Source organism: uncultured Tenacibaculum sp. (genome assembly GCF_947495995.1).
GTDB lineage: Bacteria > Bacteroidota > Bacteroidia > Flavobacteriales > Flavobacteriaceae > Polaribacter.
This window is the reverse complement of the sequence record NZ_CANMAX010000002.1, coordinates 230,686-461,371: the sequence shown is the minus strand read 5'-3', so window position 1 is coordinate 461,371 and position 230,686 is coordinate 230,686. Positions and strand designations below refer to the sequence as shown.

216 protein-coding genes, 2 tRNA genes and 1 other RNA gene (2 of these 219 running past the window's edge) are annotated in these 230,686 nt (G+C 29.8%); 91 read left to right on the top strand and 128 right to left on the bottom strand.

Features of this window, described 5'->3' with window-relative positions:
* From Q1A15_RS07210 to Q1A15_RS07055, 32 genes are all read right to left on the bottom strand, one after another.
* Nucleotides 1-788, bottom strand: partial view of a hypothetical protein gene (locus Q1A15_RS07210; RefSeq protein WP_299621054.1) — the 5' portion only. The gene continues 367 nt to the left of window position 1, outside the view; 788 of the gene's 1,155 nt are visible here — the first part of the coding sequence; the start codon lies at nucleotides 786-788; its stop codon lies beyond the left edge, outside the window.
* 126 nt (nucleotides 789-914) lie between these two features.
* Nucleotides 915-1,163 (bottom strand): hypothetical protein, encoded by a 249-nt coding sequence (locus Q1A15_RS07205; RefSeq protein WP_299621051.1) that lies wholly within the window; start codon nucleotides 1,161-1,163, stop codon nucleotides 915-917.
* Nucleotides 1,150-1,344: a hypothetical protein gene (locus Q1A15_RS07200; RefSeq protein ID WP_299621048.1), complete on the bottom strand. Its 195-nt coding sequence runs from the start codon at nucleotides 1,342-1,344 to the stop codon at nucleotides 1,150-1,152. Before Q1A15_RS07200 ends, Q1A15_RS07205 begins: the two co-directional genes overlap by 14 nt.
* An 18-nt stretch (nucleotides 1,345-1,362) precedes the next feature.
* Nucleotides 1,363-1,920: a hypothetical protein gene (locus Q1A15_RS07195; protein WP_299621045.1), complete on the bottom strand. Its 558-nt coding sequence runs from the start codon at nucleotides 1,918-1,920 to the stop codon at nucleotides 1,363-1,365.
* 1,035 nt (nucleotides 1,921-2,955) lie between these two features.
* Nucleotides 2,956-3,546: a hypothetical protein gene (locus Q1A15_RS07190; RefSeq protein WP_299621041.1), complete on the bottom strand. Its 591-nt coding sequence runs from the start codon at nucleotides 3,544-3,546 to the stop codon at nucleotides 2,956-2,958.
* A 135-nt stretch (nucleotides 3,547-3,681) separates the two neighbouring features.
* A complete protein-coding gene (locus Q1A15_RS07185) occupies nucleotides 3,682-5,484 on the bottom strand; it encodes an ATP-dependent helicase (protein ID WP_299621038.1) in 1,803 nt (600 codons plus the stop codon).
* Entirely contained in the window at nucleotides 5,484-7,490 is a 2,007-nt protein-coding gene (locus tag Q1A15_RS07180) for an AAA family ATPase (protein ID WP_299621035.1), read from the bottom strand. The genes Q1A15_RS07185 and Q1A15_RS07180 overlap by 1 nt, the downstream gene beginning before the upstream one ends.
* Before the next feature lie 367 nt (nucleotides 7,491-7,857).
* Nucleotides 7,858-11,070 carry an AsmA-like C-terminal region-containing protein gene (locus Q1A15_RS07175; RefSeq protein WP_299621032.1) on the bottom strand — a complete coding sequence of 1,071 codons (3,213 nt, stop codon included), beginning with the start codon at nucleotides 11,068-11,070 and terminating at the stop codon, nucleotides 7,858-7,860.
* A gap of 360 nt (nucleotides 11,071-11,430) precedes the next feature.
* The gene (locus Q1A15_RS07170; RefSeq protein ID WP_299621029.1) at nucleotides 11,431-12,744 is read right to left on the bottom strand and encodes a DEAD/DEAH box helicase; all 1,314 of its coding nucleotides are present in this window, start codon (nucleotides 12,742-12,744) and stop codon (nucleotides 11,431-11,433) included.
* A gap of 2 nt (nucleotides 12,745-12,746) precedes the next feature.
* The gene (locus Q1A15_RS07165; protein ID WP_299621027.1) at nucleotides 12,747-14,081 is read right to left on the bottom strand and encodes a DEAD/DEAH box helicase; all 1,335 of its coding nucleotides are present in this window, start codon (nucleotides 14,079-14,081) and stop codon (nucleotides 12,747-12,749) included.
* A 275-nt stretch (nucleotides 14,082-14,356) separates the two neighbouring features.
* The gene (locus Q1A15_RS07160; RefSeq protein WP_299621025.1) at nucleotides 14,357-16,201 is read right to left on the bottom strand and encodes a thiamine pyrophosphate-binding protein; all 1,845 of its coding nucleotides are present in this window, start codon (nucleotides 16,199-16,201) and stop codon (nucleotides 14,357-14,359) included.
* A 1-nt stretch (nucleotide 16,202) separates the two neighbouring features.
* Nucleotides 16,203-16,589 (bottom strand): hypothetical protein, encoded by a 387-nt coding sequence (locus tag Q1A15_RS07155; protein WP_299621023.1) that lies wholly within the window; start codon nucleotides 16,587-16,589, stop codon nucleotides 16,203-16,205.
* On the bottom strand, nucleotides 16,589-18,205 hold the full coding sequence (locus Q1A15_RS07150) for a glutamate synthase-related protein (RefSeq protein ID WP_299621021.1): 1,617 nt from the start codon (nucleotides 18,203-18,205) through the stop codon (nucleotides 16,589-16,591). The genes Q1A15_RS07155 and Q1A15_RS07150 overlap by 1 nt, the downstream gene beginning before the upstream one ends.
* Nucleotides 18,206-18,280: 75 nt before the next feature.
* The gene (locus Q1A15_RS07145; RefSeq protein ID WP_299621019.1) at nucleotides 18,281-18,652 is read right to left on the bottom strand and encodes a hypothetical protein; all 372 of its coding nucleotides are present in this window, start codon (nucleotides 18,650-18,652) and stop codon (nucleotides 18,281-18,283) included.
* Between the two features lie 161 nt (nucleotides 18,653-18,813).
* A complete protein-coding gene (locus Q1A15_RS07140; RefSeq protein WP_299621016.1) occupies nucleotides 18,814-19,647 on the bottom strand; it encodes an AraC family transcriptional regulator in 834 nt (277 codons plus the stop codon).
* A 148-nt stretch (nucleotides 19,648-19,795) separates the two neighbouring features.
* On the bottom strand, nucleotides 19,796-20,395 hold the full coding sequence (locus Q1A15_RS07135; protein WP_299621013.1) for a DUF6642 family protein: 600 nt from the start codon (nucleotides 20,393-20,395) through the stop codon (nucleotides 19,796-19,798).
* Between the two features lie 529 nt (nucleotides 20,396-20,924).
* A complete protein-coding gene (locus tag Q1A15_RS07130; protein WP_299621011.1) occupies nucleotides 20,925-21,563 on the bottom strand; it encodes a transglutaminase family protein in 639 nt (212 codons plus the stop codon).
* Nucleotides 21,564-22,105: 542 nt separating this feature from the next.
* Nucleotides 22,106-22,519 (bottom strand): DUF6691 family protein, encoded by a 414-nt coding sequence (locus tag Q1A15_RS07125; RefSeq protein ID WP_299621008.1) that lies wholly within the window; start codon nucleotides 22,517-22,519, stop codon nucleotides 22,106-22,108.
* Nucleotides 22,520-22,521: 2 nt separating this feature from the next.
* On the bottom strand, nucleotides 22,522-23,079 hold the full coding sequence (locus Q1A15_RS07120; protein ID WP_299621005.1) for a YeeE/YedE thiosulfate transporter family protein: 558 nt from the start codon (nucleotides 23,077-23,079) through the stop codon (nucleotides 22,522-22,524).
* Between the two features lie 160 nt (nucleotides 23,080-23,239).
* Entirely contained in the window at nucleotides 23,240-23,446 is a 207-nt protein-coding gene (locus Q1A15_RS07115) for a DUF2892 domain-containing protein (protein ID WP_299621002.1), read from the bottom strand.
* 115 nt (nucleotides 23,447-23,561) lie between these two features.
* Nucleotides 23,562-24,158, bottom strand: a complete 597-nt coding sequence (locus Q1A15_RS07110) for a Crp/Fnr family transcriptional regulator (RefSeq protein ID WP_299620999.1) — start codon at nucleotides 24,156-24,158, stop codon at nucleotides 23,562-23,564.
* Nucleotides 24,159-24,209: 51 nt separating this feature from the next.
* Nucleotides 24,210-24,476 carry a heavy metal-associated domain-containing protein gene (locus tag Q1A15_RS07105; protein WP_299620996.1) on the bottom strand — a complete coding sequence of 89 codons (267 nt, stop codon included), beginning with the start codon at nucleotides 24,474-24,476 and terminating at the stop codon, nucleotides 24,210-24,212.
* A 20-nt stretch (nucleotides 24,477-24,496) separates the two neighbouring features.
* Nucleotides 24,497-25,906, bottom strand: a complete 1,410-nt coding sequence (locus tag Q1A15_RS07100; protein ID WP_299620993.1) for an MBL fold metallo-hydrolase — start codon at nucleotides 25,904-25,906, stop codon at nucleotides 24,497-24,499.
* 23 nt (nucleotides 25,907-25,929) lie between these two features.
* A complete protein-coding gene (gene sulP, locus Q1A15_RS07095) occupies nucleotides 25,930-27,675 on the bottom strand; it encodes a sulfate permease (RefSeq protein ID WP_299620990.1) in 1,746 nt (581 codons plus the stop codon).
* Nucleotides 27,676-27,739: 64 nt separating this feature from the next.
* Nucleotides 27,740-28,366 carry a Crp/Fnr family transcriptional regulator gene (locus Q1A15_RS07090; protein WP_299620988.1) on the bottom strand — a complete coding sequence of 209 codons (627 nt, stop codon included), beginning with the start codon at nucleotides 28,364-28,366 and terminating at the stop codon, nucleotides 27,740-27,742.
* A complete protein-coding gene (locus tag Q1A15_RS07085) occupies nucleotides 28,363-28,755 on the bottom strand; it encodes a DUF983 domain-containing protein (protein WP_299620985.1) in 393 nt (130 codons plus the stop codon). The genes Q1A15_RS07090 and Q1A15_RS07085 overlap by 4 nt, the downstream gene beginning before the upstream one ends.
* A gap of 336 nt (nucleotides 28,756-29,091) precedes the next feature.
* A complete protein-coding gene (locus tag Q1A15_RS07080) occupies nucleotides 29,092-30,219 on the bottom strand; it encodes a methionine aminotransferase (protein WP_299620982.1) in 1,128 nt (375 codons plus the stop codon).
* A gap of 111 nt (nucleotides 30,220-30,330) precedes the next feature.
* On the bottom strand, nucleotides 30,331-31,002 hold the full coding sequence (locus Q1A15_RS07075) for a hypothetical protein (RefSeq protein ID WP_299620979.1): 672 nt from the start codon (nucleotides 31,000-31,002) through the stop codon (nucleotides 30,331-30,333).
* A 239-nt stretch (nucleotides 31,003-31,241) separates the two neighbouring features.
* Entirely contained in the window at nucleotides 31,242-33,308 is a 2,067-nt protein-coding gene (locus tag Q1A15_RS07070) for a PepSY-associated TM helix domain-containing protein (protein WP_299620976.1), read from the bottom strand.
* Nucleotides 33,308-33,610 (bottom strand): hypothetical protein, encoded by a 303-nt coding sequence (locus Q1A15_RS07065; protein ID WP_299620946.1) that lies wholly within the window; start codon nucleotides 33,608-33,610, stop codon nucleotides 33,308-33,310. The genes Q1A15_RS07070 and Q1A15_RS07065 overlap by 1 nt, the downstream gene beginning before the upstream one ends.
* Entirely contained in the window at nucleotides 33,600-33,941 is a 342-nt protein-coding gene (locus Q1A15_RS07060) for a hypothetical protein (protein WP_299620943.1), read from the bottom strand. Before Q1A15_RS07060 ends, Q1A15_RS07065 begins: the two co-directional genes overlap by 11 nt.
* Before the next feature lie 80 nt (nucleotides 33,942-34,021).
* A complete protein-coding gene (locus Q1A15_RS07055) occupies nucleotides 34,022-36,412 on the bottom strand; it encodes a TonB-dependent receptor (RefSeq protein WP_299620940.1) in 2,391 nt (796 codons plus the stop codon).
* 179 nt (nucleotides 36,413-36,591) lie between these two features.
* Here Q1A15_RS07055 and Q1A15_RS07050 point away from each other — a divergent pair, with 179 nt between their 5' ends.
* The gene (locus Q1A15_RS07050) at nucleotides 36,592-37,557 is read left to right on the top strand and encodes an AraC family transcriptional regulator (protein WP_299620937.1); all 966 of its coding nucleotides are present in this window, start codon (nucleotides 36,592-36,594) and stop codon (nucleotides 37,555-37,557) included.
* On the opposite strand, the gene Q1A15_RS07045 is transcribed toward Q1A15_RS07050, so the two are convergent.
* The 10 genes from Q1A15_RS07045 to Q1A15_RS07000 form a co-directional block, all read right to left on the bottom strand.
* Nucleotides 37,558-38,466 carry a sterol desaturase family protein gene (locus Q1A15_RS07045; RefSeq protein WP_299620934.1) on the bottom strand — a complete coding sequence of 303 codons (909 nt, stop codon included), beginning with the start codon at nucleotides 38,464-38,466 and terminating at the stop codon, nucleotides 37,558-37,560.
* Nucleotide 38,467: 1 nt separating this feature from the next.
* A complete protein-coding gene (locus tag Q1A15_RS07040) occupies nucleotides 38,468-39,493 on the bottom strand; it encodes an alpha/beta hydrolase (protein ID WP_299620931.1) in 1,026 nt (341 codons plus the stop codon).
* A 3-nt stretch (nucleotides 39,494-39,496) separates the two neighbouring features.
* Complete coding sequence (locus tag Q1A15_RS07035; RefSeq protein WP_299620928.1) at nucleotides 39,497-40,597, bottom strand: heparan-alpha-glucosaminide N-acetyltransferase domain-containing protein; 1,101 nt, start codon at nucleotides 40,595-40,597, stop codon at nucleotides 39,497-39,499.
* Between the two features lie 10 nt (nucleotides 40,598-40,607).
* Nucleotides 40,608-41,189 carry a nitroreductase family protein gene (locus tag Q1A15_RS07030; protein ID WP_299620925.1) on the bottom strand — a complete coding sequence of 194 codons (582 nt, stop codon included), beginning with the start codon at nucleotides 41,187-41,189 and terminating at the stop codon, nucleotides 40,608-40,610.
* Nucleotide 41,190: 1 nt separating this feature from the next.
* Entirely contained in the window at nucleotides 41,191-43,008 is a 1,818-nt protein-coding gene (locus Q1A15_RS07025; RefSeq protein ID WP_299620922.1) for an IucA/IucC family siderophore biosynthesis protein, read from the bottom strand.
* 1 nt (nucleotide 43,009) lies between these two features.
* On the bottom strand, nucleotides 43,010-43,585 hold the full coding sequence (locus tag Q1A15_RS07020; protein ID WP_299620919.1) for a GNAT family N-acetyltransferase: 576 nt from the start codon (nucleotides 43,583-43,585) through the stop codon (nucleotides 43,010-43,012).
* Between the two features lie 2 nt (nucleotides 43,586-43,587).
* Entirely contained in the window at nucleotides 43,588-46,002 is a 2,415-nt protein-coding gene (locus tag Q1A15_RS07015; protein WP_299620916.1) for a GNAT family N-acetyltransferase, read from the bottom strand.
* A gap of 3 nt (nucleotides 46,003-46,005) precedes the next feature.
* Nucleotides 46,006-47,184, bottom strand: a complete 1,179-nt coding sequence (locus Q1A15_RS07010; protein WP_299620914.1) for an MFS transporter — start codon at nucleotides 47,182-47,184, stop codon at nucleotides 46,006-46,008.
* 104 nt (nucleotides 47,185-47,288) lie between these two features.
* Nucleotides 47,289-48,611: a lysine N(6)-hydroxylase/L-ornithine N(5)-oxygenase family protein gene (locus Q1A15_RS07005; RefSeq protein ID WP_299620911.1), complete on the bottom strand. Its 1,323-nt coding sequence runs from the start codon at nucleotides 48,609-48,611 to the stop codon at nucleotides 47,289-47,291.
* Entirely contained in the window at nucleotides 48,608-50,125 is a 1,518-nt protein-coding gene (locus Q1A15_RS07000; RefSeq protein ID WP_299620908.1) for an aspartate aminotransferase family protein, read from the bottom strand. The genes Q1A15_RS07005 and Q1A15_RS07000 overlap by 4 nt, the downstream gene beginning before the upstream one ends.
* 109 nt (nucleotides 50,126-50,234) lie before the next feature.
* On the opposite strand from Q1A15_RS07000, the gene Q1A15_RS06995 reads away from it, so the two are divergent.
* The 4 genes from Q1A15_RS06995 (at nucleotide 50,235) to Q1A15_RS06980 (ending at nucleotide 52,991) form a co-directional block, all read left to right on the top strand.
* Nucleotides 50,235-50,816 (top strand): Crp/Fnr family transcriptional regulator, encoded by a 582-nt coding sequence (locus Q1A15_RS06995; RefSeq protein ID WP_299620905.1) that lies wholly within the window; start codon nucleotides 50,235-50,237, stop codon nucleotides 50,814-50,816.
* A gap of 77 nt (nucleotides 50,817-50,893) precedes the next feature.
* Nucleotides 50,894-51,613: a VOC family protein gene (locus Q1A15_RS06990; protein WP_299620902.1), complete on the top strand. Its 720-nt coding sequence runs from the start codon at nucleotides 50,894-50,896 to the stop codon at nucleotides 51,611-51,613.
* Nucleotides 51,614-51,617: 4 nt separating this feature from the next.
* Nucleotides 51,618-52,109, top strand: a complete 492-nt coding sequence (locus Q1A15_RS06985; RefSeq protein WP_299620900.1) for a hypothetical protein — start codon at nucleotides 51,618-51,620, stop codon at nucleotides 52,107-52,109.
* A 3-nt stretch (nucleotides 52,110-52,112) separates the two neighbouring features.
* Nucleotides 52,113-52,991 carry a sterol desaturase family protein gene (locus tag Q1A15_RS06980; protein ID WP_299620897.1) on the top strand — a complete coding sequence of 293 codons (879 nt, stop codon included), beginning with the start codon at nucleotides 52,113-52,115 and terminating at the stop codon, nucleotides 52,989-52,991.
* A 79-nt stretch (nucleotides 52,992-53,070) separates the two neighbouring features.
* Here the strand turns inward: Q1A15_RS06980 and Q1A15_RS06975 are convergent, their stop codons facing one another.
* Nucleotides 53,071-53,910, bottom strand: coding sequence for a dienelactone hydrolase family protein (locus Q1A15_RS06975; RefSeq protein ID WP_299620894.1), 840 nt, complete (start codon nucleotides 53,908-53,910; stop codon nucleotides 53,071-53,073).
* A 164-nt stretch (nucleotides 53,911-54,074) separates the two neighbouring features.
* On the opposite strand from Q1A15_RS06975, the gene Q1A15_RS06970 reads away from it, so the two are divergent.
* Nucleotides 54,075-55,418, top strand: coding sequence for an alkaline phosphatase D family protein (locus tag Q1A15_RS06970; protein WP_299620891.1), 1,344 nt, complete (start codon nucleotides 54,075-54,077; stop codon nucleotides 55,416-55,418).
* Nucleotides 55,419-55,483: 65 nt separating this feature from the next.
* Here Q1A15_RS06970 and Q1A15_RS06965 read toward each other — a convergent pair whose 3' ends face one another.
* Nucleotides 55,484-58,768 (bottom strand): glycosyl hydrolase, encoded by a 3,285-nt coding sequence (locus Q1A15_RS06965; RefSeq protein WP_299620888.1) that lies wholly within the window; start codon nucleotides 58,766-58,768, stop codon nucleotides 55,484-55,486.
* A 264-nt stretch (nucleotides 58,769-59,032) separates the two neighbouring features.
* Between Q1A15_RS06965 and Q1A15_RS06960 the strand changes: the two genes are divergently transcribed.
* Together Q1A15_RS06960 and Q1A15_RS06955 are read left to right on the top strand one after the other, a co-directional pair.
* Entirely contained in the window at nucleotides 59,033-59,740 is a 708-nt protein-coding gene (locus tag Q1A15_RS06960) for a hypothetical protein (protein ID WP_299620885.1), read from the top strand.
* Nucleotides 59,741-59,756: 16 nt separating this feature from the next.
* Nucleotides 59,757-60,575 carry a 3-coathanger stack domain-containing protein gene (locus tag Q1A15_RS06955; protein WP_299620882.1) on the top strand — a complete coding sequence of 273 codons (819 nt, stop codon included), beginning with the start codon at nucleotides 59,757-59,759 and terminating at the stop codon, nucleotides 60,573-60,575.
* A 73-nt stretch (nucleotides 60,576-60,648) separates the two neighbouring features.
* Here Q1A15_RS06955 and Q1A15_RS06950 read toward each other — a convergent pair whose 3' ends face one another.
* The 4 genes from Q1A15_RS06950 to ggt all read right to left on the bottom strand — a co-directional run bounded on the left by Q1A15_RS06950 (nucleotide 60,649) and on the right by ggt (nucleotide 68,293).
* On the bottom strand, nucleotides 60,649-63,876 hold the full coding sequence (locus tag Q1A15_RS06950; RefSeq protein ID WP_299620879.1) for a glycosyl hydrolase: 3,228 nt from the start codon (nucleotides 63,874-63,876) through the stop codon (nucleotides 60,649-60,651).
* A 92-nt stretch (nucleotides 63,877-63,968) separates the two neighbouring features.
* Nucleotides 63,969-65,135 (bottom strand): acetylornithine deacetylase, encoded by a 1,167-nt coding sequence (argE, locus tag Q1A15_RS06945; protein WP_299620876.1) that lies wholly within the window; start codon nucleotides 65,133-65,135, stop codon nucleotides 63,969-63,971.
* A 1-nt stretch (nucleotide 65,136) separates the two neighbouring features.
* Nucleotides 65,137-66,540, bottom strand: coding sequence for a TIGR00366 family protein (locus tag Q1A15_RS06940; protein ID WP_299620873.1), 1,404 nt, complete (start codon nucleotides 66,538-66,540; stop codon nucleotides 65,137-65,139).
* Nucleotides 66,541-66,595: 55 nt separating this feature from the next.
* Entirely contained in the window at nucleotides 66,596-68,293 is a 1,698-nt protein-coding gene (gene ggt, locus Q1A15_RS06935) for a gamma-glutamyltransferase (protein WP_299620870.1), read from the bottom strand.
* A gap of 280 nt (nucleotides 68,294-68,573) precedes the next feature.
* On the opposite strand from ggt, the gene Q1A15_RS06930 reads away from it, so the two are divergent.
* On the top strand, nucleotides 68,574-69,488 hold the full coding sequence (locus Q1A15_RS06930) for a LamG-like jellyroll fold domain-containing protein (RefSeq protein WP_299620867.1): 915 nt from the start codon (nucleotides 68,574-68,576) through the stop codon (nucleotides 69,486-69,488).
* Between the two features lie 3 nt (nucleotides 69,489-69,491).
* On the opposite strand, the gene Q1A15_RS06925 is transcribed toward Q1A15_RS06930, so the two are convergent.
* From Q1A15_RS06925 to Q1A15_RS06890, 8 genes are all read right to left on the bottom strand, one after another.
* Nucleotides 69,492-70,247, bottom strand: coding sequence for a LytTR family DNA-binding domain-containing protein (locus Q1A15_RS06925; RefSeq protein WP_299620864.1), 756 nt, complete (start codon nucleotides 70,245-70,247; stop codon nucleotides 69,492-69,494).
* Between the two features lie 5 nt (nucleotides 70,248-70,252).
* Nucleotides 70,253-71,323 (bottom strand): histidine kinase, encoded by a 1,071-nt coding sequence (locus Q1A15_RS06920; protein ID WP_299620861.1) that lies wholly within the window; start codon nucleotides 71,321-71,323, stop codon nucleotides 70,253-70,255.
* A gap of 3 nt (nucleotides 71,324-71,326) precedes the next feature.
* A complete protein-coding gene (locus Q1A15_RS06915; protein WP_299620858.1) occupies nucleotides 71,327-72,130 on the bottom strand; it encodes a hypothetical protein in 804 nt (267 codons plus the stop codon).
* A 2-nt stretch (nucleotides 72,131-72,132) separates the two neighbouring features.
* Complete coding sequence (locus tag Q1A15_RS06910; RefSeq protein WP_299620855.1) at nucleotides 72,133-72,549, bottom strand: ABA4-like family protein; 417 nt, start codon at nucleotides 72,547-72,549, stop codon at nucleotides 72,133-72,135.
* 122 nt (nucleotides 72,550-72,671) lie between these two features.
* Nucleotides 72,672-73,751 carry a bestrophin family ion channel gene (locus Q1A15_RS06905; protein ID WP_299620852.1) on the bottom strand — a complete coding sequence of 360 codons (1,080 nt, stop codon included), beginning with the start codon at nucleotides 73,749-73,751 and terminating at the stop codon, nucleotides 72,672-72,674.
* A 145-nt stretch (nucleotides 73,752-73,896) separates the two neighbouring features.
* The gene (locus tag Q1A15_RS06900) at nucleotides 73,897-74,742 is read right to left on the bottom strand and encodes an enoyl-CoA hydratase/isomerase family protein (protein WP_299620849.1); all 846 of its coding nucleotides are present in this window, start codon (nucleotides 74,740-74,742) and stop codon (nucleotides 73,897-73,899) included.
* 17 nt (nucleotides 74,743-74,759) lie between these two features.
* Nucleotides 74,760-75,095 carry a nuclear transport factor 2 family protein gene (locus Q1A15_RS06895; RefSeq protein WP_299620846.1) on the bottom strand — a complete coding sequence of 112 codons (336 nt, stop codon included), beginning with the start codon at nucleotides 75,093-75,095 and terminating at the stop codon, nucleotides 74,760-74,762.
* Nucleotides 75,096-75,212: 117 nt separating this feature from the next.
* On the bottom strand, nucleotides 75,213-76,055 hold the full coding sequence (locus tag Q1A15_RS06890) for an AraC family transcriptional regulator (protein ID WP_299620844.1): 843 nt from the start codon (nucleotides 76,053-76,055) through the stop codon (nucleotides 75,213-75,215).
* 222 nt (nucleotides 76,056-76,277) lie between these two features.
* Between Q1A15_RS06890 and Q1A15_RS06885 the strand changes: the two genes are divergently transcribed.
* Entirely contained in the window at nucleotides 76,278-78,293 is a 2,016-nt protein-coding gene (locus Q1A15_RS06885) for an ATP-binding protein (protein WP_299620841.1), read from the top strand.
* A gap of 139 nt (nucleotides 78,294-78,432) precedes the next feature.
* Here Q1A15_RS06885 and Q1A15_RS06880 read toward each other — a convergent pair whose 3' ends face one another.
* The 16 genes from Q1A15_RS06880 to Q1A15_RS06805 all read right to left on the bottom strand — a co-directional run bounded on the left by Q1A15_RS06880 (nucleotide 78,433) and on the right by Q1A15_RS06805 (nucleotide 93,414).
* The gene (locus Q1A15_RS06880; RefSeq protein WP_299620838.1) at nucleotides 78,433-78,816 is read right to left on the bottom strand and encodes an Hsp20 family protein; all 384 of its coding nucleotides are present in this window, start codon (nucleotides 78,814-78,816) and stop codon (nucleotides 78,433-78,435) included.
* A 348-nt stretch (nucleotides 78,817-79,164) separates the two neighbouring features.
* Nucleotides 79,165-79,554 (bottom strand): hypothetical protein, encoded by a 390-nt coding sequence (locus Q1A15_RS06875; RefSeq protein WP_299620835.1) that lies wholly within the window; start codon nucleotides 79,552-79,554, stop codon nucleotides 79,165-79,167.
* Nucleotides 79,555-79,690: 136 nt separating this feature from the next.
* Nucleotides 79,691-80,389 (bottom strand): pseudouridine synthase, encoded by a 699-nt coding sequence (locus tag Q1A15_RS06870; protein WP_299620832.1) that lies wholly within the window; start codon nucleotides 80,387-80,389, stop codon nucleotides 79,691-79,693.
* 106 nt (nucleotides 80,390-80,495) lie between these two features.
* Nucleotides 80,496-80,975, bottom strand: coding sequence for a winged helix-turn-helix transcriptional regulator (locus Q1A15_RS06865; RefSeq protein ID WP_075340951.1), 480 nt, complete (start codon nucleotides 80,973-80,975; stop codon nucleotides 80,496-80,498).
* A gap of 94 nt (nucleotides 80,976-81,069) precedes the next feature.
* On the bottom strand, nucleotides 81,070-82,125 hold the full coding sequence (locus Q1A15_RS06860; protein ID WP_299620824.1) for a M14 family zinc carboxypeptidase: 1,056 nt from the start codon (nucleotides 82,123-82,125) through the stop codon (nucleotides 81,070-81,072).
* Nucleotides 82,126-82,127: 2 nt separating this feature from the next.
* On the bottom strand, nucleotides 82,128-83,612 hold the full coding sequence (locus Q1A15_RS06855) for an aminotransferase class V-fold PLP-dependent enzyme (RefSeq protein ID WP_299620822.1): 1,485 nt from the start codon (nucleotides 83,610-83,612) through the stop codon (nucleotides 82,128-82,130).
* 110 nt (nucleotides 83,613-83,722) lie between these two features.
* Nucleotides 83,723-85,111 carry a phosphoglucosamine mutase gene (gene glmM / locus Q1A15_RS06850; protein ID WP_299620819.1) on the bottom strand — a complete coding sequence of 463 codons (1,389 nt, stop codon included), beginning with the start codon at nucleotides 85,109-85,111 and terminating at the stop codon, nucleotides 83,723-83,725.
* Nucleotides 85,112-85,211: 100 nt separating this feature from the next.
* Entirely contained in the window at nucleotides 85,212-85,652 is a 441-nt protein-coding gene (locus Q1A15_RS06845) for a hypothetical protein (protein ID WP_299620816.1), read from the bottom strand.
* 157 nt (nucleotides 85,653-85,809) lie between these two features.
* Complete coding sequence (gene rpsA, locus Q1A15_RS06840) at nucleotides 85,810-87,582, bottom strand: 30S ribosomal protein S1 (RefSeq protein ID WP_299620813.1); 1,773 nt, start codon at nucleotides 87,580-87,582, stop codon at nucleotides 85,810-85,812.
* Between the two features lie 371 nt (nucleotides 87,583-87,953).
* Complete coding sequence (locus tag Q1A15_RS06835) at nucleotides 87,954-88,403, bottom strand: hypothetical protein (RefSeq protein ID WP_299620810.1); 450 nt, start codon at nucleotides 88,401-88,403, stop codon at nucleotides 87,954-87,956.
* Between the two features lie 18 nt (nucleotides 88,404-88,421).
* Complete coding sequence (locus Q1A15_RS06830; protein WP_299620807.1) at nucleotides 88,422-89,768, bottom strand: hypothetical protein; 1,347 nt, start codon at nucleotides 89,766-89,768, stop codon at nucleotides 88,422-88,424.
* Nucleotides 89,769-89,837: 69 nt separating this feature from the next.
* Complete coding sequence (locus Q1A15_RS06825; RefSeq protein ID WP_299620804.1) at nucleotides 89,838-90,443, bottom strand: YigZ family protein; 606 nt, start codon at nucleotides 90,441-90,443, stop codon at nucleotides 89,838-89,840.
* A 1-nt stretch (nucleotide 90,444) separates the two neighbouring features.
* Nucleotides 90,445-91,308 (bottom strand): GRP family sugar transporter, encoded by an 864-nt coding sequence (locus Q1A15_RS06820; protein ID WP_299620801.1) that lies wholly within the window; start codon nucleotides 91,306-91,308, stop codon nucleotides 90,445-90,447.
* Nucleotides 91,305-91,916: an HAD-IA family hydrolase gene (locus tag Q1A15_RS06815; RefSeq protein WP_299620798.1), complete on the bottom strand. Its 612-nt coding sequence runs from the start codon at nucleotides 91,914-91,916 to the stop codon at nucleotides 91,305-91,307. The genes Q1A15_RS06820 and Q1A15_RS06815 overlap by 4 nt, the downstream gene beginning before the upstream one ends.
* Nucleotides 91,909-92,946, bottom strand: a complete 1,038-nt coding sequence (gene ribD / locus Q1A15_RS06810) for a bifunctional diaminohydroxyphosphoribosylaminopyrimidine deaminase/5-amino-6-(5-phosphoribosylamino)uracil reductase RibD (RefSeq protein WP_299620795.1) — start codon at nucleotides 92,944-92,946, stop codon at nucleotides 91,909-91,911. Before ribD ends, Q1A15_RS06815 begins: the two co-directional genes overlap by 8 nt.
* A 3-nt stretch (nucleotides 92,947-92,949) precedes the next feature.
* A complete protein-coding gene (locus tag Q1A15_RS06805) occupies nucleotides 92,950-93,414 on the bottom strand; it encodes an LEA type 2 family protein (protein WP_299620793.1) in 465 nt (154 codons plus the stop codon).
* Between the two features lie 50 nt (nucleotides 93,415-93,464).
* Here Q1A15_RS06805 and prmC point away from each other — a divergent pair, with 50 nt between their 5' ends.
* Nucleotides 93,465-94,310 (top strand): peptide chain release factor N(5)-glutamine methyltransferase, encoded by an 846-nt coding sequence (gene prmC / locus Q1A15_RS06800; protein WP_299620790.1) that lies wholly within the window; start codon nucleotides 93,465-93,467, stop codon nucleotides 94,308-94,310.
* A 9-nt stretch (nucleotides 94,311-94,319) separates the two neighbouring features.
* Nucleotides 94,320-95,258 (top strand): pentapeptide repeat-containing protein, encoded by a 939-nt coding sequence (locus Q1A15_RS06795; RefSeq protein ID WP_299620787.1) that lies wholly within the window; start codon nucleotides 94,320-94,322, stop codon nucleotides 95,256-95,258.
* 54 nt (nucleotides 95,259-95,312) lie between these two features.
* Here the strand turns inward: Q1A15_RS06795 and Q1A15_RS06790 are convergent, their stop codons facing one another.
* Nucleotides 95,313-96,146, bottom strand: coding sequence for an outer membrane beta-barrel protein (locus tag Q1A15_RS06790; protein WP_299620784.1), 834 nt, complete (start codon nucleotides 96,144-96,146; stop codon nucleotides 95,313-95,315).
* 94 nt (nucleotides 96,147-96,240) lie between these two features.
* Here Q1A15_RS06790 and Q1A15_RS06785 point away from each other — a divergent pair, with 94 nt between their 5' ends.
* The 7 genes from Q1A15_RS06785 to Q1A15_RS06755 all read left to right on the top strand — a co-directional run bounded on the left by Q1A15_RS06785 (nucleotide 96,241) and on the right by Q1A15_RS06755 (nucleotide 102,556).
* On the top strand, nucleotides 96,241-97,422 hold the full coding sequence (locus tag Q1A15_RS06785; protein WP_299620781.1) for a class I SAM-dependent methyltransferase: 1,182 nt from the start codon (nucleotides 96,241-96,243) through the stop codon (nucleotides 97,420-97,422).
* 200 nt (nucleotides 97,423-97,622) lie between these two features.
* On the top strand, nucleotides 97,623-98,249 hold the full coding sequence (locus tag Q1A15_RS06780) for a hypothetical protein (RefSeq protein WP_299620778.1): 627 nt from the start codon (nucleotides 97,623-97,625) through the stop codon (nucleotides 98,247-98,249).
* Nucleotides 98,250-98,267: 18 nt separating this feature from the next.
* A complete protein-coding gene (locus tag Q1A15_RS06775) occupies nucleotides 98,268-99,806 on the top strand; it encodes a hypothetical protein (protein WP_299620775.1) in 1,539 nt (512 codons plus the stop codon).
* Between the two features lie 36 nt (nucleotides 99,807-99,842).
* Nucleotides 99,843-100,298, top strand: a complete 456-nt coding sequence (gene smpB, locus Q1A15_RS06770; RefSeq protein ID WP_173862354.1) for an SsrA-binding protein SmpB — start codon at nucleotides 99,843-99,845, stop codon at nucleotides 100,296-100,298.
* 2 nt (nucleotides 100,299-100,300) lie between these two features.
* The gene (locus Q1A15_RS06765) at nucleotides 100,301-100,882 is read left to right on the top strand and encodes a Maf-like protein (protein WP_299620770.1); all 582 of its coding nucleotides are present in this window, start codon (nucleotides 100,301-100,303) and stop codon (nucleotides 100,880-100,882) included.
* A gap of 50 nt (nucleotides 100,883-100,932) precedes the next feature.
* On the top strand, nucleotides 100,933-101,883 hold the full coding sequence (locus tag Q1A15_RS06760; RefSeq protein ID WP_299620767.1) for a transketolase family protein: 951 nt from the start codon (nucleotides 100,933-100,935) through the stop codon (nucleotides 101,881-101,883).
* Nucleotides 101,884-101,932: 49 nt separating this feature from the next.
* Nucleotides 101,933-102,556 carry a porin family protein gene (locus Q1A15_RS06755; protein WP_299620764.1) on the top strand — a complete coding sequence of 208 codons (624 nt, stop codon included), beginning with the start codon at nucleotides 101,933-101,935 and terminating at the stop codon, nucleotides 102,554-102,556.
* Nucleotides 102,557-102,650: 94 nt separating this feature from the next.
* On the opposite strand, the gene Q1A15_RS06750 is transcribed toward Q1A15_RS06755, so the two are convergent.
* Nucleotides 102,651-103,559 carry an FKBP-type peptidyl-prolyl cis-trans isomerase gene (locus Q1A15_RS06750; protein ID WP_299620761.1) on the bottom strand — a complete coding sequence of 303 codons (909 nt, stop codon included), beginning with the start codon at nucleotides 103,557-103,559 and terminating at the stop codon, nucleotides 102,651-102,653.
* Nucleotides 103,560-103,635: 76 nt separating this feature from the next.
* Here Q1A15_RS06750 and Q1A15_RS06745 point away from each other — a divergent pair, with 76 nt between their 5' ends.
* Entirely contained in the window at nucleotides 103,636-104,016 is a 381-nt protein-coding gene (locus Q1A15_RS06745; RefSeq protein WP_299620758.1) for a S4 domain-containing protein, read from the top strand.
* A 9-nt stretch (nucleotides 104,017-104,025) separates the two neighbouring features.
* Entirely contained in the window at nucleotides 104,026-104,532 is a 507-nt protein-coding gene (locus tag Q1A15_RS06740) for a phosphoribosyltransferase family protein (protein WP_299620755.1), read from the top strand.
* On the opposite strand, the gene Q1A15_RS06735 is transcribed toward Q1A15_RS06740, so the two are convergent.
* Entirely contained in the window at nucleotides 104,510-105,037 is a 528-nt protein-coding gene (locus Q1A15_RS06735; RefSeq protein ID WP_299620753.1) for a shikimate kinase, read from the bottom strand. The genes Q1A15_RS06740 and Q1A15_RS06735 overlap by 23 nt on opposite strands.
* 108 nt (nucleotides 105,038-105,145) lie before the next feature.
* Here Q1A15_RS06735 and Q1A15_RS06730 point away from each other — a divergent pair.
* From Q1A15_RS06730 to Q1A15_RS06705, 6 genes are all read left to right on the top strand, one after another.
* Nucleotides 105,146-105,218 (top strand) — tRNA-Lys (locus Q1A15_RS06730).
* A gap of 38 nt (nucleotides 105,219-105,256) precedes the next feature.
* A tRNA-Leu gene (locus tag Q1A15_RS06725) sits at nucleotides 105,257-105,343 on the top strand.
* A 108-nt stretch (nucleotides 105,344-105,451) separates the two neighbouring features.
* Nucleotides 105,452-106,237, top strand: coding sequence for a carboxypeptidase-like regulatory domain-containing protein (locus tag Q1A15_RS06720; protein ID WP_299620750.1), 786 nt, complete (start codon nucleotides 105,452-105,454; stop codon nucleotides 106,235-106,237).
* A 22-nt stretch (nucleotides 106,238-106,259) separates the two neighbouring features.
* Nucleotides 106,260-108,407 (top strand): endonuclease, encoded by a 2,148-nt coding sequence (locus tag Q1A15_RS06715; protein WP_299620747.1) that lies wholly within the window; start codon nucleotides 106,260-106,262, stop codon nucleotides 108,405-108,407.
* A 102-nt stretch (nucleotides 108,408-108,509) separates the two neighbouring features.
* Nucleotides 108,510-112,178 carry a phosphoribosylformylglycinamidine synthase gene (gene purL / locus Q1A15_RS06710; RefSeq protein ID WP_299620744.1) on the top strand — a complete coding sequence of 1,223 codons (3,669 nt, stop codon included), beginning with the start codon at nucleotides 108,510-108,512 and terminating at the stop codon, nucleotides 112,176-112,178.
* 470 nt (nucleotides 112,179-112,648) lie between these two features.
* Nucleotides 112,649-113,041, top strand: coding sequence for a helix-turn-helix transcriptional regulator (locus Q1A15_RS06705; protein ID WP_299620741.1), 393 nt, complete (start codon nucleotides 112,649-112,651; stop codon nucleotides 113,039-113,041).
* 223 nt (nucleotides 113,042-113,264) lie between these two features.
* Here the strand turns inward: Q1A15_RS06705 and Q1A15_RS06700 are convergent, their stop codons facing one another.
* On the bottom strand, nucleotides 113,265-115,043 hold the full coding sequence (locus tag Q1A15_RS06700; RefSeq protein WP_299620738.1) for a hypothetical protein: 1,779 nt from the start codon (nucleotides 115,041-115,043) through the stop codon (nucleotides 113,265-113,267).
* A gap of 181 nt (nucleotides 115,044-115,224) precedes the next feature.
* Between Q1A15_RS06700 and Q1A15_RS06695 the strand changes: the two genes are divergently transcribed.
* From Q1A15_RS06695 to Q1A15_RS06685, 3 genes are read left to right on the top strand one after another with little or no spacing between them, the layout of a single operon-like run.
* Nucleotides 115,225-115,740 carry an RNA polymerase sigma factor gene (locus Q1A15_RS06695; RefSeq protein ID WP_299620736.1) on the top strand — a complete coding sequence of 172 codons (516 nt, stop codon included), beginning with the start codon at nucleotides 115,225-115,227 and terminating at the stop codon, nucleotides 115,738-115,740.
* Between the two features lie 52 nt (nucleotides 115,741-115,792).
* Nucleotides 115,793-116,689 carry a FecR family protein gene (locus Q1A15_RS06690; protein ID WP_299620733.1) on the top strand — a complete coding sequence of 299 codons (897 nt, stop codon included), beginning with the start codon at nucleotides 115,793-115,795 and terminating at the stop codon, nucleotides 116,687-116,689.
* The gene (locus tag Q1A15_RS06685) at nucleotides 116,673-118,958 is read left to right on the top strand and encodes a TonB-dependent receptor plug domain-containing protein (RefSeq protein ID WP_299620730.1); all 2,286 of its coding nucleotides are present in this window, start codon (nucleotides 116,673-116,675) and stop codon (nucleotides 118,956-118,958) included. Before Q1A15_RS06690 ends, Q1A15_RS06685 begins: the two co-directional genes overlap by 17 nt.
* 56 nt (nucleotides 118,959-119,014) lie before the next feature.
* On the opposite strand, the gene fabG is transcribed toward Q1A15_RS06685, so the two are convergent.
* The 10 genes from fabG to Q1A15_RS06635 form a co-directional block, all read right to left on the bottom strand.
* Nucleotides 119,015-119,761 carry a 3-oxoacyl-[acyl-carrier-protein] reductase gene (gene fabG, locus Q1A15_RS06680; RefSeq protein ID WP_299620727.1) on the bottom strand — a complete coding sequence of 249 codons (747 nt, stop codon included), beginning with the start codon at nucleotides 119,759-119,761 and terminating at the stop codon, nucleotides 119,015-119,017.
* An 85-nt stretch (nucleotides 119,762-119,846) separates the two neighbouring features.
* The gene (locus Q1A15_RS06675; RefSeq protein ID WP_299620724.1) at nucleotides 119,847-119,978 is read right to left on the bottom strand and encodes a hypothetical protein; all 132 of its coding nucleotides are present in this window, start codon (nucleotides 119,976-119,978) and stop codon (nucleotides 119,847-119,849) included.
* Nucleotides 119,979-119,989: 11 nt separating this feature from the next.
* On the bottom strand, nucleotides 119,990-122,971 hold the full coding sequence (locus Q1A15_RS06670) for an insulinase family protein (RefSeq protein ID WP_299620721.1): 2,982 nt from the start codon (nucleotides 122,969-122,971) through the stop codon (nucleotides 119,990-119,992).
* 237 nt (nucleotides 122,972-123,208) lie between these two features.
* Entirely contained in the window at nucleotides 123,209-124,084 is an 876-nt protein-coding gene (sucD, locus tag Q1A15_RS06665; protein ID WP_299620718.1) for a succinate--CoA ligase subunit alpha, read from the bottom strand.
* Nucleotides 124,085-124,152: 68 nt separating this feature from the next.
* Nucleotides 124,153-125,073: a UDP-3-O-(3-hydroxymyristoyl)glucosamine N-acyltransferase gene (locus Q1A15_RS06660; protein ID WP_299620716.1), complete on the bottom strand. Its 921-nt coding sequence runs from the start codon at nucleotides 125,071-125,073 to the stop codon at nucleotides 124,153-124,155.
* Nucleotides 125,074-125,112: 39 nt separating this feature from the next.
* On the bottom strand, nucleotides 125,113-125,679 hold the full coding sequence (gene efp / locus Q1A15_RS06655; RefSeq protein ID WP_299620713.1) for an elongation factor P: 567 nt from the start codon (nucleotides 125,677-125,679) through the stop codon (nucleotides 125,113-125,115).
* Between the two features lie 9 nt (nucleotides 125,680-125,688).
* Entirely contained in the window at nucleotides 125,689-126,474 is a 786-nt protein-coding gene (lpxA, locus tag Q1A15_RS06650; protein ID WP_299620711.1) for an acyl-ACP--UDP-N-acetylglucosamine O-acyltransferase, read from the bottom strand.
* Nucleotide 126,475: 1 nt separating this feature from the next.
* The gene (locus Q1A15_RS06645; RefSeq protein WP_299620708.1) at nucleotides 126,476-127,867 is read right to left on the bottom strand and encodes a bifunctional UDP-3-O-[3-hydroxymyristoyl] N-acetylglucosamine deacetylase/3-hydroxyacyl-ACP dehydratase; all 1,392 of its coding nucleotides are present in this window, start codon (nucleotides 127,865-127,867) and stop codon (nucleotides 126,476-126,478) included.
* Complete coding sequence (lpxD, locus tag Q1A15_RS06640) at nucleotides 127,864-128,901, bottom strand: UDP-3-O-(3-hydroxymyristoyl)glucosamine N-acyltransferase (protein WP_299620705.1); 1,038 nt, start codon at nucleotides 128,899-128,901, stop codon at nucleotides 127,864-127,866. The genes Q1A15_RS06645 and lpxD overlap by 4 nt, the downstream gene beginning before the upstream one ends.
* A gap of 46 nt (nucleotides 128,902-128,947) precedes the next feature.
* A complete protein-coding gene (locus Q1A15_RS06635) occupies nucleotides 128,948-130,243 on the bottom strand; it encodes an HD domain-containing protein (RefSeq protein WP_299620702.1) in 1,296 nt (431 codons plus the stop codon).
* A 108-nt stretch (nucleotides 130,244-130,351) separates the two neighbouring features.
* Between Q1A15_RS06635 and Q1A15_RS06630 the strand changes: the two genes are divergently transcribed.
* Genes Q1A15_RS06630 through Q1A15_RS06620 form a run of 3 tightly spaced genes read left to right on the top strand, consistent with a single transcriptional unit; the run spans nucleotide 130,352 to nucleotide 133,511 of the window.
* The gene (locus Q1A15_RS06630; RefSeq protein WP_299620699.1) at nucleotides 130,352-131,899 is read left to right on the top strand and encodes a bifunctional response regulator/alkaline phosphatase family protein; all 1,548 of its coding nucleotides are present in this window, start codon (nucleotides 130,352-130,354) and stop codon (nucleotides 131,897-131,899) included.
* Between the two features lie 3 nt (nucleotides 131,900-131,902).
* Nucleotides 131,903-132,310, top strand: a complete 408-nt coding sequence (tsaE, locus tag Q1A15_RS06625) for a tRNA (adenosine(37)-N6)-threonylcarbamoyltransferase complex ATPase subunit type 1 TsaE (RefSeq protein ID WP_299620697.1) — start codon at nucleotides 131,903-131,905, stop codon at nucleotides 132,308-132,310.
* Nucleotides 132,311-132,314: 4 nt separating this feature from the next.
* The gene (locus Q1A15_RS06620) at nucleotides 132,315-133,511 is read left to right on the top strand and encodes an alanine dehydrogenase (protein WP_299620694.1); all 1,197 of its coding nucleotides are present in this window, start codon (nucleotides 132,315-132,317) and stop codon (nucleotides 133,509-133,511) included.
* Here the strand turns inward: Q1A15_RS06620 and Q1A15_RS06615 are convergent.
* A complete protein-coding gene (locus tag Q1A15_RS06615) occupies nucleotides 133,492-135,003 on the bottom strand; it encodes a HAMP domain-containing sensor histidine kinase (RefSeq protein ID WP_299620691.1) in 1,512 nt (503 codons plus the stop codon). The genes Q1A15_RS06620 and Q1A15_RS06615 overlap by 20 nt on opposite strands.
* A complete protein-coding gene (locus Q1A15_RS06610; RefSeq protein ID WP_299620688.1) occupies nucleotides 134,978-135,703 on the bottom strand; it encodes a response regulator transcription factor in 726 nt (241 codons plus the stop codon). The genes Q1A15_RS06615 and Q1A15_RS06610 overlap by 26 nt, the downstream gene beginning before the upstream one ends.
* A 164-nt stretch (nucleotides 135,704-135,867) precedes the next feature.
* Here Q1A15_RS06610 and Q1A15_RS06605 point away from each other — a divergent pair, with 164 nt between their 5' ends.
* From Q1A15_RS06605 to Q1A15_RS06590, 4 genes are read left to right on the top strand one after another with little or no spacing between them, the layout of a single operon-like run.
* Nucleotides 135,868-137,499: an AMP-binding protein gene (locus Q1A15_RS06605; RefSeq protein WP_299620685.1), complete on the top strand. Its 1,632-nt coding sequence runs from the start codon at nucleotides 135,868-135,870 to the stop codon at nucleotides 137,497-137,499.
* Nucleotides 137,500-137,505: 6 nt separating this feature from the next.
* Nucleotides 137,506-138,819: a hypothetical protein gene (locus Q1A15_RS06600; protein ID WP_299620682.1), complete on the top strand. Its 1,314-nt coding sequence runs from the start codon at nucleotides 137,506-137,508 to the stop codon at nucleotides 138,817-138,819.
* Between the two features lie 21 nt (nucleotides 138,820-138,840).
* A complete protein-coding gene (locus Q1A15_RS06595) occupies nucleotides 138,841-139,599 on the top strand; it encodes an enoyl-CoA hydratase-related protein (RefSeq protein WP_299620679.1) in 759 nt (252 codons plus the stop codon).
* Nucleotides 139,600-139,618: 19 nt separating this feature from the next.
* On the top strand, nucleotides 139,619-140,332 hold the full coding sequence (locus Q1A15_RS06590) for a DUF6733 family protein (RefSeq protein ID WP_299620676.1): 714 nt from the start codon (nucleotides 139,619-139,621) through the stop codon (nucleotides 140,330-140,332).
* A 94-nt stretch (nucleotides 140,333-140,426) separates the two neighbouring features.
* Here Q1A15_RS06590 and Q1A15_RS06585 read toward each other — a convergent pair whose 3' ends face one another.
* Nucleotides 140,427-141,410, bottom strand: coding sequence for a lipocalin family protein (locus Q1A15_RS06585; protein WP_299620674.1), 984 nt, complete (start codon nucleotides 141,408-141,410; stop codon nucleotides 140,427-140,429).
* 205 nt (nucleotides 141,411-141,615) lie between these two features.
* On the opposite strand from Q1A15_RS06585, the gene Q1A15_RS06580 reads away from it, so the two are divergent.
* A complete protein-coding gene (locus Q1A15_RS06580) occupies nucleotides 141,616-141,975 on the top strand; it encodes a DUF4258 domain-containing protein (protein WP_299620671.1) in 360 nt (119 codons plus the stop codon).
* Here the strand turns inward: Q1A15_RS06580 and Q1A15_RS06575 are convergent, their stop codons facing one another.
* Nucleotides 141,976-142,566, bottom strand: coding sequence for a DUF1801 domain-containing protein (locus Q1A15_RS06575; RefSeq protein ID WP_299620668.1), 591 nt, complete (start codon nucleotides 142,564-142,566; stop codon nucleotides 141,976-141,978).
* Between the two features lie 7 nt (nucleotides 142,567-142,573).
* The gene (gene recQ, locus Q1A15_RS06570; RefSeq protein WP_299620665.1) at nucleotides 142,574-144,757 is read right to left on the bottom strand and encodes a DNA helicase RecQ; all 2,184 of its coding nucleotides are present in this window, start codon (nucleotides 144,755-144,757) and stop codon (nucleotides 142,574-142,576) included.
* 148 nt (nucleotides 144,758-144,905) lie between these two features.
* Between recQ and Q1A15_RS06565 the strand changes: the two genes are divergently transcribed.
* The 5 genes from Q1A15_RS06565 (at nucleotide 144,906) to Q1A15_RS06545 (ending at nucleotide 148,320) form a co-directional block, all read left to right on the top strand.
* Complete coding sequence (locus Q1A15_RS06565; RefSeq protein WP_299620662.1) at nucleotides 144,906-145,877, top strand: KpsF/GutQ family sugar-phosphate isomerase; 972 nt, start codon at nucleotides 144,906-144,908, stop codon at nucleotides 145,875-145,877.
* Nucleotides 145,878-146,705, top strand: coding sequence for a twin-arginine translocase subunit TatC (tatC, locus tag Q1A15_RS06560; RefSeq protein WP_299620659.1), 828 nt, complete (start codon nucleotides 145,878-145,880; stop codon nucleotides 146,703-146,705).
* Nucleotides 146,677-147,027 carry a carboxymuconolactone decarboxylase family protein gene (locus Q1A15_RS06555; protein ID WP_299620656.1) on the top strand — a complete coding sequence of 117 codons (351 nt, stop codon included), beginning with the start codon at nucleotides 146,677-146,679 and terminating at the stop codon, nucleotides 147,025-147,027. Before tatC ends, Q1A15_RS06555 begins: the two co-directional genes overlap by 29 nt.
* A gap of 65 nt (nucleotides 147,028-147,092) precedes the next feature.
* Nucleotides 147,093-147,827 (top strand): LPS export ABC transporter ATP-binding protein, encoded by a 735-nt coding sequence (gene lptB, locus Q1A15_RS06550; protein ID WP_299620653.1) that lies wholly within the window; start codon nucleotides 147,093-147,095, stop codon nucleotides 147,825-147,827.
* A 1-nt stretch (nucleotide 147,828) separates the two neighbouring features.
* Entirely contained in the window at nucleotides 147,829-148,320 is a 492-nt protein-coding gene (locus Q1A15_RS06545) for a hypothetical protein (protein WP_299620650.1), read from the top strand.
* Here the strand turns inward: Q1A15_RS06545 and Q1A15_RS06540 are convergent.
* Nucleotides 148,303-148,662, bottom strand: a complete 360-nt coding sequence (locus Q1A15_RS06540) for a helix-turn-helix domain-containing protein (RefSeq protein ID WP_299620647.1) — start codon at nucleotides 148,660-148,662, stop codon at nucleotides 148,303-148,305. The two genes, Q1A15_RS06545 and Q1A15_RS06540, sit on opposite strands and share 18 nt — an antisense overlap.
* 110 nt (nucleotides 148,663-148,772) lie before the next feature.
* Here Q1A15_RS06540 and Q1A15_RS06535 point away from each other — a divergent pair, with 110 nt between their 5' ends.
* Nucleotides 148,773-149,282, top strand: coding sequence for an NAD(P)H-dependent oxidoreductase (locus Q1A15_RS06535; RefSeq protein WP_299620644.1), 510 nt, complete (start codon nucleotides 148,773-148,775; stop codon nucleotides 149,280-149,282).
* Between the two features lie 59 nt (nucleotides 149,283-149,341).
* Here the strand turns inward: Q1A15_RS06535 and Q1A15_RS06530 are convergent, their stop codons facing one another.
* Nucleotides 149,342-150,106, bottom strand: coding sequence for a CDP-alcohol phosphatidyltransferase family protein (locus tag Q1A15_RS06530; RefSeq protein WP_299620641.1), 765 nt, complete (start codon nucleotides 150,104-150,106; stop codon nucleotides 149,342-149,344).
* A gap of 77 nt (nucleotides 150,107-150,183) precedes the next feature.
* Between Q1A15_RS06530 and Q1A15_RS06525 the strand changes: the two genes are divergently transcribed.
* The 3 genes from Q1A15_RS06525 (at nucleotide 150,184) to Q1A15_RS06515 (ending at nucleotide 153,486) form a co-directional block, all read left to right on the top strand.
* The gene (locus tag Q1A15_RS06525; RefSeq protein ID WP_299620638.1) at nucleotides 150,184-151,161 is read left to right on the top strand and encodes an alpha/beta fold hydrolase; all 978 of its coding nucleotides are present in this window, start codon (nucleotides 150,184-150,186) and stop codon (nucleotides 151,159-151,161) included.
* Between the two features lie 72 nt (nucleotides 151,162-151,233).
* Complete coding sequence (locus tag Q1A15_RS06520; RefSeq protein WP_299620635.1) at nucleotides 151,234-152,298, top strand: PorV/PorQ family protein; 1,065 nt, start codon at nucleotides 151,234-151,236, stop codon at nucleotides 152,296-152,298.
* A 3-nt stretch (nucleotides 152,299-152,301) separates the two neighbouring features.
* A complete protein-coding gene (locus Q1A15_RS06515; protein WP_299620632.1) occupies nucleotides 152,302-153,486 on the top strand; it encodes a DUF4105 domain-containing protein in 1,185 nt (394 codons plus the stop codon).
* 41 nt (nucleotides 153,487-153,527) lie between these two features.
* Here Q1A15_RS06515 and Q1A15_RS06510 read toward each other — a convergent pair whose 3' ends face one another.
* The 5 genes from Q1A15_RS06510 to Q1A15_RS06490 all read right to left on the bottom strand — a co-directional run bounded on the left by Q1A15_RS06510 (nucleotide 153,528) and on the right by Q1A15_RS06490 (nucleotide 156,934).
* Nucleotides 153,528-154,676: an esterase-like activity of phytase family protein gene (locus Q1A15_RS06510; protein WP_299620629.1), complete on the bottom strand. Its 1,149-nt coding sequence runs from the start codon at nucleotides 154,674-154,676 to the stop codon at nucleotides 153,528-153,530.
* A gap of 109 nt (nucleotides 154,677-154,785) precedes the next feature.
* Nucleotides 154,786-155,199 carry a type II 3-dehydroquinate dehydratase gene (aroQ, locus tag Q1A15_RS06505; RefSeq protein ID WP_299620627.1) on the bottom strand — a complete coding sequence of 138 codons (414 nt, stop codon included), beginning with the start codon at nucleotides 155,197-155,199 and terminating at the stop codon, nucleotides 154,786-154,788.
* A gap of 9 nt (nucleotides 155,200-155,208) precedes the next feature.
* A complete protein-coding gene (locus tag Q1A15_RS06500) occupies nucleotides 155,209-155,724 on the bottom strand; it encodes a hypothetical protein (RefSeq protein ID WP_299620625.1) in 516 nt (171 codons plus the stop codon).
* Between the two features lie 145 nt (nucleotides 155,725-155,869).
* Nucleotides 155,870-156,385, bottom strand: coding sequence for a porin family protein (locus Q1A15_RS06495; RefSeq protein ID WP_299620623.1), 516 nt, complete (start codon nucleotides 156,383-156,385; stop codon nucleotides 155,870-155,872).
* 72 nt (nucleotides 156,386-156,457) lie between these two features.
* On the bottom strand, nucleotides 156,458-156,934 hold the full coding sequence (locus Q1A15_RS06490; RefSeq protein WP_299620621.1) for a hypothetical protein: 477 nt from the start codon (nucleotides 156,932-156,934) through the stop codon (nucleotides 156,458-156,460).
* An 88-nt stretch (nucleotides 156,935-157,022) separates the two neighbouring features.
* On the opposite strand from Q1A15_RS06490, the gene xerA reads away from it, so the two are divergent.
* The gene (gene xerA / locus Q1A15_RS06485) at nucleotides 157,023-157,931 is read left to right on the top strand and encodes a site-specific tyrosine recombinase/integron integrase (RefSeq protein WP_299620619.1); all 909 of its coding nucleotides are present in this window, start codon (nucleotides 157,023-157,025) and stop codon (nucleotides 157,929-157,931) included.
* 10 nt (nucleotides 157,932-157,941) lie between these two features.
* Here xerA and ffs read toward each other — a convergent pair.
* Nucleotides 157,942-158,040, bottom strand: an RNA gene (ffs, locus tag Q1A15_RS06480) — signal recognition particle sRNA small type.
* A gap of 136 nt (nucleotides 158,041-158,176) precedes the next feature.
* On the opposite strand from ffs, the gene Q1A15_RS06475 reads away from it, so the two are divergent.
* From Q1A15_RS06475 to Q1A15_RS06460, 4 genes are read left to right on the top strand one after another with little or no spacing between them, the layout of a single operon-like run.
* Nucleotides 158,177-158,725 carry a DUF4199 domain-containing protein gene (locus tag Q1A15_RS06475; protein WP_299620617.1) on the top strand — a complete coding sequence of 183 codons (549 nt, stop codon included), beginning with the start codon at nucleotides 158,177-158,179 and terminating at the stop codon, nucleotides 158,723-158,725.
* A gap of 52 nt (nucleotides 158,726-158,777) precedes the next feature.
* Nucleotides 158,778-159,734 (top strand): glycosyltransferase family 2 protein, encoded by a 957-nt coding sequence (locus Q1A15_RS06470; protein ID WP_299620615.1) that lies wholly within the window; start codon nucleotides 158,778-158,780, stop codon nucleotides 159,732-159,734.
* Between the two features lie 21 nt (nucleotides 159,735-159,755).
* The gene (locus tag Q1A15_RS06465) at nucleotides 159,756-161,465 is read left to right on the top strand and encodes a phospho-sugar mutase (RefSeq protein WP_299620613.1); all 1,710 of its coding nucleotides are present in this window, start codon (nucleotides 159,756-159,758) and stop codon (nucleotides 161,463-161,465) included.
* Nucleotides 161,465-163,303 (top strand): ABC transporter ATP-binding protein, encoded by a 1,839-nt coding sequence (locus Q1A15_RS06460; RefSeq protein WP_299620611.1) that lies wholly within the window; start codon nucleotides 161,465-161,467, stop codon nucleotides 163,301-163,303. The genes Q1A15_RS06465 and Q1A15_RS06460 overlap by 1 nt, the downstream gene beginning before the upstream one ends.
* On the opposite strand, the gene Q1A15_RS06455 is transcribed toward Q1A15_RS06460, so the two are convergent.
* The 3 genes from Q1A15_RS06455 to Q1A15_RS06445 are packed head-to-tail and all read right to left on the bottom strand — an operon-like array spanning nucleotide 163,295 to nucleotide 166,330.
* Nucleotides 163,295-164,338, bottom strand: a complete 1,044-nt coding sequence (locus tag Q1A15_RS06455; RefSeq protein ID WP_299620610.1) for a glycosyltransferase — start codon at nucleotides 164,336-164,338, stop codon at nucleotides 163,295-163,297. The genes Q1A15_RS06460 and Q1A15_RS06455 overlap by 9 nt on opposite strands.
* Nucleotide 164,339: 1 nt before the next feature.
* Nucleotides 164,340-165,770 (bottom strand): HD domain-containing protein, encoded by a 1,431-nt coding sequence (locus Q1A15_RS06450; RefSeq protein WP_299620608.1) that lies wholly within the window; start codon nucleotides 165,768-165,770, stop codon nucleotides 164,340-164,342.
* A 5-nt stretch (nucleotides 165,771-165,775) separates the two neighbouring features.
* Nucleotides 165,776-166,330 (bottom strand): L-threonylcarbamoyladenylate synthase, encoded by a 555-nt coding sequence (locus tag Q1A15_RS06445; protein ID WP_299620606.1) that lies wholly within the window; start codon nucleotides 166,328-166,330, stop codon nucleotides 165,776-165,778.
* Nucleotides 166,331-166,454: 124 nt separating this feature from the next.
* Here Q1A15_RS06445 and Q1A15_RS06440 point away from each other — a divergent pair, with 124 nt between their 5' ends.
* A complete protein-coding gene (locus tag Q1A15_RS06440; RefSeq protein WP_299620604.1) occupies nucleotides 166,455-167,216 on the top strand; it encodes a glycosyltransferase family 2 protein in 762 nt (253 codons plus the stop codon).
* On the opposite strand, the gene Q1A15_RS06435 is transcribed toward Q1A15_RS06440, so the two are convergent.
* The 5 genes from Q1A15_RS06435 to Q1A15_RS06415 form a co-directional block, all read right to left on the bottom strand.
* On the bottom strand, nucleotides 167,208-168,302 hold the full coding sequence (locus Q1A15_RS06435) for a glycosyltransferase (RefSeq protein WP_299620601.1): 1,095 nt from the start codon (nucleotides 168,300-168,302) through the stop codon (nucleotides 167,208-167,210). The two genes, Q1A15_RS06440 and Q1A15_RS06435, sit on opposite strands and share 9 nt — an antisense overlap.
* Complete coding sequence (locus Q1A15_RS06430) at nucleotides 168,295-169,410, bottom strand: glycosyltransferase family 1 protein (protein WP_299620599.1); 1,116 nt, start codon at nucleotides 169,408-169,410, stop codon at nucleotides 168,295-168,297. Before Q1A15_RS06430 ends, Q1A15_RS06435 begins: the two co-directional genes overlap by 8 nt.
* A complete protein-coding gene (locus tag Q1A15_RS06425) occupies nucleotides 169,411-170,211 on the bottom strand; it encodes a glycosyltransferase (RefSeq protein ID WP_299620597.1) in 801 nt (266 codons plus the stop codon). It lies immediately after the preceding gene.
* Nucleotides 170,211-170,960, bottom strand: a complete 750-nt coding sequence (locus tag Q1A15_RS06420; RefSeq protein ID WP_299620595.1) for a glycosyltransferase domain-containing protein — start codon at nucleotides 170,958-170,960, stop codon at nucleotides 170,211-170,213. The genes Q1A15_RS06425 and Q1A15_RS06420 overlap by 1 nt, the downstream gene beginning before the upstream one ends.
* A gap of 67 nt (nucleotides 170,961-171,027) precedes the next feature.
* On the bottom strand, nucleotides 171,028-171,843 hold the full coding sequence (locus tag Q1A15_RS06415; protein ID WP_095071615.1) for a 2,3,4,5-tetrahydropyridine-2,6-dicarboxylate N-succinyltransferase: 816 nt from the start codon (nucleotides 171,841-171,843) through the stop codon (nucleotides 171,028-171,030).
* 129 nt (nucleotides 171,844-171,972) lie between these two features.
* Here Q1A15_RS06415 and ruvX point away from each other — a divergent pair, with 129 nt between their 5' ends.
* From ruvX to Q1A15_RS06375, 8 genes are all read left to right on the top strand, one after another.
* On the top strand, nucleotides 171,973-172,383 hold the full coding sequence (gene ruvX, locus Q1A15_RS06410; protein WP_299620589.1) for a Holliday junction resolvase RuvX: 411 nt from the start codon (nucleotides 171,973-171,975) through the stop codon (nucleotides 172,381-172,383).
* Between the two features lie 58 nt (nucleotides 172,384-172,441).
* Nucleotides 172,442-173,026, top strand: coding sequence for a peptide deformylase (gene def / locus Q1A15_RS06405; RefSeq protein ID WP_299620586.1), 585 nt, complete (start codon nucleotides 172,442-172,444; stop codon nucleotides 173,024-173,026).
* Nucleotides 173,027-173,034: 8 nt separating this feature from the next.
* Nucleotides 173,035-173,457: a DUF5606 domain-containing protein gene (locus Q1A15_RS06400; RefSeq protein WP_299620583.1), complete on the top strand. Its 423-nt coding sequence runs from the start codon at nucleotides 173,035-173,037 to the stop codon at nucleotides 173,455-173,457.
* Between the two features lie 7 nt (nucleotides 173,458-173,464).
* A complete protein-coding gene (gene mazG / locus Q1A15_RS06395; RefSeq protein WP_299622123.1) occupies nucleotides 173,465-174,244 on the top strand; it encodes a nucleoside triphosphate pyrophosphohydrolase in 780 nt (259 codons plus the stop codon).
* A 7-nt stretch (nucleotides 174,245-174,251) separates the two neighbouring features.
* Entirely contained in the window at nucleotides 174,252-175,346 is a 1,095-nt protein-coding gene (locus tag Q1A15_RS06390; RefSeq protein ID WP_299620581.1) for a glycosyltransferase family 4 protein, read from the top strand.
* The gene (locus tag Q1A15_RS06385; protein ID WP_299620578.1) at nucleotides 175,339-176,067 is read left to right on the top strand and encodes an SDR family NAD(P)-dependent oxidoreductase; all 729 of its coding nucleotides are present in this window, start codon (nucleotides 175,339-175,341) and stop codon (nucleotides 176,065-176,067) included. The genes Q1A15_RS06390 and Q1A15_RS06385 overlap by 8 nt, the downstream gene beginning before the upstream one ends.
* A 34-nt stretch (nucleotides 176,068-176,101) precedes the next feature.
* Nucleotides 176,102-176,656, top strand: a complete 555-nt coding sequence (locus Q1A15_RS06380) for a thioredoxin family protein (protein WP_299620575.1) — start codon at nucleotides 176,102-176,104, stop codon at nucleotides 176,654-176,656.
* A gap of 193 nt (nucleotides 176,657-176,849) precedes the next feature.
* Nucleotides 176,850-177,362 (top strand): hypothetical protein, encoded by a 513-nt coding sequence (locus Q1A15_RS06375; RefSeq protein ID WP_299620573.1) that lies wholly within the window; start codon nucleotides 176,850-176,852, stop codon nucleotides 177,360-177,362.
* Nucleotides 177,363-177,400: 38 nt separating this feature from the next.
* Here Q1A15_RS06375 and lon read toward each other — a convergent pair whose 3' ends face one another.
* Entirely contained in the window at nucleotides 177,401-179,854 is a 2,454-nt protein-coding gene (gene lon / locus Q1A15_RS06370) for an endopeptidase La (protein WP_299620570.1), read from the bottom strand.
* Between the two features lie 213 nt (nucleotides 179,855-180,067).
* On the opposite strand from lon, the gene Q1A15_RS06365 reads away from it, so the two are divergent.
* A complete protein-coding gene (locus tag Q1A15_RS06365) occupies nucleotides 180,068-180,748 on the top strand; it encodes a tetratricopeptide repeat protein (RefSeq protein ID WP_299620567.1) in 681 nt (226 codons plus the stop codon).
* The gene (locus Q1A15_RS06360; protein WP_299620564.1) at nucleotides 180,738-181,283 is read left to right on the top strand and encodes a YfiT family bacillithiol transferase; all 546 of its coding nucleotides are present in this window, start codon (nucleotides 180,738-180,740) and stop codon (nucleotides 181,281-181,283) included. Before Q1A15_RS06365 ends, Q1A15_RS06360 begins: the two co-directional genes overlap by 11 nt.
* Nucleotides 181,284-181,287: 4 nt before the next feature.
* On the opposite strand, the gene Q1A15_RS06355 is transcribed toward Q1A15_RS06360, so the two are convergent.
* Together Q1A15_RS06355 and Q1A15_RS06350 are read right to left on the bottom strand one after the other, a co-directional pair.
* Entirely contained in the window at nucleotides 181,288-182,064 is a 777-nt protein-coding gene (locus Q1A15_RS06355) for a hypothetical protein (protein ID WP_299620561.1), read from the bottom strand.
* 41 nt (nucleotides 182,065-182,105) lie between these two features.
* Nucleotides 182,106-182,723 (bottom strand): LysE family translocator, encoded by a 618-nt coding sequence (locus tag Q1A15_RS06350; protein WP_299620558.1) that lies wholly within the window; start codon nucleotides 182,721-182,723, stop codon nucleotides 182,106-182,108.
* A gap of 150 nt (nucleotides 182,724-182,873) precedes the next feature.
* Here Q1A15_RS06350 and Q1A15_RS06345 point away from each other — a divergent pair, with 150 nt between their 5' ends.
* Nucleotides 182,874-183,206, top strand: a complete 333-nt coding sequence (locus Q1A15_RS06345; RefSeq protein ID WP_299620555.1) for a hypothetical protein — start codon at nucleotides 182,874-182,876, stop codon at nucleotides 183,204-183,206.
* A gap of 33 nt (nucleotides 183,207-183,239) precedes the next feature.
* Here Q1A15_RS06345 and Q1A15_RS06340 read toward each other — a convergent pair whose 3' ends face one another.
* Genes Q1A15_RS06340 through pheT form a run of 3 tightly spaced genes read right to left on the bottom strand, consistent with a single transcriptional unit; the run spans nucleotide 183,240 to nucleotide 187,889 of the window.
* Complete coding sequence (locus Q1A15_RS06340) at nucleotides 183,240-184,283, bottom strand: quinone-dependent dihydroorotate dehydrogenase (RefSeq protein ID WP_299620552.1); 1,044 nt, start codon at nucleotides 184,281-184,283, stop codon at nucleotides 183,240-183,242.
* A 4-nt stretch (nucleotides 184,284-184,287) separates the two neighbouring features.
* Nucleotides 184,288-185,418, bottom strand: a complete 1,131-nt coding sequence (locus Q1A15_RS06335; protein ID WP_299620549.1) for a hypothetical protein — start codon at nucleotides 185,416-185,418, stop codon at nucleotides 184,288-184,290.
* A 44-nt stretch (nucleotides 185,419-185,462) separates the two neighbouring features.
* On the bottom strand, nucleotides 185,463-187,889 hold the full coding sequence (gene pheT / locus Q1A15_RS06330; protein ID WP_299620545.1) for a phenylalanine--tRNA ligase subunit beta: 2,427 nt from the start codon (nucleotides 187,887-187,889) through the stop codon (nucleotides 185,463-185,465).
* Nucleotides 187,890-188,058: 169 nt separating this feature from the next.
* Between pheT and Q1A15_RS06325 the strand changes: the two genes are divergently transcribed.
* Nucleotides 188,059-190,914, top strand: a complete 2,856-nt coding sequence (locus Q1A15_RS06325) for an endonuclease (RefSeq protein WP_299620542.1) — start codon at nucleotides 188,059-188,061, stop codon at nucleotides 190,912-190,914.
* Between the two features lie 103 nt (nucleotides 190,915-191,017).
* Here the strand turns inward: Q1A15_RS06325 and Q1A15_RS06320 are convergent, their stop codons facing one another.
* From Q1A15_RS06320 to Q1A15_RS06300, 5 genes are read right to left on the bottom strand one after another with little or no spacing between them, the layout of a single operon-like run.
* Entirely contained in the window at nucleotides 191,018-191,971 is a 954-nt protein-coding gene (locus tag Q1A15_RS06320; protein ID WP_299620539.1) for a MoxR family ATPase, read from the bottom strand.
* Complete coding sequence (locus Q1A15_RS06315) at nucleotides 191,971-193,347, bottom strand: peptidylprolyl isomerase (protein WP_299620536.1); 1,377 nt, start codon at nucleotides 193,345-193,347, stop codon at nucleotides 191,971-191,973. The genes Q1A15_RS06320 and Q1A15_RS06315 overlap by 1 nt, the downstream gene beginning before the upstream one ends.
* Complete coding sequence (locus Q1A15_RS06310) at nucleotides 193,310-194,176, bottom strand: hypothetical protein (RefSeq protein ID WP_299620533.1); 867 nt, start codon at nucleotides 194,174-194,176, stop codon at nucleotides 193,310-193,312. Before Q1A15_RS06310 ends, Q1A15_RS06315 begins: the two co-directional genes overlap by 38 nt.
* 4 nt (nucleotides 194,177-194,180) lie before the next feature.
* Nucleotides 194,181-195,779: a peptidylprolyl isomerase gene (locus Q1A15_RS06305; RefSeq protein WP_299620531.1), complete on the bottom strand. Its 1,599-nt coding sequence runs from the start codon at nucleotides 195,777-195,779 to the stop codon at nucleotides 194,181-194,183.
* Nucleotides 195,780-195,786: 7 nt separating this feature from the next.
* Complete coding sequence (locus Q1A15_RS06300) at nucleotides 195,787-196,068, bottom strand: DUF493 family protein (protein WP_299620528.1); 282 nt, start codon at nucleotides 196,066-196,068, stop codon at nucleotides 195,787-195,789.
* 118 nt (nucleotides 196,069-196,186) lie between these two features.
* Between Q1A15_RS06300 and Q1A15_RS06295 the strand changes: the two genes are divergently transcribed.
* From Q1A15_RS06295 to Q1A15_RS06275, 5 genes are all read left to right on the top strand, one after another.
* A complete protein-coding gene (locus Q1A15_RS06295; RefSeq protein ID WP_299620525.1) occupies nucleotides 196,187-196,717 on the top strand; it encodes an ATP-binding protein in 531 nt (176 codons plus the stop codon).
* A gap of 7 nt (nucleotides 196,718-196,724) precedes the next feature.
* Nucleotides 196,725-198,608: a RecQ family ATP-dependent DNA helicase gene (locus Q1A15_RS06290; protein ID WP_299620522.1), complete on the top strand. Its 1,884-nt coding sequence runs from the start codon at nucleotides 196,725-196,727 to the stop codon at nucleotides 198,606-198,608.
* Complete coding sequence (gene fmt, locus Q1A15_RS06285) at nucleotides 198,609-199,553, top strand: methionyl-tRNA formyltransferase (RefSeq protein WP_299620519.1); 945 nt, start codon at nucleotides 198,609-198,611, stop codon at nucleotides 199,551-199,553.
* A 185-nt stretch (nucleotides 199,554-199,738) separates the two neighbouring features.
* The gene (locus Q1A15_RS06280) at nucleotides 199,739-200,011 is read left to right on the top strand and encodes an HU family DNA-binding protein (protein ID WP_299620516.1); all 273 of its coding nucleotides are present in this window, start codon (nucleotides 199,739-199,741) and stop codon (nucleotides 200,009-200,011) included.
* 111 nt (nucleotides 200,012-200,122) lie between these two features.
* A complete protein-coding gene (locus tag Q1A15_RS06275) occupies nucleotides 200,123-200,890 on the top strand; it encodes a pentapeptide repeat-containing protein (RefSeq protein WP_299620513.1) in 768 nt (255 codons plus the stop codon).
* A gap of 40 nt (nucleotides 200,891-200,930) precedes the next feature.
* Here the strand turns inward: Q1A15_RS06275 and Q1A15_RS06270 are convergent, their stop codons facing one another.
* Nucleotides 200,931-202,097 (bottom strand): THUMP domain-containing protein, encoded by a 1,167-nt coding sequence (locus Q1A15_RS06270; RefSeq protein WP_299620510.1) that lies wholly within the window; start codon nucleotides 202,095-202,097, stop codon nucleotides 200,931-200,933.
* 105 nt (nucleotides 202,098-202,202) lie between these two features.
* Here Q1A15_RS06270 and Q1A15_RS06265 point away from each other — a divergent pair, with 105 nt between their 5' ends.
* The 12 genes from Q1A15_RS06265 to Q1A15_RS06210 all read left to right on the top strand — a co-directional run bounded on the left by Q1A15_RS06265 (nucleotide 202,203) and on the right by Q1A15_RS06210 (nucleotide 211,769).
* Nucleotides 202,203-202,928 (top strand): class I SAM-dependent methyltransferase, encoded by a 726-nt coding sequence (locus Q1A15_RS06265; RefSeq protein ID WP_299620506.1) that lies wholly within the window; start codon nucleotides 202,203-202,205, stop codon nucleotides 202,926-202,928.
* Nucleotides 202,925-203,614 carry a ZIP family metal transporter gene (locus tag Q1A15_RS06260; protein ID WP_299620504.1) on the top strand — a complete coding sequence of 230 codons (690 nt, stop codon included), beginning with the start codon at nucleotides 202,925-202,927 and terminating at the stop codon, nucleotides 203,612-203,614. The genes Q1A15_RS06265 and Q1A15_RS06260 overlap by 4 nt, the downstream gene beginning before the upstream one ends.
* 103 nt (nucleotides 203,615-203,717) lie before the next feature.
* Complete coding sequence (locus Q1A15_RS06255; protein WP_299620501.1) at nucleotides 203,718-204,398, top strand: hypothetical protein; 681 nt, start codon at nucleotides 203,718-203,720, stop codon at nucleotides 204,396-204,398.
* 1 nt (nucleotide 204,399) lies between these two features.
* The gene (locus Q1A15_RS06250; protein ID WP_299620498.1) at nucleotides 204,400-206,283 is read left to right on the top strand and encodes a sensor histidine kinase; all 1,884 of its coding nucleotides are present in this window, start codon (nucleotides 204,400-204,402) and stop codon (nucleotides 206,281-206,283) included.
* Between the two features lie 68 nt (nucleotides 206,284-206,351).
* Entirely contained in the window at nucleotides 206,352-206,993 is a 642-nt protein-coding gene (locus tag Q1A15_RS06245) for a response regulator transcription factor (RefSeq protein WP_299620495.1), read from the top strand.
* A gap of 91 nt (nucleotides 206,994-207,084) precedes the next feature.
* A complete protein-coding gene (locus Q1A15_RS06240) occupies nucleotides 207,085-208,902 on the top strand; it encodes a histidine kinase (protein ID WP_299620492.1) in 1,818 nt (605 codons plus the stop codon).
* Nucleotides 208,899-209,639 carry a LytTR family DNA-binding domain-containing protein gene (locus tag Q1A15_RS06235; protein ID WP_299620489.1) on the top strand — a complete coding sequence of 247 codons (741 nt, stop codon included), beginning with the start codon at nucleotides 208,899-208,901 and terminating at the stop codon, nucleotides 209,637-209,639. The genes Q1A15_RS06240 and Q1A15_RS06235 overlap by 4 nt, the downstream gene beginning before the upstream one ends.
* A gap of 119 nt (nucleotides 209,640-209,758) precedes the next feature.
* Complete coding sequence (locus tag Q1A15_RS06230; RefSeq protein ID WP_299620486.1) at nucleotides 209,759-210,562, top strand: hypothetical protein; 804 nt, start codon at nucleotides 209,759-209,761, stop codon at nucleotides 210,560-210,562.
* A gap of 167 nt (nucleotides 210,563-210,729) precedes the next feature.
* Nucleotides 210,730-210,891 (top strand): hypothetical protein, encoded by a 162-nt coding sequence (locus tag Q1A15_RS06225; RefSeq protein ID WP_299620483.1) that lies wholly within the window; start codon nucleotides 210,730-210,732, stop codon nucleotides 210,889-210,891.
* Between the two features lie 28 nt (nucleotides 210,892-210,919).
* Nucleotides 210,920-211,114 (top strand): hypothetical protein, encoded by a 195-nt coding sequence (locus tag Q1A15_RS06220; RefSeq protein ID WP_299620480.1) that lies wholly within the window; start codon nucleotides 210,920-210,922, stop codon nucleotides 211,112-211,114.
* 43 nt (nucleotides 211,115-211,157) lie between these two features.
* On the top strand, nucleotides 211,158-211,346 hold the full coding sequence (locus tag Q1A15_RS06215; protein WP_299620477.1) for a hypothetical protein: 189 nt from the start codon (nucleotides 211,158-211,160) through the stop codon (nucleotides 211,344-211,346).
* Nucleotides 211,347-211,553: 207 nt separating this feature from the next.
* The gene (locus Q1A15_RS06210) at nucleotides 211,554-211,769 is read left to right on the top strand and encodes a hypothetical protein (RefSeq protein ID WP_299620475.1); all 216 of its coding nucleotides are present in this window, start codon (nucleotides 211,554-211,556) and stop codon (nucleotides 211,767-211,769) included.
* A 51-nt stretch (nucleotides 211,770-211,820) separates the two neighbouring features.
* On the opposite strand, the gene Q1A15_RS06205 is transcribed toward Q1A15_RS06210, so the two are convergent.
* A complete protein-coding gene (locus Q1A15_RS06205; RefSeq protein WP_299620472.1) occupies nucleotides 211,821-212,186 on the bottom strand; it encodes a cupin domain-containing protein in 366 nt (121 codons plus the stop codon).
* A gap of 172 nt (nucleotides 212,187-212,358) precedes the next feature.
* On the opposite strand from Q1A15_RS06205, the gene yidC reads away from it, so the two are divergent.
* On the top strand, nucleotides 212,359-214,242 hold the full coding sequence (gene yidC, locus Q1A15_RS06200; protein ID WP_299620469.1) for a membrane protein insertase YidC: 1,884 nt from the start codon (nucleotides 212,359-212,361) through the stop codon (nucleotides 214,240-214,242).
* Nucleotides 214,243-214,316: 74 nt separating this feature from the next.
* Here yidC and Q1A15_RS06195 read toward each other — a convergent pair whose 3' ends face one another.
* On the bottom strand, nucleotides 214,317-215,357 hold the full coding sequence (locus tag Q1A15_RS06195) for a rhodanese-related sulfurtransferase (RefSeq protein ID WP_299620466.1): 1,041 nt from the start codon (nucleotides 215,355-215,357) through the stop codon (nucleotides 214,317-214,319).
* Between the two features lie 194 nt (nucleotides 215,358-215,551).
* Here Q1A15_RS06195 and Q1A15_RS06190 point away from each other — a divergent pair, with 194 nt between their 5' ends.
* Both Q1A15_RS06190 and Q1A15_RS06185 read left to right on the top strand, forming a co-directional pair.
* Nucleotides 215,552-216,559 (top strand): aspartate-semialdehyde dehydrogenase, encoded by a 1,008-nt coding sequence (locus Q1A15_RS06190; RefSeq protein ID WP_299620463.1) that lies wholly within the window; start codon nucleotides 215,552-215,554, stop codon nucleotides 216,557-216,559.
* A 66-nt stretch (nucleotides 216,560-216,625) separates the two neighbouring features.
* Nucleotides 216,626-217,285 (top strand): HD domain-containing protein, encoded by a 660-nt coding sequence (locus tag Q1A15_RS06185; protein WP_299620460.1) that lies wholly within the window; start codon nucleotides 216,626-216,628, stop codon nucleotides 217,283-217,285.
* Between the two features lie 41 nt (nucleotides 217,286-217,326).
* On the opposite strand, the gene Q1A15_RS06180 is transcribed toward Q1A15_RS06185, so the two are convergent.
* From Q1A15_RS06180 to rplU, 3 genes are all read right to left on the bottom strand, one after another.
* Nucleotides 217,327-217,743 (bottom strand): NUDIX domain-containing protein, encoded by a 417-nt coding sequence (locus tag Q1A15_RS06180; protein WP_299620457.1) that lies wholly within the window; start codon nucleotides 217,741-217,743, stop codon nucleotides 217,327-217,329.
* Between the two features lie 104 nt (nucleotides 217,744-217,847).
* Nucleotides 217,848-218,108, bottom strand: coding sequence for a 50S ribosomal protein L27 (gene rpmA, locus Q1A15_RS06175; protein ID WP_299620454.1), 261 nt, complete (start codon nucleotides 218,106-218,108; stop codon nucleotides 217,848-217,850).
* Nucleotides 218,109-218,136: 28 nt separating this feature from the next.
* The gene (gene rplU / locus Q1A15_RS06170) at nucleotides 218,137-218,643 is read right to left on the bottom strand and encodes a 50S ribosomal protein L21 (RefSeq protein WP_299620451.1); all 507 of its coding nucleotides are present in this window, start codon (nucleotides 218,641-218,643) and stop codon (nucleotides 218,137-218,139) included.
* A gap of 257 nt (nucleotides 218,644-218,900) precedes the next feature.
* Between rplU and Q1A15_RS06165 the strand changes: the two genes are divergently transcribed.
* Nucleotides 218,901-220,214, top strand: coding sequence for a pitrilysin family protein (locus Q1A15_RS06165; protein ID WP_299620448.1), 1,314 nt, complete (start codon nucleotides 218,901-218,903; stop codon nucleotides 220,212-220,214).
* A gap of 30 nt (nucleotides 220,215-220,244) precedes the next feature.
* On the top strand, nucleotides 220,245-222,302 hold the full coding sequence (locus tag Q1A15_RS06160) for an insulinase family protein (RefSeq protein ID WP_299620445.1): 2,058 nt from the start codon (nucleotides 220,245-220,247) through the stop codon (nucleotides 222,300-222,302).
* Nucleotides 222,303-222,356: 54 nt separating this feature from the next.
* Here Q1A15_RS06160 and Q1A15_RS06155 read toward each other — a convergent pair whose 3' ends face one another.
* Nucleotides 222,357-223,229 carry an EamA family transporter gene (locus Q1A15_RS06155; RefSeq protein ID WP_299620442.1) on the bottom strand — a complete coding sequence of 291 codons (873 nt, stop codon included), beginning with the start codon at nucleotides 223,227-223,229 and terminating at the stop codon, nucleotides 222,357-222,359.
* 90 nt (nucleotides 223,230-223,319) lie between these two features.
* On the opposite strand from Q1A15_RS06155, the gene Q1A15_RS06150 reads away from it, so the two are divergent.
* Together Q1A15_RS06150 and Q1A15_RS06145 are read left to right on the top strand one after the other, a co-directional pair.
* Nucleotides 223,320-223,670, top strand: a complete 351-nt coding sequence (locus tag Q1A15_RS06150; RefSeq protein WP_299620439.1) for a heavy metal-associated domain-containing protein — start codon at nucleotides 223,320-223,322, stop codon at nucleotides 223,668-223,670.
* Nucleotides 223,671-223,831: 161 nt separating this feature from the next.
* Nucleotides 223,832-226,273 carry an outer membrane beta-barrel family protein gene (locus Q1A15_RS06145; RefSeq protein ID WP_299620436.1) on the top strand — a complete coding sequence of 814 codons (2,442 nt, stop codon included), beginning with the start codon at nucleotides 223,832-223,834 and terminating at the stop codon, nucleotides 226,271-226,273.
* A 69-nt stretch (nucleotides 226,274-226,342) separates the two neighbouring features.
* Here Q1A15_RS06145 and Q1A15_RS06140 read toward each other — a convergent pair whose 3' ends face one another.
* The 3 genes from Q1A15_RS06140 to Q1A15_RS06130 all read right to left on the bottom strand — a co-directional run bounded on the left by Q1A15_RS06140 (nucleotide 226,343) and on the right by Q1A15_RS06130 (nucleotide 228,367).
* Entirely contained in the window at nucleotides 226,343-227,488 is a 1,146-nt protein-coding gene (locus Q1A15_RS06140) for a serine hydrolase domain-containing protein (protein WP_299620433.1), read from the bottom strand.
* A gap of 133 nt (nucleotides 227,489-227,621) precedes the next feature.
* Nucleotides 227,622-228,035 carry a hypothetical protein gene (locus Q1A15_RS06135; protein WP_299620430.1) on the bottom strand — a complete coding sequence of 138 codons (414 nt, stop codon included), beginning with the start codon at nucleotides 228,033-228,035 and terminating at the stop codon, nucleotides 227,622-227,624.
* Between the two features lie 158 nt (nucleotides 228,036-228,193).
* Nucleotides 228,194-228,367, bottom strand: coding sequence for a hypothetical protein (locus Q1A15_RS06130; RefSeq protein WP_299620427.1), 174 nt, complete (start codon nucleotides 228,365-228,367; stop codon nucleotides 228,194-228,196).
* A gap of 151 nt (nucleotides 228,368-228,518) precedes the next feature.
* Between Q1A15_RS06130 and fumC the strand changes: the two genes are divergently transcribed.
* Both fumC and Q1A15_RS06120 read left to right on the top strand, forming a co-directional pair.
* Complete coding sequence (gene fumC, locus Q1A15_RS06125; RefSeq protein ID WP_299620424.1) at nucleotides 228,519-229,916, top strand: class II fumarate hydratase; 1,398 nt, start codon at nucleotides 228,519-228,521, stop codon at nucleotides 229,914-229,916.
* 175 nt (nucleotides 229,917-230,091) lie between these two features.
* On the top strand, nucleotides 230,092-230,686 hold the 5' portion of the coding sequence (locus Q1A15_RS06120) for a DUF4476 domain-containing protein (RefSeq protein ID WP_299620421.1). It continues 422 nt past the right edge of the window; only the first 595 of its 1,017 coding nucleotides appear in the window; it begins with the start codon at nucleotides 230,092-230,094; the stop codon falls past the right edge of the window.

Below are 230,686 nucleotides of genomic sequence, written 5' to 3'. Positions count from 1 at the left end.
TTTTTGGCTTCATCAGAACAACCCCAAAGTTTACCAAGTATTGGACGTTTACCAAATTCAAGTTTAGTCATGTACTTGATTATGTATGTAGTTACATTCTTAATCTTACGACCTTTTTTATCTGTTTTTAAAGAATGTACGTCTGTAGTATTTGGGTTTCTATTTCCGTGAATTTGTTGGTAAGTATCTAAATAGCCAAGTTTGTCTAGTTGTTTATTCCATAGCTTTCTATGCACAGTCCAATCAATCCATTTATCGACTAATAAGTGAAAATGTATATTTCCATTCTTTTGTGCTTCTGCTTTCCACACGTAATATTTTACACCGTAAGTCTTTTGTAAATTCTCTATGTATCGTGTTTGTAGTCTTTTGATTTGTTTATCTGAGTGTATTTGTGTTGTTGGTAGCGTAAGTGTTACAAAAGCAACATATTGACCAGACTTGTAGTGAACGTCTTTTTGTCTTGAAAATATAACTGTATTGATTATGTTTTCGCAAACCTTTTTACAAGCCTTTTTTTGATTATTGGAAAGTGTACCAAGTTCTTTAATCGTTTTACCTCTTTTACTTAAAATTTGGCGATGTAAGTCGTGTTTAAACTTAATACGATCTAAGTCATGTAAAAAGTTTTGTGTTGGCTGATACTTCTTAATAATATCGTTGAATGGTGTTTTTTGATTCTGTTTTAATACAGAAGTATCACCATTTCGGTTGAAATCAAGATAGCTTACATCAAAGTATTGAGATATTCCTCCATTTTTAATGGAAAATGTACAGGGTGCGTTCATTTTAGGGAAATGAGAAACTGAGTCTCCGCGTGCGCTCCGCTCAGTTTTTCGACACAACCGTTATGTTTTGCCAAGCCAATAAATAAAACCCCGTTATACGGGCTTTTTTAGGCTCGTATAACGGAGTTAATCAAATTTTAGGGTTAATACATTGGTTGATCTAGACGGAGTATTTAAAGACTTCTTTTGCTCTTTTAAACTAATAGCACGGTATATAGTGCTAACACTGCAAAAAAGATACTCATCAGCGATATAGTGATAAGCATCAGTGAAAGTATAAATACTGTTGTTTGGGTTTTTTAAAAGCTCATCGACTTTCTCCAATATGAATTGTCGACGAGCTTGTAAATTAACCTGATCTTTAGCGTAACCCATACACGTAAGTTCTAGGGTTCATAAACTCAATTACGCCGTCGAATAGTTCAACTTCTGAGTAATGATCGTCCAATGATCTAACATGTAGATAAATGTTTTTAGATGGTAGTCCGTTAATAGATTTAACGAATCTTTGACCCTCTTCTAAGGTGTACAATGGTTGTGGTGATGTAGTTTGCATAACTTTAAATGTTATGCTCTAAGAGATATCTTTAAGTGGTTTAAGATGTTTAACAGGTTTATTTTTATAGGAAAGATCGGTAACAACGTCTTTAAATATCTCATCATATTTTTCGTAAAAAATATAAATCATTTGTAAGTAAGAATTAATTCTATTTACATGAAAATAATCTTTTTGCTTTTTAAAATAGTTATTCATTTCAAGAGCTGAATCTTCAATATGGTTTAAAATATTAAAGAATCCATTAAGCTTCATTGATTGCCAACCGTCACCATAATCACGAGACCATTTTTCTATAAGGTCTAAAAAACCGTCAAGTTTACGTTTGATCTGATTAGATTCATAAGGCTTAATGGTAAAAGAGTTATTTAAATATGTTGAATAAAGGAATACATGTATATCGTAACACAATCGTATTGTGTCCGAAACATAAGTATTAAAATTTCTTACGAAATCCTGTGCTTTTCTCCTACTCTTAAAATACAAAATCTTTCGATCATGCAAATAGACAGAGTATTTGTATGGGGATTCAATCCCGTTTTTCACAGCATTAACGGGTAATTGTAACTTTCTCATTATCAAATATGAGAAAAACCGAAATAAACCAATTTTTAAGTTAAGTTAAAAATCTCATGCAAATAGAACTTTTTTTGTCTCTTTTTTTCTGTAACCCGCATTTTTATTGGGTTTTATATTTTGCATACTATAAATTATAGAACAAATTATATATTCAAGCAAAACGGCGAATACCACGTATTTGATATAATATCAGATATAACTACGCGCCAGCGTATTATATCGACAGATATTATGTTAAAGCCGTTTTGCGACACGCCTGCCACATTAGTAGCTATAATATAATACTATGTAAAATATCCCAGAATATTCTCGTTTCTATATAAACTGTATTACTTGGGTCATTAAACATTTATTTTTGGCATTTACGAGAATTTAATATTCTGTGCAATGTTTCGTAATTTTCAAAATACGAGATTCTCAGAATCGTTCACAATAAACATTCGAACTATATTTGTAACTATAATTAGCCATTATGTAAAATTGCCTCTTGCCAAAATCGCTCGTATTGTTTTTAAAAAATTAAATGCTTTATGGCATTTATTTTTAAACTCAATTTGCCAACGCTTGGCCACACCAAAAAAAGCTAAACCTTTTGCTCTTAATTATAATTCTCGTATTCGAGGAAAATCCCGTAAAATTTTTTTCTACGACATTTTCGTAAACTTGTCACAAGAGTATAAAATTTTCCCTGGCTCAAATCCACGCTCTAAAATTTCTATACACTTGTTCACTATAGAACTATAATTAAACATTTTTAGAGTTTGCATATCTTTTTGTCTTGATACAAAAAGAAACAAAAAAATCAAGGCTGCATAAAACTTTGGAAACAATCACGGTTCAATCGCTATATTTTAGAAAACATTGTAACTCATTAAGATTGCTTTGAACTAGCTTTAAATTCTATAAATATTAAGAATATGTATTGCTAGCCCTCTAAAATATGTACGCTGATTCACCTATTGTTTTGACCAAAGTTTTCTGAGGCCGTTTTAAACATTTATTTTCTATTTTACATAATGTTGTTAAAATTATTTAACTAACATCAATGTTTGGATTCAAGAAATCTAAAGAATTACTAGTTGGTATTTCAGACCAAACAGCAGTAATCTTATTTTTAAAACATTCCTCACGTATTTCATCTCCAAAATAACGCTGTATCTTATTTAAAGATTCTTTACTCGGTCGTACTCTTCTCCAATGATGAAAAAAGGGCTTATCTCCTTCTCTATCGTATTTTTTATCTCTTGTTTTTGTATTTCTTAATGCTTCTATAATTTGGTTCTCAGTTACATTATCAACATCTTCTCCCTCTAAAGACTCTATTTTGTCTTTTAGAGTAATGAAAAAATCTTTATTCGAATAAATTCCTTCTTCTTTTAGGGTATCACTAATCAACTTATAAGCTTCATTTGGAATAAATTCAGATATTTTACCTTTTGATAAATTAAGATTCCAAGCCGAATTTCTTCCTGAAAACCCGATAATCATTGTTTTACTATTTCCGAAATAAATACATCTTACATTTAGTTCTTTAAATATAAAATGAAAAAGAATAGAATTATTTTCTTCTTTTTCAGATAAAACATCTAAATTATTAATCGCTTCAATTTCGATATAAACCATTTATTGTGTTTTTTAAGTGTCTAAACCTATAAATTTTAGTTATAATTTAAAACCAACTCCTTCCCTACTATTTGCGTTTGAAGTTTATTCTAAATCAGATTTTAATAAATAAATTCTTTCTTTCATATTATATAATTAACTGAACATTTTGTTATTCCAAACTTCTGTATCTGAATCAGGAACAGCCATTACCAATATTTTTCTAGGTCGTGTTATTCCTACATAAACTATCCTTAATTCTTCTTTACAATTGTTTGGTAAAGCATTAAAATCAGGTGCATTTATAATATTCACATAATTTCTAATCGCTCTTTTACCAAGAAGTAATAATACAGCTTCGAAAGTTTTTCCTTTTACCGAGTGAACTGTACCATAATAAAAAGGATGCATACTATCTGAATTTAAATTACTCGCATAATAGTCGTCTATTAAAACATCTCCATTTTCTGAATTAATATTTAATGCTATCTCAATATCTTTTATTTTTTTGTTGGACTCATCAATCCATTGATTAAACGTTTTACCATTAGTTTCAGAAAGCTTATTAATAAAATTAAAGACATTATCTCTATGTTTCATAAACCCATTACGCTCAATTTGAGTCTTTATAAAATCATCTGTACAATAAAAATTAGGATTTGTTTTTCTAAATAAAGCTTCAAAATATCCTTTTTCTAAAAGTCTATAACCTTTAAAAAAATCTTGATTGTCTATTAAATGTTTTCCTAAAATGATATTTCTAACGTGATATTGTTTGTCTATCCACGGGATATTTTCATAAGATGAAATATCAAGGTTTAACCCTAAATATTTGGAGCTACTTTTACCTCTATATAATACTGCCACATTTTCCTTATTAATTTCGATATCATTCTCTCTACACAATTGTAAGAACCCTGATAAAATAGTATCAAAACTGGCTTTACTTTCTTCTCTACTTATTATTGTTGGATCTTTTTTAGTTGCTTTCTTCGGTAGCTTATATCCTATTACCTGAGGTGCCAAATCATAATCAGCTACTTCCTCGTTTACAGCTTTGGATTTGTCAAATGATGATAGATTTTTTGTAAAATCACAAATAGCTTGAGAACTTCTTCGGTTTTCGTCAAGGAGAATACTTTCCCATTCATCAAACTTTTTATCAAATAATTCAGGTTTAGCATCATTCCATTCAAAGATAGATTGGTCTCTATCTCCAATGAGCATTATGTTATTAGTACCTGAATTCTTTAATATATCAAGAATTCTCATTTGAATCTCATTAGTATCTTGTGCTTCATCAATTATAAAATATTCAAAAAGATTGGCAACATTAGATGCAATAAGAGGGTATTTTTCTAATATTTTTAAAGAGATGTAATTAGCATCTGATTGATTCGCATAGCCCTTAGAGAAAAAATTCCATTTAGAATTAATTATATTTTTAATATTTCCATTCAGTTTACCAGCTTTAGTATAATAATTCCATATAAAATGAAATGCTTGATGTGGAGCAAGTCGAATTAGTTCATCATTTATATTGAAGCTTGTTTTATCAAAATATTGACTATAATCTGTAGCGAATAATTTGTGTGACCAATTGGAATGAGGTTCACCAACAAGCACTGGGCGAATTGAGCATTTCATAATCAAATGACCAAATGGAAGAAATATATATGTATTAATAAAACTATCTATAGTTCCTATAAAATGAGGGTGCTTTAAAGGAACATATATACCAAAATCATCTCTAAGTTTCTCTTCGATTTCAGAGCAAGCCACATTAGTAAAAGAAATTGCAGCAATTCCTTTTCTCTTAAATTCGTTTTCATATAATAATTTAGAAATTCGGGCAGATACAGAATAAGTTTTACCACTTCCAGGACAAGCTTTTACTACAACTGTTCCTTGGTTATAATTTAATATTTCTTTTTGCTTCTCAGATAAATGCTCGTACATTATTCTCTATTTATTACCCAACGAATTGAATTTTGAATATAGTCAGGAATTATAAATCTATCTCTAAATATTTCTTTGGATTCAAGAATTAAGCTTAGATTTTGAGCAAATTCAGACTTATCCTTATTAGATTTTAATTTTTCCAATAAATCAATGGCTTTATTATGTAAACTTTCTTCAGAATCAATGAAAATGGTTTTTGGATGCATTCTCTTATAAACACCTAACATAATCTTAGAATTATCAGAACCTACTACCATCAATTCATATTCAAATGTATTTTCAGCTAAAACAACTTTCAAGTTGGCTCCTGTTAATTCGTTTACTTTAAAAGCTCTATCTGATATCTTGTCAAACATTATATTTAGCACTTCTTTAATATAGTCAGATTCTACTTCGTAACCTTGAATTACTAAATCTACATTATTATCAAAGTTTATAATTCGATTATTTGTATCAATAATATTTAATTCTTTAAGTTTTTCAAATATTAGTTTAGCCTTAGATTTATCTATGTTCTGCTCTTCATTAAGAAAATGTTTTGGAGCGATTAGCCCCTTATCATTATCTGTTATTATTGAACAAAAAGCTGATAAGCGTTTACTAGCATCTTCAGAATTATAAAGTTTAGCAAATGGTTCGAATGCAACTCCATTTATATTGATTAATTCAATTCCATTTTTATCTAAATTAAATTCTTCACCCATTATTTCTGCAAATACGGGAAGTAATAATGCTTCTGAGATTCCCTCAACCATAATTGTCCCATTTGAGAAAAAGAGTTGAGATTTGGTAACATCTAGAAACTTCCTCAAATAATTTTTATTATTAGAACTTAACTCTGATTTTTTCAATGCAAAATTGCTAATTAAATCGTCTTGTTTTTGTAAGACTAATAAATTATCTAAATCTGATTTTGCAGTTATAGTAGGAGAATGAGAAGTAACGAATATTTGTACTCCTAAATCCTTTAAACTACTTAAGTAATTAAAGAATGAATTCTGTTTTTGAGGATGTAAATGAGCTTCTGGCTCTTCTATTAAAAGGGCATAATAATGTTCTATTTGTTCAGCTCTTCTGTTTTTTAAATCTCCTAGTACCGATGAGGCTAGAATCAGATTATTTTCTCCTAAACCATTTTGACTAATGTCAAAGTACTTTTGTTGAGTAAAATCTCCATTTAACAGTTCCTCTTCATAAACGGGTTTTCTAGTTAAAACCCCTTTGACTATATTATCATATTTGTATTCTAATAATTTTAAATGTACTCTAGATTCTTTCTTTCTTATATCAGCTTTTTCTAAATGTTCATTTACAAAACTTTCCCCTGTTTTTACTACTCCTGTCCAATCTCTATCTTGGATAACATCTTGAAGAGTATTTGCTAGTTGATTTTTTTTATCAATATTCAACTCAACCTCTTCATTTTCACCTGCTTCATTGATTTTTTCATATTTAGTCATTTCTTTAAATAGGGAAGTTACTTTATTACCTTTGGCATATGGTCTTAATTCTAACTCAGCATTTCTTAAAGGCTCTAAATAAGAATAAAATAAAAGTTGGGCTTCTTCTGGTTTTATTCTTTGACCAGGATTTTGTCCTCCCCAAATATCCCATCTTAACACCAAATTCCCCTTAGGATTAGTCTCCAAAGAATATCTAGCTTGTATTTGTAAGTTAACATCTGTTGGATCATCTGGATTTTGCCAAAGTAAACTTTGAAAATACTCTCGGTCTTGAGGCGTTTCTATTTTAAATACCAAACCAAATTCAATTGGTTCTAAAGGTGAGTTTATCTCATTGACATTAATATGAAAGTCTTCGTCATTTTTAATACCAATATCTTTCCATTGCTTACCAATACTTAAACAAATACGAAGAGCATCTATAATTGCTGATTTACCTGCATTATTTTCTCCTATTATAATATTTACACTACTATTGAAATTAAGGTTTAATTCTTTAATTCCCCTAAAATTTTTAATGTTGAGTTTTTCTAAAAACATAAATTAATTAGATAATTCTTTAGTTATAATATTTGGCCAGAATTTTATAGATAGGAAGAGGTCTATAATTCCATCACAATATAAAGAATTTTAACAAGTAACTTTCTACGGAATTCCGTAATTAATTGAAAATTAGAGAGAATATTCCCATTCCATACACATTGCCATTTCACTCCTATCGTCGTTTCAGGCAAAGCGTATTCCATTACATTTTTTAAGAAGCTTTTAGAAAGAAAAAAACAAATAACGTTTGTAGTATAGAGTTACGCTTTTTACCAAAGCAAAGTTACATAACGCAAAACATTATAGTGCATTTTTGTGAGATAAGAAATAAGTAGCAATACTTTATATTTAAAATATCTGTGACTTATTTCTTTTTTGGCTTCTTCTTCATGGAAACTTTGAAATCATCCACAGTACCATGCAATTTTAAATTCAAGTATTTTACTTTCTTGTTAGGATCAACTTCTATAATTTCATCTTCTTCTGTTTTATTTCCACTATTTTTTTTGTTTTTAAACAGTTTATACCAAACAGCTTTCCTAACAGTTTTCCAAGGAATTCTAATATAATATTCAATATTGTTATTCAAATCTTGTGTTCCAGACAATTCCATATGTCCTAATGTAGATTCAATCGTCATATTAGGGATATTTATGCGTCCGTTATTTATATCAATATGATTTTGAATGGTATCAAACTTGATATTATTCAGGTTTTTATCTCCCATATAACTAGACAATAATTTCATAGGTTCATAATTCAATAATTTCCCATTAAGAACTTTTACATCCATATGAACTTCAGATTGATCTAAATCTGGTACTAAATCAGGATATACTCTAATTTTTCCATTTATAGTAGTAGAAACATGTCCTTTTAAATTATCTGAAACCAAATGATCTTGTCCGAAATTTTCAAACTTAAATAAGAACTTATCCAAATCAATATTAGTAGCTTTTATATTAGGTTTCATATAAATTTTCTTCGGATTACTACCGTTAAAATAACCTGACATTTTTAAATTTCCACCAGCCGCATTCATGTGTAAAGTATCTACATAAATGTAATGGTTTTGAGTTGTACGTAAACTTGCTTTTATATCTTCTAAATGAATTCTTTGATACATAAAATAATCTACATCAACATCAAATTTCATATCTGTAAATGGTAGTTCATACAAATTAAAAGCATCTGCATGTGCTGCAACATCTGCTGTTTTTGATTTTATAGTTATGGTCGCTTTCTCTGATGTTTCATCAGGAGGAAATAGTTGGTCATAATCAACATAATTTGCCTTGAAACTAAGGTAATTGTCTCTTTTTCTAATTTCCTCATTATCTCCTAAATAATAGTTCAAGCCAATATTAAAAGAAGTTCTACCAATTTTACCTATAAAATCTTTTACTACAAGATGATCATCTTCATAATGGAAATCACCCGTAAATCGTTCAAATCGTAATGGATGTACATGCATTTTAGTGTTTAGCTTGTCCAATTCTAAATCTATAGAATGTAATTTAGATGCTTTATAATGCATGCTAGAATTTACATGTAATGCCAATTTTTCAAATTCTTCATGTCTATATTCTTCAGGAACATAATTTTCACCTTGATAAGAGAAAATGTCTTCCAATCGCAATAAATCAGAAGTTAAAGTAATATCTAAATCCACATCACCATTCAATTCTTTTTGCAGCCAAAAACCATAGTTATGTGCAAGTCCGTTAAAATGGAAATCAGAATCATCGATAAAACCTGTAAAATCTTTGATTCTAAGATCTTCATCATCGATTAATACATCTACATGAAAATCGTGTAATTTATGAGGATAATGTTTTAATTGTGCATTTAAACTATCTACAAAAAACTCTCCTTTAGGTAAATATTTACTTTCAGTAAAAGCCTTTGCTGAGGATTTAAATGAAAATCCAGCAGTTAAATCTTTAATTTGCTCATCGATACCAGTTTTTACACTATCAGTAGCAGAAAATTGTGTAAGTTCAGCAATATCTAACAGCTTCGATTGAATATCTAAATGAGTAACGACTAATGTATCTGTATGATGAACAATAGCAGGAAGATCTGATACATATCCAATTACTGAAATATCTGATTTTCCTAAAAGCATATCAAACTCATTAATTGTCGCTTTTTTTCCATTCATTACGATATGTGCATTCAGCTTTTTTAATGGTGCAGGAAGATCTTCGGAAGTTAAACTTAGGCTATCAATTTTTAACTCACTATAATACGCTTGATTCAATTTACTGAGCGCTTGTTCTGGATTATCAAGATCTACAATATCATGAAAATTCATTTTTAATGAAACCTTTCCTGATGTAATATCTGCTTGATTTAAATTCAAGAAATCCGTTACAAATTCAAGATTGAAATCTGCATTCAATCGCATATCTATTTCTGGTTCATCAAAATTATTGATCACAACATTTCCTAAAAATTTTCCTTTTCCAAGTTTGGCGGTCATATCTTCTAATGAAAATGTTGTTGTACGAGAACTTCGTTCATTTCCATTTGTAAAATGTCCTTTAAAGCCAATGTTTTTGACTCGCTTACCTTTGTTAGGATTTTCTAAAAAAGCTTCACTTACACCAAAATTAACATCAAAAAAAGGAACTTGCTGATTTAATGTAGGTCCTTTAACTATTGCATTAAAATAGATTTTTCCTGCATTTTTATAACGTTCTAAAACTGGGATAAGATCCTCTGGAGCAAAAGCGATAAGCATATCAAAATTTGGCTTCGCTCCTTTTATTTTAAAATCAAGATCAAAATCGTTTTTGGTATCTACTATTCCTTCTAACTCAAAATCACCATGTTCCATAGTAACTCCAGAAGGTTCGATAGTAAGTAATCCGGTATTTTTATCAAGACTAATATCTGTATGAAGATCAAAGTGTTTGTGTTTTACATACGTAGTGTCACCATTACTAATTAAATTCATTTCAAACTTCGTATCAATATGTCCTGAAATAACTTCATTATCAATATTGAAACCACCATCTGCATCGTAAATAAATGTTTCTAAGTCTGTGTTTTGACCTTCGTCTTTTTTATGGATATCTAAATTATGTAATTTAACTTTTTGAAGTTTAAAATCTATTGGCTCATCACTTTTTGTTTCATCAAAAGATTTTAATGCATTTAAAAGATTTAGACTTTTATCTTTATGAATTACAATATCAAAAAAACCTTCTTCTACTGTTAATGATTTAATGGTATAATCTCCTTTTAAAATATCCCATAAATTAAATCCTACGTAGATGTCTTTAACATCCAGAATAACAGGTGAATTATCCTTTTTAGTTTCATTTATTTTTAGATCGTCTACTTTAAAAGAAATATTTGGAAAATTATTAAAAAGTGATAAATGTGTTTCTCCTATAGTTATAAAACCTTTATGGGTTTTGTTAAGATCAGCGATATGATCTTTGATAATACTGTTATGTTTTGTATTGATATATATTACCGTAGCACTCAGTAATAATAATGGTAAAAGTATTACACAAGCAATAAATCGCAACCAAAATTTTCTTTTTTTAAAGACTTTAAATTTCATAATACTTATGATTATAACAGTAGTATAAGCTTTTTGTTAAATATTAAAACTAAAAATAATAACTAAAATTTTATTCAGCCATTTTTTAACTTTTTCTAAATAATCTTTTTGAATATTTGTGGTAAATCGTATTTGATATTTTAGCGTCATTCCGAATTTATTTCGGAATCTCATAATTTTAATAAATTAGGGTTTATGATGAGAACCTGAAACAAGTTCAGGTTGACGTTTGTTTATTATTATATATTATGAATAAGCATTATAATATTCAAGATATTGAAAATATTACTAGAAAAATTCTTAAAAAAGTTAAAGCTATAAAGTATGCATTGTCCTTCCCTCCTACGTTGATCTGGATTATTAAACAACATATATTCTCACTCTCTTCTTTTTTAAACGAGAATTATTCAGTTTTTCAGCTAAGTCATTAGCAATAGTTAACGGAACAGAAATAAAAGCACAGTCTTGTTTTAATTCTATAACACCTAATTGATCTTTATTTAAATTTCCTTGTTTAAAGAAAAGTCCAGCAATATCTCCTTTTGATATTTTATCTTTTCGTCCACCTGAAATAAATAAAGTTGTCCAAAATTGAGGTTTCCACACAGCTTTTTTAGAAATATCTATAGCTTCTGTTTTCTTTATGAATTCTGGTAAAAATTCTTTTTCCGATTGCAATACATAAGCTACACCTTCAGCATTTACTCTTGCCGTTCTACCATTTCTATGCGTAAACTCCTCAATTGCTCTAGGAAGTTCGTAATGAATAATAAATTTCAGTTCTGGAATATCGATACCTCTGGCAGCCAAATCAGTAGCAACTAATAATTGAGAAGTTCCGTTTCTAAATTTAATTAAAGAACGTTCACGATCTCTTTGCTCCATTCCTCCGGAAAAACAAGTATGACTAATCTTACTTTTCTTTAAAATATCACTAACCTTAGCAATACTATCTTTAAAGTTAAAAAAGATAATTCCTGGTTTATTTCCTATGTGTAATAGCAAATCAACCAAGGTTTGTGTTTTGTCTTCTTTATTAGAAATAACTGTTTTTATCTCTAATTTTGAAGCTTTTTTATGTTGCAAGTAATTAATGATCTCAGGTTTATCTAAACCTACAAAATCAGGAATTTCAACACCTTGAGTAGCAGAAGTTAGTATTCGTTTATTGAGATTAGGAATTTGATTTATAATTCCTCTCATTTCATACTCAAACCCAACCTCTAAAGATTTATCAAACTCATCTAAAACTATGGTTTTTATACTATCCTTAGGAAAACGATCACTACTAAAATGATCTGCAATTCTTCCTGGTGTTCCTATTAAAATAGCGGGTAAATGTTTTAATTCAGCTTTATCTTTAGCCATTGGTCTTCCTCCATAAACAGCATTTATTTTAAATCCAGATCCCATATTTCTAGCTACTTGCTCTATTTGTATGGCTAATTCACGTGAAGGCACTAAAACCAAAGCTTGGATCTCTGAATTATTAGGATCTAACGTTTTTAGTAATGGTAATAAAAAAGCCAATGTTTTCCCTGTTCCTGTTGGAGAAAGTAGAATCGTGTTTGTTGCTTTTTCAATAACAGTTACAGCTTCTTTTTGCATTGGATTTAACTCATTGATATTCAATTTAGCTAAAATATCCTGTTGATTTTTAATGCTACTAGCCATAACTATTTTTTATTTTTTTGAGAATCTTGTTTCAATTTGTTTGTATTCACTTCAGCTAAATGATGTGCTAAAATCTTTTCCACTAATTCATCTTTAGTTAAATGATGAAAAACTGTTTTTACCTTTTCTTTAAAATTTTCTGAAACTGTTCTATTCGGTTTCGTTTTAAATATTTTCTTCGCCCATAACAGCGTATTGTTTTCTTCTATACTTTGCGCATCTGCTTTTTTAAACTGACGAAAAGTAATCCCTAATTCTTCTTCAAAATCAGGAATTTCTTCTATTTCTTCTTCTTGTATAACACTCAACGAAAGACCCTTTGCTCCTGCTCTTGCCGTTCGTCCACTTCTATGTACATATGCTTCATAAGTATCTGGTAAATGATAATTTACAACGTAAGAAACATCTTTTACATCAATACCACGAGCTGCTAAATCAGTAGCTACTAAAATATCAATATGACCAGCTCTAAATTGTTCCATTATTCGATCACGAATTCCTTGTGTTAAACTTCCATGAATTGCACCTGAAGAGAATTTATTAATGGCTAATTTTTTCGCTAATTTATTTACTGCTGCTTTAGTTTTACAAAAAATAATACCTCTTTCTCCTTCTTTTGAAGCTAAAAAATGTAATAATACTTCTAACTTTTCTATCGGTTTTACAACTACATATTGATGTTTTATTCCCTGATGACCAACAGTTTTCATGTCTGCTTCAATTTGAACTACATCTTTAGACATATAATTGTTCACTAACTGTTTTATAGCTCCAGATAATGTTGCCGTAAATAATAAAGTTCTTCTTTTTTTAGGAATCTCTTTAATAATACTATCTAAACCATCTTTTAAAGCACTTACCATTTCATCAGCTTCATCTAAAATAAAATAAGAGATGTTTTTGATATCAATTGCTTCACGTTTTACTAAATCTGCTAAACGTCCTGGTGTAGCGACAACAATATGTGTTTCAGTTTTTAATCGTTCAATTTGTGGTTTTATAGGAATTCCTCCGCAAATAGCAGCTATAGATATTGAAGAATCATGAGATGAAAAAGCAGTTAAATTTGCATGAATTTGTTGACCTAATTCTCTTGTTGGAGCCAAAATTACTGCTTGAATATTAGGATTATTCGTATCTATTAACTGTAATAATGGTAATCCAAAAGCAGCGGTTTTACCTGTTCCTGTTTTTGCTAATGCAACTACATCTTGATTTTTAGTCAAGATAATAGGAATCGTTTTTTCTTGTATATCTGTTGGTACAGAAATTTTTAAGTTAGTTAAACTCTGTTGAAATTCAGGATGCATTCCTAAATCGGTAAACCTTTTTGACATGAAAGTATTTTTTGCAAAGGTAAGTAGTGTGATCTTAGTAATAGGAGTTTATAAAGAATAACTTGAAACTGACATATAAATATAATTATAGGCATAAAACATAACACGAATACTATGTTATGTTTTATGCCTACGAAAAATAATATGGCTTGTTTCTGTCGTTGACTTTAGATTAGATTTACATCTGCTATAATTTCTAACACAGCTGTTTTAGGCTGTTTATAGAACTCTTCCATTACAGTTTGTAAATCTTCTTGTTTTTCAACACGTTTTCCTCAAGCACCACATGATACTGCGAATTCAGAAAAGTTAGGATTTGATAGCGTAGTTTTCCATACATCAAATTCTCCTGCGCGTTGTTCTTTAGATATTTTACCAAGTTCATGATTATTAATTACAATAACTTTTACGGGCATATTGTATTTAACTAGCGTTGTTATTTCAGCTAAATATTGACATAAACCTCCATCACCCGCTACTGCAACTACAGGTCTAGAATCCCCTACTGCAGTCCAAGCTCCTATAGAAGCTGGTAAAGCAAATCCAATTGAACCCAAATAACCAGACATTAAAAAATCTTGATTCTTAGGTTCAAAATAACGACCAAAAGAATACGCATTATTACCAACATCTACGCACATCACTGCATTTTCAGGTGTTAATTTATTCATAGTTTCAAAAATGGCAATAGAACTAATACCATTATTTGAAGTTTCTAATAATCTTTTTTGTTTTTCTGCTTTCCAAATAGACCAACGCTTTGCTATTTCATTTCGTTGATCATGTGTATTTATTTGTCCCTCTAATTCGGTATTAAAAATAGCTAAGGTTCTTGAAATTTCTCCCCAAACTGCAACTTCTATTTTATGGAATTTGCTTAATGCTAAAGGATCGAAATCAATTTGAATAATCGGTTTTTTAGGGGTAATTCCAGTGTGATTTGAAAAAGAAGCACCAAATACAATTAATAAATCTGATTCGTTCATAAACCAAGATGCAATAGGAGTTCCACTTCTACCTAAAACACCACATCCGAGCTCATGATCATCAGAAATTAACCCTTTTCCTTTAAAAGTGGTAACCACAGCTGCATTTAAACTTTCAGCAAATTTTACAACTGCTTGTTTATGTTCTCTAGCACCATGCCCCATAATAATTACAGGACGTTTTGCTTTTTTAATTAATGCTACAGCATCATTAACAGCTGATATTGGAGGAGCAATTTGCACCGATGTAATTCGCTTATCTGGTGTTTTGGCTTTACTATTCGTTTTTGTAGGTAACTCTTGTACTTCGTCAGGAAATGTTAAATGAGAAACATCTCTTTTTAAAATAGCATGTTTTATAGCTAACGACATAAGTTCTGCATGTTGACTATCGCTTTGAACACGTTGATTAAACTCGGCGACTGTATTAAATCCTTGTACTAAATCTACTTCTTGAAAATTACCAGTACCTACAACTTGAGTTTTAACCTGTCCAGTTAGAGCTAAAATTGGTGCTCTATCTACTTTTGCGTCCCAAAGACCTGTGTACATATTAGTTGCTCCTGGACCTGCAATAGAAAAACAAGCAGCTGGTTTCCCCGTTAACTTACCATATGCAGAGGCTGCAAAAGCTGCAGTTCCTTCATGTCTTATGCCATAAAAGTTTAGGTTTCCTTTGTTTTCTTGTCTTCTCATGGCATCTGCTAAACCAAGGTTGGAATGACCTACCATTCCAAAAATTTTAGTAACTCCCCAATTAATCATAGTTTCTACCATAACATCAGAAATTGTAGTTGTATGCGAGGCCTCTTCTTCTAAACCAACAAAAATAGCATTGTCTTCCTCTTTAATAGGAAATGTTTCAATTCCATCATCATGCCCTCCTGGCGAATTTCCAGTACAAGGATCAAAATCCCAACCATGCCAAGGGCAACGTAACATTCCATTTTCAATAGAACCTTCTCCTAAAGGACCTCCTTGATGTGGACAACGATTATCTAAAGCAGAAAATTTTCCTTTATAATGTGTTAAACAAATTCCTTTATGATTTGCTGTAACAGTTTTTACTCTACCTTCAGGTAATTCATTTTTATTACCTAAAATTTTGTGCCAAACGATATTTTTTTCTGCCATTTTAATATGTAGATTTTTTAAATTGTTCTTGTCTTATTTTTACGGCTCTTAATGAATATGTGATTAGATATCCCAAAGAAATGAATATGCTTATAACACCAATAAGCATAATTATGACTCCGAATGTATTTGAAAAACTGTAAAAGTTTTGAATACCAGAGATAATCCCTGAGGTTACCATTGCACCAGCGCCAATATATAAGCCTACCAAACCTTTGTTTAATAATTTGAGTTGCCTAAGTTTACGATTACTAATTTCATCATCACAAGAATCTAATTTCAAACGATCAGAAATCTCGTTACTTAAGGCTATTAACTGATTTGAAGTAGATAAAATTAATAAGCCTATTCCTGGTAATATTGTAATAGGTAAATACCAATTGTCCATTATTTTTCTAAATTTAGGCCTGCATAATTGATTCCTGTTAGTTTATGCATATCTGTATCATAAGTTGATAAATCGTTATGATTAAATTTAGAAATATCATCATATCCACAAGCTCTAGCAATTACTTTAATGAGGCTATTAGTAGCCTCAAAATAGTTATGTAATTGTTTGGCAGAAGAGTCTATAATTATTCTGCTACGTAATGATTCTTTTTGAGTTGCAATACCAACTGGACAATTATTTGAACCACAAGCACGCATACCAAGACATCCAATAGCTTGTAATGCAGCGTTTGAAACAGCAATGGCATCTGCTCCAAGCATCATAGCCTTAGCAAAATCTTCAGCAACACGTAAACCGCCAGTAATAATTAATGTAATATGTGATGCTCCAACCTTATCTAAATATTTTCTGGCTCTTGCTAAAGCAGGAATTGTTGGTACATTAATATGGTCTCTTAATATTGTAGGAGCTGAACCTGTTCCTCCTCCTCTACCATCTAAAATAATGTAATCAACATCACAATCTATAGCAAATTGGATATCAGCTTCTATATGGCTAGCAGCAATTTTAAATCCAATAGGAATTCCTCCAGTTCGTTCACGAACTTTATTGCTGAAATCTTTATAATCTTGAACAGTATGAAAATTAGGATTTGCTGCTGGAGATATTGCAGTTTCCCCCTCTTTAAGTCCACGAACTTTTGCTATTTCTTTAGTTACTTTGCTACCAGGAAGATGCCCTCCAGTACCAGTTTTTGCACCTTGACCGGCTTTAAAATGAAATGCTTGTACATTGTCTAATTTTTCCCAAGAAAAACCAAATTGAGCAGAAGCCAATTCATAAAAATATTTCGAATTGTTTTCTTGTTCTTCAGGAAGTACGCCACCTTCACCAGAACAAATTCCTGTTCCTGCTAATTCTGCTCCTTTACTTAAAGATATTTTTGCTTCTCGTGACAATGCCCCAAAACTCATATCACTAACAAATAAAGGAATATCTAATTCTAAAGGTTTTTTGGCATTAGGTCCAATTACCACTTTTGTATTTACATTTTCATAATCCAATAATGGTCTTGTTGCTAATTGTGCTGGAAGAAACTGAATATCATTCCATTTAGGTAATGTATTTCTATCAACTCCCATAGAGGCTGAGAAACCATGGTGGCCAATGTTTTTTAAACCGTTTTTAGCTAGCTCTTTAATATAACCTGTGTATGGCTCTGAATCTTCAGGATGTGTATCTGCATACTCACCTAAATATTCATCACGATTAAAAGGTTGTGGATGATTAACTTCAAAAGCTATAATTTCATTTTCATCAACATAAACACTATCACCTTCAATATATTCTTGAAATTTATGTAATACTTCTTTATTATTGTATTCAGAAACTCCGGTATCTACTCTATAATCCCAACCATGAACTCCACAAATTAAATTATGTCCATCTACATAACCATCAGACATTAAAGCTCCTCTGTGTAAACACCTACCATACAAAATAGAAATTCCTGTTTTATGCTTTGTAATAACTAAGTCTGTGTTTTTTACTAAAGCATGTTCTGGCTTGTTTTCTTTAAGCTTTGATAATCTGGCTACTTCTATTTTTAGCATTGGAATATTGTTTTGATTAATAAGTAATTAAGATAAGAAAAAGACAGTTAAGAATTAACTGCCTTATTTATTGTTTTAAGCGTGATAGTAACGCTCATTAATAATTTTACCATCTTTCCATTGCGAACGAACCGCTTGCTCAAACCTATGAGAAACACCGTCATTTGTTTTAAATTCCATTACAACTTCATAAAAAGTTGTGTCATCTTTTACAGCAGGACCACTAATAACATTGTAACCGCCAAATTCAACAACAGTACTTAATAATTTTTCTTCTTCAGCAATACAAAAATCTTTTCCAACTTTAGGCGGATTATTTCCTTCAAAAAGTTGTACGTCATCTGCTAAATAATCAGTCATTGCTTTGATAAATTGACCTTTAGCTAATAAAGCTAAAACGTCATTCACTCTTCCTAAGATTTCATTTTCTTGATTTGATAAACTCATTTTTCTTAATTTATAATTTATTGTTGTTATATTAATTTTCTCTTCATTGAGAGCAACAAAAATAAATGAGTCAATTACGGCAAAAGATTTACATTTAACCTAATTTAATGTATATTCTTCCTTAAATCAAATCTAGATAGGATATTTTAATCAAGAATAATTTAACCTTGTTTTTTGTAATTGGTAGGGGAAACACCAACATGATTTTTAAAAAACTTTGAAAAATGTGATGCTTCAGAAAACCCTAGAATAAAAGCAATTTCTTTTGAAGATTTTTCAGAGAATTGAAGTAATCTTTTAGCTTCCAATATTAAACGTTCATTAATAATTTGTAAAGGCTTTTTGTCATTATATTTAGCAAATAAGTTAGATAATGTTTTTGGTGTTTTATTTAATAATAATGCATATTCAGAAACTTTATGCTTTTCTTTAAAATGTGCTTCAACCAGTAGATTATATTGCCTAATTACGTCTATTTTAGATTGAGTCATATCAGGTTCTATAATAGTTTTCTTCAATAATCTAACCGATTTTATTAAAAGTCTTTTAAGTAATACTCTTAACATCTCACCTTGAATATGGTCTTTAGTTTCAAACTCTTCTTCGAGAATCATGAACAAAGATTCGAAACTTTTAATTTCTTTTTCAGATAATGAAACAGTCGCTGGAACTGATGATCCTAAAAACAAAAAACCATTACAAGATACTTCATGATCATGATCTCTAATACAATAAAATTCTCTTTCGAAAACTAAAGATATAGCGCCTTGAATATAAGGTTCTAATTGAATTATATTGAAGGGAGTACAAAATAAGACATTGTTTTTTTTAAGTAACATAGAGTAGCCATCAATACCAATTTTAATATCTTGATCTTTAGCCCAAATTATTTTATAAAAACTTCCTAAACCCAAACGATTTTCAAAAGAAGCGCAATTGAAATCGGTTAAAATAAACCTTCCATTATCTGGATATCCACTGTATGTGTAATTCATTCATATCTAAATTTCAGCATATCAATTAAAATTTGATATAGCGATATTATATAAGAGAATAAAGTTTTAAAATTTTCTTTTCTCTGAAACAAATTTAAATAGCGTAAAAGGATTTAGTATAAATTAGTGTAGTTAAAAAGTTGTTAATCTAGTAGTATAACCTGAAATCTAATAATTTACATAACTTGTAGTGTTTTTGGTGTAGTTTTTCTACAACTTCAAACATATCATCATCTTCATTAAACAAATTAAAGAATACTTTATCGAGATTTGCGCTAGATATTCCATTGAATTCGTATCCGTAACCTGAAATCGCTTTAGCTCCAGTAATATCTAAAAAATATTGAGCTTCTTCTTCATCTAGATCAAGTACTTTAGCATTAGAAAAATGTAATATTTTATCGTTAAGTCTTCCTTCAAAAATCTCAGCAATTTCTTGTAAACTATAATAATAATCGTTTAAACAAATACTATTGGCTTCGCCAGTCATAACTAGATAAATGATTTCATAATTCTTGAAATTATGATCATCTAAAACTAATGCGTTCAAACTATTTTCTAGATCTTCTATGGTATCACAAGTTTTATGAATACTAGTAATTCCATAATCCATTGTTAATTCTTCTAACTTTTTTTGAGTGTCAGTAACAATGTCAATTTCTACGTCATTTACACCTTCCAAACAGAATATAAAATAATCTGTTTCTATAAATTGTTTTTGAACTAATTCTCGTTTTTTTTCTAACAAGTTTGAGGATTTAAAATACAATTACAAAAATAAATATCTCTTGGAAGAAATGTTTTTAATATGTATCACAAAAAATTATACTGATAAATTAACTTATAAGAAAGATTGATAAGTTGTCAAAAAACTCTAATTTCTGAGAATTTAGTATACAGTATAAATGATCGTGAATTTTTAAATACGCGATTCTCAGCGATTGTAAATTTTTACTAAATTCTAGTCAATTTTGTATTACTGTAAATAAAATAAACATTATTGTGTAAGCCTTGAGAAATATGTTTAGAATAAATAAAAAGCCTCTTGTTTAATTTTACAAGAGGCTTTCTAGGTTTACAACTAAACCGTGGGGGACTAAAAAACTAGATTTTGATCTAATCTATTGAAATATTGTCAATTAAATTTAACACTAAATAAGAGAAATAAAAAACAAAATTTAAATTTAGTATCAGAAAAAGTGATTTTCCTATCAAAAACGATTTTTTTGTTTCATTAAAAACATACAAACTTAAACAAGTTACTGAAAATAAGTATTTTAAATACTTATATTAGATTGATTTTTGAATTCTTCATAGAGTTTCGGATAATTATCTTGAAATGTTTTTTTGATAAAATCTAAAGGAACATCTTCAAAACTTCCGTAATCTTCAAGGTAAGTCATAAACTTTTGATCTTTATTATTAAACTCTTGAAATACTGAATCTTCACTTCCATTAAAATCTAAAACATCTACTTGAAATTTATCGCATAACTCTTTATTAAATGCAGGAGAACATTTAACCCAATTTCCATTGTAAAAAACCTCAGTAAGTCCGTGTGGAGCAATTTCATTACTACCAAGCTTTTCAATTAATTTCTCAATAGCTATATGATTAGAAACTTTTGCCAAACGTAATCTAGCAGGAATATTTAAAGCTCTTAAACAGGTGATGTATAAAATAGATTTATCAACGCAATGTCCATCTTTTTTCTTGGCTATTGTACTTGCTTTAAAATGATTAGCTGTGAGTCCGATATTATAAGCATTGTAACGCCAATTGTCTCTAACAAAAAGATATAATTGTTCTATTTTCTCTTGTTCTGTATTTAAATAACGAAAATTTTCAACGACGTCTTGAATTACAGGATTATCATAATCTAAATAAAAAGATGATTGCAAATATGTGTTTTCCATAGATTCTTAAAAGTAAAAAAATGTAAGTATGGAAACAAAAAAAAGTCTCTCAATAATTTTATGTATTCGAGAGACTTTCTAATCTTCATGCGAAGATCCGGGGGAAAGAAAGCATGATGTAAATATAAGAAAATAAACAAGTTACCTTTATAGGTAAAACACCCTTTCTATTAATGCTTTTTAGAAATTAATTATTAATAATTAAGGAGTTAACAGTATACTTTATTAATTACAATTATTATTATCAAACTAAAAAATTTATAAGGGAATTAACACTATTCTTCCAGTAAATTTTATTGAAATTTTGAAGTGAAGTTAGGCCACAAAAGCCTACGATAAAATAACGTAGGCTTTTTGATCAAATAATCATGTTTTTCCCCCAACGATCATTGATCTATATATAAATATTGTTTATTCTAATTTTGTAAAAAAAGTTGAGCAAACATAATGAAAAAACTTACAAATAGTATATAGTTAGCTCATATACAGTGTTTTTCCTGTTTTTAACTAAAACCTATCAAAAAAACAGGTTTTATTCAACTTTAATGTGGTAATCTATCTTTCAATAAACCATAGCAATAAGTTCCAACTATAGCAGATAAAACGACTATAATTATAGGAGTAAATCCAGCTCCAAGTAAAACAAATATTGGTCCAGGACACGCTCCTGCTAACGCCCAACCTAAACCAAAAACGAAACCACCATATAAGTATCGTTTTATACTTTTTTCTTTAGCTTTTATTTCTATTTTTTTTCCATAAAATGAATTTATATCTAATCGTTTAATTAATTGAACAATTATAATTCCTAAAGTTACAGCTGTACCTATAATTCCATACATGTGAAACGATTCGAATCGAAACATTTCATAAATTCTAAACCAAGAAGCTGCTTCTGATTTAAATAGTGTTATTCCAAATAAAACACCAACTAAAAAGTAAAATACTATTCTCATTTTTAAAATATTAAAGGAAATAAAATGTGAATCATAAATAACCCACCTAAGAAGAAACCAATAACAGCAATTAAAGAAGGAAACTGTAAATTACTTAATCCAGATATTGCATGACCAGATGTACATCCGCCTGCATATCTTGCACCAAAACCAACTAAAAACCCTCCAATAACTAAGATTAAAACCGATTTAAAATTTGATAAAGCACTAATTCCGAATAGTTCTTCTGGTAAAAAGCTTTTACCTGCATTTCTAAATCCTAATGCATTTAAATGTTGAATGGTTTCAGTGTTGATGTTTGCTGAAGTACTGATACTTAAAAAATTGTACGCAATATATCCGCCAACTATAACTCCGAAAACAACAATTAAATTCCATTTTTGTGCTTTCCAATCGAAACTGAAAAAAGAAACCTTCTTCCCTGCTCCACAAATCGTACATAAAGTTCTTAGGTTAGAAGACATTCCTAATTTCTTATCTAACATAAGAAGTAAAAACATCACGAATGCGATCATAAAGCCTGAAAAATACCAAGGCCAAGATTGTAATATAAACTCCATATTTTTGTATTGAAGTCACAAATAAAATCATCTAAATTGGTACTGAAAGTAACTTTGGTTACACTAGTTATTTTACTAGAAAATTTAACTTTATAAAAGTAAAAAAGGTAGCCGTAACAATAGATTACAACTACCTTCTTCCAAGCTTCCTTGGGACGATTTAATTTTTTATTTTACAAGTGCTTATACCTATAAGTCTATATAATGGACAAAAACTTACAAAACTTGTCAATAAAAACACAAAAGCTACAGTAATTAGAATATAACTTAGTATTCCTGTAATAATTCCTTGTGAATATAATACTCCCACAACTACTGCAATTGCAATTCTAAAAATGCGGTCGAAACCACTCATATTTTTTTTCATTTTGATATCTATTTAAAACAACAAGTTTTGTTACAAACTCATTTGTAATTCATATTCTATATCAAAAATATTGTAGTTAAATTCGGTATACAGTGACAAATGTCACAAGTGAATTTTATTCAGAAGTTAAAGTGATTTTACCTTGGCCTAGTTTTATTAGCCCTTCTATTTCTAGTTTTTTTAATAACCTAGAAATTACTTCTCTAGAAGAACCTAAATCGTAAGCAATTTGCTGGTGTGTTTTATGTAAAACTTTAGTGTTTTTTAATGATGCTTCTTTTGTCAAATAAGATAGCAAGCGTACATTTTTTGTAGAAAAAGTTAATACTTCGATGATATCAAGTAGTTCATCAAATTTTAAACTAAAAAGATCATAGATGAATTCATTCCATTTTGGAAACTTTTTAGCGATTTCTAGCGCTTTATTTGCAGGAATTAAAACCATTGTAGAATCTTGTTCTAAAACAGCTTTAACATGACTTTTTTGTTGTTTTATAAGCGTTGTAACAGACATTACACAGCTTTCACCTGGCTTAATGTAATATAAAAGTACTTCATTTCCATTAACAGATTCTTCTTTAAAAACTTTTACTAAACCTGAAGTTAATAAAGGAATAACCTTTACATATTCTCCTTGTCTTAAAATAGTAGTGCCTTTTTCTATAGTTACGATACTGCTAATTTTAGCAAGCTCTTCTCTGAGAGCTTGCATATTAGCTAGTTTTGGAAAGTAAGTATTTAAAGCTTCTGTAATCAAAATAACTTAACTCATTCTTCCGTTAGCACAACTGATAAATGATTTTACTTTTCTTGAAATAGAATTTGGATCATTTTCTTCCGGATAACCTAATGTGTATAATGTTTTTTTAACCATTTCAACATCACTTTCATTTGAATAATTAAAGCTTACTGTTGAATTATCTACATCTACTTCTACCTCAGAAATAGCTTCTAACTGAGATACTTTTTTAACGATTGTATTTGAACAACCAGAGCATTTTAAATTCTGTATTATGATAGTACTTTTCATGTTGGATATTTTTAAGATTGCTACAGTGTAGAAGGACAAACATAAGCTGTCACTTGCATTTCTGTAGCCGTTATAGCTTTGAAACCTCCAGCGATATCAATAAAATTATGAATTCCTCTGCTTTTTAATATTGATGCTGCTATTACACTTCTGTAACCTCCAGCACAATGGATGTAAAAGGTTTCTTTCTGTGGAAAATCATTCAGAAAATCATTAATATAATCTAAAGGAGTATTCTTAGCTTCTTTGACATGTTGTGATAAAAATTCTGATGATTTTCGTACATCAAAAATACGCATTTCTGCTGTATTTTCCTTGTTATTTAACGTTGAAGCTTCTACAGAACTAATAGTATCGTATTCTTTACTTTCGTGTTTCCAAGATTCAAAACTTCCTTCTAAATAACCTAAAACATTATCAAAACCAACTCTTGATAATCGTTCAATAGCTTCTTCTTCTCTTCCATTTGGCGTAACTAACAAAATTGGCTGATTTACATCTACAATTAATGCCCCAACCCAAGGTGCAAATCCTCCATCTAAGCCAATAAATATTGAACGAGGAATATGTCCTTTTACAAAATCATTTTGATGGCGAACATCTAAAATTAAAGCCTCATTTTTATTCGCAACTATTTCAAAATCATTCGGATGTAAAGCTTTAGTACTTCGTTTTAAAATTGTTGGAAAATCTTCATAACCTTCTTTATTCATTTTTACATTTGCTGGAAAATATTTTGGTGGTGGTAATAATCCATCAGTAACTTCTTTAATAAACTCTTCTCTAGTCATATCTTCTCGAAGTGCGTAATTCGTTGCTTTTTGATTTCCAAGTGTATCTACAGTTTCTTTGCTTAAATTTTTACCGCAAGCTGAACCTGCACCATGAGCTGGATAAACAATGACATTGTTTGCCAAAGGCATTATTTTGTTTCTAAGACTATCGAAAAGGTAACTGGCCAAATCTTCCTGAGTAATGTGTCCTTTTTTCTGAGCTAAATCTGGACGACCAACATCTCCAAGAAATAAAGTGTCCCCGGTAAAAACAGCATGATCTTTACCTTTTTCATCTTTTAAAAGAAAAACCGAACTTTCCATAGTATGACCAGGTGTGTGAAGTACTGTAATTGTAACTTTCCCTAAAGAAAATGTTTGTCCGTCTTCCGCAATAATAGCATCAAAACTAGGATTTGCTAATGGTCCGTAAATAATTGGAGCCTGAGTTTCTTTTGCTAAAGTAACGTGACCACTTACAAAATCAGCATGAAAATGAGTTTCGAAAATATACTTAATTTTTGCGTTATCTTTTTTTGCTCTTTTAAGATACGGATTCACATCTCTGAGTGGATCTATAATTGCTACTTCACCTTCACTTTCAATATAATATGCACCTTGTGCTAAACAACCGGTATAAATTTGCTCTATCTTCATTTTTGTGTTTTTATGAATTAAAATTAACTCGCAATACTTTCTGTTTGCTCTGCTATACTTCTAAATTTTTCTGTTCTATTATGTTTTCCATCGTAAAAATCTTCAGCTTCATGAGATCTTAAAAATAAATTCTCTTTACCTAAAATATCTATAATGCCGCTTTTGAATAAAATATCACGTGTTGGTCCTGTAGTTCCAGAAAACATGACTTTAATGTTCTTTTGTTTTAATTCTTGTATCATTTTATACAGCATATTAGCTGCAGTATTATCGATATAACTAATTGCCTCTGTGTTAATGATAAGTAATTTTAAATGTTTGCCTTTAAGCTTAATTTCTTTTAACAATGCTTTCTTGAAAAATGTAGTATTTCCGAAGAATAATTGTGCATCTATACGTATTCCTAAAACATCTTTTCTAATAGCTACAGATGAATGAAAACGATTTATATTATTATAATAATTCGTTCCTTCTATTCTCGCAATTACAGCGATATGAGGTTTAGAAACTCGATAAACCATAAGTAATAATGAGAAAAGTATGCCTAGAATTATTCCTTGGGTTATTCCTACAGAAATTGTTATCAAAAAAGTGACTAACAATAGTACAAATTCATCTTTTCTCTTCTTAAGAAGTTCTACAGGATATTTAAAATCAATCAAACCAAAAACAGCCACCATAATTATGGCTCCTAAAACAGCATTTGGTAAATAGTGAAAAAGAGAAGTGAAAAATAATAATGTGCTACCAACAATAACTGCACTTACCATAGAAGAAATACCTGTTTTGGCTCCAGCTTGTTCATTTACAGCTGTTCTTGAAAATCCTCCTGTTGTTGGGTACGATTGAAATAAAGATCCAATAATATTTGAAGTTCCTAAAGCTATTAACTCTTGATTAGCATATACTTCATATTCATTCTGCTTCTCTTGTACTGCTTTTGCTACTGAAATAGCTTCCATGAATGCTACTAAAGCTAATGTTATTGCTATTGGAGTTAATTCAGCTACAGTGTGTAAAGAAATATTTGGAATTTTAAAAGCGGGAAGTCCATCTGGAACAACACCTATAATTTTCACATCTGAATGATATAATTCTAATCCGTATACAGTTAAAATACCAAATAAAACCACTAACAATGCTCCTGGTATATTGATGCGATAACGCTTATTTAGCTTTTTTATAAGAAGAATGATGAGTATAGCTATTGTAGCTATGGTAACCGTATAAATATTGATTTCTTTAAACTTTTCAATAACATTGAACAGTAGTTGGTGTACTTTATTATTTCTTGGAATATCAACTCCTAAAACATGTTTTAATTGACTTAAACCAATAATTATAGCTGCTCCTGAGGTAAATCCACTAATCACTGGTTTTGATAAAAAATTAACTAAAAATCCTGCTCTTAACAATCCTAATGAAAGTTGGATTACTCCCATAAACAAAGACAAGAAAATAGCCATTGAAATATATTCTTCTATTCCACTTAATGATAAAGCTGTTAATCCAGAAGCAACAAGTAGTGAATCCATTGCTACGGGTCCAACAGCCAATTGCCTTGAAGTTCCCATTAAGGCATAAATAACTTGCGGAACTAATGCTGCATATAATCCAAAAACAGGTGGTAAACCGGCAATCATTGCATATGCCATTCCTTGAGGAATTAGCATTATTCCTACAGTTAAACCTGCAACAATATCGTTTGTTAAATAGGCTTTTTTATAATTTGGTAGCCAATGAAAAATAGGAAAATAGTTTTTCAACATTTAATATTTTTCATCAAAATTACGTAGCCAATAGAAGTTCTACAGTAACAAAAGTAACATAGAGTTATTTCATCAAAATATAATTTCTGTGTAATTCTAATTTACCAAGATTTTCAAGTTTTTTAAGTAACCTTGAAACTACAACTCGTGATGTATGAAGCTCATAAGCAATTTCTTGATGTGTGTTTTTTATAATTACATCTTCTGAAATTCTAGCTTTTTCTTCAAGATAAAGTAATAAACGTTCATCCATTTTTAAAAAAGCAATAGTATCAATCGTAAATAACATTTCATTCAATCGATTATGATAACTATTAAACATAAAGTTCCTCCAACTTTTATATTTCCCAGACCATTCTTCAATTTTTCTAATAGGAATCATAACCAAAGAAACATCAGTCTCAGCAATAGCTCTAACCTGACTTTTGGTATGTCCTAAACAACATGTTAAAGTCATAGCACAAGTATCTCCTTTTTCTAAGAAATATAGTAAAAGTTCGTCTCCATCATGATCTTGCCTAAGAATTTTAATAACTCCAGATAAAAGCAATGGCATAGAACGAATATATTCTCCTATTTCAAGTATTTTATTTCCTTCAGAGATTTCTTTGTACGTAGCAACTTGATTAATTTCTAATAACAATTCTTCTTCTAAAGTACTACCAAAAAGCTTTTTAAGATCTTGTATCATTTTATTTTTTTCTCATAATTTACAAAAATGTTTATCCATATTATTCTAGATAAACGAAGTGTTAATGGTGTTAGAATAGCAGCTGTGATAATTATAGCTATAAAGCTTTGTATTATTGTTACATCTAAAAACACCTTGCAAATAATAAATGTAGTTACAATAATTGCAACATTTATAGCGTAACTAACATACATAGCACCAAAAAAGAAAGATGGTTCTATAGCGTACTTAAGATTACAATGGCTGCATGTTTCGTTCTGCTTGATTACCTTTTTCGGATTGAAGTTTAATTTATGTGTAAAAAAATCACCTTCGTGACATCTTGGACATTTATGATTTACAATACTATATAATTTTGATCCTTTTTTAAGGAGTTTGAATGCTCTCATACTCAAAAATACATTCGAAAAAAATCTATTTTTGTAACATTAGTTACAGATCTTTATAACTCTAAGAATAACAATGTATTAGTACGGTAATTTCTTGTGAAACTACTACTAAAAGATGAAGTAAAAAGGTTGTAAAATAAAAAAAGCCTGAAAACCAGGCTTTAATTTAGGTTTATTGAAAAATACCCCCCGATAAAGTATAATGTATTTTTCATATAATACCCTTACTTTCTTAACATTACAAATGTAATAAAAAAATATTATAACTGATATAAATTAATTTTATAGTAAAATAAGGTAAACTTATGTTGTTTAGTAATTTAAACTAAAACGCAATTAGATTGTTTTAAGTTTATTACCTGCAGCGATTAAAGTTTCATCAGTTTTAGCAAAGCAAAATCTAAGCATATGTTTATCGGTAGCATCTTTATAAAATACAGAAATTGGTATAGCTGCTACTCCATGTTTTATGGTTAATTCTTTTGCAAAATCAATGTCGTTTTTGGTACTAATTTCTTTGTAATTTACAATTTGAAAATAGGTTCCTTCAGAAGGTAAAACTTCAAATTTGCTATCTTTTAATATATCTTGAAATAATGTTCGCTTACGAGCATACATTTCTGAAACTTTGTCGAAATCTACTACATCTAAATATTCTGAAATTACATGTTGAGCAATACTGTTTACACTGAAAACTAAAAATTGATGTACTTTTTTAATTTCATTCATTATAGTTTTTGGTGCAATTAAGTATCCAACTTTCCAACCTGTTACGTGTAATGATTTTCCAAAAGATGAAGCAATAATAGCTTTATCTCTTAATTTAGGTCTTGTATTTACTGAAATATGAGCATGCTTAAACGATATGTATTCATATACTTCATCACTTAATAAAAGTACTTGGGTATGTTTTTCAAGAATAGTTTCTAAGCTTTCAAAATCACTGTTAGACCATATTTTACCCGTTGGGTTGTGTGGATTATTAACAATAATTAGTTTTGTTTTTGGTGTAATTGCTGCTTCAATACGATTAAAATCAGGAGAATAATCGCCGTTTAGTGAAATTCGAATTGGCTTCCCTCCTGCTACTAAAACCGAAGGTTCATAACTATCGTAACTTGGATCTAAAATTATAACTTCATCTCCTTGATTAACAATCGTATTAATAGCTGTATAAATTCCTTGTGTAGCACCAGTTGTTACAAGTAATTCTTCTTTTGTATTTATAGTTCTTGCGTATCTGTTTTGAGTTAATAAAGCAATTTTTTCAAGTAAAGAAGGTAATCCAACCATTGGTGTGTACTGATGGATATTTTCACTTAATAATCGTTCAGAAATTTCTAATAATCGTTTATCGACAGGAAAGTTTGGAAATCCTTGTGACAAATTAATAGCATTATTTTCATTAGCTAATTGAGACATTACAGAAAAAATACTAGCACTAACGTTTGGTAATTTAGACATAGAAATAATTCGGTTTACACGAAAATACTACATCTAATTATAAAAGGAAATAAAAAAATCTTCACAAATATTATAATGTGAAGATTTTTAGTATGCTAATTTCAAATGATTTTACTCTTTAATCTCTTTTAAATTAGTTATTCTATACAAGTATTTTCCGTCAGATTGTTTACTCATAGTATAGAAAACTTTAAAGTAAACTCCTTCAAAAAATTCTTTCTTTAAATCATATTCTTCTAAAATTTCTATTTCTACAGCTTGAAAATTAATAAGTTCTTTTGTTCCTGTTGCTTCTTCAAAAAATGAAAATCTATAGACACCTTCTTTATAGCCGACATAATGTGCTTCTAATTTATCTTTAATAGGTTTAGATTCTGTTTCTTGAATTTCAGAGATTACTTCTTTACTAGTTTCTTTTATTTCCTTTAATTTAACAACAGTGTAGTTATATTCATTTCCTACTTTATTGATAGAATAAGTTATTTCAAAATTCACACCCTCAAAGAATTCTTGTTTTAAATCAAACTCTTCTAGAATTTCTGGCGCAATTTCATTAAACGTAATTAACTCTTTTTCTCCTGTAGCTTCTTCGATGTAAGAAAAATTATAGCCATTTTTTTTGAATCCAAAATAATAAGCTTCTAACTTTTCTAATTGATTTTGACCGCTAACTGATATTGTTACTGCAGCAAAAATTAATGTAAGAACTGGTTTTAAAATATTTATTTTCATGATTTTCTTTTTATAAAGTTTTACAACTATTTCTTCAATTGATTTAGACATCAATTAAAGTATTTGGTCACATTTTGAATAATAAATATTTTGAAATTGTTGCTAATTTAGAAGCTAAACATGTGATATTACTTGACTATAAAACACACAGAGCCTTCTTAACAGAAGGCCCCCATTAGGTTTTCATCCAGCACTAGGAACGTTTCCCCCGAAACATCGTATTAGTGTATAAGCTGATTAAACCTAAAGCAAATATAGCATTATTTTTTATTTAATCTAAATTGAGCTTTTTACTCTTTAGTAGTTGAGTTAATGACAGACTTCCAGTCTATTAACTCCTTAATTAAAAACATACTTGTTATTACCATTAGGAATAAAACTAAAATTTCTGATACGTTAGTAAAATCATAAATCACTGCTGTAATGAAATGATAAATATTAAAAAGTCCCAGAATTATAGCCCAAATTAATGAAGTCCATTTAAACCATTGCTTCGAAATTTGTACTGTTAATACAGCAAAAACAAAGGCAATTCCTTCTAAAAGTATTCTCCATTGATGTGCCCATCCTGGTGTTTCACCATTTGCTCCTTCTAACAATAAAGATTCTTTAAAATATACATCTGCAATTCCATAAACATGATGAATAATAAATCCTATTACTAAGAATATCCATAACATTATAATTTTTGTTCTCATAGGTATAAAGTTTTTGTCTTTTGATTTTTCTGATTGTTGTTCTAATTTATATTGTTCTTCTAACTCTTTTTTAGCCTTTTTATAATCGATTGGGTGCTTCGTAAAAACACTTTGTGATTTTACTTTTTCTGATATTCTTGAATACATCAATAAACTTATGCTACCAATACAAAGCCATAAGAAATCGATAATGAAAAAGTCTTTTTGATTGTTAATAAATGAATTCAATATCCATTGACCTGATACAATTCCATTGGCAATAGGGATTAATAAACCAAAAATTCCACCAAGTAATAAGCTAATTTTATTTACTTTATAGTTGTCTTTCTTTAGTTTTAAATATAGAATTGCAACAAACCAAAGTATAAAATAGTATGCATAAATTGCAGTTTGCAAGTTTGCAAAGTTTTGTCCGAATATTTTGATAAATAAGAAAGAAAGTGCAGTTACAGGAAGCATTGATAAACATATAGCAAGATATGTATGCCCGACTTTTGCTGTATACAATCGCTGTTGAATTGTCATACTCTTTTTATTTCGAGCTTCTACCCAAATTAACACTCCAGAAATAATTACAAAACAAGTAATTAGCGCAAGAATAAAGTATATGGTTTTAATTAAAAGGCCTCCAAAACTTCCAAAATGTAATCTTCCCAAAGTAAGCTGAACATCTTCAACGTAGTTTAACTTTTCAGGATTTTTAGCAATTTCTATTGCTCCAGTTTCTTGATTATAAATCGTTCTTCCAATTCCAACAAACCTATCTTTATCATGTAATTCTCCTTGAAGAACATATCGCATATTACTTCCTTCATAATTTCTTATAAAAGCTGAAGTAAAATGAAAATCTTCCCAAATTGCATCAGATTTTTGAATAAACTCATTGAAACTTGGCAATTCCGAAGCAGTTTTTCCTTCCCATATATAGGTTTTTCGCTCAGGACGAATATCTTCTAATAATTTAGTTTGATCTCCATTATACAGAAAGTTAGCAGGTATTAAAACAAGTATAGACAAGCAAAAATAAGCTCCTGTTACCGCAAAAATAAATTGAAAAGGTAATCCAATTACACCTAAAGCTGTATGCGCATCTGTCCAAACTCTTTTTAAAGCAATTTTAGGATTGAAACTATAGAAATTAGATACTATTTTTTTCCAGTGAACTATTACTCCAGTAACAATTGCAAACAAAAAGAATAACGCTACAAATCCAGCTAAATAAATTCCAATTGTTGGGATTTGATGAAAGAAATGTAGTCGATATAAAAACTCTCCTACTCCATAATATTCATGATATTCTTTTCGCTTTTCAGTATGAATATCAATAGAAAAATATTGACTTTCTGCTGCTTTTTTATTTGAAATAGTATCTTGACTTGGACTTACTGATACATAAATTTTGTCTTTATGTTTACCTAAATTGATTTGTAAATCTCTTCCTTTAAGATCATAATCCTCATCTATGGTAGCAAATAGTTTATCGTAATCAATATTTTTTCTTTCGGTATGTGTAATACTTTTCCCTTCTTCCCAAACTTCAATTTCATCTTTAAATAAAGCAAATGCACCAGCAAAGAAAATAATGTATAGCGCAACACTTATTACAATTCCACTTACGGTGTGTGTATGAAAAAACACATTATAAATTCTCTTATTCATTATATAAAAGGATTTTCTTTATTGACAGACGTGTATACTACAAAAAGGATAACTATAATAACCACATAAATTAAAAGCGCTTTGAATCCGTTTTTAAATAAAAAAGGAATAATTAATAAAGCTCCCCAAACGATAAACATGGTAAATATTGAAGTGATTAGAATTTCTTTGTGAAAAGGAAAAACTAAAGCTATAATCATATGGAAAAGTGCAGATATACAATAACCTCCAAGAATTCCGGCTATAAGTTTTGAAGCTTTATGCCATGGTGATACTGTTAAATACTTTCTATTAGCTGGCATAGTTTAAAATAAATTCAGAGATGATTGATATAAAAATGAATAGAACAACAATTTTAGTTTTCACTATGTGTAAAGGATAAATACAAACTAGTAAACTGATGGAAATAGCATAGATAAAAAGACCTATCAAAATACCTGAAGTAAATCCAAGAATTAACGTAAAACTAAGAATGCTAATAAAAACTATCATCCATCCTAATTGATTCTTAAATTTAAATGCGTTGTTTAAACGTACGTCCAAAGCAGAATTTTCTGATAAATTAACTTTAGTAGAAGTACTGTAACTTAAAAAACTACCTAATAGAATAAGAGAGAATAAAATACTTATCATGATTTTTAATTAAGTACAAAACTCTAAACCATAAAAGTTTAGAGTTTTGCTATCTTAGTTATAGTTCAAATTACTTAAGATTAAAATTTATAGGTTAATGCTCCAAAATACGCTCTTGGTTGCTGTGGAGTAAGTGTACTCCATCCTTTATAATAAACTTCGTTAGTTAGGTTATTTACATTAAAACTTACTCTAAACTTCGCATGATCGTAATACAAACCGGTATTAAATATTGCGTATGCTGGTAATATAAATTCACCTACATTTGGATAGCCTTCCATAGTATTATAATCACTAGATCCGTTAAAACCAGCAGTAATTCCTAAGTTTTTAATTTTCCCTTCTTGAAATCTATAATCAGCCCAAAAGTTATATGTAAATTCTGCTCCTGCTTCACCAAATCTTTGACCAATTAATAAAGGATTAGAAGCTGATTCTACGATTTCAGAATCATTATAAGCAAATCCTCCTCTAAGGTTTAAACCATCAACAGGATATGCGTTAAAATCTAATTCAATCCCCTGACTTTTTACTTTTCCATCTTGTTGTTGTGTAGCTCCAAAACCAATAATTTTATTATCTACAGTGATATTGTAGTAACTCACTGTAGTTTCTAATTTATTGTTAAATAAGTTTGCTTTCACACCTCCTTCAAACTGATCTGCATTTTCTAAGTCGAAAGAACGTAATACTAATGGAGATGTTAAATCTCCTGGAATAGAATTAGCAAGAACCGGATTTACATAATTGAATCCGTTTTGATAATTAGCGAATACTGAAACCTTATTTAGAATTGGTTGATAAACCACACCTACTTTTGGTGAAAATGTAGACTTTGTATAAGCTGTAGCATCATCTGTATCAGTATTTTTATCACCTTTATAATCAAATCTATCATATCTTACTCCAGCCATAACAGAAAGTTCAGGTAAAATGTTGATTACATCAGAAACATAAGCACTAAAAACATTTTGATTTGCATTTGTATTAGCATTAGCAGCTCCAATTAAAGCTAAATCTAGATTATTTCTATTCGTTGGCAATCCTTGAATTAACTGTCCTTGTGGTGTAATTACATTAAGTAATCTAAAGTCAGAACTACGATCTATATTCTGAGTTTCTAAATAATCTACTCCAACTAATACTCTATTACGAATAGTACCTAATTTAAAATCTCCTGTAAAATTCTGTTGGATATCAAACGAATTTGTTTCAGCATCACTTCTTTGACCTACAGTTGCTAAAAATGGATTTGGTTGAGTTGGATCTAAAGGATTTGCAAAAATATTGTTTATGAATGTATAATATCCTTTAGACTCTGCACTACTTCCAGAAATAATAGTTTGTGAAGACCAATTATCTGTAATTTTATAAGCAACTTCTCCTCTAAAATTTTGAGTAGGGTTACTTATTTGTAAACTATTGTCAGTAAAAGATAAATTAGGGTCATAATTTAAGCTTTCTAAATTATTAAAAGCTAAAGGTCCTAATCTATTTAAAAACAAGAAAACAGGGTTAGTTTGCTTGTTTCCAGACACTTCGTAATTAAGATTTATAGTTAATCTATCATTTACTTGATAAGAAATTGCTGGTGCCATAAATACAGATTCTCTTAAACCTGCATCTTGAAAACTATCTTCTGATTGAAAACCAGCGTTAAATCGAATAGAGAACTTTTCACTACTATCTGTAGTATTTAAATCTAGAGCTAACTTTTTAAATCCGAAAGATCCACCACCAACAGATATTGTTCCACCAGTACCTTTGTATGGTTTTTTAGTCACGATGTTTATTAAACCTCCGTAAGAAGTAACTGTACTTCCAAATAAAGTAGCGGATGGGCCTTTGATAACTTCAACACGTTCAACATTAAACGGATTTATAAAACCATTTGTAATACCTGGCATTCCATTTACTAATTGTGGTTGTGTAGCAAAACCACGGATAGAATAATATCCAGCTCCATCTCCCGGCCTACCAGTAGATTGCCATAATTTATCTACACCAACGGCATTTTTTAAAGCATCTTCAAAATTATTAACGTTTTGAGAAACTAATAATTCATCTGTAATAGTACTGTAAACCTGAGAATTTTCTATGTTTTTAAGAGGTAGTTTGGCTACATAAGCAGTTTTCTTTCTAGAAAATTTATTCTTTTGATTAGTAATCGTAACTTCTTTTAATAGTTCGTTCCCTTCATACAGAACTACAGTAGTGTTTTTTGCTAAATCAGCAACCTTAATTGTCTTTGTTTTAAAACCTAAATAAGAAAATACAAGAACATCATTTTTAGCTGCTTCAAATGAAAATTTCCCGTCTATATCAGTTTCAAATTGTTTTACTGTTTCCTTTATTACAATGCTAACCCCCGGTAATGTAACATTGTTGTTATCTACTACTTTTCCACTTACCTGCGCCTGTATTACTAGACTATGTAAACAAAGTAGAGAAAAAAGTATAATTTTTTTCATTTATTTTTATTTAGACTGATTAAATATTAAATTTGCAGCAAATGTAATTTGTTCCCCGTATACCACAAAATAATTTAGAATAATTTTAAATAATATTTTTTAGTGTATTATTTAGCCGACTAAACTATTTACAAATAGAATATAATTAATGACGCATATGGGATAAAAAATGACGAACTATGAAAACTATAAATATTGAAGTAGGTTTAAATAATGAACATGTACTAGATGATATTCTAGAGTTAAAATATAGTAGCGAACACTGTGGATTGACAACAAAATCTTTTAATATAAAAAAGGAGTTTGGTGATGGTGAAGTAACGTGTTGGAGCTTTGATGGACTTATGGTTCGTAGAAGAGAATTACGATTTCATAATGAAATGAAAATTAGTGGTTTTAATGAAATAGATTCTTTACTATTTAGCATTTTGGTTAAAGGAGAGAAAAAAATATATGTTTCAGATCCAAGAATTGAGCTCATACAAGAAGAAATGGAAAGTTGTATTTCGTTTATTAATAAATCAAATGGATATATATCTTTTCCTAAGGGTAAATTCATTAAAGAAATAATAATTAAAATCTCTGACGATTTTATTAAAAGACATCAGCTTGATATCTCCTTCCCTATTTATAAGAACTATTCCATTGAAAACTTAAAGGATAATTTTTCTAATCAATTAGATTATAAAACTGAACAAATTGTAAATGAAATTCTTAATGATAATAAAAAGGGACTTTTTAAACGTTTGTTTTTAGAAGCTAAAGTGCTTGAATTATTAATGTTACAATTTGAAAATGAAAAGAAAGGTATTAATACTTCTACTACACTAAAAAAAGTATACTTAGTTAAAGATCTGATATCTAACAATCTTGATATTCAATATTCAGTTTACGAACTTTCTAGAAAAGTATATTTAAATGAATTCTTATTAAAAAAAGAATTTAAAAACTGTTTTGGGATTACAATTTTTGAGTTTGCAATTCAAGAACGTATGAAAGAAGCTAGGAAATTACTCTCAAATTCAACAAAACCAATTTATGAAATAGCAGAGTTGGTAGGATATAAAAATCCTACCCATTTCTCTGCGGCTTTTAAAAAGCATGAAAAAATCACGCCTAAAAAGTTTCGAATGCAAGAACAATAATTATATTATTTTCTTTTTCAAAGCTAAATCTCTATAATATTTTGCTTTTTTTCCTCCGTCGATATGATTCCAACCTGGTGGCATAAAAATGTATTTTACTTTGTCTATTAAGGTTGGAGCATTTTTAACATCAATCCATAAATCTTTCCAAAGTAAAAACTGAACATGCCAAAAACTTTCACTATTTAATCCATCGTGCATAACTCCATACTCTATTTTTTCTTCTTTTATTTCTTTCTGAAAAGTTTTAAAAAAACGATCCCAAATACTAAATGTTTCTCCATAATTTCTATCTAAATACACATGATTTCTAGCATGGTGTACTCGATGAACAGATGGAGTTACAAATATTTTTTCTAACCATTTATGCTTCCAAACATATTTTTCATTAATATGAGTTAATGTTGCATAAAGTCTAGCAACAGGTTCTATAACGAAAATCATAAAAGGATGAAAACCAAGAATAGGCAGCCATATAAAATTAAAAGGAGTAAAAAATACATCGAAAATTGAGCCTCTTGCAACTACTGTTAAATTCATTTCTTCAGCTGTATGATGTACTCCATGAATACACCATAAAATTCTAACTTTATGACCTAAAAAATGTATGAAGAAAACTGTAAAATCGTATAATAAATACGCTAAAACCCAATTATACCATCTAAAACTTACATTGAATAATTTATGCTCGTAAAGCCAAAACATTGTTCCAACGATAAAAATTTTAGCTAATAAAAAATATGGTATACTTTGAATTATGTAGGAAAGAATACTAACTACTCCTTCCTTTTTCTTTTCTATATAATTAGTTAAAAAAAGTATTCCTAATTCTAATAACATAAGTATTAGAACAATTACACTCATATGAGCTAAATGTCCTGATAAAATCTCTATTGATGTTAAATTCATTTTATTGATTTGAAAAAGTCGTAATTAAAAAGTTTGAAATTTGCTCAAGAGCTGCTTTTGAAGGCGGAGTATTTCTTAATGCATTTAGGACTATAAAATCATGAATAGTTCCTCCATATCTTGTAGAAATTATTGGAACATTAGCTGCACGTAACTTCTTAGCATAAGCTTCTCCTTCATCACGTAGCACATCGTATTCAGCTGTTATTAATAATGTTTTTGGAAGTTCTTTTAACTCTTCTATAGTTGCTTTTAAAGGAGCTACAGTTGATAAATTGTGATTTTTTACATCTGGTGTGTAGACTTCAAAAAACCATTGCATTGTCTTTCTAGATAAATAATGTCCTTTTGAAAATTGATGATAAGATGCTGTATTTAAATTAGTATCTGTAACCGGATATAATAGTACTTGTCCACTTAATTTGAACTCTTTTCGTTTCTTTGCCATTAAAGCAACTACAGTAGCCATATTTCCGCCAGCACTATCTCCACCAACAATAATTTTTTTAGAATTTAAACCTAATTTTTCTCCAAATTTACTGATGTATAATGTTGCTAAATACGCTTCCTCATTTGCAACTGGATACTTTATTTTTGGCGTTCTAGAATATTCAACAAAAACAACAGCAATTTCAGCTTTATTAACTATATCAGACATTAAACGTTTATGAGTTTCGAAACTATTGTAAGCCCAACCACCACCATGAAAATACATTAGTACAGGTATTAATTTCTTACTGCCTTTTGGCTTTGTAATTACAACATTTACTTTCTGATTTTTAAACTCTAACGATTGTTTTTCAAAAGTTACTTTGCTATAGGAAATTGTGCTATCTATTTGCATATCTTCCATAGCTTTTCTGGCAATGTCAATAGGCAATTCATGAATTGGCGGACCATTATATGAATGGATTACTTCTAAAAATTGTTGTACCGTAGGATCTAATCCATTACTTCCTGCTAGTTTAGCTTGAGCAAGAATATTATATGGTAAAAAAACAATACAAAATAAAATTATGTATCTCATTACTTAAACAGTTTGTTGAATTAATGTTGCTTTCTTTTTTCTCTTGGGAATCACATATGTATTGTAGACATACAACAATAAAAATGTTCCTAAATTGACTCCTAAGATGATTGATAAAGTAATTGGTTCGTTGTAATGAGAAAAATTAGCAAATGGTAATAACCAATAAATTAAAACCCATTGAAAAATATAGAAAGGTGTTACATTTTTGCTGCAATAGAATAGTAATTTACTGATATAGTTTTCTTTAGGAAGTAATAATTCTATACGATAATACATCCAAAACAGCACTAATAAAATTCCCATTAATCCCATACTTCCGCCAGGACCTAAATGATAATAATCTCCAAAATGATATTCGTAATTATAATCGCAAAGTAATTTACCTATGATTAAGAAAACTACACCGAAATATAGCATCGGTTTGAATAAAGATTCATTGGCATTTTCAGGTTTGTCTTGATAGCTTAAACCAAAATATAAGCCTACTAAAATGAACGATAGCCAAGGAAATAAAGGAAAGTAAACATCAAAATTATTTCCCCATAGTAAATTCAGTATATAATCAACTCCAGGAACTCCTAAATGAAAACCACTTACAACTTTAGATAGCCACATGATTATTAAAGCTAGAATGATTAACACATATTTATTTTTTATTAAAAAATTAAAAGAAAGTCCGATTAAGAATAATGAAATTCCTACTAATTGAAACATATCCCCTTTTAAGAAATAATTCCACATTCTACTTGGAGCATTTAACGCTAAACCACTAGCTTCTACAAAGCTTTCTGGAAAACCTCCAAAAAGTAATAAAGGCACAATGAATCTTAAAAAATTTAAGACATAACCTAAAGCTATAATTAATAAAGCTTTTCTTAAAATTCCGTTTCTATTTGCATTTCTAGAAAAGGCAAAAGAAATTCCCATTACAATAAGAAATATAGGAGAACCTCTTTCTAGTAATTGTACAAAATTTCCAGTCACCGTGTTTTCCCAAGTTTCCATACTTGAAAAGAGCATCATGACATGTACAGGTATCATCATAAGAACACTGAAGCCTCTAACGAAATCAACTCCTCTTACTCTATTTTGTTTTTTCATTTAATCTGATTTAATTTTTAAAATCCCAAGTCAATTTTTTAGATAATGATTTTCTTCTTCTATTGCCTAATGCAATATTTTCTTTCAATTTTCCCATGAATAAAATTCCTAAAAATTGTTCTTCATCTTCTAAAGGAATTCTTTTTCCGTATTCCATAGTTGCAGATGAAGTATCCCAATAACAGCCAATTTCGGCTGCAGTACAACTTAACCACATGTTTTGAATAGCACATGAAATTGCTGCAATTTCCTCCCATTTTGGAAGTTGTGCTCTTTTACTAGGTTGAAAAATTATACCTAATAGCGTAGCATTTTTCGCATAGTAATTTGTAGATTCAAAACGTTCTGAAGAAAATTCTTCTTCTGTATATAATTCTCGGTAATATTTTGCCATAAACTCACCTAATTCTAATTTGTGATTTCCTTCTAAAACCACAAATCTCCATGGTTGAGTTAGTTTATGGGTTGGTGCCCACAATCCATTTGACACAATATTTTCAATAATTTCTTTAGATAATTGTTCTTCAGAAAAATCGTATGCATATGTTGATCTTCTATCTTTAATTAACTTAGTAATTGCTTCAAAAGTCATACTATATCGTTTCTAAAGATTGTTTTGATTTCGTTTCTTTTCTGAATTTAGCCAATGGATTTTCAAGAGTTCCTACAAGTTTTAAACTTTCGATAGGATCAGCTAAATTCAACATCTGTTTTGTATTACTTAATTGTAGTCTATTTAAACAACAACGATCAAATTCATCAACAAATAAGTCATAACGATCATATTTATCTATAAACTCTGGATGTTGTTCTTGGTATTCATAGATACAATCTGCAACCAATTGCCAAAAGTTATATTCAGAAAAACTAGCATGAGTATCTAATTGTTCTCCCATAAACCTGAAGAAACAATCGAAAACATCAGTAAAAATTGATAATACTTTCATTTTATCTGAAGTTTCTGTATACAATCTATCAACATGTTCAGGTAAATCCATTTCTTTATTGAAAACAATAACTTCTTCAGTAATATCTTTCATTAAAACATAAACAGGAGTGTCTTCTTCTAAAACTAGAATTAAGTTTTCACCATGAGGCATGAATACAAATTCATATTTGTAAAAACAATGTAGTAATGGAGATAAATATGCTTTTAAGTAACGTTGAATCCATGTTGTAGCTCCATATGGAGACTTATCAATTAATCTTGCTAAAAGAGAATTATCTTCAGAATCTAAGTGCAATAGCGCAGCCATTGTAAGCACTCTTTGATTAGAGCTAATTTTAGTAAACGGACTTTCTCTCCACAATGCAGATAACATTTTATTATGCGGATTTGTTTTTCCTAATACTTCGTAATAATGGTTTTGATAACCAATTGTAGCGACTTCACCAAGCATTGTGAATCCATTATTAGTTAAATATTCATCTTCAGCTAATAATTTGGTAATCCAAGTTGTAATTGGTGGCGTGCTTTGCATATAATAAGGCGACAAACCACGCATAAAGCCCATATTTAAAATAGATAAAGCTCCTTTGGTATATAACTTTTCAGGATTTGAAGTATTAAATAATGTTCTGATGGATTGTTGTGCTGAATAAAAATCATCACTTTCACCAACTAAAACAATGTTTTTCTTAGCAATATCAGCTGCAAAAACATGAGTGATTTTGTTTGTCCACTGCCAAGGATGAACTGGCATTAAAAGGTAATCTTCAGCATTTACATTTGCTTCTTCTAAGATTTGATAAAATTCATATACTTTTTCTTCACCTAACTCTCCATCTAATAGTTTCTTATATTCATATCCTTTTACTGCAGTATATACAGCATAATTTTTATGAACACCTAACCATAAAATTTTAAAAGGTTTGTTTGCTTCAGGAGCATATAAATGATAATCATTTGTATTAAAACCTATTCTTCCATTATTGGCAACAAAACAAGGATGACCTTCAGTCATATTAAGTTCAATCTCTTGAAAACCTTTAGTAGCTAATTCTAATGCTGAAAAATCTTCGTTTGCTAATTTATAAGCTGCTCCAAAAAGTGTACTTGTTATTTCTTCCAGATAGGTTGCTAAAAACTCATCTGGAATGCCTAAAGTTGATTTAAATTCAGTTATAAAATGAATTGCATCTAGCTCTATTTTAGTATTCTCTGTATCATATTTTATGATACTTTTTTTATTAATAGTCCAATGATCTAGAACCTTTCTTTTCGCTTCAAATTGATATGTAAACCGTTTACAATCTGAGGTGATTTCATATACTCCCCAATCATTATTATGCTTTATAAAAGTAGGAGTAAAAATAAGCTCGTGTGCAAATTCACTAATGGCTTTTTTTATTAAGTTACAATTTACAATACTCCATATATGAGGTTGTAAATGTGCTATATTTTGTGACATTTTATATCTTATTAATTGCTTTTTGAAATAATTCTCTTGTACAAAAAGCTAGTGAGGCTATTTTATGCGATAATTCTATATCTTTTTCATAAACAAAACCTGCTTTCTTATTCAAAACATGAATTTTTTCATTGTTTTTATCTGGTTCAACTACTACCCTTTCTACAAAAGGTAAGCTGAAGAAATATTCCATAATGGTAGCAAATACGTGCCATGTAAATTGAGGAATTCTTTTTTCTACTGGAGCCACAAGAATGTGCATACCGTAATCATTTGGTAAAGCATTATAATGTGCTGCGATTTCATCTTCTTGAGCTTTGTATCGTTCCATCAAAAAGACAGGAACATCATTCAATAAACCAATAAAAGTGTGATGATTAGCATTATCCTCTATTTCTTGATAAGCTTGTTTTACTTCTTCAATACTTTGACCTAACATTCCCCAATACTTTGCATAAGTTTGAGTTACCCAATAATGAAGAAAATTGATATCCTCTTCTAAATTGATAGGACGAATACTCATATTTCCAACACTAGGAATATCCTTAGAAAAAACTACAACATTAGTAGAAATCATAACTATACTGTTTGAGTTTTAAATTGTGCAATAGGGTTTTCTAAATCACCTGCAAATTGAAGTAATGCGACAGGATCATCTAAATCAATCATTTGTTTATGATTGTTTAATTGTAACCTGTTTAAACATGATAATTTAAAATCATCTGCAAACATGTCATATTTTTCGAATTTTTCTGAAAGTTGAGGGAAATGCACTTGGTATTCCGTTACATTTTCAGCTACTAATTCCCAGAAACGTTCTTCTGAATATTGTGCGTGTTCAAACAAAATTGGAGCTAAAAACCTAAAGAAACCATCAAACATATCTGTAAAAATTGAAAGTATTTTCACGTCTTCTGGTACAGGTGCATACATACGTTTTAAATGATCTGGCAAATCTACATCTGGACTTAAAATACAAGCTTCTTCAGTAATATCTTTTAGTAAAGCATATACAGGAATATTATTCTCTAAAACTAAAATGATATTTTCTCCATGAGGCATGAATACTAAATCATAATAATAGAAACAATGTAACATCGGACTTAAATATGCTTTTAAATATTTTCTAACCCAATCATCAATTGAAATTCCTGAATCTTTAATAATTTCAGGTAATAACGCATTTCCATGATGATCAATGTGGAGTAAAGCCGCCATAGTTATTGGCTTTTGATTTTTTGTTACAACTGAATACGGGCTTTCCCTCCACAATGATGCTAACATTTTATTATAATCGTTATGCGGCCCAAATTCTTCGAAATAAGGATTAACATAACTTACAGATCCGATTTCACTTAACATTCTGAATCCGTTCTCTTTAATATAATTATCGTTATATAATAAATTCTCCAACCAAACTGCCATCTTAGGAGCTGTTCCTAGGTAATATAATGGCAAACCTCTCATAAAGCCCATGTTTAAGATTGATAAGGCAGATTTGGTGTAGAATTTTTGGGGATTCGTTGTATTAAAAAGTGTTCTTATTGATTGCTGTGCCAAATATTGATCTGGACTATATCCTAGACATATTAAATCTCCTTTAGCAACTTCTGGTGCAAATATATTTGCCAACTTATTAAACCATTGCCATGGATGAATTGGAAGAAACAGATAACCTTCTGGTCGATGTCCTTTTTCTAGAATTGTATTATTGAATCGAACTATTGTTGCTGGATCTAATTCTTGTTGAATCAATTTTTCGTAAGGTAAACTCTCCAAAGCAGCATAAACAGCTTTACTTTTATGTCCGGCTAACCATAATAACGAAAAAGAATTTCCAGCTTCTGGAGCATAAGAACGATAATCTGTACTATCGAAACCAATCCTTCCATTGTTGGCAACAAAACCAGGATGACCTTCTGTCATGGATTGTTCTATAGTTTGAAAGTCTGCAGTTGCTAGTTCTTTTGCTGTAGGATTTCCTTTAGTTATTTTATAAGCACTTCCGTATAGAGTACTAATAATTTCTTCTAAGTAAACAGGCATTTTTTCATCTGCTATACCTAAGGCTTTTCTAAAGTCCTTAATGAAATGAATGGCATCTAATTCAGATTCTATATCATTATCCAACTTCTTAATTGAAAACTCATCAATTAAAAGATGATTCATAGCCATAGGTTTAGCATAAAATTCATATCGAATTTCCTTTTGATCTGCATAAACTTTATAATGGTTGAATCCTTTATCTATAGATGAAATGAGTTCAGGCTGTATTAATAACTCATGTGAAAATTCACATAACGCTTTTTTAACCAATAATCTATTGGCCTGTTGCCAAACCATTGGTTGTATATGTTGGGTTGATTGTTGTGGAGAAACCACATTATCTATAGTATTCATACTACTTCTTTTTGAAGGTAAAAGTGTTTTTATTTTTTGTTGATAGTTTTTCTTAGTTAAGAAAGCTAACTGTGCTGTTTTGTGAGGTAATTCTACAATGTTATATAATTGAAAACCAATACGTTGACATAATGCAAACATTTTCTTGTTACGAATATCTGGTTCTACTAAAATTCTGTATACAGAATTATTAGAAAAAACAAAGTCCATAATAGCTCTAAACATGAACCAAGTAAAGTTTGGTATCTTTTTTTCAGATGGCGGAGCTACAATAATATGTATTCCGCAATCATTATGGTTTGCTTTATAATATTCTCCTACAATATCTTGTCTTGGATCGTATCGTTCTAATACAAAAGCAGGTTCGTTATTATATTCTCCTACAAATACATCGTAATGTTCTGGAGTAGTTAATTTCTTATATTCTTTTTTTACATCTTTTAAAGTTGCATGCTGCATTCCCCAGAAAAAGGCATATTCTTTTGTAACCCAAGAATGTAAAAACTCACTATCGCTTTTTATATCAAAAGGTCTTATGTTTATTTGACCTATTGAATTATATGTTTTACTGAAAATTGATTTTTGTTGACTCATCGATTAGGTTTTAGCAAGTTCTTTATGAGTTATTCTTACAGATTTAAATACGAAGAAGTACAAAACAAGTGTTAGTATAAATCCGCCTAAAGCAATAGAAAACGGTATTTGTAGTCCATATTTTTCAACTACTACTCCTACGCTTAATGAAGCTAATAACACTCCTAGATTTTGAAAAAAATGTATTTTACTATAATCTAAAGCATAAGAATCTGGTGTACTCAATTCGAATAAAAGAATGTCGAATTTCACAACACCTTGAAAAATTGCCCATCCGTAAACTATTCTACCAATTACTACAAAAGCATCAGAAGGAATTCCTTGAAGAAAAAGTCCGATTAAAGCGATACAAAGTGCATTGATAATACCTTTATAACCATCTTGAGTTTTTCTTTTATTATTAATCCATAATGTGACTAATGCTACAAATCCAGGAATCGCATACACTGTTCCTGATATGAATTTAGTTTTATATGCTGAAAAGCTCTCCCAATACAACGAGAAAAACGGTCTAATTAAGAAATCACTGAAATATAAAATCAGTGTTATTAATCCCAATTTCAAAATAAAACCTTTAGGAATAAATTTCTCTTCAGAATTTACTACTTCGTCTGAAACAATTAATCCTGTAGCATATTTATCACTCTTTAATAAATATCCGCTCATTGCCATTTGGATAAAATCTCCAGCAGCCATGATTAAAAAGATATTTCTAGGATCAATTAAATCTACTATTAATCCGCCAATTACTGCACCTAAAATTCCGCCTAAATGCACAACAACAGATAATAATCCAATGGTTTTAGGATGTTCTTCTTTTGTTATTATTTTTAGAATGTAAGGATATACTAGAAGGTAGCTTCCTTTGAATAAAATCATTACTAAAGAAACAATCCAAAAAGTGATGTATGAACTGGTATAAAAGCAATATAATGCTAAAATTCCAGCTACAAACTGAGTATACACTAATATATTCAACTCTGAAACTTTCTTAGAAACATAAGCCCAAAATGGGAAAGCAATCATTACCATAAAGCATATCGCAGCAAAGTAATAACCAACCATTTCTGGATCTTTTACACCAAAACGCAATTCAAAAAATTGCGGGTAAAAAGGATGTAATAAATAATCGCTAACAACAGCAACTAAAGTCATTAAAATCAAAAAGTTTTTTAATTTCATTTGTTTGTTTGAATTTCATCATTTACCAGTGAATGAAACAATCTACTTGGTTGCCTATAGATTGCTTCATTACATTTCACTAGCAACGACGATTTACATATTTACTAATTGATTAAATTCATTAGAATTTCTTCTTCTTGACTCACACCGAATTGTTGGAAAGCAATTTTATTTTCAATAGAATAATGTTCTACTCCTGTCATTTCTTTAATAATGTAAGAGTTTCTATACGCTGCCATTCCTAAATCTGGAGTTACAAAACCATGAGTATGTAGTTCAGCATTTTGAACAAAGACTTCGTTTTTATTAATATCTATACTATAATTACGTGCTACATCAAAACGTTCTTTATCATCCCACTGAATTCTTTCAGAAACACCTTCTATAAAATCAGGTAATTGGTAAGAATATCCAGTAGCTAAAACAAGACCTTCAGTTTCATGTTTAAAGTATTTATCTTGTTCAACTTGATGTAATTCTAAAGTAACTGTATTGTCTTCTATTTTTGTTTCAATAAGCTCGGTATTCGTTCTTAAAGAAACTTTTAATGGTTCTTCAGAAAGAACTCTTTTTGTGTATAAAGTCTCATGAATAGCAGCAATTAAATCACTATTAATTCCTTTGTATAAATGTTTCTGATTTTTAATTAAATCATCTCTTTTTTCACTAGATAAATTGTAGAAATAATCTACATATTCTGGAGATGTCATTTCTAATGTTAACTTAGAATATTCTAAAGGGAAGAATCTTGGAGATCTTGTAATCCAATTTAATTCGTATCCTACAGTATCTATTTCCTGTAGTAAATCATAGAAAATCTCAGCAGCACTCTGACCGCTTCCTAGTACAGTAATTTTCTTTTGCTTTTGTAATTCTTCTTTATGATTTAAATATGCTGAAGAATGCACTGCTTTTCCCTTTAGTTTTTTACAACACTCTGGAATATAAGGTGGAGTTCCTGTACCAAGTACTAATTTTTTAGCCTTATAAATTTTTATTTCATTTGTCTTTTTACAAGTAGATGTAACTATATAAATTCCTTGATTTTCATCATAATTAATATGAGTCACTTCTGTATTAAAATGAACATTTGATAATCTTTCAATTGCCCACTGACAATATTGATTGTATTCATTTCTTAATAACAGAAAGTTTTCACGAATGTAAAACGAATACATTCTTCCTTTTTCTTTGATATAATTTAAGAAACTGAATTTATTTGTTGGGTCAGCTAATGTTACCAAATCTGCCATAAATGGAATTTGTAACGTTGTATCTTGTAATAACATTCCCGGATGCCAATCAAACTTTTCTTTTTTATCTAAGAAAATTCCATTTAAATTTTCGATTGGATCTGTTAAACAAGCCAAACCTAAATTAAAAGGCCCTACTCCTACTGCAATAAAATCTGCTACATTTTTATTCATAATAATTCGGTTTTTGGTTGATATTGTTTTCCTGTTTCTTCTATCATTCGAACAATATTCAATAAGTTTTGTATTGTATTTTTAGGATTTAATAAAGTGAATTTTAAGAAGATGTTTCCATTTAGTTTAGTACTTGCAATAGAAGCTTTACCTGCTTTAAACAAAGTGTTTTTGATATATAAATTCACATCGTCGTGAGTTGGTTCGTGTGCTGCTTCAGAGTTTTTATATCTAAAAACTACAGTACTTAATTCTGGTACATGAGCAAGTTCGAAATTCGGATTATCATTCATGTAATCGTATACTTGCTTTGCTAACTCATGAACTTGTTCTAAATACGCTGCAATAGTTTTAGTTCCTAAAGTTTTTAAGGTTAACCAAACTTTTAAAGCATCGAATCTTCTTGTTGTTTGGATAGATTTTTCAATTAGATTAGGACGCTCAATATCTTTATTTTCAATAGGGTTAAGATAATCTGCATAGTAAGACACATACTTAAAATGACTTTTATCTTGAACTAAAAATGCACTACAACTAACAGGTTGGAATAATGTTTTATGAAAATCTACAGTTACAGAATCTACCATATCCATACCTTTAAAGTGATGATTATGAGTTTCTGTTAATACATAACAGCCTCCATAAGCTCCATCTACATGTAACCACATGTTTTGCTCTTTAGCAATTTTCCCAATAGTTTGTAACGGATCAAAACTTCCGTAATCTGTAGTTCCTAACGTAGCTACAACAGCAATAGGAATGTTTCCTTCTTGCTTTGTTTTTTCAATGGCCACGTATAAAGCTTCAGTATCCATTCGCATTTTAGCATCAACTTTAACCGGAATTACAGCATCGTAACCTAACCCTAATAAAGCTGCATTTTTTTGAATACTGAAATGTGATTTTTCTGAACAGAAGATTTTGAATTTATTTACTTCTTCAGACCATCCATTCTGTTTGATGTTGATTCCGAAGTTCTCAAAAGCATAATGATCTCTGGCCATTAATAAAGCCATAAAATTAGATTGAGTTCCACCACTAGTAAAAACTCCATCTGATTGATCATTAAAGCTAAATTCATTACAAATCCAACGAATGACTTCTTGTTCTATAAAAGTTGCCGAAGTACTTTGGTCCCATGTTTCAACTGCTGTATTTACAGTTGTAGCAATAAGTTCTGCTACAATAGATGGCAAAGTAATAGGACAGTTTAAATGCGCCACATAATTAGGATTATGAAAGCAAATTGCATTTTCTATATATAATGAGTTTAATTCATTTAAAACATGGTCTATAGGACTTGAATTAGCTATACTTACTAGTTTTGCTTTCTCTTTATTGTTTCGTATTTCCTCTAAATCATCTCCTTTATAAAACTTTCGATTCGCTAAAAACTTTTGAACATGATCTAAAGTTTTAGATATGTAATCTTCATATAGTTTAAGTGACTCGTCATTAAAAAGATAATTATTTAATGACAATTCTTTAAAAGGAGGAGCTGCGTTTACAATCATTATTTTTATTTAGTCTTAATAATAAAAGCAAAATTATTAATGAGTTTCAATTAAATTATGACGGAAAAAGGATTAAAAAAGACGTAATTTTTATAACTTTAATTTTAGAATGATAGATCAAAAAATGAACAACTCCTCTGCTGATTTTATAAATTTTATAAATAATTATATCTCTTTATCTGATGAGGCTTCTGAAGCAATTGTAGACAGGATAGAATATTTAACTTTAGAAAAAGGAGAAAATTTAGTTAGTGAAGGTAAAACCTGTAAAGAACTATATTTTATAATTAGTGGCGCAGTTAGAACATTTTTTTATAAAAATGGCAAAGATATTACCCATTGGATCTATACTGGAGGTATATTCACTTCATGGCACAGTTACTTGTCACAAACTCCTTCAAAAGACTATTTAGAAACAACTGAAGCAACTGAAATTGTTGCTATAACATATGATAAATGGCAAGATTTATATAAGCTTTATCCAGAATTAGAACGTTTTGGTCGTTTACTGGTTGAAGAGCAAATGGCCTTAATAGATGATTTTTATAAAGGTTATTACTTCTTATCTGCTAAAGAAAAATATGATTTATTAATTTCTGCAATTCCTAATATTACACAAATCGCAAATCTTGGACACATAGCTTCTATGCTTGGTATTAGTCAAGAAACATTAAGTAGAATAAGAAAATAATTCGATTTTGATATAGGTCAAAAAAAGATAAACAAAGCTCTTATAATTTTGCAGTATCACATTCAATAACAACGGATATGAAACAGAATAATTTTATATGGGCCGATTTGTCGTGCTACAGACCAGAAAAAGCAAAACAGTTTTATGAAAATGTTTTCGGTTGGTTGTATGCAAACGATAATGAATATTATACAGCTTATAAAACTGATAAACCTGTAGCAGGTTTATATGAAACTCCAGATAAGTTTAAAGCAATAAAAATGCCTGCATTTTGGATGTCTTACATTCAAGTAAATGATGTAGATAAAAGTGTAGAGAAAGCCAGAGAACTTGGTGGAATTATTGAATTAGTAACTCATGATAGTTCTTTTGGTAATGTTGCACTTATTAGAGATACTTTAGGTGCTGGATTTACTATTTACGATGGAAATTATCTAAACGCTAGATATCATAACTTAAATGGTGGTTTACTATTTAATGAGCTTCATGTTTCTAATATTGAAAAGGCAATTTCTTTTTATGAAAAGTTGTTTGATTGGAATTTCAATTGTATTGATAAAACTAGTTATGAAGTGTTTAATACAGACAAAGAACATATAGCTAATATCCATGAAATTCCTGAAACTATACGAAGTAAATATGAATATTGGATTTGCACATTTAGTGTTGAGAATGTTGATTCAACATTAAAAAACATTAAAGAAAATGGCGGATCACTAATTTTTGATGAAGGAACTCGAAAATTATGCTCTGATGGTACTGAAGCCTTCTTTTATATTCAAAATATAAACAACTAAGTGTATGAAAAACTCAACATTAATAGTTCGAAGTGTATTTGTAATTCTATTGCTAACAGGAACAGCTCAATATTTTAGTTATACTAATAATCAGCAAAATGAGAATGCAACTACTAGTTCAAAAATACCTGTAAAGTCATCAGATACAAATAAAATAAAAAAGACTAAAACGTTAGTTGGCAAATGGAAAGTGAATTATAATTCTGAAACTTTTAAAGGAGCTATAGTTTATAATATTAAAAAAGACGGAAATACTTTCAATGCATATACTTATGAATATATAGATATGGAAGGTTATAGAGAGAAAGCAAAAAATAAAAAAATACTGATCATAACATCAGTAGGAAGTAAAAGTGGTAAAGGAGTTTACAATATTAAATATGAGAATAATGTATACAATGTTCCTTGTACCATTAAGATTATTGATAATAATAGCTTTATTTTAAGTTATGATTATTTCGGATATAGTGATAGTGAAACTTGGAAAAGATTATAAATTATGATTGAATATTTATCAGAAAAACTAGATTGGATTGATGTAAATTATTGGTTCTACATATTTAATGACCTAAGTTTAATATATATAATACTGCCATTCTTTATTATAGAATTGATTAGATATGCTTGGCAAAAACGTTTAAATAAGGAATTAATTTTTGATAGTATTGCCAATATTATCACTTTTGGAGCTTTTTTTCTTATCGAAATTATTCTTGGTTTATTAGCAATTACTAAGGTTTATTATTGGTTGTATAATAACTTTAGTTTACCACATTTAGAATTAAATTGGATTACAATTATCTCATGTATTTTACTTGCTGATTTTGCTTATTATTGGGAACATAGAACCATGCACAGAATAGGAATTGGTTGGGCAACACATACAGTTCATCACAGTTCACCACATTTTAATATGTCTGTTGCATATCGATTTGGTCCGTTAGATGCTATTATGCCAATTGTATTTTCATTACCAATTGTAATGTTAGGCTTCGATCCTATTTTGGTATTACTTTCAGAGGTTTTTGTACAAGTATTTCAAACATTATTACATACAGAAATCATTGGGAAATTGACAAAACCTATTGAGTTTATCTTTAATACTCCATCTCATCATCGTGTGCATCATGGTTCTAATAAGCAATATTGGGATAAAAATTATGCAGGAATTTTAATTATTTGGGATAGAATCTTCGGGACTTTTGAGCCTGAAGTTGAAACAGTAAAATACGGAATTTCAGAACCGTTAAATAGTACAAATCCTATCAAAGTATTTTTCCACGGAATTACTCGTTTGAGTAAAAAAATGAAATCTGTACATGGATTTAAAAATAAGTTCCTAGTATTAATAAAACCGCCAGATTGGCTTCCTAAATAAGGATTTAGATTATTAAAAAAACGCGAAAACTATAATTAGTTTTCGCGTTTTTATTTTAAGTAAAATTCATACTCTAAAATTATTTAAATGCTTCTTTTAATAACTCTTGTAAGCTATTCCAAGATTTCTGATCTGCTTCTGCATTATAAGCTAAAGGTAAATTGAATTTTTCTCCATTAGCATCTGCAGTTTTTGAAGTAAAACTATGTTTTGCTCCAGGATAAGAAAAATATTGGTACTTCGCTCCTATTGAATCTAAAGCAGATTTAAATGCTGTAACAGATTCTGGACTTACAAAAGGATCATCTGCTCCATTACATACTAAAACTTGAGCTTTTAAATCTTTATTAGGCATGACAGGTAAAGCAACTCCACTGTGAAAAGCAGCAACAGCATCTAGATCAAATCCACTGTTTGCCATTGTTAATGCGACACTTCCTCCGAAACAATATCCAATAGCAGCTATTTTTTCACCATCTACAGATTCATGTTTCTTCAATAATTCTACAGCAGCATTAAAACGATTTTTCGCTACTGGTAAATTTTTCATAACACTTCCTGCAAACTTTCCTGCATCATCTGGGTGATTTGCCTGTTTTCCATCTCCGTACATATCTACAGCTATGGCTGTATAACCTAACTTGGCTAACATGTCTGCACGTTCTCTTACATAATCATTATGTCCCCACCATTCATGAACTATTAAAATTCCTGGTCGTTTTCCTTTTTTGTTTTCATCAAAAGCTATATATCCTTTTAAATTTGTAGAATCAGAAACATAAGTAACTTCTTCTCCTTTTACTTTAATAGGTAATTCTTTAGCAACTTCATCTACTTTAGGTTTAGTTTCAGTTTTTTCCTTACAAGACACCACTAAAGCTAGTGCAGCGCATACAATAAAAGTATTAAGTAATTTCATTAGTAACAGTATTTTATTTGGTGATATAAATATACTCATTGTTATTTTAAATGATGTTTTAATACTCAAATAATAGTTTCTTTAGTTTTACAAAACGTTATATCAAACAATAGCTTTAACTTTGTTAGATAACCAATTCATTAATTGTATTAATTTTTAATTTCATGACTAAAAAATTATTACTTGTTGGATTACTATTAGTAACCAACTTAGTAGGATTTGCACAAGAAAAAATTCAATCGGGTCCGATGGTAGGATATTCAACGATGCGTGAAGTTTTATTATGGGTTCAAACTACTAAAGCTTCTGAAGTTCATTTTGAATATTTTGATAAATTAAATCCGAAAGAACGCTTTAAAACAGATGTTTTTACAACCAATAAAAAAGATGGTTTTGTTGCTCAATTAGTAGCAGATAAAGTTTTACCAGGAAAAAAATATACTTATGAAGTATTTGTGAATGGTAAAAAAGTGAAACGAGATTATCCTATGGAATTTCAATCGCAAACACTTTGGCAGTGGAGAACAGATCCTCCTGAAATTAATTTTGCAATAGGAAGTTGTACTTATATTAATGAAACGCGTTTTGATAGACCGGGAAAACCTTATGGAAGTAATTATGAGATTTTTACAACGATGCATTCTAAAAGACCTGATTTTATGCTATGGTTAGGCGATAATACATATTTAAGAGAAGCTGATTGGAATTCTCGTACTGGTTTTTTACATAGATATACGCATACAAGATCTTTAAAAGAATTACAACCATTATTAGCTTCTACACATAATTATGCAATTTGGGATGATCATGACTTTGGACCAAACGATTCTGATGGAAGTTTTCCTTTAAAAAATACAGCTGCTGAAATGTTTAAACTTTTCTGGGGAAATCCTAATTACGATGCTTTAGGAACTGGTGGAATTACAGGTTCTTTTCAATGGGGAGATTTAGACTTTTTCTTATTAGACAATCGTTATTATAGAACTGCAAATAGGAATTTTACAGGTGAACGTCAAATGTTAGGTAAAGATCAGATAGACTGGTTAATTAATGCATTATCGTCTAGTAGAGCTCCGTTTAAATTTATTGCTATTGGAGGTCAAGTATTGAGTTCTGAAGCAATGCACGAAAACTATGCTACTTTTCCAAAGGAAAGAGCTTATTTAATTCGTAAAATTAGAGAAGCAAAAATTGAAGGTGTTATTTTCTTAGATGGAGATCGTCATCACACAGCTTTAAGTGTTATGAAAGAAAGTAGTAGTGTTTATCCTTTATATGATTTAACTTGTTCTCCTTTAACTTCTGGAGCGCATGCAAGTAAAGAAGAATTCAATAATTATAAATTACAAGAAACCTTAGTTGGTGAACATAATTTTGGATTAATGAAAGTTAGTGGCCCTCGTACTGATCGAGTTTTAACCATTCAAATTTTGAATAAAGATGGTAAAGAAATGTGGACTAAAAAGATTAAAGCTAGAGATTTAAAATACAAATCTAGAAGAAGATAATTATAAAAAAAGTGCCTGTAAATTTACAGGCACTTTTACTTTATATCAATTTGAATTTAAAAGCTTTAATCTTTGTATCCTCTTCCAGGAGTATATGGTGCTCCTAAATTGATTAACTTCTTTTCTAACGCTTTTAAATCTTCATTATACACTTTTTCAGCTATCCTTTTTACTACAGTGATTTGTTCTTTAGCAATAGCATAACTTTCTCTATGTGTATTTGTTGGTGTTGCTGTAGAATACTTTTGTTCATATCCGATAGAACCTAAACGACTAGCAGGCGATAATGGTTGATCGATATCTAATCTACGTTTGATAGGATCTCCATATAATTCTAATTGCATTTTCTCTAATTGTTCTTCTATCTCTTTCACTTCAGCTAATAAGCTTCCTAATGGTTGTTCAGCTTGTTTAATAGCTACTTTGATGTAACGTATTTTATTTCTTGAATCAGATAATAGATTACGTGTAATTCCCATATCTGCCTGTAATTTTGCCAATTGCTTTTGGAAAGCCACTTTTTCTAAACGATCCTTAGCTGGCATTTCTACATTATTCAAAGCTTTTACAACAAAAGATACTGGAGTTGTTAATGTTTCTAAAACTCCATCTTTTAATAAAGCCATTTCTACAGTATAATTTCCTGGAAAAACTAATGTTCCTTCTCTATTTCCACTAAATGGATTATAAAAACCAGGTCTACTTAAATTTATAGGATCTTGAGGTGTATATCTTAAATTCCAGTGGAAACGTTGAACTCCTTTACGAACTGATTTAAATTCCTTTTTAACTACACTTCCGCTATTATCTTTAATAATGAAAACTAATTCTTCTTTAGCTTGATCAGATTCAGCTTTTAAATCATCGTAACTTGGATAAGGAGTATCTGAACCAGATTTGGTTAATTTTTTCTCCTTTTTTTGTCTTTCACTTTTTAAAGACTTATAACTTGAATCATAATAATACGTGATAAGTGCTTCTGGCCCTAAGTTTTTAGCTGTATAATGATTATCTCCTTGAAAAGCTTTTCCTGGTAATCCTAATGGGCTACTTTTTTCCCACATTAAAGCTGTACGAATTGGATAAATTTTAGCTTTTTCAGTTGGTTTTGCATTTTCAATAGTTCTTAAAACAGAATAATCATCTAAAACATAAAAACCACGTCCGAATGTTCCTAAAACTAAATCATTCTCACGTTCTTGAATTGCTATATCTCTAACAGCAATTGTAGGTAATCCACTTTTTAATTGTTTCCAATTTTGTCCTTGATTTGGTGTAAAGAAAGCACCGAATTCAGTTCCTACAAACAACAGATTTTTATCTACATGATCTTCTTCAATTGCATAAACACTACCTCTTTCAGGTAGATTAGAAGCAATAGAAGTCCAGCTTGCTCCTTTATTTGTTGATTTAAAAATATACGGCTTAAAATCACCATATTTATGATGATTGAAAGCTACATAAATTACATTTTCATTGTGTCTTGATAAGTACACACTATTCACATATGATTGATTTGGAGCTCCAGGAACGTTAGAAATCTTACGCCAAGATTGTCCACCATTTTCAGAAATATGAATTAAACCATCATCTGTACCAGCAGCTAAAAGATTCTTATTTATTGGAGATTCTGAAAAAGCAACAACACTTCCATAAAGTGAGGTAGAACCGTTTTTCATTACCGCATCAATACTCACTACTCTATCGTAAACTTTTAATGTATTACGATCTATTTGTTGTGATAAATCATCACTAATAACTTCCCAAGTATTTCCGTAATCATTAGATCTAAATACTTTATTCGCTGCAAAATATAATCTTCCAGGCGCGTGCTTACTTACCACTAATGGTGCATCCCAATTAAAACGATATGCATTTTCACCTTTTCTAGCTTTAGGTTTAATTCCTACTTTTTCTCCACTCTTTTTATCGAAACGAACTAAACCTCCATATTGAGATTGCGCATACACAATATTCGGATTATTAGGATCGATTTGAGACTCAAAACCGTCTCCTCCATTAGTAATAAACCATTCTGAATTACGAATTCCATGATTTGTTAAAACTCTTGATGGTCCTCCTAAACTAAAATTATCTTGAGTTCCTCCATAAATATTATAAAAAGGATAATCATTATCTAAAGCAACTTTATAAAACTGTGTAACAGGTAAATTTTCTTTGAAATCCCAAGTTTTTGCAGCATCGAAAGTTTCGTAAATACCACCATCACAACCTACAACCCAATGTTTGTTGTTATTTGGATTAATCCACATACAGTGATTATCTACGTGTTTGGTGTCCTCTCCTACTAACTCAAATGATTTTCCTCCATTATGAGTTACAGACATCCAAGTATCCATTGAATACACTGTATTTTCATCTACAGGATCGGCAATAATTTCTTGATAATAATTTCCACTTGTTACATGAGAACTTTGTTTTTTCCAACTCGCTCCTCTATTTGTTGATACGTAAAAACCACCTTTTCTGTTCGCAGCTTCAACAATAGCATATATTTTTTCTGGATTCGCTGGAGATATAGCTAAACCAATACGACCTAATTCAACATTTGGTAAACCTTTGTTGATCTTAGTCCAAGTTTCACCTCCGTCAGTACTTTTGTGCATTGCAGAACCTGGTCCGCCTCCAACATAAGTATACACATGACGTCTTCTTTGTAAAGTTGATGCATATAAAATATTTGGATCTCTTGGATCCATAACTACGTCATTAACCCCCGTATGAGTGTCAACTTTAATTACAGATTTCCAAGTTTTACCTCCATCTTCAGTTTTATACAAACCTCTATCTCCTCCTTTACTCCATAAAGGTCCGATAGCAGCTACATAAACAATATCAGAATTTTCAGGGTGAACTATAATCTTTCCAATATGTTCAGAGTTTTTCAACCCCATATGTTGCCAAGACTTTCCTCCATCTAAAGATTTGTAAATTCCATCTCCGTAAGAAACGGAACGCTGATTATTATTTTCTCCTGTTCCAACCCAAATTACATTTGAATTATTTGGATCCATAGTAATACAACCGATAGAATAAGAACCTTGTGAATCGAAAATTGGCTCGTAAGTAACTCCTGCATTTACAGTTTTCCAAACTCCACCTGCTGCTGTAGCAACATAATATTCGTATGGATTTTTAGGATTGAAAGCAAAATCTGAAATTCTACCAGAAGTTAAAGCTGGACCAACATTTCTCCACTTAAGGCCAGAAATATTAATTGATGCTAAAGGAGACTTCTCTGAAGTTTTCCTTTTTTTTCTTTTTTGTGCATCACAAACTTGGGAAAAACTAAATAGCATACCAAGTATAATGACAAGTGCTTTTTTCATTTATTATAAATTTCTTGATTGATATGTGTCCAAATTACAAAACAAAAATCGTAAGTAATCAATTATAGAAATTTCAAACAAATTATTCTGTTTTGTAAGCAGTAAACCTCGGTTTTTCTTAATTATATGTTAATAAAACTACTATAATATTTAGAAGTAAAAGCGTATTTGAAAAAAACAATTACGCATTTGAAAATTGTATTGATAAGTGTAGTATAAAATCTAAACTTTATTTCTCTAATCGAAATAATAAAATTTAATATCATGAAAAAAATTACTTTATCATTACTACTTATTTTAACAGCTTTTTTTAGCTACGGACAATGGGCAGGAAGCACTGGAACATCTGGAAATATATATAGATTTGGAAATGTTGGTGTAGGTACTAATAATCCACAATCTATTTTTCAAGTTGGAACAGGAATGTATTTTCATAATGGAGGTACACAGCAAATTGGTTTTAGGTTTAATCCTAATAATGGTTCAGATACCGATCCATCTAGATATGGAGGTACTATAAGATTTGATCCTAACTCTGGCCAGTTTAGTCTTGGAGTTTCTTCATCTTTCACTAATAATCCTTCAAGAATTTTAGTAGCAACTAGAACACAACGTGTCGGAATTCGTACAGCTATTCCTGATGCAACTTTAACTGTTAATGGAGATATTCATGCAAAAGAAGTACGTGTAGATTTAAATATTCCTGCAGATTATGTTTTTGAAAAATATTACAAAGGAATTTCTCAATTAAAAAGCGATTATACAATGCCAACACTTGAAGAAGTTGCAGCCTACACTAAAGAAAACATGCATTTACCAGGTATTCCTTCAGCAAAAGAAATTAAAGACGAAGGATTGCACCTAAAAAAAATGACGAATCTTTTATTACAAAAAGTAGAAGAATTGACATTATACACAATTGAACAAGAGAGAAGAATTAAAGCTTTAGAAAAAGCTCTTGAAGCTAAATAATTTAAAACCATCCATTATGAAGAAAATCATAATTATATTATTTAGTTTATTTGGCTTTTTAAGTTACAGTCAGTCTTGTCCGTTTCCTAATTCTGTAATTCCAACACCAAATGCGACATCGGTTTTTATTAGTTGGAATCCCGTTCCAGGAGCATCAGGTTATAACGTAACAGTAGTTGGGGTACAAACTATTTTTGCAACAGCAGGTCAAACAGTAACAAGTTTTGGAGGATTAACTCCAAATACAGTGTATTCATATTCAGTAACTACAGCTTGTCCTTCAGGAAATAGTATTCCTTTTACGGGTTCTTTTAGAACTTTGGATTCAGGTGCTGGTGATTGTCCTTTAAATCGTGTAATTACTGAAACAGCAACAGCTGGTCAGTTTAATTTTCTAAGTGCTCAGAATAGAATTTCGGCAAGTAATATTATTTTAACGAATATAAATGCTGAATACGATGCTGGTGAGCGAGTTCGATTACTACCAGGTTTTCATGCTAGATCAGGATCTATTTTTAAGGCTTTTATTGAAGGTTGTACACCACAAGGAAGATCAATTAGAATAAGTACTGCAGGAAACAAAGAAATTTTATCTGACAATTCAACTTTTATATTTCCTAATCCTATCACAAATACTATAAACATAGAAAGTAATAAGGATATCAATACAATAGAAATCTTTAATCAAATTGGTATGGTAAAAAGTAAAAATAAGCTGTCTATACTCAATAAGAAAAGTTCTTTTGACATCAGTAATTATAGTACTGGTTTTTATATTGTTAGAATTACATTTAAAGATGGAAGTTTCTTAAATAAAAAGATTATTAAGAAATAATACTTTTGATAAAAACAGAATCGACCTTAAAACTAAAGTTTTACAGGTCGATTCTTTATATTTTTACAATAAACTAGTTATTAATTAATCCCTGACCTTCAATCCAAGGAGCTCCAGCTTGTTTAAGACGTCGCTCAATTCCTGGCATTGTTGTATTTAGTACAGTGTTTAATTTAGTTTTTACTTTTTGTAATTGACTCTTAACTCTTCTTAAAAAACCTTTATGAGTTCCAGTTGGTCCGTATGTACTTGTAAAAGCTCTCCACGAAATACTAGTTCCTTCACCCGCATTAGGGTTTGATTTTTCTCCGATTAAATCTTTTACAGGATCGCCTCCTAGTTCTTTTTGAATCGCTAGTAAGTCTAATCTAACCTTATTTATATCTTTTAATAAAGCATCATTTGGCGCTGTTGTTTTATGTGCAGCACGTTTCATTGCTGAAATTTTCTGTAATTGCTTCCTCATCTCAATGTTGGTAGCTGTTAAATCTTGTCTGAAAGCAAATACGTCTTCTCTAAACGTATTCATTTCATTATATGATTTTCTTGGTAAAGCTCCTTCATACATAGGAATTACTTTAAATTCTTTTGGCGCTTCTAGTATAGTAGTTACACCATCCACGCGTTTTACAAGTGTCGCCGTGTACGTACCAGGAGTTACTAAAGGTCCGCCGCCAAAAAATCGATTACCGCCTCTTACGTTTAATCGTTCTCCGTTTTTACTTGGATAATTAAGTCTCCAGTTCACTCGGTTAAATCCTTTTTTGTTTGTTCCTTTAACTGTATTTACCAACTTACCTGAAGCATCTTTAATTAACAATTCAATACTTGGTTTTTCTTGATTTGTTTCTTTTTCAATAGCTTCCCATCCTGGGAAATCAGTATTATTTTTCTCTCTTGCTTTACGTTCGTCTTTTAAAGATTTTACTTTATCTGACATGAAATATGTAAAACGAGCTCCGTAAGCTGGATTTGGTGCTTTATATTCAGCATCTCCTTGACTTCCAACTCTACTTGCTTGTTTATACCAATATGCATCTTTTATAGGAAACAATGTCGCTTCTTTTGATAGCATAGATTTATTGAAGTTACGTAATGGTGTAATATCATCTAATACAAAAAATCCTCTACCGAAAGATGCTCCAACTAAATCATTTTCTCTACGTTGAATTGTAATATCTCTAAAAGAAATTGTTGGAACTCCTCCTTTTAATTGTATCCAATTTGTTCCGCCGTTGTAAGTAAAATAAATACCATATTCTGTAGCTGCGAAAATTAAATCTTTATTTACATGATCTTGTACTAACCTCCAAACTAATAATCGTTCTGGTAAATCTCCACTGATGATCGACCAACTTTTTCCTTTATTTGTACTCTTAAGAATATAAGGTTTATAATCTCCATATTTATGATTGTCAACAGCTGCATATACTACATTTGCATCAAATAAATCGGCACGAACATCATTAACAAAAGGAACAAAACCTAACCCTTTTACAGTGTTTAATGAGGATTTTCTCCAAGTATTTCCTCCATCTTCAGTAGTTTGAATAATTCCATCATCTGTTCCAGCATATAATAAACCTTCTTGTTTTGGTGACTCAGCTAAAGATGTAATCGTATTATAGTTAGACATTGCATATACATCCCATGCATTATCCCAACTTTGTTGTTTTCCGTAATATGGTAAAGTAATACGTTCTTGATTTAAAGTTAAATCTTTAGAAATTGGAGTCCAATCATCTCCTCTATTTTCTGAACGCCAAACACGTTGAGAAGCAAAGAATAAACGTTTTGGATTATGTGGACTTACTAAAATTGGTGCATCCCAATTAAAACGTTCGAAAGGATCTCCTTCTAAAGCTTGAGGTTGAATAAATACCGTTTCTTTTGTTGTTTGATCTATTCTCCAAAGTGCTCCTTGTTGAAATTCACCATAAGTGATATTCGGGTTACCTGGCTCAATAGCAGATTGATGTCCGTCAGCTCCTAAAGTTTTCCACCAATCACCATTTGTAATTCCATCTGAATAAATTGTTTGTGACGGTCCACCATGTGATCCATTATCTTGAGTTCCACCGTATATTTTATAAAACGGTTTAGAATCATCAACAGCTAATTTAAAATACTGAGTAATTGGTAAATTTCTAATGAATTTCCAGCTTTTAGTTAAATCAAAACTTTCATATAAACCACCGTCAGTTCCAAATAAAACATAATTAGGGTCTGAAGTTTTAAAAGCCATAGCATGGCTATCTACGTGCTTATTACGCTCATTCATAGTATAAAATGTTTTACCATGATCGTCTGAAATTTGCACGTAATTATTCATTAAAAACAATTTTCCTTCATGATGAGGAGACGCATATAGTTCTTGATAATAATGTGGACCAGTACCACCAGAAACTGCGTTAGATTGTTTTTTCCAAGATTCACCTCTGTTTGTAGACATAAAAAGTCCTCCTTTTCTTCTATCTAACTCAATTGCAGCATAAATAACATCTGGATTAAAAGGAGAAATAGCTAAACCAACTTTTCCTAAGTTAGAACCAGGAATTCCTTTTTTTAATTTTGTCCAAGTTTCACCTCCGTCAGTACTTTTGTGAATTCCAGAACCTGGTCCTCCACCTAAATATCCTGCAACAATTCGCTGGCGTTGCCAAGTAGCTGCATATAAAACATCAGCATTTCTAGGATCCATAACTAAATCGGTAGCTCCAACCCATTTGTTATCTCCTAAAGTTCTTTTCCATGTTTTTCCTCCATCTATTGATTTATAAACTCCACGTTCACCACCTGAAGTCCATAACGGACCTTGAGAAACAGCCCAAATAATATTAGAATCTTCTGGATGTACTACGATTTTTGATAAATGCTCTGAGTTTTTTAATCCCATATTTTTCCAGCTCGCTCCATCATCATGACTTACATAAATACCATCTCCGAAAGCCACATGACGACCACCAACATTTTCTCCAGTTCCAACCCAAATTGTATGTGGATTGTTTGGATCGATAGTTATAGCACCAATTGAATATGATTTTTGCTGATCAAAAATTGGTTTCCAAGTAGTTCCTGAGTTTGTAGTTTTCCAAACACCACCAGAACCAACAGCTACATACCAAACATTTTCATTTTTAGGATGAATAGCAATATCTGCAATTCTTCCAGAAGTAAAAGCTGGTCCGATATTTCTAAGCGGCAAACCACTAAAGGTTTTACTACTAATTTTTTGGGCTTGTAATGGAATTATTAGAAGCATAAGCCCGAATGCAATTAATAATTTTGAAATTGAATTCATTGTTTTAGATTTATATGATTAGGCTGGTTTAATTTTCTCTAATTATATATTTTCTATTTCACTGCAAACAATCTCTTTTTCTTAGTCTATTTTTATTTGAAAGTTTCAGAAGATAATTCCTGAACTAATTTTTCTATCATTTCAACTCCTTTTTCTAATTGTTCTTTTGCTATAAACTCATTAGCTCTATGTGCTTGTGCTATAGATCCTGGTCCGCAAATTACAGATTGAAAACCTTCATTTGCAAACTGACCAGCTTCCGAAGCATAAGCCACTGTATTTAATTTCGAACGTCCACATATATTTTTAATTAAATTGACAACGTCTGCATCATTTTTTGTATCTAAATGTGGAACAGATGGATGATTTTCAATAGTTTTAATAGAAAAATCTGGAAATACTTTTTTTAATTCTGATTCTCTTTCTCTACAATATGCTTCAAATTCAGCAACAATTTCATATACATCATCCATAGGAACGGTACGTAAGTCCCAGTAAAAATGAGCTTTATCTGCAATAATATTTGGTGCAATTCCACCACTTACTTGGCCAATATGAATTGTAGAATGTGGAGGATGAAAACGATCGTCAAATTGTTTATCAGCAATTAACTGATTCATTTTATTCTCTAACCAAAGAATTAAACGCATCGATTCGTGAATAGCACTAACTTCTTGTTTTATTCGACTGCTGTGACCTTCTGAACCACTAACATAAGTTTCTAGAATATAAATTCCTTTTTGCCCAACAATAGGTTCCATTAAAGAAGGTTCGCCAATGATTGCATATTTCGGAGTTTCTTTGTAAAAGTTTTTAATTGTGTTTGCCAGTTCAGTTCCCGCTAAACAACCAATTTCTTCATCATAAGAAAAAGCAAAATAGATTGGTTTTTTTAAGTTAGCTTTAATCATTTCAGGTAATACAGCTAAACAACAAGCGACAAAACCTTTCATATCACAAGATCCTCTACCATAAAGTTTTCCATCTCCTTTATCTATTAATGTGAAAGGATCTGTTTCCCATTTTTGACCAGCTACAGGAACAACATCAGTATGACCAGATAGAATTACGCCACCATCAACAGCAGGACCAATTCTACAATGTAAAGAAGCTTTATTTCCTTCTTCATTAGGAACCAAATGTGTTTCTACTCCAAATGATTCGATATATTCTTGAATCCAATGAATAATATTTAAATTACTTTCACCTCCAAGTACTGGAAATGATACTAGTTTTGCTAGAATTTTTTCTATGGTCATATTAGCTATAATTTATTGCTACTGCTATAATTAATGATAAAAAGGCAATTCCGATTAAACTGATTAATACTGGAAATATAAATCGGATCCATCGATCTATAGGAACTCTACACATACTCAACATTGCTATGAGTCCGCCTAAAGTCGGATTAATTAAATTTGATAATCCGTCTCCTATTTGAAATGCCAAAATTGTTACTTGTCGTGTTAAACCTAATGATTCTCCAAGAGGAAGCATAACCGGTAAAGTCGCTAATGCTTGTCCGCTTCCAGAAGGTATAAAAAAGTTAATAACTGATTGTGAAATTGCCATACAAACAGCTGATGCGTGTAATGGCAAACCTTCTAGAATTGTAGAAAGTTGATAAGATATTGTATCACCAATATTTCCCATTTCCATTAATACTTTTATAGAAGTTGCAAAACCTACCATAAAAGCACCTGGTGCGGCAATACTTACTGATTTTAAAACCGTTTCACTCATTTTTGTTGCACTCATTTTTGAGACTAAACCACTTAAAAGTGCAATCATTAGAAATACAGCCGAGAGTTCGTTTATGTACCAATTCAGGTTAAAAACTCCATATAAAATAATGGATAAGCCGATAAAAAAGATAGAAATAACCAACCAATTATTAGTTGTTAATTTATATTGATCTATTGGTTTGGATAAAGACAATTCACTTGTATCAAGATCTTTGCCTAGACTTTTATTTGGATCTGAAGTAATTTTTTTAAAATAACGTACGTTATAATACGCCATTATTGATAATGCTGTAAAACAAAGAATACTTCGTAATAAAGCTCCAGAAAACATTGGTAATTCTGCAATTTTATGTCCAGTTCCAACAGTATAAGCATTAATTGGTGATAAACCGAAACCTACTGTCATTGCTCCAACTGAAATACCAGCTGCTAGAATTAAATCGCCGCCTAAAGCTAAACTTAGAACGGCTGCAATTGGCACCATTGCAATATTATTCTCGTAACCTATGGCAATACCAAGTAAGCCATAGATGAACGTCATAATTACAATAATTAAGTATTTATTTTTTAAACCTAATTTTTTCACTAAAGTTCCTACAGCATTTTCAACGGCTTTAGTTTTATCCATAAAACCAAACATAATTCCACCTGCTAGTACAATAAAAATAATTTCTACAGCAGCTTTAAATCCTAAAGGAATGGCTTTAAACATATCCAATATTCCAATTGGCGTAGATGCAATCGTTTTATAAGAATTAGGTACAACTGTGCTTTTTCCATTTACTATAATTCTTTCATACATTCCTGCCGGAAGTAGGTAAGTTAAAAGTGTGATGAAAATGATAATACCAAATAGCATTGTTATTGCGTGAGGTATTCGTTTAAAAAAAGACAATTTAGATTCTGACTGATTATTCATTAGTTAATTACGGCAATATTTATATAAAATTTATTGTTATAAATATATTGTAATTTTAATATCCAGCCGCTTGTCCGTCTTTACGACTTTCAGAAGCTCCATGATAGACTTTATTTATATCGTCCCATAAAATTGCTTGATAACCACCGTAAATCCCTCTAGCAGTACCAATTCTGTGACCACGATCCATTAATCCTCGAATTGTAGTGTAAGGAATTCCTGATTCTGTTCTAACCGTTCCTGTATTAGTTGTAATCGCTCCCATTGGACTAGCACCGCCAGTATGATCAAACCTTGGAGCATCACCTGCTTCTTGAAGATTCATTCCGAAGTCAATTAAATTCATCACAATTTGTGTATGTCCCATAGGTTGAAAATCTCCACCCATAACTCCGAAACTCACAAAAGGTTTTCCATCTTTAGTAATGAAAGCAGGAATAATTGTATGAAAAGGACGTTTACCAGGTTCGTAAGTATTTGCCTGACCTCTTTTTAAACTAAACAGCTCTCCTCTATCTTGTAACATGAATCCTAATTTTGGAGGAACCATACCTGAACCCATACCACGATAATTACTCTGAATTAATGAAATCATTGTTCCATTTTTATCAGCAACAGTCATATAAATTGTTTCTCCAGCAGAAATTTTACCAGCAGAATATTTCCCAGCTCGTTTTCCTATTTCTTTTCTTCTCTTATCTGCATATGTATCCGATAATAATTCTTCAACAGGAACTTTAAAAAAGTCCATGTCTGCATAATATTTTGCACGATCTTCAAAAGCTATTTTTTTAGCTTCAGTAAATAAATGCAAATGCTCTGCACTTCCAAATTCTATATTTGAAAAATCGTAACCTTTTAAAATCTGAAGCATTTGTAAAGCCGCAATTCCTTGTCCGTTTGGAGGTAATTCCCAAACATCGTAACCTCTATAATTCACTGAAACAGGTTGAACCCATTCTGATTTATGAGCTGCTAAATCTTTTTCTGATAAAAATCCACCTTGTTCTTTTATGAATTTCCCTATAGTTTTTGCGATATTACCTTTGTAAAAAGCATCTCTTCCTCCTTTTGCTATTTTTCTATAAGTATTAGCTAAAAACGGATTTTTATAAATTTCTCCTTCATTTGGTAATTTCCCTCCATTTTGATTTATATAAGTTTCTTTTAAATTCGGAAAGTTTTTTGACTGATAAAAAGGAATACTTCTGTTTAAATACCAAGCAATTAGTTCTGTTAGTGGAAACCCTTTCTCTGCATAATCAATTGCAGGAGCCAAAATTTCTGTCATTGGTTTAGAACCAAACTTTTTGTGCAATTCAAACCATCCATCGACAGCTCCAGGAACACTTACCGGTAAAGCTCCATGAGATGGAATTTTCTTCATGTTTTGTTTTTCAAAGTACTCAAGTGTAAGATTCTTTGGTGAACGTCCACTAGCATTTAAACCGTAAAGTTTCTTAGTCTTTCCGTCCCAAACAATTGCGAAAAGATCTCCACCAATTCCACATCCTGTAGGTTCCATCAATCCTAGAGCTGCATTGGCTGCAATGACAGCATCAATTGCATTTCCTCCTTTTTTTAGGATATCTAAACCTACTTGTGTTGCGATAGGATGACTGGTAGCCACCATTCCATTTTGTCCTAATACTTCAGAACGTGTAGCAAAAGATTTTCCCGTAATCCTATCTTGAGCATTTAAAAATTGTATAGCAAAAAGTGCACAAAATGTATATAGAAATATATTTTTCATTGACTTTAGATTTCATTATTTGGTTAACCCCTAAAATACTAAAGAAAACAGAGATTATTTATCATAATGATAAGATTTAACAAGACTTGGTAAAATGTTATTTATAACATTCACTTTTTGAAATCTTTCTTCTATTTAGTTTTTATCCAATTCACAGCTTTTCAATAAATAACATTTTTTATTGAAAAGTTGTTTTTACTTGTTGAAACATAATTAGTATCTATAATTAAAAAATAGATTTATAACTTTACGAGAAATAATTGTATTTAACCAAATCATCATGAATCTATTTACTTTTAAACTTAAACAAATACTTGCTGGAAGTACATTACTTTTAATACTGTTTTCTTGTAAACAAGAACAAAAAGAAAAAGAAGAAATTAAAAAAGACACGACTAAAACTGATTTAAAAGCTGCCTTAACATTTTATGCTTCGTTTGATAAAGATGTAACCGCAGATTTTGCTCTTGGAGACAAACAAATGTATACTATTCCTAGCAGAAAAGCTGTAGATTCAGCTAAAGTTGGATTACATAAACCTGATATTACTAGACAAGATGGAAAAGGTAAATATGGAGCTGGTTTGGTATTTACCGAGCGTAGTTCTGGAAACATTTATTACCCTAGTGAGAAAAACATTAATTACAGTAAAGAAAATTGGAATGGAGCTGTATCTTTTTGGTTAAGTTTAGATCCTGCTGTGGATTTAAAACCAGGATATTGTGATCCTATTCAAATTACAGATGTAAGTTATAACGATGCCGCAATTTGGGTAGATTTCACTAAAGAAAATCCACGTGATTTTAGATTAGGAGTTATTGGAGACAGAGATGTTTGGAATCCAAATCCTGAAGGTCCAGATAACGAAAACCCTATTTTCAATAAAAGATTGACTGGAGTGAAGAATCCACCTTTTGGAACAGGTAAATGGACTCATATTTTAATCAACTTTTCTGGTTTAAATACAAAAGAAGGAAAAGCTTCTTTATACATGAATGGAGAACTTAAAGGAACGCGTGAACAAATTGATACTCCTTTCACTTGGGAAGTATCTAAATCGAATATTTACTTAGGTTTAGGTTATATCGGTCTTTTTGATGATTTATCAATTTTCAACAGAAATCTTACTTATAAAGAGATTAAAACTTTGTACGGTTTAGAAAACGGAGTTCAAAGTATTTTAACTGAAAAATAAAAACTAAGAATTTAGCCATGCTTTAAAATCACTCGTTTTTTGTCGGCTTACTATAAATTCCTGATCTCTTGGGTTTAGTAAAGCTAATTTTACGCGATGATTAAAATATGGTTCTATTTTTTGAATCGAAAATTTTGAGACTATTTGTCCTCTATTTATCTTATAAAATTTAGTTTCATCTAAAGAGTTAAATAGTTGATCAATAGTCTCATCTATTATATATCTTTTATTATTTGTAACGCCAAACGTAATGCTATCTTGCGAATACACATATAAAAGTTCTGTAGTTCTTATTTGTACAAAACCGCTACCTTCTTTTACCAAAATACCAGACCTTTTCTGAGGAGTTTGAATGCTATTCAATAATTCTTTTAAAACTGTTGGCGCAATTGCTGTTGTTGTCTTATTCTTTTTTTGAAATTTCTGAAGTGCATTTTCTAAATCAACTTGTTGAATTGGTTTCAATAAATAATCAATACTATTTACCTTAAACGCCTGAATTGCATATTGATCGAAAGCAGTAGTGAAAATAATTGGAGCTTCTATTTCTATTTTCTGAAAGATTTCAAAACTCAAACCATCAGCAAGTTGTATGTCCATAAAAACTAAATCTGGATCAGAATTTTCTTTAAACCAAATTACAGCATCTTCAACAGCATCTATAACCTCAAGTAATTCAAAGTTAAAAGCACTTTTTTTTAGCAAGTTTTGTAATTGTCTTGCTGCTCTTGGTTCATCTTCAATAATTAATATTTTCATTGCTTTTATTTTTGATCAGATAGTTTTAATAAAGGTAATGTAACAGTGAAAAATTCACCATCGTTATTCACTTCAATAGATTTGTTTGATAGTAAATTATAACGCTTAACGATATTTTTTAATCCAATTTTTGTTGAAGGTAATTGTGTTGATTTTTTCTGAATTCTATTACTAACAATTAACTGATTTTCATCGGTTTTTACCGTAATTATTAAAGGTTTCGATTTTGAGACTACATTATGTTTAATTGCATTTTCTATTAAAAGTTGTAAACTCATTGGAATAATCATCATTGTTAAAGCTTGATCTTTAATTTTCCAATCCACTACTAAATTATCTCCAAATCGTTCTTTTTGAATATGAATATATGATTTAACAAACTTTAATTCATCTTGTAACTGTAGTAAGTTAGAATTCCCTGATTCTAGAATAAAACGATACACATCAGAAAGTTTATCTACAAATATTTTTGCATCTTCTTTGTCTTCAACATCAATAATATCTCGTAATGTATTTAAACTATTGAATAAAAAGTGTGGCTGTGCTTGATTTCTCAATGTATCTAACTGAGCTTGAATCATTACCTGTTTGGTTTGTTCTTCTTCTCGTATAGACTTTTTCAATCGAACATAATAATAAATAGCTTCATAAATCGCCATATCCATAACTACTATAATTGTTATTGCTAACAGTACTTTAAAACTCATAGTATGTCTTGAGGTAATATCAAAAAGACTAAAGAAATAAGTCAGAAAATAGTTACCAAAGAAATCTGCAGCAAAAATTACTGTAACAATAGCTATAAAAAGTATTGAAATACGTTTAAAATCATCTTTAAAATCTGGGAATTTTCTTCTCAAAAAGATTAAAATAGCTCTAATAACAAACCAATCTATAATTGTAAAGAATAATGAAGAACTCCATCGAATAAATAAAATGATAAAAGGATTATCCATCGACATATCATTAAAAAGAAAGCTCGTAACAAAACTGATGACAATAATACCAATAGTACTAAACCAAAAGTCGTTAAAACCTAAATACTGTATGCGTTTCTCTTTATTGAACAATTTCATAACTTATAGTCGTATAAAAGGTAAACCTTGCTTAGCTTGATAAAATGTAAAGGCAATCCACAAAGCATATGATAATCCAAAAATAGTAACAACAATAATTTTATTACGATCTGTTGTTTTCCATTTTTTAGATACTAGAAATGCTAATAAAGGAATTATTTGTAAGCCGTGCAAACCAAAAAAATGAGCTACTCTTAAATCTCCTGCAATTGTACTCCAATTTACTAAAGGTAAACCTTCTCCTCCATCAGCTACACCAACGTTATGAGCTAATTGACTAATCATTTGTCCACCAACCCAACTTCCAGCAACAATAATAATCCATCCCATTAATATTGCCCATTGAACTGATTTTTCAACTTTAAGCTTTAATCTAATTGTTTCAAAAATGAAAAGTATCATAATTAAAACATTAATAGCAACTAAAATTCCCATAGCTGCAAATAGCAAACCATCTAATAGAGAAGACTGATTATAATGTGATTTAACACCTCTTATTCCTTGCGTTACTATAATTCCGGTTTCAATTAATAAAGTCCACGAAACAATATTATTAAGTATATTTTTCTTTAGTTTAGAAAAAGGATATAAGGTCATGAAATATCCAAGAGTCAAAATATAAATTGCTCCAGAAATCAAGAATTTTAAAGGTTTAATCCAAACATTTACTCCCATTAAAGCTCTGTCATCAACAAAAACTCCAACAATAGCAATAATAGCGAAAATTAGATGAGCTAAAACAATACTATAAAGTATAGGACTTTCTTTTCTTACTGTACTGAATACGTGTGTGATATACTTTTTCATGACTATGCCTTTTTTATGAATTTGATAATCATGAATAAAAGAAAACCAATTGGTCCGAACATGAATGTTCCAAATAAACATGGAGCCATTACTACAGGATGAATTTTAAGTTCTTTGTTTTGAACTAACATCCACATTCCAACAACAAGATCGAAAGCTAAATAATGAACCCAACCAGCCAATACTGCATTTTCTACAGTGAATAATTGCATTACAGAAGCTAAACTTCCAAAATCCATCATTCCTCCCTGTCGTATTGAAATAAAGATATAAATCGCATAAATTATTGATAACAATAAAGGAATAATTTTAAAATCGATTAAAAATCGAGTTACCTTCCATTTCGGTAAAAAAATCATTAAAATCCACATCGGCATGGCTAGCATGCCAGAAATAGAAAAAACTTCAGATGGTGTCATATTGAATTATTTAAAATTGATAGTCAAATATGCCACCATAATATAAGAAACAGAACTTCAATATTTTGAACTGTCGTCTTTTAATGTTGAATTGTCACAAAAAAGAAAAACCACTAAAAATGTTACATCTGAGTGTTTACATATTCAGGATGAGGCTTCGGAATTTCACTTTTATCATCTCCAATCATTTCTCTGATATCGATCTCAATAGCTCTAGAAATTGTAGTTATAGGAACATCATTAGCAATTCCTTCAAAAGGATTTTCAGAAACATCACCAATACGTTCCATGGTGAAGAATATCCAAGAAATTATAATACTAAACGGAATAGTTAACCAAATAAAATTATCTGCCATAAAACTAAATAACGTTCCTGTAACTTCTGTTTTTAACAAGGTCTCCCCTATTTTTTCAAACTCAGTCATTAATCCAAATGGAAGTAAGATCATGAAAATCCATGCGAAAAATAAGTTTAACGTAGCAAATTGTCTTGGATATGGAAAGTTTTTAATTCTTTCAGCTTTACCTTGTAACGTAAATAACTCTCCAATCATATTTTTAAATTCCATATGACGAAAATCATCGATTAAACCTTGGAATTTTAATTCTTTTATATGTTTTGACTGAAGATTTAATACAGAAGTTTGTTTGTTCGTCATACTCAAAACAGTTTGTTTTTCTTCTTCAGATAAGTATCCTTTTAATTCATCACTTAAAGAATATACATATTCTTGAATATGCATTTTTTTCATAACTTCTTTATCTGATCTATTACTTGAAGTCGTCTCCCATGGCTTTTTCACTCGTAGTGCATGTCTTAAAGAAGTCATCCAAGCAACATGACGTAAAATCAATTCTTTTTTAATTTTAAAAAACTCTTCATCGGTTTTGTCTTTTACAGCATATTCATTTGTAATAAAATCATTTACCATAGTAGCAAAAAGTCGAGAAGCATTTACAATACCACCATAAATTTTTCTAGCTTCCCAAAGACGACCATAAGAAGCATTGTTTTTAAAACCAATAATGAAAGCTAAAGCTGTACCAATTAAACCTATTGGAAGCCATGGTAAGTGTAACCATTTCCAGTTTAATACTTCGTATAAAACTACAGGAATAATAGCCAATAAAGCGAAAATATAAATATAACGCCTTGTCCAACTTAGCATTCTTTTAATAGAATAGTTCTTTCTAGTATACATAATATTTTAGGTTAAAATGAAAGGATTTCATTATTAGATTTCTTCTTTCTAAGATATAGATAATTACATTCTTTTTCTAATTGATAAAGAGACAAGTAAAGTTTTCTTTATTTGTCTCTTTAAATGATAATAAGGGATTTACTTCTTAGTTAATCTCTTGAATATCCATTAACATACCTTCCCAATTCTTTTGATTATCGTGATCGAATTGTGCTCCGTTTTCATCGGCTACAGTAAAACGTTTGATTGCTGGAGTTTTACTTGTTGCTTGATATAATTGATACGCCTCTTCCTTTAAAGCATCAGCAATTGGTAAATCGATAGAAGCGTATACAGCTCTTTTACAAGCTTCAATAGATTCTGCTGGGAATTTGGCAATACGTTCTGCTAAAGCATCAACATACGGTCCGATTTCATCTGCATCTAAAGCTTTATTAATTGTTCCGAATTTTTCAGCTTCATCTGCATCCCAATCTCTTGCTCCTAAAATAATTTCTAAAGCTTTACCTAAACCTGCTTGTCTAGCCATTCGAGAAGCTCCACCACCACAAGGTAAAATTCCCATACCAACTTCCATTTGCATGAATTTAGCTTTTCCTCTGGCTGCAAAACGCATATCTAATGCTAAAGCCATTTCATGTCCGCCACCACGTGCAAAACCTTCTATTTTAGCAATTGTTGCTTGTGGTACATTGCTTAATCTTTCTAAAACTGCTTGAAGATCTAATAATTTTACTTCGTTTCTAGGTACAGCTTCTTCAGACATGTCTCTTAATAAGTTTGTATCGTAGTGACAAACCCAATATCCATCGTTTGAAGATTGGAAAACTACTACTTTAACAGTTCTATCTCTTTCTAAACGAAGACATAAACTGCTTAAATCTGCTAACATTTCTTGACCTTGAACATTAACTGGTCCGAAATTGATTGTTACATAAAGGATTCCTCCTTTTTGTTCTGCTGTAAAAGTTTGAAAATTTTTGTAATCCATGATTTATTATTTAATTATTAATTGATAATTCCTGCGAAAGTGTGTTGTTTAATTTTTCCGTTTTCAGTGATATAAGTATCTGTGGCTAATTGAACAGCGATGTATTCATTTTTACCATGCCAAACGAAATACACAACGTTATCGTGAACTTCTTGCTTTTGAGTTATAAAATCGAAGTCTTTAAAATTTGGGAGAAACTCTTTATAAAATTCAAAGATTTCTTGCTGACCTTTGTATGTTTTATCTGGAGTTATAAATATTGCATCTGTAGTATAATCTTGTATAACTAGTTCTGGATTTAGCGTTGCAACGGCATCCATATGACTATCAAATACTGCTTGAGGATTTTTCATAATTAGCTTTGTTTATTAGTTACAATGCAAAATTATGATGGCAATACGTCTTTGTTTTAGTAAGAAAAAATGAGCTTTTAGTAAAAAACGAGGGTTTAGAGTTTTTGGAATAATCTATTATTGATTTTCTCTAAATTTTTTAGCTGTAATACCTTTAAGATTCAGGAAAGTTTTATCTAAATGACTACTGTCTGTAAATCCTAATTCTTGAGCAATTTCTGTAATCGTTAACGTTGTGTACTTTAATCTTGTCTCTGCAAGTTTAATTTTATACGTAATAATGTATTTTTTTAAACCAATATTCATTTTCGATTTAAAATACTGACTTATATAATTTTCTGAAATATTAAATTGTTCAGATAAGTGCTTTTTACTCAACTTTTCAGGAGTATGGATATGAAAATGGATATAGTTAAGTATTTCCTGAATTTTAGAGTCTTTACTTTCAGTCTTTACAACAACAACATTTCTAGAAATTATATGTAGAATCGCGTGAAGTATTGATTTTAATACTGTTTCGCTTTTTAAAGTATCATCACTATATTCATTACATAATGCAGTAAACAAAGCCAATACACCATTTTCTTCATTTTCTGAGCTTAATTGTATTTCAGAAGTTCTATTGGTACCTTGAAAGATAATTTCAATTTTTCTAAACCACTCTTTTACTTGTAACTCTTGGGCTACAGAAGAATATTCATTAAAGAAACTGTTTAAAAACTTAATCGCAGATACCGTTGTTGGTGTTTCTATTTCTAGATTATATTTATCATTAGGAATTAAAATAAAGATCTGTTTATCTGTATATTTTACTCTATGATTATTTATAATAATATGTCCTTCTCCTTTTTCAATAAAAAGGATTTCAAAAAAACGAATGGCTGTATACTGACAAAATTCTAATGTAGATACTTCTTCAAATTTTTGAATAACTATATTTTCAAATATGGTTCTTGGCATTTGATAACGAATACACTGTAAAGTTACTCATTAACCAAAAACATGTCAATAACGGTCAAATATGATAGTATATTAACACTTTACCTAAACAAATAGTCATTTCACATTAACATTAGATAATGAAAACGATAATAATTTCATAATATCGGTTCAATTAACTATTTTGGTGAATTGGAATGTATAATTGCTAATATTAGGATTTCCCCGATGAAAAACTGGTTGTTGAACCATATATATTCGAAATTAGTTTATGTATGTATTGCAATACTTTTATTTCAGAATAATAGTTATGCTAATAATACATATGTAAATGATTCTTTAACAATCAATCTTAAAGATATTTCATTAAAAAACCATCATGAAATTGATTTAAAATCTGATTGGGAATTCTATTGGAAAGAATTAATAGAACCTGGAGATTTTAGTGGTAAAGAACCTCTAGCAATTGTAGATCTAAATAACTGGACGCACTTTAAATCTCCTGATGGACAACATTTACCTTCATTTGGATTTGCTACGTATCGATTAACATTTAGTATTGCAGAAGATCGTCCAAATGTCTCTTTATATATTCCTTCTGCTTATGCTTCTTCAAAATTATGGATCAACGGAAAATTAACTTCTGAAATCGGAAAAGTCGGCACCACAAAAAAAGAAACATTGCATCGTAGGCATACACAAATTATTCCTTTAAACACTAATGAATCTACATTTGAAATTGTATTTCAAGTTGCAAATTTTTATCACAATAAAGGTGGTTTAGATAAGCCTTTAAAAGTTAGTGATAGTCTTCATTTACATTCAGTAAAATCGAAACGAATAATAGCCGATATGATTTTTATCGGTTGTTTAGGATTTATAGGTACATTCTTTATTTTATTCTTTATGCTATATTGGAATAAAGACAGAGCCATAATTTATTTGGGAATAGCTTGTGTTTCTTTGGCTTATATGGCACTAAGTGATCGTTATGCGCCTTTAACAGAGATATTTGATGAAATCAGTTGGATTTTACTAACAAAAATTGAATACACTTCTCTCTTTATTGCAGGAACTACAGCTAGTTTATTTTTCTCTGTAATATTCGAGCAATTTGTACATCAATTTTATGCTAAAATTCTTAAAATTAGTTTTTGGGTACTTACGGTATCAGTAATTCTTTTGCCTCCACCATACTTCACCAATCTAATTTTGCCTTTTTTACTTCTAATGATTGTCAATTTAGTATATGTTACCTATACAATTGTTAGAGCAATGATTACTGGTAAGCTACACGATTCTATTTTGATGTTAGCTAGTACACTTTTAGGTTCATTAGTATTTTATATTCATATTTTCGTGTTCTTAGGTAAAAATGAAAATGCTATTGTTTATGTAAATTTTGGATATGTTACAGTATTCTTATTACTATCGATGCTTTTAATGGTTCGTTTTTCTAAATCGTTCCGACAGTTAGAAAAATCAACAACACTTGCTTTACAACAGAAGAAAGAAATCTCTTTAAAATCTAAACAACTTACTGAGATTAATGCTGAACTAAAAGAAAACTTAAGACAATTAGAAAGTTTTAATGAAGAGTTAGACAGTTTTAATCATATTGTTTCTCATGATTTAAAAGCTCCCTTAGTAGCAATGCATTCTTTGGTTACATTTATTGAAGAAGATCTAGAAGCTGAATTAGATGATAACGCTAAGAAGTATTTTGAATTATTAAAAGAGCGAATCTCTAAAATGAATGCGCTTATTAATGGGCTATTAGAGTACTCTAAAGTAGCTAGAGGTGATAAAGCTAGAGAAACCTTTAGTTTAAATGAATTGTTAGATGAAATTTCATCGGTAATTAATTATCAGAATAACAGTATTATTAATTTTCCGAAAGAAGATTATTCTGTATTTGCCAATCGAATTGAATTAGAACATGTATTTCAAAATTTAATGAGTAATTCGATTAAATACAATGATAAAGAACAAGTTATTATAGATATTGATTTTAGCGAGAATGAAAAAGAATATACTTTTTCTGTTGCTGATAATGGTCCGGGAATTGATCCTCAATATCATAGTAAGATTTTTGAAATTTTCAGCAAGTTAAATACTAATGATGAAGTTGAAAGTACAGGAATTGGTCTTTCAATTGTAAAGAAATTAGTTTCTGAAAATCAAGGAAAAATATCAGTAGCATCTGAAAAAGGCAATGGTACAAAAATTAGTTTTACTTGGATAAAAGAAAAAGGTTAAGCTCTATATCTTATTAAAATAAAAGAGCTTAACCTAGTAAGTACCTAAATTAATTAAATCGATATCCCTTTCTTCCATTAATTAATTCTAAAAACTAAATTAATGCATCTGGTTTATTCGAGATATGATAAATATCAGTTTAGGATGTCTTTTTGAAAAGTTGCTTGTCAAGATTAAACTTTAATTGACAATTTAAGAATTCATAATTAATTCCATCCTTTGAAATAATATTTTCAGGTAGAACTATGATTCGTTTAAAAGCTTGTACAACTTTTGAACGTCTTGATCGTCCTTTCTGTTCTGGACGTTCTCCGCAAATGGCTAGCATATTATCTTCGTAATACACTCTAAAATCCCATTTAAGAGAATTTGAAAAAGTTAATTTAACTGAATAATTTTCTTCAGTTTCATTGATCGATAACGGGGGTAAATAATCGTTGTTTCTAAGAAAGTAATTACTGAACTTAATGTAATCATTAGTTACCCAAGGCGTTAAATCTTGATTGAATTTAGTAGTATACATAAATAAAATAAAGTTTATAAGCTTAATAATTCAGTAGCAAGCTCAATATAAATAACAAAGAGCTAAAAAACACTTAACCTTAGATGAATGAACATATTTAAACGTTGAATGCTAGTATTTTAAATATAAGTGACATTGATATTTACTTTATTTAGAAAAAATTAATCATAAAAAAAAAAATGAATTTTCAAAATAGAAGGATTTAAAAGAGTTAAGCTTCTATATTAACATATTTTATACAGAAGCTTAACATAAATAAGCAAGTAAGTACTTAAATCAATCGAATCGATATCCCCTTTCCGCAATTAATCAACTTACTTGGCTTTATAAAATTTAATTTTAAGTACATCAAGTACCATTATTCATTAGGCATTCTTTGAATAGCTTAAATATTAGATTACAGTTTTTAAACTCAAAATCAATTTTATCTTCAATTTTAATGCCTGTAGGGATTATTATAATTCTCTTAAAAGCTTGTATAGTTTTAATTTGTTTAGGTTGTTCTTCGCTGTTGTTTTGACGCTGACCACAAATAACTAATAAATCATCTTCCCAGTATACTCTAAACATCCACTTACATAAACCTGAAAAAATTAATTTAACGGAATAATAATCATCAATTTCTTCGATGGTTAATGGAGGCAAATAATCATTATTTCTTAAAAAATAGTCACTGAAATTAATAAAATCGTTTGTAACCCAAGGATTTGAATCTTCATTAAATTTAGTAGCATACATTACATTTAGAATTTAATTGTTGGATATTTGAATTACTACTACAATTTAATTCGATCCATAGTAAAAACGATCTAAACTTAGATGTATAGACTGTTTTTATCGTTCAATGCTTGTATTTTTAATTATGAGTGAAAGTTTAACTGTAACTCCAATTAAACGCTTTAAAAAGTGCTTTCCAGTTTTCTGGTAAACTTGAAGTTAATTGTAAAGTTTCGTTTGTAAAAGGATGAATAAACTCTAATGAAGCGGCGTGTAAAAAAAGTGTATCCCAATTAAAGTTGGTTTCATACATCGCATTGTGATTTTTATCACCGTATTTACCATCTCCTATAAGCGGATGGCTAATTTTATTCATATGAATTCTTAACTGATGTAACCTCCCTGTTTTTGGAGATAATTCTACCAAACTATATCTAGAAGAATCGTAAGGTTTCACAGGAATATCTAGTGTTACATTTTGTAATGTTTTCAGATGTGTTTCAGCGTCTTTATGTACTTTACTATCTTTTCCTTTCACTGGAGAATCAATTATTCTAGTTTCAGGTGAAAAACCTCTTACAACTCCTAAATATTTCTTTTGAATTTCATTATCTGTAAATAACTGTTGAAACTTAGAAACATACTGGGTTTCTTTTGTAAGAATTATAATTCCAGAAGTTCTTCTATCTAAACGATGAACAGGATAAAACTTTTTCTGAAATTTTTCATCTAATAATTGTAATAACGATTGTTCTTCTCTGACATTTCTAGAATGATATGCATGGTGCACAACTACATCGTTTGGTTTTGTAACTACCAAACAATAATCATCTTCATAAATAACTTCTACGTTCATTATTACTCTTGTATTAAATTGACGGCAAATGTACCAATTATAGTAAAATAAAAAACCGTCTAAAACTATATTTTAGACGGTTATTAATACTAATCTTTATTTCTTTTTAGAAGTCTTGGAAAATAGCGTGCATCATACGCTTTTTATCATTGATACTTTCTTCTAAAGAAATCATTGTTTCTGTTCTATTTACACCATGAATTTCATCAATCTTGTAAATAATGTCTTTAGCATCATTTGTGTCTTTAGCTCTTACTTTACAGAAGATATTGTATTTCCCTGCAGTAACGTAAGCTACAGTTACATTTGGAATTAACCTTAGGTTATCGATAACGTGTTGTGTCATAGATGTTTTCTCTAAGAAGATACCAACGTGAGCTATAAAAGCATAACCCATTTTTTCGTAATCTAACGTTAAAGTAGATCCTTGTATAATTCCTTCATCTTCCATTTTCTTCACACGTACGTGAATTGTTCCTGCAGATACTAATAATTTTTTAGCTATGTCAGTAAATGGCGTACGAGCATTTTCGATTAAAATATCTAATATTTGATGATCGATTTCGTCTAATACAAATTTCTTCATTTTTTAATTTTATTCATAGTATTGGGCAAAAATATGAATTATTTTTAACAAACAACAAAGTTATCAGGTATAAAATTCAATATTTAATAAAAAATTAATACTCGAAAACGATTTCGTTGTGTCCTTTATGATCATTTAATTCACCTTCTTGACGTTTTTGTAACGTAGAAACGAATTGGTTATCTATTATTTTATCTTCATACTGATATGCCTCGTCTTTTTTATTTTTATATCGATGAATTACATCGAAAAATAACTTGTTATTATTCGGTATATCAAAATAAGCTTCGTAAGCAGAAAAATCGTTATTATTCGCTACGTAGTATAAACCTTCTAATAACGAATAGAAGTTAAATTTTCTTACCTCTTCTCTATTATAATCGTTAGGATAATGACCAGCTTCTATTAAAATAGTATTGTGTCCTAACTTTTGAAAATTATCTCCAGTTGCTGTTGGGTAGAATTCATCAGTATATCTTCCTACATGATTTGGAATTACTTGTTGCAATAAATTATTCATTGCAATAATTACATTCATAGTTTCTTTTCTACCTGGTGTTAAAGCTCTTGATTCTTCTTCTGAAGGAGCTAAAAACGAAATTGTAGCAGGATTTTGAGTTCCTTCTACTCCAAAAATTGTTCTTTGATCATGTAAATTGAAACAAAACTCAGGATTAAAAGCATCTAAAGTATTACGAAGTAATTTACTTTCACAAGCTTCTAAAGCTACTGCATCACGATTTAAATCGACATTTTTAGAATTAACTCTTGTATAAGCTAAAGAACCATCTGGGTTTAACATTGGAATAATCGTTATCTCACAATTGTTTAAAATTGAAGAAACAATTTCATGTTCAGTATATGCATCTAAAAATTTAAATAAATCAAAAAGTGCTTTAGTTCCTGTACTTTCGTTACCATGCATTTGACTCCAAATCATGATTTTTTTAGTTCCAGTTCCTAATTTTAATTTATAGATGTTTCTATCCTCTTCTGAAGTTCCAAGTAATTCAACTTGAAATAATTCTTTATTAAGTGATTGTATTAAAGGTTCTACGTCAGAAAGTGTTACCCACTTTCCAAATAATTTATCTTCTTTAATTTTTGGATAAAGTTCTTCTAAAAAAGGTATCGTAATGCTTGTATTCATATTTAAATTGAAAACCAATTTTTAACTAATTCCTTCTCTATTGGAGTTACAGAATTATGTACGTAATCGTTTTTGATAGGATCGTATTTGTAGTCTTTAGACCAAACTTCTATATTTTCTGACAATTCTCTTAGTGAATCACAAACAAAATCTAACTCTTCATTTGTAATCGTTGGATGAACTGATAAACGTATCCACCCCGGTTTTTCAAAAGAACAACCATCTGAAATTAATTCTTTTATTGTTTTTGATTCGTTCTCTTTAACATTCAGTAAAAAATGTCCGTAAGTACCAGCACAAGAACATCCTCCTCTAGTTTGTATACCAAAACGGTCATTCAATAACTTTACAATTAAATTAAAATGATACTTTTCAAAATAGAAAGAAAATATACTTAATCGTTCTTTATGTTTTGGAGCTAATATTTTAACTCCATCTAAACTTTCAAGACAATTAAAGATAACCTCATTAATCTCATCTTCCCTAGCTTTAATATTCGATGTTCCCATTTGGTCTTTCAATTGTATAGACAACGCTATACGAATTGTTTGCAAAAAGGCCGGAGTTCCTCCATCTTCTCTTGTTTCAACATCGTCTATATAATCATTTTGCCCCCAAGGATTAGTATAGGTGACTGTTCCTCCACCAGGATTATCTGGCACCATATTTTTATATAGTTTCTTATTGAAAATAAGTACACCAGAACTACCAGGGCCGCCTAAAAATTTATGTGGAGAAAAGAAAATAGCATCTAAATATTCATCTTCGTTTTCAGGATGCATATTAATATCTACGTAAGGTGCAGAACATGCAAAGTCTACAAAACATAATCCGTTATATTTATGAATCAAAGCCGCTATTTTATGATAATCAGTTTTTATACCTGTTACATTAGAACCCGCAATAATTGAAGCTATTTTTATAGGACGGTCTTTATATTTTTGAATTGTTTCCTCAAAAAGATCTAAGCAGATTAATCCTTCATTATTACACTCTACTACTTCAACATCTGCTATCGTTTCAATCCAAGAAGTTTGATTTGAATGATGTTCCATATGACTAACAAAAACAATAGGTCGTTTTTCTTCAGGAATAGTCGTATGATCTTTCAAGTTTTCTGAAACTTTTAAACCAAGTATACGTTGAAATTTATTCACAACACCTGTCATTCCAGAACCTTCTGTGATAAGTATATCATCATCTGTAGCATTTACATGACGCTTAATAATATTTCTTGCTTCATGATAAGCTAAAGTCATTGCTGCTCCTGAAGTAGAAGTTTCTGTATGTGTATTCGCTACAAACGGACCAAATTCATTGATTAGTTTATCTTCTATTGGTCTATACAATCTTCCACTAGCTGTCCAATCAGTATACAACAGTTTTTTTTCTCCATAAGGAGTTGTAAAGACTTGATCTATACCTATAATATTGTCTCTAAATTGCTGGAAATATTGCTCTAAAGTCAAAGTTTCAATACTCTTCATAATACGAATTTCAATAAAAAATTTCGATTGTTAAATTTCTTACCACATATTTAACAATCCTACTAATTTTGTATGGTAATAAAAAATCCCGCATTTTTGCGGGATTTAAATTAAATTATCTCTTTAATTTCTTTTATAAAACGTTTAGCCAAATCATCTGCTTTTTCTTGCGATGTGGCTTCTGTATATATTCTAATGATTGGTTCTGTATTCGATTTTCTTAAATGAATCCATTCTTGTGGAAAATCAATCTTTACACCATCTATAGTATTAACATCTTCATTTTTATATTTTTCAGCCATAGTTGCTAAAATCTTATCTACATCGATCTCTGGAGTTAACTGTATTTTGTTTTTACTCATGAAATAACTCGGATAACTATCTCGCAAAGCTCTACAAGAAATTTTCTTATGTGCTAAGTGTGATAAAAATAAAGCAACACCAACTAAAGAATCTCTACCATAGTGAGCATCTGGATAAATAATTCCTCCATTACCTTCTCCTCCAATAACAGTATTTGTGTCTTTCATCATCTGCACAACATTCACTTCACCTACTGCACTAGCAGTATATTTTCCTCCATGAATTTCAGTAATATCTCTTAATGCTCTAGAAGAAGATAAGTTAGAAACTGTATTTCCACCTTGATTCTGACTTAATACATAATCTGCACAAGCAACTAATGTATATTCTTCTCCGAACATTGAACCATCTTCACAAATTAATGCTAAACGATCTACATCTGGATCTACAACAATACCTAAATCTGCTTTCTTTTTTACTACTAACTCAGAAATATCAGTTAAGTGTTCTTTTAAAGGTTCTGGATTATGTGGAAATTGACCATTAGGTTCACAATATAATTCGATACATTTTACACCTAATTCTTTCAATAAAGCTGGAATTGCAATTCCTCCTGTTGAGTTTACACCATCAACAACAACTTTAAATTTAGCCTTTTTAATTGCTTTTTTATCTACTAAAGGAAGTTTTAAAACTTCTTTAATATGTTTCTTTATGTAGTTTTTCTTCTTCTTGTAAATACCTAAATCATCAACTTCAGCAAAATCAAAGTCATTGTTTTCAGCTATTTCAAGAATGTTTTTTCCGTCTTCACCATTTAAAAACTCTCCTTTTTCATTTAAAAGTTTTAAAGCATTCCACTGTTTAGGATTATGTGAAGCGGTAAGGATAATTCCTCCATCTGCTTTTTCTAGTGGTACAGCTACTTCAACTGTAGGCGTTGTAGATAAACCTAAATCTACTACATCTATACCTAAACCTATTAATGTATCTGATACCAAACCACTAATCATTTTACCAGAGATTCTTGCATCTCTACCAATAATGATTTTTATATCTTTCTTATTTTGATTCTTCTTCTTAATAAAAGTTCCATAAGCTGCAGCAAATTTAACTGCGTCTATCGGAGTTAAGTTATCACCAGTATTACCACCAATGGTACCTCTAATTCCTGAAATGGATTTAATTAATGTCATATTTGTTTTTTCGATTTTCAACAAATATAAACATCTAAATCCGATGCAAAAAAAAACACTGTAAATACAGTGCTTTTTTAATTTATTATGTGCTATGCTTTTATAATCTAAACATGATACCAGCATTTAAAAATCCTCCAGAATCTACACCTGAATAAGAAGCTCTAAATGACATTTTGCTATCTATTTTATATTCGAAAATTGGTCTAAAGTAAAAACCATTTCCTGCATTGTTGATTCCAATAGCATATCCCATATCTAATCCTAAATCGATTTTATTTGTAGCTTTAAATCTACCAGCACCAGCTAAAGGTAAAATAATAGAATTTCCTGTAGTTACTACAGCTAAACCAGTTGCAGCACCAACTTCGAATCTACTATCTACATTAAATAAATAATCTACATCTCCACCAATTACAAAAGAAGAATCACCACTTCCAGTAGTAAAACCAATATTAGCACCTATTCTTAATTTTCCATCTTGAGCTAATCCATTAAAAGCAAAAGCTATGAACGCCACGATACATAAAATTTTTTTCATTTTTTAGATTTTTAATTTGATACTCTTAACGACAAATATAACGCCTAAGTATAAAATAATTCATTTTAATTGTAAAAATTAAATTATTCATATGTTGCTAAAAACAAAAAGCCACTACAAACGTAGTGGCTTTGATTATATTAAATAGAATCAGGAATTATTTTCCTTCCATTTTTCTTTTTAATTCAGCTAATCCTCCGATATCACCTAAAGTAGTTTTTTCAGATTCTTGAGCTTTCTTAGCAGCAGCTTTCACATTTCTTTGCTCTTCTTCTCTGAAGATTGAAGTGTGAGAAACAACTATCTTACGGTACTCTTTACTAAATTCAGTTACCATAAACTCTACAGTATCTCCTTTAGCTAATTTACCACCGTCTTCTTTTTCTAAGAAACGAGATGGAGCAAATGCTTCAACACCGTCTTCAAAAGTTACAGTAGCTCCTTTATCATTCTTGTTTGTGATAGTACCTTCGAATTTAGATCCGATTGCATACTTAGCTTCGTGAGCATCCCAAGGGTTGTCTTGAGTTTGCTTGTGACCTAAGTTTAACTTACGGTTCTCTACGTCTAATTCTAATACTTGAACAGCTAATTTATCACCTACAGTTACGAACTCAGATGGGTGCTTAACTTTCTTAGTCCAAGATAAATCAGAAATATAAACTAATCCGTCGATTCCTTCTTCTAACTCTACGAATACACCGAAGTTAGTGTAGTTACGTACAGTTCCTTCGTGAGAAGAACCAACTGGGAATTTAGTTGTGATATCTGTCCAAGGATCTGGATGTAATTGCTTCATACCTAAAGACATCTTACGCTCTTCTCTATCTAAAGTTAAGATTTGAGCTTCAACTTGGTCACCAACTTGTACGAAATCTTGAGCTGAACGTAAGTGAGTAGACCAAGACATTTCTGATACGTGGATTAATCCTTCAACTCCATCTTCTACTTCTACAAACGCACCATAGTCAGCTAATACAACTACTTTACCTTTTACTTTATCTCCTACTTTTAATCCTCCATCTAAAGCATCCCATGGGTGAGCTGATAATTGCTTTAATCCTAATTGGATTCTAGATTTGTTATCATCAAAGTCTAAGATTACAACATTTAATTTTTGATCTAACTCAACAACTTCACTTGGGTGGTTGATACGAGACCAAGATAAATCTGTAATGTGAATTAATCCGTCAACACCTCCTAAGTCAACAAATACACCGTAAGAAGTTACATTCTTAACAACTCCTTCTAATACTTGTCCTTTTTCTAATTGACCGATGATTTCACGTTTTTGCTCTTCTAAATCAGCTTCGATTAACGCTTTGTGAGAAACTACAACATTCTTAAATTCGTGGTTGATTTTTACAACTTTGAATTCCATAGTTTTCTCTACGTACTGATCGTAGTCACGGATTGGCTTAACATCGATTTGAGAACCTGGTAAGAAAGCTTCAATACCAAATACGTCAACGATCATACCACCACGAGTTCTACACTTAACAAAACCGTTAACGATTTCTCCAGTTTCGTGTGCATTGTTAACTCTATCCCATGCTTTAATTACACGTGCTTTTTTGTGAGATAATACTAACTGACCAGAAGAATCTTCTCTTTTATCAACTAATACTTCTACTTTGTCACCAACAGCTAAATTTGGGTTGTAACGGAATTCGTTTAAAGAAATAACTCCTTCAGATTTAGAGTTAATATCGATAATTGCATCACGATCAGTAACACGAACAACTTCACCTTCAATAACATCACGCTCGTTTACGAAACCTACTGTTCCTTCTAATGCTTGTTCGAATTCTTTTAATTTAGACTCATCAACTTCATCAATACCTTCTTCGTATTTATGCCAGTTAAAAGTTGCTAAAAATTGTGCTGGATCTACAGTTGGGTCAACTGTTTTTTTTGTTTCTTCAGACATGTCTGAAATAATTTTGTATCTTTTTGTTAGTCAGATTTTTAACGACCCTAACTCAAAGAGAGATTAAACTTAAATAAATAATTTTTAAACCTTTTTAATTGTCTGTTGTCGAAAAAAGGCGTGCAAATGTACGGATTATTAATTAGTTATCCTAAAAACATTTAAAAATATTAAGTTATATCTCTATTAATAAGTTTTTTAAATAGATTTTCGTTTTTCAAGTCCAGAAACTAAACTGAAAATGCCCGATACAATTATTGCTACTAGAAAAATTATATGTTTAATTGAACTAATTTCTCCCAATAACAAAAAAGCTACTCCAACAATGATTAATAAAATTCCAATAGTTATATTATTTTGAGATTTTAACTTCACTTTTTGCTGGATGATTTTATCTCATCATCATTCATAGCATATTTCCTTTTCAAATGCTCTTTCGTGAATGTATTTGAAGAATTTTCTAATAAACTATCAATATAACTTTCTTGTTCTAATGATCTTTCTAGAGTTCTAGATACCAAATCTACTCCTCTACTTTTTAAATCATCAACAATATTTTCCATTAATTCTCCTGAGGCTAAACGTTGGCTTACATATTCATCAATGTCTACTAACTCTTCTAAATCTACTTCTTTTTTATTTTTATCACGATTTAGAAAAGTATCAATTTTTTCTACAGCCAAAGCTTCATTTCTCTTTGTTAACTCTGTTTTTAATACCGGTATAATTTCTTCTCTTAATTTTTCAATTTCATCAACTAACTTAATTAACTCATAATTATCCATTTGAGCATAGTTAGATTTTATAGCTTCTAAATCCATAGCATAATTTTTAACTTCTTACAATTTAATCAATTCATCAATAATGAATCTATAGGTTAGTAATACATTGATATTGTTCTTTTTTAATCCTCTTAAATTAGGACTTAACCTTCCAATATTATTCAAGAATTGAAAATTTCCTTCTCCTGGAGCTTCTACTAAAGTTCCCCAATCTAATCCTACTAAAACATTATGCCTTCTAAATTCAAACTTAGTTCCTACCACAAAATGAATATGATTTCCATCTAAAATTGTATTTCTAAGTTCATTATTTACTGATTGTCTGTTTCTGTAAGCAAAATTATTTGTTCGTAATCCTCCTGAAAGTTCAATTTTATTGTTGATTTTTCTTGAATACCCAATTCCTACATTAAATACTCCTTCACTACCATTAACCCAAGAAGCATTATTGCTTACAGATTCAATTACTCCCATTTCATATTCTGAAATACTTGAATAATAACTTGCTGTTGCCCAAATTTTACTTCCTGTCTCAAAAAGATAACTATATCCTAAAGAAAATTCCCAAGGAGTTTTAATCTCAGTATCAATTTCGTTATCTATTATCTGTGTAGATTCGTTTGTAGCACTATCGATATTTACAAAAGTACTTGTGAATTCTCCGTAACTATTTACTCTTAAATACTTTGGAGTTGTTATCGTAACACCAAAATCATGATCAGCAGAATCATATAAAAAACCAAGTTTTGTAATAAAGCCTATATCTCCATAAATACTGTTTTGTTGTGCATTAAAAAAACTATTTGATGTTGCTGAGTTATTAGTCATATCAAATTGTTCAATTAGAATATTGTTTCCGTAGCTGAAATCAGCAACAGTTAAAAACTGACTCAAACCTAAATGCATTTTCGGTGCAATGTTAAAACTTGAACCTACTCCAAACCAACTATCTTCGCCTGTATACTTATACTCGAAAAACTGTGTAGTTAAATCATTTCCATTGGTTCTTTCACGTTTTGCACTAAAAGTATCTGTAAGCACACTTTTACTTATTTTAATAAAAGCAATATCAAATCCTTTAATGTTAACTTTAAATGAGATTAGAGAAGGTCGTAAACCAAAGTTTGTATTTAATTGACTGGTTTCATTTCCTCCCCAGAAATTATCGAATCCGAAAGTTCGTATTGCAGGTTGAAATAAAGAAACACTTACTTGTGATGGTGCTTTATGAATCGCAGCTGGGTTATAGAAAGTCATACTTTCATCGTCTGCTCCAGCAATTACAGAACCTCCTAAAGTTGCTCCTTTAATTCCGAATTGTTCTGTGTCGTATAAGTAGTTTTGAGCTAAAATAATACTATTGATACTGCAAAAAAGCAGTAGAAATAAAAATCTTTTATGCATAAAAAATTAATAAGAAATAATCAAAAAAAGTACTCTGGATACTATTCTAACTATTTTTTGGGGATTATATTATATTTCAGAAATCTCTAACTGATAGATACTTTCAAAAGTATTAAAAAGACTTTCAGCATCTTTCTTTCGTACAGAAATTATATACTCGCAATCTAATTCTAATTTTTGATTAATAATAGTAATATTTCTTTCTTTTATAACTCGCTGAACTTTATTCATTAAATCGTATCCGAATTTTAATTTATAATGAACATCTATTGTTTTTTCAATAATTTCAGAAGCATCTAATGCAAGTTGAGCTGATGATCTATAAGCATTTATTAAACCTCCAACACCCAATTTTGTTCCTCCGAAATAACGAACAGAAACAATTAAAACATTGGTTACATCGAAAGCCTGAATTTGTCCGTATATCGGCTGACCTGCAGAATTATTTGGTTCTCCATCGTCATTTGCTCTAAAACGAATAGACTCTGTTCCTAATTGCCACGCATAACAATGATGACGAGCGGTATGATGTTTTTTTCGAAGTTCTTCTAAACAGCGCTTTATATCTTCCTCAGAATGTACAGGAAAAGCATAACCAAAAAACTTACTATTTCTATCTTTAAATAAAGTTTCTTCAGAAGGTTTTACAATTGTTTTATAGGTGTCTTTTTCCATATTAAACAACTGTAATTAAGACAATACTTACAACTGCTAATAAAATTCCAATCCAGTTTCTATTTTCTAATTTTTCACTAAATAAGAATAAACCTACAATTGTACTTAACAAAACTATACTTACATTGTTGATTGTAAATAGTATTGCGCTATCAAAACCTTCAATTTTTAATGCACGAATTAAAAATTCTATGGAAAAGTAATTAGGAATTCCTAAAGCTATACCTCCAATAATGTTTCTAGTATTGATTTTCTGATTCTTAGTTATCAATTGAAATATTAAGTATAAAATACCTAAGATAAAAGCTATTCCAAAAATTGAAGCTGAAAAGATAGACACATTTTCTTCAGATACATGATTCACTTCAGTGTATTTAAGTAACGTATCTATTGCTCCTGATCCTAAGAATAATAAAGCCGGAAAAAACAGAGAACTCTTCCCTATTTTATCACTACTCTTTTTAACTGAAGTTAGATATACTGCAATTAGTGCTAATAGAATTCCAACAACTTTAATAATTGTAACACTTTCGTTGTATAAAAACACTCCAAAAATAATAGGAATTACAACAGCCATTCTTCCAGAAACAGAAGCTACAGACAATCCGTTTCTTTGTGACGTTAGTGCCATTAAATTAAAAATTGTTATAAACAAAAAACCTAAAATACAAGCTCCAAAAAACCAAGATTGATTAGGAATTTCTGCTATTGGTAATTTTACTGGTGAGTATAAATATCCGATTACAAAAGCTACTATATAATTTACTACAATAGCTTGAAAAGTATCTACTTTAAAACGTTCGAAATATTTAAAAATAACGTATAAACTACTCGATATTAAAATGCTTAAAACTAAATAAATCATAAAGTAAACTCTGGTCTAGATAATAAATCAACTACATCTTCTTCTCCTGGAATTATATTCCAAACCTTAATTCCTAATGTATTCGCTGCATCTGTATTTTCTTTCGTATCATCAATAAAGAAAGTTTCTTCAGGAACTAAATCATTTTCATCTAAAACAAACTGATAAATATTTGTATTTGGCTTTCTTAAATTAATTTCATGAGATAAATAGAATTGTTCGTAACACGATTTAAACTCGTTATATAAAACATCTCCCCAATCATTTTGAATCCATGAAATATGCAAATCATTCGTATTACTTAATAAGAACAATCTGTATTTATTTGATGTTGCTAACTCTTTTAAGAACTTTAATCTATGCAGCGGAAAATCTAACAAAATAGCATTCCAAGCATCGATAAGAGCGTCTTTTTCTATTTTAAATTCTTCATGAAAGTAATTCACAAATTCTTGAGTTGTAATTAAACCCATTTCGTAATCGAAATATACTTTCATCATACTATCAGAAATCTCTGTAACGCCTAATTTGGCTAATGCAACATAAGTTGCTTGTTTATCTAAATTGATGAATACATCACCAAAATCGAAAATGATATTTTTAATCATTAAAAAAGTATCTTAATGTGTTATTTTTAATTTTTTCTTCTGAATGAAGATTAGCTTTTAAAACAGGAGCTACGATACCATTATCGAAAGAAGCTGGTCCTGAAAAAACTCTGGCTTCATCCCATAAATTTTCATCTATAAAAGTTTGCAATGTTTGAGTTCCGCCTTCAATAATTACTGATTGAATCCTATGCTGATGTAATACATTTGAAATCTGAGAAGCAACATTTTTTGAAAAATCTATTTTTTCAAAAGCTATATTATCAGTTGAAACTTTGTCTTCTTCAGTAATAACTATCGTTTTTGCAGAATCATCAAAAACATCTAGCTCGTTTGATAGTTTTAATGTTCGATCTATAATCACCCTAACAGGATTAATTCCTGTCCAACTTCGAACATTTAATTTAGGATTATCAGCTGTAACGGTATTTGTTCCAACTAAAATTGCATGTTCTTCGCTACGCCATTTATGTACTAACTGTTTTGAATATTCATTTGAAATCCAGACAGGTTCTTGAAGTTCTTTTTCGTTAGGAGCTATAAAACCATTTTCTGTTTGCGCCCACTTAAGAATTATATAAGGTCTTTGTTTATTTTGAACAGTGAAAAAACGCTTATGATGCTTTTTACATTCCTTTTCTAAAACACCAACATGAACATTACAGCCTGCTTTTTTCAATCTTTTAATACCTTCACCAGCAACTAAATCATTCGTATCTACTGTTCCTATAACAACGTTAGCTATTTTTTTACGGACAATTAAATCTGCACAAGGAGGCGTTTTACCATGATGTGAACAAGGTTCTAACGTTACATACATTGTTGAATGTTGTAATAACGTTTCGTCTTTAACAGATCCAACTGCAATTACTTCAGCATGTGGCCCACCATAAGGAGTTGTATAACCTTCTCCTATAATTTTTCCATCATGAACAATTACTGCTCCAACAGAAGGATTTGGTCTTGTTGTACCAATACCATTTTTGGCCAATTCAAGACATCTAGCCATGTATTTTACTTCAAAATTCATCGCTTAAAATTTTATTTTTACTTCCTCTGTTTTATCTATACTATAAGTATTAGAAACTCCTAAAACTCTGTATTTAATATCTCCTTTAAACTGAACTTTTAAATCGTTATTTATTAAAGAATTTAATAAGCCTTCAAGCAATCCTCCTTTTTTCTTATTGAAAACTTTACTTGCCGGAACAGCTACATTTAAAGGTATAGAAAACTCTTTGTTAGCAGGAACTTTAAATTCCTCAGAAGAAACTTGAGCTACTTGTTCACCATTTACAATGACTTTAATTTCATCAGTAGAAAGCTTCCCTCCTATATCATTTTCATTCTTAAAATAAGCTTTTGCTTGTAATCTAACAGTGTCTAATTTTAATGAAATGAATTTAATATCATCTATTTTAATAAAGGTTGGTTTCTTTCGTACTGTACAATTCATTAAAAAGAAACAAGTAAGGATGAAATAAATTAAATTCTTCATTTGTTTTATCTAAATTTGATACTTCAAAAGTACCAATTTACCTTGAATATATGAAGCTAAACGACTTCAGAAGTTTTTTTAATAACGAACTAAAGGATTTATATCCTAAAAAAGAGATAGACAGCTTTTTTTTTAGAATAATAGAAGCTAAAATGGAGCTGGATACAATTGCTGTATTTACTAAAGGAGATACCGAAATCACAACTGAGACACTATCTGAATTAACTAATATCACAAAACGATTAAAGGTTGAAGAACCTTTACAATACATTTTAGGAAACACAGAATTTTATGGATATAATTTTGAAGTGAATTCTAATGTGTTAATTCCTAGACCAGAAACTGAAGAACTGATTACTTGGATTAAGGAGTTTTCTTCAGAAAACGACAATATTAAAATTCTTGATATTGGTACAGGATCAGGTTGCATTCCTATCACTTTAAAAAAAGAGATTCCCACTGCAGAAGTATTTGCTTTAGATATCTCTGAGAAAGCAATCGAAACAGCTAAGAAAAATGCGAAAAACAATAATGTTGATGTTACTTTTCTCTTACATGATATACTTTCTGAAAAAGAGTTAGAAAACACATTCGATATTATAGTTTCTAATCCGCCTTATGTTAGAAATTTAGAAAAAGAAGAAATAAAAAACAACGTACTAAATAATGAACCACATTTAGCGTTATTTGTAGAAGACGATAATCCTTTGATTTTTTATAAAAGAATTGCCGATATTGCAAAAACAGCTTTGAATCCTAATGGTTTACTTTTTTTTGAAATTAATCAGTACTTAGGAAACGAAACCAAACAAATGCTTGAAGACAAAAATTTCTCTAATGTTATTTTAAAGCGAGATTTGTTTGGAAATAATAGAATGATTAAAGCCAATCTTTAAATAATGAATATGGAAGATAATCTCCAAAATGAATTAGAGAAATTACAGAAAGAAAATGAAGCGCTTCGTTCGAAAGTAGACAAAGCAAAATCTAAAGAAAAACGTAAACAAGAACGTACTAAAAAAACGTTGACTTGGTCTTGGAAGTTGTTTACTGGAGCAACTTTAAATAAAAGTTTTAATAATTGGTTTGTTGAATTTCACTCAGAAAAGCATGTTTCGCCAGATACTTCTGCAACCTTACTTACAGCTTTAGTAAAGAGATTCTTAAGAGTACGTATGTTTAGCGTAATTTTATTATTATTCTCAATCGTACCTTCATTAATTTCATTATATATTTTAATCAAACAAAATGATTTAATTAGAACTCAAAATCTTTTAGTCGAAAGTTCAAGAAGATCTTCATATAGTTATCAATTAGCAAATTTATATGACGCCATAGATAACAAAGGTTTTAAAGGTGCAAAGAAAAGAATAGTTGGATTATGTAGTGTATTAAAACCATACAACTATTTAGATGAAGACGGACATTCAACTGTTTTTTATAGCCCAGAAAGAACTCAACTACTTTTATATTTATTAGAATCTAATATGACAAAAGCTGAATTGAGCGCAATATTTGATAATACTGATTTTTCTTATTGTGATCTTAGAAACACAAACTTATCAGGAAAGCATTTATCAGGAATCAATTTATCTCATTCTAATTTAAAAAACTGTGAGTTGAATGCCGCTAACTTAGATAACGCCGATTTAACAGGAGCGAATCTTACTAAGATTCAATTCTCAAATGGTTGGGCAAGAAACACTTCTTTTAAAGGAGCTAACTTAACTGACGCAAGAATTACTAAAGCTAAAAACATTAGTGGTGCAGATTTTACTGATGCAACAATTAAAAACACAAACTTTAATCTCTCAGAATTGAAAGATGTCAAAGGATTAGAATAAAAAAAGAGGCTTTTAAAAAGCCTCTTTTTTTATTTTCTTAAATACTACAAGTTCTTATTTGAAACTGTAAGTAATACCAAAATTAAATCCAATTGAAGAATATGGTGCTTCAGGTGAAGGTAATCCATTTTCTCCCCATTGTAACTCATCCTGTAATAATAAAGCTAAATCAGATAAAGGAGTTGCAGCTAAAGGACCTGTAGTTAATTGTTGAGCTAACACAGATGCAGGAATACTAGTTGTTCCATTAATTGTTGCACTGAAATCACCTAACTCAGAAATATCTCTAGTTACATTGATAGCCATATATTCTACTTCAGCAAATAAAGATAAGTTATCCGAAATTGGGAATTTATAACCAGCAGCACCAATAAATCCTAAAGGAAATTCTCCTCTAAAATCTGTAGTGTAATCTGCTTTCAAATCACCAGCACCAGTAAGTGTGTTTGGTAAAGTTAAATCAACAACAGCTTCTGTTTTACCAGCAATTTTAGTTAACACACCAGCACGAACATAAACGTTTTTAGTAATGTTGTAAATACCAGATAAAGAAGCTCCAAAAGCTCTACCTCTAGTTTTCATATCTAAAATTCCAGCTACTTGTTGAAATTGTTGATCAGTTCCGTAAATGTAACCAACACCTACTTCTACTCCCCACTTTTCATTGAAAAAGTATCCTCCTCTTAATTGAGTTTGAACACCTTCACCATAACTTCCTTCGAAAGTACCTAAATTAGTAATTCCAGTCGGACCTAAAACAGAATTAGTTCCAAACTCTTTTTCACCTGCACCAAATGCATATCCGCCACTAAAAGACACATAAAACTGTGCGCTAGCTGTTAAAGAACATAAAGCCACACATAATGTCAAAATACTATTTTTAATCATAAATATTTAAATATTAATTTGCAATTATCGAGGCGCGAAAATCATAAAAATATCAGTATTTTTGGGTATTTAAAGCCATAATTTTTACACTTTTTTGAATACAAATATTTTAAGAACTGACGTACAGGATTTTATAAATTCTAATTTAAAAAGCGATATCACCAAACTTATCTTTAAAGGGAGTCCGTTTGATGATATTTCTATTCAAGAGTTAGCAAATCAGATTGTATCTAAGCAAAAAAGTCAGAAAAAATTACCTACATGGTTTCACACAAAAAACATTTATTTTCCACCAAAAATTTCTATAGAACAAACATCTTCAGAAACAACTGCAGAATTTAAAGCTTCATTAGTTAAGGGAAAATCTATTGCCGATATTTCAGGTGGATTTGGAGTTGATACATACTATTTTTCTAAATCATTTGATGAAGTATTTCATTGTGAAATAAACGATGAATTGTCTGGTATCGTAAATCACAATTTAAAAGCGCTCAATTGCGAAAACATCACAAGCTTAAATGAGAATGGAATTGATTTCATATCAAATTATGATGGAAAATTAGACTGTATTTATATTGATCCGTCAAGAAGAGATGAACATAAAAACAAAGTATTCTTACTAGAAGATTGCAGTCCGAATGTACCTGAGAATTTAGATTTACTATTATCAAAATCTAATCAAATTCTAATAAAAACATCTCCGTTATTAGATATTTCATCAGCTGTAAATGAGTTAAATCATGTAAAGAAAGTCTTTGTTGTTGCAGTTGATAACGATGTTAAAGAATTGCTTTTCATTTTAGAAAATGAATTTCAAGGTCAAATTACAATTGAAACTGTAAACATTACAAAAACAAATACTCAAAAATTTAGTTTTACGGCTGGGAATAGTATAATTCCTGAATATAGTTTGCCTCTAAATTTTCTATATGAACCGAATGCTGCAATTTTAAAATCAGGTGCATTTAATGAAATTGCAACTCAATTTAATCTGAAAAAACTACATGTAAACACACACCTGTATACTTCAGAAGAATTAGTAGATAATTTCCCTGGAAGAGCATTTCAAGTTCTAAAAACAATACCATACAACAAAAAAACTATTGCAAAAGAGTTACCAGAAAAAAAAGCAAATATTACAGTGCGAAACTTCCCAAAAACCGTAGATCAGATACGAAAAGAGATAAAAATTAAAACTGGCGGAGACACTTATATTTTCTGCACAAAAACAGTTAACGATTCTAATATTTTGATTATCAACACAAAAACTAAGTAGTTTTTGTTATATTTGGATTAGTTACTGATTAATAAGTTAGGTAGCTACTGAAAAGTGTTTAAGGGGGAAACACTAGCGTAGCCTTAAGCTTTTAAGGCTACGTGCCCCTTATAATTTATCGTCTCTTTTAAAAGCTAAGATGTTTATTTTAAAAAGATTTGTATTTTAGCTATCAATAATCAATATAACCAACACAATCAATGCCATTTTTAAACGATCAAGAACTGGAAGACTTACAGCAACAGATTAATGACCTAAATTCTAAAAATGAGGATTTAGAAAATGAATTGAGTGAGAAGATTGAAGAAGTAGCAGATGTAAAAAGTGTTTCTAGAAACAGAAATATCATTTTAAGTTTTTTAACCGGAATTAGTTTAGCTCTTGCCTATTTTGCTTATCAAGGAAAGTTTGGTGGGCCAGCATCTAAAACATCCGCTATCAATAAAGAGGAAATGAATCGAATTATTGATAGTGTAAAAACTGCTTATTCCGATAATTACCAAGAAGAAGGTTATGATGATGAATATAGTGATGATGAATCTGCAACTGGAGACGGAAAAATATCTTCAATAAAGGATGGATTAAGAGGTAAGACTGTATACTCTGTTCAAATTGGGGCATTTACAGAAAAAAGATATCCTTTACTATCTAAAACTATCGCCGGTACTTTATCTGATGAAGATTACTTAAGGTACTCAATAGGATTATTTGAGACATTAAAAGAAGCTCAAGATTTTAGGAAACAAATTGTAAACTATGGTTTTAACGATGCTTTCGTCGCTTCTTATTTAAATGGACGAAGAAAACAAATTCACAAACCTTATTAATATATAATTAAGAAACTGATGAAAAAAAGTTTTTTCAGAGCGCTAGTGTTAACTTTAACACTAAGCGTTCATTTTTTTTATGCACAAGATAAAGATGCACCAGCAAAAAAATCTCAATTAGGATTTGCACAAATAGATTTCCTAAGTATAGATATGCCTGATATGAATGAACCTAATATGGATTTCACAGGTATTCACTACAATCTAATGCTTAACGATTGGAGTTATGCTGGTTTAGGTTTTTATGGTGCAGTTGGTGGTATTAGAGGTGGTTTTTTTACTCTTGGTGTAAATGCTGGAGTTAAATATGATATTACAGATAAACTTTTTGTTGATGCTGGAATTCACTTTGGCGGTGGCGGTGGTGCTGCTGCTCCTGATGGTGGTGGAGCTTTTATTTTACCTCATTTAAATCTTGGATACGATTTTAAACACTTCTCTGTAACTTCTGGTTGGAGTTATATTAATTTCTTCGATGGAGGAACTATTAATAGTGACCAATTTTATGCTGCTGTACATATTCCTTTGAATTTTAATCATTCAGATTTTGATCAAAAAGAGAACAAATACACTTTTGAAGATTTAAAAAGTTCTGATTGGAATAAAAAATCAAATAGAATTTCTTTAATGGTTCATTTAAACAATTTATCAGTTAAAGGTGATTCTCAATTTTCAACTGGTGAAGCTATAAAAGGAAGAACCATTAGATTAGCTGGTTTTGAATTTGTTTCATTTTTAGATAAAAACTGGTTATTCTTTGTTAGAGCTGATGGAGCTTTTGATGGAATTCCTGCAGGATATATGGATATTTTCTTAGGTGGTGGTTATCATCTTTCAATGAATAAAAATAGAACAAACCTTCAAGCTAAATTTGGAATTGGTGCCGGAGGTGGCGGCGGTGTTGATACTCAAGGAGGTTTTTTAATCTATCCTGATATCACTTTAGAACAAAAAATTTTTGATAATTTTTACGCTACCATAAATAAAGGATTCTTAATGAGTCCAGATGCACACTTCTATACTTCTACCCTTGGTTTTGGTTTAAAATATTATGTAGATAAAGAAGGAACAACTTCTGATTTTGTTACTCCTAAAGAATTTAAGTTAAAAGGTATTCAAACTATTGTAAAACAAGATTGGTATTTAGATGCTAGCAGAAATGGAGGTTTTGAACAAGATATGCATCAAATTTCATTACAGGTTAATGTGTTCTTAAATAAATATGTTTATGCTGCTGGGCAAACTTCATTCGCCAATTTTGGTGATGCTGGTGCTTATGCGGAAGGAATTGTTGGTTTAGGTGTGGAATCAAACAGATTCTTTAACGATTATGTTAGTGTATACGGACAATTACTTGGTGGAGCTGCTGGTGGTGGTGGAATTAGCACAGGACAAGGATTAATTGTTAAACCTAGTTTTGGTGTAGATGTAAAACTATTGAACAATTTAAGTTTTAGGGGCGGAATTGGATATGTAAAAGCAAGAGGCGGACAATTAAGTAGCGTTTTTGCTAATTTTGGTATCAATTATAATATTTCTATGCTAACTGGTAGATAATTTAGTTAGTTTTGTACTCTATATTGCTGATGACTTATGCAGAAAAAAATAAACATACAAAATAAAAAAGCTCGTTTTGAATACGAGATTATTGATAAATATACTGCCGGAATTCAATTAACTGGAACAGAAATAAAGTCTATCCGACAAAGTAAAGCTAGAATTACTGAAAGTTTTTGTGAGTTTAATGAAAGAGGTGAATTATTTGTGATTAATATGTATATCGAAGAATATGCCTTCGGACATCATTATAATCATAATCCTAAAAGTGAACGAAGATTATTACTTAATAAACAAGAACTTAAAAAATTAGCTAGAGAAGTTGAAGCTAAAGGTAACACAATAGTTCCGCTACGTTTATTTATCAATGAAAATGGTTGGGCTAAACTAGACATCGCTTTAGCTAAAGGTAAAAAGACTCACGATAAACGAAACACAATAAAAGATCGTGATAACAAAAGAGATTTAGCTCGTTTGAAAAAGAACTATTAATCATGTTAAAAGAGAAATTAGCGAAGTACAATATTATTCTTGCTTCAGGATCTCCTAGACGTCAACAATTTTTTCGTGATTTAGATCTAGATTTTGAAATTCGTTTAAAAGATATTGAAGAAGTTTACCCAGATCATTTAACAAAAGAAGAAATTTCAAATTATTTAGCTGAATTAAAATCAAAAGCTTTTGAAAATGAATTAAACGAAAGTGATCTTTTAATCACATCAGACACTATTGTTTGGTTAAATAATAAAGCTTTAGGTAAACCTAAAGATTACAATGAAGCTTTTACGATGCTAAAAAGTTTATCAAATACAAATCATGAAGTAATTACTTCTGTTTGTATTAAAAGATTTAATACTTCAAAAACATTTCATGATATCGCTAAAGTTTACTTTAGAGCTTTAACTGACAAGGAAATTAATTACTACATAGAAAACTACCAACCATACGATAAAGCTGGAGCTTATGGTATACAAGATTGGATTGGTAAAATTGGAATCGACAAAATTGAAGGTAGCTATTTTAACGTTATGGGGCTACCTGTTCATAAATTATATAAAGAATTAATGATTTTATAAGCCTCTTATAAGCTAAAAGTTTATTTTTGGGCAGAATTTACAACACAACAATGAAAAAATACACATTTACAGAAAAAAAAGATACACGTTCTGGTTTTGGAGATGGTTTAACTGAATTAGGTAAGAGTAATCCTAATGTAGTTGCTTTATGTGCTGATTTAACAGGTTCATTAAAAATGAATGAATTTGAGAAAAATCATCCAGAGCGCTTTTTTCAAGTAGGTATTGCTGAAGCTAACATGATGGGAATCGCAGCTGGACTTACTATTGGTGGAAAAATTCCTTTTACAGGAACTTTCGCAAACTTCTCTACAGGTAGAGTTTACGATCAAATCCGTCAATCTATCGCTTATTCTCACAAGAATGTTAAGATTTGTGCTTCTCACGCAGGTTTAACTTTAGGAGAAGATGGAGCTACTCACCAAATTCTTGAAGATATTGGTTTAATGAAAATGTTGCCTGGTATGACTGTGATTAACACTTGTGATTACAATCAAACTAAAGAAGCTACAATAGCTATCGCTGAGCATGACGGACCAGTTTATTTACGTTTTGGTAGACCAAAAGTTCCAGTATTTATGCCTCAAGGTGAATTTAAAATAGGAAAAGCTATTAAACTTACTGAAGGTACAGATGTTACTATTGTTGCTACTGGACATTTAGTTTGGGAATCTTTACAAGCTGCTGAGCAGTTAGAAAAAGAAGGAATCTCTGCTGAAGTAATAAACATTCATACAATAAAACCTTTAGACGAAGAAGCTATTTTAGAGTCTGTTGCTAAAACAGGTTGTATAGTAACTGCTGAAGAGCATAACAAATTAGGAGGTTTAGGAGAAAGTGTAGCTAGATGTTTAGCTCAGAACAACCCTACTCCACAAGAATTTGTCGCTGTAGATGATAGTTTTGGAGAATCTGGAACACCAGATCAACTGATGGAAAAGTACAAAATTAACGATGAAGCTGTCATAACAGCCGTTAAGAAAGTAATAAAGAGAAAATAAACGAGTTAATAACTCGTTTTTTTTATATAGTAATTCTAAAAGTAAAATTATGAAGAAACTTATTTTTACATTATGTTTTTTATTTGCAGCCGTTCAATTCACAGAAGCGCAAATTCACTTTGGTATCAAAGGAGGTATAAACTATAACTCAGATTCATTTAGAGAAGTATCTGACGACATTATTAATGGAAGTGCAGAAAGTAGAACTGGTTTTCATGCTGGTGTTTGGTTACGTTTTAAATTACCAATGACAGGTTGGTATGTTCGTCCTGAATTAGTTTATACATCTTTAAAAAGTAACGTAGATTTAATTACTACACCAACGTCTACAGAAAAAGTAGGTTACGATTTTCAAAAAATAGATATCCCAGTATTATTAGGAAAGAAGTTTTTTAAGGTTGCTTATGCACACATTGGACCATCTTTTCAATATCTTCTTGATGGAGATTTAGATTTTGATGCTGTATCTGATATTAAAGCTGATGGATTTACTGTTGGTTTACAATTAGGTGCTGGTGTTGAATTAGGTAAAATTGGGTTAGACTTACGTTGGGAAAGAGCCTTTTCTGATGTTGAATCTGAAATAATATCTAGTGTTGGAGGTGCTAATACTACTGCAAATTTCGATACAAGAATTAACCAAATTATTATTGGTCTTTCATACAGATTCTAAGAATCGTATTAAAAATATATTCCAAATAAAAAAGACAACATATTACACATGTTGTCTTTTTTTATATCTAGAACTTTTAAAAAATTAAAAGCTATTAAATTTTAGATTTTCTAATATTTGGGTTTAGGTAATCTGGTAAAGCTGGATTATCAGGATCACTAAAGTCATTAGCAGGATTTCCATCAACAATCACTGTATCTTCATTTACTGATAATACTAAATCACCATCATCATCAGTATCAACAAAGTTTGGAATATTATCTCCATCAGTATCATCGTTCCATGGTTTACCGTCTCCGTCTAAATCTTCAAGTATAGAAGGCACTCCATCTCTATCTCCATCAGTATCTTCAATGCTATCATTCATTTCAACATAAAACATTAAAATACTATTCGGTGAAATTCCTAAGGTTCCTTCATTTCTGTAAGCTAAACCAGAAGGAATAAATAGAATTCCTTTACCAGTTCCTGAATAAGTAATTGGTCCGTCTGGTTGAGTTGCATTTGTTCCACCTTTAAAATTAGTCATTCCGTAAGTCCAACCACGAATAACACCAGAACCTAAAACAAACCATGTGTTAACATTATTATCAAAATCTGTAGTACTAATTGTTTCTGAATCAAAAATTCTTCTTCCAGAATAATTAACTAATACAGAATCTACAACTGTTGGATTTCCTTTAGTAGAAGTTCCTTCATCTACTTTATATGTATATAATTTGAAATCTACTTCATTACCATTTAAAGTTTCAGTAACATCTTGTGAGATTAAATTACTGTCTTCAGAAAGTGGTGTTTTTCCATCTTCCATAGGTTTAACAATACCAGCTACATCATCATAATAATGTTTTTGAAAGAACGACACTAAAGAATCATTATCTCTCACAGACTGTGCAGCATGATCAAAATTAGGATCGATTGTCGAAACTGGATCATTATCTCCACATGAATACACTAAAATTGAAATAAGACCAAGTAATAGTATATGTTTTATTTTCATCATTTATTTTTATTTAGGGTTGCAATTTAGCATTTTTATACCTTTGTGGAAAGAAGACAACAAAAAATTAACTTTTTGTATGAGGATTGACAAATATTTATGGTGCATTAGAATGTTTAAAACAAGAAACATAGGAACAAATGCATGCAAAAAAGGACAAGTAAAAATTGATGATATTGTTTGTAAACCATCTCGTGAAGTGTATGGTGGCGAAACAATTACGGTAAGAAAGAATCAAATAAACTATAAGTTAACGGTTATAGACATACCGGCTAACAGAGTTGGAGCTAAATTAGTAGATCTTTATAGAAAAGATATTACTCCAAAAGAGGAGTTTGAAAAAACTGAACTTTTAAAATACGCGAAAGATTATTATCGTAAAAAAGGAACAGGAAGACCTACTAAAAAAGATCGAAGAGATATTGAAGATTATTATGATACTAATGAAGAAGATTCATAAATTTGCAGTATGATCGAGACAACTAATATTATATTAAATAATACGCAAATTCATCAGAAAATTAAACGTATCGCCTATCAGATATACGAAGTAAATTATTTAGAAGATGAAATTGTTATAGCTGGTATCGCCAATAATGGATATAAATTAGCTGAAAAAATTGTAACAGAACTTCGTAATATTTCGAATCTTGATATTAAACTTTGTAAAGTTCTTATTGACAAGAAAAAACCGTTAGAAGAAATTACAACAGATATTGCACCTGAAGAATACACCAATAAATCCATTGTTTTAGTTGATGATGTTTTACATTCAGGTACAACACTTATTTATGCAGTAAAACATTTCTTAGATGTTCCTTTGAAAAAGTTTAAAACTGCAGTATTAGTTAATAGAAATCATAAAAAATATCCAATTAAAGCAGATTTTAAAGGAATATCGTTATCAACATCTATCAAAGAACATGTAGTTGTTGAATTTGAGAATGATGATATTATTGCTTATTTGGAAGAATAGCTTCTATTTCTGAAACTATTTCAGCAACAGTTTTATTCGACGTCACTACTTTCTGACTTGCTTTTTCATAAAAGAAACTTCTTTCAAATAGATGCTTTGCAACAAACTCATGAAGTTCTTCTTTATTTAATTTAGCCACAAGTGGTCTAGAGTCTTTTTCTTGCTCTAATCTCTCCACAATTGTATCAATCGATGTTCTTAAGTAAACAGAGGTAACATTCTCTTTATTTACAATTACATCCATATTACCAGCATAACAAGGTGTTCCTCCTCCTAATGAAAGCACAAAACTTTCATCTTTTTCTAATAGCTCTTTTAAATATTCATGCTCTTTTAATCTGAAGAATATTTCACCATCTTGATCAAAAATATCAGAAACGGACTTCCCTATTTTTTCTTCTATATAGTGATCTAAATCTATAAAAGGTATTTTTTGCTGTTCAGAAAGTTGTTTCCCAATTGTTGTTTTCCCACTTCCCATATACCCTAACAGTGTAATTTTCATTGTACTAAATTTATTCATTACAAATATCCGAAAAAAAACATAAAAAAAGTTTTTTAGAATTAAATAGATCTTGTATATTTGCACTCGCTTTTCGCAAGGAAAGAAATTGACCGGGTAGCTCAGTTGGTAGAGCATCTCCCTTTTAAGGAGAGGGTCCTGGGTTCGAGCCCCAGCCCGGTCACAAAAAGTTAAGCATTCGCTTAACTTTTTTTGTTTAAAGCGCATATGGCGGAATTGGTAGACGCGCTGCCTTGAGGGGGCAGTATTCATATGAATGTGGAAGTTCGAATCTTCTTATGCGCACCAAAAGATTAACGTTTCTAACTAAGAAACGTTTTTTTATGGTATATTTTTTGAAAGTTCTTTAACGTATAATTGACTAACATCACCACAAATATTCCGTATTATTGCACTATGCTTAAAAAATTATACTTATTAGTACTAGTATTTACTGTTTCTATCTCTTTTTCTCAGGAAAAGAAATTAAAAGGACAAGTAATTCATTCAGTAACAAAAAAACCTCTTAGCGCTTCACATATTTTAAATCTTAACACTGTAATTGGAACTATTACCAATGAAGATGGTTTATTTGAGATAACTGCTAAAGCTAATGATACTGTACTTGTATCTTATTTAGGTTTTGAATCTATTAAATTAAAAGTAACTAACGATTTATTAAAAGGTAATGAATTAGAGATTGCTTTGAATGAAAAACCTGAAGAAGTAAAAGAAGTAGTTATAAAATCTACGAAATTAATTGGAGTACTAGAAGTAGATATTAAACAAGTACCTAAAGATCGATTTACAAGAATTCATTTAAATGGATTACCACAAACATATGAAGTAGGAAGACCACAAAAGATCTCCTCACCTATTGCAAAACTTCTCAACCCTGTAGATCTCGTCTACAATCTCTTCGGAAAAAAACCAAGACAGCTTAAAAAACTTCAAAAACTTAAAAAGGAAGATGATTTACGTAAAATGCTTGCTGGTAAATTTGATCGTGAAGTTATGATGGAATATTTGGAAATGGATAAACAACAATTATCTAAATTATTAACTGATTGTAATTATTCTGAATATTTTATAAAAAAAGCAAGTGATCTTCAACTTATTGAAGCTGTTTTAAATTGTTATGAAAACTATAAAGCTATTAAAAAAGGAAAAATAGAAAGGGATCGAATTCCTAGGAAAAATTAAAATTCAAAATAAATAGTTATACATGGCAAAAAAATTACCTTTTGCAATTTTTCTTTTGTTATTCTTTTTAGTAACAAAACCTTTTTTCGCTCAGCAAAGTTATTATAGTGACGTTGATCTCAACTTAACAGGAGTAACTTTAAAAAATGCTTTAGCAGTAAAAATTATTAATACACATACAAATGCTTTAGATTATACTCCAGGAATCTGGGAAGCTTCGAGAGCTACTGATGTAAATCCTGCGAATAGTTCTGAAGTTTTATTGATTTATGGTTATAGTACAACTGGTACTACTTCTAGAACTAGAGGCATTAACGATAATGGAGGAAGTAATGGAGAATGGAATCGTGAACATGTTTACGCAAATTCTCTAGGAAATCCTGATTTAGATGCTGCAGGAACTAATGGACCACCATATGCAGACGCACACAATTTACGTCCATCTGACACACAAATTAACTCTTCTAGAGGTAATAAAAGATTTGCTACAGGATCTGGTAATTCTGGAGCCGTAACGGATGGTTGGTATCCTGGTGATGAATGGAAAGGTGACGTGGCAAGAATTATTATGTACATGTATCTTAGATACGGTGATCAATGTAAACCAACTCAGGTTGGTGTTGGAGATTCATCAGCAACGCCAGATGATATGATTGATTTATTCTTACAATGGAATGCTGAAGATCCTGTTTCTGATATCGAGAGACAAAGAAATACTTTCCATGAAAATACATCTAACACGTATGCGCAAGGTAATAGAAATCCTTTTATCGATAATCCTAGATTAGCAACAAGAATTTGGGGTGGACCAAATGCTGAAGATATTTGGGGAATTTATTCTAGCTCAGATACTGAAGCACCAACAGTTCCAACCAATTTAATGGCAAGTAACATTACTACTTCCTCTATAGATGTTTCTTGGACAGCTGCTACAGATAATGTTGCCGTAACAAGTTATGACGTTTTTGTTGACGGAAATCTTTCCACAAACACAACTAGCACAAGTATTACTTTAGATAATTTAAATTCTAACACAACATACTCAATTACAGTTTTAGCAAAAGATGCTGTTGGAAACGAGTCTGCTCAAACTACAGCAATAACACCAAAAACATTAGAAGATACTGAAGCTCCTACTACTCCATCAAATGTTGTAGTTAGTAATGAAACGGATACTACTTTTAAAGTTACTTGGACAGCTTCTACAGATAACACTGCGGTAACTGTTTATGAAATTTATATCAGTGGAAATTTAGATGGAACTTCTACAAACACAGAATATACTGCAACTGGACTTGTAGCTTCTACAACTTATAGTGTTAGAATTTTAGCAAAAGACGCAGTTGGAAATACTTCACCTTTAAGCACACCTGTCAGTGGGGCAACTACAGACGGAGGAACATCTAGTGCAAATGAGTTATTTTTCTCAGAATATGTTGAAGGTTCTAGTAATAATAAAGCTTTAGAAATTGCAAATGTTACTTCAAGTCCAGTAAATTTATCTGGATATAGTATTAGAAGAAACGGAAATGGTGGATCTTCATGGTCTGCTCCCCTTAACCTTTCTGGAACTATTGCTTCTGGCGATGTTTATGTAATTATTAACGGAAGTGCTGGGTTACAGAAATTAATTGATGAAGCAGATTTAGTTCATCCTAACTCTAGCGCAACAAACAATGGAGAACCAATCAATTTTAATGGAAATGATCCTATTGGGTTATTTAAAAATGATGTTTTAATTGATATCATTGGAGTATTCAATGGTGGTTCAGGAAATTTTGCAAAAGACAGAACTTTACGTAGAAAGTTAACTGTGGTAAACCCAAATACAACTTTCGATTTAGTTAATGAATGGGAAGAATTCGCAAGAGATAATGTAGAAAATATAGGAGTACATAATACTGCAACAGCTAGCATTAATGATGAAGTGCTAAATCAAATTAAAGCATATCCTAATCCAGCTGTTAACGGAATTATCAAAATTCAAAATGGAGGAAATGCTATAATTAATAAAGTTAGCGTATTTTCTATTGAAGGTAAAGAAGTTTACACAACAACTAAAAATTTAAATCAGAATACAATTCTTATTGAAAATATAGAAACAGGAATTTACTTCTTGAAAATAAATAGTGACTTCGGAAACAAACTCCAAAAAATACTAGTCAAGTAAAAATTAAAGCGGCAAAATTTTGCCGCTTTTTTTATGCTTCTATTTCATTCAAAAGAATTAAATTTACACCCTTATAACAACACGTAAACACAACTTAACATAATGATTCATTTCTTTGGAAACACAAACAGTAAGGTATTTGCTGTTCAAACAACAGAAGAATTAACATCTGAAACAATATCTAAACTAACTTGGTTATTTGGTAATCAACCAAAAATAAACGCGGCGTCTATTGACGCCTTTTTTGTTGGGCCAAGAGCAGCTATGATAACTCCTTGGAGTACAAATGCAGTTGAAATTACTCAAAATATGGGAATCGAAGACATCATTAGAATTGAAGAATTCAATGCTATTGACGCTGATTTTTCTGAGTTTGATCCTATGATTTCTCAAAAGTTTGAAAAATTAGATCAAGAAACGTACACCATTGATATTACTCCTGAACCAATTATCGAAATTGAAGATATTGCTGCTTACAACGAGCAAGAAGGTTTAGCTTTAAGTAATGAAGAAATTGATTATTTGAATGAAGTTTCAGCAAGAATTGGTAGAAAACTAACAGATTCTGAAGTATTTGGATTCTCTCAAGTAAATTCAGAACACTGTAGACATAAAATCTTTAACGGTACATTTGTTATTGATGGCGAAGAGCAACCTACTTCTCTATTCAAATTAATTAAAGAAACTTCGAAACAAAATCCGAATGATATTGTTTCAGCTTATAAAGATAATGTAGCGTTTATTAAAGGTCCTAAAGTAGAACAATTTGCTCCTAAGACTGCTGATAAACCTGACTATTATGAAACTAAAGATTTTGAATCTGTTATTTCATTAAAAGCAGAAACTCATAATTTCCCAACAACAGTGGAACCTTTTAACGGAGCTGCTACAGGTTCTGGTGGAGAAATTAGAGATCGTTTAGCTGGCGGAAAAGGTTCTTTACCTTTAGCAGGTACAGCTGTTTACATGACTTCCTACTCTCGTTTAGAAGAAAATCGTCCATGGGAAAAAGCTATGGATGAGCGTAAATGGTTATACCAAACACCAATTGATATTTTAATAAAAGCTTCTAATGGAGCGTCTGATTTCGGAAATAAATTCGGTCAGCCACTAATTTGTGGATCTGTTTTAACTTTCGAACATGAAGAAGATGCTAGAAAATTAGGTTTTGATAAAGTGATTATGCAAGCTGGTGGAATTGGATACGGTAAAGCTGATCAAGCAATAAAAGATACTCCTAAAGAAGGTGATAAAATCGTTATTCTAGGTGGAGAAAATTATAGAATTGGTATGGGAGGAGCTGCGGTTTCTTCTGCTGATACTGGTGAGTTTTCTTCAGGAATAGAATTAAATGCAGTTCAACGATCAAATCCAGAAATGCAAAAGCGTGCTGCCAATGCAGTAAGAGGAATGGTTGAAAGTGAAGAAAACTTTATTGTTTCTATTCATGATCATGGAGCTGGTGGACACTTAAACTGTTTATCAGAACTTGTTGAAGATACAGGTGGAAATATTGATTTAGATAAATTACCTGTTGGTGATCCTACTTTATCTGATAAAGAAATTATAGGAAACGAATCTCAAGAAAGAATGGGATTAGTAATTCCTGAAGATAAAGCTGATGTGTTAAATCGAATCGCAGAAAGAGAGCGATCTCCAATGTATACTGTTGGTGATGTAACTAACGATCATCGATTTACATTTAAATCTAAAACTAAAGGTAATACTCCAATGGATTTAGATTTATCAGATATGTTTGGAAGTTCTCCTAAAACAATTATGAATGATAAAACTATCAATCGTAATTACGAAGAAGTAACGTATAGCAGCGAAAAATTTGAAGAATATTTACACCAAGTTTTACAATTAGAAGCGGTAGCTTGTAAAGACTGGTTAACAAATAAAGTAGATCGTTGTGTTGGTGGTAAAGTAGCTAAGCAACAATGTGTTGGAGAATTACAAATACCTTTAAATAATGTAGGTGTTATGGCACTTGATTATAAAGGTAAAGAAGGAATTGCAACTTCTATTGGCCACTCTCCTATTTCTGGTTTAATTGATTCAAAAGCTGGAAGTCAAAATTCTATTGCAGAAGCGTTAACAAATATTATTTGGGCACCTTTAAAAGATAACTTACAATCAGTTTCTTTATCTGCAAACTGGATGTGGCCTTGTAAAAATGAAGGTGAAGATGCGAGATTATACAGAGCTGTAAAAGCTGTTTCAGAATTTGCTATTGACTTAGGTATTAATGTTCCTACCGGTAAAGATTCTTTATCTATGAAACAAAAGTACCCAAATGAAGATGTAATTTCTCCTGGTACAGTTGTAATTTCTGCTGCAGCAAATTGTAACGATATTACTAGAGTAATAGAACCTGTTTTTCAACAAAACGAAGGCCCTATATATTACATCAATTTATCTCAAGACGAATTTAAATTAGGTGGAAGTTCTTTTAGCCAAATTGTAAATAAAATTGGTAATGAAGTTCCTTATGTTAAGAATACTTCATTCTTTAAGAATGTATTTAACACGATTCAGAAATTAATCAAGGAAGATAAAATTGTTGCTGGTCACGATGTTGCTTCTGGAGGTTTAATTACCACATTACTTGAATTATGTTTTGCGAATACAAATACTGGTGCTAATTTAGATTTGTCAGGTTTAAATGAAAATGATTCTTTAAAATTATTATTTGCTGAAAATTCAGGAATTGTAATTCAAGGAAAAGATGCAAGTATTGAAGAAACATTTAAAGCAAATAATATAGAATTCTTTAAAATCGGAACGGTTACCGAGTCTGATAGAATTAATATTAAGAACAACCAAGACTTATTCTCTTTATCTATAAGTGAATTAAGAGATGTTTGGTATAAGACTTCTTATTTATTAGATCAAAAGCAAACAGCAAATAATTTAGCTACTGATCGTTACAATAATTATAAGAATCAACCATTACAATATAGTTTCCCAAGTCATTTCACTGGAAAATTACCTCAATTAAATAATAATGGTAGCAAACCAAAAGCTGCAATTATTAGAGAAAAAGGTTCTAATTCAGAAAGAGAAATGGCTAATGCTATGTATTTGGCTGGTTTTGATGTGAAAGATGTTCACATGACAGACCTAATTTCTGGTAGAGAAACTTTAGAAGATATTCAATTCATTGGTGCTGTAGGAGGTTTTTCTAATTCTGATGTTTTAGGTTCTGCTAAAGGATGGGCAGGTGCTTTCTTATACAATGAAAAAGCAAATAAAGCACTAAAGAACTTCTTTGAAAGAGAAGATACGTTATCTGTTGGAATTTGTAACGGTTGTCAATTATGGATGGAATTAGAATTAATTAATCCTGATCATGATATTCACGGAAAAATGGTACATAATGATTCTAATAAGCACGAAAGTTCATTTACTTCTGTTAAAATAGGAGAAAATAACTCTGTAATGTTATCTAGTTTAGCTGGAAGTACATTAGGAGTTTGGATTTCACACGGTGAAGGTAAATTTAATTTACCTAAAAATGAAAGTGAATACAATATCGTAGCTAAATATGCTTATGAAGGTTATCCTCACAATCCTAATGGATCTGATTATAATGTAGCAATGCTTTCAGATAAATCAGGAAGACATTTAGTTACTATGCCACATATCGAAAGATCAACATTCCAATGGAATTGGCCTTATTATCCAACAAACAGAAAGGATGAAGTTTCTCCATGGTTAGAAGCTTTCATTAATGCTCGAGAATGGATAGATAATAAGAATAAATAGATAAATTAAAATCATTATACAAAAAGGCACTTTAATACAAAGTGTCTTTTTTTTGTTTACAAAAGTTAACAATGATATTTATTTACAATTGTAAACTAAAACAATTAAAATAATGTGTTTACTTTTGTAAATTAACATAAGTTACGGTTTATTTCAGTTGTATAAGTGTTTTAATTGCTAATGTTCAACCAAAATTTGTCTTAATAAATGAATTTAAAGGCTTAAATTATGTATTTACAACTGTAAAACTCCTTAAAAACCTAGATTTTTACACCTTCCAAGTCACTATAAGACAAATCTATTTTAAACACATAAAAAACTAATAATCAAATACTTAATGCTATTTACTTAAAGTAAAAAACATTAGTTTTTAAGCTATTAAATTATGTTTTTAATGGTTGATATATAAATTTACATTCATTTTTGTATATTTACACTTGTAAACACATTTTAACTGTTTACATTTGTAAATGATAGAACGTATAAAACTTATTCTCGATCACTATAATTTAACGTCATCTGGTTTTGCTGAAAAAATCGACGTTCCTCGCTCTAGTATTTCACATTTGTTATCTGGAAGAAATAAACCTAGTTTAGATTTTATAATTAAGATCGATCAAGCTTTTGATGAAGTAGATTTAGATTGGTTACTCTATGGAAAAGGAAATTTCCCTAAAGGAATTGATACTGGTCCTTCTCTATTCAATCAAAAAATTGAAAAAGCTGAAAAAAAAGAAACTATTTCAAGAAATAATTTTGAAGTTTCAGAAAAAAGTAATAATTTTTCAGAACCTACCCCGAAAACTCTTTCCAAAATAATTCTGTTATATAATGACGGTACATTCGATGTATTTGACAAGTAATTCCCAATTCATGAATTACTGATTTAATAATCCCCTAGAGAAAAAAGTCTGTATTATAATACAGACTTTTTTATCTCAAATAACGACGTTAAAAAACTCATTTTAAGTAACTTAAATACCATTACCTAAAGTTGTAAAAAACAAAAAAACTGCACTTTTAAAAGTGCAGTTCTGAATATTATAAACGTAAGAATATTTTAAGTTTTAGTGTATCCAAAAATTATTAAATACATTCTTTTTCTATTTCTAATTTGTGATTACTACTTTCTAAAATCAATTGGTCATTCTCAAATGAAACAATGTTATAGAAACCAACTACATCGTCACTAAGAGTATTTGATGTTAATAAAAAGGATTCTTGATTTCCGTTCGCGTCATTTACAACTAACCAAGTTCCTATATAATAATCAAACCCATTAACAGTATCGCTGTAGAATAAAAAACTTCCGTCATCAAAAAATTTGAATCGATACGTCTCGTAATTCGAAGTTAAATCGTTCATATCTTTTTCAAGTTTTAAAATTTTCCATTTACAACTTAAAATAGCAATATCAATACCATTATTACGATCACACTCTTTTTGTAATTTTATTGTTTTCCCCGAATTACTTTGGATTAAAACTTTATCAGCTTCTAAACTCGCAACAAAATATTCGTCAGCAATTTCAGTAAATGTTGAAGAAAGATTTAAAACAACATTGCCAAACTGATTCGATGTAACTTCCCAATCACCAGGAAAAATATTATTTAATCCGTCTGTTAACTCAAAAGTTTCATCAGAATTAAAATTAAATTTAAAATCGGTGAATTGATCTGTTATTGTATTTCCATTATCTACAAAGTCAGTTATAATCCAATTACAATTGGTGGTTAAAATATCTCGAACTTGATCTGTTTCAAAATTCGGACATTCTTTTTGCATTTTGATAGTATCTATTCCATTACTTATTTCTATAAAACTATCTCCGCATTCAGAAATTGTCCAAGTTCCATTAAAATCAGAAAGGTTAGATGATAAGTTTAAAACATTACTATTAGTTGACTCTTCCACAGACCATTGACCAAAACCTTGAATTGTACCATTACTATTAACTGTAAACGTAAAATCGTTACTGAATCGTAAATTAAAATTTTCTAAAAGTGGATTTGTTGAATGCTCCGTAATTTTCCAAATACATCTTTCTAGAGCTTGAGTCACAAAATCAACATTACAATAATCTGGATCATCATCATTGAAATTAAAATCATCGTCTTCATCACAAGAATCTCTAGCAGCTTCAATTTCATTTTCTAACTGATCATTGTCATTTACAATTATTCTGGTTCCATCAGCTTTTACTAAACTGATCGGATATTTAATACTCGCAATTGTTGATTCATCTAAATCTTTTAAAAAATTAAAAAGATTTGCATCGTTATTAATAGTTTTAGAATCTACAATATCAAAATCTGTATTAAATACAGAAATAGAAATAGGATAAATAAAATCGATACATTCTATATCTGAATCTATTTCATTTTCTCCTCCGCAAGAACCAACAAGCTCTTGTAGTTCGCTTTCATTTCTAATTTCTTTTTCTTGAAAATCGTTGGTAAAAACTTTGATAGGATATGTTATATCTAAACGATCTATATCATTATTAAAACGATCAAAAATTTCTTCAATTACAGCATAATCATCTTTTGTTCTAATTTCAACATTAGTTCCGTTTACAGTTACTGTTACTGGTAACCTTACCTCTAAACAATTTGCTTTATCTATAATATTATCTACCGAACCATCTAAAGTTACAGCATCAACAATTAAAGTTGTTAATGTAGAATTAGGAACTAAAGTTTGCTCTCTTTGAGAAGTTGTAATCTCTATAACTTCTTTCTGACAAGAAGAAAAACTAATTAAACACAAAATAAATAACACGCAAGTAAAAAACTTAGTGCTTTTTAACGCAAACCTACTATGATGTACATTCATGAATCTGTAGTCATTAATATTGGTATCCAAAATTACGGATTAATGTTTCAAGATTATAATTAATTATTTAATTGATTAAAAAGATCTTAAAAAATTAATTTTAAATCCACTATATCCCCATCCGTGTAAAAATAAAACATGATACTAAAAAAAAATCCTACCTTCGTGATCATTTTTTTATAACTTGGAAAAAAATTATGTGAATAATTTAATGGAAAAACCGATACATAAAAATATTTGTAACGAGAATCTCTTCGCTTCTTTTTTTGACAAACATTTTAAAGATTTGTATAACTTTTTGTATTACAAATTTGGCGAAAGATTAAGTCCAGAAGATAAAGCACAAGAAGCCTTTTTAAAGGTGTGGCAAAATTGCCACAGAATCACACCAGATAAAGCTAAGAGTTTTTTGTACACCACTGCTAATAACTTAATGATCAATCAAGTTAATCATGAAAAAGTAAAATTAAGATACGCAGAAACTCCGCAAAAACAACATACCAATGAATCTCCAGAATATGTTTTAGAAGAAAAGCAGTATTTAGATAAAATTGAAAAAGCAATTGAAAATTTAACTGAAGCACAACGAGTTGCTTTTCTGTTAAACCGAGTTGAAGGAAAAAGATTTAAAGAGATTGCAGCTATTTTAAATATTTCTGTTAAAGCTGTTGAAAAGAGAATTTACGGTGCTTTGAAAAAATTAAGAAAAGATATTGAAGGTTTATAATTTTAAAGGTAGGATATTTCAACTCCTACTTGTTATAGTATTGTAGATAGACATGGAAAAAACTGACTTAATAAAAAAATGGTTAGATTACGATCTTAATCCTCAAGAACTTGAAGAATTCAAGACTCATGAAGATTATGATAAGTTGATGAAGATTTCTGAAGGCCTTAAAAAATTTAAAGCCAAAGATGTAAATCAAAAAGAAATCTATAATAGTATAGTTTCGAAAAATAAAGAAACTAAGACGACTAGTAATCTATTTAGTATAATAACAAAAATCGCTGCTATATTTGTTATAGCTTTGGGTTCATATTTCTTTTTATTTAATAACGAAACTAAAACAATTACCTCTGGTTTTGCTGATAGGATTTCTACTCAATTACCAGATCAATCTATTGTTGAGTTGAACGCTGTTAGTTCTATTGATTACCAAGAGAATAACTGGAATAAAAAACGTGAACTTAGTTTAAAAGGAGAAGCATATTTTAAAGTTGCTAAAGGATCTAAGTTTACAGTAAAAACTTCTTTAGGAAATGTTTCTGTTTTAGGAACAGAATTTAATGTAAAAGTTAGAGATGAAAATTTTAAAGTAATTTGTTATGAAGGACGTGTACAAGTTAAACACAAAAATGAAACTGTAGAATTAGCTCCTGGAGATATATTTAAAAATGGAATTTTACTCAAAGAAAATACCAAAAATTTAAATCCTTCTTGGCTGAATAATGAAAGTGAGTTCACCAGCGAACCTCTATCTGAAGTACTTAAGGAGTTTGAAAGACAATACAACGTTAATTTCACAACAAATAATATCAATACCCGCCAATTATTCACAGGTAAATTTAATCATAAAGACTTGGATTTAGCTTTAAATTCAATAACTTTACCTTTGAATTTGAATTACACCATTCGGGGGAATGAAATTATTTTGAAAAGTGAAGATCCTCAATAAACCTTTTCTATTATTATTAATTTTATTTATAAACATTTTCATTACTTCTTCTCAAAATGAAAATGTATTACCTCTTACAGAAATTTTAAAAAATATAGAAAAACAATACAATGTCAGTTTTTCTTATGCTGATAAAACTGTAGAGAGTCTCAACATTGAAAAACCAAAAGATAAATTAAAATTAAAAGAAGTACTTGAAGTTTTACGATTAAAAACTAATTTAGAATTTAAACTTCTTAACGAGCGGTTTATTATTATAAAAAATAAAAATACAGACAGTATTTTATTTGAAAATCTAGATGAAATATCTGTTCAAGGTTATCTTACTTCCGGAATTTCGAAAAACAATGATGGATCTATACAATTAGAAACCAATAAACTAGGAATACTTCCTGGTTTAATAGAACCTGATGTACTTCAAGCTATTAACGCTTTACCTGGTGTAGTAAGTGTCGATGAATCAATTTCTAACTTAAATATTCGAGGTGGAACTCACGATCAAAACCTAATACTTTTTGATGGTATTCGTATGTATCAATCTGGACATTTTTTCGGATTGATTTCTGCTTTTAATCCACATTTAAAATATAACATCAAACTTTCTAAAGGAGGAAGTAGTGCAAAATATGGAGAAAGTATCTCTAGTATAATCGATATGAAATTACCTAATACAATAACAAATTCATTTGAATTAGGTATGGGTATGAATTTATTGAATTTAGATGTTTTAAGTACAATTCCTTTAAAGAAAAACATTGAATTGCAGATAGCTACTAGAAGATCTACAACCGATTTTTTTAACACTCCTACTTTCGATCAATATTTCAAAAGAGCATTTCAAAACTCTGATTTACAATTAATAACCAATAACAATAGTACCGTAACAAAAGATGAAAACTTTAGTTTTTATGATATTTATGGAAAGTTGATTTGGGACATTGATGATAAACAACAATTACGATTTGTACTATTAAATATAGAGAATGATTTAACCTATAATGAATCATTTTTAAATCCATCTCGTACTGAAGAATTAATGAGTGAATTAAACCAGAAAAATATTAGTTCTGGAATTACATATTTAGTAGATTGGAGTGATCGTTTTAAAGTTACAGCTCAAGCATATTTTACTTTTTATAATTTATCATCGGTAAATGCTAACATTGTTAATCAACAAAGTTTCATTCAAGAAAATGAAATCCAAGATAATGGATATAAGATTGATACTGATTTAATTGTATCTCCAAATACGACTTGGTCTAATGGATATCATTTTTCACAAATAGCTATTAGTAATCTTGAACAAGTTGACGATCCACTTTTTAGAAGATTTATCAAGCAAGTTTTAGTAACTCATTCTTTATACAGTCAACTTAATTATTCAGGAGATAACTTTTATATAAAAGGAGGACTAAGAATGAATTACTTTGAGAAGTTTAACCGTTTCTCTTTTGAACCAAGATTAGCTTTCAATTATAAATTTCACGAGAATTTTAAATTTGAATTTACAACCGATTTTAAAAGTCAGGCTACATCACAAATCATTGATTTACAGAATGATTTCTTAGGAATCGAAAAAAGAAGATGGGTGTTAGCCAATGAAAGTACTCCTATTATTACCAGTCAACAAATTGGTATGGGGTTATTTTATGAAAAAAATAAATGGTTAGTTAGCGTTGAAAGCTATTATAAAAAAGTAAATAATATTAGTAGTCGAAGTCAAGGTTTTCAAAATCAATTTCAATTGATAAATGATATCGGTAGCTACGAAGTAAAAGGAATAGATTTATTAATTCATAAAAAGTTTAAAAACTTTAAAACTTGGTTAAGCTACAGTTACAGTACAAACGATTATATTTTTGAAAATCTAAATAACTCAAAAAGTTTCCCTAATAATGTTGATATCAGAAATGTTATTAGCTTAGACGGGACTTATAATTACAAAAATTTTGATATTGCATTAGGTTTTAATTGGCATTCTGGACGACCATTTACCCAACCAAACGGTATTAGTCCTAATGGAAACAATATAAATTATGAAGCTGCAAATAGCAGTAGATTAAATAGTTATTTACGATTAGATTCTTCAATTAATTATAATTTTAAAATAGGAAAAGCTAAAGCAACTGCTGGTGTTTCTGTGTGGAATATTTTAAATCGTAGTAACGTTTTAAATACTTATTATGATGTTGACAACGGAAATGTAACTCAAATTGATAATATTTCGTTAGGATTTACTCCAAATGCAAGTTTTAGAGTTCGCTTTTAAATAAAAAAAGCTATCAGAAATCTCTAATAGCTTTTATATAAATATTTTATTTTTTCTTAAGTAAGCATACCTCCATCAACAGATAAAGTTTGACCTGTGATGTAAGCACTCATATCAGAAGCTAAAAACACACATGCATCTGCGATATCTTTAGGAGATCCTCCTCTTTTTAAAGGAATTTCATTTCTCCATCCTTCTACTACTTTTTCATCTAACTTAGCTGTCATTTCAGTTTCAATGAAACCTGGAGCAACTACGTTACTTCTAATATTTCTTGATCCTAATTCTAATGCTACAGATTTAGAAAAACCTAAGATACCAGCTTTAGAAGCAGCATAATTAGCTTGACCTGCATTTCCTTTTAAACCAACTACAGAACTCATATTGATAATAGATCCTTTACGTTGCTTCATCATCGGACGAATTACTGCTTTAGTTAAATTGAAAACAGATTTTAAGTTTACTTGAATTACTTTATCAAAATCATCCTCAGAAATACGCATTAATAAGTTATCTTTTGTAATTCCTGCATTGTTAACTAATACATCGATACTTCCGAATTCTTCTAATACATTCTTAGCTAATTCTTGAGCTGCATCAAATTCTGCAGCGTTAGATTGATATCCTTTAGCGTTTACTCCTAACTCTTTTAATTCATTTTCTAATGATGTAGCAGCATCTACAGAAGAATTGAACGTAAATGCAACATTAGCACCTTGTTTTGCAAATTCTAAAGCTATTCCTCTACCTATACCTCTGGTAGCACCCGTAACTATTGCTGTTTTATTTTCTAAAAGTTTCATTTGGTCGAATTTAAAGCACCAAATATAAATTATTTACTCATATCAAGAAAAAAAGCACTCAATAAAGAGTGCTTTTTATATAAAATTAAATTCTATTTTCTTCTTGTTCAGTTTCTAACATTAAAAGACAAATGTCGATTTCATCTCCTCCATAGAAACTATTCAATTCTTTATTATTTAATATTTCTACTGTAGTTTTAAAATTACCTAATGTCATCGTATTGATTTTTAAAGTTTTACTTTCTTAGGTTTTTCATAATTAAATAAATGATCTACTTCTAATTCCTTTACTTTTCCTAATTTAGAAAGAGATTTTAAATCAATATCCTTTTTATTTGCTAAAACCATTACGTTATAATCTTGACCTTTAATATTATTAGTGAAGAAATCTTTCAAATCTTTCATTGTTAAATTTTGAATTGCTTTATAAACTTCTTCTCTATTATCATTATCAAAACCTCTCTTTTTCAAAGACTCATAAGTCCAGAAGATATTCGTATCGTTAATTCTTTGTGCTGCTAACTTTTTTAGCGCTGCTTTTTTAGCCGCTTTAAATTGTTTTTCTGCTTCAGGCATATCGTTCATTAATCCCATCATAGCATCAACAGCATCAGGTAATTTATTTGCTTGAGTTCCCACATAAGCATATACATAATTAGGCTTACCTTTTTCTGATGCATTACTGTATGAAGAAAATGCAGAATAAGCTAATGATTTAGACTCTCTAATCTCTTGAAAAACAATCGATGACAATCCACTTCCAAAATAAGAATTAAACAATGTAGAAACTGCCATTTTCTCTGGATCGAACTCCGCTCCTTTCGCTAAAAATAAAATCTCAGCTTGAACCATATCGTAATTAACGAAATAAACATTATCACCTGTTTTTGCATACTCATACAATTTCTTTTCAGGATAATCTTTTAATGTTTCTGCAACAGTATGATTTTTTTCAAGTGTATTTTTTGCTTCATCTACATCTTTTCCATAGTAAAAGATTCTATGCTTATAATTCTTTAAATCTTTAACTATACTTACTAAATCTTCTGGTTTAAAACTATTTAATTCTTCAATAGTGTAAATGTCTCTTAAACGAGAATTTTCACCATATTGACCGTAATTCCAAAGGCCATTCCACATGATTTGGCCTTTATTTGTCTTATTGTCATTACGTTGTTTAGCGATTTTATCTACATATTTATTATAGGTATCTTGATCAGCTTTGGCATTACTCCATAAATCTTCTAATAACACCAAACCTTTATCTAAATTCTCTCTTAACCCAGAAAGATAAACATACGAACGCTCTGCTCCTGCGCTTACTCCATAATTGATTCCTAATTTGTAAAACTCTTTTTTAAGTTCATCTGGAGTATACTTATCTGTTCCTAAATACTCTAAATAACCAACAGAAATAGGTAATTTCTTATTATGATCTTTACCCATATCAAAAATAATGTACAGTTCGGCTAAATCATTATCAGAGTTTTTGATGTATTCAATTTCTAATCCGTTAGCTATTTTACTTTTTTGAATCTCTTTTTGATAATCAATAAACTTAGATTTTAAATCACTAGAATTGATATCGTTAACACTTTTTACAAAATCAGATACTAATGCTCTATTTAATTTATTTGGTGTGATTTTCGGTTTTGGCACTTTTACTAAGCCTTCTGCTTTTCCTTGTTTTTTGTTTACTACTACGTAGTTATCTTTGTAGAATTCATTAGCAAATGCTACTAAATCTTCTTTAGTAATTTTAGATAATTCATCTAAAAACTTAACTCTATCTCCCCAATCCTGAAAATGGACAAATGAAGATACATATTGATAAGCCACAGATGAAGCACTCAAATTTTGTCTAATTTTACTTAATTCGAAATTTTTAACAACAGCATCTATTAACCAAGCGTCAAATTCACCTTTCTTTATTTTTTCTATTTCACTTAAAACTAAATTAGTAGCTTCTTCAAGCGATTGACCATTTTTAGGTGTTACAAAGAAGCTATGCATTCCATAATCATTCATGAAATTTGTACTACTTCCAGCTCTCTGTACTTTTTGTTTTTGATTTAAATTTAAATCGATTAAACCAGCAGTGCTATTATTTAAAATATAATCGATAATCGTCAAATATTTCTCATCTTTTGAACCAATCCCTTTACTTCTAAAAGAGAACATTGCATTTGCTGCTTGTGGCCCAACAACTTCTTTTACAACCGGACTAGTAATTGGTGCTTCTGTAGGTCTTTCAGGATAAGAAACTTCTTTAGATTTCATACCTCCAAAAGCTGCATCAACTTTTTTAATAGTTTCTTCAAATTGTAAATCTCCAACTAGTACAATTGCCATATTGTTTGGTACATAATACTTATTAAAATAAGCATGAATTGCCTCCATAGAAGGATTTTTTAGGTGTTCAGATTTACCTATCGTAGTATGTTGACCATATGGGTGCGTTGGAAATAAACCATCTAACATACTGAAATAAGCTAATGAATTATCATTATCTTGATTCATATTAAACTCTTCGTAAACAGCTTCTAATTCAGTATGAAATAAACGTAATACAAGCTCGCTGAAACGTTCACTTTCTACTTTTAGCCATTTATCTAACTCATTTGCAGGAATTTTATTTGTATAAACAGTTTCTTCATTTGAAGTCCATGCATTAGTTCCTTGAGCTCCTAAACCGCTAATCATGTTATCATACTCGTTAGCAATTACTAACTTAGAAGCTTCATGAGAAACTTTATCTATTTCTTTATAAATTTCTAGTTTTTTCTCTGGATCTTTTTCAGCTTTATGTTTTTCATATAAATCTGAAATCTTTTTTAATTCAACTTTTTCTTTATCAAAGTCTACAGAACCTATTTTACTAGTTCCTTTGAATAGCATATGTTCTAAATAATGTGCTAAACCAGTATTATCTGAAGGATCATAAACTGAACCTGCTCTAACAGGAATGTATGTTTGAATTTTCGGTTCTTTAAAATTTTGTGCTAAATATACTTTTAAACCATTGTCTAAAGTATATAATCGTAAACCTGTAGGGTCGTTTGTATAGCTCTCATAATTAAAGCCATTACTGTCTTTTTTCTTTTCTACTTTTACTTCTTTAGTTTTTAAGGAATTATCGGATGTTTCCTTACAGCCTATAAAAAATACGGCAACTATTGAAGCAACGAGGAGTTTGTTCATTTTTTTCATTGCTTATTGGTTTTTAGATTAAATTATATGGATAACAAAATAATTTATATGATAAAATTAGAATGTTATTTTTCGTTATCTAGTGTTATTGTGTGTTAATAAACAATGCATAGCAAAAAACTCTTTTTCATTTTTCTTTTAATTTTTCTTTGTTTATAGCACAGGAATAAAAAAATCCGAATACTAAAATATAGTATTCGGATTAAAAACGTGATTTTTTTAATATTATTTTAACGGCTATGCTAATACTTTAGCTACCATTTCTCCAATTTTAGCAGGAGACTCAACTACGTGTACTCCATTTTCAGCTAAGATTTTCATTTTTGCTTGAGCAGTATCATCAGCACCACCTACGATAGCACCAGCGTGTCCCATTGTTCTACCAGCAGGAGCAGTTTGACCAGCAATAAATCCTACAACTGGCTTTCTGTTTCCATCAGCTTTAATCCAACGTGCAGCTTCAGCCTCTAATTGTCCACCGATCTCACCAATCATTACGATTGCTTCAGTTTCATCATCATTCATTAATAATTCTACAGCTTCTTTAGTAGTAGTTCCAATAATTGGATCTCCACCAATACCAATAGCAGTAGTAATTCCGTAACCTTGTTTTACAACTTGATCTGCAGCTTCATAAGTTAATGTTCCTGATTTAGAAACGATACCTACTTTACCTTTTTTGAAAATAAACCCTGGCATAATACCAACTTTAGCTTCATCTGGAGTGATTACACCTGGACAGTTAGGTCCAACTAAAGTACAATCTTCTAATCCATCGATATAAGCTTTAACCTTTACCATATCAGCTGTAGGAATACCTTCAGTGATACAAATGATTACTTTAATTCCTGCTTCAGCAGATTCCATAATTGCATCAGCTGCAAATGCTGGCGGTACAAAAATAATTGAAGTATCAGCTCCAGCTTTTTGTACTGCTTCGTCAACAGTATTAAAAACAGGCTTACCTAAGTGCTCTTGTCCTCCTTTACCAGGAGTTACACCTCCAACAATATTAGTTCCGTAGTCGATCATTTGACCAGCATGAAAAGTACCTTCACTTCCTGTGAAACCTTGTACTATAATCTTTGAATCTTTATTTACTAAAACGCTCATTGGTTTATTTTTAATTTTAAGTCTAGCAAAAATAGTTTTTTAATTGAGTATAACCAATTAAATTTTCGTTACTTTTTAGCTTTATTTACTTCGTTTTTTAAATGTATAATTTCTCGCATTGTTTGGCGATATTCTCTTTGTGGTGTTCCAAAATAAACTCCTTTTTTTAAGGATTTCATAACACCTGTTTGCGCCATTAATACTGTTCCTTTCTCGATATGTAGTCCGCTTACAACACCTACTTGTCCCCAAATTGTAACTTCATCTCCAATAACAGTACATCCTGCTATACCAGTTTGTGCTGCTATTAAACATTTTTCTCCTATTACAGTATCGTGACCAACATGTACTTGATTGTCAATTTTAGTTCCTTCTCCTATCATTGTATCACCAGTAACACCTCTATCAATTGTACAAGAAGCTCCTAAATCTACATTATCTTTAATTACAACTCTACCTCCAGAAACTAAAGGATCAAAACCTCCTGGTCTTTTTTTGTAATAAAAAGCATTACTACCTAACACTGTATTTGAGTAAATATTTACATTATCTCCAATAATACAGTTATTGTTAATGGTAACATTAGCATGTATAATACAGTTTTTACCAATAGTAACTCCTTCACCTATAAAAACATTAGGTTGTATTATAGTTCCTTCACCGATTATGGCTGAGTCAGAAATACTTTGTTTAGAAGCTATAAAAGGATTAAAATGCTTAGTAAGTTTATTAAAATCTCTAAAAGGATCATCTGAAATAAGTAATGATTTACCTTCTGGACATTCCACTTCTTTATTAATTAAAATAGTTGTAGCAGCAGAAGTTAATGCTTTGTCGTAATACTTTGGATGATCTACAAAAACGATCTCACCTTTTTGTACAACGTGAATTTCATTTAACCCTGTTACTTCAAAATTAGGATCTCCTACAAAAGGAATATCTAACAAAGAAGCAATTTGATCTAAAGTTTGTACAGTATTAAATTTCATATGAAAAAAATCCCGCTATAAAGCGGGATGAAATATTTATTATTCTTTGATTCTTTCTGAATACGCTCCTTTTTCAGTATCAATCTTGATTTTATCTCCTTCATTGATAAACAGCGGCACATTTACTCTAGCTCCAGTTTCAACTGTTGCTGGTTTAGTAGCATTTGTAGCTGTATTTCCTTTTACACCAGGCTCAGTATGCGTTACTTCTAATATTACGTGAGAAGGCATTTCTACTGATAAAGGTAAACCATCTTCTGTGTTAATTAAGATAGTTACAACTTCACCTTCTTTCATAAATTCAGCACCATCTACAACTTTTCTTTCTAAAGTAATTTGGTTATAATCTTCAGTATTCATGAAATGAAGATCATCTCCTTCTGCATATAGATACTGAAATTTATGAGTCTCTACACGAACGTCTTCTATTTTGTGCCCAGCTGAGAAAGTATTATCAATTACTTTTCCTGAAGTAACACTTTTTAACTTAGTTCTAACGAAAGCAGGACCTTTACCTGGTTTTACGTGTAAAAATTCAATGATTTTAAATATATCGTGATTGTATTTAATGCACAATCCTTTTTTTATATCTGAAGTTGTTGCCATTATTTTGTATTAATTAGTTTTGTAATATCCTTTCATTATTCCTCTATGAGAATCTTTGATAAACTGAATGATTTCATCTCTTTCTGAAGTAGCTTGCATTTCTGCCTCAATAATTTCAATTGCTTGAGAATTATTGTAGTTCTTTTGAAATAAAATTCTATAAATATCTTGAATCTCACGAATTTTTTCAGTTGTATAGCCTCTTCTTCGTAAACCTATAGAATTTATTCCTACATACGATAAAGGTTCACGAGCAGCTTTTACATACGGTGGAACATCTTTACGTACTAAAGAACCTCCAGTAACAAAAGCATGATTACCTACAGAAGCAAATTGATGTACTGCTACCATACCGGCTAGTACTACATTATCACCTATAGTTACATGACCTGCTAACGTAGAGTTATTAGAGAAAATACAGTTATTTCCTACAATACAATCGTGTGCAATGTGACAATAAGCCATAATTAAACAGTTATCTCCAATAACAGTTTTATGCCTGTCTGATGTACCTCTATTGATCGTTACACATTCTCTGATAGTTACATTATCACCAATGATAACTACAGTTTCTTCATCATCAAACTTTAAATCTTGTGGAATAGCGGAAACTACAGCACCTGGAAAAATTCTACAATTTTTACCGATACGTGCACCTTCCATTATTGTTACGTTAGAACCAATCCATGTACCTGAACCAATTTCTACATTTGCGTGTATCGTTGTAAAAGGTTCTATGACTACATTTCTTGCTATTTTAGCTTGGGGGTGAACGTAAGCTAATGGTTGATTCATATTATTTTACTTTTGAAATTTGTGCCATTAATTCTGCTTCTGCAACTAGTTTACCATTTGCATATGCATAGGCTTGCATGTGAGCAATTCCTCTACGAATTGGCGTTATTAATTCACTTTTGAATATTAATGTATCACCTGGCAATACTTTTTGCTTAAACTTTACCTTATCTATTTTCATAAAATAAGTAAGATAATTTTCAGGATCTGGTACTGTACTTAATACCAAAACACCACCTGCTTGCGCCATAGCTTCTACTTGTAAAACACCAGGCATAACAGGAGCTCCAGGGAAATGCCCTACGAAGAAGTCTTCATTCATAGTAACATTTTTCATTCCTACAACATGCTTATCTGAAAGCTCTAGTATTCTATCAACTAATAAGAATGGAGGTCTGTGCGGAAGAATATCCATAATTTTATGAATATCCATTAAAGGTGGCTGATTTAAATCATAAGTAGGAACCTTATTTCTTTTTTCCTTTTTTATGATTTTAGCTAATTTCTTTGCGAAGGTAGTATTTACTAAATGTCCTGGTTTATTTGCAATAACTTTACCTTTAATTCTAGTTCCAACTAAAGCTAAATCACCAATTACATCTAATAATTTATGTCTTGCAGCTTCATTAGCCCAATGTAATTCTAAGTTATCTAAAATTCCATTAGATTTAATCTTGATATCGTCTTTTTTAAATGCAGTTTTAAGTTTTTCTGTAGTACTTTCAGAAAGTTCTTTATCTACATAAACAATAGCATTATTAAGATCTCCTCCTTTAATTAAGTTATGTTCTAATAACATTTCAATTTCATGTAAGAAACTAAATGTTCTCGCTGAAGAAATTTCCTCTTTAAAATCAGAAATTGTTTCTAAAGTAGCATTTTGAGTTCCTAAAACCTTCGTTCCAAAATCTACCATTGTAGTTACTTGGTATTCATCAGAAGGCATTAAGATAATTTCACTACCTGTGCTTTCATCTTTATATGAAATTATTTCTTTAACAACATACTCTTCGATATAAGCATCTTGTTCAACTACTACTGCTTTCTCTAAAGCTTCAATAAAATATTTAGAAGAACCGTCCATAATTGGTGGTTCAGAAGCATTAATTTCTATTAAAAGATTATCTATATCTAAACCTACAGCAGCAGCTAACACGTGTTCTGAAGTATTAATTTGAACTCCATTTTTTTCCATATTTGTACCACGCTGTGTATTGGTAACATATTCTGCTTTTGCTTCAATTATAGGCTGACCTTCTAAATCTACTCTTTTGAAAGCGAAACCATGATTAATTGGCGCTGGTTTAAAGGTCATTATTACTTCGTTTCCAGTGTGTAAACCTACACCAGATAAAGTAATTTCATTTTCTATAGTTCTTTGTTTTTTAGTCATTTTTGGTCTTGTTGAGCCTTATACTCTTTCTCTAATTTATGTACTGTTGATACTATTTTTGGTAAATTTTTAAAATAAACATAAGACTTATTAAAGTCTGAATACCCAATAGCTGGTGAACCTTGAACAACATCTCCATCTTTTAAGTTTCTACCGATACCAGATTGTGCTTGTATTTTAACGTTATTTCCAATTGTAATATGCCCAACTATTCCTACTTGTCCACCAATCATACAGTTCTCTCCTATTTTAGTCGATCCTGCTACTCCAGTTTGTGAGGCAATTACGGTATTTTTTCCTATTTCTACATTATGAGCTACCTGGATTTGATTATCTAACTTTACTCCAGTTTTAATAATTGTAGATCCTAAAGTTGCTCTATCTATTGTTGAGTTTGCCCCAATATCTACATAATCTTCGATAACAACATTTCCTGTTTGTGGAACTGCCTTGTATACTCCATTTTCATCAGGTGCAAAACCAAAACCATCTGATCCTACAATAGTTCCTGAATGAATTTTACATTCTTTCCCTATTATGGTTTCAGAATAAATTTTAACTCCTGCATATATTGTTGTATTATCCCCGATAGTTACATTGTCTCCGATGTAACTATTTGGATAAATTTTTACATTATTTCCTATTACTGCATTTTCACCAATATATGTGAAAGCTCCTAAATATTCGTTTTCTCCAATTTTTGCTGATTCTGATACATAAATTGGATGCTCTCTTCCTACCTTATTATTTTTTACTTGATTGTAATACTCTAATAATGTAGAAAAAGACTTGTAAGGATCTTTTACTCTTATTAATGTAGAAGATATGTTCTTTTCTGCTACAAAATCTTGTCCTACTATAGCTATAGAAGCTGAAGTAGTATATATATATTGTTCGTATTTAGGGTTTGCTAAAAAAGTTAAAGAACCTTTTTCAGCCTCTTCAATCTTCGCTAATTTAAATACAGTTTCTTCCGAATTCCCTTCAATCTCACCTTGTAAAATATCTGCGATTTGTTTTGCTGTAAACTCCATTAATTGCAAAAGTAATTATTTTTTGTTTAGTATTAAATCTTCAAATCTAGATCAAAGCAAAATTCTTAGGATAACAATAAAAGTATTTCTTAACAGGAACAGATAGTGTTTGTATATTCAAGTTATCTGACGCTTTAATAATATCTTTCAGTTTTCCTTTTTTAGTTAATATTTTAATCGGTTTAGTTACATCGTATGCGTGATTTACCACAACATCTTCAAAAACAAAACAAGATACATTGTCTTCTTTTTCTCCTAGCTTCTTTTTAACCTTGGTTATAATTTTATTTTTATACTTATCTGTAAAAGGTTTCCCTTGTAATTCTAATTTTAAAAGTTTTCTATGAATAAGCATAGTTGATAATCGAGATAAAACAAAATCTTCATTATCGCACCATTCTTTTATTGCTGCTAATACATCATAGTCATCGAGTTTAGAAAAAATATCTAAAGTATTAGTAGTAAAATTCTCTTTATTAATTGATGTATACAGAAAATAACGCAATGCCTTATTTGCTGGTAAAACTTTTCCTTCTTTAGCTAATAATTTAGCTCTTTGTAAAATTTTCACCAATAATGTTTCTGCAGATAACGATGTTTTATGTAAGTACACTTGCCAGTACATTAATCTCCTTGCTATCAAAAACTTTTCTACAGAATAGATTCCTTTCTCCTCAATTACCAACTCATCATTTTTCACATTCATCATGGCAATTAATCTATCCGAAGATATATTTCCTTCTGCTACTCCTGTATAGAAGCTATCTCTTTTTAAATAATCTAAACGATCTATATCTAACTGACTTGAAATTAGCTGATGAAAAAACGTTCTTTCATACTTACCTTCAAAGATTTTAATCGCTAAATCTAGTTTTCCTTTAAACTCTTTATTTAATTCTTTCATGAAGAGTAACGAAATTTCTTCATGAGTTATTTCATTAACTATACTATACTCTAAAGCATGTGAAAAAGCACCATGACCTATATCGTGTAACAAAATTGCAATACATAAAGCGGTTGCTTCTTTTTCAGAAATCGGAATATCTTTAGATCGTAATGCTTGAATCGCTTTTTGCATTAAATGCATACAACCTATAGCATGATGAAATCTTGTATGGTTGGCTCCAGGATAAACTAAATTTGTTAATCCCATTTGAGTAATACGTCGTAATCTTTGAAAATATCTATGCTCGATAATATCAAAAATCAGAGAATTTGGTATGGAAACTAGTCCGTAAATAGGATCGTTAAGAATTTTTAACTTATTCGTTTTAGATTTACTCAATGTTGTGTTTTCAATTATAATGTACTGAACAAAAGTAAGTAAATCTAAACAATGCATATTTACGAATTGTTAAAATAAATATATTATGAGCTTATAGCCTGTTTTTATTTTTTTATGTAACACTAAACATTTAATTTAATCGTTCAATGTTTGTAATACATATTTATGAGAAAAATAGAAATACTTTGGGTTGATGATGAAATTGATTTACTAAAACCTCACATCATATTTTTAGAGAAGAAAAATTATAATATAACGACATGTACTAATGGAACCGATGCCGTAGATTTAGTAGATGACACTAATTTTGATATTGTTTTTCTAGATGAAAATATGCCAGGTATTTCTGGTTTAGATGCCTTAAACTTGATTAAACAGAAGCGCCCTAACCTTCCTGTTGTAATGATCACAAAAAGTGAAGAGGAATATATAATGGAAGAAGCTATTGGTTCTAAGATTGCAGATTACCTTATAAAACCTGTTAATCCGAATCAAATTCTGTTGAGTTTAAAAAAGAATTTAGATCATTCTCGATTAATTACTGAAAAAACTACACTGAATTACCAGCAGGAATTTAGAAAAATAGCCATGGATTTATCTATGGTAAATACATACCAAGAATGGACCGATCTTTACAAGAGGTTAATTCACTGGGAACTAGAATTAGAAAATATAGATGATTCTAACTTATTAGAAATTCTAGAAAGTCAGAAATCTGAAGCCAACACGCATTTTTTTAAGTTTATAAAAAAGAATTACCAAGATTGGTTGACTAGTGAAGATAAACCAACAATGTCGCACACGCTTTTCAAAGATTTAATAGTTCCTAATCTAAGTAAAGATCAAGGTTTATTAGTTGTCGTAATTGACAATTTGAGATATGATCAGTTTAGAGTTTTAGAACCGTACATCAATAATTTCTACAGAAAAGAAACAGAGCATTCATATTATAGTATTTTACCAACGGCTACACAATATGCCAGAAATGCTATTTTCTCTGGATTGATGCCTTCTGAAATGGAAAAAAGACATCCTAATTACTGGAAAAATGATACTGATGAAGGTGGGAAAAATTTATTCGAAAATGAATTCTTAACCGAGCAAATCAAGCGTTTGAACTTAAATATTAAACACGAATATTTTAAAATTACTTCGCTTAAAAACGGAAAGGATTTAGAAGAGAATTATAATGCTACAAAACAAAACGACTTAACCGTAGTTGTATACAACTTTGTGGATATGCTTTCTCATGCTAAAACCGAAATGGAAGTAATTAAAGAATTGGTTGGTGATGATAAAGCTTACAGATCATTAACAGTGAGCTGGTTTAAAAACTCACCTCTACTATCAATAATTCAGAAGGCGAAAGAATTAGGTCAGAAACTAATTATTACTACTGATCATGGAACTATTAACTGTAAAACACCTACAAAAGTAATTGGTAATAAAAACATTAGTTCAAACTTAAGATACAAAACTGGTAGAAGTTTAAGTTATGAAAATAAAGATGTTTACGATGTAAAGAATCCGAAAGATATTTTCTTACCAACAGTGGCAATTAATAGTCCGTTTATTTTTACCAAAGAAGATTTGTTCTTTGCCTACCCAAATAATTTCAATCATTTCGTAAAATATTATAGAAATACATATCAACATGGAGGCATTTCATTAGAAGAAATTATTATACCTTGCGCTGTATATAATACAAAGTAGTGTATGGATAAAAATTATTCTTTAGATGACGTAGAAAGCATAGCTAAAGAAATTATTAGCAATGCCAAGCATAAAATTCTATTATTTGACGGAGAAATGGGTGTAGGTAAAACAACACTTATTAAAGAAATCTGTAAAGTTTTAGGTAGTGATGATATTATTAGTTCTCCTACTTTCTCATTAGTGAATGAATATCATACTTCTAACGATGATATTATTTATCATTTTGATTTTTATAGAATTAACAACGAAGAAGAGGCTTTAGATATAGGAATTGAAGAATACTTCTACTCTGGTCATTGGTGTTTAATTGAATGGCCAAACAATATTAAAAATTTATTACCTTTAAATGCTAGTGAGGTAACAATCAACATCACCGAAAATAATCTAAGAAACATTCAACTTAACTAAATTAATGAGTTCTATATCACCTTTTACCAAAGAACAATTATTACCGCAGCCTGAAATGCTTGAAATAAAAAAGCAAAAAGGCGAATTATTTATTGGCTTACCAAAGGAAACACATTTAGAAGAAAAACGAATTAGTTTAACTCCAGATGCTGTAGCAGCCTTAGTTGCTCACGGACATCGAGTTGTTGTTGAAAACAACGCTGGTGAAGGAACAAATTATACTGACAGAGAATATTCTGAAGCTGGAGCGAAAATATCTTACGATATTAAAGAAGTTTTTGCTTGTAATTTAGTTGTAAAGGTTGAACCACCTACATTAGAAGAAATTAAATTAATGCATCCGCAATCATTTCTAATTTCTGCTTTACAACTTAAAACACAAAACAAAAAGTATTTTGAAGCTTTAGCTAAAAAAAGAATTACAGCTATTGCTTACGATTATATAAAAGATGAAGATGGTGTTTATCCTGTCTTAAAATCTTTGAGTGAAATTGCAGGAATTTCTTCAATGCATATTGCTGCTGAATTAATGTCTTCTGCAAATGGTGGAAACGGACTTCTTTTAGGAAATATTAGTGGAGTTCCTCCTACTGATGTGGTTATTTTAGGAGCTGGAACTGTAGGTAAATCAGCTGCTAGAGCTGCTATTGGTTTAGGTGCTCGTATTAAAGTTTTTGATAATTCGATTACTAAATTAAGACGATTACAAGAATCTATACCCGGACCAATTTATACCTCAACAGTACAACCAAAGTCTTTACTTAAAGCTTTAATGCGATGTGATGTTGCTATTGGAGCAATTAGAGGAATTGACAGATCTCCAATTATTGTTACTGAAACAATGATTGAACAAATGAAAACCGGAGCTGTAATTGTAGATGTTTGTATTGATAGAGGTGGTTGTTTTGAAACTTCTAGAGTTACCACACACAGTAAACCTACTTTTAGAGAACACGATGTAATTCATTATTGTGTGCCTAATATTCCTTCTAGATACGCAAGAACTGCATCTGTTTCAATAAGTAATATTCTTACACCTTACTTACTTAACATTGCAGAAGAAGGTGGTTTTGAAAACGCTGCTAGATTCGATAAAAGTTTACGAAATGGAATGTATTTCTACCACGGAATTCTAACAAATAAAACTGTTGCCGATTGGTTTGATATTCCTTTTAGAGATATTAATCTTTTGATCTTATAATATTAATACGAGGAAGTGAAAATATAAATTCACTTCCTTTGTTTTTTCCTTCAGAACGTATTTGAATAGCACTACCATGTAGCGATATAATCTTTCGAGCAATAGCTAAACCTAAACCAGTTCCATTTTCAGAATTTGTAGTTTTAGACCTGTAATTCCTTTCAAAAATAGAATCGTGTTCTGCTGATTTAATTCCTACTCCGGAGTCTTTAATCCTTAGAGTTATATTTTCTTTTTCTTCAACAACTGAAACCAGTATAAAACCTTTGTTAGGTGTAAACTTCAAAGCATTATCTAATATGTTTTGAATAACTCTTTCAATCAGAATTTTATCTGCATATACATACCGATTTTCATTCAAAGTAAATTTAAACTCAAGCGTTATTTCTTTTTGTTTAGATATCATATTATATCTACCTAACACATCCTGTAAAAGAGAAATTATATCAAATAAAGTTTTATTAGGTTGTAATTCATTAGTATCTAAACAAGAATATTCATAGAGTTGATTTACTAGATTAGCTAATGTTACCGTACTTTTTTCTATAACTTTCAAAAACTCTTCTCGTGTTTCTTCAGTAATTACAATCTCTTTTTCATTTAAGGTTTCTGCATAACCTCTAATAATAGTTAGCGGAGTTCTAAGATCGTGAGATACATTTGCTATTAATTCTTTTTTAAAATTATTAATTGCTTCTATTTCCTCTATATTATCAGAAATTGTATCTGCCATTTCGTTAAAAGTAGTCGCTAAAATTGATAAACTAGAAGTAGACGCATCTGGTATTCTACTTTCTAAATGACCTTCTTTAAATTTATTCACGTAATGAATGACAACAAGTAAACTTTTCGAAATAAAAAAAATACTTAAAAGTCCGATTCCGAAGGAAAGTAATGTTGTGATAACTATTGTAGTAACAGTTAATCTTGAAAAATAGGATTTAAACAAACTATTACAAACTTGCTCAAAATCATGACTAGCAAGTAAAATATATATGTATCCAATCTTCCCATTATGTTTGAATGAAGCTGCGGAAAAGATTTTTTTCTCAGTAATATTCTTCGGATCATCACCTAAAATATACTCTTGTTTATTAGCTATGAATTTATGCACAGGAGTTAAATCAACTTGTTTTACGTTTTCTGAAGCGTCAGAATGATCTAGAACTACAGAATGTAATACAATTCCGTTTTCATCAAGTAAATAGACTTCAATTGCTCTATTAACAGCCATCATGTCATGCATTACATCATCAAAAAGTTCTGTATTCACTGTACCATCTTCTAAAAAAGGTGAAGCTGTTTTAAATTTCTCTTCAATTAAATGTGATGCCAAATTTCCATTTAATCGCTGTGTGGTTTGACTATAAAACTTGTCTAATAGAAAAAAAGTAACTGATATATAAATAACACCAATTACTAATATTGTAAGTAAAAAAGAAACACTTAATTTTAGTATAAAACCGTTAGACAATGATCGGAACTTGTTCATCTAGATACGGTGTTAATGTCTCGTTGAATTTATATCCAATCCCCCACTCTGTTAGAATATATTTTGGATTTGTCATATCAAATTCAACTTTGCTTCTTAATCGGTTAATATGTGAATTTACGGTATGCGTATAGCCTTTAAAATTATATCCCCATACCAATTGTAACAAATTAGTTCTGCTGTAAATTTTGCCTGGGTTTTTAGCAAATAAGCTTAATAAATCAAACTCTTTAGGAGAAAGATTGACTTTATAATTTTTCTTGTAAACTATTCTCTTCGGAATATTAATCGTTAAACCATCAAAAACTAAAGTTTTATTAAGATCAAAACTATAATTGTTTTCGTAACGGCGTAAAACTGCTTTAATTCTTGCCATTAATTCACGAATTCCAAAGGGTTTTGTTACATAATCATCGGCTCCTAATTCAAGACTTAGAACTTTATCTAACTCATCTGTTTTACCAGTAAGCATAATAATTGGAACTACTTTTTTCTGACGAATTCGTTTACAAACTTCAATCCCGTCTAGTTTAGGTAATGTGATATCTAAAAGGATTAAATCATAATCATTACTTACAGCCAATTGAAGTCCTTCTGCTCCATCAAAGGCTAATTCTGTTGTGTAACCGTGATGTAAGGCGTTTATTTTTAAAAGATTCGTAACTGATTTGTCATCATCTATAATTAATATTTTTTTCATTGAAGGGTAGATTTATTCGGGGTTGCGCTAATATAAAAAAATTAAAATGTTACATATATTTTATACTTCTGTGATACTTCTGTGATACTTAAAAAAGTTATTTGTCCTTGTAAAATTGAACTGCAGTTCTTCAATTTTAGTATTAACCTTTATTAAAATAAATCATGAAAAAATCAATTATTAATGATGCTGATAACTTCTCATTGATTTTAAAAGAAGAAATCAACCCCCGAAGAAAACAGATTAATTTAGAGGAAATTAAAGATCTATCTCCCGAAGATCAAAACCTCTTTATTGAATACGGAATAGCTCCAGCAATCGACACTCCATACAAAAATGTTATACATGCTTTTGAATATTGGGTATCAAAAACACCTGAAAATATTGCAGCTACATTTCGGAATTTAAGTATCACATACAAACAACTTGATGATGAAGCCACAATACTTGCTTTAATCTTAAAGCAAAAAGGAATAAAAAGAGGCGACAAAGTAGGTTTATATACACATCGATCTATAGAGATGTTAATCGGAATTATAGCAGTCTTAAAATTAAGAGCTGTGTATGTTCCTCAAGATCCTAGAATAGTTCCTAAAAACATGCTCAGTGATATTACTGAACTTAGTAATACTAAAATCATTTTAACACAATCGGATTATTCTGAAAAGTTAGATTTTTTCAAAAGTGATAATCTAATTCAAATAGATACTGAACTAGAAAAAGACATCTATAAAAACTTATATGGAAATATTCGATTAATTAATCATGTAAATGATGACGTTAACAATTCTTGTTTCATTTTATTTACTTCTGGAACAACAGGAACTCCAAATGGTGTAGAAGTAACACATAAGAATTTATGTAATATTCTATATAACACTCCAGGTAATCTCGGAATTTCTCCAGGAATAAAAGTTGCTCAGATTTTAAATATATCTTTTGATATGGCCGCTTGGGAAATTTTAGGTTGCTTAGGAAACGGAGGAACTTTACTTATTCGTGGAAGAGATATTGAAGAAACTGCAAAACAAGCTAATGTTATTATTGCCACTCCTACCATTCTTACCACAATTGATGCAGAACAATGTCATGAAATTAAAGCTGTAGCTGTAGCAGGAGAACCTTGTCCGGTAATTTTAGCAAATACTTGGTCTAAAAAATCTGATTTCTATAACTGTTGCGGGCCAACGGAGACTACGATCGTAAATACAATGAAAAAATGTATTCCAAACAGTTATGAACTTTCTATCGGAAAACCAACACCAAATAACACTGTTTACGTATTAGATAATGATAAAAAACCAGTAAAAATTGGCGATGTTGGCGTAATGTGGGCTGGTGGCGATTGTGTTACTAAAGGATACATCAATAACAATGAACTAAACAGAACTCGATATGCTAAAGACATTTTCTTGAAAGAAGAAAATATGATGTTTAATACCGGTGATTTAGGTAGATGGGATGAAAACGGAGAATTAATTCACTACGGAAGAATTGACGATCAAGTAAAAATTAAAGGATTTCGTGTAGAACTTGATGCGATTACAAAGATTATCGAAAACTTTAATGAAGTAAAACGAGCAGTAACTTTGAAACATAAAAATCATTTAGTTTCTTTTATTAGTTTGACTAATAAAAAAGCTACAGAAACGCTTTTGAATCATATAATTGAAGCTATAGAAAGAGATTTACCTTATTATTATGTACCAAGTGAGTTTAAGTTTTTAAATGAACTTCCGAAGACTTCTAGAGGTAAAATAGACAAACGTAAAATCAAAACTTCCTACTTAAAATAAGATGTTATGAATACGATAATTTTACCACCTAAAAAGAGTTTTCTATATCGATTAGGAAAACATCCGTTATTAATTCCTTATAAAAGATTATTTATTTTAATCACCTTAATAAACGGTATCGTTTTTTACAAAGGATTAACTTCATGGAATTGGTTTAATCCTGAAAACATAGCCATTTATAAGATTTCTAGAGTAATTCTGTTCAACTTTACACTTGCTATATTAATTAGACAACAATATGTAATTAATCTTTTATTTACAATAGCAACGAGTGTTCCTAAACACTGGCCTTTGTTTATTCGAAGAATATGTGCCAAAGTATATCACTTTGGTGGATTACACAGCTCTAGTGCAACTATGGGAACATTATGGTACTTTGTGTTTGTTTGGGGGATTTATAAGAGTTTATCTAACGATGTATATCAAATCAATAATCCTATAGTAATTATTACCACACTCATCTTAGTATTACTAGTTACTATTGTAATTATGGCTTTACCCAAAATGAGAGCCAAATACCATAATCAGTTTGAAATTACTCATAGAATTGGTGGTTGGTCTGTTTTGATATTATTCTGGATTCAAATGTTATTATTTGTACAACTAGAATCTCCTTCAATTCCCTTATGGAATAAATTAGATTTTTGGATTTTAATCATACTAACTGCAAGTATAATAATTCCGTGGTTACGATTGAAAAAAGTAGATATCAATATAGATAGTCCTTCAAATCATGTTGCCTTAACTAGTTTCGATTACGGAGTTACACCTTTTGCTGGTTCATCTACAGCATTGAGCAGAAATCCGCTACTAGAATGGCATTCATTTGCAAATGTTCCTGCTCCTGACAAAACTGGATTTCGTTTAACTATTTCTAGAGCTGGAGATTGGACTGGGAAATTCATTTCAGAAAAGCCTAATAAAATTTGGGTAAAAGGAATTCCTACTGCAGGCGTTGGAAACGTAGATAAATTATTCAAAAAAGTAATTTGGGTCGCTACTGGAAGCGGTATTGGTCCGTGTTTACCACATCTATTACTCAACGAAACTCCTTCAGTTCTAATTTGGTCTACTCGATCTCCTGAAAAAACATATGGAGAAGCATTAGTTAATGAAATTAAAAACGTACAACCTAATGCTATTATTTGGAATACAGATGAACATGGAAAACCTGATTTGGTAAAACTTGCTTACAAAGCTTATAAAGATTTTAATGCTGAAGCTGTAATCTGTATTTCTAATCAGAATTTAACGCAAAAAATAGTTCATAATATGGAATACCGAGGAATTCCAGCTTACGGAGCTATTTGGGACTCTTAACAATCACAAAACTTATTACTTATGAATGTACTATTTGAAAAAATAGATAGGATCGTTATTGCCAAATTAAATCGTCCTAAGACACTTAATGCACTGAATTCAGAACTTATGCATGAACTAATTTCTGGATTATTAGAACACGACTCTTCTCAAGAAATCGGATGTTTTATAATTACTGGCAATGATAATGCCTTTTGTGCTGGAGCCGATATTAAAGAAATGGCGCAAAAAGACTTCAATACTATGTTTAATGAAGATTACTTTGGGTATTGGGAAATCTTCTCTCGTATTAAAACCCCTGTAATCGCTGCGGTAAATGGTTATGCATTTGGTGGTGGATGCGAACTTGCCATGATGTGTGATATTATTTATGCAGCTGAAAATGCACAATTTGGTCAGCCTGAAATCAAATTAGGAGTTATTCCAGGTATTGGCGGTACCCAACGATTAACAAAACTTGTTGGAAAATCTAAAGCCATGGAAATTATCTTAACTGGAAAAACAATTGATGCTGAAGAAGCAGACAGAATAGGGCTCATAACTCAAGTTTTACCAAAGGAGAATTTTACAAAACAAATTATTGAAAAAGCACAATTGATAGCTTCTTATTCTAAAACCGCTTTAAAAGCAGCTAAAGAAGCTACAAATCAAGCTTTAGAAAGTAGTTTGAAAGATGGAATTGTATTCGAAAGAAAGTTATTCCACTCTTTATTCCATACAGAAAATCAAACCGAAGGTATGAATGCCTTTCTAGAAAAAAGAACTCCAAAATTCAATTAATATTTAACCTCAATTTATCATGAAAAAATCAATCATTTTTATAACAATTTTATGTTTATCAATCACTTCCATTTTCGCTCAAGAAGAAGAAAAAAAATCAAAAACTTCTTTTGCTATTATGCCAATTCATAATAGTGGAGCCGGATTTAATAATGTTTTTTTAGGTTCTTATGAACTTAAACCTAGAACTAAATTAACTTTTTACAGTGTTTTTTGGGTGAATCCTTCTTTTGGTAATCAAGGAAAAGATTTATTTCTAGAAACTGGTGTCGGTTTAGGATTTGCTTCTAAAGATGGAAAACTATTTGTAAATCCGAGTTTAGGTTTCGGTCATGGAAAATTATTATCTCAAACCGCTGGAACTAAAATCGCAGAAAGTTTAATTCCTAGTGTCTTTGCTTTATACAATTCTGGAAGATTTGAATTTGAAACCTATCATGCGTATTACATGAGTTTGCGTGGTGAAGGAAGTTCGCAAGATTTAATGTTGAACTGGGTGATTCCTGGTTTTAAAGTGAGCAATTCTTTTTCTTTTGGAGGATTTTATGAGCATTTAGGACAAACTAGAGTTGATGGTGGAGATACAAAGACTTTATATCAGTTCCTTGGTGGTTATGTAAAAGCGACACTTAATAACGGAGTTTGGTTTCGTTTTGCATTTGGACCAAATATCTCTAATGACAATTTAAACGCTGATGAATTTTATAAAATTCAGGCTTTTATCCCATTATAAAATAACAATTGGGGGAATTACCAAAATTAACTTTTGGTAGTTTATAGAAGAAACCTTAAACACTTAAGGTTTCTTCTTTTTTAACCAAAAACGATTACAATTTCTTGTAAATCTGTTTTCCTTCTGTATTTGTATCTGAATTTTTGAATGTAAGTTCTATAGTTGTATCATTAACTAACTTAAACTCGATACTTCTAGTTTTAATTCTTAACACATCTCCACTAACATGTTCAAAAACTCGAGTACTTTCTTTTTTAAACTTACAAGAAGCATCTGTATCAAAAGTAACTTTATCTGAATTTTCTCCATTTGAAGTTGATTTTGTAGCTTTTACAGATTGAATTCCCGAACCACCAATTCCAATTCCATACTTTCTTAAATCACCTTGTGTAAAAGTAGCTTTAGATTGAAATATAAATATCTTGTTATTCTGATCTTTAAACTCTATAAATGAAGTTGCTCTACATGAACTTAACGTAATAGCTTCTCCGTTAATTTCAAAAGAATTTAGCCCCCATTTCCCTTGTAATTTTTCCTTAAGATTTTTGAACTCATCTGTTTCTGCTGGCGGATTTGTAGTTCCTCCACCTGTTGAAGTTCCATTATCTGTATCTAAAACAGTATTTACAATATCTTTCTCATTAATAAAAGTATCAACTTGCTTATTACTTCCTTCTTCAGTAGTTATTATCAACTTTCCTTCTTTAATTTCAGCTGTAATTCCTCTACTAGAATTTAAATCGACTACACCATTTTGGTTTACTTCATAAGTTCCAGAGAATTGTTGTGTCACTGCACATCCACTAGCAAAAGCTCCTGTTCCTTTCTTTCTATAATTCAACTCATAATTTGTAGCTGTAAATTTAGCTACAGAAGTTTTTAGGCAGTCGAAAGATGCACTATTTACAGGAGTTCCATTAACACTACTACTTTGTATTAGCCAAGTTCCTAATAACTCATTAAATACTGTATTATTTTCTTCAGGTAAATCAGCTGTATTATCTGAACAAGACAACAAAGCTGTAATTGAGATAAAAAATAATGCTAAGCTTTTTAAATTGATCGATTGTATTTTCATTTTTGTATAAGTTTTATGCCTATAGAGACAGTCAACTTTACTTTTACCCTACCTTTTGAATGTTAAAATCAATTATTTTTTTCTGATAGAGATTAATTTCACTGTAAAACAAAAGGTTACCCTCAATATAAAAACAAGAAAATCATAGTAAAAAATTATTTCTTTCCCTTTTATATTAATATTTTTGAGGCCTTAAATCATTAAGATGCGATTACTAAAAAGAATAGGATATTATTTGATAGGTGTAACTTTTGGAGTTTTAGCTGTTTCTTTCTTTTGGAAGAACAAGAAAGTAACCTTTGATTATGGTATGGATGCTAGAACTTTAAAAAGTATTCGTATAAGAAAAAGAGTGTTTTCTGATGCAGCAAAGTCTGTAATGACTTCTAATAAAATAGATACTGCACAAATTTCTTCTATCTTAAAAAATGGTGATGTTGCTTTTGGTAAAAGTAAGCCACGTTTAAAGCCTTGTGCTGAATATTACGTTACTAGTGAGAAAATAGATTTGTACGTAATTCGATGTGATAGTACAGCTACTATAGATAAAGTTATTTTAAAGTAATTACTTTCTATACTTATCGTTTAAACCTATATTATTTAAAATCATAGGTGTAATTTTTTCTAATCTAGAAATTTTAGTAGCTTCTCTTTTCGCTGAGGTAATATATTCTGTGAATTCTCTTTGTTTACTTAATGAAAAACTTTCAAATTTTGATTTCAATTCTTCATTAGCATCAAATTGATCTTGTAAAAGTTGAGGTATTTCTAATGGTTTTTTATTTCTCGTAGGTTTTATTTCTTTACCTAACTCAACATTTTTCATAGCTTGTAAAGCATAATTTTGAATCTTTACTTTATCTAACTCTTTTATTGAATGAAAACGCCATTGGCGCATTGCTTTTGTTTTTCCTTCTTGAGCGTTCATCAACACATTATATTCATCGTTAATAAATACTCCTTGATGAAACCATAAACCTAGATAATTTTTAAATGCAGACATGCCCATAATGTTTTTACCTTTATAAACATATGCTGGAATACCCCATTTTATAGTTTCTTCTAACTCTAACTCCAACAAAAAAGAACGCAAAAGTGTTAACTCTTGCGTCCATTTTTCTGTATTAGAAATATATGCTGTTACTTGATCGTTCATTAGATAATTAATTAGCTACATCACTTGTAAACTTGATTCTCATCAAACGTAATTCTTCATCGTCGTAATCTCCATCAAACTCATCTAATGCTTCTTGAATTTTATCTGTTTCAGCTTCCATGAAATAATCATGAATTTCTTCTTGCTGATCTTCGTCTAATAAATCTTCAATAGCATAATCGATATTCAATTTCGTTCCTGAAAATACTATGGCTTCCATCTCTTTGATCAGCTCATTCATTTCAAGTCCTTTTGATTTTGCTATATCTTCTAAAGGAAGTTTACGATCTGTATTCTGTATGATGTATAACTTTAATCCAGAGTTTACACCAGTACTTTTAACTACTAAATCATCTGGCCTTGTAATATCATTATCAGATACATATTGTTCTATCAACTTGATAAAATCTTTACCATATTTTTTAGCTTTTCCTTCACCAACTCCGTGAACTTTAGAAAGTTCATCTAAATTAATTGGATATTTTAAAGCCATATCATTTAAGGAAGGGTCTTGGAAAACTGCAAATGGTGGTACTCCTAATTTCTTTCCAACTTGCTTTCTTAAATCTTTAAGCATAGCAATTAACTTATCATCTAAACCAACTGAACTAGATTTTGCATTTGTAATTATAGATCCGTCATCTGTATCATTATACACATGATCTTCTGTCATCATGAAAGATGTAGGATTTTCTAAATATGCTCTACCTGCTTCGGTTAATTTAACAACACCATATTGCTCTATCTCTTTTTTAATAAGATCTGCAACAAGCATCTGACGAATTAAAGCCATCCAATAATTACCATCTTTTTCTTTTCCTATTCCAAAAAATGGTTGTTCTGTAGTTTTGTGCGACTTTAATAAGGCATTTTCTTTTCCGGTAATCGTATTTACTACCTCTTTTGCCTTATACATTGCATTTGTATTCTTTACTACCTTTAAAACAGTACTAACTTGATCTTGCGCTTCATGCTTTTTCTTTGGATTTCTCATGTTGTCATCCATATCAGCACCTTCTCCATTAACTTCATCGAATTCTTCTCCGAAGTAATGTAATAAGTATTTACGTCTATTCATAGAAGTTTCTGCATAACCAACAACTTCTTGTAGTAAAGCATGACCAACCTCCTGTTCTGCAACAGGCTTATTCGCCATGAATTTCTCTAATTTCTCTATGTCTTTGTATGAATAGAAAGTTAAACAGTGTCCTTCTCCTCCATCTCTTCCTGCTCTACCAGTTTCTTGATAGTAACTTTCTAAACTTTTTGGAATATCGTGATGAATTACAAAACGAACATCTGGTTTATCTATTCCCATTCCGAAAGCAATTGTAGCAACTACAACATCGCAATCTTCCATTAAGAACATATCTTGATGTTTAGCTCTCGTTTTTGCATCAAAACCTGCATGATACGGTAAAGCATTAATTCCGTTTACTTGTAAAACTTGAGCGATTTCTTCTACTTTTTTTCTACTTAAACAGTAAACAATACCAGATTCTCCTTCTTTTTGCTTTACAAAACGAATAATATCTTTCTCAATATCTTTAGTTTTAGGACGAACTTCGTAAAATAAGTTAGCTCTATTAAATGATGCTTTATAAATATTAGCATCAGTCATTCCTAAAGTTTTAAGAATATCTTCTTGTACTTTTTCTGTTGCAGTCGCAGTTAAACCGATTACAGGCACGTTATCGATTTGTTTAATGATCGCTCTTAAATTTCTGTATTCAGGTCTAAAATCATGTCCCCATTCAGAAATACAGTGCGCTTCATCAATAGCTACGAAAGAAATTTTCTGAGATTTTAAAAAGTCTACATATTCTTCTTTAATTAAAGATTCTGGAGCAACATATAATAATTTAGTTACACCATCTGTAATATCTTTTTTAACCTGATTTACCTCAGACTTGTTTAAAGATGAATTAAGTACATGAGCTATACCGTGAGTTTCAGATATACCACGAATAGCATCTACTTGATTCTTCATTAAGGCAATTAATGGTGAAACCACAATTGCTGTACCTTCTTTCATTAAGGCTGGTAGTTGATAACAAAGTGACTTCCCTCCACCTGTTGGCATAATTACAAAGGTGTTCTCGTCATTAAGTATACTTTTAACTACATCTTCTTGGAGTCCTTTGAATTGGTTAAACCCAAAAAACTTTTTTAAAGCTTCGTATAAATTCATTTTCATATTGTTCCCAGAAAGCCAAAATTAAAAATTCAAACTAATACACAAAAATAATTACTTTAAAGTTAAGTAAAGTTTCTTTTGAAAGGAAAGTTTTTCTAGCTAAAATATTCCTATTTTTACACCTTAAATTAAACCTTTTCATTTGAAAAATACAGATTTAATACTAGCAAAAGCTAAAGAAACTATTGAGCTTCAAAGCAATAGTATAGCTAATTTAACTAATTTTTTGGATAATTCGTTTGCTAATGCTGTTAACTTCATATTAAATTCAAAAGGAAGAGTAATTATTACTGGAATTGGTAAGAGTGCAAATATTGCAAATAAAATAGTTGCTACACTCAATTCTACAGGTACTCCTGCTGTTTTTATGCACGCTGCAGATGCAATTCATGGTGATTTAGGAAATATTCAAACAGATGATGTTGTTATTTGCATATCAAAAAGCGGAAATACACCTGAAATAAAAGTACTGGTTCCTTTGATTAGAAATTCTAACAATAAAATTATAGCAATAACAGGAAATCCTGATTCTTTCTTAGGAAAAAATGCAGATTATGTATTAAATTCTTATGTTGAGAAAGAAGCTGATCCGAATAATTTAGCGCCAACAAATAGTACTACTGCTCAGCTTGTTTTAGGTGATGCTTTAGCTGTTTGTTTATTAGACTTACGTGGTTTTAGTAATCGTGATTTTGCTAAATATCATCCGGGTGGAGCTTTAGGGAAACGTTTGTATTTAAGAGTATCTGATTTAGTTATAAATAATGATTTGCCAAAAGTTACTGCTACAGATAAAGTAACTAAAGTTATTGTTGAAATTTCTGAAAAGCGTTTAGGTGTTACAGCTGTTATAAATTCTGATAATAAAATTGAAGGAATTATTACAGATGGTGATATTCGAAGAATGCTTAATAAAACTAATAAAATTGAAGATTTAGTTGCTGCAGATATTATGAGTAAAAATCCTAAAACAATTCATATTGATGCAATGGCAATTGACGCTCTTGATACTTTAGAAAATAATAATATTACACAAATATTAGTTGCAAATGACGATGATGAATATGTTGGCGTTGTCCATTTGCATGATATTTTAAAAGAAGGAATTTTTTAAATGGCACAGGAAAAAGAAATGTCGTTCTTAGATCATCTTGAAGAACTAAGATGGCATATTATAAGAAGTATTGTCGCTATATTCTCTGTAGCAATATTAGCTTTTGTTTTTATTAAGGTAATTTTTGATGAGATATTATTAGCACATTTAAAACCTGATTTTGTTACCTATCAATTTTTCTGTAAAGTATTTTCTTTAATTGGTATTGATAGTAGTTTTTGTAAAATCGAATTCAACCAACAACTACAGGTTTTAAATCCTACAGAAGAGTTAATGACTGCAATTTGGTCTTCTCTTATTTTAGGAGTTATTATTGCATTTCCTTACGTTTTATGGGAGATCTGGAGATTTATTGCTCCCGGCTTATTAGAAAGTGAAAGAAAGCGCTCAAAAGGATTTATTTTCTCTGCTTCTTCTCTATTCTTCTCAGGAATTTTATTTAGTTATTATGTAATACTTCCTATGTCTGTTTACTTCTTTTACAATTTCACCATTGGAGATGCTATTGTAAAGAGTTTTAAATTAGGTGCATATATCAGCTTAATAACAAATACATTATTAGGAGTTGCCATATTTTTCGAGTTACCTATTATTATTTATTTCTTATCTAAAATAGGATTAGTTACTCCTCAATTTTTAAGAAAATATAGAAAACATGCATTAGTTGTAGTTCTTATTTTATCTGCTATTATAACACCACCTGATGTTGCTAGTCAGATTATTGTTGCTGTACCTATCATGTTTTTATACCAAGTCGGAATTTACATTTCAAAATACGTAATAAAAAAACAACAAAAAAATGTCGAAAAAAGTCCAAGAGTTCAATGAGTACCGCTCAAAAATGAACGAAAAGATACTATCGAGCGATAATAAAGTAATCAAACGAATTTTCAATTTAGATACTAATGCATACGCAGAAGGACATTTATCAGTAAAAACAAAAGAGTTATTAGGTTTAGTAGCTTCTGCAGTTTTACGTTGCGATGATTGTATTGCTTACCATTTAGACACTGCATATAAAAGTGGAGTTACTAAAGAAGAAATGATGGAAACAATGTCGATTGCTACTTTAGTTGGAGGAACAATTGTTATTCCTCATTTAAGAAGAGCTGTAGAATTTTGGGAAGCTCTTGAAGAAGAGAATAACTAATTCAATTTAACAATCAATTAATACAATCTTCTACGATTAAGTAGTAACATTGTACTTCTTTATATATGATTTTAAGAGCAGATAACATACAAAAGATTTATGGTAGCCGTAAGGTAGTTAAAGGAATTTCTTTGCAAGTAGAACAAGGTGAAATCATCGGACTTTTAGGTCCGAATGGAGCTGGAAAAACTACTTCTTTTTACATGATCGTAGGAATGATTAAACCTAATGAAGGAAAAATATTTCTAGATGAAGATGAAATTACTGAAGACGCCATGTACAAACGTGCTCAAAAAGGAATCGGTTATCTAGCTCAAGAAGCTTCTGTTTTTAGGAAATTATCTGTTGAAGATAATATTATGTCTGTTTTAGAATTCACAGATCGTACCAAAGAAGAACGTAAAGCGCGTTTGGAGGAATTAATCGATGAGTTTAGTTTAGGACATGTTCGTAAAAACAGAGGTGATCTTTTATCTGGTGGTGAACGTCGTAGAACTGAAATTGCTAGATGTTTAGCTTCTGATCCTAAATTTATTTTATTAGATGAGCCTTTTGCTGGAGTTGATCCAATTGCAGTAGAAGATATACAAGGAATTGTAGCCAAACTGAAGAATAAAAACATCGGTATTCTTATTACAGATCACGATGTACAAGCAACTTTAGCAATTACTGATCGTTCTTATTTAATGTATCAAGGAGGTATTTTAAAAGAAGGGATTCCTGAAGAATTAGCTGCTGATGAAATGGTAAGAAAAGTATACTTAGGTAAAGACTTTGAGCTTAAGAAGAAGAAGTTCTAAAGTGTTAAAATCAAAACCTTTTTATTATTTCCTGCATTTAGGATTGATATCCTTAATAATTTCATTCCTACTTAATAATTCATTTATAATAAAGAACTACATAATTGATAAAGAATTATCAGTAGATATAAATATTCATGATACTTATTTTGTGATATATTACCATCATTTATATCTCATTTTCTTTGTAATCTTCTTTTGTAACTTTTCAGTTTATACGATCATTAATTATTTCAACGGGAAATTATTAGAGTTTCCATTAAAAATAAAAGTGATTTCTAGTGTAATAATTTTCTTCACATTAACCTATGTACTCTATAGTGATTATAACTATGTACCGACTAAAGATGATTTATGGAGTAACAACTACTTAGATTATAATTTATATATTATTTTACTCTTAACTATTTTTGTATTTCTTTTATTAGTAGTTCCTGCTTTAAGTATTTTAGTCGCTTTTATTGATAAAATCAAATCATTGATCAATCGTTAATTTTCGATGACTTAAACCCCACTCTACCATACTATCTAGAACTTTGGTAATTGTTTTTCCGGAATCTGTTAACTCGTATTCTATTAAAACAGGTCTTGTATCGTGTATTTTTCGAGTTACTACACCATTCATTTCCAGATCTTTTAACTCTTTCGACAGCATTCTAGGCGTAATTTTAGCAATATGTTGTTGTATATCTTTAAAACGTCTGTTTCCATACATTAAAGAAGCTATTATTGGTAATTTCCATTTGCCGCTCAATACATTTAAAGTATCATTTACAGCTAAAACATAGCTATTTGGGCATTTTTTTACTTTTGGATAAGTTCTTAAAATCTCCATATCTTTCATTTATACTATACTTTTGTATAGTAGTAATTAACAAAAACTAACTATACTTTGTATATCAAAAATACTAATTTTAAATCAGAAAAAATTAATCTTATATACAAATGAAAAAATTAGTAATTGTTACGCATCCAAACATTGAGGCCTCAACTATCAATAAAAAATGGATAGAAAACTTACAGAAAAACCCTGAAAAATATACTATTCATTCACTTTATGGAGAATATTCTTCTTTAGATTTTGACATTGCAAAAGAACAAGCTTTAATTGAGCAATACGATGAAATTATATTTCAATTCCCGTTACATTGGTTTAGTACTCCTTACGCTTTAAAAAAATATATTGATGATGTATTTACCTACGGTTGGGCTTTTGGAGAAGGTGGAGATAAAATCCAAGGTAAAAAAATTGGTTTGGCTGTATCTACTGGTGGTGACGAAGAAGTTTATAAAGCTCCAAACGGAATTCCTGTAAAAGAACTTTTAAATGATGTAATACTTGTTTTTAAATTCTGTGGTGCAGAATTCACTGATTTACATACTTTATACGGAGCACATAATCCTGATGAAAATGCTTTAGAAGCTAATACGAAAGTTTATGCTGCTACTTTTTAAAACTAAAAAACTCCTTTAACAAGGAGTTTTTCTTTATATAATTATTTGATATACTCCTTTTATTTACTTTTTACTGCTATGTTATTAAAAACAGACAGTAAGATATATAGGATAATTATTAAAGGAATAGCTATAAACTTTAATACAATTAACAACACAATAGACAACAATAAGAAAATGTATTTCAACAAGTTGTTTTTTACCGATGTTGATTTAAATTTTAATGAAAAAAGCGGCAATTCAGAAACCATTAAAAGACTTAAAATAATAGTAACTGCTATTAAAAAGTACTGATTATGAATTATACTTAAAACCAATTCTGATTCAGTATACCCAGCAATCATTGGTAAAGACACAACAAATAAATTCATTGCTGGTGTTGGTAAACCGATAAAACTATCTGTTTGTCTGGTATCAATATTAAATTTTGCCAATCTGTAGCCAGCAAAAAGCGTCAATAATAATCCTAATAACTCTATAGAAAGTAAATTTTCTAAAGTTAATCCAATATCCAAGGCCGTATCCCAAGACGAAAATCCGAATTCTCTATGGTAAGCACTATGCACCATAAATTGTAACATCACTATTCCTGGTACTACTCCACTAGTTACCATGTCTGCTAAACTATCTAATTGTTTACCTAATTCTCCTTGAACATGTAACATTCTTGCAGCAAAACCGTCTAAGAAATCAAGAACAATTCCTACTCCTACAAAAATTGCTGTAGCGTAAAAGTAACCTCGAACTGCTAATATTGTGGCAATTGTACCACAAAGTAAGTTTCCGAGTGTAATAATATTTGGAATGTGTTTTTTAATATTCATATTTTTTCATGATTTTTACGAAAATATGAAATTGATTGTTTTTATTCTGTTTAATAAAAAAATAAATTGTTGTAAAGATGCCATTACTTAAAAATCAACTCACTACTAGCTTTCCTTTTAGAAATCCACATGTAAATACGATTTACAAATTCTTTGTCACTAAAGATAAACCTGAATACGAAAGAGTTCGAATTATGACTTGGGATAATGATTTCATAGACTTAGATTTTTTAACGAACAACTCCTTCTCATTAGTCGTTTTAATACACGGACTCGAAGGTAGTTCAGAATCAAGTTATATGATGTCTACTGCTTCTTATCTTCATGATTTAGGTTATGATGTTGTATGTATTAACCTTAGAGGTTGTAGTGGAGATGATAATAATATTTTGAAAACTTATCATGCAGGAAAAACTGATGATCTTCACTTTATATTACAATACTTAGAAACTAATTATGATTATCAAAACATCATTTTAAGCGGATTCAGCTTAGGCGGAAATCTGACTTTAAAATATTTAGGAGAATATGAAAATGAAATTCCTTGTGCTGTAAAAGGCGGAATTGCTGTTTCTGTTCCTATAGATCTAACGAGTTCTCAAGCAGAATTAAGTAAACTAAAAAACAAGCTGTATATGCAAGAGTTTTTAAGAACTCTTAAAGCAAAAGTAATTGTGAAAGCTGAAAAATTCCCAGAATATAATCCTGATAAAAAATTGATTTCAAAAGCTTCTACTTTTCGTGATTTTGAAGAAATATATACTGCACCAGTTTTTGGGTTCGATAGTCCTGAAGATTATTGGGCAAAAGCCAGTAGTAAACCATATTTAACCAATATAAAACACAAAACACTATTAATTAACGCCAAAGATGACTCTTTTTTATCTATAGAATGTTATCCTTACGAATTAGCAGAAAACTCTTCTAATTTCTTTTTATTAACTCCAAAATATGGTGGTCATGTTGGTTTTGTAACCTCATTTAGAGATGAATCGTATTGGATAGAAAAACAATTTGTTAATTTTATTCAAAATGAGTTAAATATCTATTCATAATAAACAATAACTCCAAAAAACTACTGTTATTTACTTAGTAATTTGGATATTTGTGTTTATTAAATTCAAGATTTGAGAACAAAATTAATCTACTTTTTTCTTTTAGTTGCTGTTGCTACTCAAGCACAATTCAGAAATTTTTCTAATGAATTTTTAAATATTGGTGTCGATGCAGCTGCATTAGGTATGAGTAAAGCTGTGGTTGCAACTACAGATAATGTGAATGCTTCTTATTGGAATCCTGCTGGATTAGTTAATGTTGAAGATTATCAAGGTACTTTAATGCATGCGTCTTACTTTGCTGGAATTGCAACGTATAATTATGCTGGTTTTGCAATGCCAATTGACAAACAAAGTGCGGTTGGTTTATCTTTAATTCGATTTGGTGTTGATGATATTCTAAATACAACTGAATTAATTGATAGTGATGGAAATATAGATTTTAATCGAATAAGTTTATTTTCTGCTGCTGATTATGCTTTAAATGTTAGTTACGGTAGAAAATTATTATTGGATGGTTTTTCTATTGGAGGAAACGCTAAAATCGTAAGAAGAATTATTGGTGATTTTGCCACTTCTTGGGGATTTGGTTTTGATTTAGGTGTTCAGTTTGAAAAAAATGGATGGAAATTCGGTGCAATGGCCAGAGATATTACTACTACATTTAATGTTTGGGCTATTGATGAAGATGAGTTTGATAAAATTAGAAATGCCGTTCCTGGTCAAAATCAAGAATTACCTGAAACTACAGAAATCACCAAACCTAAACTTCAAGTTGGTGTTGCTAAAAATTTTAAATTCGGACGTTATTTTAATTTATTAGCGGAAGTAGATCTTAATATGAGATTTGCTGAAACTAATGATATTATTTCAACTTCTTTCTTAAGTATCGATCCTGCTTTTGGTTTTCAATTAGATTATGATGAGCTTGTGTATCTTAGATTAGGAGCAGGAAACTTTCAAAATACAACTGAATTTAACGGAAATGAATCTCTTTCTGTTCAACCAAATTTCGGACTAGGTTTTAAATTCAAAGGAATTCAAGTTGATTATGCGCTTACCAACATAGGAAGCGTTGGAAATGCTTTATTTTCAAATATTTTTTCAATTAAATTCGATTATAGTTTTTACCGATAAATCATGATTAAAAAACTACTTTATCTTTCTTTTTTATGTTTTGTAATTAATAATACTGCTCAAAATGCACAGCTATCTGCTTATGCTGAAATTAGTATTATTACTTCTGGTCCTGGTGAAAATTTATATGAAAAATTTGGACATACTGCCATTAGAGTTAAAGATCCCTTACTAAATTTAGATGTACTTTATAACTACGGTATTTTTGATTTTAACGATCCTAATTTCTACTCAAACTTCGTAAAAGGATTTATGAAGTATAAATTAGCTCGATATCCTTTTCATTATTCTTTAAAATCTGCAAGCCAAGATAAACGCTGGGTAAAACAACAAGTCTTAAATTTAACAGCTCAGCAGAAAAATGCATATTTTCAGTTTCTAGAAAGAAATACTCAACCAGAAAACGCTAGTTATTTTTACGATCCGTTTTTTGATAACTGTGCTACAAGACCAAAAGATATTCTTAAAGATATTTTAAAAGACAAACTTACTTTTGACACCTCTATTTTAGATCAAGAAAGATCTTTAAGAGATTTAATGAATGAAAAAATTAATACAAATACTTGGGGTAGTTTTGGTATTAATATTGCCTTAGGAAGTCGTTTAGACCAAATAGCTACAGTTGAAGAGTACATGTATCTACCTGAGTATCTTTTTTCTATTTTTGAAAAATCTACGGTTAAAAAAGATGGTGAATCAGCTCCATTAGTACGAGGAACAAAAACACTTTTAGATTTTAAAACAAAAACTTCAGAAAGTGATAGCATTAGTCCGTTTTTAATTTTTTCGATTTTACTAATCATTACTATTCTTATCAGTTTAAATGATTTTAAGAAGCATAAAAGAACTAGAATTTTAGACTTTATTCTTTTCCTTACTACAGGGATTATGGGAATACTTATCGTATTCTTATGGTTTTTCACAAATCATTCTACTGCGCCGAATAATTTCAATTTCTTATGGGCATTTGCTCCTAACTTTTTTATTGCTTTTCTATTACTTAAAAAGAACTTACATCCTTGGATTAAACATTATTTAATTCTTGTATTAGCCTTTTTAGGCTTGATTCCAATTGTGACTTTAATTGGATTACAAAAGTTTACACATCCATTATATCCACTTTTATTATTACTAGCAGTTCGTTATATATTTTTAATTAAGCATCAAAAAAATAAGGCTTTAGCATAATACTAAAACCTTACTAACTATATTTTAAAAACTGAATTTTCTTAAGGAATTACTTCAAAAACCACAAATTGATTTAGTTGTTGACCAAAAGCACTAAAATTATTATCCGCTACAACTACTAGAGACAAATTTCCATTCTCCAATCTTGGTCCGAATGTTATTCCTTCGATGTTATCTACAACTTTTGCTGTATTTCCGCCTGGAATACTAGATAATTGACTTCTTACTGATTCAAAATCGAATATTAATGTTTTAGTTGCTTTCACGTAATTTGCTCCGTTTAAACTAGAAATAGTAGAAACATCTGTTGCATTTGAAGCATCAACTTTATAGATTTTTACATTATTTCCACCATCATCTGCACCAGTAGTAAAAGATCTTTCTAAAGCTAAAAACTTATTCGTATCGTACTCTAAAATTTCAACTAAACCATTTACAGTAAAATTAAAACCAGTTCCTATTACTTCTCTAGCAACTTTATCTAACTCATAAGCAAATTGTTTTTCAAATTCTCCTGTGCTTTTATTAATATAAGCTACACGAACTGGCGAATCTGTATCCATTGCAAATACTGGCTCTACTCCATCTTCTTTTAAAGGTAATTCCATTCCAATCCAGTATCCTTTTTTATCTACACTTAAAGAAATACTTTCAAAAACACCGTTATGTCTCGGACCTTCATCTGTAGATGTTTTAACTTCAAAAATACTAGGTAAAGTAAATTCTCTTTTGAAACTTCCATCTAAAAGTGCTTCTCTTACAAACGGATTTTCACCATTGTTTACATTTCCTTCACTTGACCATATTATTCTATTTGCATCTGAATCGATACGTATTGCTTCAGGATCAATTGCAGATCCAAAAGATGTATTGTTAGCATCTAATAATTCTATTTCAGATGTTATGTTCACTTCAGAAAACTCTGATGTAGTATAAGTTAAATTAGCTGTATAAACACGGATTGGAGCATTTGGCGCATCACTAATTACATAAAATTTATTATTTGCATAATCGATACTCGACAAACCTCCTACTACATTTCCATTAAATTCAAAACCGTCTGGAATTATTTGTTCTCCGATAAACCTAAGTGAATTTACAGAAGTAGTTTCTTTTACTGTAGTATCATCATTATCACAGCTATAAAAAGAAGAAAATAAGATTGCTAAACCTAAAAAAGTTTTTTTCATTGTAAATATTTTAATTTTTACTAAATGAAAAAAACTCTTTTAAATGATTGTTAGAAGTAGTTTTTATTTACTTTAAACTTCTGCTATACTAGATTAAATTTAAGTAAACTTATAAAAAACTCTGAATTGCAAGTTTGTAACTATCTAAGCCAAAACCTAAGATTACACCTTTAGCATTTTTAGCTATAAAACTTTTATGTCTAAACTCTTCTCGAGCATGAGTATTTGAAATATGAACTTCAACTACTGGAGTTTCAATTGCTTTTATTGCATCTCCTATGGCTACAGAAGTGTGTGTGTATGCTGCTGCATTTAATACAATTCCGTCGAAATCGAAACCTACTTCGTGAAGTTTATTAATGATTTCACCTTCTATATTCGATTGAAAATATGTTAGTTCTACCTCAGAAAATTTAGCTTGTAATTGCTCAAAATATGCTTCAAAAGAACTGTTTCCGTAGATTGTAGGTTCTCTTTTACCTAGTAAATTTAAATTAGGTCCGTTTATAATTATTAATTTCATATGTATCTTTTAATAACCATAGTAATTAGAACTTCCTAAAAAGTCAAAAGTTATACCCAAACCAACATAACCATAAGTTGGTAATTTCTTTTTAACTCCTGAATAAAATAGGTTTAATTTTAAGCTTTCATTTATATTATAGCCTAGCATTGGTTTGAAAAATATTCCTCCATTATCTCCATCTGGTGATAAACCAACTGCAAATCCAAAGTCTGCTCCCACATAGAATACATCAGAAAGAGATTGAAACCTTACAGCTCCACCAACTGGTAAGTAAATAAAAGGATCTGGCTTTACACCATTATTATCTTCAGTTAAGAAATAAAGTAAATTTAAAGATGGTCCTACGCTAATTCCTTCATAAATTTCAAAAAGATAATTTGCATCAACACCAAACGCTGCGGAAGAAACAGCTTCTAAATTACCCACTGTAATCCCTCCATTTACCCCTACATTTAACTGATTTACCTGAGAAAAAGAATTTAATGTAACTACAGTAAAAAGGAAAATGAATATTCTTTTCATGACTATAAATATTTAATGCGAATATAAAATAAAAAGTTAAATGGCTATTCTTGTTTTCTTTTCTAATACGTTAACAATAAAAAAAGGAGTATTAAAAAACACTCCTTAATATATTTATTTGATTATAATTTTAATAATCTAGTATTTAGAATCTATACCCTAAACCAATCTGAAAAAAATCAAATTTAGTAGAAACAATATCACTGTCTCGTCTGTCAGTTAATCCAAATGAATAACGAGCTGTAGCGAAGAAATCATCTGTAAAATCATAACCTACTCCACCAGCTAAACCTAAACCAAATTCATTTAAACTAGTTCCGTCTAAAATAAGATCTAAAAAAGGACCTGCTTGTACAGAAAACTCATTAGAAATATAATATTTAGCCATTACAGGTAAAACAATTGAATTTCCTGAATCTCCTTCAAAAAAAGTAATTACATATTGAAACTCTGGTTGTAACTTAAATTTTTCAGATAGTTCAAAATCTATAAATAACCCAACAAATGCACCCGCATCCCCGAAAGAAGTACTTGCTCCACCTGCTGAAACTTTTGCTGATAAATTATTAAAACCACCTATAACTCCATAGGTTGTTTCTCCTTGTGCATTGGCTAAAAAACCAAAAGCAATCATAACAATTGAAAATAATATTCTTTTCATAATTTTAAATTTTAGCAATAAAAAAAGAAGAGGTAAAACCTCTCCTTTTTAAATTATAATGTATACTATTGATTATAGTCCGAACATTACACCTAAAGATAAGCTATTAGTAGCATCACTAGATGGTAAAGCTAATTGGATCATAGTGCTTTCTCCAATTTTGTATCCTACAACTGGTCTGTAATAGAAAGCAGAAGCATCAAAATAGAAACCTAAGTCAGCTCCAATTACGAAGTTTTCAGAGATATCGTATCTTGCAGCACCAGCTAAAGTAAAATCTCCTGATCCATCAGCAGAAACAGTTACAGAACTTCCAGTTAATGGGTCTGTAATTGTAACATCTTGACCAAAAGCATATTGGTAAGAGATAGCAGGACCTACTCTGAATTCGTCAGATAATTCGAATAAATAGTTAGCCTCAGCCATTAAACCAAAGTTTTCTCCGTCGAAGTTGTAAGTAACGTCAGCACCTGCGTTAAAACCAGCTTTCTGAGCATTAGCTACAAATCCGAAAGCAATCACAGCAATAGTTAAAATAAATTTTTTCATAATTTTAAATTTTTAGATATAATTATATGTTTGCACTGACAAATGTAAAATTATTTTCTAAATAAAAAAGGGTTTTAGCAAAAAGTATATGTTTGAAGCAGGGTGGTTACAGAAAATAGAAGACTATAATACTTACTTAAAAATAGAGCGAGGACTCTCTCAAAACTCTATAGAAAACTATGTAAGAGACATTAAGAAATTGTTAAATTACACTTTAGAATTTGATATTTCAAAATCTCCTATTGAAATAAATAAAAAAGAAATTCAACAATTTATTTATGAAATAGCAAAAATTGTGAATCCTAAGACTCAAGCAAGAATAATATCAGGTTTGAGAAGTTTTTTCGATTATCTAGTTTTTGAAAATTATAGACAAGATAATCCTTTAGATTTAATAGAATCTCCAAAATTATCTAGAACACTACCCGATGTACTTACTAATGATGAAATAAACACATTAATATCTAACATAGACTTAAGTCATCCTCAAGGAGAAAGAAATAGAGCAATTCTAGAAACTATTTATGGTTGCGGACTTCGAGTTAGTGAATTAATAAATTTACAAATGTCTGATTTGTTTTTTGACGAAGGTTACATTAGAGTATTAGGAAAAGGAGATAAATACAGATTTGTACCTATTCATAGTTCAACTATTAGGTTTATTAATTTCTATCTAAATCATGATAGAAATCATATTAATCCGATAAAAGAAGATTTAGACACACTATTTTTAAACCGAAGAGGAAAACGGTTAACAAGACAAATGATCTTCATTATTCTAAAAAACCTAGCAGCTAAAGCAAACTTAGAAAAGAATATTGGTCCGCATACACTTCGTCATTCTTTTGCTACATATTTATTAAAAGAAGGCGTAGATTTAAGAGCTATACAACAATTGTTAGGTCATGAAAGTATAACTACAACAGAAATTTATGTGCATTTAGATCGAAAACATTTACAAGAAGTTGTGGAAAAATTTCATCCGAGAAGAAATTAGATGAAATAAAAAAAGGCAAGCTACCTACATCACACCGCTACGACCTAATACCCTTGCTGCGTTCCCGCCCTGGGGGATTCAAAGGGAGCTGGTTGTGTAGAACTTGCCGGCTGCAAATTTACAACCATTTTTTGAATCTGAAACAAAAAAAAGTTGTTTTTTTTTGTAACATTTTTAAAACATTGAATACTAATAAAATGTTTTAAATATTTTTACAAATTAATAACTAATCAAATAACACAAACATGGAAAGTTCATTCAAAGATCTAGAAAATAACGCTGCAGAAGCGAGTACTAAAAAGAGTATTATCGATTATGGTTTAATTACCAGTATAGCTAGTATATTTATTACTTTAATAGGATATGCTATGGGAAATGCAGCAAATCCTGGTTTAGTATTAGGAATTATCGGTTTTGTTGTGCCTATCACTCTTATTGTATTAGGTATAAAGAATTTCAAAAAACGTAATAACGGATTTTTAAAATGGGCTCAAGCCGTTAAAGTAGGAATTGGAATTACAATTATTTGGGGACTTATCGCACTTACATTTCAATATGTATTAGAAAACTATATCGATCCTAATATTCTTGAGCAAAAAGCAGAACTTTTAAGAACTCAATTAGAAAATTGGGGAATGGATGAAGATCAAATTGAAGAAAGTATCGAAAAACAAAAGAATGGAAATCCTTTATTAGGTAACGCTTTAGGTTTATTATTCTTTGCTTTTATAGGATTTGTTGTATCTGCAATAGCAGGAGCTATAATGCAAAAAAGAGAAGAAGACACTTTCTAAGCAATAATAATATTGTAACTTTACCAAACAAAACTGGTAATACTATATTTTTATGGATATATCGGTAGTTATACCGCTTTTAAACGAAGAAGAATCTTTACAAGAATTATATGATTGGATTGCAAAAGTTATGCAATCCAATCACTTTTTATATGAAGTTATCTTTATTGATGACGGAAGTACTGATAAGTCTTGGAAAGTAATTCAAGATTTAGTTGATAAAAACCAAGAAGTTAAAGCAATCCGTTTTCAACGTAATTATGGAAAATCTCAAGCTTTAGATGCTGGATTTGGCGAAGCTAAAGGAAAAGTTGTGATTACTATGGATGCTGACTTACAAGACAATCCAGATGAGATTCCTGAATTATATAAATTAATTATCGAAGAGGATTTTGATTTGATTTCAGGTTGGAAAAAGAAAAGATTCGATAATGTCTTAACTAAAAATATTCCTTCAAAATTATACAACTGGGCTGCTAGAAAGACATCAGGATTAGAGCTTAACGATTTCAATTGTGGTTTAAAAGCTTATAAGAACGAGGTAATTAAAGCTATAAAAGTAAGTGGAGAAATGCACAGATACATTCCTATACTTGCTAAAAATGAAGGGTATACAAAAATTGGAGAAAAAGTTGTAAAACATCAAGCTAGAAAATATGGTGTAACTAAATTTGGAGTAGATCGTTTTATCAACGGTCTTTTAGATTTGATTACCATTTCTTTTTTATCTAAATTTGGTAAAAGACCCATGCATTTTTTTGGATTATGGGGTACTTTAATGTTCTTATTCGGATTTACATCTGCATTTTATATAGGTGCAATGAAATTATATAGAGTATACGCTAAAATTAAAACGATTTTAGTCACAGATAATCCTTGGTTCTATATTGCCTTAACATCCATGATTTTAGGAACATTAATGTTCTTATCTGGCTTCTTAGGAGAACTAATCATTAAAAATAATCCGCTTCAGAAACATTATAAAATCAAAGAAAAAATTAATTTATAACACCTCTTTTTTTAATTAACTATGAACGATATTTTAAGTAAAGCCAAACTTTGGCTATCTGATACTTTCGATGAAGAAACAAGAAATGAAATCTCTGAACTGATCACAAATAACACAGATGATTTAACAGATCGATTTTATAAAAACACAGAATTTGGTACTGGTGGAATGCGTGGTGTTATGGGAGCTGGTACAAATCGAATTAATAAATATACTTTAGGTAAAGCTACACAAGGTTTAAGCAATTATTTAAACAAAGTGTATGCGAATGAAGAAATTAAAGTTGCAATTGCCTACGATTGTAGACATAATAGTAAAAAGTTTGCTCAATTAGTTGCAGATGTACTTTCTGCGAATAATATTAGAACTTTTGTTTTTGAAGACTTACGCCCTACTCCAGAATTATCTTTTGCTGTAAATCATTTAAATTGCCATGCAGGCATCGTGTTAACAGCTTCTCATAATCCACCTGAATATAATGGTTACAAAGTGTACTGGACTGATGGTGGACAAATTGTTCCTCCGCAAGATGCTGAAATTATAGCAGGAGTAAATAATTTAGAGTTTAGCGAAATTAACTTTAATAAAAACGAAGAACTAATATCTTTTATTGGAACTGAAGTTGATGAAGCTTTTTGGAATGCTTCTTTAAAAAGTGGAACATTTGAAGTAAAAGGAAGAGAAAACTTAAAAATTGTTTTTACTTCATTACACGGAACATCAATTAAATTGGTTCCAGAAGTATTAAAAAGAGCTGGATATACTCAAGTTCATGTTATTGAAGAACAAGCTGAACCTAATGGAGACTTTCCTACTGTTGAATCTCCTAATCCTGAGGAACCAGAAGCTTTAGCAATGGCTATCGATTATGCGAATAAAACAAATGCAGATATCGTAATTGGTACAGATCCTGATTGTGATCGTTTAGGAATTGCTGTTCGTGATACTGATGGTAACATGAAATTATTGAATGGTAACCAAACCATGAGTGTTATGACAGACTTTTTAATAAACCAATGGAAAGAAAAAGGTTTATTAAATGGTAAGCAGTTTATTGGTTCTACCATTGTATCTACAAATTTAGTTAATGTTATTGCTGAAAGTTATGGTGTAGAAACTAAAGTTGGTTTAACAGGATTTAAATGGATTGCTAAAATGATTAAAGATCATCCTGAATTAAACTTTATTGGTGGTGGAGAAGAAAGTTTCGGATTTATGGTTGGTGATTTTGTTAGGGACAAAGATGCTGTAACTTCTACCCTACTAGCTTGTGAAATTGCTGCTCGAGCAAAATCTGAAAATAGTTCTTTCTACAATGAATTACTGAAACTATATGTAAAACACGGTTTCTTTAAAGAAAAACTAGTATCACTAGTTAAAAAAGGAATGCAAGGAGCTGAAGAAATCAAGCAAATGTTAATCGATTTACGTAACAATCCACTTTCTGAAATAGATGGTGAAAAAGTAACATTTGTAAATGATTATAAAACTTCAATCCGAAAAAATATTATCACCGGAGAAGAAACTACGATTGATATTCCGAAATCTAACGTATTAATTTACGAAACAGAAAATGGAACTAAAGTAGCTTGTAGACCTAGTGGTACAGAACCTAAAATTAAATTTTACATCGGTACGAAAGGTTCTTTAGATGCAGTTGAAAATGCTGATGTAGTTGGAAAACAGTTGGATGAAAAACTCCAACGTATTATAAAACAGTTAGGAGTTTAATGAACTACTTTAAACGAATTTTATCTTTTGTAAAGCCTTATAAATATCGCTTTATCTATGCTACAATATTTAACGTATTGTATGCTTTATTCAATATTTTAACGGTAATATCATTTTTACCAGTACTATCAATTCTATTTAGTCCTGATAAAAAAGTAGAAAAACCAGTATACGAAGGATTCACAAAAATTTTCGAATACATTAAAAGTAATTTTTATTACGAAATTGCTCAATATATAGAACGAGAAGGTACTGTTAATACCCTATTTGTAATAGCTGTAGGTGTTTTAATATTATTCTTTTTTAAGAATTTATTTTACTTCTTAGGCTCATATCAAATGGCATATCTATCAAATGGAACGGTTAAAGATATGCGAGATACTTTGTACAAAAAGATTACCTCGTTACCTATTGGGTATTTTACTGAACAAAAGAAAGGTGATTTAATGTCTAGAATGACTTCTGATATTCAAGTAGTAGAAGGTTCATTTATTTCTTCTTTTGGAGGAATAGTTAGAGAACCATTGACTATTGTTATTATTCTTATCGTTATGTTTTCGATGAGTTATAAACTTACATTATTTGTGTTTATAACTTTACCTTTATCTGGTTTAATTATTTCATGGTCAACAAAAAAACTGAAATCTAAGGCATTGCAATCTCAGCAAGAAAGCGGTACTTATCTTTCTTTATTAGAAGAAACAATTGCTGGTTTAAAAGTAGTTAAAGCATTTACAGCTGAAAATCGCTTTTTAAGAAAATTCTCAAGTTCAACAAAAAGACAAGAAAAATTAAATATCCAGGTTACACATCGCCAAAAATTAGCTTCACCATTAAGTGAATTTTTAGGTGTATTAACAGTATTAGCTATTTTACTTTATGGAGGTAAGATTGTTTTAACAAATACTGAAGTGTCTCCAAATGGATTTGATTCAGAATCATTCATTACTTACATTGTAATGTTTTATTCAATTTTACAACCTACAAAAGCAATAGCTGGTATTTTTACAAACATTAGAAAAGGTGATGCTTCTGCAAAACGTATTTATGATGTTTTAGATGAAATAAACCCAATCGTAAATACTGAATCTCCAATTGATAAAGAGCAATTCACTACTGGAATTAGTTTCAAAAATATATCTTTCAAATATCAAGATAATTATGTTTTAAAAGATTTCAGTTTAGAGATTCCAAAAGGAAAAATGGTTGCACTTGTTGGTCAGTCTGGTAGTGGAAAGTCTACAATTGCTAATCTTTTGATGCGTTTTTACGACGTGAACAAAGGAGAAGTATTAATTGATAATGATAACATCAAAAATGTTTCTAAAGAATCATTGCGTTCTTTAATAGGAATAGTTACTCAAGATGCTTTATTATTTAATGATTCTATAGAAAACAACTTAAAAGTTGGTAATCCGAGTGCAACCAATGAAGAAATTATTGCTGCTACAAAAGTTGCCAATGCTTTAGAATTTATTGAAAACTCTTCGAAAGGATTTGAAACTAACATTGCAGATAGTGCTGGTAACTTTTCTGGTGGACAAAAACAGCGTTTATCTATAGCTAGAGCTGTGCTTAAAAATCCTCCAATCATGATTTTAGATGAAGCTACTTCTGCTTTAGATACTGAGTCTGAAAAAATAGTTCAATCTGCATTAGAAAATATGATGCAAAATAGAACTTCTGTAGTAATCGCACACAGACTATCTACTATTCAAAAAGCAGATTTAATTGTTGTAATGCGAGAAGGTAGAATCGTAGAACAAGGTAAACATGAAGAACTTTTAGCAGCTAAAGGTGAATATGCAAAACTTGTAGAATTGCAATCTTTAGACTGATGCTAAAAACTTCTTGTAAATAGATAAATATTTTTCAAGATATAAATCAGAAGAAAAATGTTCGTTATAAAGAGATTCAATTTGTTCAGATTGGATCTCTTTCACTTTATGGTAATTTGTTACCCAATTATTTACATCAAAATCTCCCTGAACCATTTCTGGATAATGTTGCTTCACTATTTTAACAGCTTCTCCCATATCTGAACATAAGAAAGGTAATCCTTGTGCCATATATTCTACTAGAGCTAATGGATCTCCTTCAGAAGTAGAAGTTAATAAAGCCATTTCATATTGCTTAAGCTCAGTTTGTACATTATTACAACCTGTAACAAAATGGATACGATCTTTATATTGAATTTTATCCATGTGTGCTACTAATGTTTCATAGTAATCGCCTTCTCCACCTTCTAAACTCGGACAGTAAATTGTAAGATCTTTATCTAAAGCTTTAGCAATATCCATTGCTAACCTGTGATTCTTCACTTTTTTTAAACTTCCAACTAAAACTAATCCTTTTGGAGTATGATTTTTATAGTTTGATTCGTAGTGTAGCACAAAATTATTCACAAGAAAAACTCGATCTTCTTTTAGTTTAACTTTGTTCACAGCCCACTCGGTAAGTAATTCCGAACAACCAATAAAAAAATGCGGCTTAAAAATTGTCTTATACCATTTCGGTACAGATTGATTTACAACAATTTTACCATAATGGTCGTGTAAAATCACTGGTCTATTTCCTCCTAAGAATAAAAATGCTTTTCGTACAAAACGATAAGGATTTCTCATATGAATATGAATAATATCGTCTTTTTTGATATGTTTTTTAAACTCTCTGTAAGCTTTAAATTTACCTTTGTTTTTATTTAAGCGAACAACTTCTACTCCATCATCTATAAGATCAAACAAAGCTCCTTTATCGTTTAAAACAATTAGTTTAACATCATTACCATTTCTAAATAATAAGTTTGTTAAATTCACGCAAACTCGCTCTGCACCACCTAGACCTAATTGATCTATTACTTGTACTATTCTCATCTTAAATTTCTGTTTGAGCTGTTAATCCTATATCTTTTGCTTTTTGTAACATAAAGTTATAAGATGCTTCATATTCATTTGGAATTTCTCCTTCTAAAATAGCTTCTTTTATTGCTTCTTTTATTTGACCAATCTCGCGACAAGGTTTTAAATTAAAAGTTTTCATAATTTCTTCCCCAGTAATTGGAGGTTGAAAATTACGAACACGATCACGTTCTTCAACTTCTTTAATTTTCTGACGAACGATTTCGAAGTTTTTATGATAACGTCTAAACTTCTTTGGATTTTTAGTTGTGATATCTGCTTCACACAAAGTCATTAAACTATCAATATCATCACCAGCATCAAAAATTAATCGACGCACAGCAGAATCTGTAACTTCAGAAGCTAATACAATAGGTCTTGAACTTAATAAGACCATTTTTTGCACAAACTTCATTTTGTTATTTAATGGCATTTTTAAACGCTTAAATAATTTATATACCATTTTAGAACCAACAAATTCATGAGAATGGAACGTCCAACCATTTCTTTTATCAAACTTTTTTGTTGGAGCTTTTCCTATATCATGTAATAAAGCAGCCCAACGTAACCAAACATCTTCAGTGTGCTTAGAAATATTATCTACAACTTCTAAAGTATGGTAAAAGTTATCTTTATGTGTTTGCCCTTCTACTTCTTCTACTCCTTTTAAAGCAATTAATTCAGGTAAAATTTTATGTAACAAACCTGTTTTTTCTAACAATAAAAATCCGATAGAAGGAACTGGCGAAGCCATTATTTTATTTAATTCATCTACAATTCGTTCTCTTGTGATAATTTTTATTCTTTCTGCATTTTTTGTAATTGCATCAAGAGAATTTTTCTCAATTGTAAAATTTAATTGAGTAGCAAAACGAATTGCTCTCATCATACGTAAAGGATCGTCTGAATACGTTATATCTGGATCTAAAGGAGTTTTAATTATTTTACGTTCTAAATCTCCAATTCCATCAAAAGGATCTAATAACTTTCCAAAAGAGCTTGCATTTAAACTTAAAGCCAAAGCATTAATCGTAAAATCTCTTCGATCTTGATCGTCTTGAAGTGTTCCTGCTGATACTTCTGGATTTCTACTATCTTCTTTATATGATTCTTTTCTTGCACCAACGAATTCAACTTCGATATCGTTGAATCGTAACATAGCTGTTCCATAGGTTTTAAAGATTTGAACCTTTGGTTTATTTGGTAATAAACTAGCTACTTTTTTAGCTAAATCTATTCCACTTCCTACAGTAACAACATCTATATCTTTGGCATTACCACGTTTTAATATAAAATCACGAACAAAACCTCCGATTACATAACTATCTAAACCTAATTCATCTGTAGCTTTAGTTATGTATTCAAAAACTTTGTGTGTAAGGGCTTCTTTAAAAATTTGATCCTGCATAAACTCTATTCTCGTATCACTATTACTTTTTCTCCTTCAATTTTAAGTATCGTAGAAGATTTTTCTGACACTTTATTTTGGTGCAAATTTACTATATAATCAACATCATCCAAAATTGACTGTTCTATTTGCGAAAAAGATTTTGGTGTTGGGTTTCCACTAACATTTGCTGATGTAGAAACTATAGGTTTTCCAAAACTTTCAATTAAGTTTTCACAAAACTCGTCTTGTGCAATTCGTATAGCTAAAGTATTATCTTCTTTATTGATAATATTATTAGCAATTCCTGTTGGATTTTGATAGATAATTGTCGTTGGTTTTTCTGCTTTTTTAAGTAAATTAATCGCTGCATTTGGAACAGTAACATACTTTTTAAGCATAGATAAAGAACTAACCAATACGATTAAGCTTTTGCTCTCTTCTCTATTTTTAATCTTATAAATTTCTTTAACAGCTTCTTCATTAGTTGCATCACATCCTAAACCCCAAACAGTATCTGTTGGATATAATATCGTACTCCCATTTTCAAGTGCTTTTACGGTTTCGTTTATCATAATCATGCTATTAACTTTTGTATTCATTAATCAATATATTCCTTTCGTAAACTATATTTAACGATCTAGAAATTATATTACTTTAAAACCGCTAATTTACATTATGTTTGTTATTGTAAAACAATATTGAATGCATAAACATAAAATTAGTGCTGCACTTATTACATTTAATGAGGAGGAAAACATTTCTCGTACATTAGATAAGTTAGTTTGGTGCGATGAAATTATTGTTGTGGATTCTTTTAGTACCGACGAAACAGTACAAATTTGCAAGTCTTACGGAGCAAAAGTATATTCAAAGAAATTTAATGGTTATGGAGAACAAAAACGTTTTTTAGTAGATCATTGTTCTTTTGATTGGATTTTATCTATCGATGCTGATGAAGTTTTAACTAACGAGTTGATTGATGAAATTAAAGCTGAATTCTCTAAAGATGAAATTCCTTTTCAAGCTTATTATCTTAATAGAAAACATGTGTATTTAGGTCGTGTTTTTGAATATGGCTACCTAAAAAACACTCCAATCTTAAGACTTTTTAATAAAAAGCGTGCTGGTTTTTCTGATCGAAAAGTTCATGAAACTGTTGAATATAAAGGTAAAAAAGGTAGGTTTAAGAACTTCTTTTATCACTACACAGCTAATTCAGTAGAACAAATCAATCAAAAAAAGAATAGATATGCTTCTTTAGTATCCGAAGAATATTTTAGGAAAAATAAAAGGGTCAATCTATTCATTTTAATATTTAAATATCCTTATACTTTTTTTAAAGAATATTTTATTCGAGGAAATATTTTAAACGGATACGAAGGTTATGTATGGAGTACTTATATTGCTGAGTACAGTGTTTTAAAGTATTTAAAGCTAATTGAGCGTAGAAAAAAATTACGCTAAAAGATATTTTTTTACTTTTTCTTGTATTAAAGTACTATTGAATTCCTTTTCAATTTTTACTCTTCCATTTTGTCCCATTTCAGTTATTTTATCTTGATTTTTGATAAAATACTCAACTTTATCTGAAAACGCAGTAACATCTTCAAAAGGAACTAAAAAACCATTTTGATTATTCTCTACAATCTGACTATTACTACTAATGTCGAAGGCAATTGCAGGTTTTTCACAAAGCATAGCTTCTGCTAACACATATCCAAAACCTTCCCATCTCGATGGTAATAAGAAGACATCCAGACAATTCATAAAGCTTTTAGGATTTTCAATAAAACCAAGCAACGTGACTTCTTTTTCTAAATTATGTGTTTTTATCTTTTGTGATAGAACATCACCTAATTTACCATCACCACCAATAAGTAATTTAAAATTTAGTGCTCTTTTCTTGAGTTCTAAAGCAACATTTATTAAAAACTCTTGATTCTTCTGATAAACTAATCTTCCTAAATTTCCTAAAATTATTTCATCGTTTTGTTTAGCATACAACTTTTCAGATGGCATACTATCAAACTTTTCAATATTAATCGCATTAGGAATTACAGTAATTTTATCCTTCGGAAATAAATGTTCATTTTTAGCATTTATAGTTGCTTTTGTAGCTTCAGAATTTGCTAAAACTTCATCTAAAATATTTTTAAAGAAATACCTATTGATAAAAGAATTTTTAATCGGTATCGCACTTCCTCTTCTATAAATTATTCGATTTAAATTAGCTTTTTTAGCTGCTAAACCTCCAAGTTTCATATCTTCGGAAGAATTCATAACAATTGTAGAAACGTTATGATTCTTTAGAAAAGCAGCCACATTTGCAATCTTCTTTGAGTTTAAATAACTAAAGTTTGAAACTTTAATTTCTTCATATGGAATACCAATTGCATTTACCTTTTTTTGAAGTTCGCTATTTGGAGAGACAATAACCAAAACCTTGATTCCTTTTGAGAACAGATAAGACGACATTTCGTAATGCCATTTTTCTCCACCTCCCCAAGTTTTTGTGGAATTAAAGAAACATATTGTTTTGTTATTATCCATGTAAAACCGATGTGTATACTTTCATTAATTGGTTTGCAATAGCTTCATCATTGAATTTCTGCACAAATACATGTCCATGCTCTGCAATTTCTCTCTGTTTTGCTTTATCGTTTAGCAATGTAGTAATTTCTAAACTAAGTTGCTTAATATTATAAGGTTCTACATAAATCGAATGTGGTCCGCCTGCTTCTGGAAAAACACCACCATCTGTTGTAATTACTGGAGTTTTAGAATATAAAGCTTCAATAATTGGAATACCAAAGCCTTCAAAAATACTCGGATAAATAAATATTTCTGCAGTTTGATATAGCGTTGCTAACTCTTGCAAATCTACTCCTCCTAAAAAGTGAACTTTATGAGCTAATTGGTTTTCTGTAATGTATTCTTGAACTTGCTCGTAATATTTTGTTTTTCTACCAGCAACGACAAGATTAATATCTACATCTTTAATAGCTTTAACAATACTAAGTAAATTCTTACGCTCTTCGATAGTTCCTACATTCAATATAAATTGTTCTGGCAAATTATATTTTTCTCTAACTAATGTTTTCTGTTCTTCAGATACTTGTTTTTTAAAAATAGCATGACAACCTTGATAAACCACATCTATTTTAGAAGCATCAACTTTTAAATATGTAATAATATCTTCTTTTGTTTGCTCACTTATTGCGATAACTCTATCTGCTTTATGAGCTGCATATTTAAATTTATTAAAATGAATTTTTCTATCGAAAAAAGAATATAATTTCGGGTAACGAACAAATATTAAATCATGTATCGTAACAATTGATTTAGCTCCAGTTTTACTTAAATTTCTCGGAATTTCACCTGAAAGTCCGTGATACAATTCTATTTTATCTTGAGCTATTTGTCGGTTGATCGGACCTTGTCTCCAAATCGAAGAAAACTTTTTCCAAAACTTCGTATCTGGAAGTATTTCTGTGAATTTACTCATATCTAACCGATCTACTCTTTTCGGCTTGGTATTATACAAGTAATAATCTTCATCTGGAAAATATTCCGATAAGATTCGAATTAGATCTCTACTATAATTTCCTAATCCTGTAGTATTATGAAATGCCCTTTTGGCATCGAAACCTATTCTCATTTACGAATGCTTTTCTAATCCATTTAAACAGATGTAAAGATCTTTATCCATCTTTTCCTTCAACAAAGCTCTATTCATTTCTACACCTTCGTTAGAATAACCTCTTTCATGATGTAAATGATAAACTATGGCTTTATTTTTCATGGATTTACTTCCAATTCCTATTCGTTTTAATCTCCATTCAATATCTGTATCTTCACCAACTGCAGCACGAACATAATCTTCATCAAATCCATTAATTGCGATTAAATGCTTTTTCTGAATTCCCCAATTGCAACCTAATAAACCTTTGTCTTTCATTGTTACAATCAAACTTTTATTTTTTAAGTAAATACCTTCTTTCTTTTTATCAGAATCTGAAAATAAAACAGATAATGTACTTAATGGTTTAATCGTTTTATTGGTTGTAATTTTGTCGGTTATTTTTTCTCCTAACATCACTCTCCTACCTTTTAACATTAAACCTTCTTTAATGTTATTTATATAAGCTGTAACAAAGTGTTTATGAGGAATACAGTCTCCATCAATAAAAACTAAAGTTTCTGCATTAGAAGCACGAATTGATTTATTTAACATCATTGTTTTTCTAAATCCCTCATCTTTTTCCTGATTTACATGTAAAATTGGAAAATTGTAATTATTTCTGTCAGATTTCAAAAAATCTATAGTTTCTTGATTATTGTCATCTTCAGAAATTATTGCTTCAAATTCTTTTGAACTTTGATGATTTAACGCTTCTAAAATCAATTTAAGATTATCTAAAGCTTTGTAATATGATATTATTATTGATAGTTTAACCACTATGGATGTTTTTTAATTCCGAAAAATCGTTTGATTTTGTATTTGATGAATTTAGGCATATAATTTTTTCTAGCAGAAGCTAAAAAATAAAAATACGGATTTCCTTTTCTTAGATCTCCATTAATAATTGTTGGTGTAAAATTATTTTTCCAAGCAACATAATTAAAACTTAACTGATCTCTTTTACTTTTTGTTGAAACCATTTCCCACCAATCTTCCATCACCTTTATAACTTGAGGATCGTTATGCTTTCTAATTAAAACTGCAGCAAAGATTAATCCATTTTCTTCAGGATAACCTTCACTTTTAAAAAAATCCATCTGTTTTTTCATTACCTCAGGATCATCTTTATACGTTCCTCTTTCTTCACCTAATTTTAAAATAGCTTCATGTTCTTTGTATACACAGTTTCTTTTGTCATCACATTGGTTATGATCAAAAACCCCCATTTTAAAATCTTCTCCTAACTGCTCAAGTAACTCTAAAATATCACCTACAATTAAATAATTGCTATCAATATAAATACTGATATCATAATTCTGAAAATATAAATGTGGTAATAATTTTGCATGTCTATTGCTTAAATGATTTGTAAAATTTTCATCTTTTACCTCTAAAGGTTTCCAAGGCGATTTAACTTTACTAACATCATCTGTAAAACAAACAAAATCAACTCCTTTTATTTTTTTCTGAGGAATAAAACCATAATCCTTTCCAAATGCCCCTGTATATACTACTATTTTATTCATTGCATAAAAAAAGACCAAATATAAAACTATATTTGGTCTTAAGAATTAAAGTTATTTGTCTAAAATACTAAACAGCCACGTCATACTCTCTTAATGCGTCGTTTAGCGATGTTTTCTTATTTGTACTTTCTTTACGCTTACCAATAATTAAAGCACATGGTACATTATATTCACCAGCAGCAAATTTCTTTGTGTAACTTCCAGGAATTACAACAGAACGAGCAGGAACTCTTCCTTTCATTTCAATTGGTTCATCACCAGTAACATCAATAATTTTTGTTGAAGCCGTTAATACAACATTAGCTCCTAATACAGCTTCTCTTTCTACTCTTACTCCTTCTACAACGATACAACGAGATCCGATAAATGCATTATCTTCTATAATTACTGGAGCAGCTTGTAATGGCTCTAAAACTCCACCAATACCAACACCTCCAGATAAGTGTACATTTTTACCAATTTGTGCACAAGAACCAACCGTAGCCCAAGTATCAACCATAGTACCTTCATCTACATAAGCTCCGATATTTACATAACTTGGCATTAAAATAGTACCTGAAGAAATATAAGCTCCATGACGAGCAACTGCATTTGGCACTACACGAATTCCTTTCTCTTGATAGTTTCTCTTTAATGGAATTTTGTCGTGATATTCAAAAATACCAGCTTCTAAAGTTTCCATTTTTTGAATTGGGAAATATAATACTACTGCTTTTTTCACCCATTCGTTTACTTGCCAACCATCTTCAGTTGGTTCTGCAACACGAAGTTCACCTGCATCTAATAAATCTACAACTTTTCTAATCGCAGCTGTAGTTTCTTCATTTTTCAATAATTCTCTATTATCCCATGCGTTTTCTATAATCGAACGAATTTCTGTCATCTTTATTGGTTATATATATTTTGTACAAATATAAGTGTACCAAGAAAGATTTTATAGTAAAACACATTTTTTAAACAGAAAATAATTCCTTGTTTAAAATGACTATTTTTGCTGAAAATAAAAGTTAATTTGGCAAGAATATTAGCAATAGATTATGGTTTAAAAAGAACTGGAATAGCAGTAACTGATGAACTTCAAATTATAGCTTCTGGTTTAACTACCGTACCTACAGAAACGTTAATCGATTTTTTAAAAGATTATACTTCTAAGGAAAATGTATCTCAATTTGTGATAGGAAAACCTAAACAAATGGATAATACCGACAGTGAAAGTGAAGAATTGATTATTCCTTTTTTAGAAAAACTACAAAAAGAAATTCCTTCAATACCTGTAGAAAGAGTCGATGAGCGTTTTACTTCTAAAATGGCTTTTCAAACAATGATTGATAGCGGCTTAAAAAAGAAACAACGCAGAAATAAAGCATTAGTCGATGAAATTAGTGCTACGATTATTCTTCAATCATATTTATACAACAAATAATTTTTAGTAAACAACCTTATTTGTACTTTTGCTAGCATTAAAAAAATTACCATAGTATATGATACTACCAATTGTAGCTTACGGAGACCCTGTACTTAGAAAAGTGGGAAAGGAAATAGATAAAGATTATCCTAATCTTTCTGAGCTAATTAGCAACATGAAAGAAACAATGTATAATGCATCTGGTGTTGGTTTAGCTGCACCTCAGATTGGAAAAGACATACGCTTGTTCGTAATTGATGCTTCTCCTTTTGCTGAAGATGATGGTTTACCAGAAGAAGAAAAAAAAGTTCTAGAATCGTTTAATAAAGTTTTTATTAACGCTAAAATTATTGAAGAAGAAGGAGAAGAATGGGTATTTAATGAAGGTTGTTTAAGTATTCCTGACGTTAGAGAAGATGTTTGGAGACAACCAACTATCACTGTTGAATATCATGATGAAAACTTTGAAAAACACACAGAAACTTATTCTGGTTTAGCTGCTAGAGTATTTCAACATGAATACGATCATATTGAAGGAGTTTTATTTACAGACAAGCTTTCTTCATTAAAGAAAAGATTAATAAAAAAGAAATTAGATAATATATCAAAAGGGAAAATTAATTCAGGATATAGAATGCGTTTCCCAAATTCAAAAAGATAATTTAATTTATGGAATTTAGTAAAATAATAGCTGTATCAGGAAAGCCTGGTTTATATGAAATTTTATCACAAACTAAGGCTGGTGTAATCGTAAAATCTTTATTAGATGGTAAGAGAATGCCTATTACAGCGACTCACAATGTAAGTTTATTAGAAAACATCGCTATTTTTACATACGAAGAAGATATTCCTTTAGCAGAAGTATTTAAAAATATCGCAAATAAAGAGGATAACAAAGAGGCTATCTCTCACAAAGAAAGTGCTAATAAACTAACTTCTTATTTTTCTGAAGTATTACCAGGTTACGATGAAGAGCGTGTATATACTTCGAACATTAAGAAAGTGTTACAATGGTATAATATTTTAGTAAAATCAGGTTTCGACTTTTCTGCTTTAAATGAAGAAAATGTCGCAGCTGAGGAAGAAGAATAAAACACAAATGAATACTCGTAAACAACAATTAGATGCATTTAATCGTCTGTTAGACATAATGGATGAATTGCGTGAAAAATGTCCTTGGGATAGAAAACAAACCCTAGAAAGTTTAAGACATTTAACTATTGAAGAAGTTTACGAATTAGGTGACGCTATTTTAGATAATAACTTAGAAGAACTTAAAAAAGAACTAGGCGATGTGCTTTTGCACATCGTTTTTTATGCTAAAATCGGAAGTGAAAAGAAAGCTTTTGATATAGCTGATATTGCTAATGCTATTTCAGACAAACTCATTGATCGTCATCCTCATATTTATGGAGATATTTCTGTAGAAAATGAAGAAGAAGTGAAGCAAAACTGGGAAAAACTAAAGCTAAAAGAAGGTAAACAATCTGTTTTAGAAGGTGTTCCTAGAAGTTTGCCTGCAGTGGTAAAAGCTAACAGAATTCAAGATAAAGTTGCAGGTGTTGGTTTTGACTGGGAAGAACCACATCAAGTATGGGAAAAGGTTCAAGAAGAACTTAATGAGTTAAACGAAGAAATTGTATCTGGAAACCAAGAAAACATTGAAAAAGAGTTTGGTGATGTACTTTTTTCGTTAATCAATTATGCTCGATTTATTAAAGTTAATCCAGAAAACGCACTTGAAAAAACAAATAAAAAGTTTATCAGTAGATTTCAATACTTAGAAAAGAAATCTAAAGAAATCGGGAAAGAACTTTCTGACATGACATTAGCTGAAATGGATGTGTTCTGGAACGAAGCGAAAACATTTTATAAATAATAACTTTATGAATGTACTTTTTGTAGTTGGTGGTGGTAACTTAAATGCTCAGATTGCTCAAATCGCTTTATTTTTAGGTTTACACGATCAAGAAAATATACAAATTCATTTAATCGGTCGATTAAGCGACGATGTAGTTTCTTTTATTGAATCTCATAATTCTTCTGCTACTTATCAGAAGTTATATCCTAAAAATAAATTAGATCGAGATTATATTACCGAGTTTGATAAGATAATTATTGATAAGAAAATCGATCTGGTACATTTTGTTTGTGGTAAAACTAGTAGAACTGGTTTGGTTGCTTTGAAGAAATTCCCAAAAATTAAGACAGTGATTTATTACGGATCTGCAAGTTTACACTGGCACGATCCTAGCGCATATCTTACATACTTACACCCAAGAATTGATGCAATTATTGGAAACAGTAATTTTGTTTACAACCATGTAAAGAAACAACTCTTTGGTAAGCGAAAACAAAAAGCTGTCCGTATTTTTAAAGGTTATAGTACAGATTGGTTTAATAATGTAGTTCCTTTCGATTATACCACACTTGGTATTCCAAAAGATGCAATCGTAGTTTGTTCTATCGGAAATCATAGAAAAGTAAAAGGAACAAAATATTTCTTAGAATCTTCTAATCATTTATTTTCTGATAAAGACATTCATTACGTTCTAATTGGTGATAATACTGATGCTCCTCACCTATCCAAAATAAAAGAAAACAGTAAAATTAAAGAATATATTCATGTTTTAGGTAGACGTGATGATGTTCCTTCTCTTTTAGCTGGTGCAGATATGTATGTTCAATCTTCTTTAAGTGAAGGTTTTGGTAGAGCAATTAGTGAAGCCATGAGTATTGGAAAACCTATTATTATGACAGATGCAGGAGGTTGTACTGAACTTATAGATGAAAATTCTGGTATTGTTGTTCCCTTAAGAGATTATAAAGCTATTGGAGCTGCTATTTCTGATTTAGCTAATAATGATGAAAAAAGAATCCAAATGGGTAAAAATGCTAAAAATAGAATTGAAACTGTTTACAGTATTGAAAGAACTGTAAATGACACCTTAGCACTTTATAAAAAATTATTAAATGAGTAATGTATTAATTGTAACCGGAGGTAGTAAAGGAATTGGTAAAGCTCTTGTTGAAAAATATCAGCAAGAAAATTATAAAGTTTTTTCATTATCACGGTCAATTATAGACATTCAAAATGTTACTCAAATTCCTGTTGATTTATCAAACATTAAAGAAGCTAAAAATGCTTTTGAAATGCTTTTAGATGAAGTAAAAAAAATATCAATTACTTCGATAACTTTAATAAATAATGCAGGAAGACTCGGACAAATAGCTAATTTAGAAAATATTGATTCAGAAGATATTCATCTTTCAATCACGCTAAACACAACAATTCCGTTATTACTTTCTAGTTTATTTATAAAAGAATTAGCTCAATTAAACTGTAAAAAACAAATCATAAATATTTCCTCTGGAGCTGCTACAAAACCATATACAGGATGGAGTACCTATTGTAGTTCTAAAGCTGCTTTAGATATGACTACTGCTACTATTGCTGAAGAACAAAAGAATATATTAAACGGTGTAAAATGTTTTGGTATTCGTCCTGGAGTTGTAGATACAGGAATGCAAACACAAATAAGGTCTACAAAAGTTGAAGATTTTAAAAACGTACAACGTTTTATTGATTTAAAGGAAAATAAAGAATTATACACTCCTGATTTTGTTGCTGAACGTATTTATACTATAGACAATACTAAAAAACTTGAAAACGGAAAAACTATTGATTTAAGAGACTTTTAATCTTTTATCTAACATTCTTAATTAAACATAAATTATGGCATTAACTGCTTCAAAAGAATTTGAAATAGGAGGTTTAGCTCCAGACTTTACTTTAATAAATACTATAAATCAAAAGTTAGTAACCCTTTCAGAAAATAAAGGAGAAAACGGAACAGCCATATTTTTTATCTGTAACCATTGTCCGTTTGTAATTCATATTAATAAAGAATTGGTTGCAATGGCAAACGAATACAACAAAAAAGGAATTTCTTTTATTGCTATTAGTAGTAATGATGTTGAAAACTATCCGCAAGACGGGCCAGATTTAATGCGAGAAAATGCAGAAAAACTAAAATATCCGTTCCCTTATTTATATGATGAAACTCAGGAAGTAGCTAAAAATTATAATGCAGCTTGTACTCCTGATTTATATCTTTTTGATAGTGAACTAAAACTAACTTACCACGGACAATTAGACAATTCTCGTCCAGAAAATGATATTCCTGTTACCGGTGAAGATTTTAGAAATGCTTTAGATGCTTTATTAAATAAAGCTCCAAATATTACTCCACAAAAACCTAGTATTGGTTGTAATATTAAATGGAAATAATTAAGCTACTTACAATCAGATCTATTTTTCGCAACACAAAACATGTTTATTTAACAAATTAATCGAAATTTAACCTAATTCGTAGTAAATACACAAAAAGTAACGACGAATAGCAAATATCCTTAGTTGAATTAAACTATTCAAAACAAGCTTTTTATTTAAATTATATACATAATAATAATCCCTAAACATTATGTATAAAAATTTACTTTTACTAACTACTATTTTTATTTTTCTAGCAAATTTAAATGCACAAGTTAATCCGTCTCAACTAATAGATGAAGCGATAAGCGAAGCAAAAAAACAAAAGAAATATGTTTTTGTAAATTACAAAGTGGCTTCCTGTGATTTAAGTAAAAAATTAGCAAATCAAATGTCTAATCCATTATACGACAGTAGTTATATAGTAGTAGACATTGTTCTTCCCAAAGAAAAAGCAGCTACCTATTTTACAAATAAAGAAACCTCACAAGAAGGTATTGTAAACGGATTTCCTTTTTGGTATATCCTGGATGATGATGGAAACTTTATCGAAATGTCTTACGATGCCAACGGAAATAATATTGGATATCCAAACACAAAGAAAAAGATAAAACAGTTTATAAAAATAGTACGTAAAACATCTAAACTCTCAGAAAACAAGCTTGATATTATTGCCAATTCTTTTCAATTACGCAATAATGAGCAACTATTATCTGGAAATTAAACCATAAAAAAACTCCCTTGAAAGGGAGTTTTTTGTTTTTATAATTTTTTAGCGTTTTTAACTTTCTGTTTTGTCAACGCAATATCAATTACTTCTTTCATTTCAGTTACATAATGAAACTTTAATCCTTTTAAATAATTCTGATTAATTTCATTAATATCCTTTTTATTATCAGCACAAAGAATAATCTCTTTGATATTAGCTCTTTTAGCTGCTAGTATCTTTTCTTTAATTCCCCCAACAGGAAGCACTTTTCCTCTTAAAGTAATTTCACCTGTCATGGCAATCTTATTCTTTACTTTACGCTGAGTAAATACAGAAACTAAAGACGTTAACATAGTAATACCTGCACTTGGTCCGTCTTTTGGCGTAGCACCTTCTGGAACGTGAATATGTACATCATACTTATCTAAAACTTCTGGTTTAATTCCAAACTCTTCAGCATTAGATTTAATGTATTTCATTGCAATTGTAGAAGATTCTTTCATTACAGTACCTAAATTTCCTGTAATAGATAATCCTCCTTTTCCTTTAGATAAAATAGATTCGATAAATAAAATATCACCTCCAACGCTAGTCCAAGCTAAACCAGTTACTACACCTGCAGTATCATTATTTTCATATTTATCTCTTTCTAAACGAGCTGGACCTAAAATTGTTTCTATATCTTCAGAAGTTAACGCTACATTATACTCTTCTTCCATGGCGATAGATTTTGCAGCATAACGAACCACTTTCGCTACTTGCTTTTCTAAACCACGAACTCCAGATTCTCTAGTATAACCTTCTACAATTTTTTCAATTTGAGCTTTTCCTAACTTTAAATGATCGTTATTTAAACCGTGCTCTTTTAATTGCTTTGGTAATAAGTATTTTTTTGCGATTTCTGTTTTCTCTTCAATTGTATACCCTGTAACATTAATAATTTCCATACGATCTCTTAAAGCCCATGGAATTTGATTGATATTGTTTGCAGTAGCGATAAATAAAACTTTAGATAAATCGTATCCTACTTCTAAATAATTATCATAGAACTCTGTATTTTGCTCAGGATCTAATACTTCTAACATTGCTGAAGAAGGATCACCTTGATGACTTTGTCCTAATTTATCTATTTCATCTAAAACAAAAACTGGGTTTGACGTTCCCGCTTTCTTTAAGTTTTGAATTAAACGCCCAGGCATAGCTCCGATATACGTTTTACGATGACCTCTAATTTCAGCCTCGTCACGTAAACCTCCTAAAGACATACGAATATATTTACGTCCTAAAGCTTCAGCTACAGATTTACCTAAAGATGTTTTTCCAACACCTGGAGGACCGTATAAACAGATAATTGGAGACTTCATATCTCCTCTTAATTTTAATACAGCTAAATGCTCTATGATACGTTCTTTAACTTTTTCTAATCCGAAATGATCACGATCTAAAATCTTTTGCGCTTTTTTAAGATCGAATTTATCTTCAGAATATATTCCCCAAGGTAATTCTAATAATAACTCTAGATAATTACGTTGAACTCCGTATTCAGCCATTTGAGGATTCATTCTACGTAATCTGTTCAATTCTTTATCGAACGTCTCTCCTACTTCTTTAGACCATTTTTTATCCTTAGCCTTAGCTTTCATTTCCTCCAACTCTTGGTCGTGAGAAACGCCTCCTAATTCTTCTTGAATTGTTTTTAATTGCTGATGTAAATAATACTCACGTTGTTGTTTATCTAAATCAGATCGCGTTTTAGATTGAATATCGTTACGTAATTGTAACTTTTGTAATTCTTTATCTAAATTCTTTAACGTTAAAAGTGCTCTTTCTTTTAAATTGTCTTTTTCTAAAAGAACTTGCTTTTGTCCAACACTTAAATCCATATTCGATGAAATAAAATTCACCAAGAATGAATTTGATTGTATGTTTTTAATAGCAAATGAAGCTTCCGAAGGTAACATCGGATTTTCTTTAATAACTTCTAGAGACAATTCTTTGATAGATTCGATAATCGCATCGAATTCCTTTTTATCGTCGATATCTCTTTCTTCAACAGCTTCAGAAACCTTAGCTCTCATATAAGGTTCTTGCTGAATCATTTCATCAATTTCGAAACGTTTCTTTCCTTGAATGATTACTGTTGTATTTCCATCAGGCATTTTTAATACTCTCAAAATTTGAGCAACAACTCCTGTATGATAAATATCTTCGTAAGTAGGATCTTCTATTTCACTGTTGCGTTGTGCTACAACTCCTAAAGTTTTATTGCCTTTATTGGCATCTTTAATTAACTGAATAGATTTATCTCTTCCTGCTGTAATTGGAATTACAACTCCTGGAAATAATACAGTATTTCTTAACGGTAAAATTGGTAATTCATTTGGAATTTCTTCGTTATTTATAATTTCTTCATCTTCTGGAGTTAATAAAGGAATTAACTCTGAATCTTCATTCAACATATCTTGTAAAGACAAATTGTCTAAGTGTATAATTTTTGATTTACTCATAGTATGAATATCTGTCAATCTGACATTTATTTCGTTTTTCTTTAATTCATTTCAATCCACCATTCTCTGTAAAAAACTGACGTTCAAAAGAATAAATTAAAGATATTAAATATCTATATCTTTATATGTCAATAGTTATGCCATTTAAAGTTTATAAAACTCGTAACAAAAAATAAATAAAACCGTCTTATTGGTATCGTAAATACAACAACTATGAAAACCAAACTTATATTGTTACTATCAATAATTGTTCTTATTGGTTGTACTTCTAAAAAAAATGACGATAACTTCATACAAAATGCTACAGGTAGGTATTTTTTTAATGCAGATGAAATTATAGAAGTATACTTTAAAGATAAGGAACTATTTTTAAAATGGAGAAACTCTGATTTAAAACCTTTAAAAGTTAACGATAGTACTTTTTATGCAAGAGAATTGAATGAAAAGTTAATCTTTAATACCGTTAATTCTCGCATCGTATTGGCGGAAAAAAGAGAACATAAAAATGAAAAATTTGTTTTCTCTAAACTTAAAGAAGGAGAAAAAACACCTAGTGAATATTTAAATGAAAATAATTTTGAAAAAGCTTTAGCTGGTTATAAAACCATTCGTAAAAATGACAGTTTGAGTCCGGTTATTAGAGAACGTTCTCTAAATAGAAAAGGATATGCCTACATTAGAAATGGAGAATATGATAAAGCTATTACAACATTTAAAATTAACATAGAACTTTATCCGAATAGCTCTAACACCTTTGATTGTCTTGGAGATGCTTATTTGAAAAAACAGGATACACTTGAAGCAATTAATCAATATAAAAAAGCGTTAAGTATTAATCCTGAGAATAGAAGCGCAAAGAGAAGCTTGAAAAAAATATCGAAGAATGACGACTAGCACCCTGAATGAGCTGAAATACCCAATAGGCTTACCGAATTTACCTAAGAAAATTACACTTACTGAAATTAACGAATGGATTAATGTATTAGAATATTTTCCTGAACGTTTAGAAAATTTAGTAAATACTCTAACAAATGAGCAGCTTGACACACCATATAGAGATGGTGGTTGGACGATTAGACAAGTTGTGCATCATTGTGCTGATAGTCATCATAATTCATATACTCGTTTTAAATGGACATTAACCGAAAATGCACCAACTATTAAAGCGTATTATGAAGATCGTTGGGCTGAATTAGATGATTCAAAACTTGGACCTATTGAATTTTCTCTGAACTCCTTAAAAGCATTACATGCAAAATGGGTTTATTTTTTAAAATCACTTTCTGAAACTGATTTAGATCGATATTTTATTCACCCTGAAGGTAATGAGAAAGTTTCTTTACGAGAAAATATTGGAATTTATGCTTGGCATTGTAATCATCATTATGCACACATAGAACAGCTTTTGATTAAAAAAAGATGGAAATGATAAATTATCTATTAGTATTACATTCAAAATTTTCAATATTATAACCTTTAAATTTAACCGTGTAGGCCTCATTTTTATTAAGAAAGTATTGAGTTTTCTTTATTTTATCAAATATTACTTGTTCTGTTTTTTCACTTATCAAACCTGATATAAAAGGAGTAATAATAGTATCCTTTTTTATATCTAAAACGATTTTAAATGAATCACTTTCATCAATCACATACCCATATTCATCAGGAACTACAGATAATTCATTACAACTATAATAATCTTGATAAATTTTTTTTAAAGTAAGCTCCCCTACTTCTTTTATAGTATCTTTTGTGACTTTATAAATTTTGTTTAATTTCATTTTAAATCTATAACCAGTTATTTTTAATTCTACATCTCCTCTTATAATTAAAGAATTTAAAAAGTTTACCTTATCTATGTCATATTTAACATTTAACGAATCGTTCTTGTTATCAAATCCTTTTAAATAAAGTTGTCCATAATTAATTTCTGGAAATTTCAAATACTGTATGCCCGTGCCATTTATTTTTGAATAAAGTTTAGGATTCCTTTTTTTTATAAAATCCTTGAATTCTTTTAGATTTTCAGGAGGTCTTACATTTGTTATATCATATATTCTAAGATATTTTTTTAACGAAGATTCATTTATCATTTTATACTCTTTCTTGACTTTAGAAAAACTATAAAAGTTATAAAGTAAAAAAACTACAAGTAATAAAATTGAAAAGAGTAAAAATTTAATCGCCTTTTTTCTTAGTAACTTATTCATTCTCATAAAAACATTTTTTCTTAACAAGATACTTTTAAACTCTAAGGAATCAAAATAAAAATGGCTATTCCTATAAACACAACTATTTGAAGCCATTTCAGAAAAACGCCTATTTGTTCGTTTTTCTTAATGAGATCTGAAATGGATCCAGCTAAAATGGCTATTGTTGAAAAAACAACAAAAGAAACTAAAATAAAAATCCCTCCTAAAACATAAAATTGATACACCGTAGAAATAGTATCAGAAAATAAAAATTGAGGGAAAAAGGCTAAAAAGAAGATCGTTACTTTAGGATTAAGAACATTCATCCAAAATCCTGTTTTAAATAACTCTTTGGTAGATTTATGTTGAACATTATCTGTTGAAAATGCTATTTTGGCATCACTTTTAAATACTTTATAAGCCAAATAGATTAAATATGCTGCTCCGAATAACTTTATGATAAAAAATAAATTCGGATTCGCTTTAATTACTTCTGAAACTCCAAACGCTACTAATGTTGTATGAATAATACACCCTGTCATTAGTCCAAAAACAGTTGCTAAACCATATTTTTTTCCATTTACAATACTTTGTGTTAATACAAAAATATTATCTGGTCCAGGAGATATCGCTAATGCAATGGTAGATAAAGCAAATGAAATTAAAGTTTCAATCATAAATAACTATTTACAAACAAATATAAGAGAATCTATGTTTAGAAAAAGTAGAATACAAAAAGCTAATTAACAGTAGTTAACAATAGTTAACTCAAAGAGAATAACTTAACTAGTAAGTTTGTCTCATAAAACTTTAAAACTTAAAAAAATATGAAAAATTTAATCATCGTATGTAGCCTATTTGTGTGCTCTTTAGCTTTTGCAAATAATAGTATTAGACCTTCTAAAAAGGTAAAACAAGAACTAAGAACCGAAATCATAAAACTTTTAAGTTCTGATCGACCTCAAGTGAATTCAGATTTAACTACAACTGTAGATTTTATGATTAATGATAAAAATGAAATTGTAATTGTAGATATACAATCAGATATAAAAGAAATAAAGGCTTATGTAAAGAGAAAATTAAACTACAAAACAATTAATGCTAATGATGCAAACAAAGGAAAAGTTTATCAATTGCCCATTACTTTTGTTAAACAATAATTGTTAATCAAAAAAAACTCATAACTGAATTAGTTATGAGTTTTTATTTTGTGATAAAATTGCTTTGTTTATTCTTTTTATTAATGACGGACCTTCATAAATGAATCCTGTATAGATTTGTACTAAATCTGCACCAGCTTCTATCTTTTCTAAAGCATCTTTTTCTGAATGAATACCTCCTACTCCAATTATAGGAAAAGCTTTGTTAGAATTATCTGCTAAATATTTTATTACTCGAGTACTTTTATCTTTAATTGGTTGTCCGCTTAAACCTCCATTTCCAATTTCTTTTAATCTTTCTTCCGAAGCTTTTAAACCAGTTCTATCCACAGAAGTATTAGACGCAATTACACCGTCAATTTTCGTAGTTGCAACAAGATCTATAATTTCAGTTAATTGAGTATCATTTAAATCTGGAGCAATCTTTAATAAAATTGGTTTTGGTTTTTCTTTTGATGCATTTATCTTTTGAACTTCAGTAATTAATTCTTCTAAATATTCTGCATCTTCAAGTTTCGCATGACTAGACACATTAGGACAACTTACATTTAGTACAAAATAATCTACATAAGGATGTAATTCTTCAAAACAAGTTACATAGTCTTCTGTATAATTTTCTGCCTTTGTAGCTGTATTTTTCCCAATATTTCCTCCAATAATTACTTTTCCTTTATTTTTCTTTAACTGATCAATAGCAGCTGATAAACCTTCATTATTAAATCCCATTCGATTAATAATTCCTTTATCATCTTTTAAACGAAATAATCTTTGCTTTGGATTACCTATTTGACCTTTTGGTGTAACAGTTCCAATTTCTATGAAACCAAAACCGAAGTTTGCTAATTCATTATACAAAACCGCATTTTTATCAAAACCTGCAGCTAATCCTACTGGATTTTTAAATGTTAATCCGAATAAATTTCTTTCTAATTGTTTATCGTTTACTTGATATAATCCTCTAAAAATTGAAGATACAAAAGGAATTTTCGATAGAACTTTTACTAATGAAAAAGTAAAATGATGGATCTTTTCTGGATCGAAAAGAAAGAAAATTGGACGAATGATTAATTTGTACATATTGTTATTTTGACCAGTTTTTATATTCTTTAGTTTTAGTAAACTCAGGAAAATTGATTTTAACTAACTCTTTTAAACTTTCTTTTTCTAGTTCAAATTTTTCTGTAAACACATCTAATATATGTATTGCTTTTTCATTTTCTTTACTTTCAACGTACACCGTAAGTAAACTATCTATTCCATCGAAAAAATTAGGATAATTAATCATTAATTTCTCGAAATACTCAGCTGCTTTAACAAAATCCTTTTTTAAATAATAGCAATTACCTCTGAAATAATCTAAAAATTCATCTCCACCGATAGATTTATCCAGTTTATCTAAAGTTAAAATTGCTTTGTCATACTGTTCTTTTATGATAAAACCATCCATAGATATTAAATATAAACTAGGATCATTAGGATATTCTTTTTCGTAAGATTTAATATACTTCATATATATACTATCTTCTAAATTCTTTGAGGCTAGCAGGCTGTATATCATAAAAATCTTTCTCTTTTTAGATTTGTCACTTAATGATTCATATAGCTCTATTACTTTCTTAAATTCATTTTGATCTTTGTAGATTTTAAATAATTCTATTTTTTCAAAATCTGCATTTTCACTTCTATTTAAAATTCTCCTCAATAAATTTCTATTTCTAACAGCTCCGTCATAAATAAACTTAATTGTTTCAGAAAAATATTCTCCTGATAAATAGATATAAGTATCAGAAATTTTTGGTTCTCCATTTATAAATTCTACCAAATGTTTATGGTAATTTAATCCGCTATCACCATAAAGTCTGAATAATAAAAAGTAGTTTTCGCCTTCTTTATACGACCTTAGAAAGGTATATTCCGAACCTGTACTTATTTGCTTCAACATTTCTTTTCCGAAAGTAAAAGAACTTGAAAAACCTTTATAAAAACCTAAATTGAATTTTAATAATTCTTTATCGTTTGTTTTAATAAAAAATCGATCTGTCAATAACTTTATATCATAAATTTTATCAAAATACTTATTATCTCCATTAAACAAAGTGCTGTCTATTGCATATCCTATTTCATCTAGCTTAGCTAATTTCACATCATAATTTTCCTGTGAAAACACTTGAAAGTAAATTAGTGTAAAAATTAAAAAAAATCCTTTTTTCATAACATTTGTAATATTAAAAAAGCTCCTAAAAAGGAGCTTATACATTATCTTAATTCTGCACCAACATTCTTTTCGAATGTTTGCTGTAATTTTTGCATTATTTTATCGATCTGTTTATCGTTTAATGTTTTATTCTCGTCCTGTAAGATAAAACTAACAGCATAAGACTTTTTACCTTCAGGTAAATTATCACCTTCATAAACATCAAACAAATCAACTTCTTTTAATAGCTTTCGCTCTGATTGGAAAGATAAATTATAGATTTCTTTGAATTCAACTCCGCTATCTAATAATAAAGCTAAATCTCTTTTTACTGCTGGATATTTAGGTAAGTCAGCAACTTTAACCTTCTTTTTACCAACTAAATCTAAAATTACATCCCATTTGAAATCTGCAAATAAAACTTCTTGTTTAATTGAGAACTCTTTTAAAATAGAACGTTTAACAACTCCAAAGTCTACTAATTTAGTTTTACCTAAACTTAACGATAATCCTTCAGAAAAAACTGTTGATTTAACTGGAGTAGTTTTTAATTTCGATAATCCTAATCTTTCAAAAATACTCGTAATAATTCCTTTTAAATAAAAGAAACTAGAAGCCTCTGAAGCTAATTTCCAATTGTCTTTTAATTTATTACCTGTAACGAAAAGCGTTAAGTGTTTGTCTTCTTGATATCCTGATTCGTATTTATGATACGTTTTTCCAAATTCAAAAAACTTTAAAGAATTATTCTTACGATTAATATTATAAGAAATACTTTCTAAACCACTAAATAATAACGATTGACGTAAAACTCTTAAATCGTTACTTAATGGATTTAACATTTCTACATTGAAATTATCATTTAAATCTTCTGATAATTCAATGTACTCTGCTTTTGTAAGAGAATTTGCCATAGTTTCATTGAAACCTAACGACACTAATTGTTCTGAAACAATATTTTCTACTTTAACTTGAGTATTATTATCGAAAGAAATAGATGTGTTTAATTTGTGTGAGAATTCGATATTGTTGTAACCGTAAACTCTTAAAATTTCTTCTATTATATCTGCTTCTCTCTGAACATCTACTCTATATGAAGGAATTACTAAACCTAAACCTGCTTCTGTAATACTGTTTATCTTAATTTCTAATGAAGCTAAAATATTCTTGATCGTTTCTTTAGGAATAGCTTGTCCTATCAATTTATAAACGTTCTCAAATGATAAAAATACTTCGAAATCATTTACTTTTTCTGGATAGAAATCCATGATATCTGAAGACATTTTTCCACCTGCATATTCTTCAATTAATAAAGCAGCTCTTTTTAAAGCGTACTTTGTTTGATTAATATCAATTCCTCTTTCGAATCTGAAAGAAGCATCGGTATTTAAACCATGTCTTTTCGCAGTTTTACGAACAGCAACTGGATTAAAATATGCGCTTTCTAAAAATACAGTTGTAGTGTTTTCTGTAACTCCTGATTTTAAACCTCCGAAAACTCCACCAATACATAATGGATTTTCTTCAGCGTCACAAATCATGATATCTTCAGCAGATAATTCTCTTTCTACTTCATCAAGTGTTGTAAACTTAGTTCCTTCTGGCAAAGTTTTAACAACAACCTTGTTTCCTTTTATTTTAGAAGCATCAAAAGCATGTAAAGGCTGACCTAATTCGTGTAACACATAGTTTGTAATATCTACAATGTTATTTTTAGGAACAATACCAATCGCTTTTAATCGATTTTTAATCCACTCTGGAGAATCTTTAACTTCTATATCTGTAATCGTAATACCACAATATCTTGGTACTAACTCTTTATTATCAACTTCAACATCGATTTTTAATCTTCTCTCGTCTACATGGAAATCAGAAACTGAAGGAGAAATCAACTCTAATTTGATATCGTTTTGTAATAATCCTGCTCTTAAATCTCTAGCGACACCATAATGACTCATCGCATCTGCTCTGTTTGGTGTTAATCCGATTTCAAAAACATGATCAGTTTCAATTTTAAATACTTCAGCACAAGGAGTACCAGGAACTAAAGATTCATCTAGAATCATAATACCATCGTGACTAGATCCAAGACCTAATTCATCTTCGGCACAAATCATTCCGTGACTTTCTTCTCCTCTAATTTTTCCTTTTTTAATTTTAAAGCCTTCACCTTTTTCATCGTATAACATTGTACCAATTGTAGCAACAGGTACTTTCTGACCAGCATCAACATTTGGTGCACCACATACTATTTGTACAGGTTCACCATTTCCTAAATTAACTGTAGTAACTTTTAACTTATCTGCATTTGGGTGCTTTACACAAGTAAGAACTTCACCAACAACTACTCCTTTTAAGCTTCCTTTGATACTTTCTTTAAGCTCAATCCCTTCAACTTCCAGTCCTAAATCAGTCAATAACTCCCCTATCTTTTCTGGGTTCCAGTCAAATTGTAAAAATTGTTGTAGCCAGTTATATGATATTTTCATTTTTAGTCTAGTATTTAGCCTGCAAATTTACATTTTTTCTAATGATTTTTGATGTTTATACTACCATTTTAGTTTATGTTAATAACTTCTTAAAAATTAACACTTTATTAATGTTTTGTTAACATTTCGATATGTTCTTTGTAACGATTAAACCCAACATAACTACATAATGAAAAAACATTTGGCTGTTTTAATGCTGTTAACATCGTTATCAGTATTAGGACAAATACCGTCATATTATAATGACGTAAACTTAACTTTAACAGGAACCAACCTAAAAGACGAACTTGCAACCAAAATTATTAGCACTCACAATACTTTTTTAAGTTATACTCCTGGTGTTTGGAACGCTTTAAAACAAACAGACTTAGACCCTACAGATCCGACTAAAGTAATCTTAATTTACGGTTGGAATGACTCAGACTCTGATATCACTAATGACAGAACTCGTGGAAGAGATGACAATGGTGGTGGAAGTGGTGTATGGAATAGAGAACATGTATATTCAAAATCTTTAGCTAATCCAAACTTAGGAACTTCTGGTCCGGGTGCAGATGCTCACAACTTAAGACCTTGCGACGCACAAAGAAACTCTTCTAGAAGTAATCGAAAATTTGCTTCTGGTTCTGGTACAGCTTCTTACATTACTGCACAAGGAAACTGGTATCCTGGAGATGAATGGAAAGGTGACGTAGCAAGAATGATGATGTACATGTATTTGCGTTATGGTAACCAAAGTTTACCTATAAACATAGGCGTTGGAACTACTACTCCTACAGATCCTAACATGATCAATTTATTTTTAGAATGGAATGCTGAAGATCCTGTTTCTGATTTAGAAAAACAAAGAAATCCGGTTTTAGAGATAGAGCAAGGAAACAGAAATCCATTTATCGATAATCCAGCTTTAGCAACACAAATTTGGGGTGGACCGCAAGCTGAAGATTTATTTAATACTGGTGGAGGAACCGATACACAAGCTCCTTCAAATCCTTCTGGATTAATCGCTTCAAATACAACTTCAACTACTGTAGATTTAGCTTGGACAGCTGCTACAGATAATGTTGCAGTAACTGGTTACAATATTTTTAGTGGAACTACTCAAATTGGTACAACCACAACTAGTTCATTTAATGTAACTGGATTAACAGCTGGAACTTCATATACCTTTTATGTAAAAGCTTTTGATACTGCTGGAAATGTTTCTGCTAATAGTAACGGTGTAAGTGTTACAACAACTGGTGGTTCTGGAGGATCTGGTACTACTACTGAATTAATAATTTCTGAATATGTAGAAGGTTCTTCTTTCAACAAAGCTATAGAAATTGCAAACTTTACAGGAAGCACAGTAAATCTTTCAGAATACTCATTACGTAAAACAACAAACGGAGATAATTCTTGGGGAAGCACTCTTAATTTATCTGGTCAATTAGCTAACGGAGAAGTTTATGTTGTTGCTCATGTAAACGCTTCTACAGCGATAAAAAATGAAGCTGACATAACTATTAGTGCTGGAGCAATGAACTTTAATGGAAATGACGCTGTAGCATTATTTAAAAATAGTTCTTTAATTGATCTTGTTGGAACTCCAAGTAGTAGTAGTAATTTTGGAAAAGACGTGACTTTGCAACGTAAATCATCAGTTACTTCTCCAAATACATCTTATGTAACTTCTGAATGGAATTCTTTAAGTTCTGATACAATATCAGATTTAGGTACTCATACTGTTGATGGTAGTACTACAACTCCAGACACACAAGCCCCAACAGCTCCATCTGGACTTACAGCTTCTAACACAACTCAAACTGGTGTAAATTTAGCTTGGAATGCTGCTACTGATAATACTGCTGTTACTGGATACGATGTTTACCAAGGAAGTACTAAAGTAGCTACGGTAACAACATTAAATTATTCTGTAACAAACTTAACAGCAAGCTCTTCTTATTCTTTTAGTGTAAGAGCAATAGACGCTGCTGGAAACACATCATCTTCTAGTAATGCTGTAAGTGTAACAACTTTAGACATTCCAGATACTCAAGCACCAACAACTCCTTCTTTAACAGTTTCTAATATTACTGAAACAACTGTTAGTTTAACATGGAATGCTGCTACTGATAATACTGCTGTTACTGGATATGATGTTTATCAAGGAAGCACTAAAATAGCTACAGTAACAACATTAAGTTATAACGTTGTAAACTTAACACCAGACACTACTTATTCATTTACTGTAAGAGCATTTGATGCTGCAGGAAATGTTTCTATAGCTAGTAATACAGCTAGTATTACAACATTACCAACTACTCCGGTATTAACGTATTGTAACTCTAAAGGAAACAACGTAAACTATGAATATATAGATAATGTGGTTATTGGCGGAATTTCTAATTCAACTAGTGCAAATGCTGGTTACGGTGATTTTACAAACTTAACTGGAAATTTATCTTTTGGAAGTAATACAATTGTTGTTAGTGCAGGGTTTACTAGTTCTTCTTATACTGAAAACTGGGCTGTTTGGATTGACTTGAATCAAAATGGAACATTTGAATCTTCTGAACAATTAGTAACTGGTTCTTCTTCTAGTTCTGGAAACTTATCATATTCATTTAATATTCCTACAACTGCTAAATTAGGAAATACAAGAATGCGTGTATCCATGAAATGGAATGGAGCTCCTACTGCTTGTGAAACATTTAGTTATGGTGAAGTTGAAGATTATACAGTTAATATTGGTACTTCTTCTAGAAGCTTAGATATAACATCAGTAGATATTGATGGAGAATTAGGCGACGAAGATCCTATATTCGATGCAAATGTATATCCTAATCCAGCCATTAACTTTATTAATATTTCATTGAGAGATCAACGTGATTCATCTTATAAAATCATAAATACTCTAGGACAAATAGTTAAGACAGGAACTATAGAAAGAAACATTGATGTAAGTAATCTAAATAATGGAATGTACATCATAGAAGTTAGTGATGGTCAGAAATTATTAACTAAGAAATTTATCAAAAAATAAGTTTTAATAATACATAAAAAACAAAAACTCGGATGTTAATTCATCCGAGTTTTTTTTATCACATTTTAATTGTGATAATATCTTTACATTTTATTCTTTCTATTTAAAATAAAGAAGTAATAATTTTATCAATAGTAATTCCTTCCGCTTCAGCTTTATAATTTTTTACAACCCTATGCGAAAGAATAGGAACAGCAACTGCTTGTACATCTTCTATGTCTGGTGAAAACTTACCATGAACAGCCGCGTTAGCTTTAGCTGCAAGTATCAAGTTTTGAGAAGCACGCGGACCAGCACCCCAATCAATATACTTTTTAACTAAATCAGTAGCAAAATCAGATTTTGGTCTTGTTTTTCCTACTAAAGAAACAGCATATTCTACAACATTATCTGCTACAGGAATTTTTCGAATTAACTTCTGAATTTCTACAATTTCTTGTGCATTAAATAATGCGTTTACTTTTTGATCGTTTACCGTTGTTGTATTTTTTACTACTTCTACTTCCTCTTCAAAAGTTGGATAATCTAAATTGATAGAAAACATAAAACGGTCTAATTGAGCTTCTGGCAAAGGATATGTTCCTTCTTGTTCAATTGGGTTTTGTGTTGCTAAAACAAAGAATGGTAAATCTAATTTATAATGATGACCAGCAATTGTTACAGAACGTTCTTGCATTGCCTCTAATAAAGCTGCTTGAGTTTTTGGTGGCGTTCTGTTAATCTCATCCGCAAGAATAATATTAGAGAAAATTGGTCCTTTAATAAACTTAAACTTTCTAGTTTCATCTAAAATCTCACTACCTAATATATCTGATGGCATTAAATCTGGAGTAAACTGAATTCTATTAAAGTTTAATCCTAATGCATCTGAAATCGTATTAACAAGTAAGGTTTTAGCTAATCCTGGAACACCAATTAAAAGAGAATGTCCTCCACAAAAAATAGATAATAAAGAAAAGTTTACAGCTTCTTTTTGCCCTATAATTACTTTTCCTATTTCTTGCTGTAACTGAGTATATTTAGTTACAAGATTATTCACTGCAGCTACGTCTGACATTATTTATCTTTTTTCCAATTAGACTTAAAAGTACATTTTTTATAATCTGTACCTAACTTCACATAAGTTTCAGTTATTTTATCTTTCGACCATTTCGCAATCGTCTCTTCTTTCTTTTTAGTAAGTGCTAATTGTTGAATTTTCACATAATCATCAACCAAATCGGCAGTATGAGTATTAGTTCTATTTCTCATGTATAATAATTTATACATCTTCTCTCCTGCTCTAGTTTCGTCATAAAATACTTCAGATAAATCTCCTTTTTGTAATTCGTTAATTCTACCATATAAAGCAGGATCCATACGAGTTAAATCAAAAGTTGATTCACCTGTATATTGATTGATAATTAATCCTCCACTATTTTTTGTTTCTTTATCTTCAGAAAAATCAGCTACAGCATCTTCAAAAGTAATTTTTCCTTCAGAAATATCTTTTTTAATACCGTCTAACTTTTCTTTTGCTTCTTTTAATTTATCATCAGAAATCTCTGGAGACATTACAATGTGAGATACTTCTCTACCTTGACCTCTAATTTTGTGTAGTAAGATAATGTGGTAACCAAAAATTGTTTTAAAAGGCTCAGAAATTTGTCCTTCATCTAATGAGAAAGCTACTTCTTTAAATTCTTTAATGAATTGAGTATCTTTTGTAATTACTCCTAAATTACCGCCATTTCTAGCAACAGAAGGATCACTTGAATTAATGATAGCTTTTAATCTAAAACTTGCATCATTTTCTTCAACATCCTTTTTAATTTGATTTAACTTATCAATAATTCTTTTATTCTCTTCATCAGTTGGAATTGCATTTAAAACGATTTGAGCTAATTCAACTTCAGCAGGAAACTCTGGTAATTCCTTTTTATCTTTTAAACCATTAAAATATAAACGAACTTCTTCTGGTGTTAAATCTACATCACCAGTAATTTTTTGTTGTTCTTTACCTATTAATAATTCTTCTTTTTGAACTTTTCCTAATTCTTTCTTTAAATCTTCAATATCATTGAATCCGTAAGCTTTTACAGCTTTTTCTTCATCACCATATTCTTGTACAAAGAAAGCAATACTTCTTTTTACTCTATCATCGATTTCTGCTTTAGAAACTGTTACACTATCAACAACAGCATGGTGCGCTAATAATTTACGCTCCATTAATTGCTCTAACATTTCACAGTCAGAAATTTTTACTTTTCCTTCACTTTGAGTTTCTAACTCTTTTTTAAATTTTTCAATATCTGAATCTAAAACAACGTTTTTTCCAATTACTACTGCTACACCATCAATCTTATTTTTTTGTGCTCCTGCAAAAATTGGAGCTAATCCTAAGATCATTAAAATACTAATACTCTTTAAATTCATTGTTTTTAATTGCATCATTAATCAACGTTTTTTCTATCTCTCTTACTAATTCTATTTTACGTTTGTGTAAAATAAGTTGTTTTATATTGTTTCTAATGTAGCTAATTGGAGCGATGTCATTCCTATTTAATACATTATTCACAGCGACCAAATATACTCCTAAACTATCTTCTTTTTGAATGAATTTGGATTTTTTTAACAGTTTTTCTTTCGATTCATATCGAAAAGGAGGAATTTTTAACAAAACATCATCATAGCTTACCCAAGAAGAATCTCTTAACATATAATCTTTAAAGTTAATTGTTAAGTTTTCTAGTCCTTCTAAATCTTCAATTTCGTCAGATTTAAACTTTTTAATTGCTTCTTTTTTATCTAAAAAATCTGTTCCAAAATAGATATATTTTAACTGTAATAATTCCTCATTTAATCTGAAATTATCTTTGTTATTTGTATAATATTTTTGAATAGATTGCTCTGTAACTACTGTATCAAGTTGCTGGTTGATTAACGATTCTTTATAACCGTTTATATACAGACTTTCTTTGTAGTTTTTTACTAAAGCATCAATTTGATTGTTGTTAACTTCAGAAATATTTTCTTGTGCCTTCTTTAGTAATAGTTGCTGTTTAGCCCAAGTATTAATAAAACTTTTGATTAAAACTAAACTGTCGTTTTTAGGTGTTCCTTTTGGAACAACAGATTTTACATCTGAAAGATACAGTTCTACCTCTCCTACAGAAGCTATGACTTGATCATCACTTTTATCGTCACTCCTAGAAGTAAACTCTTTAATTTTATCACATGATATCAACGATAAAAGACAAAATGTAAAAACTATTTTCTTCACCTAATTATTTCTTGTATGCTTTTTTTACTCGTTTTAAAACTCTCTTATTGACTTTTACTTTATTAGAAGATTTTAAATCTGAAATCCAACTTTCTTCTAAATATTTCTGATAGTCATTAATTACTTCTCCTCTAACTTTTTCAAGTTCTTCACTCTTATAATTCTTTTTGTTCTTATCGAAAAAAACTAGTAATCCTTCGTTTTCATTTTGAGATTTATTCCAAACTTTAAGTTTCATTAAATCAAACAATAATAAACCATCTCTATACTCTTGAAGTGTATTTTTATATTCAGGGAATCTACTACCAAGATTGTCTTTATAGTAATCTAAAATTTGTTTATCCTTAAATTTACTCCAAAGTTGATCTGTAGATAAATATCGTTTATTTCTTGAATATTTTAAGAAATCATTTAATACTATTGATTTATCCTTAATACTTAATACAGTAGCTAAAGAATCTTGTTTAGTTAAAGCTTTTCCTTCACTAACTTTTTGAATAAGATCTTTTGTTACTTTAGGTTGATACTCTTTGGTTAAATTATCGATAAGTCTTTTTGTAGATAAATTTCCTCTATTACTAGATCTTATTTTACGTTGTAACTCTTCTTTAATATCCTCAAAAGATTTTACAGGATATTTCTTTATCAACTTTACAATGTGCCATCCAAATTGAGTTTTAAATGGCTCACTTACAGCTCCTGGTTTATCTAAAGCCATAACAGCTTGTTCGAAAGGCAACACCATTCTACCCGATCCGAATCTTGGCAATTTACCTCCATTTTTTGCCGAACCTTTATCTTCTGAATACTTTTCAGCAATACCTTCAAAAGATTCACCAGCATTTATTTTCTGATATAAAGAATCAATTTTAGTTTTTCCTACAATAGAATTGTCTCTAACTAAAATATGCGCAGCTTCAAAATCTCCTGGTGATTTTCTCTTATCTGTTACTTTTAAAATATGATATCCGAATCTTGTTTCAAAAGGTTCAGAAACTTCTCCTAATTTTGTGTTGTAAGCAGCATCTTCAAATTGATATACCATTCTGAAAGCTGAAAAATATCCTAAATCTCCAGCGTTAATTTTTGCTGAAGGATCATCAGAAACTTCTCTTGCTACTTTTTCAAAAGATTCTCCATTTAAAATACGTTGTCTAGCTTTTTGAATTTTCTCTTTTAAAGCTATAGAATCTTTCTTTCCATTCTTTTTAGTGTATGCTACTAAAATATGACTAGCTCTAACTTCTTCAATCGTTCTTTGATACGCATCTTTAACCATTTTTTGTTTAAACTCTTCATCATGTAAATAAGGAGTCATTAATTGATTTTTGTATGAATTTAATTCACTACGATACGTCTTACTTGTATCTAACTTCAACTTATACGCATCAATTAACTTCAATTTATAATTGATGAATAAATCTAAATTTTTATCAATATTCTTGTCTTCTTCCTTGATCTGATCTAAGTTCTTTTCATAAACTCTTTTAAATTCAGATACGTAAATTGGTGCATCATTAATAGTTAATAATACTTCATCCTTTTGTCCGAAAACAAAAAAAGAAATAGCCAATGCTAAAATTGAGGTTAGTTTAGTTTTCATAAAGTTGTTATAAAGATATAATTCCTTCTATTTTTTCTGCTTGTTGATAATAAGAGATTACTTCGTCTACAGTTGAAACATTCAAATGTATAGAAACACTGGTAAATTTACCTGTTCTAGATTGTCTTGTAGTAATTACAGCCCCACCTTTATTAAAAATTTCTTGTACCTGTTGTACTTTTTCTTCTCCGCTTGGTACAATAAATTTATATAAATATTTGGTTGGAAATGTAGTAGTTTCTATTAGTTTTTCTCTCAAACTGGCATAAAATGCTTCTCTGTCTGACATATTTCGATTGCGTATAATTAATTATGTAACAATAAAAAGTTTTATTGTTTCGTATAAAATTGAACACAAAATTACACTATTTATTATATATAAATGTCTAATCTAGTATTTTTGCAACATGCAACAAAAAATTGTTTTTATTGGCGGACCAGGAACTGGAAAATCTTCTGTTTTAAAATATTTAAAACGAAGAGGTTACAAATGCATGCCTGAAATTTCGAGAGAAGTTACCAGAGAAGCACAAGAAAAAGGTATCGAACAACTTTTTCTTACAGATCCGCTTTTATTTAGTCGTAAACTCTTAGAAGGAAGAGAAAAACAGTTCTTAGATGCTGAAAAAAGCGATAAGAAAACTGTTTTTTTTGATAGAGGTATTCCTAGTGTTTATGCATATTTACAATATTTCAATACAGAAGCACCTGATATTTTTCTTGAGAAAAGTAAAGCGTATAAATACACGAAAGTTTTTCAGTTTTTACCTTGGAAAGCCATCTATAAATCTGACAACGAAAGATACGAGACTTTTGAACAGGCTGAAAAAATTAGCGAGTTCTTAAACAAAACATATACTGATTTAGGTTACGAAATTATAAACGTACCTTTTGATAGTGTAAAGAATAGATGTTTTTTCATTTTAGATCATATTTAATATCAATTTGAACAAACCAGTTGAAATATTAAAAAGGTACTGGGGTTTTGATTCGTTTAGAGCACAACAATTGGAAACAATTAATGCTGTTTTAAATAATCAAGATGTTATTACATTATTACCAACTGGTGGTGGTAAATCGCTTTGTTATCAAATTCCTGCATTAATTAAAGATGGAATTTGTATTGTAGTTTCTCCTTTAATCGCACTAATAAACGATCAAATTGATAGTTTAAAAGCAAAAGGAATTACTGCGTTGAATATTCCTGCTGGAAGTGATCAAGATGAAATCGTTCGGATTTTCGATAATCTTAAATATGGTAATTATAAGTTTCTTTACCTTTCTCCTGAAAGAATTCAATCTAAGTTCATTCAAGAAAAGATAAAACAGTTACCTATTTCCTTTTTTGCCATAGATGAAGCGCATTGTATTTCTGAATGGGGACAAGATTTTAGACCTTCTTACACTTTACTTTCTGTTTTAAAGGAATTAAAAGAGAATACATCTATTATTGCTTTAACGGCTACTGCAACTTCTAAAGTTATTAATGATATTGAAGTTATTCTAAAGTTAGAAAACACTACACTTTTCAAAAAATCTTTCTACAAAGAGAATTTAAGTTATACCATTTTGAAGAGTGAAGACAAATTATATCGTTTACAACAAATATTTTCTAAAACGAATTCACCTGCAATAATTTATGTAAACTCTAGAAAAAGAACTTTTGAAATCGCTAACTTTTTAAAAGCAAACGGATTTAAAGCTACTTCTTATCATGGCGGGTTAACATCTGTTGAAAAAGAAACTGCTTATAAAAGTTGGTTAAGTAACTCCACTCCTATTATCGTAGCAACAAATGCTTTCGGAATGGGAATTGACAGACCTGATGTAAATTTAGTAGTACATTATGATATTCCTAGTTCTGTTGAAAATTATGTTCAAGAAGCTGGTAGAGCTGGAAGAGATGGTAAAAAATCGTATGCGATTATGCTTACGAATACAAGTGATTTAAAACTAACTTTAAATTTATTCGAAAATGCTCAGCCTTCGTTGGCAGAAATCAAGTTAGTTCATTCTAAATTATATCAATATTTTCAAATAGCTAAAGGAGAACACATAGAAACAAGTTTCGACTTTAATATTTTAGATTTCTCAAGTATCTATAATTTAAAAGTAAGAAAGGTTTTTAATGCACTTCAGTTACTAAATAACTTTGGGATTATTGAGTTGAATCATTTTGGACAAAAAAGATCTAGTATTCAATTCTTAATCAACAGAAATGAGTTATACAATTATAAATCTAACGATAATATAAAACGTAAGTTACTCGATACACTTTTGCGAATGTATGGCGGAGTTTTTGAGCAAGAAGTTCGTATTAATGAATTTAGTATAGCTAAACATTTAGGAAGTACCTCACAAAGAGTTATAAAGCTTCTTGATGAATTAAATACTGAAGAAGTCATTAATTATCAAAAGTCTTCAAAAAATAGCAGTCTATTTTTCTTACATCCAAGAGAAGATGATTTAACTATAAATCGATTTTCAAAGAAAATACAACAAGTACTACAACACAAATACAATAAATTAAAGACACTAGTTAATTTAATTGAAAACGATACAATCTGTAGAAGTATTCAAATACTTAACTATTTTGAAGAAAAAAGCCATAAAGATTGTGGAATTTGTGATGTCTGTCTAGCAAAACAAAAAGTACAAAATATTAGCTCAGAAGTTCTAGATATTATAAAAACATATGGTGAAATTTCATCTAGAGATATCTGTAATAAATTAAACTATAAAGAAAGAGACATTTTAATACATTTGCGAAAACTGCTTGCAGAAGAAAAAATTAGAGTTTCAAATTATAACACCTATTTACTAGCATAAATGAAAGATTTAAGAATAGTTTTTATGGGAACCCCTGATTTTGCGGTAACCATTTTAAAGAATTTAGTAGAAAACAACTATAATATTGTAGGAGTTATTACTGCTCCTGATAAACCTGCTGGTAGAGGAAGAAAAATAAATGAATCTGCAGTAAAAAAATACGCAGTCTCTCAAGGACTACATATTTTACAGCCTAAAAATTTAAAAGCAGAATCTTTTGTAGAAGAATTACGCGAACTAAATGCCAACTTACAAATTGTTGTTGCCTTTAGAATGCTTCCTACAGTAGTTTGGAAAATGCCAGAACACGGAACATTCAATTTACATGCTTCTTTATTACCCGAGTATCGAGGAGCAGCACCAATTAACTGGGCAATTATTAATGGGGAAACAAAAACAGGAGTTACTACTTTCTTTATTGATGATAAAATTGATACAGGAGAGATTATTTTACAAAAGGAAGTTACTATAGCTGATGAAGAAATTGTTGGAGAATTACACGATAAATTAATGTATTTAGGTGCTGACCTAGTAAATGAGACTGTTGATTTAATAGCTTCAGGAAATGTAGTAACTACAAAACAACCTGAATTAGAAGAAAAAGCAGCTCCGAAATTATTTCCGCACAATTGTAAAATTGATTGGACAAAGTCACTTGATGAGATTTATAATCATATTCGTGGATTGAATCCTTATCCTGCTGCTTGGACCAACATAAAAAATGAAAATGATGAAGTTTCAGCTAAAATTTATGGTGTTGGAAAACAAGTAGAAGATCACAATCATAATGCTGGAACAATTTTAACTACCAAAAAAGAAATAAAAGTAGCCGTTAGAGGTGGTTATCTTTTAATAAATGAAATTAAGATTTCTGGTAAGAAAAAATTAAATGCAACTAGTTTATTAAATGGTTTTACATTTAGTACAGATGCTAAGATGCTGTAGCCCTTTATTCATAGGGGATTACAGCTTTCCTACCTATTTTTAGGTGTGGTTATTAACAAATCAAGGGTATTTATTAACAAATCCTTGGTTTTTTAAGGCTTCAACTTGCACAATACCCCATTAAATCTATATTTGTTAAGCGTTAAAGCAAAAAATTTATTAATTAATTTTAAAATCTACAAATTATGAACAAGTCTGAGTTAATCGACGCAATGGCTGCTGATGCAGGAATTTCTAAAGCTGCTGCTAAAGCTGCATTAGATTCTTTAACTAACAATGTTACTAGCGCTTTACAAAAAGGAGATAAAGTAGCTTTAGTTGGTTGGGGAACTTGGTCGGTTTCTAAAAGAGCTGCAAGAAGCGGAAGAAATCCTCAAACTGGTAAGGAAATTCAAATCGCTGCTAAGAATGTTGTTAAGTTCAAAGCAGGTGCTGGTTTAAGCGATTCAGTAAACTAAGAGATCTAAACTACACAGTATACAAAACGCTCAATTTTATATTGAGCGTTTTTTTTGTAACATTTAAAAAACTCTCTTGTCTTTAGTATAAAATAAGTAAACTATTAAATCATGAGAAAAATTACAACACTACTATTACTGTTTGTTACTTGTGCTCTTGTAGCTCAGAAAAAAATAAGTGCTAACGAAATATTAGAAAGAATTTCTAACGAAAAAGATGTTACAATAAGTAATGCTACCATTGAAGGAATTTTAGATTTAACCTACATGGATAAAGCATTACCTAATTTACCTAAGCGAAGAAAATGGTGGAACTCTGGAGGTTCTAATACAGTTGAGAAAGAAATCTTAAGTAAAATCTCTTTTGTGAACTGTATTTTTAAAGACGATGTACTTGCCTACATTCCACATGAAGACAGCGGTTATACTTTTGTTGCAAACTTTGAAGATAACGTAACATTTAAAGATTGTACTTTCGAAGGAAAATCAATGTTTAAATATTCAGACTTTGAGGGTAATACAGATTTTAGCGGATCAAAATTCTTAGAAGACACTACTTTTAAATACGCTTCTTTTGATCAACAAATTTCGTTTCAAAATACAAATTTTGATGAACCTGCAACATTTAAATATGCTAAATTCAGAAGATTTGTAAGCTTTGCAAACTCTATCTTTCAAGAAACTGCAACATTTAAATACACAGAATTTAGTGACGGAGTTTCTTTCAACAACGTAAAGTTCGAAGAAGATTTAAATATAAAATACATGGAAGTTTCTGGTGATTTTGACGTAAAAAACATGATTGTTAATTACGATATCGATTCAAAATACACGAAGATTAACGGAAGAAGTTTCAGTAGCTATTTATTCAAACAATAAATACAATAATTTCAAACATAGAAATTAAAAACAAAGAAGTTTAGCTTTCGCTAAACTTCTTTGTTTTTTTACTTCCTTCATAAAGTTCATATTTCACAAACCTACAATCTAAATCACCATTCTTAATTGGTAAACGTTTCGATGTTCGTAAGCCAACAAACTTTAAAGCATTTATATCTGAGGTTATCAACCAGGCTGTTGAATTCGGATAACCATGTTTTAATGTATCTCCTATACTTCTATAAAACTCTTCAACATTAATATTTAATCTTTCTCCGTAAGGCGGATTGAATAGAATTGTTGTTTTACCAAAAACCTCTTTTTTAGAATTAAAGAAATTCACATGATGAACACCAATAAACTCTTCTAAATTAGCATTTATAATATTTTGTTTTGCTTTTTTAACTGCTGATGGCGCTTTATCAAATCCCATAATTTTAAAATGAGCATTTCTGATCTTTTTCAATAAAGAATCTTGAATGATAAAATAAAGATCCTCATCATAATCTTTCCAATTTTCAAAAGCAAAATGCTTACGATTTATATTCGCAGGAATATTATTGGCAATCATAGCTGCTTCAATAAGTAACGTACCAGAACCACACATAGGATCAATAAAATTCTCTTCACCTTTATAACCAGAAAGTAAAATTAATCCGGCAGCTAAAACTTCATTTATTGGAGCAATATTTGTTGCACTTCTATATCCTCTTTTGTGTAAAGAATCTCCAGAACTATCTAAAGAAATAGTTAACCATTCTTTATGAATATGTACATGGACTTTTACATCCGGATATTTTAAATCAACATTTGGTCTTTTGTTATACTTATGCACAAAATAATCTGCAATAGCATCTTTAGATTTTAAAGCGATATAATGAGAGTTAGAAGTAAAGTTTTTAGAATACACAACTGCATCAATAGCGAAAGTTCCATCAACATCCAATAAACGTTCCCATTTTACACGTTGAATAGCTTCATAAAGATCTTCTTCATCAAAGATTTTACTCCTTTTAATCGGTTTTAATATTCGTATAGCGGTTCTTAAAGCGATATTAGCTTTGTATAAAAAACCTTTATCTCCTCTAAAATATACACTTCTAATTCCTTCTTTTACTTCTCTTGCCCCTAACTTTCTCAACTCATCTGCTAAAACTCCCTCTAAACCAGAGATTGTTGTAGCAACCATTTTAAAATCTTTGTCCATCTACTATAACTTAGATTGCAAAAATACATTTTAATTATTGTGTTTTTACGTATTAATTGCGGAAAGAAAATGTAAGTTTTCATTACTTTTGCGTCCATATTACTTATGGAAACAAAAGATTGGTTTAGTTCGTGGTTTAATACACCATACTATCATACATTATACAAGCACAGAAATGATGCAGATGCGCAATTATTTATGAAGAATATTACAGCGCATTTACAACTTCCTAAATCTGCTCATATTGCTGATTTACCTTGTGGAAAAGGTCGTCACTCAATTTATTTAAACTCTTTAGGATATAAAGTAACTGGTGGTGATTTAAGTGAAAACAGTATTGAACATGCTAAACAATTTGAAAACGAAACGTTAAGTTTTGAAGTTTGGGATATGCGTAAAACTCTTGAAAATAAGTATGATGCTATTTTCAACTTGTTTACTAGTTTCGGATATTTTGATGATGATAATGAAGATCTTCAAGTATTAAAAGCCATGAAAAGTGGTTTAAAAGATGACGCTGTATTAGTTCTAGATTTTTTAAATGTTATAAAAACAGAAAGAGAATTAGTAAAAGAGGAAATTAAAACTATAGACAACATAGAGTTTCATATAAAAAGAGAGATTAAAGACGGATTCATTCTAAAGCATATTAACTTTTTTGCTGACAATAAAGCACATTCTTACACTGAAAAAGTTAAATTCTTGAGTATTGACAAAATGAAAGACTATTTTTCAGCTATTGGGTTAGAAATAATTGATATTTTTGGCGATTACAATTTAAACTCTTTTGAGGAACAACAATCAAATCGATTAATTTTAGTAGCTAAATGAATTACCTAATTTTAATAGGTGCAGTTTTATTAGGAGGTGTTTTTGTATTATACAAAAAGCCTAACAAGTTATACACTAGACTACTTTTAGCTTTTAGTGGTGCTTACTTATTATCTGTAACTGTATTACATTTACTTCCTGAAGTATATTCACATAACGAAGACGAACACAGATTCCATACATTAGGTATTTTAATTTTAATTGGAATTCTAATTCAATCTATTCTAGAATCATTCTCTAAAGGAGCTGAACATGGTCATGTTCATTTGCATTCTAATTCAAATACTTTTCCTTGGTTATTATTTACCAGTTTATCATTACATGCATTTACGGAAGGTTTACCAATACATAGCGCAAACGATAATTTATTATGGGCAATAGTTGTACATAAAATTCCGATTGCTATAATTTTAACCACATTCTTTTTACATTCTGAATTCTCTAAAGTAAAAACTTTCCTATTTCTATTCATGTTTAGTTTAATGAGTCCATTAGGTTATTATTTAGGAGAAACGAATAACTGGATTCAGCAATATCATCAAGAGATTACAGCTTTAATTATAGGAGTTTTCTTACATATTTCTACAATCATACTTTTTGAAAGCTCTGAGAATCACAAATTCAATTTACAGAAGTTTAGCGCTATCTTATTAGGCATTTTATTGACTATATTCACCTTACATTAAAATATCTACCTATATTTAAGGAGTAGAATATACCTATTTATAGGTATTATTTTTAATGTCACTTTTTTTCATCTTTGGAATAGAAATCATAAATCAGCTAATAATGTCAAAATTAAATTTAAAGGGGAACATCAATATTAATGATTCTGAAAGTTATCAATTTCTATATGCTAGTCAGTGTTATCAAACACTATATTCTGTTTATGGAAAGTTTAATGGAGCAGAAAGAATTCAAGAAAAAGGAGACGATTTTCTAAATATAAAAGTTTTAGATCTTTACTTAGTAAATTATCAAGGAACTATAAATATCGGATTTCATGATGGTGGTTTTAGGAGTGAATTAAAAATGAGAAAAAATCCTACCAATCAAACTATAGAGCCATTAATTCCTTTAGAGTTAGATGAAAAAGAAAAAGAAATAGATAAGCATAGTATTCATGATATCATACATTTTCCTAGTGATGAAACTCCTTTTTTTGAGTTAAGAGGATTATGTGGTTGCAATAGAAAAAGGTATAGAAATTTAAAAATATGCCTAAATAAAAATAAAGAACTTAATCTTTTCAGAAATATAAAAAGGTTAAACGAAGGTAATCGTAGTAACACTTTTAATAATAATATGGTTTTTGATAATGAATATTTTTCTAGAGATGGAATAGATACCAATCCTTTACAAAGAGTATCTAGAAGAGGAGTTGGAGCAACTAAAATGATCACAGATGAATATGGAAATAAATTAATTAGCGGAAATTGTATTGAAACAATTTTAAATATTATACCATAAATTGAGATTAATAATTATCTTTTTTTTCTTTTTAATTTCTCATCAAACTTACAGTCAAAGTTTTGATGAGAAATTTCTCTTTAATAAATCTATAGAAAAACTAGTAGATTTAGATTTCAACTTTGTTAAGAATAATACTTCTAAACATCGAGATAAACCACTATTAAAAAACATTTATTATTTAAATGATATAATTGAAAACTCTGGATATTCTAAATCGTTTCAATTTTACAATAATAACATTGACACAATTTCAAAAGACAAAAGAAATAAATGTTTAATCAACTTAATTAAAGGTTATAACGAATTATATTATAATATTGATAATCCTAGCTCTTTTCAATATTTTTTTCAAGCATATACTTTATCTAAAGAAACTCGAAATACTTCTTTAATTCAATTATCGCTATTTGCAATTTTAAAATTGTATGGAGAAGGTATTATTCAAAATAATAATAAATATAAGACGTACTTAAAAGAATTTAACTCATTAGCAAATACTACAAATTTAAAAATATTAAGCCTGGCTTATGAAGAAAAACTTCTAGCTTTAAGTCAATTATATGGTGATGAAACACCTACAAGAGTTAAAGAAATTTGTAACCAACTTGAACTTTTAATTAGTAAAACAGGAAACAAGAAGATTATAACTATAGCAAACTATACATTAGTTAACTGCTACATAAAACTGAAACGAATAGATCAGGTAAAAAAAATAATTTCAGGAATTATTAAAAACAATAACAAGTCTTTATTCTATAAACCTTTTGTTTTTAATTCATTCATAAAGTTATCATTCATAAATTATTTACAGCAAGACATAAATAAATCTTTTATTTATTTAGACTCTGCAAAAAAACATAAAAATCAAATCAATTCTTTAAAACCAGATTTTATAATTAATTCATATTTATCTGAATATTATTCGAGTAATAAAAAAGATTCTGCTTACTATTATTTAAAAAAAGCTAATCAACTTCAATACAAACTTAATTTTCTTAAAAGCAATGAAATAATCACTTTTTCTGAAGTTCAAAATCAAACAAAAGAAACAGAAAAAAAATTTTTAAAAGAACAACAAGAAAATCAGTTAAATCAAAGTCTATTGTTTGCTACACTTATATTTCTTCTTTTAGGTATTGTTATTGTGTTTTTAATTCTAAAAAATTCAAAAAGAAAAAGATTATTAGCAGAACAACAAAAAGAATTAGAAAAACAAAAAAATCTGACTTTATTAAAAGAACAAGAAATTAATACCATTAATGCAATGGTAACAGGACAAGAAAAAGAACGTATTCGTATCGCTGAAGATTTACATGACAATATTGGTAGTGTTTTAGCAACCTTAAAACTTCATTTTGAAAACTTAAAACTCAATCGAGAAAAAAAACATTTTAATCAAGATGAATTATACGAAAGAACAGAAAAACTGATTGATGAAACCTATTTAAAAGTGAGAAGTATTGCTCATGCTAAAAATGCAGGTGTAATTGCAAACCAAGGATTATTAGTTGCTGTTAAAATTATGGCTGAAAAAATATCTGCAGCCAATCAGCTAAAAATAGAAATTATTGACTTTGGTTTAGAACAACGGTTGGATACCAATACAGAAATTACTTTATTTAGAATAATTCAAGAGCTAACAACAAATATTATTAAGCACGCAGAAGCCTCTGAAGCAACCATAAATATTTCTCAATTTAATGATGCTTTAAATATTATTATTGAAGACAATGGAAAAGGTTTTGATTCTAATAAAATTAAAGTAACAACAGGAATGGGCTTACACTCTATTCAAAAAAGAATTGAACATTTAGGAGGTACTTTTCAAATTGACTCATCATTTAAAAGCGGAACTTCAATTATAATGAATATCCCCACATAATTACCTAACTATAAGTAAAGAAACACTCTTGAGGTTTCCTATATTTGGGTGAAAACAAATCTTAAAATATGACAACAGTTATTATTGCCGAAGATCATCAAATGTTAATAGATGGTGTAAAATCTTTCTTCGAATATGATGAGGATATAAATATTATTGGCAGTGTTAATAATGGTAAAGATCTTATAAAACTTGTTGAATTAAAACAACCCAAACTTGTAATTACTGATATTAGAATGCCTAAAATGGATGGTATTGAAGCTACTAAAATTATTAAATCAAATTTCTCACATATAAAGGTTTTAGCTTTAACAATGTTCGATCAACCCGATGCGATTAAACAAATGCTAGATGCTGGTGCATCTGGTTATTTATTAAAAAATTCGGGAATAAAAATGTTATCAAAAGCGATAAAAGTTATAGCAGAAGGAAATACTTTTTTTGATCCTAATGTAGCATTCAACTTCATGAATGATTATATCGATAAAAATGTAACTATTGGAAAATCAGATCAAATTGTATTATCAAATAGAGAAAAAGAAATATTACAACTTATTGCAAATGGTAAAACATCAAAACAAATTGCTGAAGAATTATTTATTGCCAAAACTACTGTAGATACACATCGAAAAAATATGATTAGAAAATTGAATTTAAATAACGGTAACGAACTAGTAAAATACGCTATCGATAAGAAATACAAATTCTAACAGCTTCCCTCCTTCAACACGACCTAAGTTTTAACTAAAAATCAATGAAAAATAATTTCATAACTTAGTCAGATCAACCAAGTATCTTACGATGTTAAAACCTCTGTTCTGTTATATAGGTCTTTCTATATTTATATTTTCTTGTACCCAAAAGCAAGATGAAAAGAAGATTTTAAGTGAAATTAAAACTCTGCATAAAAAAGCCTTTAAGAATATAGATTCTACTTCTTTTAAATTAAATAGAGTAAGAACACTTGTTAAAAAACATAACATTCTAAGTGATTCTATAAAAGCTAAAAACGATTATATGTTTGCTAATTATTTTAAACGCAAGAGTATAAACGATTCTGCTTCTATTTATTTTCATAAAGCAAAAGATTATGTAAAAGATCATTTAAAAAACAGGAACGATTTCAGGTATTACGATAAGGCATGGAATTTTCATCTAGAACAAGGAAAATATGGAGATTGTTTTGCTATTGCAGAAAAATATAAAGCACTAACTTCTGAAAACGATCATTACTATCAATACATGATAGAAAACACATATAAAGCGACCAAAGAATATGGAAAAGCTTTACGTCATAATAAACTTCAAGTAAAAGCTTTATCTAAAATCAGAAATAGCAACCACAATATTAATGAAGCTTTAATTATTCGAGCACAATATTTATTTGAGCTAAGTAATAAAGAAAGAGGTTTTTATCTTCTAGACAGCCTAAGACAAATTGAAAAACAATTAAATAATCACACAAAACATAATTTGTATAGAGATTATGCTGTTAGAAAATATCAAGATAATAATTTTAAAGAAGCTCTTATTTTTTTCAAAAAAGGTATTTACTATCTTAAGAAAATTAAAAAAAATGCTACTAAAAAAAATGAAATTGCAGGATTATACAACAACATTTCAAACGCTTACATAAAACTGAAGGAGTTTAATTCTGCACGTATTTATATCGATTCTGCTATTGTTTTAACTAATCATGGTGTAAAGACAAATACTATTCGTAGTATTTTAAAAACAAAACTAAAACTCGATTTTTTATCTAATAAAGAAATTGATAACATCAATAATAGTTTAGATAGCTTGTATAGTTTTCAAGAAAACAGATACAATCAAAAAATTAAGACTGAGCTTTTAGATCTTAAAACTGCCACAGAAAATGAGCGTAAAATTTTAGCTGAGAAAAACGAACTAGAAATTAAAAGTATCAAGAGATTCTTCACTTTATTAGGCGTATCGTTACTAATAATTAGTATTGGATTTTTGTTCTACAAACAGCGCAAACATAATTTTGAAAAACAAAACCTATTAATGCAACAACGCTTATTAAGATTACAAATGAATCCGCATTTTACTTTTAATACATTGTATGCTATTCAAAATACAATTGAAGAAACTCCAAAACTTGCGACTAAATATCTTTTAAAATTCTCTAGGTTATTACGCTTGATCCTTGAAAATTCAACTCAAAATTATGTACAATTAAGTGAAGAAATAGAAGCTTTGCATAAGTATATCGATTTACAAGAACTCAGGTTTCCAAATCGATTTGATTTTGAAATTCAACTCAATGATATAGATGAAGATGATTTAATTTTTATTCCTCCAATGTTAATACAACCTATTATTGAAAATAGTATTGAACATGGTTTAACAGATATTAATAATAAAGGTAAAATTCAACTCAAATTAAGTCTATTGAAAAACACTTTAGCTTGCACTATTGAAGATAATGGAAAAGGGATACAAAACGCTAAAGACAACTCTAGGATTTCATCTACAAAATTGATAAGTAATTATTTAAAAAAGACTACGAAAAAAGAAATAATAATTAAAAACAAAACTAATGAAAATGGTGTGATTGTTAGTTTTGAAATACCATTTAAACTTACTGAAAAATGATTAGAGCTATAATAATTGATGATGAAGATCATGTACGAATAGATATCAGAAAAAGGATTCAAAATAACTTTTCAGATACATTAAACATTGTAGGTGAAGCTTCAAATATAGCATCTGCAAAACATATCATTGAAAAAGAAAAACCGAATTTACTTTTTTTAGATGTAAATTTAGGTCAAGAAACAGCTTTCGATTTACTACATCAATTAACGTATAAAAACTTCGAAATCATCTTTATCACAGGATACGACAAGCATGCAATTAAAGCCATAAAAGTTGGTGCATTAGACTATATTTTAAAACCAATTGATGATGATGAGTTAAACGAAGCTGTTCACAAAGCTGTTTCAGAAACTACAAATGAAACTTCGTTAGAAAAATCTATTGAAGTCTCTAATGAATACTTTAAAAATTTACAGGTTAATAAACGTGTTATTTTAAAAACTTCTGATAATGTGTTTGCTGTCTATGAGGATGATATTTTGTATTGTAAATCTGAAGGAAATTATACTACTTTTTATACTTCTATTTCTGAAAAAATAGTGATTACTAAATCTGCAAAAAAAGTAGCAGAAATACTATCTACTGAAAAGTTTGTTCGCTGTCATCAATCGTATATGGTGAATAAAAAACATGTTATTAAATACAGTAAAAAAGGTTTTTTAATGTTAAATAACGATATTAAAATTCCAGTTTCAACTAGAAGAAAAGAGTATACTCTTGATAAAATTTTTTAAAACACTTTTGAAAAAAACTAGAACGGTTTTTAAAAGTATAGAAACACTTTTGAAAATCATGTTTTTTCCTAACAGTAGAAATTATAACTTGAAAAGTGATTAAATAAAAAACCATACGTATGAAAATGTCAAAGTTATTGATTAGCTGTTTTCTATTCCTTTTTCTTTCTTGTGAAAGTAACACGGAAAACATAGAAACTATTGAATTAGAAAATGAAACAACAATTTTAAAAGGAAGAATAACAAACCTAGGCTCTATTGATCCACATACTGGTTTTCAAAAAAAACTTCAATGGGTATCTTATATTGCTGCTGAAGTAATTATGTCAGATTCCAGTTATCGCCAAGAAATATACAATTATTTACAAGGTCGTGAAACTGCAACTTTAGAAGAATTAATAGGACGCAATTCTACCTTAAACTTCAAAGATCAGTTTATTAGTATTCTTAGAGATTTTTTAAGTCTTTATCCTGGTAGAGATGAACCTGTTTTAGGAACACAATCTCCCCCTTTACCTATTATTACTTGTGATGAAGAGCTCGGTGAAGAATGTTTGGCTCCTATAAATGGAGATGTTACTGGTACATTAACAACAATATTTTTGACTTCCATTTTAGAGAATAATTGCATAGAATTATTTTTTCCTGATGGAATAAATCCGTTAGTAAATCAAAATTTACCGTTTTCTATAACTTCAACAGCACATCCTTTAAATTACGACGATTTTAATTACGGATTTTTGCATTCTTCTGTCAATTCAGCAACAAGTGACGATAACGGTGTTACAGAAATAAATCATGTAGATAATAATTATTTAAATACTGTAACAGATAATGTGATTGTAGCTAGACCATACACCAACAATTCAACATGTACATATCCAGAGTTTTTACTTATTAACCTTTCTGCATTTTTAAACTAAAACTTTGTTTCCCCGAAATTCAAATATGAGAAGAGCGTTGATTCGCTCTTTTTGTTTTTATAAATAATACGTTTTTGAAAAAAACAAGTGCGCTTTTGAAAACAGCATTGCTATACTTCATTCTAAAGTTAATATTTGATGTAAATAACTTTAAAAGTATAATTAGTATGAAAAAATCAATTTTAAATCTAGGAAAAAAGTTAAACAAACAACAGCAACAAGATGTTACTGGAGGAACTGTAATTCCAATCGGACTTGGAGAGGCAAAATGTCCAACTAATCCAAGATTATGTTTATGGAGAACTATGTGTGTACCATGTCACTTATAATAATTAATAACTCACTAAAAATAATTTCATGAAAAAATCAATATTAAATTTAGGAAAAGCTTTAAACAAGCAACAACAACAAGAAATTAGTGGAGGATTTGGTGCAACATGTCCACAATATTCTGCCTTACAATGTACAACTTGTGGTGGATTTTCATTACCTAACGGATGTTGTTTAGGTACAAGTGAAACTCACTGTTGTTTATCAGATATTTGCGAATAAATAAGTGTAATAAGAAAAAGGAAAACTTCTAAAAATTAATCATATGAAAAAATCAATTTTAAATCTCAAAGGCGCTAAAATCTTAAGCAAACAACAATTAAAATCTCTTAATGGAGGAGCTGATTGTTGGTACGAATGGGATTATTGTAGTAGTGGAAATTCTAACTGGGATTACTTTAATTATTGCATGCGTATGGTCGGATGCGGCGGTCAATTAGATGAAGAACAATAAAATTATAAGATATACTCTAACTTCAGAGTATATCTTTTTCAATTTATTTAACTGACAAACAATGTTTTTACGTAAATATTAACAATCTATATTTAATTCTTAATCTTAAAATTTTTAGTTTTAAGAGATCTTATCGCGAAGAATCAGACGTAAAGCTGTGAATGTCTTAAAACCATCACAGAATATTAATTTTTCAACTAAATAAAAATGAAAAAAGTATTCGAAATCGGAAAAAAATTAAGCAAGAAAAAACAATTAGAAATCTTAGGAGGATTTGGATCTGTTCCAATAGCTTCTACTTGCGATTATCATTCGTTAAGAGCTTGTCAGCGTTCTTGTACAAATCCTAACACTGTATGCGGACCTTGTCTAGACAATAATCCTATACCTGGAACTTACGAATGTAGATTTAATGGTTTCTAAAAATCATAAAACAACAAACGGTGAACTTTTTTGTTCACCGTTTTATTTTTTCTATTCTTCCCTATTTACTAATTCAATAGAAAAAGCAGGTAAACAAACCGCTAAATACTCACAAGGTTCATCAAAAGGATTCGAATATTGAACTCTTACATTTTTTTCAATTTTTATCGATTGTCCCATTTCTAAAACTATGGTTTCACCATTTACAATAAATTGTTTCTTTCCTTTTATTATATATGTATACTCCTCAAATTCTGGTGTTTGAAAAGGCTCACTCCAACCTGGAGGTGCAACCATGTGTGCAACACTTACCTTATCATTTCCATCTGTTGCCTTTCCAAAATGCTCTTCTATTAATTTACCATCTGTAGTTGGAACCACAAATGGAGACTTTTGAATTGTATATTTTTTTCCCATTAGATAAATTTTATATAACAAATTTAAAAAACGGAATATAGTTTGTGCTATATATAAGACATAAATTAATTATAACTAAACAACTGAAATAAGATGTAGTTTTGCTACATTTGTCGCGTTTTTATCAGTCAGTTTTCTGAGAAAATGACAAGTTGACATTTAACGTATATCGATGGAAGAAAAAAAATTTGATTTCAACTCATTCATAGGAATGTTATTATTAGGTGGTATCTTTTTATGGTACTTCAATACCAACAAGTCCGATGTTGAGGCTGAAAAATCTAACACTACTCAAACAGAACAAACTACTACAGTAAATCCAGTAACTAATACTGCTGATACTAAAGACCTTGTAGTTAATGATTCATTACAAAAAATTGCTTTAAAAAATCAGTTAGGAGCTTTTGCTCATAGTGCAATTAATGGAAAAGATGGTGAAACTGTAATTGAAAATGATGTAATTCAGTTAACTATTAGTAATAAAGGTGGACAAATTACAAAAGCCTTAGTAAAGAACTTTAAAACTTACGACTCTTTACCATTACACATTATTAACGATAAGAATGCGAACTTTAATATCAATTTTGGTACTACAGACAATCGCACTTTAAATACTCAAGATTTATTATTCGAGCCAAAAGAAACTAAAAATGGAGAGAATACAGTACTTTCTATGAAACTTAAGGTTTCTGACAGTCAGTTTTTAGAGTATCGTTACGAAATTAAACCAAACGATTATAGAATTGGTTTTGCTGTTCGTTCTCAAGGTTTAAGTAATGTTATTAATAGTTCTCAAGACATTAATTTAGATTGGAACTTAAAATCTTTACGTAAAGAAAAAAGTATGCGTACAGAAAATATGTACACATATTACTATTATAAAGAAGATGGTGATGTTGAATATCTTCAAATGAAAGATGATGAAGTTGGTAACGATGTAGAATGGGTAGCTTATAAGCAACATTTCTTCTCTAGTGCTTTATTAACTGATACGCCTTTTAACGATGCTAAATTAAAATCTGTTGATTATTTAGGTGAAGATCAAGATAGCGTTTACACTAAAACATTTAGCTTAAAAGCTCCATTAGCATTAAAGAATGGTGAATTAAATTATAATATGGAATGGTATTACGGACCAACAGATTATAATTTATTAAGTACTTATGAAGGAACTGATTTAAATGAAATTTCTGATTTAGGTTGGGGAATTTTCGGATTCTTAAACAGAACTATTTTCTATCCTGTATTTAATGTATTAAAAGGATTCTTAGGAAACTATGGTCTTATCATTATTTTAATGACAATTGTTGTTAGAATCATTTTATCTCCAGTATTATATAAGTCTTACTTATCTAGTGCTAAAATGAAAGTTATTCGTCCAGAAATGGAAGAAATCAACAAAAAATATCCTGGTTCTGAAAACGCAATGAAGCGTCAACAAGAAACTATGGCTGTACAACGTAAAGCTGGTGTAAGTATGATGTCTGGTTGTATTCCAGCACTATTACAAATGCCTGTATTCTTTGCTTTATTTAAGTTTTTCCCAACGAATATAGATTTCCGTCAGAAGGCTTTCTTATGGGCAAACGATTTATCTTCTTATGATATCGTAGCTAAACTTCCGTTTAAAATTCCATTTTACGGAGACCACATTAGTTTGTTCCCAATTTTAGCTTCTATTGCTATTTTCTTCTACATGAAAATGAACCAAAGTCAGCAATCTGCTATGCAAGCACCACCTCAAGAAGGTATGCCAGACATGAGTAAAATGATGAAGTACATGATCTACTTCTCTCCTATCATGATGTTATTCTTCTTTAATAACTATGCAAGTGGATTAAGTTTATATTACTTTGTTTCTAACTTATTAACGATTGCTATTATGTTCGTAATTAAGAACTATGTAATCGATGAGAAGAAGATTCATGCACAAATTGAAGAAAATAAAAAGAAACCAGTTAAAAAGAGCAAGTTTAGAGAGCGTTTAGATGCTGCAATGAAACAAGCTCAAGAACAACAAGAAGCACAACGTAGAGCTTCTCAAAAGAAGAAATAAACTAGAAGTTTATATATACAGAAAAAGCCACATCTTAGATGTGGCTTTTTTATTTTAGATTATAGTTTTTAAAACTAACTATTGCTTTTTTGGAACTTAAGTTTTTCTGATCTTCCTTTTTTGAAAATCTTATTACTTGCATGTTTTCCTTTACGTAAAGCTTTTTGCTCTTCAAATGGTAAATGAATTATTTCTTGACATTCAGGTGAACAAGTATTCTCCATTTTCTCTGCACACTCATCACATTGAATAAATAATAAATGGCAACCTTCATTAGCACAATTGGTATGTGTATCACAAGGTTTACCACATTGATGACAATTAGAAATTACATCATCAGAAATACGTTCAGCTCTTCTGTGATCAAATACAAAGTTCTTTCCTAAAAACTTATTTTCTAATCCTTCAGACTTTACTTGTCTTGTATATTCAATAATTCCTCCTTCTAATTGGAAAACATTTTTAAAACCTTTATGCTTGTAATATGCTGAGGCTTTTTCACAACGAATACCTCCAGTACAATACATTAATAAGTTTTTATCTTCCTTATGTTCTTTTAAATCTTCTTCAATAATATCTAAAGAATCTCTAAATGTATCTACATCTGGTGTAACCGCACCTTTAAAATGTCCTATTTCACTCTCATAATGATTACGCATATCTACGCAAACAGTATTAGGATCTTCTAACATTTTATTAAACTCATCAGCAGATAAATGCACTCCTTTATTCGTCACATCAAATGTGTTATCACTTAAACCATCAGCAACGATTTTCTTTCTAACTTTTACTTTAAGTTTTAAGAAAGATTTATTGTCTTGCTCTACGGCAACATTAAGTCTAATATCTTTTAGGAAAGAAATACTATCTAATTGTTCTTTTAAAGCTAAAAAGTTTTCTGCTGGAACAGAAATTTGTGCATTAATACCTTCGTAAGAAACATAAGTTCTACCAAGAACATCTAATGCATTCCATTCAATAAATAATTTATCTCTAAATATTTGTGGATTTTCTATCTTAAAGTATTGATAGAAAGAAATAGTAATACGGTCTTTTCCCGCTTCGTCAATTAATTTAGCGCGTTCTTCAGCGCTTAACTTGTTGTACAGTTGCATGCTATACCTTTTTAAGTTAAACAATATTTTAGGCTGCAAATGTACAGAATTTTAGTTTTTATTTGCAAGACATCATTTTGTTTAAATTTAAACAATCTGTGAATTTTCTACACTTAAAGTATTGTTTTAAAACTTTTTTTATTGAAATTTGTAGTAAGAAATTAAAAATCAAAGTATAAAAAATATATTTCATCATGAGAGTAGCTGTAGTCGGTGCAACAGGAATGGTAGGTAATGTAATGTTACAAATTTTAGAAGAAAGAAACTTTAATATTAGCGAGTTATATTTAGTTGCTTCAGAACGTTCTGTAGGAAAGGAAATGACTTTTAAAGGAAATACCTATAACGTAATTGGATTACAAGATGCAGTGAATTTAAAACCAGATATTGCTTTATTTTCTGCTGGTGGAAGCACTTCTTTAGAGTGGGCTCCTAAATTTGCTGAAGTAGGTACAACTGTAATTGATAATTCTTCTGCTTGGAGAATGGATCCTACTAAAAAGTTAGTAGTACCGGAAATTAACGCTAATGAATTAACTGAAAGCGATAAAATTATTGCTAATCCAAACTGTTCTACAATTCAAATGGTAATGGCTTTAGCTCCTTTACATGCGAAATATGATATGAAAAGATTAGTAATTTCTACATATCAATCTATTACAGGAACTGGTGTAAAAGCGGTACAACAATTAGAGAATGAAGTGAATGGTGTTGAAGGAGAAAGTGCTTATCCTCACCCAATTCATAAAAATGCTTTACCACATTGCGATGTTTTTGAAGAAGCTGGTTACACTAAAGAAGAATTAAAGTTAACTAGAGAGACTCATAAAATATTAAATGATGCTAGTATTGGAATTACGGCAACTGCTGTTAGAATTCCTGTTGTTGGTGGTCATTCAGAATCTGTAAATATTGAATTTGAAAATGATTTTGAACTTAATGAAGTTAGACAAATTTTATCTGAAACACCAGGAGTAATTGTTCAAGACAATATTGAAAATAATGAGTATCCAATGCCTTTAAACGCACATGGTAAAGACGAAGTATTTGTTGGGCGTATTCGTAGAGATTTATCACAAGCTAACACTTTAAATCTTTGGATAGTTTCTGATAATTTAAGAAAAGGAGCGGCAACTAACGCTGTTCAAATTGCAGAATATTTAGTGAGTAAAAACTTAATTAAAAATCCTGTTACTGCATAATTTCAGTACAAATATAAATAGTATTAAAATCCTACTTTCACCAGTAGGATTTTTTATTTTTGAACTATGAATGATATTAAAGAAATAGTTGATAATACTATCGCACACGTTAAAGATGTTTTACAAGGTGCAGAAGGCGGACATGATTTTTTCCATATTGAACGCGTATATAAAAATGCTATGAAAATAGCTACTAAAGAAGAGAAAGGGAATCTACTTGTTGTTGCTTTAGGTGCTTTATTACATGATATTGCAGATAGTAAATTTCATAACGGAGATGAAACTATTGGTCCTAAGAAAGCAAAAGTTTTTTTAGAAGATCAAAAAGTTGATAACGAAACAATTACTCATGTGATAAAAATTATTGAAAATATATCATTTAAAGGTGGAAATTTCGAACAAGCATTTAAGTCAATTGAATTAGATATTGTTCAAGATGCAGATCGTTTAGATGCTATAGGCGCTATAGGAATAGCTAGATGTTTTAATTATGGTGGATTTAAAAATAGAGCTTTATACGACCCAGAAATAAAGCCAAATTTAAATATGTCTAAAGAAGAGTATAAAAAATCTACAGCTCCAACTATAAATCATTTTTATGAGAAACTTTTACTTTTGAAAGACAAAATGAATACAAATTCTGGAAAACTTATGGCAGAACAACGTCATGAATATATGGAGAGCTTTCTACAGCAATTCTATAACGAATGGAATGCAGAGATATAATACAAAGTTTTTCTAAAATTTGATTACTAGAGAGCTTAATTTTATAGTAAACATTTAGCAATAATTGAGCGCAACTCTTCATTTACAAGTTCAATTGTTTCTAATTCTATTTCTGAAATCCATATGATTTCACGGGTGTTTTTAGGTTTAATATAATTAAACTCTCCACTAAAAGTAATTGAGTAATAAGAAACTTTTTTTTTAATAGTTTTATTTTCTGATATAAAAGAGTAAGCAATCTCTCCTACTTTGTCTCCTAATACTAAGTCATTAATAATACCTACTTCTTCTTTACATTCTCGGATTGCTGCCTGTGATTCACTTTCACCTTGTTCGATATGTCCTTTAGGTAATTCAAATCCATTCTTTCTTACACGAATAAGTAAAACCTCTTCATTTTTATTATCTACTTTACGGAAGATCACTCCTCCAGAAGAGTATTCTTTAACTATTTTCATTATCTTTTTTTAAGTTTATATAATGCTAAATCATTTTTAAATTTAATTCAAATAAAAAAAGCTCAACGTAACGTTGAGCTTTTTTTATTTATGTTCTTATGAAACTATGCTTCGAATGGAAGAATAGAAACATATGATCTGTTGTCTCTTTTCTTTTGGAATTTAACAACACCATCAACTTTAGCGTGTAAAGTATGATCTTTCCCCATGTAAACATTTTCACCTGGGTAATGTTGAGTTCCTCTTTGACGAACAATAATGTTACCTGCGATAGCAGCTTGTCCTCCAAATATTTTTACTCCTAAACGTTTCGATTCCGATTCACGACCGTTCTTCGAACTACCGACACCTTTCTTATGAGCCATCTTTCTAAGTTTTTTAAATTAATTATTATTAACTTAAAGCTTCAATTAATTCAGCTTTCTTTAAAGAAGTATATCCAGTAATACCTCTTTCTTTAGCAAGAGCTTTTAACTCTGCAACTGTCATAGAACTTAGTTCTTTGTTGTCTGCATTTGCTTCTTTAGCTGGTGCTTCCTTAGCCTCTACTTTTGGTTCAGCTTTAGCTTTCTTAGTTGCTTTAACTCCTGAAGCAGCAATACTTTCGATTTGTATTTCACTTAAGTACTGACGGTGACCATTTTTCTTCTTGTAACCTTTTCTTCTTTTCTTTTTGAAAACGATTACTTTGTCTCCTTTTAAGTGTCCTAAAATCTTTGCAGTTACACCTGCACCTTCTATAGCTGGGGCGCCAATAGTTACGTTTCCATTGTCATCGATTAACATTACCTTATCGAAAGTTACTGTAGAACCTTCTGTTTCTGGTAAACGGTGAACGTAAACTTTTTGGTCTTTTGCTACTTTAAACTGCTGCCCTGCTATCTCTACGATTGCGTACATACGAATTTGTTTTGCGTTTATTTTTAATTAATTAACACATTTCTTCGCGAAATGCGGGTGCAAATATACATTTTTAATTCTGTATTACAATGCATTATATTAATAAAAATCACAAATAATAACTATACCTATAATAGTCCGTATCTTTACCAAAATCTAAAATACAATAAAAATTAAATTATTTTAAAAAACAGTGTAACATTTTGATTTATGCGACGTCAAACTCCCAAATCACTGAAAAAAACAAATTTTAACTAATGAAAAAAACAATATTAACTCTAGCTACTGTGGCTGCTATTTTCTCAGCTAAAGCACAGAAAGTAGAATTTGAAGAGTACGATTTAAACAACGGTATGCATGTTATTTTGCATAAAGATAACTCTGCTCCTGTTGTTATAACTTCAGTCATGTATCATGTTGGGGCTAAAGATGAGCAACCAGACAGAACAGGTATGGCCCACTTCTTTGAACATTTATTATTTGAAGGAACTAAGAATATTAAGAAAGGAGAATGGTTCAAAATTGTTTCTGGTAATGGAGGTAGAAATAATGCAAACACAACTGATGATAGAACATATTATTATGAAATCTTTCCTTCTAACAATTTAGAATTAGGGTTATGGATGGAATCTGAGCGTTTATTACATCCTATTATCAAACAAGATGGTGTTGATACACAAAATGAAGTTGTTAAAGAAGAGAAAAGACAAAGAGTAGATAACAGACCATATTCTCGTTTTCAAGAAAACGTAAAAAAGCATATGTTCAAAAAGCATCCTTATAAAGGAACTACTATTGGTAAAATGGAGCATTTAGATGCTGCTACTTTAGAAGAATTTTTAGCTTTCAATAAAAAGTTTTATGTACCAAACAACGCTACTTTAGTTGTTGCTGGTGACATAGATGTAAGAGAAGCTAAAAAATTAATCAAAGAATATTTTGGAAGAATTCCAAGAGGAAAAGATATTGAAAGAAATTTTCCTAAAGAAGATCCTATTACGGAAACAATTCAAGCAAAAGCTTACGACCCTAACATTCAAATTCCAGCTATTGCCTTAGCATATAGAACTCCTTCTATGAAAACTAAAGATGCTAGAATTTTAGATATGATTTCTTCATACTTAAGTGTTGGTAAAAGTTCTGTACTATATAAAAAATTAGTTGATAGTAAAAAAGTGGCTCTTCAAGCTGGTGCTTTTAGTAACAGTCAAGAAGACTATGGTACTTACATTGTATATGCTTTACCTTTAGGAAAGGTATCTCTTGGCGATTTAACAAAAGAAATTGATGAAGAAATTGTAAAACTTCAAAATGAATTAATTTCAGAAAAAGACTATCAAAAATTACAAAATCAGTTTGAAAATAGATTTGTAAGTTCAAACTCTAGTGTTGAAGGAATAGCTGGTTCTTTAGCTACATACAACATGTTATATGGAGATACTAATTTAATAAATACTGAAATTGATATTTACAGATCAATTACAAGAGAAGATATTAGAAATATTGCTAAAAAATATTTGAATCCTAATCAAAGATTAGTGATGGAATATTTACCAGAAAACAAGAAATAATTTCAATATCAAAAAGAACGAAACAATATCATGAAAACAAAAATATTATCATTCGTAGCTATTTTAGCAATTGCTTTTGCTACAAATGCACAAAGAGATTTAAACAAGCAACCTAAAACAGGTCCTGCTCCTAAAGTTAAATTAGGTAAACCTATTAAATTTTCATTAGCAAACGGTTTAAAGGTTATTATGGTTGAAAATCATAAGTTACCTAGAGTATCAGCTAGTTTAACAATTGATAACAAACCATATTTTGAAGGTAATAAAGCTGGAGTTTCTGGTTTAATGGGTGGTTTATTAGGAAATGGTACTACAAATATTTCTAAAGATGAATTCAATGAGAAAGTTGATTACTTAGGAGCCAATGTAGGATTTTCAAGTAATGGTGCTTTTGCTGCTTCATTAAAAAAATATTTTCCTGAAATTTTAGGTTTAATGGCAGATGGAGTTAAAAATTCTGTTTTTTCTAAAGATGAATTCGATAAACAAGTAGAAAGAACTTTAGAAAATTTAAAGAATAATGAAAAAAATGTTCCTTCCATAGCAAGACGTGTTCAAGATTATTTAACTTATGGTAAAAATCACCCTTTTGGAGAGTACACTACTCCAAAATCTATCAAGAATATTACTTTAGAGGATATTAAAAATAACTATAACACCTACTACAGACCGAATAATGCGTATTTAGTTATTGTTGGAGATTTTAATCCGAAGAAAACTAAAAAGCTAATTAAAAAGTTATTTAGCGATTGGAAAAAAGGAACAATTCCTGCTTACACAATTCCTAAGACTTCAAATCCTGCTACTACAGAAATTAACTTTATTGACATGCCAAATGCAGTACAATCTGAAATTGCTGTAATTAATAATGTTGATTTAACTTTAGGTGATAAAGATTATTATGCTGGTTTATTAGCAAACAACATTTTAGGTGGTGGTGGAACTGCACGTTTATTTATGAATTTACGTGAAGATAAAGGTTACACTTATGGTTCATATTCTGGCTTAAGACAAGATAAATACGCTGGTACTTTTAGAGCTACTGCTAGTGTTCGTAATATGGTAACTGATAGCGCTGTTGTTGAATTACAAAAGGAAATTAAGAAAATTCGTTTCGAGAAAGTTACAGCAGAAGAATTAAAAAATGCAAAAGCTAAATATGTTGGTGATTTTGTAATGGATGTACAAAAACCTAACACTGTTGCTCTCTACGCATTAAATATTGCACGTTACAATTTACCAGAAGACTTCTATGAAAACTATTTAAGCTACATTAATAATGTAACATTAGAAGATGTTCAAAATGCTGCTAAAAAGTATTTCAAGGGAGATAATGCTAGAATTTTTATTACAGGTAAAGGTTCTGATGTTTTAGGAAACCTTGAAAAAACGACTAAATACCCTATTAAGTATTTTGACAAAAACGGTAATACTACTTCTAAACCAAAAATGGGTAAAAAGATTCCAGTTGGAGTTACTAAGGAAACAGTATTAAATAAATATTTTGATGCAATTGGTGGAAAAGACAAAGTTAAAGGTCTTAACACTACATTATTAGAATATGAAGCTGATTTAGGAAACGGAAAAGTTACTACTACAGAAAAAAGAAATGCTACTCATTTTGGAACTAAAACAACTATGAATGGTTCACCTGTAGCTAATGTAGTTGTGAGTAAAGACGCTCTTAAAATGAACGGACAAACTTTGCCAGTTCCTGGGATGAGTGAAGAAATGAGTGTTGTTTTAGGTGCTTTACCTGAAATTGGATTACTAAACAACTCTGAAGTAGAGTTAACTGGAATAGAAAATGTAGACGGAAAAGAAGCTTATGTATTATCTAAGAAAGGAAAAATAGTTTCTTATACATTCTATTTTGACACTAAAACAGGTTTAAAGATTAAAGAATTACAAAATGTAGCTTTTGGTGGAAGAAACCAAAAACAAGAAGCTACTTTTAGTGATTATAAAGATTTTAATGGAGTGAAGTTTGCTACTAAAAAAATAGGATCTTTTGGACCTCAAAAAGCTACTTTTACATTAAAGAATGCTAAAGTAAATGAAGGTGTTTCTGACGCTGATTTCAAATAAGAAATCTCTTACTTATATAAAATTAAAAGAGCTAGTATTAAACTAGCTCTTTTTTTATTTCTTTCTATTTACTAAATACACTCCAAAGAGAATTATCATTCCGGCTAATAATTGAATTACACTTAATTGTTCTCCGTCTACTATTCCCCATAAAACGGCAACTATAGGAATTAAATATGTTACAGAAGTCGAAAATACAGGAGAAGAAATATGAATTAGTTTATTAAACATAACCTTAGCTATTCCTGTTCCTACTATTGCTAAAATTCCAATATAAAACAACCCTTGATTTACATCTTCAGTAAATTCTAATGTTGTAAAAAAGCCCGTAGAAAACAGTACAATTAAAGTTGGAATAACTATTAATATAAAATTCCCTGTAGTTATAGCTAACGGATCTAACTCTTGTAAATACTTTTTTATGATGTTTACATTACATGCATACCCGATAGAAGATAAAATTGGTAATAATGCGAACCAATAATTTTGATTCGGATTTAAATCAGCTCCTTTTAAAATCAGTATACAAGTTCCTACTAAACCGACTAAAATTCCAATAAGTTGATTCTTTTGAAATGCTACGCCAAAAATCAAAGAACCGATTAGTAATGTATTAAATGGAGTTAGAGAGTTTAAAATTGAAGCAATAGAACTATCTATACCAGAAATCGCATAAGCATACATAAATGAAGGAAAAAAAGTAGCTAACAGCGCACTTAGTAAAACGTACTTCCACTGCTCTTTTTTAATTTTCTTTAAACTTTTATGGCCTATTATCAATAAGAAAATAGTTGCTATAATTATTCGTAAAGCTCCTACTTGAATTGGAGTTAATCCGATTAATGCCTTTTTCATTAAAATAAAAGAACTTCCCCACACTAAAGCTAGAAAGATCAAATAAAACCATTTTTGTTGAATTTTACCCATCGATACAATTTGAATTACAAAAATCGCTTATTCTAAGCATTTGATAATCTTTTTTAATAAATTTGTACAATAATTTAATAGATGTTTAATATGAAAATTTCAAATATAGTATTTGCTTTATTTCTTATGAGCTTTGTAGCTATTGGTTGTAAATCAGAAGCAAAAAAAGAAGAAACTAAAGAAGTACCAACAGTTGCAGTTGCTAATGCACAAACATTGGCTTTAAATGTATCTGGAATGTCATGTGAAATTGGTTGTGCTAAAACTATCGAATCTAAATTAGCTAAAAAAGCAGGTGTTTTAGAAGCTAAAGTAGTTTTTAATGATAGTATTGCTACCATTAAATATGACGGCGATAAATTACAGAAAACAGATTTAATTTCTTTTGTTGAAAGTATTGGAGACGGAGAAACTTATAAAGCTTCTGAATCGACAAAATAAAGAAGAAAAAATTTAATTCTTCTATCAAGAAACTGATAAAAAAGGTCTAGGAGTTTGTTTAACTTTTAGACCTTTTTTCTTTAACAGAGTTTTAACAAAGAGTATTTAAACCATTATAGAACTTCGCTGTCTAAATAGAATTATCTATTAACCGATATTAAATGAAAAAAATTACAATACTTTTTGTACTGATTGGGTTATCAGCTTTTTCACAAAAAAACTCAAAAGTTACAATCTCAGGTAAAATATTAGAAGCGAATTCTAATCTGCCTTTAGAATATGCCACTTTAATTCTTACAAGCGTAAAAACAAATAAAGTAACTGGTGGTGTTACAGATATTAATGGTAAATTCTCTATCGATGTTCCGAAAGGTCCATATAAGATGAAAGTTGAATTTATCGGATTCAAAACAAAACAACTTCCGCAAAAAACATTAACAGCCAATACTAGTTTAGGAACTATTTTCTTAAAGGAAGACGCAGAAACTTTAGATGAAGTAGAAATTATAGCAGAAAAATCTACAGTAGAAATTCGCTTAGATAAAAAAATCTACAATGTTGGTAAAGACATGACTATTAAAGGAGGAAATGCTTCTGACGTTCTAGATAACGTTCCTTCGGTTAATGTTGATGCTGAAGGTGCTGTAAGTTTACGTGGAAACGAAAATGTAAGAATTTTAATCGATGGTAAACCTTCTGCTTTAGTTGGTTTAAACGGAACTGATGCTTTAAGAAATTTACCTGCAGATGCGATTGAAAAAGTTGAAGTTATTACTTCTCCTTCTGCTAGATATGATGCTGAAGGAACTGCTGGTATTTTAAATATTATTCTTAGAAAAGGAAAAGTTACCGGGTTTAATGGTGCTTTAAATTTATCAGTTGGTAATCCTGATTTATTCCAAACTTCTGGAAGCTTAAATTATAGGACTAAAAAGCTTAACATATTTACAAACCTAGGTTTTTCTCATAGAAACGGACCTGGAAATTCATTTAGTGATTTTACAAATCTTGAAAACGGTGTTATCACAGATTTTAGAACTGAAGACAGAACTTTTCAAAGAAAAAACAATAACTATAATGGTTCTATTGGTTTAGAGTATTATTTAAATAAAAATAGCTCTATAACTGGTACTTTTTTCTATAGAGATAATAATGGTGACGATATAGCAACAAATGTAACGGATTTTTTAGATATTAATAGAGTTCGTATTGATCAAATTACTAGGATTGAAAATGAAAGTGAAGATGGAATTAACAAACAGTTTTCTTTGAATTACTCGAACAATCTTGATGATAAAGGTCAAAAATTAACTATTGATTTCCAACATAGTGATAACAACGAAGATGAGTTTTCTAGTATAACAGATAACAACACGTTATCAGAATTGAATAGCCAATTTACTAGTTCAACAAACACTTTATTTCAAGCAGATTATGTGTTACCTATCGGAGAGAAACATCAATTAGAATTAGGACATAAATCTGAATTCCAAGATTTAAACTCCGATTTTAGAGTTAGAGATGCAAACGGACTTCCGTTAGATCCTGATCCTTCTAATAACATTAATTTCAAGCAAAATATTTATGCACATTATGCGCAATTCGGAAGTAAATTCGATAAATTCTCTTATTTATTAGGTTTAAGAGTTGAAACTACTGAAATTGATTTATTATTAATTAATACTAATGAAGAATCTGAGAAAAACTTCACGCAGGTATTTCCAACAGTTAATTTAGGATATGAATTAAATGAAACAGATAATCTTACTTTAGGATATAGTAGACGTTTACGTAGACCACGTTTTTGGTTTTTAAATCCGTTTGAAACTAGAAGTTCTGCAACTGCAGTTTTTAAAGGAAATCCTGATTTAACTCCAACATTTACGAATTCATACGATTTAGGATATACAACTCGATTAGGTAAATTAACTTTAAATTCTTCTGTTTACTATCAACGTTCAACAGATTTAATTCAGCGAGTTTCTATTATTGAAGAAAGAGAAATTAACGGACAACCGACAAATGTTTTTGTTCGTCAACCTTTCAATTTAAATAATGAAGATCGATATGGTTTTGAATTAACAACAAACTATAATCCTTTTAAATGGATGCGTTTGTCAAGTACGTTTAACTACTTCAAATTTAAAACTAATGAATTCACATTTACATCTACAGCAACAGATGGAACAGATGTAACAACACTTTTACCAGAAGTTAACAACGATAGTTGGTTTGTAAGATTTAATTCTAGAATTACTTTACCAGCTAAAGTACAGTGGCAAACAAGAGTTCGTTATCGTGGACCGCAAGAAAATGCTCAAGGAACACGTGATGGTGTTTTCGTAGCTAATTTAGCTTTCAGTAAAGATTTATTTAAAGAAAAAGCTACTTTAGTTTTAAACGTTAACGATTTACTTAACGATCGTGTTCGTAGAAGTCAGACATTTAATCCAAGTCAAGAGAATCCTTCTACTATTGCAGATCAAGAATTTCAATGGAGAGAACGTCAAATTACATTGAGTTTTACATATAGATTCAATCAGAAAAAGAAAAGAGAGCGTCCGCAAAGAGAATATGATGGCGGCGGTGGAGAAGCTTTTTAACTTTCTGTAAAAATAAAAACAGCATACTTTACATCAGTATGCTGTTTTTGTTTAAATATATTCGATTTACTATTTAATCTCTTTGGTTTTCATTGGATAATTAATAAGGTCTGTTTCTATTTTATTATATAATGTTGCCCAATCTATAAAAGCTTTTTCTGAAGTATTATTAGCTATCAAAATAAGTCCGTATTTAGTATCAGGACAAATTAAAATTACACTTTGCACTCCATTAGAAGTTCCTGTTTTTTTATAATAGAAACCTTCTTTTTCAGCAAAATCAACATCCCATAAATATCCTGTTTTATCTCCTTCTCTATCTACATATAATTGTTTAGTAGATTCCTTAATCAGAGGATTATCACTTTCTAGTTGAAACTTCATAAACTTAATTAAATCTGGAAGCGTAGCAACCATTCCTCCTCCTCCACCAAGTAAGATGTTTTTGGCTTTAGGAGCTAGTTTTCCATTTTCATCATATCCATCAACAAGATATTTACTCGCTAATTTATTTCCTTCTAAATAGGCACTTTTCATATCCAATTCACTAAGAAAACTATCTAAAATAATCTCGTATGATTCTTGATACACTTGTTCTAAAATATATGCTAGTATTTCTGGTCCTACAGAATTATATGTGTAATAGGTCCCTGGTTTTTTATCTAACTCAACATTTTTAAGTTCTTCTAAAAAATCTTCAAGAGAATAATCTATTGGTTTTGTTTCATAAACTCCTTTAGAAACGTTTTCCCATATTTTATCGAGCTTTGGTGGTCTTCTATCTTTAAAACCTAATGTATGAGTTAATAAATCTTTTATAGTAATTGGAGTTCCCTGAAATTCTAAATTAGAATAATCACCTTTTAAATATAACCTTATATCGTCTTCTAGTTTAATTTTGTTCTCTAATACAGCTTTTGCCACTAAAGAACCCGTAAAAACTTTTGTTATTGATGCAATTTCAAAATGTGTACTATCGGTGAGATTTGTTTTTTTACCATAATAATTATGATAAACTTTTCCTTCTTTATAAATAGCAAGACTTATTGTATTAATGTTGCCCTGTTCTAAAGTCTCATTAGCATAGTTATCGATAGAAGTAATTAATTTTTCAAAACCTTTATCTTGTTTAAGATCATGTTCTTCTTCTTTTTTATCTACTTGTTTGCACCCCAGTAAAAGAATAGCAAAAAGAAAAGCAATTATATTTTTCATACAGAAATATTTAGTTGGATAATTTATGATATAAGTATACTAAATATTTAACTATTTGGAAATTAAACTTGTGTTTCAATTACAAAAAAACAGCTTACTCTGTAAGAATAAGCTGTCGTTACAAATTTAAGAACTAGTCATTATATTCAAAAGTAAAGGACTCAAATGTATAATTCTCACTAGTATCTTTAGCTACAATCTCTACAGTATAAACACCTGGTTCAGTTGTTTCAAATCCTTCATAAATTCTTAAAATATGAGCACTTTCATTACTTCTTTTTACTGATTTTTCAATAATTACATTATCATCTTCATCTTTAATTTTCAAGCTTAACGATTCTATTTCTGTTTCATCAGCTGCTTCTGCCTGAATATTTACTCTGTAAGGAACATTACTATTTCCTATATCAGTAGAATAATTAAAAATTAATGTAGGACTTTGTATAAATAATTTGGGTGAAGTATCATCAATAATTTCTTTATTATCGGAACAAGACATGAAGAAAAGTAAAGAACAAATAGATACAGTTTGAATAAAGTTTTTCATAGGAATAGTGTTAATTATTTTTATTTGAATTGATGACCAATAGCCATCAAAACACATTCCAAACTACTATATATAAGATTCGTTTTTTGTTAAAATTTAAAGCATAAAAAAAGAGTTTACAAATTGTAAACTCTTTTAAATCTATATTTTCAATAGAACTACTTTCCTTCAGCAGCTCTTTTAGCTTCTTTCTTTAATTTTAAATTTTCCCAGATAGTTCCACCAATCCAGTAAGGAACTACAAACGTTAGTAAAAAAATTAACAACCAAAAACCAGTTGTAAAAATAAACATGAATAATACTAATCCTGAAAATTGTGAAAAATCTAACATCTGTTCTTATTGTAAATTATCTGATTGCAAAAATAACACTTATTTTTATTATTCAAATACGATTTTTAAAAATATTTCATTATAGTTTTTAATCTAACTTTTCTTTGAGTTTTATTAACTTTGAAAACTCTTAAATACTAAATAAATAACAATGGAATATAGAATTGAAAAGGACACCATGGGTGAAGTTAAAGTGCCTGCTGATAAATATTGGGGAGCTCAAACTGAACGTTCTAGAAACAATTTTAAAATTGGTCCGGCTGCAACAATGCCACTAGAAGTAGTTTACGGTTTTGCTTACTTAAAAAAGGCAGCTGCTTATACAAACTGTGAATTAGGTGTTTTAGCTGAAGAAAAGCGTGATTTAATTGCACAAGTTTGTGATGAAATTTTAGCTGGAAAACACGATGATCAATTCCCATTGGTAGTTTGGCAAACAGGTTCTGGTACGCAAAGTAACATGAATGTAAATGAAGTAGTTGCTAACAGAGCTCACGAAATTGCTGGTAAGAAAATTGGTGAAGGTGAAAAAACAATTCAGCCAAACGATGATGTAAATAAATCTCAATCTTCAAACGATACATTCCCAACAGGAATGCATATCGCAGCTTACAAAAAGATCGTAGAAGTTACAATTCCTGGAGTTGAGCAATTACGTGATACTTTACAAGCAAAATCTGAAGCTTTTGCTAATGTTGTAAAAATTGGACGTACACATTTAATGGATGCTACTCCCCTAACTTTAGGTCAGGAATTTTCTGGGTATGTGGCACAATTAAACTTTGGTATTAAAGCATTAAAGAATTCTTTAGCACACTTAAGTCAATTAGCTTTAGGAGGAACTGCTGTAGGAACAGGTTTAAATACTCCTGCTGGTTACGATGTTTTAGTCGCAAAATATATTGCTGATTTTACAGGTTTACCTTTTGTAACTGCTGAAAATAAATTTGAAGCTTTAGCTGCACACGATGCTCTAGTTGAAACTCACGGTGCATTAAAGCAATTAGCTGTTTCATTAAATAAAATCGCTAACGATATTCGTTTAATGGCTTCTGGACCTCGTTCAGGAATTGGTGAATTAATTATTCCTGCAAACGAACCAGGATCTTCTATTATGCCAGGAAAAGTAAATCCTACACAAGCGGAAGCTATAACTATGGTTTGTGCGCAAGTTATGGGTAATGATGTTGCTGTTACTGTTGGAGGAACTCAAGGACATTACGAATTAAACGTGTTTAAACCAATGATGGCGGCTAACGTATTACAATCTGCTCAATTAATCGGAGATGCTTGTGTATCTTTTGATGTAAATTGTGCAGCTGGAATTGAGCCTAACCACGGGAGAATTACTGAATTAGTAAACAACTCTTTAATGTTAGTTACCGCTTTAAATACTAAGATTGGATATTATAAAGCTGCTGAAATTGCAAATACTGCTCATGCTAATGGAACTACTTTAAAAGAAGAAGCGATTAACTTAGGTTATGTAACTGCGGAAGAATATGACGAATGGGTTAAACCAGAAGATATGACTGGAAGTTTAAAATAATTTAAACTCCAACCACAATAAAAATAAAACCACAACAATTTGTTGTGGTTTTATTTTTACTTTCATCTTTCTATTTTTTAAGCTTTTAAACAATAACGTCGTTCTTATTTCAAAAAAATTAAATAGTTGGCACGCTGTTTGAAAAAAGCTTAATAATTACTTAAAAACAGAACTTATGAAATTTAGAACACTACTATTTCTCGCTCTATGCATTTCTTTCTCTGCTTTTGCGCAAAAGAAAACAGAATATGCAACTTTTAAAAAGGAATTAAAACAAAAAAAATATACTCCAGAAGTAATTTTAGAGAAAGCTTTAAATTACTCTTCTAGTCATGATATTTATGTTTCAGAACTTATTGATGCTTGTCGTTTTTTCTCTAGTGATAGAAGAAAATACAGAATTTGTGTTAACGCATATCCAAGAATAATTGATAAAAGAAATTTCTTTCAAGTTTATGATCTATTCAGAAGTTTTTCTTTTGCAATGCAACTGTATCATAATACACAAGCAAATCAAAATGAAGTTTCTCAGATAGATTATCCTAATGCAGAGTATTACAGAGGTCCAACAACTAATAGCTGTAATCAACCGATGCCTGAATATCAATTCAGAAACATTTACAGTCAAATAGGAAATAGAAGAAACTATGGAAATCGTTATATAAGAGAAATTATTTCTAATAATTGTTTAAGTACAAGACAAATCATGAAATTAACTGAGAAGTTACAAAGTAATAGAGATCGTTTTGATCTATTAAAATTTGCTTTTC

What these genes read in the sequence shown, in the direction of transcription:
- Q1A15_RS07205 (WP_299621051.1), bottom strand. Translation starts at nt 1,163, where the DNA reads ATGGGTTACGCTAAAGATCAGGTTAATTTACAAGCTCGTCGACAATTC.
- Q1A15_RS07200 (WP_299621048.1), bottom strand. Translation starts at nt 1,344, where the DNA reads ATGCAAACTACATCACCACAACCATTGTACACCTTAGAAGAGGGTCAA.
- Q1A15_RS07195 (WP_299621045.1), bottom strand. Translation starts at nt 1,920, where the DNA reads ATGAGAAAGTTACAATTACCCGTTAATGCTGTGAAAAACGGGATTGAA.
- Q1A15_RS07190 (WP_299621041.1), bottom strand. Translation starts at nt 3,546, where the DNA reads ATGGTTTATATCGAAATTGAAGCGATTAATAATTTAGATGTTTTATCT.
- Q1A15_RS07185 (WP_299621038.1), bottom strand. Translation starts at nt 5,484, where the DNA reads ATGTACGAGCATTTATCTGAGAAGCAAAAAGAAATATTAAATTATAAC.
- Q1A15_RS07180 (WP_299621035.1), bottom strand. Translation starts at nt 7,490, where the DNA reads ATGTTTTTAGAAAAACTCAACATTAAAAATTTTAGGGGAATTAAAGAA.
- Q1A15_RS07175 (WP_299621032.1), bottom strand. Translation starts at nt 11,070, where the DNA reads ATGAAATTTAAAGTCTTTAAAAAAAGAAAATTTTGGTTGCGATTTATT.
- Q1A15_RS07170 (WP_299621029.1), bottom strand. Translation starts at nt 12,744, where the DNA reads ATGGCTAGTAGCATTAAAAATCAACAGGATATTTTAGCTAAATTGAAT.
- Q1A15_RS07165 (WP_299621027.1), bottom strand. Translation starts at nt 14,081, where the DNA reads ATGTCAAAAAGGTTTACCGATTTAGGAATGCATCCTGAATTTCAACAG.
- Q1A15_RS07160 (WP_299621025.1), bottom strand. Translation starts at nt 16,201, where the DNA reads ATGGCAGAAAAAAATATCGTTTGGCACAAAATTTTAGGTAATAAAAAT.
- Q1A15_RS07155 (WP_299621023.1), bottom strand. Translation starts at nt 16,589, where the DNA reads ATGGACAATTGGTATTTACCTATTACAATATTACCAGGAATAGGCTTA.
- Q1A15_RS07150 (WP_299621021.1), bottom strand. Translation starts at nt 18,205, where the DNA reads ATGCTAAAAATAGAAGTAGCCAGATTATCAAAGCTTAAAGAAAACAAG.
- Q1A15_RS07145 (WP_299621019.1), bottom strand. Translation starts at nt 18,652, where the DNA reads ATGAGTTTATCAAATCAAGAAAATGAAATCTTAGGAAGAGTGAATGAC.
- Q1A15_RS07140 (WP_299621016.1), bottom strand. Translation starts at nt 19,647, where the DNA reads ATGAATTACACATACAGTGGATATCCAGATAATGGAAGGTTTATTTTA.
- Q1A15_RS07130 (WP_299621011.1), bottom strand. Translation starts at nt 21,563, where the DNA reads ATGGAAAACACATATTTGCAATCATCTTTTTATTTAGATTATGATAAT.
- Q1A15_RS07125 (WP_299621008.1), bottom strand. Translation starts at nt 22,519, where the DNA reads ATGAGAATAGTATTTTACTTTTTAGTTGGTGTTTTATTTGGAATAACA.
- Q1A15_RS07120 (WP_299621005.1), bottom strand. Translation starts at nt 23,079, where the DNA reads ATGGAGTTTATATTACAATCTTGGCCTTGGTATTTTTCAGGCTTTATG.
- Q1A15_RS07115 (WP_299621002.1), bottom strand. Translation starts at nt 23,446, where the DNA reads ATGAAAAAAAATATGAGTGGTTTCGACCGCATTTTTAGAATTGCAATT.
- Q1A15_RS07110 (WP_299620999.1), bottom strand. Translation starts at nt 24,158, where the DNA reads ATGCAAGCTCTCAGAGAAGAGCTTGCTAAAATTAGCAGTATCGTAACT.
- Q1A15_RS07105 (WP_299620996.1), bottom strand. Translation starts at nt 24,476, where the DNA reads ATGAAAAGTACTATCATAATACAGAATTTAAAATGCTCTGGTTGTTCA.
- Q1A15_RS07100 (WP_299620993.1), bottom strand. Translation starts at nt 25,906, where the DNA reads ATGAAGATAGAGCAAATTTATACCGGTTGTTTAGCACAAGGTGCATAT.
- sulP (WP_299620990.1), bottom strand. Translation starts at nt 27,675, where the DNA reads ATGTTGAAAAACTATTTTCCTATTTTTCATTGGCTACCAAATTATAAA.
- Q1A15_RS07090 (WP_299620988.1), bottom strand. Translation starts at nt 28,366, where the DNA reads ATGATACAAGATCTTAAAAAGCTTTTTGGTAGTACTTTAGAAGAAGAA.
- Q1A15_RS07085 (WP_299620985.1), bottom strand. Translation starts at nt 28,755, where the DNA reads ATGAGAGCATTCAAACTCCTTAAAAAAGGATCAAAATTATATAGTATT.
- Q1A15_RS07080 (WP_299620982.1), bottom strand. Translation starts at nt 30,219, where the DNA reads ATGTCTAAATTACCAAACGTTAGTGCTAGTATTTTTTCTGTAATGTCT.
- Q1A15_RS07075 (WP_299620979.1), bottom strand. Translation starts at nt 31,002, where the DNA reads ATGTCTAAATCAATTGAAGAAATAGTTGTAAAACTTTATAAAAAGAAA.
- Q1A15_RS07070 (WP_299620976.1), bottom strand. Translation starts at nt 33,308, where the DNA reads ATGAATAAGAGAATTTATAATGTGTTTTTTCATACACACACCGTAAGT.
- Q1A15_RS07065 (WP_299620946.1), bottom strand. Translation starts at nt 33,610, where the DNA reads ATGCCAGCTAATAGAAAGTATTTAACAGTATCACCATGGCATAAAGCT.
- Q1A15_RS07060 (WP_299620943.1), bottom strand. Translation starts at nt 33,941, where the DNA reads ATGATAAGTATTTTATTCTCTCTTATTCTATTAGGTAGTTTTTTAAGT.
- Q1A15_RS07055 (WP_299620940.1), bottom strand. Translation starts at nt 36,412, where the DNA reads ATGAAAAAAATTATACTTTTTTCTCTACTTTGTTTACATAGTCTAGTA.
- Q1A15_RS07050 (WP_299620937.1), top strand. Translation starts at nt 36,592, where the DNA reads ATGAAAACTATAAATATTGAAGTAGGTTTAAATAATGAACATGTACTA.
- Q1A15_RS07045 (WP_299620934.1), bottom strand. Translation starts at nt 38,466, where the DNA reads ATGAATTTAACATCAATAGAGATTTTATCAGGACATTTAGCTCATATG.
- Q1A15_RS07040 (WP_299620931.1), bottom strand. Translation starts at nt 39,493, where the DNA reads ATGAGATACATAATTTTATTTTGTATTGTTTTTTTACCATATAATATT.
- Q1A15_RS07035 (WP_299620928.1), bottom strand. Translation starts at nt 40,597, where the DNA reads ATGAAAAAACAAAATAGAGTAAGAGGAGTTGATTTCGTTAGAGGCTTC.
- Q1A15_RS07030 (WP_299620925.1), bottom strand. Translation starts at nt 41,189, where the DNA reads ATGACTTTTGAAGCAATTACTAAGTTAATTAAAGATAGAAGATCAACA.
- Q1A15_RS07025 (WP_299620922.1), bottom strand. Translation starts at nt 43,008, where the DNA reads ATGTCACAAAATATAGCACATTTACAACCTCATATATGGAGTATTGTA.
- Q1A15_RS07020 (WP_299620919.1), bottom strand. Translation starts at nt 43,585, where the DNA reads ATGATTTCTACTAATGTTGTAGTTTTTTCTAAGGATATTCCTAGTGTT.
- Q1A15_RS07015 (WP_299620916.1), bottom strand. Translation starts at nt 46,002, where the DNA reads ATGAGTCAACAAAAATCAATTTTCAGTAAAACATATAATTCAATAGGT.
- Q1A15_RS07010 (WP_299620914.1), bottom strand. Translation starts at nt 47,184, where the DNA reads ATGAAATTAAAAAACTTTTTGATTTTAATGACTTTAGTTGCTGTTGTT.
- Q1A15_RS07005 (WP_299620911.1), bottom strand. Translation starts at nt 48,611, where the DNA reads ATGAATAAAAATGTAGCAGATTTTATTGCAGTAGGAGTAGGGCCTTTT.
- Q1A15_RS07000 (WP_299620908.1), bottom strand. Translation starts at nt 50,125, where the DNA reads ATGATTGTAAACGCAGCTCCTCCTTTTAAAGAATTGTCATTAAATAAT.
- Q1A15_RS06995 (WP_299620905.1), top strand. Translation starts at nt 50,235, where the DNA reads ATGATAGATCAAAAAATGAACAACTCCTCTGCTGATTTTATAAATTTT.
- Q1A15_RS06990 (WP_299620902.1), top strand. Translation starts at nt 50,894, where the DNA reads ATGAAACAGAATAATTTTATATGGGCCGATTTGTCGTGCTACAGACCA.
- Q1A15_RS06985 (WP_299620900.1), top strand. Translation starts at nt 51,618, where the DNA reads ATGAAAAACTCAACATTAATAGTTCGAAGTGTATTTGTAATTCTATTG.
- Q1A15_RS06980 (WP_299620897.1), top strand. Translation starts at nt 52,113, where the DNA reads ATGATTGAATATTTATCAGAAAAACTAGATTGGATTGATGTAAATTAT.
- Q1A15_RS06975 (WP_299620894.1), bottom strand. Translation starts at nt 53,910, where the DNA reads ATGAAATTACTTAATACTTTTATTGTATGCGCTGCACTAGCTTTAGTG.
- Q1A15_RS06970 (WP_299620891.1), top strand. Translation starts at nt 54,075, where the DNA reads ATGACTAAAAAATTATTACTTGTTGGATTACTATTAGTAACCAACTTA.
- Q1A15_RS06965 (WP_299620888.1), bottom strand. Translation starts at nt 58,768, where the DNA reads ATGAAAAAAGCACTTGTCATTATACTTGGTATGCTATTTAGTTTTTCC.
- Q1A15_RS06960 (WP_299620885.1), top strand. Translation starts at nt 59,033, where the DNA reads ATGAAAAAAATTACTTTATCATTACTACTTATTTTAACAGCTTTTTTT.
- Q1A15_RS06955 (WP_299620882.1), top strand. Translation starts at nt 59,757, where the DNA reads ATGAAGAAAATCATAATTATATTATTTAGTTTATTTGGCTTTTTAAGT.
- Q1A15_RS06950 (WP_299620879.1), bottom strand. Translation starts at nt 63,876, where the DNA reads ATGAATTCAATTTCAAAATTATTAATTGCATTCGGGCTTATGCTTCTA.
- argE (WP_299620876.1), bottom strand. Translation starts at nt 65,135, where the DNA reads ATGACCATAGAAAAAATTCTAGCAAAACTAGTATCATTTCCAGTACTT.
- Q1A15_RS06940 (WP_299620873.1), bottom strand. Translation starts at nt 66,540, where the DNA reads ATGAATAATCAGTCAGAATCTAAATTGTCTTTTTTTAAACGAATACCT.
- ggt (WP_299620870.1), bottom strand. Translation starts at nt 68,293, where the DNA reads ATGAAAAATATATTTCTATATACATTTTGTGCACTTTTTGCTATACAA.
- Q1A15_RS06930 (WP_299620867.1), top strand. Translation starts at nt 68,574, where the DNA reads ATGAATCTATTTACTTTTAAACTTAAACAAATACTTGCTGGAAGTACA.
- Q1A15_RS06925 (WP_299620864.1), bottom strand. Translation starts at nt 70,247, where the DNA reads ATGAAAATATTAATTATTGAAGATGAACCAAGAGCAGCAAGACAATTA.
- Q1A15_RS06920 (WP_299620861.1), bottom strand. Translation starts at nt 71,323, where the DNA reads ATGAAATTGTTCAATAAAGAGAAACGCATACAGTATTTAGGTTTTAAC.
- Q1A15_RS06915 (WP_299620858.1), bottom strand. Translation starts at nt 72,130, where the DNA reads ATGAAAAAGTATATCACACACGTATTCAGTACAGTAAGAAAAGAAAGT.
- Q1A15_RS06910 (WP_299620855.1), bottom strand. Translation starts at nt 72,549, where the DNA reads ATGACACCATCTGAAGTTTTTTCTATTTCTGGCATGCTAGCCATGCCG.
- Q1A15_RS06905 (WP_299620852.1), bottom strand. Translation starts at nt 73,751, where the DNA reads ATGTATACTAGAAAGAACTATTCTATTAAAAGAATGCTAAGTTGGACA.
- Q1A15_RS06900 (WP_299620849.1), bottom strand. Translation starts at nt 74,742, where the DNA reads ATGGATTACAAAAATTTTCAAACTTTTACAGCAGAACAAAAAGGAGGA.
- Q1A15_RS06895 (WP_299620846.1), bottom strand. Translation starts at nt 75,095, where the DNA reads ATGAAAAATCCTCAAGCAGTATTTGATAGTCATATGGATGCCGTTGCA.
- Q1A15_RS06890 (WP_299620844.1), bottom strand. Translation starts at nt 76,055, where the DNA reads ATGCCAAGAACCATATTTGAAAATATAGTTATTCAAAAATTTGAAGAA.
- Q1A15_RS06880 (WP_299620838.1), bottom strand. Translation starts at nt 78,816, where the DNA reads ATGTATACTACTAAATTCAATCAAGATTTAACGCCTTGGGTAACTAAT.
- Q1A15_RS06875 (WP_299620835.1), bottom strand. Translation starts at nt 79,554, where the DNA reads ATGTATGCTACTAAATTTAATGAAGATTCAAATCCTTGGGTTACAAAC.
- Q1A15_RS06870 (WP_299620832.1), bottom strand. Translation starts at nt 80,389, where the DNA reads ATGAACGTAGAAGTTATTTATGAAGATGATTATTGTTTGGTAGTTACA.
- Q1A15_RS06865 (WP_075340951.1), bottom strand. Translation starts at nt 80,975, where the DNA reads ATGAAGAAATTTGTATTAGACGAAATCGATCATCAAATATTAGATATT.
- Q1A15_RS06860 (WP_299620824.1), bottom strand. Translation starts at nt 82,125, where the DNA reads ATGAATACAAGCATTACGATACCTTTTTTAGAAGAACTTTATCCAAAA.
- Q1A15_RS06855 (WP_299620822.1), bottom strand. Translation starts at nt 83,612, where the DNA reads ATGAAGAGTATTGAAACTTTGACTTTAGAGCAATATTTCCAGCAATTT.
- glmM (WP_299620819.1), bottom strand. Translation starts at nt 85,111, where the DNA reads ATGACATTAATTAAATCCATTTCAGGAATTAGAGGTACCATTGGTGGT.
- Q1A15_RS06845 (WP_299620816.1), bottom strand. Translation starts at nt 85,652, where the DNA reads ATGAAAAAAATTTTATGTATCGTGGCGTTCATAGCTTTTGCTTTTAAT.
- rpsA (WP_299620813.1), bottom strand. Translation starts at nt 87,582, where the DNA reads ATGTCTGAAGAAACAAAAAAAACAGTTGACCCAACTGTAGATCCAGCA.
- Q1A15_RS06835 (WP_299620810.1), bottom strand. Translation starts at nt 88,403, where the DNA reads ATGGATTTAGAAGCTATAAAATCTAACTATGCTCAAATGGATAATTAT.
- Q1A15_RS06830 (WP_299620807.1), bottom strand. Translation starts at nt 89,768, where the DNA reads ATGCATAAAAGATTTTTATTTCTACTGCTTTTTTGCAGTATCAATAGT.
- Q1A15_RS06825 (WP_299620804.1), bottom strand. Translation starts at nt 90,443, where the DNA reads ATGGAAAAAGACACCTATAAAACAATTGTAAAACCTTCTGAAGAAACT.
- Q1A15_RS06820 (WP_299620801.1), bottom strand. Translation starts at nt 91,308, where the DNA reads ATGATTTATTTAGTTTTAAGCATTTTAATATCGAGTAGTTTATACGTT.
- Q1A15_RS06815 (WP_299620798.1), bottom strand. Translation starts at nt 91,916, where the DNA reads ATGATTAAAAATATCATTTTCGATTTTGGTGATGTATTCATCAATTTA.
- ribD (WP_299620795.1), bottom strand. Translation starts at nt 92,946, where the DNA reads ATGAATTTTGAAGTAAAATACATGGCTAGATGTCTTGAATTGGCCAAA.
- Q1A15_RS06805 (WP_299620793.1), bottom strand. Translation starts at nt 93,414, where the DNA reads ATGAAGAATTTAATTTATTTCATCCTTACTTGTTTCTTTTTAATGAAT.
- prmC (WP_299620790.1), top strand. Translation starts at nt 93,465, where the DNA reads ATGAAGCTAAACGACTTCAGAAGTTTTTTTAATAACGAACTAAAGGAT.
- Q1A15_RS06795 (WP_299620787.1), top strand. Translation starts at nt 94,320, where the DNA reads ATGGAAGATAATCTCCAAAATGAATTAGAGAAATTACAGAAAGAAAAT.
- Q1A15_RS06790 (WP_299620784.1), bottom strand. Translation starts at nt 96,146, where the DNA reads ATGATTAAAAATAGTATTTTGACATTATGTGTGGCTTTATGTTCTTTA.
- Q1A15_RS06780 (WP_299620778.1), top strand. Translation starts at nt 97,623, where the DNA reads ATGCCATTTTTAAACGATCAAGAACTGGAAGACTTACAGCAACAGATT.
- Q1A15_RS06775 (WP_299620775.1), top strand. Translation starts at nt 98,268, where the DNA reads ATGAAAAAAAGTTTTTTCAGAGCGCTAGTGTTAACTTTAACACTAAGC.
- smpB (WP_173862354.1), top strand. Translation starts at nt 99,843, where the DNA reads ATGCAGAAAAAAATAAACATACAAAATAAAAAAGCTCGTTTTGAATAC.
- Q1A15_RS06765 (WP_299620770.1), top strand. Translation starts at nt 100,301, where the DNA reads ATGTTAAAAGAGAAATTAGCGAAGTACAATATTATTCTTGCTTCAGGA.
- Q1A15_RS06760 (WP_299620767.1), top strand. Translation starts at nt 100,933, where the DNA reads ATGAAAAAATACACATTTACAGAAAAAAAAGATACACGTTCTGGTTTT.
- Q1A15_RS06755 (WP_299620764.1), top strand. Translation starts at nt 101,933, where the DNA reads ATGAAGAAACTTATTTTTACATTATGTTTTTTATTTGCAGCCGTTCAA.
- Q1A15_RS06750 (WP_299620761.1), bottom strand. Translation starts at nt 103,559, where the DNA reads ATGATGAAAATAAAACATATACTATTACTTGGTCTTATTTCAATTTTA.
- Q1A15_RS06745 (WP_299620758.1), top strand. Translation starts at nt 103,636, where the DNA reads ATGAGGATTGACAAATATTTATGGTGCATTAGAATGTTTAAAACAAGA.
- Q1A15_RS06740 (WP_299620755.1), top strand. Translation starts at nt 104,026, where the DNA reads ATGATCGAGACAACTAATATTATATTAAATAATACGCAAATTCATCAG.
- Q1A15_RS06735 (WP_299620753.1), bottom strand. Translation starts at nt 105,037, where the DNA reads ATGAAAATTACACTGTTAGGGTATATGGGAAGTGGGAAAACAACAATT.
- Q1A15_RS06720 (WP_299620750.1), top strand. Translation starts at nt 105,452, where the DNA reads ATGCTTAAAAAATTATACTTATTAGTACTAGTATTTACTGTTTCTATC.
- Q1A15_RS06715 (WP_299620747.1), top strand. Translation starts at nt 106,260, where the DNA reads ATGGCAAAAAAATTACCTTTTGCAATTTTTCTTTTGTTATTCTTTTTA.
- purL (WP_299620744.1), top strand. Translation starts at nt 108,510, where the DNA reads ATGATTCATTTCTTTGGAAACACAAACAGTAAGGTATTTGCTGTTCAA.
- Q1A15_RS06705 (WP_299620741.1), top strand. Translation starts at nt 112,649, where the DNA reads ATGATAGAACGTATAAAACTTATTCTCGATCACTATAATTTAACGTCA.
- Q1A15_RS06695 (WP_299620736.1), top strand. Translation starts at nt 115,225, where the DNA reads ATGGAAAAACCGATACATAAAAATATTTGTAACGAGAATCTCTTCGCT.
- Q1A15_RS06690 (WP_299620733.1), top strand. Translation starts at nt 115,793, where the DNA reads ATGGAAAAAACTGACTTAATAAAAAAATGGTTAGATTACGATCTTAAT.
- fabG (WP_299620727.1), bottom strand. Translation starts at nt 119,761, where the DNA reads ATGAAACTTTTAGAAAATAAAACAGCAATAGTTACGGGTGCTACCAGA.
- Q1A15_RS06675 (WP_299620724.1), bottom strand. Translation starts at nt 119,978, where the DNA reads ATGACATTAGGTAATTTTAAAACTACAGTAGAAATATTAAATAATAAA.
- Q1A15_RS06670 (WP_299620721.1), bottom strand. Translation starts at nt 122,971, where the DNA reads ATGAAAAAAATGAACAAACTCCTCGTTGCTTCAATAGTTGCCGTATTT.
- sucD (WP_299620718.1), bottom strand. Translation starts at nt 124,084, where the DNA reads ATGAGCGTTTTAGTAAATAAAGATTCAAAGATTATAGTACAAGGTTTC.
- Q1A15_RS06660 (WP_299620716.1), bottom strand. Translation starts at nt 125,073, where the DNA reads ATGAAATTTAATACTGTACAAACTTTAGATCAAATTGCTTCTTTGTTA.
- efp (WP_299620713.1), bottom strand. Translation starts at nt 125,679, where the DNA reads ATGGCAACAACTTCAGATATAAAAAAAGGATTGTGCATTAAATACAAT.
- lpxA (WP_299620711.1), bottom strand. Translation starts at nt 126,474, where the DNA reads ATGAATCAACCATTAGCTTACGTTCACCCCCAAGCTAAAATAGCAAGA.
- Q1A15_RS06645 (WP_299620708.1), bottom strand. Translation starts at nt 127,867, where the DNA reads ATGACTAAAAAACAAAGAACTATAGAAAATGAAATTACTTTATCTGGT.
- lpxD (WP_299620705.1), bottom strand. Translation starts at nt 128,901, where the DNA reads ATGGAGTTTACAGCAAAACAAATCGCAGATATTTTACAAGGTGAGATT.
- Q1A15_RS06635 (WP_299620702.1), bottom strand. Translation starts at nt 130,243, where the DNA reads ATGCATTGTTTAGATTTACTTACTTTTGTTCAGTACATTATAATTGAA.
- Q1A15_RS06630 (WP_299620699.1), top strand. Translation starts at nt 130,352, where the DNA reads ATGAGAAAAATAGAAATACTTTGGGTTGATGATGAAATTGATTTACTA.
- tsaE (WP_299620697.1), top strand. Translation starts at nt 131,903, where the DNA reads ATGGATAAAAATTATTCTTTAGATGACGTAGAAAGCATAGCTAAAGAA.
- Q1A15_RS06620 (WP_299620694.1), top strand. Translation starts at nt 132,315, where the DNA reads ATGAGTTCTATATCACCTTTTACCAAAGAACAATTATTACCGCAGCCT.
- Q1A15_RS06615 (WP_299620691.1), bottom strand. Translation starts at nt 135,003, where the DNA reads ATGAACAAGTTCCGATCATTGTCTAACGGTTTTATACTAAAATTAAGT.
- Q1A15_RS06610 (WP_299620688.1), bottom strand. Translation starts at nt 135,703, where the DNA reads ATGAAAAAAATATTAATTATAGATGATGACAAATCAGTTACGAATCTT.
- Q1A15_RS06605 (WP_299620685.1), top strand. Translation starts at nt 135,868, where the DNA reads ATGAAAAAATCAATTATTAATGATGCTGATAACTTCTCATTGATTTTA.
- Q1A15_RS06600 (WP_299620682.1), top strand. Translation starts at nt 137,506, where the DNA reads ATGAATACGATAATTTTACCACCTAAAAAGAGTTTTCTATATCGATTA.
- Q1A15_RS06595 (WP_299620679.1), top strand. Translation starts at nt 138,841, where the DNA reads ATGAATGTACTATTTGAAAAAATAGATAGGATCGTTATTGCCAAATTA.
- Q1A15_RS06590 (WP_299620676.1), top strand. Translation starts at nt 139,619, where the DNA reads ATGAAAAAATCAATCATTTTTATAACAATTTTATGTTTATCAATCACT.
- Q1A15_RS06585 (WP_299620674.1), bottom strand. Translation starts at nt 141,410, where the DNA reads ATGAAAATACAATCGATCAATTTAAAAAGCTTAGCATTATTTTTTATC.
- Q1A15_RS06580 (WP_299620671.1), top strand. Translation starts at nt 141,616, where the DNA reads ATGCGATTACTAAAAAGAATAGGATATTATTTGATAGGTGTAACTTTT.
- Q1A15_RS06575 (WP_299620668.1), bottom strand. Translation starts at nt 142,566, where the DNA reads ATGAACGATCAAGTAACAGCATATATTTCTAATACAGAAAAATGGACG.
- recQ (WP_299620665.1), bottom strand. Translation starts at nt 144,757, where the DNA reads ATGAATTTATACGAAGCTTTAAAAAAGTTTTTTGGGTTTAACCAATTC.
- tatC (WP_299620659.1), top strand. Translation starts at nt 145,878, where the DNA reads ATGGCACAGGAAAAAGAAATGTCGTTCTTAGATCATCTTGAAGAACTA.
- Q1A15_RS06555 (WP_299620656.1), top strand. Translation starts at nt 146,677, where the DNA reads ATGTCGAAAAAAGTCCAAGAGTTCAATGAGTACCGCTCAAAAATGAAC.
- lptB (WP_299620653.1), top strand. Translation starts at nt 147,093, where the DNA reads ATGATTTTAAGAGCAGATAACATACAAAAGATTTATGGTAGCCGTAAG.
- Q1A15_RS06540 (WP_299620647.1), bottom strand. Translation starts at nt 148,662, where the DNA reads ATGGAGATTTTAAGAACTTATCCAAAAGTAAAAAAATGCCCAAATAGC.
- Q1A15_RS06535 (WP_299620644.1), top strand. Translation starts at nt 148,773, where the DNA reads ATGAAAAAATTAGTAATTGTTACGCATCCAAACATTGAGGCCTCAACT.
- Q1A15_RS06530 (WP_299620641.1), bottom strand. Translation starts at nt 150,106, where the DNA reads ATGAATATTAAAAAACACATTCCAAATATTATTACACTCGGAAACTTA.
- Q1A15_RS06525 (WP_299620638.1), top strand. Translation starts at nt 150,184, where the DNA reads ATGCCATTACTTAAAAATCAACTCACTACTAGCTTTCCTTTTAGAAAT.
- Q1A15_RS06515 (WP_299620632.1), top strand. Translation starts at nt 152,302, where the DNA reads ATGATTAAAAAACTACTTTATCTTTCTTTTTTATGTTTTGTAATTAAT.
- Q1A15_RS06510 (WP_299620629.1), bottom strand. Translation starts at nt 154,676, where the DNA reads ATGAAAAAAACTTTTTTAGGTTTAGCAATCTTATTTTCTTCTTTTTAT.
- aroQ (WP_299620627.1), bottom strand. Translation starts at nt 155,199, where the DNA reads ATGAAATTAATAATTATAAACGGACCTAATTTAAATTTACTAGGTAAA.
- Q1A15_RS06500 (WP_299620625.1), bottom strand. Translation starts at nt 155,724, where the DNA reads ATGAAAAGAATATTCATTTTCCTTTTTACTGTAGTTACATTAAATTCT.
- Q1A15_RS06495 (WP_299620623.1), bottom strand. Translation starts at nt 156,385, where the DNA reads ATGAAAAGAATATTATTTTCAATTGTTATGATTGCTTTTGGTTTTTTA.
- Q1A15_RS06490 (WP_299620621.1), bottom strand. Translation starts at nt 156,934, where the DNA reads ATGAAAAAATTTATTTTAACTATTGCTGTGATTGCTTTCGGATTTGTA.
- xerA (WP_299620619.1), top strand. Translation starts at nt 157,023, where the DNA reads ATGTTTGAAGCAGGGTGGTTACAGAAAATAGAAGACTATAATACTTAC.
- Q1A15_RS06475 (WP_299620617.1), top strand. Translation starts at nt 158,177, where the DNA reads ATGGAAAGTTCATTCAAAGATCTAGAAAATAACGCTGCAGAAGCGAGT.
- Q1A15_RS06470 (WP_299620615.1), top strand. Translation starts at nt 158,778, where the DNA reads ATGGATATATCGGTAGTTATACCGCTTTTAAACGAAGAAGAATCTTTA.
- Q1A15_RS06465 (WP_299620613.1), top strand. Translation starts at nt 159,756, where the DNA reads ATGAACGATATTTTAAGTAAAGCCAAACTTTGGCTATCTGATACTTTC.
- Q1A15_RS06460 (WP_299620611.1), top strand. Translation starts at nt 161,465, where the DNA reads ATGAACTACTTTAAACGAATTTTATCTTTTGTAAAGCCTTATAAATAT.
- Q1A15_RS06455 (WP_299620610.1), bottom strand. Translation starts at nt 164,338, where the DNA reads ATGAGAATAGTACAAGTAATAGATCAATTAGGTCTAGGTGGTGCAGAG.
- Q1A15_RS06450 (WP_299620608.1), bottom strand. Translation starts at nt 165,770, where the DNA reads ATGCAGGATCAAATTTTTAAAGAAGCCCTTACACACAAAGTTTTTGAA.
- Q1A15_RS06445 (WP_299620606.1), bottom strand. Translation starts at nt 166,330, where the DNA reads ATGATTATGATAAACGAAACCGTAAAAGCACTTGAAAATGGGAGTACG.
- Q1A15_RS06440 (WP_299620604.1), top strand. Translation starts at nt 166,455, where the DNA reads ATGCATAAACATAAAATTAGTGCTGCACTTATTACATTTAATGAGGAG.
- Q1A15_RS06435 (WP_299620601.1), bottom strand. Translation starts at nt 168,302, where the DNA reads ATGGATAATAACAAAACAATATGTTTCTTTAATTCCACAAAAACTTGG.
- Q1A15_RS06430 (WP_299620599.1), bottom strand. Translation starts at nt 169,410, where the DNA reads ATGAGAATAGGTTTCGATGCCAAAAGGGCATTTCATAATACTACAGGA.
- Q1A15_RS06420 (WP_299620595.1), bottom strand. Translation starts at nt 170,960, where the DNA reads ATGAATAAAATAGTAGTATATACAGGGGCATTTGGAAAGGATTATGGT.
- Q1A15_RS06415 (WP_095071615.1), bottom strand. Translation starts at nt 171,843, where the DNA reads ATGACAGAAATTCGTTCGATTATAGAAAACGCATGGGATAATAGAGAA.
- def (WP_299620586.1), top strand. Translation starts at nt 172,442, where the DNA reads ATGATACTACCAATTGTAGCTTACGGAGACCCTGTACTTAGAAAAGTG.
- Q1A15_RS06400 (WP_299620583.1), top strand. Translation starts at nt 173,035, where the DNA reads ATGGAATTTAGTAAAATAATAGCTGTATCAGGAAAGCCTGGTTTATAT.
- mazG (WP_299622123.1), top strand. Translation starts at nt 173,465, where the DNA reads ATGAATACTCGTAAACAACAATTAGATGCATTTAATCGTCTGTTAGAC.
- Q1A15_RS06390 (WP_299620581.1), top strand. Translation starts at nt 174,252, where the DNA reads ATGAATGTACTTTTTGTAGTTGGTGGTGGTAACTTAAATGCTCAGATT.
- Q1A15_RS06385 (WP_299620578.1), top strand. Translation starts at nt 175,339, where the DNA reads ATGAGTAATGTATTAATTGTAACCGGAGGTAGTAAAGGAATTGGTAAA.
- Q1A15_RS06380 (WP_299620575.1), top strand. Translation starts at nt 176,102, where the DNA reads ATGGCATTAACTGCTTCAAAAGAATTTGAAATAGGAGGTTTAGCTCCA.
- Q1A15_RS06375 (WP_299620573.1), top strand. Translation starts at nt 176,850, where the DNA reads ATGTATAAAAATTTACTTTTACTAACTACTATTTTTATTTTTCTAGCA.
- lon (WP_299620570.1), bottom strand. Translation starts at nt 179,854, where the DNA reads ATGAGTAAATCAAAAATTATACACTTAGACAATTTGTCTTTACAAGAT.
- Q1A15_RS06365 (WP_299620567.1), top strand. Translation starts at nt 180,068, where the DNA reads ATGAAAACCAAACTTATATTGTTACTATCAATAATTGTTCTTATTGGT.
- Q1A15_RS06360 (WP_299620564.1), top strand. Translation starts at nt 180,738, where the DNA reads ATGACGACTAGCACCCTGAATGAGCTGAAATACCCAATAGGCTTACCG.
- Q1A15_RS06355 (WP_299620561.1), bottom strand. Translation starts at nt 182,064, where the DNA reads ATGAATAAGTTACTAAGAAAAAAGGCGATTAAATTTTTACTCTTTTCA.
- Q1A15_RS06350 (WP_299620558.1), bottom strand. Translation starts at nt 182,723, where the DNA reads ATGATTGAAACTTTAATTTCATTTGCTTTATCTACCATTGCATTAGCG.
- Q1A15_RS06345 (WP_299620555.1), top strand. Translation starts at nt 182,874, where the DNA reads ATGAAAAATTTAATCATCGTATGTAGCCTATTTGTGTGCTCTTTAGCT.
- Q1A15_RS06340 (WP_299620552.1), bottom strand. Translation starts at nt 184,283, where the DNA reads ATGTACAAATTAATCATTCGTCCAATTTTCTTTCTTTTCGATCCAGAA.
- Q1A15_RS06335 (WP_299620549.1), bottom strand. Translation starts at nt 185,418, where the DNA reads ATGAAAAAAGGATTTTTTTTAATTTTTACACTAATTTACTTTCAAGTG.
- pheT (WP_299620545.1), bottom strand. Translation starts at nt 187,889, where the DNA reads ATGAAAATATCATATAACTGGCTACAACAATTTTTACAATTTGACTGG.
- Q1A15_RS06325 (WP_299620542.1), top strand. Translation starts at nt 188,059, where the DNA reads ATGAAAAAACATTTGGCTGTTTTAATGCTGTTAACATCGTTATCAGTA.
- Q1A15_RS06320 (WP_299620539.1), bottom strand. Translation starts at nt 191,971, where the DNA reads ATGTCAGACGTAGCTGCAGTGAATAATCTTGTAACTAAATATACTCAG.
- Q1A15_RS06315 (WP_299620536.1), bottom strand. Translation starts at nt 193,347, where the DNA reads ATGATGCAATTAAAAACAATGAATTTAAAGAGTATTAGTATTTTAATG.
- Q1A15_RS06305 (WP_299620531.1), bottom strand. Translation starts at nt 195,779, where the DNA reads ATGAAAACTAAACTAACCTCAATTTTAGCATTGGCTATTTCTTTTTTT.
- Q1A15_RS06300 (WP_299620528.1), bottom strand. Translation starts at nt 196,068, where the DNA reads ATGTCAGACAGAGAAGCATTTTATGCCAGTTTGAGAGAAAAACTAATA.
- Q1A15_RS06295 (WP_299620525.1), top strand. Translation starts at nt 196,187, where the DNA reads ATGCAACAAAAAATTGTTTTTATTGGCGGACCAGGAACTGGAAAATCT.
- fmt (WP_299620519.1), top strand. Translation starts at nt 198,609, where the DNA reads ATGAAAGATTTAAGAATAGTTTTTATGGGAACCCCTGATTTTGCGGTA.
- Q1A15_RS06280 (WP_299620516.1), top strand. Translation starts at nt 199,739, where the DNA reads ATGAACAAGTCTGAGTTAATCGACGCAATGGCTGCTGATGCAGGAATT.
- Q1A15_RS06275 (WP_299620513.1), top strand. Translation starts at nt 200,123, where the DNA reads ATGAGAAAAATTACAACACTACTATTACTGTTTGTTACTTGTGCTCTT.
- Q1A15_RS06270 (WP_299620510.1), bottom strand. Translation starts at nt 202,097, where the DNA reads ATGGACAAAGATTTTAAAATGGTTGCTACAACAATCTCTGGTTTAGAG.
- Q1A15_RS06265 (WP_299620506.1), top strand. Translation starts at nt 202,203, where the DNA reads ATGGAAACAAAAGATTGGTTTAGTTCGTGGTTTAATACACCATACTAT.
- Q1A15_RS06260 (WP_299620504.1), top strand. Translation starts at nt 202,925, where the DNA reads ATGAATTACCTAATTTTAATAGGTGCAGTTTTATTAGGAGGTGTTTTT.
- Q1A15_RS06255 (WP_299620501.1), top strand. Translation starts at nt 203,718, where the DNA reads ATGTCAAAATTAAATTTAAAGGGGAACATCAATATTAATGATTCTGAA.
- Q1A15_RS06245 (WP_299620495.1), top strand. Translation starts at nt 206,352, where the DNA reads ATGACAACAGTTATTATTGCCGAAGATCATCAAATGTTAATAGATGGT.
- Q1A15_RS06240 (WP_299620492.1), top strand. Translation starts at nt 207,085, where the DNA reads ATGTTAAAACCTCTGTTCTGTTATATAGGTCTTTCTATATTTATATTT.
- Q1A15_RS06235 (WP_299620489.1), top strand. Translation starts at nt 208,899, where the DNA reads ATGATTAGAGCTATAATAATTGATGATGAAGATCATGTACGAATAGAT.
- Q1A15_RS06230 (WP_299620486.1), top strand. Translation starts at nt 209,759, where the DNA reads ATGAAAATGTCAAAGTTATTGATTAGCTGTTTTCTATTCCTTTTTCTT.
- Q1A15_RS06225 (WP_299620483.1), top strand. Translation starts at nt 210,730, where the DNA reads ATGAAAAAATCAATTTTAAATCTAGGAAAAAAGTTAAACAAACAACAG.
- Q1A15_RS06220 (WP_299620480.1), top strand. Translation starts at nt 210,920, where the DNA reads ATGAAAAAATCAATATTAAATTTAGGAAAAGCTTTAAACAAGCAACAA.
- Q1A15_RS06215 (WP_299620477.1), top strand. Translation starts at nt 211,158, where the DNA reads ATGAAAAAATCAATTTTAAATCTCAAAGGCGCTAAAATCTTAAGCAAA.
- Q1A15_RS06210 (WP_299620475.1), top strand. Translation starts at nt 211,554, where the DNA reads ATGAAAAAAGTATTCGAAATCGGAAAAAAATTAAGCAAGAAAAAACAA.
- Q1A15_RS06205 (WP_299620472.1), bottom strand. Translation starts at nt 212,186, where the DNA reads ATGGGAAAAAAATATACAATTCAAAAGTCTCCATTTGTGGTTCCAACT.
- yidC (WP_299620469.1), top strand. Translation starts at nt 212,359, where the DNA reads ATGGAAGAAAAAAAATTTGATTTCAACTCATTCATAGGAATGTTATTA.
- Q1A15_RS06195 (WP_299620466.1), bottom strand. Translation starts at nt 215,357, where the DNA reads ATGCAACTGTACAACAAGTTAAGCGCTGAAGAACGCGCTAAATTAATT.
- Q1A15_RS06190 (WP_299620463.1), top strand. Translation starts at nt 215,552, where the DNA reads ATGAGAGTAGCTGTAGTCGGTGCAACAGGAATGGTAGGTAATGTAATG.
- Q1A15_RS06185 (WP_299620460.1), top strand. Translation starts at nt 216,626, where the DNA reads ATGAATGATATTAAAGAAATAGTTGATAATACTATCGCACACGTTAAA.
- Q1A15_RS06180 (WP_299620457.1), bottom strand. Translation starts at nt 217,743, where the DNA reads ATGAAAATAGTTAAAGAATACTCTTCTGGAGGAGTGATCTTCCGTAAA.
- rpmA (WP_299620454.1), bottom strand. Translation starts at nt 218,108, where the DNA reads ATGGCTCATAAGAAAGGTGTCGGTAGTTCGAAGAACGGTCGTGAATCG.
- rplU (WP_299620451.1), bottom strand. Translation starts at nt 218,643, where the DNA reads ATGTACGCAATCGTAGAGATAGCAGGGCAGCAGTTTAAAGTAGCAAAA.
- Q1A15_RS06165 (WP_299620448.1), top strand. Translation starts at nt 218,901, where the DNA reads ATGAAAAAAACAATATTAACTCTAGCTACTGTGGCTGCTATTTTCTCA.
- Q1A15_RS06160 (WP_299620445.1), top strand. Translation starts at nt 220,245, where the DNA reads ATGAAAACAAAAATATTATCATTCGTAGCTATTTTAGCAATTGCTTTT.
- Q1A15_RS06155 (WP_299620442.1), bottom strand. Translation starts at nt 223,229, where the DNA reads ATGGGTAAAATTCAACAAAAATGGTTTTATTTGATCTTTCTAGCTTTA.
- Q1A15_RS06150 (WP_299620439.1), top strand. Translation starts at nt 223,320, where the DNA reads ATGAAAATTTCAAATATAGTATTTGCTTTATTTCTTATGAGCTTTGTA.
- Q1A15_RS06145 (WP_299620436.1), top strand. Translation starts at nt 223,832, where the DNA reads ATGAAAAAAATTACAATACTTTTTGTACTGATTGGGTTATCAGCTTTT.
- Q1A15_RS06140 (WP_299620433.1), bottom strand. Translation starts at nt 227,488, where the DNA reads ATGAAAAATATAATTGCTTTTCTTTTTGCTATTCTTTTACTGGGGTGC.
- Q1A15_RS06135 (WP_299620430.1), bottom strand. Translation starts at nt 228,035, where the DNA reads ATGAAAAACTTTATTCAAACTGTATCTATTTGTTCTTTACTTTTCTTC.
- Q1A15_RS06130 (WP_299620427.1), bottom strand. Translation starts at nt 228,367, where the DNA reads ATGTTAGATTTTTCACAATTTTCAGGATTAGTATTATTCATGTTTATT.
- fumC (WP_299620424.1), top strand. Translation starts at nt 228,519, where the DNA reads ATGGAATATAGAATTGAAAAGGACACCATGGGTGAAGTTAAAGTGCCT.